This window comes from Rubrivivax gelatinosus (assembly GCF_004340905.1).
In the GTDB taxonomy this organism is placed as follows: domain Bacteria; phylum Pseudomonadota; class Gammaproteobacteria; order Burkholderiales; family Burkholderiaceae_C; genus Rubrivivax; species Rubrivivax gelatinosus.
The window spans coordinates 54,506-271,815 of sequence record NZ_SLXD01000007.1 but is presented as its reverse complement, the minus strand read 5'-3'; the positions used below and the strand labels follow the sequence as shown (position 1 = coordinate 271,815).

Here is a 217,310-nt window from a genome sequence, read left to right as displayed (position 1 = left end):
GGATTCGGTTGTTGAGTGGACTGGGGGTTTGGCGATTTCCAGTCTCTCAGAACCTCTCCGGGTGAACACCCGCAACAACCTATTGAAGCTTCACACCTAGCCGCGGCCGAATCGGCATGAAGACGCTGCCGCTGCGGCTCATGCCCGGCGCCGACCTGCGGCGTGCGCTCGAAGCGGCGCTGGCCGAACACGGCGCCGAGGCCGGTTTCGTGCTGCAGGGCATTGGCAGCCTGCAGCCGGTGCTGCTGCGGCTGGCCGGCGCCGAGACGACGGTGGCGCCCGAAGGCAGCGTCGAGCTGCTGACGCTGGCCGGCAGCGTGGCGCCCGGGGCGTCGCACCTGCATGCCAGCGTCTGCGACGCGGCGGGCCGCGTGCTCGGTGGCCATCTGGGCTACGGCTCGACCGTGCTGACGACGGCCGAGGTGCTGCTCGTGTTGCTGCCCGATTGGGCTTTCTCTCGCGAGCCCGACACGGCGACGGGTTACGCGGAACTGGTGGTGCGGCGGCGCTGAACGCCTCAGGCGCGCGGCGCCGGCACGGCGGCCAGCTGGCCGGCCGAGGCGGTGGACTGCGGCGTCGCGAGGAAGTCCACGCTGCCGAGCACGCCGAAGGTCATCAGCGCGGCCAGACCGAAGGCGGCGGCACGGGCAACGAAGCTGTCTTTCATTTCGCTCTCCATCGGGTGGCGTTGTCGATGGAGTGAACTCTAGGCAGCGCGCCCGGGTGCCGCGAGCCGCGTGCGACGAAGTGCAGACGGCGGCTGACGAACTGCGTTTTCAGCCCCGCCAGACGACGCACTCGCCGTGACGCGGCGGCGCCGGCCAGTCGCGCGCGGCAAAGCCGGTCGCGCCAGGCGGCACCGCACGCAGCGCATTCAGCCACCCGGCGTGGCCGACGACCAGGCGCACGCCCTGCACCGTGCCGGCCCAGCCGTGCACACGCGCCGTCAGCGCCTCCAGCGTCTCGCCGCCGCCCGGCGCGTAGCGCCAGAGCTCGTTCTGCCAGGCCTCGACCTCGGCCCAGTCGATATCGCTCCAGCGCCGTCCGTCCCAGGCGCCGAAGTCGAGTTCGGCGAGGCCGGCGTCGACCTCGACCCGCCAGCCCCAGCGCGCCAGCCAGCGGCCGACCTCGCGGCAGCGCGCCAGCGGCGACACCGTCACCGCCCGGGGCAGGCCGTGGCGGCGTGCCGCGGCGCGGATGCGGTGCGCCAGACGCTTGGCGCGGCGCCGGTCGACCGGCAGGTCGGTGCGGCCCAGGCAGCGGCCGGCGGCGCCGGCCACACGCGGATGTCGCCAGGCCCAGAGTTCAGCCATGCTGCATGCCCGCCAGGAAGCTGAGGTAGACGCCGAGCTCGGCGAACTGCTGCGCCGCGCCCAGCGTGTCGCCGGTGTAGCCGCCCAGGCGGCGCGCCAGCCAGCGCGCCATCCACAGCGTCACCGCGCCGACGACCAGCGCCGCCACCGTCGTGTGCGCCAGGTCCAGCCGCCACAGCACCGCCGCGGCGCCGGCGGCGGCGCACCAGCCGACGACGACCGCCAGCGTGCCCACGCTCGCCTTTTGCGCCAGCGGCTTGGACTTGGCGTGCTCCAGGTCGCCGGCATAGCTGAGCAGGCGCAGCATCAGCACCGGCACCGCACGCGACCAGGCGTGCGCCAGCGGCAGGATGGCCAGCGTGGCGAGGAAGTCGCGAGTCGCCAGCCCGTGCAGCGCCGCGGCCTTCAGGCCGAGCACGGCCACCAGACCGCAGGCGCCGTAGCTGCCGATGCGCGAGTCCTTCATGATCGTGAGCGCCTTCTCGCGGCTCACCGCGCCGCCCAGCGCGTCGAAGGTGTCGGCCAGGCCGTCCTCGTGGAAGGCGCCGGTCATCCAGACCGTGGCCGCCATCGACAGCCCGACGGCCACCGGCGCCGGCCACAGCGGCGCGGCGAACCACAGCACCGCCGCGCCGAAGCCGCCGACCACCAGGCCGACGGCCGGGTAGTAGCGCGAGCTGGCATGCATCAGCTCCGGCCGCCAGCCCACCCAGGCCGGCACCGGCACGCGCGTCATGAACTGCAGCGCGACGAAGAACAGCCTCAGCTCATGCAGCACTGCTGACCTGCGCCGACTCGAAGCTCGCCATCTCGGCCAGGATCAGCTCGGCCGACTTGATCAGCGGCCAGGCCAGCGCGGCACCCGAACCTTCGCCCAGGCGCAGGCCCAGGTCGACGAGCGGGCGCGCGCCCAGCAGCTGCAGCCAGCGGCCGTGGCCGTTCTCGGCCGAGCCGTGCGAGAACACGCAGGCGCCGAGCACGCGCGGCTCGATCGCCGCGGCCACCGCCACCGCCGAGGTGGTGATGAAACCGTCGACGACGACCAGGCGGCGCAGCGCGGCGGCCTGCAGCACGGCGCCGACCATGGTCGCGATCTCCGGGCCGCCGAGCGCGGCCAGCGCCGCCATCGGCGTCGTCGCGCCGGGATGGCGGTCCAGCGCGCGCTGCAGCACGGCCAGCTTGTGGGCGACGCCGGCCGGGTCCAGGCCGGTGCCGCGGCCGGCGCACTGCTCGATGGCCAGCCCGGTCAGACGCGCCATCAGCAGCGCCGCCGGCGAGGTGTTGGCGATGCCCATCTCGCCGAGCAGCAGCACGTTGCCCGGCAGGTCACGCACGAAGGCCGCGCCGTTGGCGATCGCGGCCTCGCACTGGGCGTCGGTCAGCGCCGGGGCGACGGTGCTGTCGGCGCTGCCATGGCAGCACTTGGAAGCCACGAGACCGGGCGCGGGCGCGAAGTCCTCCTTCACGCCGCAGTCCAGCACCGTCAGCGCCAGGCCGTGCTGGCGCGCCAGCACCGAGATCGCGGCGCCGCCGGCCAGCATGTTGTGCACCATCTGCACCGTCACTTCCTGCGGGAAGGCCGACACGCCCTGCGCGGCGATGCCGTGGTCACCGGCGAAGATGACCAGCTGCGGCGACTCCAGGCGCGGGTTCTCGCGGCCCTGCACCAGCGCCATCTGCAGCGCGATGGCCTCGATGCGGCCGAGCGAGCCCTGCGGCTTGGTCTTCTGGTCGAGCCGGTGCTGCACGCGCGCGGCGAGTTGGGGGTCTTGGAAGTCGGGGACGGAGAAGTTCATGAAGCACAGGCCGCCGAGGCGGCACGACGATGGAAGCTCCGGCAGGCGGACAACGGGCCGCCGCCGGGCGTGACACAGGACAGGAGGACACGACGCCGGCCGCCCTGCATGGCCACGGCGCCGCCGGTTTCAGTCCAGCAGCAGCCTTTCGAGCGTGCCGGGCGTGAAGGCCGCCTCGACGTGGTCGGCCAGGCCTTCGAACACGCTTTGCAGCGTCGGAACGGTGTCGCCGTACAGCGCGCGCAGCACGTTCGGCGACTCGAACAGGCCGTGGGCGTAGACGCCCAGCACGTTGCCGCGCTGCCAGCCGATCGGCAGTCCTGCGGGGTCGTGCAGGACCGGCCGTGCGGCGTCGGACAAGGCCACCGTGCGGCCGCAGTGGATCTCGTAGCCGGCGGCCTCGACGTCGGCCAGCGCGTGCCAGGCCCCGTCGGCAGCGCCGAAACGCACGCGCGCCGGCTGCACGTGTTTGTCGGCGACGAAGCCGGTGGCCAGCGGCAGCAGGCCCAGCCCCGGAGCGGAGAAGCCGACGTCGCCGTCGTGGCCTTCGGGGTCGGCCAGCGTCTGGCCCAGCATCTGCAGCCCGCCGCACACGCCCAGCACCGGGCCGCCGGCGGCGGCGTGGCGGGTGATGGCGGTGTCCAGGCCTCGCTCGCGCAGCCAGGCCAGGTCGCCGCTGACCTGCTTGGAGCCGGGAAGGATGATGCAGTCCACGCCTTCCAGCGCCGCGGCGTCGCGCGCCCACGTCAGGCGCAGACCGTCGATGCGCGACAGCGGCTGGAACTCGTCGAGGTTGCTGATGTGCGGGTAGGCGACGATGGCGATGCGCCGGCGCGCCGCGCCGCGACCGATCGGCGCTTCGCAGAGCATGCCGTCCTCCTCGGGCAGGCCGTGGTCGCGCCACATCGGCACCACGGCCAGCGTCGGCACGCCGGTGCGCTGCTCGAGCTGCTGCGGCGCCGGCGCCAGCAGCGACGCGTCGCCGCGGAAGCGGTTGAGCACGAAGCCGGCGAGCTGCGGCTTCAGGTCCTCGGGCAGCAGCGCCCAGGTGCCGAACAGGTGCGCGAAGGCGCCGCCGCGGTCGATGTCGGTGACCAGCAGCGCACGCGCCTCGGCCCAGCGTGCGGTCTGCAGGTTGACGTAGTCGTGCGGCGCGAGGTTGATCTCGGCCGGAGAGCCCGCGCCTTCGATGATCAGCAGCTCGTGGCGGCGCTGCAGCCGCTCCAGGCTGTCGCGTGCGGCCGCGGCGAGCAGTTCGCTGCGCTCGCGCCAGCCGGCGCGCGACAGCCCCGGCTCGACGCGTCCGTGCAGCAGCACCTGGCTGGCCGTGTCGCGCTCGGGCTTGAGCAGCACCGGGTTGTGCTCGACGGTCGGCGCCAGCCCCGAGGCCAGCGCCTGGAAGTACTGCGCCGCGCCGATCTCGCCCCAGCCGCCGTCCAGCGCCGGCACGACACGCGCGTTGTTGCTCATGTTCTGCGCCTTGAACGGCGCCACGTCGACGCCGCGGCGCGCGGCCCAGCGGCACAAGGCGGTGGCCAGCCAACTCTTGCCGGCGCCGCTCGTCGTGCCCCAGACGATCAGCGCCCTAGCCTTCTTTTCCATCACGAAACTCTTGTCCCAGGTCGGGCAGCGCCATGGCCCGGGCGCCGCTGCGGTCGATGCGCACCGCGCCGCCGAAGGCGTCGACGAGTGCAGCGTGCACGACCGGGTCGTCGTGGCTGCCGTGGGCGAGCACACGCCCGCCGCACAGCACCAGCAGCCGATCGGCGTGCAGCGCCAACGGCAGATCATGCAGCACGCTGACCACCGTGTGGGTGCGTCCGAGCCGTCTGAACAACTTTGCCAGCGCGACCTGGTGCGGGGCGTCCAGGTGCGTCGTCGGTTCGTCGAGCAGCAGCAAGGGCGCCTCGGTGGCCAGCGCCCGCGCCAGCAGCACGCGCTGGCGCTCGCCGCCGGAGAGCTGCTGCAGCCGCCGGTACTGCCATTCGCGGCACGCGGTCGCGTCCATCGCCGCGTCGACCGCGGCGTCGTCGCTGGCGCCGGCGGTGCCGAGCAGGCCGAGATGCGGCAGGCGGCCGAGCATCACCGTGTCGCGCACCGTCAGGTCGGCGCTGGCCTCGCCGGCCTGCGCCAGCCACGCCAGGCGCAGCGCACGTTCGCGCGGCGTCCAGTCGCCCAGCGGCCGGCCGTCCAGTTCCACCGTACCGCGCTGGAACGGCAGCAGCCCGGCCAGCACGCGCAGCAGCGTCGACTTGCCGGCGCCGTTGGGGCCGACGATCGTCGTCCAGCCGGGTTCGAGCACGCAGCTGACGCCCGAGAGCACCTCGCGTGCGCCCAGGCGCGCGCCGACGTCGGCCGCGATCAGGTTCACCGCACGCCCCGCTTGTGCAGCAGCCACAGCAGGTAGCCGCCGCCGAGCACCGCGGTGAGCACGCCGACCGGCAGTTCCTGCGGAGCGATCAGCCCGCGCGCGAGGATGTCGGCACCGAGCATCAGCACGCCGCCGGCCGCCGCGCTGGCCGGCAGCATGAAACGCTGCGGCGCCGGCGCGAACCGCCGCACCAGGTGCGGCGACACGAGGCCGACAAACCCGACCAGCCCGGCCTGCGACACCGCCAGCGCGGTGCACAGCGCCAGCAGCACGACCAGCAGCAGCCGCAGCCGCGGCAGCGCCAGGCCCAGGCTGGCGGCGCTCTCCTCACCCAGGCCGAGCGCGTCGAGCGCACGCGCCAGGCGCCAGGCCGGCGGCAGGGCCAGCGCCAGGCCGGCGGCCAGCAGCGCCACGCTCTGCCAGCCGAGGAAGCCGGTCGAGCCGAGCATGAAACTCTGTTTGCCGCGCAACGCGTCGGGCGACCAGGTCGTGACCAGGTCGCTGCCGGCGCCGAGCACGACGCCGACGACGACACCCGACAGCAGCAGCCGCAGCGGCTCCTGCGCGCCGCGCGCCAGCACCAGCGTCAGCGACACGCCGCCCAGCGCGCCGAAGAACGCGGCCACGACCAGGCCCACGCGCGCCAGCCATTCGACGTTGCCCAGCGCCAGCGCGTGCCCGCCGGCGGCGCTGGCCGCCAGCACCAGCACGACGGCGAGCGACGCGCCCGAGCCGGTGCCCAGCAGATAGGGGTCGGCCAGCGGGTTGCGGAACAGGCCTTGCGCGATCGCGCCGGCCAGCCCGAGCAGCGCGCCGACGAGCAGCGCGCCCAGCGTGCGCGGGGCGCGGATCTGGCCGACGATCAGCTCCATCGGCACGGCCGAGTCGGCGTCGCTCCAGTGCCAGCTCCAGCCTTCGCTGCCGACGCCCAGGCCGATCAGCGACAGCGCCAGCGCGGCGAAGGCCAGCCCCATCACCAGGCGGCGACGGCGCGAGAGGTCCAGGGCGAGCGCGGCGTTCATCGCTCGGGCAGGCCCGCCAGGCAGTCGGCAATCGCGAGCGCGGCCTCGCCCATGCGCGGGCCGGGACGGATCAGCAGCAGGTAACGCTCGGGCTCGAAGCCGCAGGCCTGGCCGTCCTTCAGCGCCCGCAGCGTGTGCCAGCCCGGGCGCTCGGCCATCGTCGCGAGTTCACGATCCGCCGCCATCACGAGATCGGGCGAGCGGCGCACGAGGAACTCGGGGTTCAGGCGCGGAAAGGCGCCGTACTCGGCGGGCACGACGTTGCGCAGCCCCAGGCGCTGCAGCGTCTCGCCGATGAACGAGCCGGTGCCGGCGGCGTAAGGCGTCGAGTCGACCTCGAAATAGACGCTGCGCCCGCGCAGCCGCGGCGGGATGCGTGCTGCGGCCGCCGCCTCGTCGCGGTGGATCGCGGCCCAGAGCTGCGCCGCACGCTGCGGCTGGCCGAGCACGCGCGCCAGGGCCTCGGTCGAGTGCCGCACCTGGGCATGGTTGTCCGAGTCGAAGACCAGCACCTTGAGGCCCAGCGCCTCGAAACGCTCGGCGACCCGGGCCGAACGCGCGGCGAGCACGACGTCGGGCCGCAGCGCCACGACACGCTCGACGCTGACGTCGTCCAGCCCGCCCAGCCGCGGCAGCGTCTTCACCTGCACCGGCCAGTCGGAATAGCGGTCGACACCGACCAGGCGCTCGCAGGCCCCGAGCGCGCAGACGGTCTCGGTCAGCGAGGGCAGCAGGCTGACGATGCGCTGCGGCGGCGGCCCGGACCAGGCCACACCCCGGTCGTCGCGAACCGGCTCGGCGGCGGTCGCGGCGCCCGCGCACAGCGCGAGCAGCACCACCAGGCAGCGCAGCACGGTCATCGCGGCCCCTTCAGCGGCAGTTCCAGCCCCGCCACCATCATCGTCACGCGCGCGCACTCGGCACCCACGCGCTGGTGCAGCCGGCCGAGTTCGTCGACGAAACGCCGCGCCTCGCGCGTCATCGGCATCACGCCCAGGCCGATCTCGTTGGACACCAGAACGACCGGGCCACGCGCCGCCTTCAGCGCCGCCAGCAGCGCGTCGACCTCGCTGGCGGGATCGCCGACCGGCGCGCCGTCCAGCGGCATCAGCAGGCCGGTGAGCCACAGCGTCAGGCAGTCGACGACGACCATGCGCCCGGGCACGGACTCCTCGCGCAGCGCCGCGGCCAGCGCACGCGGCTCCTCGCGCGTGGCCAGCCCCGGCACGCGGGCGGCACGGTCGGCGCGGTGACGCTCGATGCGCGCGCGCATCTCGTCGTCGCCGGCCAGGGCGGTGGCGACGAGCACGGCGCCGTGCCCCGGCAGCGCGAGCCAGTGCGCGGCGCGCATCTCGGCGCAACGCGACTTGCCGCTCTTGGCGCCACCGAGGATCAGCTCGTGCATCGTTCGCCTCTTTCGTGCGGCGTCAGACGCCGCCTTCGTAACGCAGGCCGAGCCAGAACTCGCGTCCCGCGCCACGGTAGTAGGCCGCGGGCTCGAGGTCCTCGTCGGTCGCGTTCAGCAGCCGGCTCTCCAGCGTCCAGCCCTTGGCGAAACGCCAGCCGGCCTTCAGGTCGAGCGTGGTCTCGGCGCCGAGTTCGCGGCTGTCGGGGCGCGCGCCGACACGCAGCAGGCTCGCGCCGGCGCTCCAGTCGCCGCGGCGCCAGTCGGCGCCCAGCGTCTCCTGGTGCGCCGCGCGGCGTGCCAGGCGCGCGCCGGTGTCCTCGTTCTTGGCATCGAGGAAATCGACCTGGGCGCGCAGCGACCAGTCGCCCAGCGCCTTGGCGCCCGACAGCGTCGCGCCCTGCAGACGGGCGCGCGAGACGTTGCCGGCGCAGCCGTAGTCGTAGGCCGGGTCGTCGGGGCAGAAGTCGCGGTCGGGCTGGTAGCCGATCAGGTTCTTGACCTTGTTGCGGTAGACCGTCAGGCCGGCGCGGTCGCCGTCGGCGGCCCACTCGACACCGGCCTCGAAGCTGCGGCCGCGCTCGGGCTTGATGTCCGGGCTGCCGTAGCCCGGATACAGCAGGTCGTTGAACGAGGGCGCGCGGAAGCTGTTGCCGGCCAGCGCACGCAGACGCCAGGCCGGGGTCAGCGCGAAGCTGGCGCCCAGGCGGCCGGTGGTCTCGGCGCCGTAGTCGGAACTGTCGTCGCGGCGCAGGTCGGCCTGCCAGGCGAAGCGGCCGGAGGTGCCGGTCCAGGCGAGCACGGCGACGTCGGTGTCGCGGTCGCCCCGGTAGCTGTCGGTCTTCGCGTCTTCTTCCAGGCGTTCGACGGCGGCGACGAACTGGCCGACGACGCCGGTCTCCCAGGCGAGCTGGGCGAGCGCGTGGTCGCGCGTCGTGCGGAAGCGGTTGACGACCGCCTTGCCGGTGCGCGAATCGTCGACGCTGCGGTCCACCCGCATCGTCGCCACCAGGCCCGCGCCCAGCGTGCCGCGCCATTCGAGCGCGGTGGCGTCGACGTCGAGTTCGTCGCGGAAGTCCGGCGTGTTGTCCGGAGCGTAGGTCGGCGGCGCGTACTCGGTGCTGTCGATCTGGGTTTCCAGCCGGCTGCGCAGCAGCGACAGGCCGATGCGGTGCCCAGGCGCCGGCGCGAAGCCGATGCGCAACTGGCCGCTGTCGCGCGTGTAGCCGTCGTCGTCGGCGTTGTAGTTGGCGTAAGGGTCACCGGGGCGCAGCGCGCTGTCGCCGTCGGCATGGTCCTGCGCCAGCGATGCGGCGATGTCCCAGGCGCCCAGCGTCGCGCTGGCGCCGGCGGACAGCTCGCGCCCGCCGCGGCTGCCGAACGCCACGGCAGCGTCGAAACGCACGCCGGCGTCGGCGCGGCGGGTGACGATGTTGACGACGCCGCCGACGGCGTCGGCGCCGTAGAGGCTCGAGCCCGGGCCGCGCAGGACCTCGATGCGCTCGATCTGCGCCAGCGGCAGCGCCTGCACCGACGGGTCGGCCAGCGTCGCCGAGCCGATGCGCACGCCGTCGACGAGCACGACGGTCTGGCTGCCCGAGGCGCCGCGGATCATCACCGAGGTGGCGCCGCCGGGGCCGCCGTTGCGCGAGAGCTGCACGCCGGCCTGCTCGCGCAGCAGGTCGGCCAGCGAAGTGGCGCCCGAGGCACGCAGCGTATCGCCGTCGATCACGACGACGTCGGCGGCCAGGCGCGAGACGGACATCGGCTCGCGCGCGCCGGTGATGACGATGGTTTCGGAGGATTGCGCCGCCGCGGTGGCGGCGACAACGGAACACGCGACCGCGACGATGCAACGGCGGTCGAAGATGGTGACGAACAAGACGGCCTCCAGCCGCACACCCCGTGCGGACAGTGATGAAGCAGCCACCGTCCGTGGACACGCGCGCGCCGAGCGGACCCGGGCCTGAAGTCGCGAACGGACTGCGGGCCGGAACTCTTGCGCGCCGCCCACCGCGACGCCGGCATCCCTGGCATCGGGCCGGTATCCGGGCTCGCGAGTGCCGGTCCGACGGCGTATGCCGTGGACCGAAGCCGTCAGCGCCTTCCCAGCCCTTTAAGGACCAGTGGCCGCATTGCTGACCGCACCTCGCCGACCGCTGCGGGGGCAGCGCCGGATTTGCCGCGTGTCACCTGGACACGCCGCGCACCGGCTTCCCGTTCAACCCTCCAGCACCTGCCGTGCAAGAGGGCACCTGATGCAAGCGGGGCGGAGTCTAGCACCGCCGACCCGGCCAGCGGCACGCCCGAGCGCCGCGCCGGCGCACCCCGGGCGGCACGGGGGGCGCCGCCTATAATCACGCTTTACCACCCGGGCACACGCTTGCGCGTTGCTGCCCCACGCGACATGACCAAGTTCGTCTTCGTCACCGGCGGCGTGGTGTCCTCCCTCGGCAAGGGAATCGCGGCAGCCTCGCTGGCGGCGATTCTCGAGTCGCGAGGTCTGAAGGTCACCCTGATCAAGCTGGATCCGTACCTCAACGTCGACCCGGGCACGATGAGCCCGTTCCAGCACGGCGAGGTCTTCGTCACCGACGATGGCGCCGAGACCGACCTGGACCTCGGCCACTACGAGCGTTTCATCACCACGCGGATGAAGCGCACGAACAATTTCACCACCGGCCAGATCTACAAGAGCGTGCTCGAGAAGGAGCGCCGCGGCGACTATCTCGGCAAGACGGTGCAGGTCATCCCGCACGTCACCAACGAGATCCAGGACTACGTGCGCCGCGGTGCAGTCGACGTCGACGTCGCGATCGTCGAGATCGGCGGCACGGTCGGCGACATCGAGTCGCTGCCGTTCCTCGAGGCCGTGCGCCAGCTGAGCCTGAAGCTCGGCCCGGCCAACACCGCCTTCGTGCACCTGACCTACGTGCCGTGGATCGCCGCCGCCGGCGAGCTGAAGACCAAGCCGACGCAGCACACGGTGCAGAAGCTGCGCGAGATCGGCATCCAGCCCGACGCGCTGCTGTGCCGCGCCGACCGCCGCATCCCCGACGACGAGCGCGAGAAGATCAGCCTGTTCACGAACGTGCCGCATCACGGCGTGATCTCGATGCCCGACGTCGACACCATCTACAAGGTGCCGCGCGTGCTGCACGAACAGGGCCTGGACGAGCTGATCTGCATGAAGCTGCAGCTGCTGACCAAGCCTGCCGACCTGCGCCGCTGGGACACGCTGGTGAGCGAGGTCGAACATCCGCAGAACCGCGTGACGATCGCGATGTGCGGCAAGTACACCGACCTGTCGGACTCGTACAAGTCGCTCAACGAGGCGCTGCGCCACGCCGGCATCCACAACCACGCCAAGGTCGACATCGAGTACGTCGACGCCGAGACGCTGGACGAGCACAACGTCGCGCAGCTCGCGCAGTACGACGCGATCCTGGTGCCCGGCGGCTTCGGCCAGCGCGGCGTCGAGGGCAAGATCCTGGCCGCCAAGTTCGCCCGCGAGCACCGCCTGCCCTACCTCGGCATCTGCCTCGGGATGCAGGTCGCGACGATCGAGTACGCGCGTCACGTCGCCGGCCTGGAGAACGCCAACAGCACCGAGTTCGCGCCGCAGACGCCGCATCCGGTGATCGCGCTGATCGAGGAATGGCAGGACCGCGACGGCTCGATCCAGAAGCGCACGGCCAGCTCCGACCTCGGCGGCACGATGCGCCTGGGCGCGCAGAGCTCGGACGTCAAACCCGGCACGCTGGCCTGGCAGATCTACGGCCCGGTCGTCACCGAGCGCCACCGCCACCGCTACGAGGCCAACGTCAACTATCTCGACCAGCTGCAGGCCGCCGGCCTCGTCATCAGCGCGCTGACGCAGCGCGAGCAGCTCACCGAGATCGTCGAGCTGCCGCAGACCCAGCACCCGTGGTTCATGGGCGTGCAGTTCCACCCCGAGTTCAAGAGCACGCCCTGGGGCGGGCACCCGCTGTTCTCCAGCTACGTCAAGGCAGCCCTCGAGCACCAGGCACGGCGCGGCGACAGCGCAGAACGGAAGGCCCTCGCATGAAGCTCTGTGGTTACGAGGTCGGCCTCGACCGGCCGTTCTTCCTGATCTCCGGCCCCTGCGTCGTCGAGAGCGAGCAGCTTCAGATGGACGTCGCCGGGCGCCTGAAGGAGATCACCTCGGCGCTGGGCATCCCGTTCATCTTCAAGTCGAGCTACGACAAGGCCAACCGCTCCAGCGGCAGCTCCTTCCGCGGCCCGGGCATGGAACGCGGCCTGGAGATCCTGGCCAAGGTGCGCCGCGAGATCGGCGTGCCGGTGCTGACCGACGTGCACACCGAAGCCGAGGTGCCGCAGGTCGCCGCCGCGGTCGACATGCTGCAGACGCCGGCCTTCCTGTGCCGCCAGACCGACTTCATCCGCGCCGTCGCCCAGTGCGGCAAGCCGGTGAACATCAAGAAGGGCCAGTTCCTCGCCCCGCACGACATGAAGAACGTCGTCGACAAGGCCCGTGCCGCGGCGCGCGAGAAGGGCCTGCCCGACGCGGACCTGTTCACGGTCTGCGAACGAGGCGCGAGCTTCGGCTACAACAACCTCGTCTCCGACATGCGCAGCCTGGCGATCATGCGCGAGACCGGCGCGCCAGTGGTCTTCGATGCCACGCACAGCGTGCAGCTGCCGGGCGGCCAGGGCAGCAGCTCCGGCGGCCAGCGCGAGTTCGTGCCGGTGCTCTCGCGTGCGGCGGTCGGTGTCGGCGTCGCCGGCCTCTTCATGGAGACCCACCCGGACCCGGCCAACGCGATGTCCGACGGCCCGAACGCGGTGCCGTTCAAGCACATGCAGGCGCTGCTCGAGCAGCTCGTCGCCATCGACCGCGTCGTCAAGCAGCAGCCGCTGCTCGAGAACGACTTCAGCTGCTGAGCAAGCCGATGACCGCCCCCGCCTACCTGCTGGTCGAGATGAAGATCAGCGACCCCGAGCGCTACAAGCAGTACATGGCCGAAGCGCCGGCGGCGGTGAAGGCCGCAGGCGGCGAATACCTCGTGCGCGGCGGCCGCCACGAGTGCCTCGAAGGCGACTGGAACCCGGCGCGCGTGGCGATGCTGCGTTTCCCGAGCTACGAGGCGGCCAAGGCCTTCTACGACGGCCAGATGTATCGTGCCGCGCGCGCCCACCGTCAGGGCGCCACCGACTACTTCAACATGGTGCTCGTCGAAGGCGTGGACGCCCCGGTCTGAGCACAGAGAACCTCCTTCAGAGAAGAAAGGCAGCCACCATGAGTGCGATCGTCGATATCGTCGGCCGAGAGATCCTCGACAGCCGCGGCAACCCCACCGTCGAATGCGACGTGCTGCTGGAAAGCGGCACGATGGGCCGTGCGGCCGTGCCCTCGGGCGCGTCCACCGGCAGCCGCGAGGCGATCGAGCTGCGTGACGGCGACAAGAGCCGCTACCTCGGCAAGGGCGTGCTGCGCGCCGTCGAGCACATCAACACCGAGATCAGCGAAGCCGTGCTCGGCCTGGACGCCAGCGAACAGGCCTTCCTGGACAAGACCCTGGTCGACCTGGACGGCACCGAGAACAAGAGCCGCCTGGGCGCCAACGCGACGCTGGCCGTCAGCATGGCCGTGGCGCGCGCCGCGGCCGAGGAGTCGGGCCTGCCGCTGTACCGCTACTTCGGCGGCATGGGCCGCATGAGCCTGCCGGTGCCGATGATGAACGTCATCAACGGCGGCGCCCACGCCAACAACAACCTCGACCTGCAGGAGTTCATGATCCTGCCGGTCGGCGCGCCCAGCTTCCGCGAAGCGATCCGCTACGGCGCCGAGGTCTTCCACGCGCTGAAGAAGATCATCGACTCCAAGGGCATGCCCACCTCGGTCGGCGACGAAGGCGGCTTCGCGCCCAACGTCGCCAACCACGAGGCCGCGATCCAGCTGATCCTCGAGGCCATCGACAAGGCCGGCTACACCCCGGGCGAGCAGATCGCACTGGGCCTGGACTGCGCCGCCAGCGAGTTCTACAAGGACGGCAAGTACCACCTCGACGGCGAAGGCCTGGTGCTGTCGGCCGGCGAGTGGACCGACATGCTCGCCACCTGGGCCGACAAGTACCCGATCATCTCGATCGAAGACGGCATGCACGAAGGCGACTGGGACGGCTGGAAGCTGCTGACCGAGCGCTTGGGGCAAAAGCTGCAGCTCGTCGGCGACGACCTGTTCGTCACCAACACCAAGATCCTCGAGGAAGGCATCCGCAAGGGCATCGCCAACTCCATCCTCATCAAGATCAACCAGATCGGCACGCTGAGCGAAACCTTCGCCGCCATCGAGATGGCCAAGCGCGCGGGCTACACCGCCGTCATCAGCCACCGTTCGGGCGAGACCGAGGACTCGACGATCGCCGACATCGCCGTGGGCAGCAACGCCGGCCAGATCAAGACCGGCTCGATGTCGCGCAGCGACCGCATCGCCAAGTACAACCAGCTGCTGCGCATCGAGGAAGACCTGGGCGAGATCGCCTCGTACCCGGGCCGCTCGGCGTTCTACAACCTGCGCTGAGCCCTTGCGCTGGCTCAGCTTCGTGCTGGCGGGACTGCTCGCCGCCGTGCAGGCCGACCTCTGGTTCGGCCGCTCGAGCGTTCCCTACACGATGGGCCTGCGCACCCAGCTGGCCGCCCAGCAGGCGGCCAACGACCAGGCGCGCGAGCGCAACGCGCGCCTGGAAGCCGAGGTCAGCGACCTGAAGGAAGGGCTGGAGATGGTCGAGGAGAAGGCGCGAGCCGAACTCGGCATGGTCAAGCCCGACGAGATCCTGGTGCAGGTGGCGCCGCCCCGGCGCTGAGACGGTCCCCGACGTGATCGAAGCGGTCCTCGCGCCCGCGCAGCCGCTGCTGCGCGTGGCCTTCACGCTGCTGGGCAGCCCGGTGACCTGGCTGGAGGTCGTGGCCTTCGCGCTGGGCGTCTGGATGGTGCTGTGCAACCTGCGCGTGAACCCGCTGGCCTGGCCGCTGGCCATCGCCAGCTCGCTGCTGTACGCGCTGCTGTTTGCCGACAGCCGGCTCTACGGCGAGGCTTCGCTGCAGTTCTTCTTCGTCGCCGTCGCGTTCTGGGGCTGGTGGCAATGGCTGCGCGGGCGTGGCGACGACGGCCAGCCGCTGGTCGTGCACCGTCTGGCCCCGGCGACACGCCGCCAGGCGCTGCTGGCCACCGCACTGGCCTGGCCGGCGCTGGCGCTGCTGCTGGACCACGCCACCGACAGCGACGTGCCCTGGCTGGACGCACTGCCTACGGTCGGCAGCGTCGCCGGGCAGCTGCTGCTGGGGCGCAAGCTGGTCGAGAACTGGCCGGTGTGGATCGCGGTGAACCTGGTCAGCGTCGTGCTGTTCGCCGTCAAGGGGCTGTGGCTCACCGTGCTGCTGTACGCGGTGTTCGCGCTGATGGCCGCCTTCGGCTGGCGTGCCTGGACCCAGCTGGCGCGGGAACACCGTGGCCGCTGAGGCGCTGGTCGTCGCCATCGTCGGCGCCGAGAGCACCGGCAAGACCGCGCTCGCCAAGGCGCTGGCCGCCCGCATCGAGGCCGAGACCGGACTCGTGTGCACCTGGGTGCCCGAGCATCTGCGCGCCTGGTGCGAGACCCGGGGCCGCACGCCGCGCGCCGACGAGCAGGCCGCGATCGCACGCGCCCAGCGCGACACGATCGAGGCCGCCGCGGCCGGCGCCGACGTCGTCGTCGCCGACACCACGCCGCTGATGACCGCGGTCTACAGCCGGCTGCTGTTCGAAGACGATTCGCTCGACGCCGAGGCCTGCGCCTGGCAGCGCGGGCGCTGCGCCGTGACGCTGCTGACGGCGCTGGACCTGCCCTGGGTGGCCGACGGCCTGCAACGCGACGGGCCGCAGGTGCGCGGGCCGGTCGACACCGCGCTGCGCGAGCTGCTTGCGGCCCACGCCATCGGCTGGGCGCTGGTCTGCGGCGACGGCGACGAGCGGCTGGAGAACGCGCTCGACGCCATCGCGCCGGCGCTGCGCGGGCGCGCCGCGCCGCGCCGCGGCCTGTTCACGCGCCTGGCCGGCCGCGACGCCGCCGACCGCCCCTGGCGCTGCGAGCTCTGCGACGACCCGGCCTGCGAACACGCCGCACGCCGGGGCTGAGGCGCAGGCGCCTACTGCATCGTGCCGGTGGACGGCGGCTGGTCGCGCTGCGGCGTGAACATCTCGCCGACGTCGACGGCGTCGAAGCGGTAGTGCTGGCCGCAGAACTGGCAGCCCACCTCGACCTCGCCGCGCTCCTCGATCAGCGAGGCGCTCTCCTCGCGGCCCAGGGTCTTCAGCATGTCGCTGACCCGCTCGCGCGAGCAGCTGCAGGCAAATCGCGGCGTCATCGGTTCGAAGACCCGCAGCGTCTCCTCCCAGAACAGGCGGTGCAGGATGCGCTCGGGCGGCAGTTCCAGCAGCTCCTCGCGCGTCAGCGTCGCGGCCAGCATCGCGACGCGGTCGAAGGCTTCGCTCAGGCCGATGTCGTCCTCGTTGCGCTTGCCGGCGAGGTTGAGTTCGCCTTCGACCGGCAGGCGCTGGATCAGCAGGCCGGCGGCGCACGAGTCGTCGGCGGCGAGCACGAGCCGGGTGTCCAGCTGCTCGGACTGCAGCATGTAGTGCTCCAGCACCTCCGAGACGTTCTGCAGCGGCTCGCGCCGGTCGCCATGCAGCGGCACGACACCCTGGTAGGGTTGCTGGCCGGGCAGGCGGTCCTTGGGGTCGAGTGTGATCGCGCAGCGGCCCTGGCCGTGCACGTTGACCAGCGCCTCCAGGCGCGCGTCGTCGGTGATCTCGCCGGAGATCGTCGCGGTGGCGCGGAAGGCCAGGTCGGGCTGGATCTCGGCCACCGCCAGCTTGACCGGACCGTCGCCCGAGATCTGCAGCAGCAGCGCGCCGTTGAACTTGATGTTGGCCTGCATCAGCACCGCGGCAGCCGACATCTCGCCGAGCAGCTCGCGCACCGGCCGCGGGTAGCCGCCGGCCGCCTGGCGCCGCGCCAGCATCTCGCGCCAGCCGTCACCCAGGCGCACCAGCATGCCGCGCACCGGCAGGCCCTCGAACAGGAATTTGGTCAGTTCCGACATCAGCCGATTCGCTCCAGTTGTTCGCGGTGGCGAGCCGCGTTGTTCACGTAATGTGCGGCGGACAGCGCCAGCCGCGCGGATTGTTCCGGCGTCAGCGTTCGCACCACCTTGGCCGGCGCGCCGACGATCAGCGAGCCGTCCGCAAACTCCTTGCCCTCGGTGACCAGCGCACCGGCACCGACGATGCAGCCGGCGCCGATGCGTGCGCCGTTGAGCAGCACCGCACCCATGCCGACGAGCGAGCCGTCGCCGATCGTGCAACCGTGCAGCACGACCTTGTGGCCGATCGTCACGCGACAGCCGACGACCAGCGGGATGCCGGCGTCGGTGTGCAGCACGCTGCCGTCCTGCACGTTGCTGTCGCGACCGACGGTGATCCAGTCGTTGTCGCCGCGCAGCACGGCGCCGTACCAGACGCTGGCACCGGGCTCGAGCGCGACGCGACCGATCACGGTGGCCGTCTCGGCCACCCAGGCCGTCGCATCGATGCGGGGGACGGCGTCCCCGAGGCGGTAGACAGCCACGGCGCTCTCCAGGCAAAGGGGATAATTTTAAGGATGGAGCTGCGATCCGATGCGCTGCGGGCCTTGGCGCTCGCCGACCCCGAGGCCAAGGCCGCGGCGGCGCTGGCGCTGCACGCGGCCACACCGCCCGTCGACACCCAGGCGCTGCTGCAGCCGGCGGCCCCCCTGCCCGGCCGCCCGCCGCGCCCGCGCCTGGTGCCGCCGGCGCAGGTTCCACAGCGGTCGCCCTTCACGCCCGAAGGCCGCGCGGCGCTGCTGCACGCCATCGCGCACATCGAGTTCAACGCCATCAACCTCGCGCTCGACGCCTGCTGGCGCTTTGCCGGCCTGCCCGAGGACTTCTACCGCGACTGGCTGCGGGTGGCGGCCGAGGAGGCGCGCCACTTCCGTCTGCTCGCCGGCCACCTGGCGACGCTGGGGCACGGGTATGGCGACTTCGACGCGCACGACGGCCTGTGGACGATGGCCGAGAAGACCGCCGCCGACCCGCTGGCGCGCATGGCGCTGGTGCCGCGCACGCTGGAAGCTCGCGGGCTGGACGTGACGCCCGCGATGCAAGCGCGGCTGGCGAAGGCCGGCGATGCACGCGCCGTCGAGATCCTGGACCTGATCCTCGCCGAGGAGATCGGCCACGTCGCGATCGGCAACCGCTGGTACCGCTGGCTGTGCGCCCGCGACGGCCTCGATCCGCTGGCGACTGACGCCCAGTTGGCCGCCACGCACGGCGCCCCGCGGCTCAGGGGCCCGTTCAACACCGAGGCGCGGCGCGCTGCAGGCTTCGACGACGCCGAACTCGCGGCGCTGGAGGCCGGCCGCTGATGCGAGTCTTCGTTGCCGGTTTCCAGCACGAGACCAACACCTTCGCACCAACGAAAGCCGGCTGGCCGGCCTTCCTCGCCGGCGACGCCTTCCCCGAGTTCACGCGCGGCGCGGCGATGCTCGAGCGCCTGGCGCCGACCTCGCTGCCGATGGCCGGCTTCATCGCCGATGCGCGCGAGCGCGGCTGGACGCTCGTGCCATCGATCTGGGCCGGCGCCTCACCCTCGGCGCAGGTCACGCGCGAGGCCTTCGAGCACATCGCCGCGATGCTGCTGGAGGACGCCGGCCGGGGCGGCTTCGACGCCATCTACCTCGACCTGCACGGCGCCGCGGTCGCCGAGCACGTCGACGACTGCGAAGGCGAGCTGCTCGAACGCCTGCGCGCCCTCGTCGGCCCGGCGATGCCGCTGGTCGCCAGCCTGGACCTGCACGCCAACATCGGCGCGCGGTTGCTGCACCACGCCGACGCGCTGACCGTGTTCCGCACCTATCCGCACGTCGACATGGCCGAGACCGGCGCGCGCGCCGCCGGGCTGCTGGCCGAACGCGTCTCCGGCGGCGCCTTCGTCACGCGCTCGCGGCGCCTGCCCTTCCTGCTGCCGATCAACGCCCAGTGCACGCTCGTCGATCCGGCGGCTGGCGTGATGGCCGACCTGGCGACTTTGGAAGCCCAGAGCGGCGTGCACCTCGGCCTGGCCTTCGGCTTCCCCGCCGCCGACGTGCCCGAATGCGGGCCGGTGGTCTTCGGCCACGGCCGCGACGCCGAGGCCGTCGAGGCCAACGTCATGGCGCTGGCCGAGAACCTGATCGACGCACGCGAAGACTTCGCCGTCTCGCTGCCCGACGCCGCCGAAGCGGTGGCCCAGGCGCTGCGCGCGGCGCGCCACGCCGAGCGGCCGCTGGTCATCGCCGACACCCAGGACAACCCCGGCGCCGGCGCCGACGCCAACACCACCGGCCTGCTGCGCGCGCTGCTCGATGCCGGTGCCGGCCGGCGCTTTCCCGGTGCAGTGGCGCTCGGGCTGATGCACGACCCCGAGGCGGCGCGTGCCGCGCACGCCGCCGGTGTCGGCACGACGCTGGCGCTGACGCTGGGCCGCAGCGTGCGCTGCGCCGACGGGCGCGACAGCGAGCCACCGCTGCAGACCCGTGCCACCGTGACCGCGCTGCACGACGGCGAGGTCGCGCTGCACGGCCCGATGAGTGCCGGCAACACCGTGCACCTGGGCCCCTGCGCCTGCCTGGACGTCGACGGCGTGCGTGTGCTCGTCACCAGCGGCAAGGGCCAGCTGATCGACGAGGCGCTGTGCCGTTTCCTCGGCGTCGACGCGCGGGCACTGAAACTGCTTGTCGTGAAGAGCTCGGTGCACTTCCGGGCCGCGTTCACGCCGATCGCCTCGCGCATCGTCGTCGCTCGTGCGCCCGGGCCCATGCCCGCCGATCCGGCCGAGCTCCCATGGACCCGACTGCCTCAGGACATCGCGCGCCGCCCTTGATTTGGCACGCGTTTCGTGCTGCAAAAAGCAGCGGGGCCACGAGTACACTGCGCGGGCCTCAACCCTTCCTGTCCCAACCCCATGACCCAGATTACGACCCGTCGCTTCCTGCAGACGGCCGCGGTTCTCGCGGCCGGCATCGTGCTCGCCGCCTGCGGCAAGAAGGAGGAACCGGCTCCGGTGGAGCAGGCCGCCTCGGCGCCGGCCCCGGCCCCGGCGCCCACCGTCTACGCCGTCGGTACCGACGCCGCCTACGCTCCGTTCGAGAGCCAGGACGAGAAGGGCGAGATCGTCGGCTTCGACATCGACGTCATCAAGGCCATCGCGGCCAAGGCGGGCTTCGAGGTCAAGCTGATCAACACCCCCTGGGAAGGCATCTTCAACTCGCTGGGCCAGGGTGACCGCGACATCGTCATCTCGGCGGTGACGATCACCGACGAGCGCAAGCAGACGCTGGACTTCAGCGACGCCTACTTCGACGCCGCCCAGCTGATCGCCGTGCGCGACAACAGCAAGGTCGCGAAGTTCGCCGACCTGAAGAAGCTGAAGGTGGGCGTGCAGACCGGCACCACCGGCGACGAGGCCGTCACCAAGCTGCTGGGCAAGACGAACACCAACATCAAGCGCTTCGAGTCCACCCCGCTGGCGCTCAAGGAACTCGAGGCCGGCGGTGTCGACGCGGTCGTCGCCGACAACGGCGTCGTGATCCACCACGTCGCGAACAACCCCGAGTCGAAGTTCAAGACGATCAGCGACACCGAGTTCGCCCCCGAGCAGTACGGCATCGCCGTCAAGAAGGGCAACGCGGCGGTCCTGGAGAAGATCAACCAGGGCCTGGCCGGCATCAAGGCCGACGGCACCTACGATCAGATCTACGCGAAGTACTTCGGCGCGGCGCCGGCCAAGGCTGAAGCGCCGGCCTCCGCCGCCTCGAACTAACCCGGTTCGGCGATGGATCTTCGTTGGGAGATCCTCGCCGGCTATGGGCCGCTGTTCGCCAGCGGCCTGCTGATGACGGTCAAGCTCACGCTGGTCGCCATCGGCGCCGGGTTGATCCTGGGGGTGCTGTTCGGGCTCGTGAGCAGTTCAGCCGACGCACCCCAGCCGAAATCCCCCCCCGCTGGCCCTGCTGCTGCGCCTGGCCCGCGGGATCACGATCGCCTACGTCACCTTCTTCCGCGGCACGCCGCTGTTCGTGCAGATCCTGCTGGTGCACTTCGCGCTGATGCCGGCGCTGGTGCATCCGGACCACGGCCTGCTGATCTCGGGCGAGACGGCACGCCTGTTCCGCCAGGAGCACGGCGCCTTCCTGTCGGGCTGTGTCGCGCTGAGCCTGAATGCGGGCGCCTACATCAGCGAGATCTTCCGCGCCGGGATCCTGTCGATCCACCGCGGGCAGACCCAGGCCGCCTACAGCGTCGGCCTCACGCATGCGCAGGCGATGCGCTACGTGGTGCTGCCGCAGGCTTTCCGGCGCATGGTGCCGGCACTGGTGAACGAAGGCGTCACGCTGATCAAGGACTCGTCGCTCGTCTCGGCGATCGGCCTGGCCGAACTAGCCCTGGCGGCACGCACGGTGGCCGGCGCGTACTCGCGCTACTGGGAACCGTACCTCGCGATCTCCGCGATGTACCTGGTGCTGACGCTGACGCTGTCGCTGCTGGCCAAGCGCCTGGAGGCGCCGGCGCATCTGCGCGGACGCTGAAGCGCCTGACGGCTTGCAGGCCGGCCGCCCTCGCGGGCCGCCGGCCTTTTTCATGCCCCGCGCGGCTCAGTTGTCGAAGAAGTAACGCTTCAGGCCGGCGAGGATCATCTCGATCGCCACCGCGGTCAGCACCAGGCCCATCAGCTTCTCGACCGCCGCGACCATCGACGAGCCGAGCAGGTTGCGGATGCGGTCGGCGGCCAGCAGCACGATGCCCGAGACCAGCATCGCCGCGGTCAGCGCACCGAACCACTGCGCCATGTTGTCCGGCTGGCGCGAGGCCAGCAGCAGAACGGTGGCCATCGCCGAGGGGCCGGCCAGCAGCGGCACGGCAAGCGGAAAGATGAACGGTTCGCGGCCCCGGCCGTCGGAAGCGTAGACCTCGCCGCCGGTGGCGAAGATCATGCGCACGGCGATGATCAGCAGGATGACACCACCGGCGACTTCGAGCGAACGCTCGGACAGGCGCATCAGCGACAGGAAGGCCTGCCCGCCGACCATGAAGGCGGCCAGGACAAGAAAGGCGATCGTCGCTTCGCGGATGGCGACACGGCGGCGGCGTTCGGGCTCGACGCCGCGCAGCACGGAGATGAAGATCGGCAGGCTGCCGAAGGGGTCGAGCACCAGCAGCAAGAGGACAAAAGCAGAGAGAAAGTCATGATCCATGGCGTCATTGTCGCCGCCGGCGCAGGCGGCCCCATGACGGCGCCTTGTTGCGTGGAAGCCTCAGATGACCGTCACGAAGCCGCCATATGACAGGGCTGTACCGGGTTTGCCCGGGGCCCGGCCGTAGACTTGCGGCGAACCCTGGAGGCAGACTTCACGAAGATCTCCCGGGTCTAACGTAAAGGACGAAACGACTATGAAGCGCACCCTGATCGCTCTCGCGTGCCTGGCCTCGACGGCCGCGTTCGCGCAAAGCAATGTCACGATCTACGGCCGCCTGAATACCTCGGTCGAATACCAGAAGAACATCGACTCGACCGATGCCAAGGCCGTTCTGCAGAACAACGCCTCGCGTCTGGGCTTCAAGGGCACGGAAGATCTGGGCGGCGGCCTGAAGGCCCTGTTCATGCTGGAACACCGCTTCAACAGCGACACCGGCACGACGACCGGCGACTTCTGGGCCGGTGACGCCTTCGTCGGCCTGCAGACCAACTACGGCACGATCCGCGCCGGCCGCATCACGAGCCCGGCGTACTACGCCACGGCCGACTACGTCAGCCTGCACAACCACGACACCGGCACGTCGGAAGACAAGCTCTACGTCGCCGCCAGCTCGCCGAAGAACACGGTCGCCTACCTGACCCCGACGTTCAACGGCCTGAGCGCCGAGTTCGCCACGTCCGCTGGCGAAGGCAACGACGGCGCCAAGTCCTGGCAAGCCGCCGTCAACTACGACGCCGGTGCGCTGCACCTGGGCGCCGGCTACGACGAGAACGACCCGGGCGACAAGCAGGTCGCGCTGCGTGCCCTGTACGAAATGGGCGCGTTCACCTTCGGCGGCTACTACCAACTGGCCGACAGCGTCGACCTCGGCAAGCGCAACTCCGTCCGTGGTTCGCTGCAGTACACGATGGGTGCCAGCGAGTTCCACGTCAACGTCGGCTGGGCCGATGACTGGGACGACGCGAGCGACAGCGCCGCCGTGCAATACACGCTGGCCTACAACTACAACCTGTCGAAGCGCACCAAGGTCTACGCCTTCTACACGGCCATCAAGAACGACGGCAACGCCGCCTACAACGCCGTCGACTTCGGCAAGGACCCGAGCTCCTTCGCCGTCGGCGTGCGCCACAACTTCTGATCGGTTTCCAACCGTCAGTCAAAAGCCGGTCGCAAGACCGGCTTTTTTTTGCCCGCTCGCGGCGTGGCGCCGCAGCGGGCGGTCGGTGGGCTCAGCCGCCGCAGGCCTTCAGCGCGCGTGCGAACGCGGCGACGGCGAAGTCGATCTGCGGCCCGTCGACGACCAGCGGCGGCGCCAGCCGCACGACGCTGCCGTGGGTGTCCTTGGTCAGCACGCCCTCGGCCATCAGCGCCTCGCAGACGGCACGTGCCGGCGCGAAGTCGGGCGCGAGTTCGACGCCCACCAGCAGCCCGCGGCCACGAACCTCGTGGACGGCCGGATGGTCCAGGTCCTCGAGTGCGCCGATCAGGCGCCGGCCCATCGCCGCAGCACGTTCGGCGAGTCGTTCTCGCTCCAGCACGTCCAGCGCCGCCAGGCCGACCGCCGCGGCCAGCGGGTTGCCGCCGAAGGTGCTGCCGTGGTCACCCGGCGTGAACTGCGCCATCACGTCCTCGCGCGCCAGGAAGGCGCTGACCGGCAGCAGGCCGCCGCCGAGCGCCTTGCCCAGCGTCAGGCCGTCGGGCACGACGTCCTCGTGGTCGACCGCCAGGCGCCGGCCGGTGCGGCCCAGCCCGGTCTGGATCTCGTCGCAGATCAGCAGCACCTTGCGGCGTGTGCAGAGCTCGCGCGCGGCGCGCAGATAACCCGGCGGCGGCACGACGATGCCGGCCTCGCCCTGGATCGGCTCGAGCAGCACGGCGCAGGTGTGTTCGCCGACCGCCGCCTCCAGCGCCACGACGTCGCCGAAGGGCACGCTGTCGAAACCGGGCGCGAACGGGCCGAAGCCATCGCGGTACTGGGCTTCGCTGGAGAAGCCGACGATGGTCGTCGTACGGCCGGCGAAGTTGCCGGCGGCGACGACGATGCGCGCCTGGCCCTCCGGGATGCCCTTGACTTTGTAGCCCCACTTGCGTGCCGCCTTCAGCGCCGTCTCGACGGCCTCGGCGCCGCTGTTCATCGGCAGCGCGCGGTCCATGCCGGTCAGCGTGCACAGGCGTTCCAGGAAGGCACCCAGCCGGTCGCTGTGGAAGGCACGCGAGGTCACGGCCAGCCGCGCCGCCTGTTCGGTGAGCGCGGCCACCAGCACCGGGTGGCCGTGGCCGAAGCTGACCGCCGAGTACGCGCTCATCATGTCCAGGTAGCGCCGGCCCTCGGTGTCGCGCAGCCAGACGCCCTCGCCGCGCGTCAGCACGACCGGCAGCGGGTGGTAGTTGTGCGCGCCGTAACGCGCCTCGAGGTCGATCGGCGAAGGCCGGGTCGCGGTGGGGTGCAGACGGTCGTTCATGCCCCCCACTGTGCCCAAGCGGGAAGGAAATGTGCTTTCCAGATACTGCGCGCTTCTGCCGTTCTGGTGCAATATTCTTTCTCCAAAACGCCGAAGAGGAGCAGCCGTGAACGATCTTGACGCCATCGACCGCAAGATCGTCGCCGAATTGCAGCGCGACGGCCGCATCTCCAACGTCGAACTCGCCACGCGTGTGCACCTGTCGGCGCCGCAGTGCCTGCGGCGCACGCGCGCGCTGGAGGAACGCGGCGTGCTGCGCGGCTACGGTGCGCGTGTGGACGCTGCCGCGCTGGGCTACGGCGTCACCGCCTTCGTCAGCCTGAACATCCACGGCGGCGCCTTCGACCGCGTGCGCGACATCGAGGCCCGCATCCGCGACTTCCCGCAGATCCTCGAATGCCACACCGTCAGCGGCGACTGCGACTACCTGCTGAAGGTCGTCGCGCGCGACCTGAAGGCGCTGTCGCAGTTCCTGACCGACCGGCTGATGCAGATCCCCGGCGTCGACGACGTGCGTTCGATGATCTGCCTGGAGGAGATCAAGCCGCAGGCGCCGCTGCCGACCGACGGCTGAGGCTCAGGCGCGCGGGTGGTGGCGGGCGTGCAGCTGGCGCAGCCGCTCGCGCGCGACGTGGGTGTAGATCGTCGTCGTCCCGATGTCGGCGTGGCCCAGCAGCATCTGCACCGCACGCAGGTCGGCGCCGTGGTTCAGCAGATGGGTCGCGAAGGCGTGGCGCAGCGTGTGCGGCGACAGCGGCGCCAGGATCCCGGCGTCGCGTGTGTACTTCTTGACCAGCAGCCAGAAGGCCTGGCGCGTCATCGCACCGCCACGCGCGGTGACGAAGAGCGCGTCGCTGGCCTGGCCGCCGAGGATCGCCGCGCGCGCCTCGCCGAGGTAACGCACGAGCCAGCCGTGCGCCTCCTCGCCGAACGGCACGATGCGCTCCTTGGAGCCCTTGCCGACGACACGCAGCACGCCTTCGGCCAGCCCCAGGTGCACGCTCTTCAGGCCGACGAGCTCGCTGACGCGCAGCCCGCTGGCGTACATCAGCTCGAGCATCGCGCGGTCGCGCAGGCCCAGCGCGGTGTCGGTGTCGGGCGCGGCCAGCAGCGCCTCGACCTGGCGCTCGCTGAGGCTCTTGGGCACACGCAGCGGCTGGCGCGCCGACTGCAGGCGCAGCGTCGGGTCGGCCGCCACGAGGTGCTCGCGCAGCGCCCAGCGGAAATAGCGCTTGAAGACGGTGAGCCGGCGGTTGGCCGTCGTCGCACGTGTCGCCGCGTGGTGTTCGGCGGCGTAGGCCAGCAGGTCGGCCTCGCGGCTGTCGTCCAGGCGTTTGCCGTGGCGGCGCGCCAGCCAGCCGGCGTACAGCATCAGGTCGCGGCGGTAGGCGGCCAGCGTCAGCGGCGCCAGCCCGTCCTCGATCCACAGCGCGTCGACGAAACGGTCGATCGAGGCGGCGCTGGCGGCCGCCTCGGCACCGGCCGGCGCGTCGACGGGCTCGGCGCTCACTCCAGCGACAGCTTGGCCGACTGCACGACCTTCTTGTAGACCTCGTACTCCGACTTGATCTGCTCGCCGAACTCCTTCGGGCTGTTGGCGACGATCAGCGAGCCGGTGTCCTCGATGCGCTTCTTCACCTCGGGCAGCATCACGGTCGTCTTGACCGCAGCGTGGATCTTGTCGACGACTTCCTTGGGCAGGTTCTTCGGCCCGTAGACGCCGTAGAAGGCCATGCGGTTCACCGGCTCCAGGCCCACCTCCTTGAAGGTCGGCACGTTGGGCAGCACGGTCAGGCGCTGCGGCGCCGCGACGACGATGGCGATCAGCCGGCCGTCCTTGATGAAGGGCAGCGCCGACGGCAGGTTGTCGAACATGATCTGCACCTGCCCGGCCACCGTGTCGTTGAGCGCCGGGCCGGCGCCGCGGTACGGAATGTGGGTGATGAAGACGCCGGCCAGGCTCTTGAAGAGCTCGGTCTGCATGTGGCCGATGCCGCCGGTGCCCGAGCTGGCATAGCTGTACTTGCCCGGGTTCTTCTTGATCTCGGCCATGAAGCCCGGGTAGTCGCGCGCCGGGAAGCTCGGGTGCACGACGATGACGTTGGGCGTGGCCGCGATGTTGATGATCGGCGTGAAGTCCGTCAGCGGGTTGTAGGGCACCTTCGGGTTGATCGCCGGGTTCGAGGCCACGGTCGACACCGTCGCGACACCGAGCGAATAGCCGTCGGGTGCGGTCTTGGCGGTGTCGTTGGCACCGATGATGCCGCCGCCGCCGGCCTTGTTCTCCACGACCATGGTCTGGCCCAGCGCCGGCGTGATCTTGTCGGCCACGGTGCGCGCGATGATGTCCGTCGTGCCGCCGGGCGCGAAGGGCACGACCAGCTTCACCGTCTTGGTGGGGTACCCCTGGGCCCAGGCGGCCAGCGGTGCGGCCAGGCAGGCCAGGAACAGCGCGGACAGCGTTCTTCTCTTCATTCGGGCAGTCTCCATTCGTGGGGTGGGTGGGGAACGGGGTCTGCGGCCGATTGTGGGTGATCAACGCGGCGGCTGTCCGAGCAATCCGGCCTTCAGGCGCTCGTCCACGGGGCGAACACCGAGAAAGATGCGCAACACCGCCGCGTACAGGTCCTCGCCGGGCAGGTCGGCGCCGCCGGGTTTGCCGTTCATCGAGAACACGAGGCCGCGCCCGGGCAGGTAGTCCAGGTTCACGACGTCGCCCTTCTTCACCTGGCCGGCCGCCATCACCTGGGCGTCGAAGGCGGCCTGGCGCTGCGCCAGCGCCGGCTGCTCGGCCTGCGGCGTGTTGCGCCGGAAGCCCTTGTCGATGGCCTTGACGAACTCCTTGGCCGGCGCGGTCTGCAGCATGCGCAGCTGGATGCGCTTGGCGCCCGGCGTGGCCAGCACCTGGGGCACCGTGCTCGCACGCCGGCTCAGGTAGAGCGCCGCGGCGTAGCCGTCGATCCAGGCCACCGAACGGGTGCCGACGCCGTTGAGCAAGAGGTCGGCCCCGCCGACGCGCATCGTCGCCGGGAAGGTCTGGCCGGCGATCGTCATCTGCGCCGCGGCCGGGCGCACGATCAACAGGCTGCCGGCGGCGGCCAGCAGAAGGCGGCGTCTTGGGTTCATCGTCGTCTCGAGGATCATCGCCCCGTTGTACAACGCACCGCCAAGTCCCGCCGCCGACCGGGGCGCTGGCACACTGCGCGCGATGCCCGACCTGCTGCTGCTTGCCCCCGACTTCCTGCTCATCGTCGCCGGCTATCTGATCTGCCGCCACACGCCGCTCGGGCGCGGTGTCTGGGACGGTGCCGAGCGCCTCGTCTACTACGTGCTGTTCCCGGCGCTGCTGTTCGGCAGCATCGTGCGCGAGCCGCTGTCGCTGGGGGCGATGCTGCCGCTGGCCGGCAGCGGCCTGGCCATCGTGGCCGCCGGCATCATGCTGGCCTACGCGCTGGCGCACGCGCCGGGCGTCGACGCGCGGCTGCACGCCTCGGGCGCGCAGACGGCGTTCCGCTTCAATTCCTACGTCGGCCTGGCGGTGGCGGCGCGCATTGCCGGTGCCGACGGCGTGGCGTGGACGGCGCTGCTGGTGTCGCTGTGCGTGCCGCTGTGCAACATCGCCGCGGTCTGGCCGCTGGCGCGCCACGGCGGCCACGGCTACACGCGTGAGCTCGTGCGCAACCCGCTGATCCTGGCCACCGCCTCGGGGCTGGTGTTCAACCTGCTCGGGCTCAGGCTGCCCGAGCTGCTGTCCGGCGCGCTGGGCCGTGTCGGCTCGGCCGCGGTGCCAATCGGGCTGATGGCCGTCGGCGCCGGGCTGCAGTTCGGGGCCTTGCGCGAAGGACCGAAACTCGCCGCCGCGCTGTTGGCGATCCGCCACCTGGCGCTGCCGGCGCTGGCGCTGGCGATCGTCATCACGCTGGACCTGCCACCGGGCCAGCAGGCGACGGTGGTCGCGTTCGCCGCGCTGCCCACCGCGTCCAGCGCCTACGTGCTGGCGACGCGCATGGGCGGGCACGGCGGCTACGTCGCCGGCCTGGTGACGCTGTCGACGCTGGTCGCGATGGCCGGGCTGCCGCTGGCGCTGGCGGCGCTGGCCGCGCTGCGCTGAGCCAGCGCCCAGTCGACGTGTTCGGCCGCCACGTCGCCGGCAGCGTCTCGCCCGGCGGCCAGCGCCGCGGCGAGTGCCGGGTCGTCGGCGGCGCGCAGGCTGTTGCCGGCGGCGACGGCCAGGTTGCGCCGCCAGCGTTGCCAGCCGATGCGGCGGATCGGGCTGCCTTCGGTGCGTTTCAGGAACTCGGCTTCGCTCCAGGACCAGAGCGCCAGCAGCGACGGTGCCGCGAGGTCGGCGCGCCAGTCGAAGTCCGCAAGCTCCGCGCGGCGCGCGTACTTGTTCCAGGGGCAGGCGGTCTGGCAGTCGTCGCAGCCGTAGACACGCTGGCCGAGCGCCGGCCGCAGTTCGACGGGAATCGGCTCGTCGGTCTCGATCGTCAGGTAGCTGATGCAGCGCCGCGCGTCGACGCGGTAAGGCGCGACGATGGCCCGCGTCGGGCAGGCGTCCACGCAGGCCGTGCAGTTCCCGCAGTGCGGTGCCTCGGGCGCGGTGACCGGCAGCGCCAGGTCGACGTAGATCTCGCCGAGGAAGAAGGTGGAGCCGGCCTCGCGCGACAGGGTCAGCGTGTGTTTGCCGCGCCAGCCGATGCCGCTGCGCGACGCGAGCTCGACTTCCAGCACCGGAGCCGAGTCGACGAAGACACGGTGGCCAAAGGGCCCGATCTCGGCCGACAGCCGGTCGGCCAGGCGCTGCAGCCGGGTGCGCAGCACCTTGTGATAGTCGCGGCCGCGGGCGTAGACCGAGATCACCGCCTCGCCCGCCGTCGCCAGGCGGCGCTGTTCGGCGTCGCGCCAGTCGTCGGCCAGGCCGCGCGGCAGGTAGTCCATGCGCGCGGTGATCACGCGCACCGTGCCCGGCACCAGTTCGGCCGGGCGTGCACGCTTCAGGCCGTGCGCGGCCATGTAGGCCATCGAACCGTGGAAACCGGCGGCCAGCCAGGCCAGCAGGCCCGGCTCGGCCGAGGTCAGGTCGATGTCGGCCACGCCGATCTGGGAGAATCCCGCCTCATGCGCCCAGATCCGCAGTCGTGCGAGCACGGAGGGCCCGTCGACGTGTCGTTCGGTTCGCATCCGACGATTCTAGAGAGCCGCCTCGTCACCTGGCCCGACGAGGCCGGCTGTGCCGCGTGGGCCGCGGCACTCGCCGCCCGGCCCGAACTCCGCGACGCCTACCTCGAACTCGACGGCCCGCTCGGCGCGGGCAAGACCACGTTCGTGCGCCACCTGCTGCGTGCGCTCGGCGTCGCCGGGCGCATCAAGAGCCCGACCTACGCCGTGGTCGAACCCTATGCGCTGCCGGACGGGCTGGCGGTATCGCACTTCGACTTCTACCGCTTCGACGACCCGCGCGAGTGGGAGGATGCGGGCTTTCGCGAGGTCTTCGCGCGCCCCGGGCTGAAGATCGCCGAATGGCCCGACAAGGCGCGTGCGGTGCTGCCGCCGCCCGACCTGCGGCTGGCGATCGCGCCGCAGGACGACGAACGCCGCCTCGTCACGGTCGAGGCCTGCACCGCGCGCGGGCGCGCGCTGCTCGCATGAGGCGCCGCCAGCTGGTCGCCGGCGCCGGGCAGCTCGTGCTGCTGCTGGCGGCACCGCAGATCGCCTGGGGCGCCGGCATCGTCGCGGTGCGGGTCTGGCCGGCGGCCGACTACACGCGGCTGACGATCGAGTCCGACGGCGCGCTGGTGGCACGCCACTTCATCACCGAGACGCCGGAACGCCTGGTCATCGACCTCGAAGGGCTGGAACTCAGCCCGCTGCTGCGCGACATCGTCGGCAAGATCCGCCCCGACGACCCGTACATCGCGGGCGTGCGCGTGGGCCAGTTCCAGGCACGTGTCGTGCGCCTGGTGCTCGACCTGAAGCAGACGGTGGCGCCGCAGCAGTTCACGCTCGCGCCGGTGGCCGCCTACCAGCACCGGCTGGTCTTCGACCTCTACCCCCGGGCCGAGACCGACCCGCTGCTGGCGCTGATCCGCGAGAAGGAGTCCGCCGAGCGCGAGGCCGCCAAGGCGGTGGAGGACGCGCTCGGCGAGCTGATCGCACGCGTCGACAGACCCGGCCTGCCGCAGCCGACGCCGAGCCGGCCGCCGGCCCCGGTGCCGCCGCTGCAGACGCCGGCGCCGGAGAAGGAGGCGCCGCCCACCGACGCCGAGCGCCGCCGCGTCGACCGCCTGATCATCGTCGCGCTGGACCCCGGCCACGGCGGCGAGGACCCGGGTGCGATCGGCCCGACCGGGCTGCGCGAGAAGGACGTCGTGCTCGCCGTCGGCCTGGCCTTGCGCGAAAAGCTCAACGCCGCGCCCGGGATGCGCGTGATGATGACGCGCGACGCCGACTTCTTCGTGCCGCTGCACGAGCGCGTGCGCAAGGCACGGCGCGTGCAGGCCGACCTGTTCGTCTCGATCCACGCCGACGCCTTCATGCGCCCCGAGGCACGCGGCGCCAGCGTCTTCGCGCTGTCGACCAAGGGCGCTTCCAGCGCCGCGGCGCGCTGGATGGCGCAGCGCGAGAACGCGGCCGACCGCGTCGGCGGCGTCAACGTCGCCACCGTGCGCGACGCCCAGGTGCGCCAGGCGCTGCTGGACATGAGCACGACGGCGCAGATCAAGGACAGCGTCAAGCTCGGCCGCGAGGTGCTGTCGCGGCTGGACCGCGTCGGCCGGCTGCACAAGAAGGACGTCGAGCAGGCGGGCTTCGCGGTGCTCAAGGCCCCCGACATCCCGTCGATCCTCGTCGAGACGGCGTTCATCTCGAACCCCGAGGAGGAAGGCCAGTTGCGCGACCCCGACTACCGCGCGCGTCTGGTCGACGCGCTGGCCACCGGCATCCGGCGCTACTTCGCGAAGAACCCGCCGCTGGCGCGCCAGCGTTCGCTCTGAGGCCGGACGTGCAGGGCCGGAAGGCCCTGCACGCCTGCCGAAGGCCCGAGCGCGATTTCACGCGCGAGGGCTGACGCGGGCCGTTCAGGCGGCCTCAGGGGCTGCGTGCCGCGCCTTCCAGGCGCCGTAGAGCACGAACAGCCCAGGCACGAGGATCATCGCCCAGATGATCGTGCTGAGGTTCTCCTTCACCCAGGGCAGGTTGCCGAACAGGTAACCCGCCGTCGTCAGCCCCCCGACCCACAGCACCGCGCCGCTGACGTCGAACAGCGTGAACCGGCTGCGTGTCATCTGCGCGACGCCGGCGACAAAAGGCGCGAAAGTGCGCACGAAAGGCATGAAACGCCCGGCGATCAACGTAAACCCGCCGTAACGTTCGTAAAACGCGTGGGTGCGGTCGAAAGCATTCCGATTGAAGAATCTCGACTGGTTCCAGCGGAACACCCGTGGCCCGACGCTGCGTCCGATCGTGTAGTTGCACTGGTTGCCCAGCACGGCCGCAGCGATCAGCAGCACCATCGCCAGCGGCAGGCTCATCAGCCCCACGCCACAGAGGGCGCCGACGACGAACAGCAGCGAGTCGCCGGGAAGGAACGGCATCACGACGACGCCGGTCTCCACGAAGATCACCGCAAACAGGAGCGCGTAGACCCAGGTACCGTAGTCCTGGACGAACGCCGCGAGATGCAGATCGACATGAAGAACGAAGTCGACCAACCAATGCACAACTTCCATGGCACCGGATTATCGACCGCTGGTTATCCTCACGGGCGAATGGGAACCGAAGATCAGCCGTCGACGGACATCGACAGCGCCGTTCGCCGCAGGCTGCTGCACACGGCCTTGAGCAATGCCACGCGCAGCGTCTGGATGCTGCTGGTGGCCATGGCGTTCGTCGCCGTGCTCGGCTGGCTGTCCGAGCGGCCCCTGGCCGGCGCCGCGGCAGCCGCGGTCGGTGGCACCGCGGCGCTGATGCGCCGCCATCTGGCGCGCCGCCACACCGCGGCGCCTCCCGAGAGCGAGGCCGACATGGTGCGTGTCGAGCGCTGGCTCGACGCCACCGCCGTCGCCGTGGGCCTGATGTGGGCCGTCTGCACCTTCGCCGTCTATCCGGCCCTGGACGAGTCGGCGCGCACGCTGTACCTCGTCATGGTCTGCGGCTCGATCGCCTACTCGGCGCAGTTCATGGCGATGGCGGGGCGTTCGTTCGCCTGGCTGACGGTGCTGCAGGTCGGCGCCATCGTCGTCGCCAGCCTGACGCTCGCGCAGGTGCGCTCGGTCGCGCTGGCGGTCATCGCGCCGCTGTACGGCATCGCGATGCTGAACGCGGCGCGCGAGATGCGCACGACGATCACCGAGTCGCTTCGCCGCAGCCTCGAGGCCGAGGCCGTGAACCTGTCGCTGCAGCGCGCCAAGCAGGCGGCCGACGCCGCCAGCATCGCCAAGTCGCAGTTCCTGGCGACGATGAGCCACGAGATGCGCACGCCGATGAACGGCATTCTCGGCGCGCTGGACCTGATGCGCGACACGCCGCTGGACAAGCGCCAGCGCTCGCTGGTGCGCACCGCGGTGGCCTCGGGCGAGTCGCTGCTGTGCATCATCGACGACGTGCTCGACCACTCGACGATCGAGTCCGGCAAGCTCAAGCTCGACCCGGCGCCGATGTCGGTGCATGCGGTGGCCGCCTCGGCCGCGGCGCTGCTGCGCTCCACCGCCGAACAGCGCCGGCTGAAGGTCGACCTGCAGATCCATCCCGAGGTGCCCGACGCCGTGATCGGCGACGCCTCGCGGCTCAAGCAGGTCCTGCTGAACCTGGTGGGCAACGGCATCAAGTTCACCGAACGCGGCGGCGTGACGCTGCGCCTGTCACGGGCGCCGGCGCCGCCCGGATTCTGTGGCGTGCATTTCGAGGTCGCCGACACCGGCATCGGCATCCCGGTGCAGGCCGTGCCCAAGCTCTTCCAGCCCTTCTCGCAGGTCGACGCGACACGCAGCCGCAGCCACGGCGGCACCGGGCTGGGGCTGTCGATCAGCCAGCGCATCGTCGGCGAGATGGGCGGCCGCATCTCGGTGGCCAGCACCGAGGGCCGCGGATCGTGCTTCTCGTTCACGCTGGCGCTGCCGCCGGGGCCGGACCCCGGCCTGCTGAGCGCGCCCCCCCCGGACTCGGGGCTGATGCCGCTGGCGCCGGCGCCGGCACTCGCCGGGCGCGTGCTGCTGGTCGAAGACAACCCGGTCAACCGGCTCATCGCCGCGGAGATGCTGAAGTCCTTCGGGCTGATCGTCGTCGAGGCCGAAGACGGCCAGCAGGCGCTGGCCATCATCGACCATCAGCACTTCGACCTGGTGCTGATGGACATCCAGATGCCGGTGCTCGACGGCTACGCGGCGACGCAGCTCATGCGTGATCGCGAAGCGCGGCTGCGCCTGGCTCGCGTGCCGATCGTCGCACTGACGGCCAACGCCTTCGACGAGGACGCCGCACAGTCGCTCGCCGCGGGCATGGACGGCCACCTGTCCAAGCCCTACACGCGCGAGCAGCTGCGCGCGCTGCTGACGCAGTGGCTGTGACACACGAGCCGCTGTTGCGGCGGCTGCTGGGCCTGCTGCTGGTGCTGACGCTGGCCTGGGCCGGCGCCGCCACGCAGGGCGATGCCGTCGCCGCGGCCTGGACCGCCGAGGGCACACCGCTTGCTGCGCCGGCCGACGTCCCCGACGGCGGCACGGTGCAGGACCACCATCTGGACGACGCACCGGCCCAGTCGGCCTGGGGCGGCGACCTGCCGCTGGCCGACACGCTGCCGGCACATGCCGCCGGGGTCCCGGCGGATGGCCGCCCGGACCGCTGCCCGGCGACACCCGCCGACGCACGCCGCCCCGACGCGCCGGCGCGGGCCTGCTTCAAGCCGCCGCGCGGCTGAGCCAGCCCGTTCGCCGCCGCCCCGCACGCGCGGGGCCGTCCCGACGCCCTGCTGCTGCCGCTCGCGCGGCAGACCCCGATGCGATGTCCTGCCCTGGCCGCCGCCGTGCTGGCACTGGCCGCCTGCACCGACGGTTACCCCGATACCGACGCCCCGACTCCCGATCTGCACCGCCTCGACCAGCGCGGCCGGCTGCAGGCCCTCAACGACGCCGCCGCGGCGAGCGCGTCGGACGTCGACTGGCGCTTTCGCCTGTCCCCCGACTGCAGTCTGCACGCCGAGCGCCGCCGCCTGCTCGGTGCCGACGAACAGTTCGTGCTGCCGCTGGTCGACGCCGAGGCGCAGCTGCGCGCCTCCGATGGTGCGCAGCGTTTCGAACTCGTCGCCACCACGCCCGACGGCCGGCCCTTGCGCGTGTTCGCGACACGCAGCCGTGTCGACGCGCTGCGCGCCGATCTCGCACTGAAGCTGCTGCGCCGCGACTGCCGCCCGGCCGGCCACGGCACGGCCGCTGCCTACAATCCGCGTGGATGACCGCCCTGCCCGCACGCCGTCCGATCCGCGAACTGCCCGACGAACTCGTCAGCCAGATCGCCGCCGGCGAGGTCGTCGAGCGCCCCGCCTCGGTGGTGCGCGAGCTGGTCGACAACGCGCTGGACGCCGGCGCGCGTGCCGTCGTCGTGCGCCTGGCCGCCGGCGGCGTGCGCAGCATCGTCGTCGAGGACGACGGCTGCGGCATCCCGATGGAGGAGCTGCCGCTGGCGCTCAAGCGCCACGCGACGAGCAAGATCGGTTCGCTGGGCGAACTCGAATCGGTGCGCACGATGGGTTTCCGCGGCGAGGCGCTGGCGGCGATCGCCTCGGTCTCCGAGATGGCGATCACCAGCCGCGGCGCCGACGCCGCGCACGGCTGGCGTGTCGACGCACGCAGCGGCGAGCTGCAGCCGGCGGCACGTGCCCAGGGCACGACGGTCGAGGTGCACGAGCTGTTCTTCTCGACGCCGGCGCGGCGCAAGTTCCTGAAGAGCGAGGCCACCGAACTCGCCCACGCGCTGGACGCCGTGCGCCGCCACGCGCTGGCTCGGCCCGACGTCGGTTTCGCCGTCTGGCACGAGGGCCGGGCCGTCGCCCAGTGGCGCGCCGCCGGTGCCGAGCAGCGCCTGGGCGACGTGCTGGGGCGCGATTTCATCGCCACCAGCCGGCCGCTGGAAACCGCCGCCGGGCCGCTGCAGCTGTGGGGCCGCGCCGGCCAGCCCGAGGCGGCGCGCAGCCGCACCGACCTGCAGTACCTGTTCGTCAACGGCCGCTACGTGCGCGACCGCCTCGTCTCGCACGCCGTGCGCGCCGCCTACGAGGACCAGCTGCACGGCAGCAAGCAGCCGGCCTACGCGCTGTTCCTGCAGATCGAGCCCGAACTCGTCGACGTCAACGTGCACCCGACGAAGATCGAGGTGCGTTTCCGCGACGGGCGTGCGGTGCACCAGGCGGTGCAGCGCGCGGTCGTCGAGACGCTCGCCGCGACGCGGGCGAACGCGGCGGCGCCCGTCGCGCCGCCGGTCGCCGTGCCGGCCGCGGAGCCGGCACCGGCCGTGGCGCCACCGCCGCGCCCGAGCTGGCAGCCGCCGCTGCCGCTGGTGGCCCGCGACGTGGCGCCGCCGTCGCCTGCACCCACTGCCTGGCGCGACCCGGGCCCGCGCACGACGCCGGCCGGCAGCGGCGGGCTGCAGGCCTGGGCGGCGCTGCGGCCGCCGGCCGCGGCCGAGGCGCCGACGGTCGGACGCCCTGCGTCCGGCGCGCTGCCCGAAGCCGCACCTGCCGCGCATCCGCTGGGCGAGGCCATCGGCCAGGTTGGCGGCGTCTACGTGCTGGCACGCAACGCGCACGGCCTGGTCGTCGTCGACATGCACGCCGCGCACGAGCGCATCGTCTACGAACGGCTGAAGCAGGCCGCGGCGTCGGCGGCGCTGCCGGCGCAGCCGCTGCTGCTGCCGGTGAGCTTCGCCGCCACCGCCGCCGAGGTCGCCACCGCCGAGGCCGAACGCGAGGCCCTGCTGGCGCTGGGCCTGGACGTGGCGCCGCTGTCAGCGTCGACACTCGTGGTGCGCAGCCGCCCGGCGGCGCTGCCCGATGCCGACGTCGCCGAGCTCGCACGCTCGGTGCTCGCCGAGTTCGAGCAGACCGGCGCCAGCCGCAGCGTCGAACGCTCGCGCGATGAACTGCTGGCCACGATGGCCTGCCACGGCGCGGTGCGCGCCAACCGGCGCCTGACGCTGCCCGAGATGGACGCGCTGCTGCGCCAGATGGAAGCCACCGAACGCGCCGACACCTGCAACCACGGCCGACCCACCTGGCGCCAGCTGACGATGAAAGAGCTGGACACCCTCTTCCTGCGCGGCCGGTAACGACTTGTGCCCGTCACGGCGCCGCCACGCGCGGCCCCTAGCGTCGCGCCCGCCGGTGCCCGATCCGGCGACCACGACCACAGGAGAGAGTCCGATGCACACGAAACCGATCCGCGCGCTCGCCGCCGCCGCGCTCGCCGTCCCGCTGGCCGTCACCACGCTGGCCGCCCAGGCCGCACCGTCCGCCGTCGTCCCGGCGACGGTTCAGCTGGGCCCGCGCCCCTTCTTCCTCGTCGACGACATGGCCGACAGTGCGCTGAAGACCGCACTGCAGGCCTGCGCCGCCAACCGCAAGGCCTACACGCGCCAGGACTTCGCGATCGGCCACCGCGGCGCCGCGCTGCAGTTCCCCGAGCACACGCGCGAGTCCTACATCGCTGCGGCGCGCCTGGGCGCGGGCATCGTCGAATGCGACGTCGTGTTCACCAAGGACAAGCAGCTCGTCTGCCGCCACGCCCAGAACGACCTGCACACGACGACCGACATCCTGGCCACGCCGCTGGCGGCCAAGTGCGTCAAGCCCTTCGTGCCGGCCAGCTTCGACGCCGCCGGCAACGTGCTGACGCCGGCCAGCGCCGAATGCCGCACCAGCGAGCTGACGCTGGCCGAGTTCAAGACGCTGCGCGGCAAGATGGACGGCTACAACCCGAAGGCGCGCAACGTCGCCGAGTACATGGCCGGCACCGCCGACTGGCGCACCAACGTGTATTCGGGCCCGACCAGCGGCACGCTGATGACGCACAAGGAGAGCATCGAGCTCTTCAAGCAACTGGGCGTGAAGATGACGCCGGAGCTGAAGTACCCGGCGGTGGCGATGCCCTTCGACGGCTTCACGCAGGAAGCCTACGCGCAGAAGATGATCGACGAGTACAAGGCCGCCAAGGTGCCGCCGGCGCGTGTATTCCCGCAGTCCTTCTACCTGCCCGACGTGCAGTACTGGGTGAAGAACACCGCCTACGGCAGCCAGGCGGTCTACCTGGACGACGCCGAGACCGTGGCCGACCTGCCGAGCGCGGCCGAACTGGCCGGCTACAAGGCCCAGGGCATCAATATCGTCGCGCCGCCGACCTTCGCGCTGCTGGCCACCGACGCCGCCGGCAACATCGTGCCCTCGCAGTACGCCAAGGACGCCAAGGCCGCCGGCCTGGACATCATCACCTGGACGCTCGAGCGCTCGGGCATCCTGGCCGACGGCGGCAACGGCTTCTACTACCAGAGCTTCGACAGCGCCATCAAGCGTGAAGGCGACATGATGGTCGTGCTCGACGTGCTGGCGCGTGATGTCGGCATCCGCGGCATCTTCAGCGACTGGCCGGCGACGCCGGCCTTCTACGCCAACTGCGTGAAGTGAGGCTCGCGGGCGCCGGCGCGGCCGGCGCCCGCAGCCGTCTTCAGGCCAGGTAAGGCTTCATCCAGCCCAGGCCGTCCGAGGTGCCGCCCGGCACCGCGCCGCGGCGCGGGCGGTATTCGCAGCCGATCCAGCCGTCCCAGCCGAGTTCGTCGATCAGCGCGAACAGGTAGGGGTGGTGGATCTCGCCGACGTCGGGCTCGTGGCGCGTGGGCACGCCGGCGATCTGGAAGTGGCCGACCTGGCCCGTCGGCAGCCACTGGCGGATCTTGGCCGCCAGGTCGCCTTCGACGATCTGGCAGTGGTACAGGTCCATCTGCACCTTCAGGTTGGCCGCGCCAACCTCGGCGACGATGGCGTGCGCCTGGTCCTGGCGGTTCAGGAAGAAGCCCGGCATGTCGCGTTCGTTGATCGGCTCGATCAGCACGTTGATGCCCAGCTTGGCCGCTTCGGCGGCGGCGTAGGCAACGTTGGCGACGTAGGTCGCACGCACCGACTCGCGCGTCTGGCCGGCGGGCACCAGGCCGGCCATCACGTGGATGCGCGGGCAGTCGAGCGCGCGGGCGTAGGCCAGCGCCTGGGCGATGCCGTCGCGGAACTCGGCCTCGCGCCCGGGCAGGCAGGCGATGCCGCGTTCACCGGCCTCCCAGTGGCCCGGAGGCGCGTTGAACAGCACCTGCTGCAGGCCGTGGGCCTTCAGCAAGGCGGCGAGCTGCTCGGTCGTGTACGCATAGGGAAAGAGGTACTCGACGGCCTTGAAGCCGTCGCGTGCGGCGGCGGCAAAACGGTCGAGGAAGTCGTGCTCGTTGTAGAGCATCGACAGGTTGGCGGCGAAACGGGGCATGGTGGACTCGCGGTCGTGATGCGGGCTCGGCCCGCGGTGTTCAGGAATGGGAGCGCCTCACCAGGAGGCACCAAAGGTGTCGCGCAGGGTCTGGATGCGGGCCTCGTCCAGCGGGCAGTGGCCGGCCTCGGGCACCAGCAGCGCCAGGCGTGCGGTCTCCTCGAGTTCCTCCAGCACCGCCATCGCCGCGGCCGGGCTGTCGTGCCAGACGTTGGGGCCCAGGCGCGCCAGCATCACGGCGCGAATCGGCCTGCCGGCGGCGGCGTAGCGCGTGATGGCCTCGGCCACCGCGTCGGCGGCTTCGGGCGCACCCGGGCGCTGGTAGGCGATGTGCGGCACGCGGCCCACCTTCATGACGAAGTACGGCGTGATCGGCGGCAGCAGCTCGCCCTCGGCCGGCACGCTGCCGGCCGCAGCGCGCAGCGAACACGCGACGAGGTGCGTGCTGTGGGTGTGGATGATGCAGCGCGCCGGCTGCGCCGTCGTTTCGCTGGCGGCGTAGATGCGCCGGTGCAGCACGATGGTCTTGCTGCCGCGGTCGCCGGCGAGCTGGCGGCCCTCGGCGTCCAGCCGCGCCAGCCGCGCGGGCTCCAGCGTTCCCAGGCAGGCGTCGGTCGGCGTGATCAGGTAGCCGTCGGCCAGGCGCACGCTGATGTTGCCGGCCGTGGCGTGCACGTAGCCACGCTCGAACAGGCTGCGGCCGACGCGGCAGATCTCGGCGCGCGCGAAGTCTTCGTCGAGGAAGGGCGTGGCCATGGTGCTCAGCCCTGCAAGCGGGTGAAGGCCTTGGTGAAGAAGTCGTCGGTGCCGAAGTTGCCCGACTTCAGCGCCAGGTGCAGCCCGCCGGGCGCGGCCGGGCTGACCGCGTGGCACCAGGGCACGCCGGGGTCGATCTGGCCGCCGATGCGCAGCTGGGCGATGCCCAGCGCCTGCACGCAGGCGCCCGAGGTCTCGCCGCCGGCGACGACCAGCTGGCGCACGCCGCGCTCGACCAGGCCTTGCGCGATGCGCGCGATCGTCTGCTCGACCAGGCCGCCGGCCTGCTCGACACCCAGCCGGGCCTGGATGGCACGCACCGCGGCCGGCTCGGCGGTCGAATAGACCAGCACCGGGCCGCGGGCCAGATGCTCGCCGGCCCAGGCCAGGGCCTGGGCGGCGACGTCCTCGCCGGCGGCGATGCGCAGCGGGTCGATCGCCAGCGCCGGGCGGCCCGAGCGGATGAAGTCCAGCACCTGGCGGTTGGTGGCCATCGAGCAGCTGCCCGAGACCACGGCCTGCAGCCCTTCGGCCGCCGGCAGCTCGGCGGCCTGCGACGACGGCGCCAGGCCGTGGTTGCCCGGCAGGCCGATCGCGACGCCCGAACCCGCCGTCAGCAGCGGCAGCTCGGCCAGCGCCGGCGCCATGCGCAGCAGGTCGGCGTTGGAGACGGCGTCGACGATGGCGATCGCCACGCCCTGGGCCTTCAGCTCGGCGATGCGTGCACGCACCGCGTCGGCGCCCTGCCCCACGACCTGGTAGTCGATCAGACCGACCTTGCGCTTGCACTGCGCCTGCAGCACGCGCACGAGGTTGGCGTCGGTCATCGGCGTCAGCGGGTGGTCCTTCATGCCGCTGTCGCTGAGCAGCAGGTCGCCGACGAAGAGGTGGCCCTTGAAGACCGTGCGCTGGTTCTCCGGGAAGGCCGGCGTCGCGATCGTGAACGGCGTGTCCAAGGCGTCCATCAGCGCCTCGGTGACCGGGCCGATGTTGCCGCGCGCCGTGCTGTCGAAGGTCGAGCAGTACTTGAAATAGAACTGCGTCGCGCCCTGCGCCTGCAGCCAGCAGAGCGCGGCGACCGACTGCGCCACCGCGTCCTCGGGCGCGATGGTGCGCGACTTCAGCGCCACGACGACGGCGTCGACGTCGGCGTCCAGCGGCCCCGGCGGCACGCCGATCGTCTGCACGACGCGCATGCCGGCGCGCACCAGGTTGTTCGCCAGGTCGGTGGCGCCGGTCGAGTCGTCGGCGATGCAGCCGAGCTTGAGCCGCGTGCTCACGGCGCGTCCTTCTTCGCCGGCAGCGTGATGCCCGGGAAGATCTTGATCACCGCGCTGTCGTCTTCCTTGGCGAAGCCGGCGGTGGAAGCCTGCATGAACATCTGGTGCGCGGTGGCCGCCAGCGGCAGCGGGAACTTGCTCGCACGCGCCGTGTCGAGCACCAGGCCCAGGTCCTTGACGAAGATGTCGACGGCAGACAGCGGCGTGAAGTCGCCGGCCAGCACGTGCGCCATGCGGTTCTCGAACATCCAGCTGTTGCCGGCGCTGTGCGTGATGACCTCGTAGATCGCGGCGGCGTCGACGCCTTCGCGCAGGCCCAGCGCCATCGCCTCGGCGGCGGCGGCGATGTGCACGCCGGCCAGCAGCTGGTTGATGATCTTCACCTTGGAGCCAGCGCCGGCCTTGTCGCCCAGGCGGTAGACCTTGCCGGCCATGCCGTCGAGCACGGCGCCGGCGGCGGCGTAGGCCGCGGGCCGGGCCGAGGTCATCATCGTCATCTGGCCGGCAGCGGCCTTGGCGGCACCGCCGGAGATCGGCGCGTCGATGTAGTGGATGCCGGCGGCCTCGAGCTTGGCCTCGAGCGCGATCGACCAGTTGGGGTCGACCGTCGAGCACATGATGAAGCTCGAGCCCGGGCGCATCGCCGCGGCGGCACCGCCTTCGCCGAACAGCACGGCCTCGGTCTGCGCGGCGTTGACGACCACCGACACCAGCGTGTCGCAGGCCGCGGCCAGCGCCGCCGGGTTGGCGCCGGCGACGCCGCCTTCACGGGCGAAGGCTTCGGCGACGCCGGGACGCACGTCGCAGACGTGCACGTTGAAACCGTTGCGGCGAAGCGTCTGGGCGATGCCCACGCCCATGGCGCCGAGGCCGATCACGCCGACATTGCGGGTAGTCATGAAAGTCGATTCCGTTCAGAAAGTCCGTGGGGACGAAGGGCGGCGGATGGGGTGCAGGCGCTCAGGCCAGCACCGCCCACAGGCCGCAGGTGAGCAGGAAGCCGGCGACGCCGAGCACGGTGGTCAGCACCGTCCAGCTGCGCAAGCCGTCGGCGACGGAGAGGCCGAGGTAGCGGGTGACGATCCAGAAGCCCGAATCGTTGACGTGCGACAGGCCCAGGCCGCCGAAGCCGATGGCCACCGTCAGCAGCGCCACCTGCAGCGGGCTGTAGCCGCCGCCGGTGATGGCTTCGGCCAGCAGGCCGCAGGTGGTGAGGATGGCCACCGTCGCCGAGCCCTGCGCGGCGCGCAGCACCAGCGAGATGACGAAGCCGGCGAGGATCAGCGGCAGGTGCGCCGCGGCGATGCTCGAGGACAGCGCCGCGCCGATGCCGCTGGCGGTCAGAACCTTCGCGAAGACGCCGCCGGCGCCGGTGACCAGGATCACGGTCGCTGCCGGCGGCAGCGAGGACTCCATGACCTGGTTGGTGTGCGCCATCGTCCAGCCGAGGCGGCGTGCGATGAGCCAGAACGACAGGCCGATGGCGACCATCAGCGCGAAGATCGGCGAGCCGATGAAGGCCAGCACGTTGCGCAGCGCGTCGCCCTTGGGCAGCAGCGTCGCGCCGGTGGTGCCGACCATGATCAGCGCCAGCGGCACCAGGATCAGCGTCAGCACGACGCCGACCCCCGGGGCGTGCAGCTTGTCGGCGCCGGGCTCGCCTTCGCCGCCGAACTTCGCGAACTGCTCGGCGGTGGCCGGCAGCATCTCGTAGCGGCGGCGGTTCAGCCACTTCGCGGTGTACTGCGCCAGCACGCCCAACGGCAGGCAGACGAGCAGGCCGATGATCGTCACCCAGCCGACGTCGGCGCCGAGCACCGCGGAGCCGCCGACGATGCCCGGGTGCGGCGGCACGACGACGTGCACCGCCAGCATGATGCCGGCCACCGGCAGGCCGAACTTCACCGGGTCCACCTTCGCGGCCTTGCAGAAGCCGTAGACGATGGGCACCAGGATGATGAAGCCGACGTCGAAGAAGACGGGGATGGCGAGCACCAGCGCCGCGGCGGTCAGCGCTGCCGGCACGCGTGTCGGGCCGAGGATCTGCGTGAAGCGCCCGGCCAGCCGGGCCGCGCCGCCCGAGACCTCGATCATGCGGCCGAGCATCGCGCCCAGCGCGACGAGGATGGCGACGCTGCCCAGCGTGCCGCCCATGCCGGCGATCAGGGTGCTGATGATGTCGCCGATCGGCATGCCGACGGCCAGGGCGACGAGCAGGCTGACCAGCATCATCGCGACGAATGCGTGGACCTGCCAGCGGATGATCATCAGCAGCAGCAGGGCGATGCCGGCCGCGCCGATGCCGAGCAGGATGGGGGTGGACATGCGGGTTGTCTCCTCGGGCGCTTGGAGTGTGTGGAAGGTGCGGCCGCTTGCGGGTGATGGCCGGCGCCATGAACCGATCAGTTCATATGGTCATCGTACAAATTTCAGACAAGTTACACCCTAGGGTTAACCCGTAAGCGCCTCGTTGAAGCCGGAACGGCGGTTTTCGCCCCCGTTGGGTGCAAAAGCGGCCCGCAGCGCGCGCCACCGTGACTCGGCGCCCCGCGGCGAGGCGATCGGGAACCGCACGGGTACAGCGCCGGACGGCTTCGAGGCCGCAACGGGCAAGACGAGCCGCGCGCCGCAGCGCAGCTCAGGCGGGCATCGTCGGCGGCACCAGCACCGCAGCCAGGCGCGCGCCGTCCTGCTGCCAGAAGCTGGCGTCGGCGTGCTGCAGGCGCAGCATCGCGTTGTTCATGTGCTGCGCCGCGGCGTGGCGCGCCGCCGGCGCGTCGCCGGCTTCGATGGCCTGCACCACCGCCTCGTGCTCGCGTTTGACCTGCTCGGCGAACTCGCGGTGCCGGGCTTCGTTGGCGCGCGTCACGCGTGTCACGCCCTGCAGGAACTGGGCAAGGTAGTCCAGCGTGCGGATCAGGAAGGGGTTGCCGGCGGCTTCGCCGATCGCGCGGTGGAAACGCACGTCCTCGACGGCGCCGTCGCCGCCGCTGGCGACCGCGTCGGCGATGGCCAGCAGCGCAGCCCGGATGGCCTGCGCCTGCGCCGGCGTGCGCCGCTGCGCGGCGAGTTCGGCGACCTCGGCCTCGAGCGCCCGGCGCAGTTCGATGATCTGCAGCACCGCCTCGCGCGAGGCGGCGGCCGTCGGGTCGAAGCTCAGCGGCTCGCAGCCGGCGGCCAGCACGTAGACGCCGCTGCCCTGGCGCGAATCGACCAGGCCGCGGGACTTCAGCCGCTGCACGGCCTCGCGCACGACGGTGCGGCTGACACCGAACTGCTGCCCCAGCGCCTGCTCGGTGGGCAGCTTCTGGCCCGCGGCCAGGCCGCCGGAACGGATCTCGGCCTCGAGCGCGCTGGCGACCTGGTCGGCCAGCTTCAGGCCCGGTCTGATCGTGGAGAAGGAAACCGACATGGACAGGAAGGCTTGCACGGCCGCGGCCGCCGCCGCCGGCGGCAGCTCGGCCGGGGTTCACTGTAACGCAGGGCCCCGGCCCGGCTCAGGCACTGGCGACGCGGTTGCGCCCGGCGGCCTTGGCCGCGTAGAGCGCCTGGTCGGCGCGGCCGATCGTGGCCGAGAAACCTTCGCCGCCGCGGTGTTCGGCCAGGCCGAAGCTGGCGGTCAGCGACACCTGCACCTCGCCGACACGGTCGATCGCGGCGATCGCCAGGCGGATGCGCTCGACGATGACCTGGGCGTGGTCGACCGGCGTCTCGGGCAGCAGGATCAGGAACTCCTCGCCACCCCAGCGGCCGCACTGGTCGTAGGTGCGCACGCCCGACTCGACGGCCAGCGCGATGGCCTGCAGCACCTGGTCGCCGGTCTCGTGGCCGTGGGCGTCGTTGACCGCCTTGAAGTGATCGACGTCCATGATCGCGACGGCGAAACCGCGCCCCAGCCGCAGCGTGCGGTCGTTCTCCTCGCGCAGCCGCTCCATCAGGAAACGCCGATTGCCCAGGCCGGTCAGCGGGTCGCGCATCGCCGCGTCGCGCAGCGCCAGGCTCAGGTCGCGCAGGCTGTTCTGGTAGCGGTCGGAGATGCGCACCAGCTTCTCCAGCCGGCGCACCTGCTTGTCGTACTGCTCCACCAGGCTCAGGCGCTGCTCGCGCGCGACGTGGTGGTAGCCGTCGGAGATGCGGACCAGGCGCTCCAGGCGCTCGCGCTGGGCCTGGAAATGGCTCAGCAGCTGCGCCAGCGGCGCGTGCAGCGGGTGCTGCTGCAGCGCGGGATCGGCGAGCAGCGCCTCGACGCGCGAGACGAGCTCGAGGTCGTCGCCCGGGGCTTTAGGTGCTGCCATCGACCAGGATCTCGAAGGGGAAGCTGCAGTCCTCCTTGAACTCCTCGGCAAGATCGAAGACGCGGTCGTTGCGTGCGTCGTAGTACCAGTCCACGCGCACGTCGCGGCCCTTGCCGAAGGCGTCCTCGCACAGGTCGAAGATGTCCATCATCGCCTTGACCGAGCTGGTGTTCATGTAGACCAGGCGCAGCTCCAGCCGCAGCGGCCGGCCGTCCTGGCCGAGGTAGTCCTCCAGCCACTGGATCACGCTGCCGAAGAACTCGAAGGAGTTCTCCGGATAGGAGTCCCCGCGCATCGCCAGGACGCCCTGCTCCCAGTCGCCCCGGATCTCGGGCGTGGATTGCCCGCCCTGGATGTGCAGCTCTTTCATCACCGTCTCGTCTGCTTCAGATCACCGCCCGCAGGCTGAAGAATGCCTTGCCCTCGCCCGCCGGCGACAGCGCCGCCACCAGCGGCGCCGCCGACTTGCGCGCGACGTCGATCAGTCCCAGGCCGGCACCGGAGACGGCATCGGCCGCACGCGGCTTGCGCAGTTGCTCCTTGTACGCGGCCTTCAGCTGCGCCTTGTCCATCGCCGCCAGAGCCTTCACGCGTTCGAGCAGCGGCTCGCCGTCGGCCTGTTCGACGATGTTGCCGGCCTGCACGACGTAGCCGCCATTCTCCTCGCGCGCGACGACGACGGTGGCCGAGCCCGCCAGTTCGTCGTAGTGGCGGCTGGCCGCGTAGTGCCGGATGTTCTGCGTCAGCTCGATGTAGACCGCGAACACGTCCATCGCCGAGGACGGGTGGGCATGGTCGGCCTGCAGGTAGTTCTTCAGCGCGTTGCCGATCTCCTCGATCAGGCTGCGCGAGATCGGGCCGTTGAAGCACAGCAGGATGCGGCCGCGGTTGAAGTGCTCTCTGAGGCCGAACAGGTCGATGGATTCCATGGGATGCGACTCAGTCGAAACGGAAGGACAGGAGGGTGATGTCGTCGCGCTGGGCGTGCGCGCCCTGGTAGGCGGCCAGCGCCTGCTGCAGGGCTTGGGCCTGCTCGCGCAGCGGCCGGCCGGCAACCTCGCGCAGCAGCTGCGCGAAACGCGCGTTGCCGAAGCCGAAGCCGAGCTCGCCGCCGGCCTGGTCGAGATAACCGTCGGTGACCAACGTGTAGGTGGTGCCGGCCCGCAGCGGCACCTCTTCGTCGGCGTACTCGCCCTGGCGACGGTCACCGATCGCGCGGCGCCCGCCCGGCACGCTGGAGACGGTCTCGCCGTCGCTCCAGTACAGCGGGATCTTGGCACCGGCATAGACCATGCGGCGATTCTCCAGGTCGACAAAGACGAGGCCGGCGTCCATGTTGGTGGCGATGGCACGCGGCAGCGGGCAGTCCTGCAGCATCGCACGCATCGCCGCGTCGGTGTGGCGCAGCACCTCGGCCGGCGATGCGATGCCGGCCTGGTTCATCGCGTGGTCCAGCGCCGCACGCGCCAGCATCGTCATCAGCGCGCCGGGCACGCCGTGGCCGGCGCAGTCGACGACGCCCACCAGGTAACGCGGGCCCTCGCTGCGGAAGACGTAGAAGTCGCCGCCGACGACGTCGCGCGGGCGCCAGAGCACGAAGTGGTGTTCGCCGAGCTGCTGCGTGAGCTGGCGCGCCGGCAGGATGGCGCGCTGGATCAGGCTGGCGTAGTCGATCGAGTCGCTGATCTTCTGGTGCGCCGCGAGCATGTCGCGGTTGGCGGCCTCCAGCGCCTGGGTGCGCTGGCGCACCTCGGCTTCCAGGTTCTCGGTATGGGCGCGCAGCTTCTCGGCCATCGCCGCGAAGGCCCGGCCGAGGTCGGCGATCTCGTCGTGGCCCTCGGCCGGCACGCTGACCGCGAAGTCGCCGTGCGAGATCGCGGTGGCCGACCTGTGCAGCCGGCGCAGTGGCCGGATGACGAGCCGGTTGACGGCCAGCACGAAGACCGCCAGCAGCAGCGCCAGCGTGCCGGCAGCCACCGCCGCGGCGGTGTTCAGCCAGTCGCCGTCGATGACACGCGCCGCGTCCAGGTCGACCGCGGTGACGACGTGCCACTTCAGCTCGGGCACGTAGGACAGGGCCAGCAGCTGGCGGCGCCCGTCCAGCGTCGCCCAGAGCGTGGACACCTGTCCCGGGCGCGCGACGGCGGTATCCATCGCGGCGGCCAGCGCGGCGCGTTCGGCCTCGGGCAGCTGGCCGGCGAGCGTCTGCTCGGCGCGCGCGGTGCTGCCGGCCTGGTTGGTCGAGATCAGCCGCGTGTCGCGGTGCGCCTGGATCGCGCCGCTGCGCGACAGGATGATCGGCGTGACGCCGGCCTCGTCGGTGTTGATGAACTCGGCCAGGAACTGCCGCAGGTCCAGCGCCGCCCCGGCAACGCCCAGCGTGCGCGCGCGGTCGCGGATGGCGACGTTGAACCAGACCATCGTGATCTGCAGCGGCACGTCGACGTTGACGTTGATGTTGTAGTCCTCGGGCCGGCGCAGCGTGGCGTAGAACCAGGAGTCTTCCTCCTTGGACGCATCCAGCGTGTAGCGCGGCTCGGCGCTGAAGGGCTTGCTTTCGTCGTTGAAGAAGAAGTGGCCGCTGAGGCCGCTGGCGATGAAGTAGGCGTGGTCGCGCAGGTCCAGGCGGAAGGCCTCGGCTTCGCGCAGGGCCAGCGCCTTCTTGGCCGGGTCGTCCTCGTCGAGCAGCCACTGGCGCGTGAGCTGCGAGCTGGCCAGGCGGCGCGCCAGCGCCAGTTCGCGGTTGAGCAGGCCCAGGATCTGCTCGCGCTTCAACTGCGTGTAGTTGCGCGCGAAGGCCTCGCCGAAATGGTTGCGCACGCCCTCCACGAGCTGCCAGCCCAGCAGCCCGGCCGGCAGCAGCACCAGCAGGCAGGCCACGACGAGGGCCAGTATCGATTTGGCGCGCAGGCCCATACCCCAGGTGGCCATCAGCGCGTGCTCTTTCTGCAGTGTTGTCGTTCTTGCATCTCGTTCTCGCCGCCGACGGACCCGGCGCGACCGCGCCCCTGGAACTGGTGATTCCGGAGCTTTGCGCGGCTTTGCTGGATTGTCGCCGCAGGCCGTGCCATGCAAGCAAACGTTGCGCCGACAGAGCCTGCAGGGCGTGCAGGCGTCACGCCGGGGGCGCCCCGGACGTCTCAGCGGCCGACGTGCGCGGCGACGAAGTCGGCGACCAGCGTCGCCGCCAGCGCGGCGTTGTGGCGGCGGGCAGCCTCGCGTTCGTCGACGGACCCGGCCAGCGCCTCCAGCCCGTGATTGCCATCGAGCACCGCGACACGCACCGGGCCGGACGGCAAGGCCGCCAGCCGGTAGAGCACGGAGGGAGCGCACAGCGGGTCCTGGTCACCCGAGACCAGCAGCAGCGGCCGCCGCTCGTCGGCCACGCCGGGATAGTTCTGGTCGAACTCGGCGACGGGCACACCGGCCACCACATGGCTGCAGACCGGCGTCAGCAGCACCGCGCCACGCACGGCCGGCCGCTCGCGCAGCACGCTCCAGGCAACGACCGACCCCATCGACTTGCCGCCGACGAAGACACGCTCGCGTGCGACCCGCGGGTCGGCGAGCGCACGGTCGAGCACCGCCAGCAGGTCCTCGTGCTCGGGCGTCAGCTCGTCGGACGGCCGCCCGCCGGCCGGGTCGGCAGTGAAGTACGCCCAGTTGAAGCGCCAGACCGCGAAGCCGCGCGCCAGCAGTTGAGCGGCGGTCTCGGCAAGCACCGGCAGATCCATGTGGTAGCCGGCGCCCGGCGCCAGCACCAGCGTCGGGAACGGGCCGGGGCCGGGCGGGAAGTCGGCGCGCACGGCCAGGTAAGCGCCTCGCGGCGTTTCGAGGCGGTCGGGCTCGGCGGCCCAGGCCGGCGCGGCCGTCAACGAGGCCGCCAGCAGACCGGCGGCGAGCCGCCGGCCGAGGTTCAGGAATCGATTCATCGACGAGCGCTCTTCCGGGCGTCACGAGCCCGGGCGGCGCATCTTCGGCGCTGGCGAGGCGCCGACGCCGCGGTGGCGGCCGGACGCTCATCCCGCGAGACGAGCGCCCGGCACCGCCGGCTCACTTCAGATGCTTGCCGAAGAACTTCTCCATCGCGCCGTAGAACTCGAACTTGTTCTCCTCGTTGGCGAAGCCGTGACCCTCGTTGTCCTTGACGAGGTACTCGACCTCGACGCCGCGCTTCTTCAGCGCCTCGACGATCTGGTCGCTCTCGGCCTTGTTGACACGCGGGTCGCGTGCGCCCTGGGCGACGAGCAGCGGCGTCTTGATGCGGTCGACGTGGAACACCGGCGAGGTCGCGGTCAGGCGCTCCTTGTCCTTCGGGTCGTCCGGGTTGCCGACCATCGCGTACATCTGCTGGCGCCACGGCTCCCAGTACGGCGGGATGGTCTTCATGAAGGTGAAGAGGTTGCTCACCCCGACGTAGTCGACCGCCGCGGCGTACAGGTCGGGCGTGAAGGTCACGCCGGCCAGCGTCGCGTAGCCGCCGTAGCTGCCGCCGTACAGGCCGACGCGCTTCGGGTCGGCGATGCCCTGCTCCACCAGCCACTTCACGCCGTCGCTGATGTCGTCCTGCATCTTCAGCCCCCACTGGCCGAAGCTCGCTTCCCAGAACTGGCGGCCGTAGCCGGTGGAGCCGCGGAAGTTCATCTGCAGCACGCAGTAGCCGCGGTTGGCGAGGAACTGCACCTCGGGGTTGAAGCCCCAGCTGTCGCGCGCCCAGGGGCCGCCGTGCGGGTTGACGACGCAGGCCAGGTTCTTGGGCTCGCGGCCGGCCGGCAGCGTCAGGTAGGCGGGGATCGAGAGGCCGTCGCGCGCCGTGTAGCGCACCGGCTTCATCTCGGCCATCTGCTCGGGCTTGATCCAGGGCGCGGCGTCGGCGAGCTTGGTCAGCTTGCCGCTGCGCACGTCGTACAGGCTGCGCGCGCCCAGCGTGCGGTCGCTCCAGTTGACGACGATGTAGCGCTTCTCGTCCAGCGTCCAGGCCGTCAGGTCGACCTGCTCGCCGGGGAACTGCTGCTGCAGCTTCTCGTAGGCGGCCTGCATGGTCGCGTCGAAGAAGTGCTTGCCGTGTTTGTCGGTCTCGTAGCTGGCCCACAGCAGCTTCTTCTGCACGCGCGACCAGTGCGCGCCCTCGACGTCGACCTCGGGGTGGGCATAGACCACCTGCTCGGCGTCGGGCCTGGCCGGGTCGATCAGCACCAGCGCGCTCTTGTCGCGGCCGCGGTTGCTGACGGCGTAGAACAGGCGGTTGTCGCCGTCGAAGAACAGCGGCTGCACGCCGGTGCGGAAGTCGGTGGTCAGGAGCGGCTTGAACTCGCCGCTGTCGCCGTCGCGGTAGAGCACGGTGTTGTTGACACCGTCGCTGGCGATGGCCACGCGGATGCGGCCGCGGTGGTCGGTGACCCAGTTGACGACGTTGCCCGGGTTGGTCGCGACGACGGTCTCGGCGCCGCTGCGCACGTCCAGGCGCACGACGTCGAAGACCTTGCGGTCGCGGCGGTTGTGCATCACGAGCACGTGGCCGGGGTCTTCGGGCAGGTTGTCGACGAGCTCGGCGCGCACGCCCTCCCAGGGCGTCAGGTCGCGCACCTTGCCGCTGGCGGCGTCGGCGGCCACGACGTGGTAGTTCTCGTCACCGCCGAAGTCCTTCATGAAGAGCACGGTGTCGTCGCCCTTCCATGCGTACATGCGGATGTCGCGTGCGGTCTCGCGCGTCAGCTGGCGCGGTTCGCCGACGGCGCGGCCGTTCACGAGCTTCTGCACGAAGACGTTGCGGCGCGGCGCGGCGCCGGCCTCGCCGGCGGCCGGCTGCAGGAACGACACCCAGCGGCCGCCGTCGCTCAGGTTGTAGCCCGAACGCGCCGGGCTGCGGAAGAAGTCGCGCAGCGGCAGTTCGGGCGGCACGGCACGCGCGGCCGGGGTGGCGGGCGGCACCTGCTGCGCCCAGGCGGGCGCGGCGACGAAGGGCAGCACGAACGCGGCCGCGGCCAGCGGCGCGAGAAGAGGCTTGGTCATGCAGTCGTTTCCTCGGTTTGGAAGACGACCGAGCATGCACCGCAGCCGGCGCGGGGGCATGCGCCGTGCGACGAAACGAGCCCGGCGGGCGACGAACCGCCGGCCACCGGGTCACGAATGGATGTAGTGCTCCAGCTCGGCGATCGTGCGCTCCTGCTCGGCGATCAGTTCGTCGAGCAGGTCGCGCATCGAGATCATGCCCAGCACCGTCGCGCCGGAGAGCACCGGCAGGTGGCGGATGCGGTGTTCGCTCATCAGCGCCATGCATTCGTGCATCGGCGCCTCGGGCGGCACGCGCACGACCTCGCGCGTCATGATCTCGGCCACCCGCGTCTCGCGCGAGTTGCGCCCCTGCAGCGCCACCTTGCGCGTGTAGTCGCGCTCGGAGACGACGCCGACCAGGCAGCCGCCGTCCATCACCAGCAGGGCGCCGATCTCGTGCGCGGCCAGCAACTCGAGCGCGGCGTAGACGCTGTCGTCGGGATGCACGTGCCAGAGCGTGCCCTGGCGGCGGCGCAGCACTTCGGAAACCGGTTTCATCGTCGAGCTCCCGCCAGCCGTGAATGCCCCAGCCTAGCCCATGCACCGGCCGCCGCGTAGGGGCCGGGCCTCGGTGCTTGCCCGGGGCCCGGCAGGCACGGGGCGTGCCGGCCGTGGTCCAATCCGGGCATGTCCGAGCCGATTTCCGGCGCCGCCGAGGGCGTGCGCGTCTCCAAGCTGATCACTGAACGGGGCCTGGCCTCGCGCCGCGAGGCCGATGCCTGGATCGAAGCCGGCTGGGTCAAGGTCGACGGCAAGATGGCCGTGCTGGGCCAGCGCGCCGCACCCGACTGCCGCATCGAGATCGACCCGCGCGCCCGCAACGAGCAGGCGCGCCGCGTCACGGTGCTGCTGCACAAGCCGATGGGTTTCGTCAGCGGCCAGGCCGAGGACGGCCACAAGCCGGCGGTGACGCTGGTCATCCCGGCCAACCACTGGAAGGACGACCCGACACGCCTGGCCTTCCACCCCGGGCAGCTGCGTGGCCTGGCGCCGGCCGGGCGGCTGGACATCGACTCCACCGGCCTGCTGGTGCTGACCCAGGACGGGCGCATCGCCAAGACGCTGATCGGCGACGAGACCAAGGTGGAGAAGGAATACCTGGTGCGTGTGCAGCACACGAAACCCGGCCGCCTGCCCGACACCGAACTGGAGCGCCTGCGCCACGGCCTGGAGCTCGACGGCCGGCCGCTGCGCCCGGCGCGCGTGAGCTGGCAGAACGAGGACCAGCTGCGTTTCGTGCTGCGCGAAGGCCGCAAGCGCCAGATCCGCCGCATGTGCGAGCTGGTCGGGCTGAAGGTCGTGGGCCTGAAGCGCGTGCGCATCGGCAGCGTCTCGCTGGGCCAGCTGCCGCCGGGCCAATGGCGCTACCTGGGTGACCACGAGCGATTCATCTGATGGCAGCTCCCGCACGATGAACGCCGCCGCGTCCGTGCCGGCGGCGCCGCGGCGGGTCTCGCACGCGCTGGCCGCCGCCGCGCTGGCGCTGCTGCTGGGCCTGCAGCCGCTGGCCACCGACGTGATGCTGCCGGCGCTGCCGCTGCTGGCGCGCGACCTCGCCGCGCCGATGCCGGCGGTGCAGCTGACGATGGCCGCGCTGATCCTCGCCTTCGGGGTCGCCCAGCTCGCCTGGGGGCCGCTGGCCGACCGCATCGGCCGCCGGCCGGTGCTGCTGGCCGGTGTCGCGCTGTACACCGCGGCCAGCGTCGGCGCGGCGCTGGCCGGCGACATCGACACGCTGGTCGCCTGGCGCACGCTGCAGGGCGTGGCGCTGGCCGCGGCGGTGGTCGTCGCGCGCGCGATGCTGCGCGACCTGTACGAGCCGCACGAAGGCGCGCGCGTGATGGCGCTGGCGCTCTCGGGGCTGGGGCTGATCGCGATCGCCTCGCCGGTGTTCGGCGGTCTGGTCGCCGGCTGGGGCGGCTGGCGCGCGACGCTGGCCGTGATCGGCGCCAGCAGCGCCGCGATCCTCGCCTTCCTGGCGCTGCGACTGCCCGAAACCCTCGTGCAGCGCAACCCGAAGGCCACCGCGCCGGGCCCGCTTCTGGCCGCCTGGGGCCAGGTGGCGCGCCACCCGACCTTCCTCGCCTGGGCGCTGCTCACCGCCTGCACCTACGGCGGGCTGTTCACCATCCTCGCCGGCTCGTCTTTCGTCTACATGAACCGCTTCGGCCTCAGCGCCGGGGCCTACGGCCTGGCGATGGCCACCGGCTCGGTGGCCTACCTGGCGGGCACGGTGGTCTGCCGGCGCTGGATCCTGCACCACGGCCTGTCGCGCTCGGTGCGCCGGGCAGCGCTGTTCACGCTGGCCGGCGGCCTGGGCACCGCGGCCGCGGCGCTGGCCGGTGTCGAGAGCGTCTGGGCCTATCTGCTGCCGCAGTGGCTGTTCTGCTTCGGCCACGGCATCCACCAGCCCTGCGGCCAGGCCGGCGCCGTCGGGCCCTTCCCGCGCAGCGCCGGCGCGGCCTCGGCGCTGGCCGGCTTCGTGCTCGCCTTCACCGCCTTCTGCATCGGCCGCTGGCTGGGTCTGGTGCTCGGCGCCGACGTGCGGCCCTACGCGCTGACCGTCGCCTTCTGCGCCGCGGCCACGGCGCTCGTCGCCTGGACGCTGGTGCGGCGGCTGCCCGAGGCGGTGCATAAATGAAGGTTCAGGCTGTCTGCCTCGCCGGCCCCACGGCGAGCGGCAAGACCGCCGCGGCGCTGGCGCTGGCCGCGCGCCGGCCGGTGGAGATCGTCAGCGTCGACTCGGCGCTGGTCTACCGCGGCCTGGACATCGGCAGCGCCAAACCCGGCGCCGCCGAACGCGCCGCCGCGCCGCACCACCTGATCGACATCGTCGACCCGGCCGACAGCTACTCGGCGGCACGGTTCGTCGCCGACGCCAGCCGGCTGGTCGACGAGATCACCGCGCGCGGCCGGCTGCCGCTGCTCGTCGGCGGCACGATGCTGTACTTCAAGGCGTTGCGCGACGGCCTGGACGCGATGCCCGAGACCGACCCGGCGATCCGCGCCGCGCTCGACGCGCGCGCCGCCGCCGAGGGCTGGCCGGCGCTGCACGCCGAACTCGCGCGCGTCGACCCGGTGACGGCCGCCCGGCTGGCGCCGAACGACGCCCAGCGCATCCAGCGCGCGCTCGAGGTCTTCCTCGGCAGCGGCCGGCCGATCTCGGCCTGGCAGCAGGGCGCACGCGCCGAGAAACCCGCCGCCGCGGCCTGGCCGCTGGTGTCGCTGGAGCCGGCCTCGCGCGCCTGGCTGCACGAGCGCATCGCGCAGCGTTTCGACGCGATGCTGGCCGCCGGTTTCATCGACGAGGTGCGCGCCTTGCGCGAGCGCGGCGACCTGCACCCGGGCCTGCCGTCGATGCGCTGCGTCGGCTACCGCCAGGCCTGGGAGGCGCTGGACGCCGGCGACCTGGCACCGCTGCGAGAACGCGGCATCGCCGCGACGCGCCAGCTCGCCAAGCGCCAGATCACCTGGCTGCGCGCGATGCCCGAACGCATCGTCGTGCCCTGCGACGCGCCCGATGCGCTGGCGCAGGCGCTCGCCGCGCTGGAGACGGCCGCCGGCTGACCCCGCGCCGCGACGGTCGCAGCCTCTCGGGCATCATCGCCGCCCATGCTGCTGCTCGAGGGTCTGTCCAAGTCTTACGGGGAGACCCGTGTCTTCCACGATGTCACGCTCGAACTGGGCGCCGGCGAGTTCGTCGCGCTGCTGGGCGAGTCCGGTGTCGGCAAGTCGACGCTGCTGAACTGCATCGCCGGGCTCGACGCCGCGGACGCCGGCCGCATCATGGTCGCCGGCCAGGACCTGGCGGCGCTGGACGAAGCCGGCCGCGCCCGGCTGCGCCGCGCCCGCCTGGGCTTCGTCTTCCAGGCCTTCCACGTGCTGCCGCACCTGACGGTGGCCGAGAACGTCGCGCTGCCGCTGCTGCTGCTGAACCGCCCCGACGAGCGCCGCGTCGCCACGCTGCTCGACGCCGTCGGGCTGGGTGCGCTGGGCGCGCGTTATCCGGCGCAGCTCTCCGGCGGCCAGCTGCAGCGCGTGGCGATCGCACGCGCCGTCGTGCATGCGCCCGGGCTGATCCTCGCCGACGAACCGACCGGCAACCTCGACCCCGAGACCGCCGAACGTGTGCTCGCCGTGCTGCTCGCCCAGGTGCGCGAAGCCGGCGCCGCCTGCCTGCTGGTGACGCACTCCGAAGCCGCCGCCGCGCGTGCCGACCGCGTGCTGCGCCTGACCGCGCACGGCATCGTGGCGCGATGAACCGCCACCTGCTGGCCAGCCTGCTGTGGCGCGAGTGGCGCCACCACCCCTGGCGCCACGGCGTCGCGCTCTTGGCGGTGGCGCTGGGCGTCGCGCTGGCGTACTCGGTGCACCTGATCAACAGCTCGGCGCTGTCGGAGTTCTCCGCCGCGGTGCGTGCCGCCAACGGCGAGCCCGACCTGACGATCCGCGGCCAGCGCGAAGGTTTCGACGATGCGCTGTTCGACCGCGTCGCCACCGACGCCGCGGTCGAGCTCGCCAGCCCGGTGGTCGAGTTCGAGACCTATGCCGCGGCGGCCGACGGCCGGCGTGTCGCGCTGCGGGTCGTCGGTCTGGACGTGCTGCGCATCGCGCCGGTGGCGGCGACGCTGCTGCCGCGCCCGGCCGACGACAGCCGCACGATGGCCGGGCTGGACCCGGGGCTGGTCTTCCTCAACACCGCGGCGCGCACCCAGACCGGCGCCGCCGACGGCACGGTGCTGGCGCTGCAGTCGGGCACCGCGTGGCAGCGGTTCGAGGTCGCCGGCAGCGTCGCCGCCGGCGGCCTGGCGATGGCCGTGATGGACGTCGCCGCGGCGCAGACGGTTTTCGGCTACGACGGCCGGCTGACGCGCATCGACCTGCGGCTGGCGCCGGGCACCGACCGCGCGGCGCTGGTCGAACGGCTGGCGCTGCCGGCCGGTGTCGAGGCCGTCGCGCCGGGCGAAGCCGAGCAGCGCATCTCCAACCTGTCGCGCGCCTACCGCGTGAACCTGACGGTGCTGGCGCTGGTGGCGCTGTTCGTCGGCGCCTTCCTGGTGTTCTCGGTGGTCTCGCTGTCGGTGGCGCAGCGCACGCCGAGCTTCGCGCTCTTGGGCGTGCTGGGGCTCACCGCCGGCGAACGGCGCGGCCTGGTGCTGGCCGAATGTGCGGTGCTGGGCGCGGCCGGCAGCCTGGCCGGGCTGGTGATGGGCGCCGGCATGGCGGTGCTGGCGCTGCGCTGGATGTCGGGCGACCTGGGCGGCGGCTACTTCCCCGGCATCGCGCCGACGGTGCGTTTCGGCGCCGGCGGCGCGCTGGCCTTCCTGGCGCTGGGCACGGTGTCGGCGCTGATCGGCGGCTGGTGGCCGGCGAAACAGGCCGAGCGCCTGGCGCCGGCGATGGCGCTCAAGGGCCTGGGCGCGCCGCACCAGCCGGCGCCACCCGCCCTGCCCGGCCTCTTGCTGCTGGCCGCCGGCGTGGCGCTGGCCTTCGCACCGCCGATCGCCGGGCTGCCGCTGGCGGCCTACCTCGCGGTCGCGGCGCTGCTGTTCGGCGGCGTCGCGCTGGTGCCGGCGGTCGTGCACGCGCTGCTGGGCTGGATCTCGACGCCACGTTCGGCGCTGGCGCTGCTGGCTTTGCAGCGTGCGCGTTTCCAGCGCGCCACCGCGACGGCGGCGGTGTCGGGCGTCGTCGCCAGCCTGGCGCTGTCGGTGGCGCTGACGGTGATGGTGGCGAGCTTTCGCGACGGCGTCTCGCACTGGCTGGACTCGATGCTGCCGGCCGACCTGTACGCGCGCAGCGCCGCCACCGGCGGCACCACCGACCAGGCCTGGCTGCCGCCGGACTTCCTGCAGGCCGCGGCCAGCGTGCCCGGCGTCGCGCGCGTCTCGGCGACCCGCCACCGCGCGCTGCAGATGGCCGAAGGCCGCCCGGCGGTGACGCTGATGGCGCGGCCGGTGGCCGACGCGGCCAGCGAGCTGCCACTGGTCGGCACGGCGCTGCCGCCGCGGCCAGGCGAGACCGGCGTCTGGGTCAGCGAGGCCATGGTCGACCTCTACGGCGCGAAGGTCGGCGGCACGCTGGAGCTGCCGCTGGCCGGCGGCACGACGGTGCGGGTGCTCGGCGTCTGGCGAGACTACGCGCGCCAGTTCGGCAGCCTCGTGATGGACAGCGCCGACTACCGCCGTTTGACCGGCGACGAACGCATCAACGACCTGGCGCTGTGGCTGGCACCCGGTGCCGAGATGGCTGCGGTGCAGACGCGGCTGCGCGCGCTGCTGCCCGACCCGGCGATGCTGGAGTTCGCCGCCACCGGCGAGCTGCGCACGATGTCGCTGCGCATCTTCGACCGCAGCTTCGCCGTCACCTACTACCTGCAGGCGGTGGCCATCGGCATCGGCCTGGTCGGCATCGCCGCCAGCCTGTCGGCCCAGGTGCTGGCGCGGCGCAAGGAGTTCGGCCTGCTGGCGCACCTGGGGCTGACACGCGGCCAGGTCATCGCCATCGTCGCCGGCGAAGGCGCGGCCTGGCTGGCCGCCGGCGTCGTCGTCGGGCTGGCGCTGGGGCTGGCGGTCAGCGCGGTCCTGGTCTTCGTCGTCAACCCGCAGAGCTTCCACTGGACGATGGAGCTCGTCGTGCCGGTGGCGCGGCTGGCGGCGCTGGCCGCGGCGGTGTTCGCCGCCGGCATCGCCACCGCCGCGTTCAGCGCGCGCAGCGCCGCCGGGCGCTCGGCGGTGCTGTCGGTGAAGGAGGACTGGTAGGAATGCGACGCCGCCATCTGCTGCTGCTCGCCGGCGCCGCCGCGCTGCCGGCCCACGCCGAGATCCGGCGGCGCCCGCTGGTCTTCCCGCGTGACCACGGCGCGCACCCGGACACCCGCACCGAGTGGTGGTACGCCACCGGCTGGGCCGGCACGCCGCAGGCGCCGCGCTGGGGCTTCCAGCTGACCTTCTTCCGCAGCCGCACCGGGCTGGCCGCAGAGGTGAAGAGCCGCTTCGCACCGCGCCAGATCCTGTTCGCGCACGCGGCGCTCACCGATCTGGACGCCCGCCGCCACCACCATGCGCAGCGCATCGCGCGCTGGTCGGGCGACGGCACCGAAGGCCCGGCCTGGGCGCGGACCGAGGACGTCGGCGTGCGCCTGGGCGACTGGTGGCTGGAACGTGCGGGCAGCGGCTACCGCGCGCGGCTGCCGGCCGCCGACTTCGGCCTCGATCTGGAGCTCGTGCCGACGCAGCCGCTGCTGCTGCAGGGCGACGCCGGCTTCTCGCGCAAAGGCCCGGACGAACGCCAGGCCAGCCACTACGTGAGCGAGCCCCAACTCGCGGCGAACTGCCGGTTCAGCGCCGACGGCCGCCCGGCCGAGGCCCGCGGCGTGGCCTGGATGGACCACGAATGGAGCGACGAGATCCTGCACCCCGAGGCCGTCGGCTGGGACTGGATCGGCATCAACCTGTTCGACGGCAGCGCGCTGACCGCCTTCCGGCTGCGCCGCGCCGACGGCAGCGCGCTGTGGGCCGGCGGCAGCTGGCGCGCGGCCGGCGGCACGGCCGTGGCCTTCGCGCCCGGCGACGTGGTCTTCACGCCCGGCCGGCGCTGGGCGAGCCCGGCGACACGCGCCGAGTACCCGGTCGAGTGGCAGGTCGACACGCCCGCCGGCCGCTGGCGCGTGCGCGCGCTGCTCGACGGCCAGGAACTCGACAGCCGCGGCGGCACCGGCGCGGTCTACTGGGAGGGCTTAAGCGAACTGCTCGACGGCGCGGGGCGCCGCGTCGGCCTGGGTTATCTGGAGATGACGGGCTACAGCCGACGGCTGCAGCTGGGCTGATCAGGGCGGCGGCGCGTCGGCCCGGCGCCGGCGCAGGTCCACCGGCGCGGCGCGCACGCAGTTGCCGCCGGCCTGCTGCGCGGCCGCGAGTGCGGCGTCGACGTCGTCGATCAGCGCCGACAGGTTCTGGTGCGCCGGCCGCAGCGCGGCGACGCCGACGCTGACCGTCACCCGCAGCGGATGCGCGCCGCAGGGGATCTCCATCTGCTCGCTGCGTTCGCGGATGCGCTCGGCGACGTCGAGCGCGCCGGTCGGGTCGGCGTGCACCAGCCAGACGGCGAACTGGGTGTCGCCGAAACGTGCGATCAGGTCGCCGCCGCGCAGCGTCTGCTCGGTGTCGCGCGCCAGCGCGCGCAGCACGGTCTCGGTGGCGACGACGCCACGGCCCTCGGCGAGGCGCGCGGCCTGGTCGACCTCGACGACCAGCAGCGCCGCGCCGGTGCCGTAGCGACGTGCACGCGACCATTCGCGTTCGGCCGAGGCCAGGAAGTTGGGGCGGTTGGTGATGCCGGTGGCCGGGTCGACGGTGTCCAGCCGCGCCAGCGCTGCGCGCGTGCCGTCCAGCGCACGCAGCAGGTGCAGCAGCCACAGCACCAGCGGCACGCCGACGCCGGCGGCGGCCAACGCCGCAGCTGCCGGCGCGGCCAGCGGCCCGAGACCGGCGAACAGCCGCGCCAGCCCCCAGCCGGCCGCGGCCATCAACACGACCAGCAGCGCGCCGAGCGCCACCCCGGTCGCCAGGCGGCGACGCGGGGGCAGCGTCTCGTCGGGGGTGGGAATCGTCGGAACGTTCAGCATGGGCGCACCGCCGTACGGTATTCGACCACAACCCGCGGCGCCTGAAGCACCCCGGTCATCACCCCCTAGAAAGTGGGCTTCGGCCGCTTGCTTTGTGTCAAGCGTCGCACCCGGCGCGCAGCCGATGCTGGACGGCACAAGATACAGGCAAGGACGGAGACAAGAAGATGGGCGCGCCGAAGTTCGTCGACTCGATCGAGGCCGCGGTCGACCTGGTGCTGGAGACGGTGGAGGGAGACATCGTGCTCGGCATCCCGCTGGGTGTCGGCAAGCCCAACCCCTTCGTCAACGCGCTGTACCGGCGGCTGCGCGCCAAGCCGTCGCGGCGGTTGCGCATCGTCACCGCGCTGTCGCTGCAGAAGCCGGTGGGCAAGACCGACATCGAGCGCCACTTCCTCGAACCGCTGGTGGCGCGTGTCTTCGAGGACTACCCCGACCTGGACTACGTCGTCGACCTGCGTGCCGGCCGGCTGCCGAGCAACGTCGAGGTGCGCGAGTTCTTCATGAAGACCGGCGACTACCTGGGCAACGCCGCGGCGCAGCAGAACTACATCTCGACCAACTACACCTTCGTCGCACGCGACATGGCGGTGCAGGGCATGAACGTCATCGCCCAGGCGGTGGCCGCACGCGGCACCGGCGAGGCGATGCGGCTGTCGCTGTCGTCCAACCCCGACGTCAGCGCCGAGATCATCGAGCGCGTGCACGCCAGCGGCCGCAAGGTGATGACCGTCGGCGTCGTCAACCGCAAGATGCCGTTCATGCCCAACGGCGCCGAGGTCGACCCGGGGCTGTTCGACCTCGTCGTCACCGACCCGCACGGCACGCACGCCGTGTTCGCGCCGCCGAACAACAAGGTCTCGTTCGCCGATTACGCGATCGGCCTGCACGCGTCGAGCTTCGTCGTCGACGGCGGCACGCTGCAGATCGGCATCGGCTCGCTGGGCGACGCCATCGCGCAGTCACTGATCGTGCGCGACCGCCACGGCAGCGAATACCGCCGCATCCTCGAGTCGCTGACCCACGGCGACCTGTCCGGCCGCGAGACCGGGCGCTTCGACACCGGGCTCTACGGCTGCTCGGAGATGTTCGTCAACGGCTTCCTGAAGCTCATCGAGGCCGGCATCGTGCGCCGCGAGGTCTACGCCGACGCGGTGCTGCAGCGCCTGCTCAACGAAGGCCGCATCGCCGACGCGACGGTGCGCCCGCAGACCCTGGCGGCGCTGCTGGAGGCCGGCCGCGTGCGCGCGCCGCTGGACGCGCGCGACCTCGCCTTCCTGCAACAGTTCGGCGTGCTGCGCGCCGACGTGCGCCTGGACGGCGGCGAGCTCGTCTGCGGCGCCACGCGCTGCAGCGCCGACCTGCGCGATGCCGGCGCCTTCGACACCGTCTGCGGCACGATGCTCGGCTCGCGGCTGCTGGGCGGCGTCTTCATGCACGGCGGCTTCTTCCTCGGCCCGCGCGACTTCTACGAACGCCTGCGCACGATGCCGCCGCAGGAGCTGGCGAAGATCGACATGACGCGCATCGACTTCATCAACCAGCTCTACGGCGACGACGAGCTGAAGCGCCAGCAGCGCCGCCGCGCGCGTTTCATGAACACGACGATGGTCGTCACGCTGCTCGGCGCCGCGGCCAGCGACGCGCTGGAGAACGGCCAGGTCGTCAGCGGCGTCGGCGGCCAGTACAACTTCGTCGCGATGTCGCACGCCCTGCCCGACGCGCGCCTGGTGATGATGCTGCGCTCGACGCACGCGACGAAGCAGGCGCTCACAAGCAGCATCGTCTGGAGCTACGGCAACGTGACGATCCCGCGCCACCTGCGCGACATCGTCGTCACCGAGTACGGTGTCGCCGACCTGCGCGGGCAGTCCGACGGCGAGGTCGTCAAGCGCCTGATCGCGGTGGCCGACTCGCGTTTCCAGGACGAACTCGTGCGCCAGGCGCAGGCCCACGGCAAGCTCGAATCCGGCTACACGGTGCCCGAACGCTGCCGCCACAACCTGCCGCAGAGTCTGGAGGACCAGCTTCAGCCCTGGGCCACGGCCGGGCTGCTGCCCGAGTACCCGTTCGGCACCGACCTGAGCGAAGACGAGATCCGCATCGTGCGCGCGCTGAAGAAGCTCAAGCACGCCAGCGAACACCCGGCCGAACTGCTGCAGATGACGCTCAAGAGCCTCTGGGAAGGCCGTGAGGCGCCGCGCCCCTACCTGGAGCGCCTGGGCCTGGCCGACGCGCACGGCCTGCGCGACCTGCTGGTGCGCCGGCTGCTGGCCAGCACCCTGTAGCGCCGCCCCGCCGCGAGCGCCGTTCGGCGGCGCTGCCTACACTGCGCGGCGATGGCTTCCACCACTTCCACCACGGCGGCGCGTGCCGCCGACGACGCGGCGCCGGCGCGCCGCGTGCGATCCCTGTCCGGGCTGCTGCCCTTCGTGCGGCCGTACCGCGCGCGGGTCGCCCTCGCGGCGCTGTTCCTCGTGCTCGCCGCGGCCAGCACGCTGGCCTTCCCGGTGGCGCTGAAGTCGCTGATCGACCAGGGCCTGGTCGCCGCCGACCCCGGCCAGCGCGTGATGGCGCTGCGCGGGCACTTCCTGGCGCTGTTCGCGGTCGGCGGCGCGCTGGGGCTGTTCTCGGCGCTGCGCTTCTACATGGTCACCTGGCTGGGCGAGCGCATCACCGCCGACCTGCGCAACGCGGTCTACGCCCACGTCGTGCGCCAGAGCCCGGAGTTCTTCGAGACCACCCAGACCGGCGAGGTGCTCAGCCGCCTGACCACCGACACGACGCTGGTGCAGACCGTCGTCGGCTCCAGCCTCAGCCTGGGCCTGCGCAACACCGTGATGGGGCTGGGCGCGCTGGCCGCGCTGGTGGTCACCAACCCCTGGGTGATGACCCAGGTGCTGGGCATCCTGGTGCTGGTCGTGCTGCCGTCGATCTACTTCGGCCGGCGTGTGCGCAAGTTGAGCCGCGCCAGTCAGGACCGCGTCGCCGACTCCAGCGCCATCGCCGCCGAAGTGCTCAACGCGATCCCCGTCGTGCAGGGTTACGTGCAGGAGCCGCGTGAATCGGCGCGTTTCGACGCCGCCACCGAAAGCGCGTTCGACACCGCACGGCGGCGCACCGTCGTGCGCTCGCTGCTCGTCGGCTTCATGATCACCGCGACCTTCGGCGCGCTGGTCTGGGGCCTGTACCAGGGCACGCAGGCGGTGATCGAAGGCCGCATCAGCGCCGGCCACCTCGGGCAGACGGTGGTCTTCGTCATCATCTTCGTCGGCGCGGTGGCGGTGCTGTCCGAGGTCTGGGGCGAGCTGCTGCGCGCCGCCGGCGCCACCGAGCGGCTGATGGAGCTGCTGGCGGCGCGTTCGCCGGTGGCCGACCCGCCGCGGCCGCGCGCGCTGCCGCCGACCTCGGGCGGCTCGGCGGTGCGCCTGGACGGGGTCACGTTCTGCTATCCGTCGCGGCCCGGCCAGCCCTCGCTGGCGGACTTCTCGCTGGACGTGCGCCCCGGAGAGACGGTGGCCCTGGTCGGCCCCAGCGGCGCCGGCAAGAGCACGGTGCTGCAGCTGCTGCTGCGTTTCTACGACGCCCAGGCCGGGCGCGTGTCGGTCGACGGCGTCGACGTGCGCGAGGCCTCGCTGGCCGGGCTGCGCGGGCGCATCGGCATCGTGCCGCAGGACAGCACGGTCTTCTCGGCGTCGGCGCTGGAGAACATCCGCTACGGCCGGCCCGAGGCCAGCGACGCCGAGGTCGTGGCCGCAGCGCGTGCCGCGCACGCGCACGAGTTCATCGAGCGCCTGCCCGAGGGCTACGCCAGCTTCCTCGGCGAACGCGGCGTGCGCCTGTCCGGCGGCCAGCGCCAGCGCGTGGCGATCGCGCGCGCGATGCTGAAGAACCCGCCGCTGCTGCTGCTCGACGAGGCGACCAGCGCGCTGGACGCCGAGAGCGAGCGCATGGTGCAGGCGGCGCTGGAGGCCGCAATGGCCGGGCGCACGACGATCGTCATCGCCCACCGCCTGGCCACCGTGCTGAGGGCCGACCGCATCGTCGTCATGGACGGCGGGCGCATCGTCGACGTCGGCACCCACGCCGAGCTGGTGGCACGCGGTGGGTTGTACGCTCGGCTGGCGGCGATGCAGTTCGAACTCGGCCCCGCCACCCCCTGATGCCCGCGGGAGCCCGGTTGCGGCCTCCACCGGCCAGCGGAAGAATGGCACAAGCACTGGAATCGCAAGACTATTGCCCCGACTGGGGTCGACCGTCCGCCGCTAAGCTGCAGGCCGCGCCCGAGGTACGGACGCGCCCGCGCCGTCCGAGAGGAAGCCCGACTTGCCTGCCGCACTGTCCCTGCCGTCCGGCCCGGAGACGATCCTCATCGTCGACGACGAACCGGCCAACCTGAAGATCCTCGCCGCGATCCTGGGAGACACGGGCTATCGCGTCATCGCCGCGTCCAGCGGCGAGACCGCGCTGCGCCTGGCCGAACGCCCGCCGCTGCCGGCGCTGATCCTGCTCGACGTGATGATGCCGGACATGAGCGGCATGGTCGTGCTCGAGAAGCTGCGCGAGAACCCGGCCACACGTGCCATTCCGGTCGTCATGGTCACCGCGCTGGGCAAGGAGCGCGACGAGGAGATCGGCCTGCAGGCCGGCGCCTCCGACTACATCAAGAAGCCGTTCAGCCCGCTGATCCTGCTGGCGCGCGTGCGCACCCAGCTCGACGCCGCGCGCCTGCGCAGCCTGCTGCGCGACGAGCTGCAGCGCGAGAAGCAGCTGCGCGACCTGGAGGGCGACCTGATGCAGACGGTGGTCATCCGCGCGCTGGCCCACCTCGCCGAGACCCGCGACCTGGAGACCGGCAACCACATCCTGCGCACGCAGAAGTACGTGCGCGTTCTCGCCGAGGATCTGCGCAGCCACGGCTGGGATCTGTCGGACTCGACGATCTCGCTGCTCGAACGTTCGGCACCGCTGCACGACATCGGCAAGGTCGGCATCCCCGACGAGGTGCTGCTGAAGAAGGGCAAGCTGACCCCGGACGAATGGGTGACGATGAAAAGACACGCCCGCATCGGCGCCGACGCGATCACGCGTGCCGAGGAGGACGTGCAGCAGGAGATGCGCCAGCGCTGGCACGACGGCGAGATCGACGACAAGACGCGCGACCTGCTCGACTGCCTGCGCATCGCCAAGGAGATCGCGCACCGCCACCACGAGCGCTGGGACGGCAGCGGCTACCCCGACGGCCTGGCCGGCGAGGCGATCCCGCGCTCGGCGCGGCTGATGGCGCTGGCCGACGTCTTCGACGCGCTGATCTCCAAGCGCTGCTACAAGGAGGCCTGGGACTACGGCGATGCGCACGCGACCATCGTCGCCGGCCGCGGCACGCACTTCGACCCGGCCGTGGTCGACGCCTTCGAGCGCTGCTACGACGAGTTCTGCCGCATCGCGACGACCTTCGCCGACCCGAAGGAAGACCTGGAGGCGGCCGCCCGCCGTGGCGTCTGACATCTCCGGCGCGCTGCGCCGGCCCCGCCTGACCGCCTTGCGCGTCGCGCTCGTCTACGCCGGGCTGGCATCGCTGTGGATCCTGCTGTCCGACCGCTGGGTCGAGCGCCTGCTGAACGACCCCGAGGCGCGCACGCTGGCCAGCATCACCAAGGGCTGGGTCTTCGTCGCCGTCACCTCGCTGCTGCTGTACGTGCTGGTGCGCCGGCTGGCGCCGGCCGGCGAGCACCGGCGCCAGGCGGCAGGCCCGGGCGACCGGACGCTGGCCGCGCTGGTCGGCGCGACCATCCTGCTGCTCACGGTCGCCGGGCTGGCCCTGGCGCTGCGCCAGCAGCGCCAGGCGACCGAACAGTCGCTGCGTTCGGTGGCCGACCTGCGCGCAAGCCAGGCCTCGGCCTGGGCCGCGGCGCGTCTGGCCGACGGCGACCGGGTGCGCGAGATCCAGCCGTCGCGACTGCAGGAACGCCTGGAGCTGCTGCGCGCCGAACGTGGTTACGTCGCGGCCGCGCTGCTGGACGCCCGCTGGCGGACCGTCTGGAGTTCCGGCCCGGCACCCGACACGCCGCCCGACACCCCCGGCCCGCGGCCCGGGCAGCCGCGGCTGCTCGGCCCCCTGCTCGACGCCGAGGGCCTGCCCCATCTGGCGCTGCTGGTGCCGCTGGCGCCCGGCCAGGCGCCCGAGGGCGGGTTCGTGCTGCTGCAGCTGGCCGCTGCCGATCTGCCGCCGCTGGATCTGGGCGGCAAGGTCATGGAGGGCGTCGCGACGGTGCTCGTGCGCCGCGACGGCCCCGATCTCGTCTATTTCGGGCCGCCGGCGCGCAAGGGCTTCGTGCTCTGGCGCCGGGCGGCCGAGGAGTCGGCGATCGCTGCCGCCCCGCATCCGGCCGGCACGCTGATCGCAGGCAGCGACGAACGTGGACAGGCCGCGCTCGGGCTGCTCGAGCCGGTGGCCGGGACCCCGTGGTCGCTGCTCACGCGTGTGGACCAGGCCTCGCTCGAACTCCAGCGCTGGCAGGCGGTCTCGGGCGTGCTCCTGGCCGCGCTGCTGGCCGGCTTCGGCGCTTCGGGCCTGCTGGCGCTGCGCCGCCAGCGTGCGGCCATCGCCCGCCACGAAGCCGAACGCCATCGCCAGACCGAACGCATGGAGGCGCTGGCGGTGGTCGAGGCCATCGCCGACAGCTCGCCCGACATGATCTTCGCGAAGGATCTGCAGGGGCGCTTCCTGCTCTTCAACCGCGGTGCCGAGCGCATCACCGGCACCCGGCGCGAGCAGGTGCTGGGCCGCGACGACTCGGTGCTGTACCCGCCCGATGTCGTCGCCCGGCTGCACGCCGACGACCTGCGGGCGCGCGACGGCCACATCGAACTCGAGGAAACGCTGCCCACGCCCGACGGCCCGCGCGAGATGACGGTCACCAAGGGCCCGCTGCGCAACCGCTCGGGCGAGCTGATCGGCGTGTTCGGCGTCTCGCGCGACGTCACCGAGCTGCGCAAGGAGCGCGCGCTGCTGGCCGAGACCAGCCGCATCGCGCGCATCGGCGGCTGGAGCTACGACGACCGCACGCGGCAGGTCACCTGGACCGACGAGATCCGGCGCATCGTCGAGGTCGACGGCGAGATCGACCCGGGCATCGGCTACGCGCTCGGATTCCTGGGCGCCGAGGCGCGCGAGCAGCTCGACGCCGCGCTTCAGGCCAACCGCGAGCGCGGCGTGCCGCTGGACCTGGAGCTGCCGGTGCAGACCGCTCGCGGGCGCGAACGCTGGGTGCGCATCGTCGGCCGCCTCGAGTTCGAGGGCCGTCACGTGCTGCACGCGCGGGGCTTCGTGCAGGACGTCACCGAGTCCAAGACGCTGCGCCTCGAACTCGACCGCCACCGCGCCGAACTCGAACGCCAGGTGCTCGAACGCACCGCCGACCTGGAGATCGCCCGCGCGCGTGCCGAGGCCGGCATGCGGGCACGCGACGCCTTCATCCGCATCGTCAGCCACGAGCTGCGCACGCCGCTGCACCAGATCCTGAACCTCGCGCCCCACCTGCACGGCGCCGAGGGCGCGCAGGAGGACGCGTTCGTCGAAGCGGCCGACCGCCTGGCCGAGATCCTGGAAGACGTGCTGACGCTGTCGGAGCTGGAGGCCGGCGGCGTCGTGCCGCGTGTCGCCGACTTCGAGCTCGGCGCGCTGCTGCACCAGACGCGCGAACAGGTCGAGGCCGAGGCGCTGCGCAAGGGGCTGACGCTGACCGTCGACGCCGGCAGCCTGCCGCTGTGGCTGCGCGGAGACGCCGCGATGCTCGGCCGCGCGCTGGGCAACTACGCCCGCAACGCGGTGAAGTTCACGGCGCAGGGCAGCATCCAGCTCGTCGCCCGCCGCGTCGCCGAGGACGCCGAGGGCGTGACGCTGCTGCTGGAGGTGCGCGACACCGGCCCGGGCATCGACCCGGCGCAGCAGCCGCGGCTGTTCGGCGCCTTCGAGCCCGGCGACGTCTCGATGACGCGGCGCCACGGCGGTGCCGGCCTCGGCCTGGCGCTGACGCGGCGACTGACGGAGCTGATGCACGGCCAGGTCGGCGTGCACAGCCGGCCCGGCCGGGGCAGCCGCTTCTGGCTGCGTGTTCACCTGCCGCGGGGACGCGACAGCTCGACCCGGCCGCCCGGGCTGACGGTGGAGGCGACGCTGCGCGCGCGCCATGCCGGCACGCGCGTGCTGGTGGCCGACGACGACCCGGTGAACCGCGAGAGCGCCTTGGCGCTGCTGGGCGCCGTCGGCCTCAAGGTGCTGCTGGCGGAAGACGGGCGCGAGGCCGTCGAGCGCCTGCTCGCCGACCGGCCGGCCCTGGTGCTGCTGGACCTGCAGATGCCCGAACTCGACGGCCTGTCGGCGGCCCGCGAGATGCGCCGCCTGGGGGCCAGGATCCCGATCCTGGCCTTGACCGCCTCCGAAGGCGAGGACACGCTGGCCGAATGCCTGGCCGCCGGCATGGACCACCGCGTGCACAAGCCGGTCGAGCCGCGCGCCCTGTACGAGACCTTGCTGCACTGGCTGGGCGGCGCGGCGGCCGAGGCCGACGAACGCGGCGGCGACACCACCCGCACGCCGGCGCCCGAGGCGCAGCTGCCGCTGCCGCCGCTGCCCGGCGTCGACGCCGACGACGCGCTGCTGCGCTCGGGCGGCAGCGCACAGCGCGCGCTGTCGCTGCTGCGCCTGTTCGTGCGCACCCACACCGACGACGTCGCGAGGCTGCAGGCGCTGTGCGCGGAGAACCGCTGGACGCAGCTGCGCCAGCTCGCGCACGCGCTGCGAGGGGCGGCGGGCAACGTCGGCGCCCGCGAGGTGCACCTGGCCTCGACGCGCCTGGAAGCCCTGCTCGACGAGCAGGCGCCGGTGAGCTCGCGCCACGACGCCACCGAAGTGCTGGTCAGCGCGCTGACCGAACTCGTGGCCGGCGTCCGTGCACTGCCCGAGCCCGCCGCGGCGCCGGCACCGCTGCGGCCGCTCGGCGACCCGGCGGTCGCCGTGGCCGGGCTGGCCCTGCTGCTGACCTCGGGCGACACCGCCAGCGCCTCGTTCATCGCCGAGCACGAACCCGAGCTGCGCCAGTCGCTGGGCACGCAGTTCGACCGGCTCGCCGAGCTGGTCGAGTCCTTCCGCTTCGACGAGGCCGCCTCACTGCTGGCCCGGCACGCCGCCTGAGCGGACCCGGCCGCGGATAATCCGCCCATGACCGACCCGATCCAGCGCCCGGTGCGCTCGCAGTACGAGGATTTCATGCGCCACGTCCACACGACGGGCGTGCACAAGAGCGACCGCACCGGCACCGGCACGAAGAGCGTCTTCGGCCACCAGATGCGCTTCGACCTGTCCGAAGGTTTCCCGCTGGTGACGACCAAGAAGGTCCACCTGAAGAGCATCATCCTCGAGCTGCTGTGGTTCCTGCGCGGCGACGGCAACGCCCGCTGGCTGCAGGAACGCGGCGTGTCGATCTGGAACGAGTGGGCGCGCGAAGACGGCGACCTGGGCCCGGTCTACGGCGTGCAGTGGCGCAGCTGGCCGACGCCCGACGGCGGCACCATCGACCAGATCGCCGAAGCGGTGCGGCTGCTCAAGACCGACCCCGACTCGCGCCGCATCGTCGTCAGCGCCTGGAACGTCGCCGAGCTGCCGAAGATGGCGCTGATGCCCTGCCACGCCTTCTTCCAGTTCTACGTCGCCGACGGCAAGCTGAGCTGCCAGCTCTACCAGAGGAGCGCCGACATCTTCCTCGGCGTGCCGTTCAACATCGCCAGCTACGCGCTGCTGACGATGATGATGGCCCAGCAGTGCGACCTGGCGCTCGGCGACTTCATCTGGACCGGCGGCGACTGCCACCTCTACAGCAACCACGTCGAGCAGGTGCAGACGCAGCTCTCGCGCACGCCCTTCCCCTACCCGACGATGGAGATCCGCCGCCGCCCGGCGTCGATCAACGACTACGAGTACGAGGACTTCGTGCTGCACGACTACCAGCACCATCCGGCGATCAAGGCCCCCGTGGCCGTCTGACGATGACGACGCTGGTTCTGGTCGCCGCCGTCGCACGCAACGGCGTCATCGGCCGCGACGGCGTGATGCCCTGGCACCTGCCCGAAGACCTGGCGCACTTCCGGCGCACGACGCAGGGGCTGCCGGTGCTGATGGGCCGGCGCACCTGGGAGTCGCTGCCGGAACGCTTTCGCCCGCTGCCCGGGCGGCGCAACATCGTCGTCACGCGCCAGGCCGCCTGGGCCGCACCCGGAGCCGAGGTCGCGGCTTCGCCCGAGGCGGCGCTGGCCCTGGTGGCCGACGCGCCGCGGGCCTGCGTCATCGGCGGCGGCGAGCTCTACGCGACGCTGCTGCCGCGTGTCGACGAACTGGTGCTGACCGAGATCGACGCTGATGTCGACGGCGACACCCGCTTGCCGGCGACGCTGCGCGACGGCTTCGCCGAAGTCGCGCGCGAAGAGCACCGCGCGGTGGCGCCCAACGACTTCGGCTACGCCTTCGTCACCTACCGCCGCCGCAGCGCCTGATCAGCCGAGTTCGACCCAGACCGGCGCGTGGTCGCTGGGTTTTTCGCGCCCGCGGATGAAGCGGTCGACCTCGGCGGCCTTCAGCCGCGCCGCGGCCGGCGCGTTGAGCAGCAGGTGGTCGATGCGCAGCCCGGCGTTGCGCTCCCAGCGCTGGCGGAAGTAGTCCCAGTAGGTGTACATCGCCGCGTCGCCATGCAGCGTGGCCAGGGCGTCGGTGAAACCCAGCGCCTGCAGGCGCGCGAAGGCCTCGCGCGACTCGGGCTGCAGCAGCGCGTCGTTCTGCCAGCCCTTGGGCGAATAGATGTCGCGAACCGCGTCGGTCGGCACGACGTTGTAATCGCCGGCCAGCACCACCGGCGCGCCCAGGTTCACCAGCGTCGCGGCGTGCTCGTGCAGGCGCTGCATCCACTTCAGCTTGTAGTCGAACTTCGGGCCCGGCTGCGGGTTGCCGTTGGGCAGGTAGAGCGCGCCGACGATCACCTCGCCGACCTGGGCTTCGAGGTAGCGGCTGTGGCTGTCGTCGGGGTCGCCGGGCAGGCCGCGGCGGCGTTCGACCGGCTGCGCGCCGCGCGCGAGCACGGCGACACCGTTGAAGCCCTTCTGCCCGTGCCAGATCGCGCCGTAGCCGGCGGCTTGGATGGCCTGCACCGGAAAGGTCTCGTCGGAGGTCTTCAGTTCCTGCAGGCAGGCGACGTCGGGCGCCGACTCGGCCAGCCATTCGAGCAGCCGCGGCAGGCGCGCCGTGATGCCGTTGACGTTGAACGTGGCGATCTTCATGCGGGCGATCGTAGCGAGTCGCCGCCGGGCCGTGGCTGGATGCAAAACCATCACCCCTCGCGGCGCTTGAATGCCCGGCCGGACGGGCTACGTTGGGGAGCGAAGGCGGGCCCGGTCGGGTGACCGCCAGCCACGGCAGCGACGCCGGCCGCCGCCTGCCGAACGTGGGCGACAACGTCGCGGCCGGTGGAGATGGTCATGACCCATACGACGATGCCCGGTGGCTGGTCGCCGTTCTGCTTCGAACTGACCGAGGAAGACCGCCAGGTGCTCAAGACCGCGATGGAAGGCCTGCTCAGTGTCAGCTACACGCCGCTCGCCGCGGCGCACCAGGTCGTCGCCGGCATGAACTACTGCTTCCTCTGCAAGGCACGGGCGGTCTATCCGGACGCCACCGACTTCGCGGCCAAGGTGTACATCTATCAGCCACTCGGCCATCGTGCGCCGCACATCGTCTCGATCCTGCCGCTAGACGCCTGAACGGGCGTTCCGCGCGTCAGGTGTCGAGCACCCGCGCCAGGTCGGCGATCAGGTCCTCGGGGTCCTCGAGGCCGACCGAGAAGCGGAAGATGCCGTCGCCGGCGTAGGCGTCCCAGGACGCGCGCTGCGCCGGCGTGTCGAGGCGAAACGAGGTGCGCAGCAGATCCTCGCTGGCGAGATAGAACAGCAGCGAGCGGTGGTGGCCCAGCGACACCGCGTAGTGGATGACGCGCAGTTGCTCGGCGCAGCGCCGCGCCAGCGCGGCGCCGTCGGCGACGCGGAAGGTGACCATGCCGGACGCGTTGCGCATCTGGCGCTGCGCCAACTCGTACTGCGGATGCGACGGCAGGCCGGGGTAGAAGACGCGCTCGACGCGCGGATGCGCTTCGAGGTACTTCGCCAGCGCCAGGGCGTTCTCGGCGTGGGCGCGCATGCGCAGCGGGAAGGTCGCCAGCCCGCGCAGGATCAGCCATGCGTTGAACGGGCTCAGCACGCCGCCGAAGCGGATCGCCGTGCGCTGGCGCAGCGAGGCCAGCGCCTGGGCGCCACCGAGCACCGCGCCGCCGAGCGCATCGCCGTGGCCGCCGAGGTACTTGGTCAGCGAATGCACGACGAAGTCGGCGCCCAGCGCCAGCGGCCGCGTCGCCAGCGGCGTCGCGAAGGTCGAGTCGACCGCCAGCAGCGCGCCGCCGGCGTGCGCGATCTCGGCGACCGCGGCAATGTCGGTCAGCCGCAGCAGCGGGTTGCAGGGCGTCTCGGCGTAGACCAGGCGCGTGTTCGGCCGCATCGCCGCGGCGACCTGGGCGAGGTCGGAGGTGTCGACTCGCGTGATCTCGATGCCCAGAGACGGCAGGATCTCGCGCGCCATCTCGGAAGCCGCGGCGTAGGTGACGTCGCTGACGACGGCATGGTCGCCGGCCTTCAGCAGGTGCATGAACAGGCTGCTGACCGCCGCCATGCCGCTGCCGAAGGCGACCGCGGCCTCGGCGCCTTCGAGCGCGGCCAGCTTGGTCTCGAGCTGGTGCACCGTCGGGTTGCCCCAGCGCGTGTAGATCCAGCGTGTCTCGTCGTCCATGTCCTCGACCGAGAAACCGGCGTCGGCGCCGGTGACGAAGGTCGTCGACATGACGATGTTCGGCGCCGAGGCGCCGGTGGCGGGGTCGGGGGTCTCGCCAGCGTGGATGGCGAGGGTCTGCAGGCCGGCGGAGGGGTCGAGGGGGTGGGACATCGTGCGGGAGCGGAAGCCGGAGACGCGGTGATTTTGCGCGGCCGACGCCGGGTATCCGGGAACAGGTCTCGCGCGTGAGACTGCCCGAGCCTGAATGAGGCGTAGCAGGCCTTCCGGCGATCTGCATTCAGCCCACGCGCGTGAAATCGCGCTCGGGCCTGAATGAGGCGAAGCAGGCCTTCCGGCCTGCTACGTCCTCATTCAGTCCTCCAGGCCGAGTTCCTGGATCTTGCGGGTGATCGTGTTGCGGCCGATGCCCAGCTTCTGCGCCGCCTCGATGCGGCGGCCGCGCGTGATGTCCAGCGCGGTGTGGATCAGCCGGCCCTCGAACTGGCGCGTCAGGGCGTCCCAGACGTCGGGTTCGCCGGACTCGAGACGGCGGCGCGCCTCGCGCTCCAGATCCGCCAGCCAGCCGGCAGGCGCCGCTTCGACCACCTGCGGCATCGCCATCGGAGCGGACATCAGCTGCGGCGGCAGCGCGGTGTCGGTAGCCGTCACCGCCGAGGCGGGCCGAGGCTCGCCGGCCGCGAGCAGCTCGGGCGGCAGGTCCTTGGGCTCCACGACCTGCGCTGGCGCCATCACCGTCAGCCAGTGGCAGACGTTCTCGAGCTGGCGCACGTTGCCGGGGAACTCGAAGCCCTGCAGCCTCGCGACCGCCGCGTCGGTGATGCGCTTGGCCTCGACGCCCAGCTCCCGCGCACTCTTCTGCAGGAAGAAGCGGGTGAGCATCGGGATGTCCTCGCGGCGCTCGCGCAGCGCCGGCAGGCGCAGCCGGATGACGTTCAGGCGGTGGTAGAGGTCTTCGCGGAAGACGCCGTCCTTGACACGCTGCTCGAGGTTCTGGTGCGTCGCGGCGATCACGCGCACGTTGGTCTTCAACGGCTGGTGGCCGCCGACGCGGTAGAACTGGCCGTCCGACAGCACGCGCAAGAGCCGCGTCTGCAGGTCGAACGGCATGTCGCCGATCTCGTCGAGGAACAGCGTGCCGCCGTCGGCCTGCTCGAAGCGCCCGCGGCGCATGGTCTGCGCGCCGGTGAAGGCGCCACGCTCGTGGCCGAAGAGCTCGCTTTCCAGCAGATCCTTGGGGATCGCCGCGGTGTTGATCGCGACGAACGGGCCCTGGCCGCGCGGGCTGTGCTTGTGCAGCGCGCGCGCGACCAGCTCCTTGCCCGAGCCGCTCTCGCCGGTGATCAGCACCGTCACGTTGCTCTGGCTGAGCCGGCCGATGGCGCGGAACACGTCCTGCATCGCCGGCGCCTGGCCCAGCATCTCGGGCACGGCCTTGTCGACCGTCTCGCCGACCTCGTCGCGCAGGCTCTCGTCGACGGCGCGGCGGATCAGCTCGACGGCCTTGGTCAGGTCGAAGGGTTTGGGCAGGTACTCGAAGGCGCCGCCCTGGAAGGCCGAGACGGCGCTGTCCAGGTCCGAGTAGGCGGTCATGATGATGACCGGCAGCCCGGGCAGCCGCGCCTTCACCTTGGCCAGCAGGTCGATGCCCGAGCCGCCGGGCATGCGGATGTCGCTGACCAGCACCTGCGGCTCGTCGTCGTCCAGCGCGGCGAGCACGTCGCGTGCACCGGAGAAGCTGCGCACGGCGAACTGCTCGCGCACCAGCGCCTTCTCCAGCACGAAGCGGATCGACTGGTCGTCGTCAACGATCCAGATCGGTTTCATTGGCCCCCCCGAAGCGCCTTCGGCGCTCCCCCCCCAAGGGGGGGCGCCGCCAGCGGACCGGCAGAGCCGGATCCGCGGCGGCAGCTTGGCCACGTTACATGCGTCAGACGGGCGAGGATCATTCGGTCGGATTCAGGGCAGAGGAATCAGCAGCTTGAAGACGGTCCGGCCCGGAACGCTGTCGCATTCGATCGTGCCCTGATGCTGCTGCACGAACGTCTGCGCCAGCGTGAGCCCGAGGCCGGAACCGTTCTCGCGCCCCGACACCAGCGGGTGGAAGATGCGATCGCGGATGGCCTCGGGCACGCCCGGGCCGTTGTCCTGGATATGCAATTCGAGTGCCAGCCGGAAACGCTTGCGCCCGAAGGTGATCTGGCGCGCGACCCGCGTGCGCAGCACGATCTGCGCGTCGCCCGCGGCGATGCGTTCGGCCAGCGCCTGCGTGGCGTTGTGGGCGATGTTGAGCACCGCCTGGATCAGTTGCTCGCGGTCGCCGCGGAACTCGGGGATCGAGGCGTCGTAGTCGCGCTCGACGCTCAGCCCGCGCGGGTACTCGGCCATCACCAGCGAGCGCACGCGCTCGCAGATCTCGTGGATGTTGACGTCGCCGACGACGTGCGGGCGGCGATGCGGCGCGAGCAGCCGGTCCACGAGCGCCTGCAGCCGGTCGGCCTCGTGGATGATGACCTGGGTGTACTCGGTCAGCTCCTTCGATTGCACGTCCATCGCCAGCAGCTGCGCCGCGCCGCGGATGCCGCCCAGCGGGTTCTTGATCTCGTGCGCCAGGTTGCGCACCAGCTCCTTGTTGGCCTGCGCCAGGCCGTGGGCACGCTCCTCGCGGTCCAGCCGGGTCTGCTGCTCGACCTCGATCAGCTCGATCAGCACGCGCGTGGCGTCGTCCATCTGGCTGACGATGACGTGCACCGGCAGCTCGGCCGCCGGGCCCAGCGAGGCCGGACGCTTGAGCACGCCGTCGAAGCGTCCGCACGAGACCTCGCCGCGCACCACCGAGTCCAGCGTCTCGCGCAGCCGGGTCGAGTCGACGAGCCAGTCGAAGACACTGCCGCGGCGCAGCGTGCGCCGCGACTGGCCGATCAGGTTCTCCAGCGTCGAGTTGACGAACAGGCAGCGGCCGTCGGCCGCGCCGATGCCGACCATGGTCGCCAGGTAGTCGAAGGCGTCGAAGCCGTCGAGTGCGTCGGCATCGGCGGTCACGGGGCCACCTTCGCGAGCTCGCGCCGGATCGCCGCGACGTCCTGCTCCTTGCGCTCGACCTGCGCCTTCAGCGAGGCCGTGCGGTCCAGGTACTTCTGGTAGTTGCGCTCGTCGCCGCGCCGCTCGGGCTGGCCGTCGTTGTACTCCTTGCGCAGTTCGGCCAGGCGCTGCTCCTCGCGCTGCAGCTCGTCCTGCAGGATGCGGCGCGCGTCGCTGTCGCGTGCGCGTTGTTCGGCGGGGTCGATGCGGCTGTCGGCCGGGCGCGCGCCAGACGCGGGGGCAGGCGGCGCCGGTGTCGGGCGGCGCGTCTGCACGATCGTGATCGGCGAGCCTTCGATCGTGCGGCAGCCGCGGTCCTTGGCCTGCTGCGGCGTCAGCATGTTGGTATAGCTCTCGGGGTTGCCGGGGCAACGGTAGACGGGACCGCTGTCGCCTTGCGCGTTGGCGGCCACCGAGGCCAGCAGCAGCAGGGCGAGGCCGGCGCTTCGCCGACGGGACATGGGGGATACCTCCGTGCGGTGGATTGTGGCGCGCCGAAACGAAGAAGGGACGGCGAGCCGTCCCTTCTGCAGACCGTGACGCGCGAGCGCCGGCGGACTTTAGATGCTGTAGTACATGTCGAACTCGACCGGATGGGTCGTCATGCGGAAGCGCGTGACTTCCTGCATCTTCAGGTCGATGTAGGCGTCGAGGTACGCGTCGGTGAACACGCCGCCCTTGGTCAGGAAGGCGCGGTCCTTGTCGAGGTACTCGAGAGCCTGGTCGAGGCTGTGGCAGACGGTCGGGATCTTCGCGTCTTCTTCCGGCGGCAGGTGGTACAGATCCTTGGTGGCGGCTTCGCCCGGGTGGATCTTGTTCTCGACGCCGTCCAGGCCGGCCATCAGCAGCGCGGCAAAACCCAGGTACGGGTTCATCAGCGGATCCGGGAAACGCGCTTCGATGCGGCGGCCCTTCGGGTTGCTGACGAACGGGATGCGGATCGAGGCCGAGCGGTTGCGGGCCGAGTAGGCCAGCTTGACCGGCGCTTCGAAGCCCGGCACCAGGCGCTTGTAGCTGTTGGTGCCCGGGTTCGTGATCGCGTTCAGCGCACGGGCGTGCTTGATGATGCCGCCGATGTAGTACAGCGCGAACTCGGACAGGCCGCCGTAGCCGTCGCCGGCGAACAGGTTCTTGCCGTCCTTCCAGACCGACTGGTGCACGTGCATGCCGGAGCCGTTGTCGCCGACGACGGGCTTGGGCATGAAGGTCGCGGTCTTGCCGTAGGCATGCGCGACGTTGTGGATCACGTACTTCTGCAGCTGCAGCCAGTCCGCGCGCTCGACGAGCGTGCTGAACTTGGTGCCGATCTCGTTCTGGCCCGGGGCCGCCACTTCGTGGTGGTGGACTTCGACCGGGATGCCCAGCGATTCGAGGATCAGGCACATCTCCGAGCGCATGTCCTGGAAGCTGTCGACCGGGGGCACCGGGAAGTAGCCGCCCTTGACCGCCGGACGGTGGCCCATGTTGCCGCCGTCGAGCTCCTTGCTCGTCGACCACGGGGCTTCTTCGGACGTGATCTTCACGTGGCTGCCGTCCATGCCGACATGCCAGTGGACCTGGTCGAAGATGAAGAACTCGGGTTCGGGGCCGAAGAAGGCGGTGTCGCCCAGGCCGCTGCTCTTCAGGTAGGCCTCGGCACGCTTGGCCAGCGAACGCGGGTCGCGGTCGTAGGGCTTGCCGTCACCCGGCTCGAGCACGTCGCAGGTCAGGATCAGCGTCGGCTCTTCGTAGAACGGGTCGATGTTGGCGCTGTTCGGGTCCGGCATCAGCAGCATGTCGGACGCTTCGATGCCCTTCCAGCCGGCGATCGAGGAGCCATCGAAGGCATGACCGGCGGTGAACTTGTCTTCGTCGAATGCGGAAACGGGCACCGAGACGTGCTGTTCCTTGCCGCGGGTGTCGGTGAAGCGGAAGTCGACGAACTTGACTTCGTTCTCCTTCACCAGCTTCATCACGTCGGCAACGGTCTTTGCCATTCAGATCTCCTAGCGGGGGCTCGTGGAAAGGGTTTGGTCTGATCGGGGCAACCCCTCGGTACTTACCCCGAAAGGTGCGCCCCAATGTAGCAGAAGGTGTGCCAGCCGCAGAGAGTCGGCCCGGACCCCGAGGCAGGCGCCACGCGCGCCTGTCACGGGCGGCGCGAAACGAATGCCAGCTTGGTGCGCATGGCAGCACCAATGAGGTGCACGCTCCGGTGCATCAACGCACCAATTCGTCGCCCAGGCGGGCGCCGAGCGCGGCGGCGCCGTCCCGCAAGGCCAGATAGGCGGCGTCGACGAGTTCGCCGCGGCCCTTGACGCCCAGCTCGATATGGCGGCCGTGCCGAGGGTGATCGACGCTGGGCAGGCTGAAAACCTTGACCGGCGCGAAACGGGTCTCGATCTCTTCCATCAACGGCGTCAGCGTCGACTCCATCGACCCGAAGACGAGCACCGAACGTTCGCGCGGCGCCGCATCCTGGTGCAGGTGGGCGTAGCGGCCGTCCAACACCGCCTCGACCATCGGCCAGGCCATCACCGGGAACCCGGGCACGAAGTGCACGTGGCCGACCGAGAAGCCGGGGATCTTGTTGTACGGATTGGGAATGATGGACGCACCGGCCGGAAACACGCCCATGTGCAGCCGGCGCGCGTTGTCCGGCCGGTCGGGCTCGTAGGGCTCGCCCTGCTCGGCGGCCATCTCGCGGATGCGCGAGAGGATCAGGTCGCGCGCCTCGGGGTGCAGCGACAACGGCACGCCCAGCGCGTCGGCCGCGGCCTGGCGCGTGTGGTCGTCGGGCGTGGCGCCGATGCCGCCGAAGGAGAACACCAGATCGCCGCTGGCGAAGGCCTGGGCCAGCGTCTCGCTGATGCGCGCGCGCTCGTCGCCGACGTAGCGCGCCCACGAGAGCGTCAGCCCGCGCGCGGCCAGCATCTCGATCAGCTTGGCCAGGTGCTGGTCGCGACGTTTTCCGGAGAGGATCTCGTCGCCGATGATGACGGTGCCGATGTTCATGGCGGTGGCAGCGGTTCGAGGGTCACGGGCACCGGCGGCTCGACCACCGGCAGGTCGTCGGCCAGGGCTTCGCGGCGCAGGCGATCGAGTGCATCGAGCGCGAAGTGCGCGAACCAGGCCGACGCGAACGCGAAGACCAGGGTGTACAGCCAGACCGAGGCGACGATCAGCACCGGCGCCAGGATCAGCGTCGCCGCGCTCACCGCCCACAGCAGCGTCGGCGCCGCGCCCAGGTAGCCGCAGATGACGCCGATGGCCAGCAGCGGCCAGCGCTGCTCGGCCATGATGCGGCGGCGCTCGTCGGCGTCGGCGTGCGTGGCCAGCACGTCGAAGGTGTAGACGCGGTAGGTCAGCCAGCCCCAGATCAGCGGCGGCAGCACCAGTGCCACCAGCGGCACCAGCCACAGCGGCAGGCTCAGCAGCAGCGCGATGACGGCGACCAGCGTGGCCCACAGCGACCACGCCAGCCCCTGCCACCAGCGCCCGCCGCGGCGGCGCTCCAGCGCCGGGAAACGCCGCGCCGCGACCAGGTCGACGATCGCCGGCGTCACCAGCAGCGCCACCAGCAGCAGCGTCGCGACGATCAGCGCGGGCACCGCCAGCGCGACGACGACCAGCGGCGCCACCAGCGCGTGCAGCCCCTGGCCGCCCACCGAGTCCAGCCAGCTCAGCGCCGCCGACACCAGCGCCCACTGCTCCAGCGTGGCGCGCACCGCGTCGACCGAAGGCTCCCAGAACGCCCAGCCGGCGAAGCCGGCCGCGCCGCCGGCGACCAGCAGCGGCAGCAGCGACCAGAGGATGACGCGCGGATGCAGGCAGTAGGCCGCGGCGCGCCAGAAGGCGTCGAGCAGCCGCGTCATCGGGCGGCCCGGGAGTCGGTGGACGGACGCGGCTGCACCGCCGTTACTCCTCGTCGCCGCCGAAGATGCCGCCGAGCACGCCCCCGGCGGCGGCAAAGGGCAGCACCGAGCCTTCCTCGCGCGAGCCGCCGCGCTGCGGCGCCGCGGCGAAGATGCGCGAGGCCAGGCGCGAGAACGGCAGGCTCTGCAGCCAGACGGTGCCCGGGCCGGTCATCTTGGCCAGGAACAGGCCCTCGCCGCCGAACAGCGCGGTCTTGATCTTGCCGACGTACTGGATCTCGAAGTCCACGCCCGGCGTGTAGGCGACGACGCAGCCGGTGTCGACGAGCAGCGTCTGCCCGGCCTGCAGCTCGCGGCGCACGACGGTGCCGCCGGCGTGCACGAAGGCCAGACCGTCGCCGTCCAGGCGCTGCATGATGAAACCTTCGCCGCCGAAGAAGCCGGTCGACAGCCTCTGCTGCAGCGCGATGCCCAGCGACACGCCACGCGCGGCGCAGAGGAAGGCGTCCTTCTGGCAGATCAGCGTGCCGCCCATCTTCGACAGGTCCATCGGCAGGATCTTGCCCGGGTAGGGTGCGGCGAAGGCCACGCGCTGCTTGCCGGCGCCCTGGTTGGTGTAGACGGTGGTGAACAGCGACTCGCCGGTGACCAGGCGCTTGCCGGCCGACAGCAGCTTGCCGAACAGGCCGCCACCGGCGTTCTGGCGGCCGTCGCCGAACACCGTGTCCATCGTGATGCCGGCATCCATGAACATCATGCTGCCGGCTTCGCCGACCGCAGCCTCGCCCGGATCGAGCTCGATCTCGACGAACTGCATCTCCGAGCCCTTGATCTCGAAGTCGACGACGTCCATTGCCATGGTGGATTCCTCTCGGGGAGAGGTCAGAGTTGATTCGGCGGCGATGGTACCGAAGCGCCGCGACGCTGCGCGTGGGGCACACACCGATAATGCGGCGCCATGCCCGCGCCTGCCCTGCTCCGCCGATGATCGGTTCGATGTTCGCGATCGCGCTCGGCGCCGCGCTCGGCGCGTTGCTGCGCTGGTGGCTGGGACTGGCGCTCAACGGCCTGTTCCCGACGCTGCCGCCGGGCACGCTGGCGGCCAACCTGATCGGCGGCTACCTGATCGGCGTCGCGCTGGCGCTGTTCGCCCACCACGTGACGCTGGCGCCGGAGTGGCGGCTGTTCGCGGTCACCGGCTTCCTCGGCGGCCTGACCACCTTCTCGACCTTCTCGGCCGAGGTCGTCGTGCTGCTGCAGCAGGGCCGGCTGGCCTGGGCCGGCGCGACGGTGGCGGTGCACGTGCTCGGCTCGGTGCTGATGACGCTGGGCGGCTTCGCCACCTACGAGGCGCTGCGCCGCGCCTGAAGAAGCGCCCGCTCAGCCGGCGACACTCAGCCGCCCGGGCGACAGGTACTCGACGCGGTAGTCCTCGAAGGACAGCGTGTCGGCGGCCTCGATGCGGCGCTGCTCCTGCAGCGAAGCCAGGGCCTCGGCGCGGAACGCGGCTTCGGTCTCGGCGGCGAACGGCAGCGCACGCAGCGCACCCTTGGTCTGCTCCGACTGGGCGAGCACGAAGTCGCAGAACGAACCGCCGAAGTCCGAGCGGGCGGCCGCCAGCACACGCGCCGACGGCGTCGTCTGCAGCCAGCGCAGGCGCTCGTCGGCCTGGGCGACGGCCCGTGCGTAGGCATCGCCGCCGAGCACCGCGTCCGCCTGGTGCGCCAGCGGCAGGCAGCCGGCGACGATCTCGGCGGCCCAGTCGGCCAGCGCCACCGAACGGCCGCCGCGCTCCAGCCGCAGCCCCGGCTGGCGGCCGGCGGTGGCGACGAGGTTCTGGTTGCGCTTGAGCTCGGCGATCTCCTCGGGGGTGTCCTCGGGGCTGGCGCTCGTCAGGCAGTGCAGCAGGAAGACGTCGATGAAACGCATCGTCGCCTCGCCGATGCCCAGCGGTTCGAAGGGGTCGAGATCCATGCAGCGCACCTCGACGTACTCGACGCCGCGCGCGCGCAGCGCGTGCAGCGGGCGCTCGCCCGCGAGGATCGTGCGCTTCGGGCGGATCGTCCCGTAGAACTCGTTCTCGATCTGCAGCAGCGTCGTCGCGAGCTGGTTGTACTCGCCGCCGGGGTTGCGCACGCCGACGGCCTCATAGGCCGGGTAGGGCCGCGTCAAGGCCTCGTGCAGCGACGCGGCATAGCTCTCCAGGCTGTTGTAGCTGGCCGAGATCGAGGCCTGGGCGTCGCTCTGGTAGCCCAGCCGGCCCATGCGCAGCGAGGTCGCGTGCGGCAGGTGCAGCGAGCCCGGGCCCAGCGGCTCCAGGCCGTGATCGCGGCCCTCGACGAAACACGCGCCCAGCGCCGGCGAGGCGCCGAACAGCAGCAGCAGCAGGAAGGAGTGGCGGCGGAAGTTGCGGATCAGCGCGAAGTAGTCGTCGTCACCCAGCCCGGGCAGCGACCAGTTGTAGTGGATGCCCGAGATCGTCTGCATGCGCCGGCCGTACCGCAGGCCCAGGCCCATGCGGTAGACGCTCTTGGCGCGGCCGACGTTGGACGAACCGTAGCGGCCGATCGGGATGTTCTCGTCGGCCGGCAGCCGGCACGGCATGCTGGCGACCCAGAGCACGTCGTCGCCGAGCGCGCGGTAGACGAACTGGTGCACGCGGCGCAGCTCGTCCAGGCAGTCCTCGACGCCGGCGTGCACGCCGGTGATCAGCTCCAGCTGCGATTCGCTGAAGTCGGTGGTGATGTGCGGGTGCGTCAGTGCCGACCCCAGCGCTTCGGGGTGCGGCGTCATCGCCAGCGCGCCGTGGCGGTCGGCGCGCAGGCTTTCCTTCTCGATGCCACGGCGCATGCCACGCAGGCGCTCGGGCGTCAGGGAAATCGGTCGGGACATCGGGGGTCCAGTCGTCTGGCGGAAACGGATTGTCGGCCAAGCACATCATCCCTGCTGGCCGGGGACACCCGCCACGGGGCGGGCGCGGCGCCTCAGCCGCGGCGCTGATGCACCAGGCCTTCGATGGCGAGCCGGTAGCCATCGACGCCGAAACCGACGACGATGCCGGCGGCCGCCGGCGAGACGTAGCTGTGGTGGCGGAAGGCCTCGCGCGCGTGCACGTTGGAGATGTGCACCTCGACGACCGGCAGCTCGGCGCCCTTGATGGCGTCGAACAGCGCCACCGAGGTGTGGGTGTAGGCACCCGGATTGAACACCACGCCCAGCAGCGCACCGGCCTTCACGGCGCGGCCGGCCTCGTGCAGCGCATCGATCAGCACGCCTTCGTGGTTGCTCTGGCGGCACTCGACCTCGACCCCCAGCCGGGCACCCGCGTCGCGGCACAGCGCCTCGACGTCGGCCAGCGTCGTGCGGCCGTAGACCTCGGGCTCGCGCTGGCCGAGAAGGTTCAGGTTCGGGCCGTTGAGGACGAGGATCTTGGACATGGCGCGATCCTAACCGCAGGCCGGCCCGATCCTTGCCTGTGCCCGCGCATGACACCCGCCCCTGCCACGCCCGGCGAGCCGCTGCCCTGCGTGCTCGACGTCGAGGCCTCGGGCTTCGGGCGTGCGAGCTACCCGATCGAAGTCGGCTACGTGCTGCCCGACGGCCGCGCGCGCTGCACGCTGATCCGTCCGGCCGCCGGCTGGACGCACTGGGACGAACGCGCCGCCGGCGTGCACGGCATCGCGCGCGAGACGCTGGAACGCTGCGGCCGCCCGGCGGCCGAGGTCGCGGCGATGCTCAACGTCGACCTCGCCGGGCGCACCGTCTACTGCGACGGCTGGGCGCACGACTACGCCTGGCTCGGCGCGCTGTTCGAGGAAGCGGGCGTGCATCCGTCGTTCCGTCTGGAGACCGTGGCACGGCTGCTCGACGAGGACACGCTGGCGCGGCTGGGCGACGCGCGTCGCGGCGTCATCGGCGAGCTGGGCCTGGCGCGGCACCGCGCCAGCAGCGACGCCCGGGCGCTGCAGATCGCGCTGGGCCGGCTGCGTGCATCGCGCCAGGGCTCCAGCTGATCGGGCCCGGGCCGCGACCCGGGTGCTATGGTCACGTTTTCACCGAATTCCCGCAGTCCGTTGCCGCCCGCCCCCGACTCCCTGTTCGCCCATCGCGGCTTCGTCCTGTTCTGGTTCGCCCGCCTCGCCGGCACCGCCGCCGGCCAGATGGCCATGGTCGCGGTGGGCTGGCAGATGTACGACCTCACCGGATCGGCCTGGGACCTGGGGCTCGTGGGCCTGCTGCAGTTCGCGCCGGCGATGCTGCTGGCGCTGCCGGCCGGGCAGCTGATCGACCGCGTGCACCGCGGCCGCATCCTCGCGGCCAGCCTGGGCGCGACGGCGGCGGTCTCGGCGCTGCTGTGGCTGGCCAGCGCCGGCGACTGGGCCAGCCGCGAACTGCTGCTGGGCGTGTCGATCGCGCTAGGCGTGGTGCGGGCCTTCCAGATGCCGGCGCAGCAGGCGCTGGTGCCCTCGCTGGTGCCGCCGGTGCTGCTGCCGCGCGCGCTGGCCTTCTCGTCGGCCGGCATGCAGGCGGCGATCATCGCCGGCCCGGCCATCGGCGGCGTGGTCTACGTCGCCGGCGCGGCGGCGGTCTACGCCGCCTGCGCGGCGCTGTTCGGCCTGGGCACGGCGCTGGCGCTGGCGGTGCGCTACGAACACGCACCGCCGCCGGCCACGCCGGTGACGCGCGAGACGCTGCTCGCCGGCGTGCGTTTCGTCTGGCAGAAGAAACCGGTGCTGGGCGCGATCTCGCTGGACCTGTTCGCGGTGCTGCTGGGCGGCGCGACGGCGCTGCTGCCCATGTTCGCCAAGGACATCCTGCACGTCGGCCCCTGGGGCCTGGGGCTGCTGCGCAGCGCGCCGGCAGTCGGCGCGCTGTTGATGTCCATCCTGCTGACACGCTGGCCGGTGCGCCGGCGCACCGGGCGCGTGCTGCTCGGCGCGGTCGCGGTCTACGGCGTCGCGCAGCTCGTGTTCGGGCTGTCGACCTCGTTCTGGCTGTCGCTGGGCGCGCTCGGCATCAGCGGCGCCGCCGACATGATCAGCGTCGTCATCCGCCAGACCCTGGTGCAGCTGGAGACGCCCGACGAGATGCGCGGGCGCGTCAGCGCCGTCAACTCGATCTTCATCGGCGCGTCCAACCAGCTCGGCGAGTTCGAGTCGGGCGCGACGGCGGCGCTGCTCGGGCCGGTGGGCTCGGTGGTGCTGGGCGGCGTCGGCACGCTGCTCGTCGCCGCGGCCTGGTTCAGGCTGTTCCCGGCGCTGGCCGAACGCGACGAACTCGTCGCCGCGCCGGCACGCGCCGCGCGCTGAGGCCGCTCAGGCCAGCCAGCCGCACAGCGCCTCGGTGACCTCGGCGCGGTTCAGCAGGTCCCAGTGGCCGGCCTGGGTGACCAGGCGCTTGCGGCTCGCCGGCACGGCCAGCGCACGCGCCGGGTCGCGGTGCTCGCCCCAGGCGCTGGCCACCGTCACCAGCCCGTCGCCGACGAGCGCGTGGCGCAGGCCACGCGGCTCGGCGACCGTCGTCGCCGCGACCAGGTAGACCGGCACGCCGGCGGGCAGCGGCGTGGGCACGCGGTGGTCGCGGGCCGGGCCGTCGGGGCCGTGGCCACACCAGTCCTCGTCGCGCACATGGCCCCAGCGCAGGTCGTTGATGCCGGCGCTGCGCACGCCCAGCACGCGCGCGAACGGCGCCAGGTAGGGGCTGACGCCGAGCACCCCGTCGACCAGATGCCCGGCACGCTCGAGCAGCGCGCCATGGTGCGGCGTGCCCAGGCAGACCAGCGCCTGCAGCCGCGAGCGCCAGGCCTGGCCTTGGCGCTCGGCGTGGGCGATCGCGCTGCGCGCGACCAGCCCGCCCATGCTGTGGCCGACGATGGCCAGCCGCGACAGCGGCACCGGCCAGTCGCGCTGCAGGCGCTGCAGCAGGGCCGCGAAGCGCGCGCCGTTGTGCGAGACGTGCAGCCCGGTGTTGTAGTGCAGGGACAGCACCGGGCAGCCCAGCGCCCGGGCCAGCGCCCAGCCGTGGTGATGGCCCTGGCGCTGCCACTGCAGGTCGTTCATGCACAGCCCGTGGACCAGCACGACGACCCGGTCGCCGGCGTCGGGGAAGGCGGCGGCCAGCGCCTCGCGGCCCGGCGCCAGGCGGTGGCCGGCGTGGCGCAGGCTCATCGGGATCGCCAGCGGGTTGCCCGAGGCCGCCAGGTGGTCGCCCCAGAGGCCGTTGACCGCTGCCAGCACCGCCTCGCGCGAGGCCGCGGTGGCCGCCGGCGGCTCGGCCTCCAGCCGCTTGAGCAGGCCGTCGACGCCGCGGCCGGCGAGGCGCATGCCGCCGCGCACGCGCCCGTAGACGAAGCCGGTCAGCCCGCGCGTGCCGCCTTCGTGCGGCGCGCCCAGCGGCGCACGCCGCGCCAGGATCGTGCCGTGCAGCTGCTCGGCGATGCCGGTGACACCGACGCCGGCGTCGATGCCCAGCTGCACCAGCCCGCGCAGGTCGGCCAGCGTGAACGCCGGGCGGGCCGGTGCGGGCAGGACCGCGAGCGCGGTGACATCGGACATGGGCCGGGCTCCCGGGCGGTGGCGACAGCCCACTGTGCGCCCGCCACCGGCCGGGTGCAAGCCGATCAACCGCGCTTGGCACGGATGTTCGCCCGCCCGATGCGGCTGCGCGCCTTCCACTGCGCGACCTGCTCGCGGCGCTGCAGCGCGCTCATCGAGTCGCGCTGCGCCTCGCGCACCAGCTTGCCGAAGCTCTTCAGCCGCTCGGGCGCGACCGTGCCGCGCACCGCGCAGCCGGGTTCGCCTTCGTGGCGGCAGTCGCGAAAGCGGCATTGCGCGGCCAGCGCCGCGATGTCGTCGAAGGCGCCGGCGACGTCGCCCGCGTCGCCGTCCAGGCGCAGCGAACGCAGCCCCGGCGTGTCGACGATGCAGGCGCCGCCGGGCAGCGGGTGCAGCGTGCGCGCCGTCGTCGTGTGGCGCCCACGGCCGTCGCCGCGGCGCGTGCCGCCGGTGGCGGCCACGGCCTCGCCGCACAAGGCGTTGGCCAGCGTGCTCTTGCCGGCGCCGCTGGAGCCCAGCAGCACCAGCGTCTGCCCCGGCGCGAGCCAGGGCGCGAGCTGCGCGGCCACGTCGTCGTGCAGCGAGTCCAGCGCCAGCACCTCGACGCCGGCCGGCGCCAGCGTCTGCGCGTCGCGCAGCCGCCGGCCCAGGTCGACGCAGAGGTCGGCCTTGCTCAGCACGACCACGGCGCCGACACCGGCCAGGCGCACCAGCGCGAGGTAACGCTCCAGCCGGCGCAGGTTGAAGTCGTGGTCCAGGCCCATGACCAGCAGCGCGGTGTCGACGTTGCTCGCGAGCACCACACGCTCGACCTTCTCGCGGCCGTCGTGCAGGCGGCGCGCGAGCTGCGTGCGCGGCGGCACACGCGCGTCGACCCACCACTCACCGAAGGTATTGCGCTCGGCGCGCACCCAGTCGCCGACGGCCAGGGCGTCGGCTTGCGAGGCCAGCGCCTGGATCAGCGCCGGGCGGGCGCGTGCCGACCAGGTGGATTCGCCGTCGTGCAGCACGAGGCCGTCGCGCTGCACCTCGGCGACGCGCATCAGCGCGGCATCGCCTCCGGGCAAGGGAAACGGCAGGGAAGAAAGCAGTTGCGGCGTCAGGCCGATGGCCTGCAGCCGCTCGTACGGGGAAACAAAAGACATGATGAACTGAAGTCCCGTGGCGCGGCCGACGGCCGCGCGTGATCGGTCCGCCGGCGCGTGAGGCCGGGCGGGGCTCGATGGGGAGGGGCCTGTCGGCGCGCCGGGGGCCGGCGGGCGGAGGACTTCAGCGGCCCGGCGTGGCCGGGCGGGAGATCCGGAACTCGCGCGTCAGCGCGCGGCGCGGCGGAGGCCGTGAACGGCAAGGTCCCGATGTTCCATGGCGGCCTCCTGTGTGGCGAGTGGATAGCAGCCGCGCACTGTGCGCCGAGCGCTCTGGATGCGTCAACCCAGGCGCACCCGGCTGCGGCGTGCACGCCACGGCGCTCGTTATGCTCGCGGCCGATGTTGCCGCCCGACTGCCTGTACGCCGACGAGAACTGCCTGGTGCTGGCCAAGCCCGCCGGGCTGCTGGCCGTGCCCGGGCGCGGCCCCGACAAGCAGGACTGCCTGGCCGCACGCGCCCAGGCGCGCTGGCCCGATGCGCTGACCGTGCACCGGCTGGACATGGCGACTTCGGGGCTGATGGTCTACGGCCGCGGTGCGGCGGCGCAGCGCACGCTGTCGGTCGCCTTCGCCGAACGCCGCGTCGACAAGCGCTACGTCGCCATCGTCGCCGGGCTGATGGCCGCCGACGCCGGCGAGGTCGACGCGCCGCTGGTCTGCGACTGGCCCAACCGGCCGCGGCAGAAGGTCTGCCACGAGCACGGCAAACCTTCGCTGACCCGCTGGCGGGTGCTGGCACGCGACGCGGCCGCCGCCCGCACGCGCGTCGAACTCGAGCCGGTCACCGGGCGCTCGCACCAGCTGCGCCTGCACCTGGCGACGATCGGCCACCCGATGCTCGGCGACGACCTCTACGCGCCGCCCGACATCGTGGCCGCGGCGCCGCGGCTGCTGCTGCACGCCGAGCGCCTGGCCTTCCCGCATCCCGTCACCGGCGAGCGCCTCGAATTCGAGCGCGCGGCCGACTTCTGAAGCCCGAGACGATGAAACAGGACGTCGACCTCCAACACGCCTACCGCTTGCTGAACCACGGCCCGACGGTGCTGGTCAGCGCCGCCCACGGCGGCCGCCGCAACGTGATGGCCGCGGCCTGGGCGATGCCGCTGGACTTCGACCCGCCCAAGGTCGCCGTCGTGCTCGACAAGAGCAGCTTCACGCGCACGCTGCTGGAGGCCGCCGGCGAGTTCGCGCTCAACATCCCCTGCGTCGCGCTGGCCGACGCCACGGTGACGGTGGGCAACACCAGCGGCCACGACGGCGTCGACAAGTTCGAGCGTTATGGCCTCGGCGCCTTCGCCGGCCGCGCGACCGGCGCGCCGCTGGTCGAAGGCTGCGTCGGCTGGCTCGAATGCCGGCTGCTGCGCGAGCCGCACGTCGAGCAGACCTACGACCTGTTCCTCGCCGAGGTCGTCGCGGCGCAGGCCGACGCGCGGGTGTTCCAGGGCGGGCGCTGGAGCTTCGCGCCCGGGCACGAGGCCCTGCGCACGATCCACCACGTCGCCGGCGGCGCGTTCTTCAGCGTAGGGCCGATGCTGCAGGCGAAGCCGCTGCCGAAGCCGCTGTCTTGAGCGGCGCACGCAGCCGGCGCTCGAAGTCGGCCGGCGCGACGACCTGCAGCAGCTCGCGGCCCTCGGCGTCGACGGCGATCGCCAGGCCACGCGCCGGGTACAGCCAGTGTTCGAGCCGGCCGCCCGGCGCGATGACCTCGTCGGGCTCGCCGAAACGCTGGCGCAGCGTCTGCGCGTCGAGGTTGGTCGCCGGGATGAAACTCAGGCCGACCAGCGGCGTGGCGCCCAGCGCCGGGCGCTCGCTGGCGCGCAGCGGGTAGCGCCACAGCGTGCCGCCGGCCGGTTCGCGTTCGGCGGCCGTTTGCTGCAGCCGCAGCAGCTCGGCGTCGCCCAGCGAGGTGGTCAGCAGCAGCCGGCCACCGACGCCGCCGCCGTCGAAACGTTCGACATAACCTTCCAGCGCCCCGGGCTGGCCGGTCTCGGCCATCACCGCGAGCTGCAGGCCTTCGCCCCAGCGTTGGTCGGCGTCGGCCAGCGTGCTGCCGGGCAGCTGCAGGCCGAAGGCGGCGACGCCGTCGCCGCGCGCGGCGATGCTCCAGGGGGCCTCGGGCGAGGACACGGGCGCCGGGGCGGTGCCGCGCAGCACCTGCCAGAGCGCGGGCGCAAAAGCGACGAGGAGGACGACGACGCCGGCCAGCAGCGCGAGGAGGAACGGGCTTTTCAGGACACGATTCATGGGCGGCGCCAGTATGCTCGAAGCGATGAAGACCTCCCTCACCCTCGTCACCGGCGGCTCGCGCGGGCTGGGCCTCGCGCTGGTGCGCCAGCTGCTCGACCGTGGCGACCGCGTGCTGACGCTGGCGCGACGCGCGCCACCGATCGAACACCCGGCGCTGATCGCCTGGACCGTCGACCTCGCCGACCCGGCGCCGGCGGCCAGCCGCCTGGCCGCCTGGCTGGGCGCCCAGGACCCGGGCATGCTGGCCTCGGTCTCGCTGGTCAACAACGCCGGCGTGATCTCCGAACTCGCGCCGCTGGGCGAGGTTGGCGCGGCCGACCTGTCGCACGCGCTGCGCGTCGGGCTGGAAGCGCCGATGCTGCTGGCCTCGGCCTTCCTGCGCGCGACGGCGTCATGGCAGCTGCCGCGCAAGCTGATGTTCGTGTCCTCCGGCCTGGGCCGGCGCGCGATGGCCGGCAGCGCCTCGTACTGCGCCGCCAAGGCCGGCATGGACCACCTGGCGCGCGCGATCGCGCTGGAGGAAGCGGCGCGTCCCAATGGCGCACGCGTCGTCTCGCTGGCGCCGGGCGTCATCGACACCGACATGCAGGTCCAGCTGCGCAGCGCCGACCCGGTGCGCTTCACCGACCGCGGGCGTTTCGTCGGCCTGCACGAAGGCGGCATGCTCGACAGCCCCGAGACCGCCGCCGCCAAGCTGCTGCGCTACCTCGAACGCCCCGATTTCGGCCAGCAGCCGGTGGCCGACGTGAGGGACGCATGAGCGATCTGCCGGAACGCGCCCAGACGCTGATCGAACGGCTGAAGCTGCGGCCGCACCCTGAAGGCGGCCACTACGCCGAGCTCTACCGCTCGTCGCAGGCCGTCGGCACGGCACGCGGGGAACGCCGCGGCCTCACGACGATCGACTTCCTGCTCATGCCAGGCGAACGCTCGGCCTGGCACCGCGTGCGCTCCTGCGAGGTCTGGCATCTGCTGGAAGGCGGGCCGCTGACGCTGTGGCTGCTGTCGCCGGACCTGCAGACGGTGGAGCACGTGCGGCTCGACGCCGACTGTCGGCGCCACGTCGTGCCGGCCGACTGGTGGCAGGCCGCCGAGCCGGTCGGCGGCTACGCCTACTGCGGCGCGACGGTCGGCCCGGGCTTCGAGTTCGAGGACTTCGACTTCGGCCGCGACGAGCCGGCGCTGCGCTCGGCGATCGGGCGCCTGGCGCCCGATCTGCACCGGCTGCTGTAGTTACTTCTCGCCCAGCGAGACGCCGATGCCGCGTGCGGCGCGCACCAGCTCGTGGTCGCGCGGCACGAGGCGGTTCTTGCCCGCCACCTCGGAGATCGGCACGCTGACGACGGCGTCGCCCTGCAGCGCGACCATGCGGCCGTACTGGCCGGCCTCGACGAGCTGCGCCGCGTGGTAGCCGAAACGCGTGGCCAGCACGCGGTCGAACGGCGTCGGCGAGCCGCCGCGCTGGATGTGGCCCAGCAGCGTCGTGCGCACCTCGCAGTCGACCAGCGGCTCGAGCTGCTGCTGCAGCCAGTTGCCGACCCCGCCCAGGCGCAGCGGGTCGGGGCTGTCGGCGATCGTGCGCTGCACGGTCAGCCCGCCGCCCTCCGGCGCGGCGCCTTCGGCGATCGAGATGATCGTCGACAGCCCGTGCGCGGCACGCTCGCGGCAGCGCCCGGCCACGGCCTCGACGCTGAACGGGATCTCGGGAATCAGGATGACCTCGGCGCCGCCGGCCATGCCGCCTTCGAGCGCGATCCAGCCGGCGTAGCGGCCCATGGTCTCGGCGATCATCACCCGGCCGTGGCTGCGGCCGGTGGTCGCCAGGCGGTCCAGCGCGTCGGCGACGACGGCCACCGCACTGTCGAAACCGAAGGTGCGTTCGGTGCAGAACAGGTCGTTGTCGATGGTCTTGGGCACGCCGACGACCGGCAGCCCCAGCGCCTCGAACTTGTGCGCGATGGCCATCGTGCCGTCGCCGCCGATCGCCACCAGCGCGTCCAGGCCCAGCTCGCGCACGTAGTCCATCGCCGCGGCGGAACTGTCGGCGCCGCCGGCACCGAAGTAGTGGAACGGGTCGCACTTGTTGTGCGTGCCGAGGATCGTGCCGCCTTCGGCCAGGATGCCGGCGACGGCGGCTGTGTCCAGCGGCCGCGACGAACGTGTCAGCAGGCCGAGGAAACCACGTTCGATGCCGGTGACCTTGGCCCCGCATTCGTTGATCAGCGACAGCGTCACCGCGCGGATGACGGCGTTCAGGCCGGGGCAGTCGCCCCCGCCGGTCAGGATTCCGATGTGCATGAGTCGATCATCCAAGCCAGTGGGCGATATCAGACTTGAGCTTTATCAAGTCCTCTTCCCGGGTGTACATCATGTGCCCGGCATCGTAGTAGTGATGCTGGATGCGTGCCAGCACCTCGGCCGGCGCGTCGAGCTGGGCCAGCGACCAGTCGCTGGCGCTGTACGGCGTGCCCAGGTCGTAGCGGCCGCTGGCGACGAAGACCTTCAGCCTGGGGTTGCGGCGCAGCGCGCGTGCGAGATCGCGGCTGGTGCTGGCGTAGGCGTTGCCCTGGGCCTCGCCGCGGTTCCAGTTCCAGGCCCGGTGCGCCTCGTGCGACAGGGTCTCGTAACGCTGTTCGGTGGCCACGCCGAGTTCTGCGAAGTAGGCCATCGCGGCCATCGTGTACGGCGCGGCGATGGCCTCGATGCCGGGGTCGAACTCCCAGTCGCGGCTGCGGCGTGCGGCCATCGGCACCGTCACGCGCGCGTCGAGCCGGCCGACCTGGCGCCCCTGCGGCCACATCGCCTCGAAGAAGTAGTCCTGGTCGGCGATGCGCAGGTTCTTCTGCTCGACCAGTTCGCGCGACAGGCCGGTGAGCTCGGCGACGCGGCGCGCGACGGCGGCGCGGCGCTTGTCCGACAGCCGCGCGCCGGCCAGCAGCGCGGCGGCGTAGTCCTCGTCGACGAAGGCCTCGGCCGCGGCCTGCGCCGCTTCGCGCGAGGCGCCCAGCGGCCCCTTCAGCAGCCCGTGGTACTGCGAGACGACGGCATAGGCCGGCAGGAACAGCGCATACGGCAGGTCGTTGCCCGGGTCGAAGGACAGGCTCTGCAGGTCCATCGCGCAGGACACCAGCACCAGGCCGGCGAGCGCGACACCGCCGTCCAGCAGCTTGTCGGCGAGCGCCGCGCCACGTGTCGTGCCGTAGCTCTCGCCCGCCAGGTACACCGGCGAGCCCCAGCGGCGGTGCCGCGTGAGCCAGGTGCGCACGACCTCGGCCAGCGCCTTCACGTCGCCGTCGACCGACAGCATCTTCTTGCGCGCCTCCTCGCCGGCGGTCGTCGACCAGCCGGTGTGCGGCGGATCGACGAAGACGAGGTCGAAGTGCTCGAACCAGCTCAGCGGGTTGTCGCTGACCGTGTACGGCGCGGCCGGCATGCTGCCGTCCGACGGCACGACCAGGCGCTTGGGGCCCAGCGCACCCAGGTGCAGCCAGATCGAGGCCGAACCCGGCCCGCCGTTGAAGGCGAAACACACCGGGCGCGCGCCGGCGGCAGCGCCCTGCAGCTGGTAGGCGGTGGTCATCACCGCGGCCTGCGGCTCGGCCAGCGCGCCGTCGAAACCTTCACCGGCCACCGGGATGAACTCGGCGCTGACGGCGTAGTCCAGGCGCCGCTCGGCCAGCGCCAGCGTGCCGCTGGCGCGCACCGGCGGGCGCGCGACCAGTTGTTCGACGCGCTCGCGGTGGCGGCGGTCGGGGGTCTTGTCGGGGTCGGGGGTCTTGTCGGGCTCGGCCATGGTGTCCGGGTTCGTTCTTCGGCGGGCGCAGCTTAACTCCCCACGGCCATGCCGATCAGCCCCCGTCGGGCCCCTGGAAACCGCCGCGGCGCAAGGTCACGACCAGCGTGTCGCGCCAGGCCGGTGCACCGGCTTGAAGCGGACGGATCGGCGTGCTCTCGTGGATCACGCGTTCGTCGTCGAGCAGCAGCGCGCTCCAGGGCTGCACGAGCGTGAAACGAACGCCCTGGGCGCCGGCAGCGTCGAAGACGCGGGTCTCGCCGCCGAGCACGCCGTGGCGCGCGACGAGGATCACCGCGACCAGGTCGACGCCGTCACGGTGTGCGCCTTCGGGTGTCGGACGGCCGATGCCGTCGGCGGTGTCGATGCGAAACGGGTGCGCCTCGACATACCAGCGGCGCTCGCCGCGCAGCCGCGTCGCCACGCCGGCCAGTGCCGCCAGCAATGCCGGCCAGGCCGGCCGCGCCGCCCAGTCCGGCGGCAGCGGCTCGAACCAGCGCTCGAAACCGCCGTGCAGCGCGTTGTAGGCCAGCGGCTGCCAGTGCGCCCGCGCCGGCACGGCCTCGACACGGCCGTCGTCGACGACGAAGCAGCCGTGGCGGCGCCGGCGGTAGCGGCCGCCGTCACGCAGGTGCGGATCCGGCGGCAACGTGTCCCAGGCCGGCTGCAGCGCCTGCAGGGCGGGCAGCGGCTGATGCACCAGTTCGGTGAGCGACGACGTGTCCAGCACCGCCCATCCCGCCCCCGCGAGTGTGGTGTGGAGATCCGGCAACGCTGTCAGCGGCGGGGAAGGCGAGAAATTCATGCTGCGCAATTGGAGTGGTGACTCCAGGAATCGCCGGCCCGGGCGGTGCGAGACAGCGCTATCGTGGTCTGGCAGGCGCCTACCCGGCGTCATCGTGGAACCGGACGGCCCAAAAGGCGGAGTGTGCGATGAATGCCGAAACCCAAGGTTCGAGAAGCGTGCTGGAGCTCGTCGACGTCATCGACCTGAAGTGGCTGTTCGCCAACGAAGGGGTCTTCCTGCACGTCGAGCGCCTGCAGCACGATGCCGACTATGCCCGCGAGCTGCTGTCGCGCGCCGCTGCCTCCGGCAATGCCGAGTTGCGCGCCGCCGCGGCGCGCCTGAACGGACAGATCGCCGCCGGGCAAACCGCCGCCTGACGCGCCCTGGACGCCGGCGTAGGATGGCAGCGCCCGCGCTGCCGCGGCAGGAGCCTCCGATGCGCCGCACCACCGCCCTGCTCGTGGCCGCCGCCGTGCTCTGCGGCTGCGCCACGGCTCCCGACACCGCCTCCAGCGAACCGCCCCTGCTGCTCGACGGCGCCTTCGCCGCGCCCGCACGCATGCCCGATGCGGGCGCCGTGTTCGCCGCTGACGAGGCGATGCGCCGCGACCTCGACCTCGCCTCGCTGCGCCGCAGCGACGACCCCCGCCGCACGCTGGTCGAACGGCTCTACCGCCGTCAGTCGCTCGCGCTGGACTATGAAGGCGCCACGCGCACCGCGGCCGAGACCTTTGCCGCGCGCGCGGGCAACTGCCTGTCACTGGTCGCGATGACGGCGGCGTTCGCGCGCGAGGCGGGGCTGCCGGTGCGTTTTCGCGCCGTCGCGGTCGACGAGAGCTGGAGCCGCAGCGGCGACCTGCTCGCCCTCAGCGGCCACGTCAACGTCTCGCTCGGCTGGCCGGTCGGCCACACGCACGTGCTGCGCAACAACGAGACCTCGCTGGTGGTGGACTTCATCCCCGGCGAGCAGATCGACGGCCTGCGCTGGCGCGCGATCTCCGAATCCACCGTGCTGGCGATGTTCATGAACAACCGCGCCGCCGAGGCACTGGCCGACGGCCGGCTGGACGACGCCTACTGGCATGCGCGCGAGGCGCTGCGCCAGGACCCGCACTTTTCTGCCGGCCACAACACGCTGGCCATCGTCTACCGCCGGCGCGGCCTCGCCGATGCCGCCGAGGCCGTCTGGCGCAGCTTGCTCGAACGCGAGCCGGCCAACCGGAGTGCGCTCGCCAACCTGGCGTTGATGCTGGACCAGGAGGGCCGGACCGGTCAGGCCCGGGAGCTGAGCGCACGCCTGCGGTCGCTGGAGACGGCGCCGCCCTTCCACTGGTTCGATGCCGGACTCGAGGCCCTGCGCACCGGCGACCTGCGCCGCGCCCGGGAGCTCTTCGCGCGCGAGGTCGACCGCGACGCCGGCTACCACGAGTTCCATTACTGGCTCGCGCGCACCGAACTGCTGCTGGGCCGCAGGACCCAGGCCTTGCGCCACCTGGAACTGGCGCGCCAGACCGGCCCGACGCCGCAGGTGCAGTCGCTTTACGCCGCCAAGCTCGAGCACCTGCGGGCCGAACGTTCGCTGCAGTGAGCCCGTCTGCGCCAGATCGGGGCGGCGGCATGCGGCTTGGGCGATGATCGGGCGTCCCGCGAACCGCGCCCGAACCTTGAAGTCCCCCACGCCCCACGCCCCCGCCCGCACGCTGTGCACCGACTGCGGCGTCTCGCGCAGCAGCGACCCGCGCCGCTGCGGCCGCGCCTGCCAGTTCATCCAGCCCGACTACGCTGCGATGGAGACCCGCGTGCAGGGGCGGCCACGCGACCCGCAGCGGCCCGACGAGCTTCACTTCGGCCCCTTCCGCCGCATGTGGCGCGCGGCGCTGAAACGCCCGTCCGAGGGCGCGCAATGGACCGGCATCACGACGCGGCTGGCCGAGCGCCTGCTCGAGACGGGCGCCGTCGACGCCGTGCTGACGATGGCCCCCGACCCCGAGGACCGCTGGCGCCCGGTGCCCACGCTGGTGACGAATCCCGGCGACCTGGCGCGCTGTCGCGGCATGCGCATGGGCTACGCGCCGCTGCTGTCGCTGCTGGAGCCGGCGGTGGCCGCCGGCCACAAGCGCCTGGCGGTGATCGGCATCCCGTGCCAGGTCTACGCCTTGCGGGCGCTGGAGCAGGAGCTGGGGCTGGAGCAGCTCTACGTCATCGGCACGCCGTGTTCGGACAACACGACGACCGAGAACTTCCACCGCTTCCTCGGCCTGCTGACGCCCAAGCCCGAGTCGATCACCTACCTCGAGTTCCGCGCCGACTACCACGTCGAGATCCGCTTCGACGACGGCCGCCAGCGCCGCGTGCCCTTCCTGCAGCTGCCGCTGTCGCAGCTGCCGAGCGACTTCTTCCCGCTGACCTGCCGCAGCTGCGTCGACTACAGCAACGTGCTGGCCGACATCACCGTCGGCTACATGGGCGGCGAAGGCGAGCAGTGGCTGCTGGTGCGCAACGAACGCGGCGAGAAGATCCTCGGGCTGCTCGGCGACGAGGTGCGGCTGTCCGAGCCCGGCAGCGCCGGCAAGCGCGAAGGCCCGGTCAAGGGCTTCCTCGCGAACACCGAACGCGCCGCCGGCGGCCTGCCGCTGCGCCGCATGCCGGCCTGGCTGCGGCCCATCGTCGGCTGGCTGATGCCCCGCGTGGGCCCGCGCGGGCTGGAGTTCGCGCGCGCGCGGCTGGAGATGAAGGCCGTCGAGACCGTGCTGCATCTGCGCCGCGAGCAGCCGGCGAAGATGAAGAACATGGTGCCGCCGCACGTCTGGCAACTGGTCCGGCCCTACGGGCTGGAGCCCCGGGCCGACGAGACGCCCCCGCCGCGGCCCTGATCCGCCGCCAGGGGGATGAGGGCGGACTCTCCCCCTAGAATGGGCGGGTGCCTGCCCGATCCGCCGTCGCCGCGCCCAACGCGACCTCGCACGACCGAGGGCGCCGCCGCCTGATCGCGGCCGCCGCCGGCGCCGCGCTCGCCCCCTGGGGCGGTGCCGCCAACGCGATGGAAGCCCCGGCCGGCCCGGTGGTGCTGACGCTGATCGGCCGCGTGCTGTCGCCGAACTTCGGCGCCCGCGCCGACTTCGACATGACGATGCTCGAGCGCCTGCCGCAGACGAGCTTCACGACGCGCACGCCCTGGTACTCGACGGCACGCAGGTTCACCGGCCCGCTGCTGCGCGACGTGCTGGCGATGGCGTCGGCGCGCGGCAGCCAGCTGCGCGCGATCGCGCTCAACGACTACTGGGTCGACATCCCGTTCGACGACACCGCGCGCCACGACGTCATCGTCGCGCGGCTGCTCGACGGGCGCCCGATGGCCGTGCGCGACAAAGGCCCCTTGTTCGTCATCTACCCGTTCGACTCGAACGAGGAACTCCGCACCCCCGTCTACTACAGCAGATCGGCATGGCAGCTGCGGACGATCGAGGTTCGTTAGAACCCACGATACCCACTGCGCGGCGTGGTCGCGCGACCTGGCTCGGCGTTCTGGGCGCCGGGCTGATCTTGGCCCTGCTGGCAGTGGCCTGGCTGCAGGTGCGCCAGGCGGCGCTGCTGCGCCAGGCCGTCGAGGTCGCCGACGACGACGCCGTGCTGCTGGTCTACCAGGCCGAGACCGAGTACCTGCGCCTGCGCGACGAGTGGAGCCGCTCGATCGACCCGCGGCGCGTGCTCGACACCGCGGCGCTGCAGCTGCGCTACGACATCTGGATCAGCCGCGTCGGGCTGCTGCACAACGAGCGCATCGCCCGCATCCTCGCCGACGAGACCGAGTTCGCCGAGACGCTGCTGCGCATGGACCGTTTCATCCGCCGCGCCGACGTGGTCTTCGGCGCACAGGACGGCCGCCCGCCCGGCCGCGACGATCTGCTGGAGCTGGAGCCCGAGCTGATGGCGCTGGGCCAGGAGATCCACGGTCTGTCGCTGCGCGCGGCGCACCACGTCGGCGAGCAGATCGCCCGGCGCAACGCGACGGTGCAGCACCACAACATGATCGGCATCGGGCTGACCGTGTCGCTGTCGGCGCTGACGCTGGCCTTCGCGCTGCTGGCGCTGCGCCAGATGCGCCAGCTCGACCGCCGCCGCGCCGCGCTGGAGGAGCTGGCCGAGCACCTGCGCCAGGCGCGTCGCGACGCCGAGGCGGCGAGCGAGGCCAAGAGCGCCTTCCTGGCCAACATGAGCCACGAGATCCGCACCCCCTTCCACGGCCTGCTGGGCATGCTCTCGCTGCTGCGCGAGACCGGGCTCAACCAGCAGCAGGTGGGCTATCTGCGCACCGCCACCGAGTCGGCAGACCACCTGCTGGCGATCCTCAACGACATCCTCGACATGTCGCAGCTCGAGTCCGGTCGCATGGTGCTGACGTCCACGCCGGTGGAGCTGCGCGCGCTGCTGCGCGACGTCGAGGCGCTGATGCGGCCGCAGGCGCATGCCAAGTCGCTGGCGCTGCACATCGCCGCCGACCCGGGCCTGCCCGAGCGCGTGCTCTGCGACGCCACGCGCGTCAAGCAGGTGCTGTTCAACCTGCTGTCCAACGCGATCAAGTTCTCCGACCGCGGCGCCGTCGTGCTCGACGTCCAGGCGCGTGACGGCGAGGGCGCGCCGGAGCTGTTGTTCAACGTCACCGACCAGGGCATCGGCATCGACGAGGCGACGCTCGGCACGCTGTTCCACCGCTTCGTGCAGGGCGACAGTTCGCGCTCGCGACGCCACGGCGGCACGGGGCTGGGGCTGGAGATCTCGCGCAACCTCGCGCGGCTGATGGGCGGCGACATCACCGTCACCAGCCAGCCGGGCAAGGGCAGCTGCTTTCGCTTTCGCATGCCGCTCAAGCCGGTGGCCGCCGGCGTCGCCGTGCGCCCGCAGCTGGGCGAAGCGCCGCCGCCGCCGCGGCCGCTGCGCGTGCTGGTCGCCGAGGACCACTTCGTCAACCGGCAGTACATGGGCGCGCTGCTCGAGCGGCTGGGCCACGCGGCCGTGTTCGCCGCCAATGGCCGGGAGGCCGTCGAAGCGGTGCTTGCCGCGGCCGCGCAGCCCTTCGACATCGTGCTGATGGACCTGCACATGCCGGAGATGGACGGCATCGCGGCAACCCGCGCCATCCGCGCCATGCCCGACCCGAGCGCGGCGACGGTGCCGGTCGTCGTGCTGACCGCCGATGCCTTCACCGAGACGCGCGACCGCTGCCTCGTCGCCGGCATGAACGACTTCCTGACCAAACCGGTCAGCCCGCAGAAGCTGGCGGCCTCGCTGCGCCGCTTCTTCGGCAGCACCGGGGCCGGCGACTTCCCGCCCGAGCCGGCCCCCGTGGCGCCACCCGGCACCGCCGATGACAGCCCGCCGCTGATCGACCGGACGGCGATGGATCTGGCGCTGCAGGCGATGCCGCGCGAACGCCTCGCGGCCCTGGTGCACAGCTTCCTCGACCAGGGGCCGCAGCTCGTGCAGCGCTTGCGCGCCGCGGTGCGCGACGCCCAGCCGCTGGAGCTGCGCGTCAACGCCCACGCCGCCCGCGGCGCGGCGCTGAACCTCGGCCTGGCCGCGCTCGCGTCGACCGCCGAGACGCTGCACGAGGGTGCGACGCATCTGCCGGCGCACGAGATCGCGCGCCACGTGCAGCGTTTCGAGGACCTGCTGCCGGCCACGCGCGACGCCGCGATCGCGGCCGGCCTGCCCCAGCCGGCCGACGCCGCCGCCGTCTGAGACGGTGACGGAACCCGCCCTGCCCGGCTCGCCCCTGCGGGTTCGTTTGCAGCTTCTGAGCCGGGCCGACCGGGTCTCGGGCTCGACTTCGTTGCAAATGCGAATTATTCGCATGTAAGATGGTTCATGGCTTCGCCGAAGCCGCAGAACCCCAGCATGCAGCCCGCGTCCAGGTGCCCCGGTGCATGCCCCGCCGAGGAGCCCGCCATGACCGTCCTTCCGCCCGCCACCGCCCGTCTGCCGGAGCGCTGAGATGGGCCCCGCCGAGACCCAGGCCGCAGTGCGCCACTGGCAGCGCATCGCGATGCACATCCGTCTCGGGCTCGAGCCCGACGAGCCACGCCTGCTGTGCGCCTACCACCACCAGGGCGAGCGCCTCGTCGCCGCCTACCGCCAGCGCGCCTGGACGGTGCACGAACGCATGCTGCGCCTGCTGCTGGACACCGCCGAAGACGCGCTGCTGCCGGTGTGCTGGCGCATGACCTGCCTGGACGCCGCCAGCCGGCCGCTGGCGCGCCTGGGGCCGCTGGTGGCCGACGACGGGCAGGCCGAGCGCCTGCAGGCGCTGGCGGCGCGGCTGGCGCGCTTCACGCTGCGGCCGGTCGACCGCGCCGAACCGTGAACGGCCTCGGCGCCCCGCGCCCGTCGGCCGGGCTGCGGCCGCTGCAGTGGCTGGGGGTGGCCCTGTGCGGCGGCGGGGCCGTGATCGTGCTGAGCGACGCCTGGCGTGCCGTCGCGGTGACGCCGGCGATCGTCGAAGCCGGCGCGCTGGGCGCCGCCGCGGCGCTGGCCACCGCGCTCGGGGTGCTGCCGCTGCTGCTGGCGCGCGCGCCGGCGCAGCGAACCCAGGACACGCTGCTGGGTTTCGGCGCCGGCGTGATGCTGGCCGCCACCTGCTTCTCGCTGCTCAACCCGGCGCTGGAGGCGGCGCGCGCCGCGGGCCTCGCGCCCTGGGCTCGGGCCACCGGCATCGGCGCGGCGCTGCTGGTGGGCGCCGGCGGCCTGATGCTGCTGGAACACCTGCTGCCCCACGCCCACGCGCTGGGCGAGCACGGCGGCGACCGGCCGCGCCGGGTGCTGCTGTTCGTGCTCGCGATCGTGTTGCACAACATCCCCGAAGGCCTGGCGATCGGCGTCGCCGCGGTCGGCGCCGAGGCGGCGCGCGCCACGGCGCTCGCCGGAGGCATCGCGATCCAGGACGTGCCCGAAGGCCTGGTCGTCGCGCTGGCGCTGCACGCCGCGGGCATGAAGCGCACGCGGGCGGCGCTGCTGGGTGCGGCCTCGGGGCTGGTCGAGCCGCTGGCCGCCGTGGCCGGCGCTGCGGCGGTGGCCGGAGCGGCCGCGCTGCTGCCCTGGGCGCTGGCCTTCGCTGCCGGGGCGATGCTCTTCGTCGTCAGCCACGAAGTCATCCCCGAGTCGCACCGCCAGGGCCACGAGCGCTGGGCCACGGCCGGGCTGATGCTCGGCTTCGTGCTGATGATGGTGCTGGACACGGCGCTCGCGTAGAGCGCCGGGCCTTCAGACGATGACCGGCTCGGGCTCCAGCCGGATGCCGAAGCGGCCGTAGACGCTTTCCTGGATCGCACGCGCCAGCGTCACGACCTCGGCGCCGCTGGCGCCGCCGCGGTTGACCAGCACCAGCGCCTGGCGTTCGTAGACGCCGGCGCGGCCCACCGACTTGCCCTTCCAGCCGCAGGCGTCGATCAGCCAGCCGGCGGCGAGCTTCACGCTGCCGTCGGGCAGCGGGTAGCGCACGATCTCGGGGTCACGGTCGATGATGTCGCGGCACTGCTCGGCGCTGACCACCGGGTTCTTGAAGAAGCTGCCGGCGTTGCCGATCACCGCCGGATCGGGCAGCTTGGCGCGGCGGATCGCGCAGACCCAGTCGAAGATCGTGCGTGCGTCGGGATGGGTGTTCCCGGTCTCGGCCATCTTGCGTTCCAGGTCCAGGTAACCGAGCGCCGGCACCCAGGGTTTGGGCAGGCGCAGGCGCACGCGCGTGACGACGCTCTTGCCGGCCAGGGCCTGCTTGAAGACGCTGTCGCGGTAGCCGAAGCGGCACATCGCCGCGTCCAGCGTCACGCTGCGGCCGGTGACGAGGTCGACCGCGTCCAGCGAATGGAAGCGGTCCTTCAGCTCGACGCCGTAGGCGCCGATGTTCTGCACCGGCGCGGCGCCGACGGTGCCGGGGATCAGCGCCAGGTTCTCCAGCCCGGGCAGGCCCTGCTCCAGCGTCCAGGCCACCAGGTCGTGCCAGCGCTCGCCGGCGCCGGCCTCGACGATCCACGCGTCCCCGGTCTCGGCCACCAGGCGCCGGCCCTCGATCTCGATCTTCAGCACGACGGCGTCGACGTCGCGCGTCAGCACGAGGTTGCTGCCGCCGCCGAGGATCAGCTTGGGCGCGAGGCCGAACTCGGGGTGGTCGACGACGCGGCGCACGTCGGCCTCGCTGCGCACACGCACCAGCGTGCGGGCGACGGCGGGCAGACCGAAGCTGTTGTGTTCGCGCAGCGACACGCGGGATTCGATCTGCAGCGGGGAGGCGACGGGGGACATGGCAGAATTTTCCCATGCCCAGCTTTGATACCGTCCTCGAGCCCAACCTGGTGGAACTGCGCAACGCGGTCGACCAGGCGAACAAGGAAATCGGCAACCGCTTCGACTTCAAGGGGTCGAGCGCGAAGGTCGAACTCACCGAGAAGTCGGCCAAGGAGCGCGAACTCGTGCTCTACGCCGACAGCGACTTCCAGGTCGACCAGGTGCGCGACGTGCTGCTCGCCCGCCTGGCCAAGCGCGATGTCGACGTGCGTTTCCTCGATCTGTCCGCCAAGCCGCAGAAGCTCGGCGGCGACAAGCTCAAGCTCGTCGTCAAGGTCAAGGCCGGCATCGACGCCGAACACGGCAAGAAGATCCAGCAGGCACTCAAAGCCAGCAAGCTGAAGGTGCAGGGCGCGATCCAGGGCGACGCGGTGCGCGTCTCGGGCGCGAAGAAGGACGACCTCCAGGCGGCGATGGCGCTGCTGCGCAAGGAGATCGCCGACCTGCCGCTCACGTTCAACAACTTCCGCGACTGATGAACGCCGCCGGCCGTCGCCAGGCGCTGCGCATCGCGGCAACGCTCCTGGCCGCGGCCGTGCTGCCGGCCGCCGCGCAGGACGTCTCGCTGGCCGGCCAGATGGGGCGCAAGGCGCTGCTCGTCATCGGCGGCCAGCCGGTGACGCTGGCGGTCGGCGAGAGCGCACGCGGCGTCAGGCTGCTGCAGCTGGACGCCGACGGCGCGGTCGTCGAAGCCGGCGGCCAGCGCCTGGTGCTGCGCCCCGGCGGCGGCACGGCGCGGGTGGCCGGCAGCGGCGGCGTCGTCTCCGGCGCGCGCGAGATCGTCATCCCGGTCGGCCCCGGCGGCCACTTCGTCACCCAGGGTGCGATCAACGGCCGCCCGGTGAACTTCATGGTCGACACCGGCGCGACGCTGATCGCGCTCGGCCAGGCGGAGGCCGAACGCCTGGGCATCCCATGGCGCAGCGGCGAACCGGGCGTGGTGCACACCGCCAACGGCAGCGCGACCGCCTACCGCGTGACGCTGTCGCGCGTGCGTGTCGGGGAGGTCGAGATCACCCACGTGCAGGCCGTCGTGCTGCCCCAGGCGATGCCGATGATCCTGCTGGGCAACAGCTTCCTGTCGCGTTTCAGGATGCAGCGCGACAGCGACGTCCTGCGCCTCGAAGCCCGCTGAAGCCGCTGTCCCGGCAGGGACAAGGCGGCTCCAAACCCGCGTGCTACAACGAGCCGGCCACCGAGAGCCGGCCGCCCACGGCCGCGAGGAGACGACGATGGACCTCGAGTTCACCGAGGAAGAACAGGCGTTCCGCCAGGAGGTTCGCGCCTGGATCGGCGCGAACCTGCCACCCGACATCCGCGACAAGGTGCGCGCCGCGCGGCCGCTGTCACGCGAGGAACACCAGCGCTGGGCCAAGATCCTGGGCCACAAGGGCTGGCTGGCCGCCGGCTGGCCCCGTGCCTTCGGCGGGCCGGGCTGGAACGCGGTGCAGAAGCACCTGTTCGAGGAGGAATGTGCGCTCGCCGGAGCGCCGCGCATCATCCCCTTCGGCCCGGTGATGGTGGCGCCGGTCATCATGGCCTTCGGCTCGCCCGAGCAGCAGCGGCGTTTCCTGCCGGCCATCGCCAGCGGCGAGGTCTGGTGGAGCCAGGGCTACAGCGAACCCGGCGCCGGCTCGGACCTGGCGTCGCTGAAGACACGCGCCGAGCGCCGCGGCGACACCTACGTCGTCAACGGCCAGAAGACCTGGACGACGCTGGCCCAGCACGGCGACTGGATCTTCTGCCTGGTGCGCACCGCCAGCGACGGCAAGCCGCAGGCCGGCATCAGCTTCCTGCTGATCGACATGAAGAGCCCCGGCGTCAGCGTGCGCCCGATCGTCATGCTCGACGGCGAGCCCGAGGTCAACGAGGTCTTCTTCGACAAGGTCGAGGTGCCGGCGGCCAACCTGATCGGCGAGGAGAACAAGGGCTGGTCCTACGCCAAGCTGCTGCTGGCGCACGAACGCACCAACATCGCCGAGGTCAACCGCTCCAAGCGCGAGCTCGAACGGCTGAAGGCGCTGGCCCAGGCCGAAGGCGTCTGGGACGACGCCCGGCTGCGCGACCAGATCGCGCTGCTGGAAGTCGACATCGTCGCGCTGGAGATGCTGGTGCTGCGCGTGCTGTCGGCCGAGAAGAGCGGCAAGCAGAGCCTGGACATCGCGGGCCTCCTGAAGATCCGCGGCAGCGAGATCCAGCAGCGCTCGGCCGAGCTGCTGATGCTCGCCGGCGGCCCCGGCACCGTGGCGCGCCGCGACGAGGCCGCCGACGCCTCGGCCGCCGGCTGGCAGCACGACGCGCTGGCGCCGCTGATGGGCAGCTACTTCAACCTGCGCAAGACGACGATCTACGGCGGCTCCAACGAGGTGCAGCGCAACATCGTCGCCCAGACCGTGCTCGGGAGCTGACGCGATGGACTTCGATTTCACCGACGACCAGCAGGCGCTGCGCGAAGCCGTGCGGCGCTGGGTGGACAAGGGCTTCGGCTTCGAGCGCCGCCACGCGCTGGCCAAGGCCGGCGGGCATTCGCGCGCCGTCTGGGGCGAACTGGCCGAACTCGGGCTCGCCGGCCTGGCGGTGCCCGAGTCGCAGGGCGGGCTGGGCTTCGGCCCGGTCGAGGCCATGCTCGTCAACGAGGAACTCGGCCGCGGCCTGGTGCACGCGCCGTGGACCAACGCCGCGCTCGCCGTGCCGGCGCTGCTGGCCGCCGCGCCCGAGGCGCTGCAGGGCGAGTGGCTGCCGCGCATCGCCGACGGCTCGGCACTGGTGGTGCTGGCGCAGCAGGAGCGCGCCGCACGCTGGCGGCTGGAGCGGCCGGCGACCCGCGCCGAACGCCGCGGCGACGGCTGGGTGCTGAGCGGCAGCAAGATCGTCGTGCCGGCCGGCGACGAGGCCGACGCCTTCGTCGTGCCGGCGCGCATCGCGGGCAGCGACGGCGACCGAACCGGCATCGGCCTGTTCGTCGTCGAAGCGGGCGCGGCCACGATCACGCCCTACCCGACGCAGGACGGCGCGCGTGCTGCCGACTTGCGCTTCGACGCCGCACCGGCCGCGCTGATCGCCGAAGACGGCCTCGAGCGCCTGGAACACGCGGTCGACATCGGGCTCGCCGGCGTCGCCGCCGAAGGTGTCGGCCTGATGGACCGGCTGCTGGCGATGACCGTCGAGTACCTGAACACGCGCCGCCAGTTCGGCGTGCCGATCGCCAGCTTCCAGGCACTGCGCCACCGCGTCGCCGACGCCAAGATGCAGCTCGAACTCGCACGTTCGATGAGCTATTACGCGACGCTCAAGCTCTGCGCGCCGGCCGCCGAACGCCGCCGCGCCGTCGCCCAGGCGCGTGTGCAGCTCGGCCAGGCGATGCGTTTCGTCGGCCAGCAGTGCATCCAGATGCACGGCGGCATCGGCGTCACCGACGAGTACGCCGGCAGCCACTACTTCAAGCGCCTGACGGTGCTGGAGCTGGCCTTCGGCGACACGCTGCACCACCTCGGCGAAGTCTCCGCACGCATGGAAGACAGCGCCGGCGTCTTCGTCTGACGCAGCGCGGCGAAGGCGGGCCCGCCGCTACAGTCGCGGCATGCCTGCCCCCCACGCCACGCTCGACGCCCTGACCGACGTCGCCGGCCTCGCCGTCGGCCACCACACGCTGGCCGACGGCCTGAGCGGCTGCAGCGTCGTGCTCTGCCCCGAAGGCTCGGTGGCCGGCGCCGACGTGCGCGGCGCCGCGCCGGGCACACGCGAGACCGATCTGCTGCGCCCGGAGAACACCGTCGAGGCCGTGCACGCGCTGCTGCTGGCCGGCGGCAGCGCCTACGGGCTGGACGCCGCCGGCGGCGTGATGCGCTGGCTGGAAGAACGCGGCCGCGGCGTCGCCGTCGGCCCGGCCATCGTGCCCATCGTGCCGGCGGCGGTGCTGTTCGACCTCTGGCTGCGCCCGGCCGCGCGCCCCGACGCCGCGGCGGGTTACGCCGCCTGCGAGGCGGCGCTGGCCGGCGCCTTCGAGCGTGGCAGCGTCGGCGCCGGAGCCGGCGCCAGCGTCGGCAAGCTCTTCGGGCCGCAGCACGCGATGAAGGGCGGCATCGGCACGGCCTCGCGCCGCGCCGGCGGCGTGACGGTGGCGGCGCTGGTGGCGGTCAACGCCGTCGGTGACGTCGTCGACCCGGCCAGCGGCCGCCTCGTCGCCGGCGCACGCAGCGCCGACGGCCGCAGCCTGCGCGACACCGTCGCCTGCTACCTGGCCGGCGAACACGCCGCCGCGCCGCTGGCCGGGGCGACGACGATCGGCGTCGTCGCCACCGACGCGCCGCTGACCAAGGCCCAGGCGCAGCGCCTGGCCACCGCCGGCCACGACGGCCTGGCGCGCACGATCCGCCCGGTGCACACCGCCAGCGACGGCGACACCTTGTTCGGCCTGTCCACCGGCCGCGGCCCGGCGGCGCCGGCCACGCTGCTGCACGTGCTGGCCGCCGAAGCGGTGGCCGCCGCGGTGCTCGACGCGCTGCGTTCGGCCACCGGCCTGCCCGGCCTGCCGTCGGCGCGAGAATTCGCCCCCTGATGAAACTCGAACAAATCCTCTTCACCCAGGGCTTCGGCACACGCCGCGTCTGCGCCGGGCTGGTCGACTGCGGCGCGGTGCGTGTCGGCGGCCAGGTCGTCGACGATCCGTCGGCCGACTTCGACACCGCCGGCCTCGTCTTCGAGGTCGACGGCCGCGAGTGGCCCTTCCGCCAGCCGGCGCTGGTGATGCTGCACAAGCCCGCCGGCTACGAGTGCTCGCAGAAACCCCGCCACCACCCCAGCGTGATGAGCCTGCTGCCGCCGCCGCTGCGCACGCGCGGCGTGCAGCCGGTGGGCCGGCTCGACGAAGACACGACCGGGCTGCTGCTGTTCACCGACGACGGCAAGCTGATCCACCGCCTCACCAGCCCCAAGCACCACGTGCCCAAGGTCTACGAGGCGACGACCAAGCACCCCGTCGACGAGGCCACCGTGCAGCGCCTGCTGGCCGGCGTCGTGCTCGACGACGACCCGCAGCCGGTGCGCGCGCTGCAGGCCGGATGCACCGGCCCGAACGCGCTGCGCCTGGTGCTCGCCGAAGGCAAGTACCACCAGGTCAAGCGCATGGTCGCCGCCGCCGGCAACCGCGTCGAGGCCCTGCACCGCAGCGCCTTCGGTGCGCTGACGCTGCCGGCCGACCTGGCGCCGGGGCGCTGGTGCTGGGTCGAGCCCGAGGCGATCTTCGCCGGCGCTTGAACGAGAATCCGCGGCCATGCGCGTTTTCAGAGGATTCGACCACCCCGGCCTGCGCGAGGCCGGCTGCGCGCTGACGATCGGCAACTTCGACGGCGTGCACCGCGGCCACCAGGCGATGCTGGCGATGCTCGTCAACGAAGCCCGCCATCGCGGCCTGGCCTCGTGCGTGATGACCTTCGAGCCGCACCCGCGCGACTTCTTCGCGCGCCGCGCCGGCGACCCGGCACGTGCGCCGGCGCGCATCGCGACGCTGCGCGACAAGCTGGCCGAACTGGAGCGCTGCGGCGTCGACCACGTCGTCGTCGCGCGTTTCGACGAGCGCCTGGCGTCGCAGTCGCCCGAGGCCTTCGTCGAGCAGGTGCTGCTGCGCGGGCTGAACGCGCGCTACGTGCTCGTCGGCGACGACTTCCGCTTCGGCGCACGCCGCGAAGGCACGTACGCGATGCTCGACGATGCCGGCACCCGGCTGGGTTTCGACGTCGCGCGCATGCTGAGCTACGAGGTGCACGGGCTGCGTGTGTCGAGCTCGGCGGTGCGCGAGGCGCTGGCGCGCGGCGACATGAAGCGCGCCGCGGTGCTGCTGGGCCGGCCGTATTCGATCAGCGGCCACGCGATCCACGGCCGCAAGCTCGGCCGCGAACTGGGTTTCCGCACGCTGAACCTGCGTTTCCCGCACCCGCGGCCGGCGGCCGCCGGCATCTTCGTCGTGCGCGTCTACGGCCTGGCCGAACGCGCGCTGCCCGGCGTCGCCAGCCTGGGCACGCGGCCGACGGTCGAGAACGCCGGGCGCGTGCTGCTGGAGACCCACTGCCTCGAGTGGCCGCTGGGCCCCGAGGCCGGCTACGGCCGCGTGCTGCGGGTCGAGCTGCTGCACAAGCTGCACGACGAGCGCCGCTACCCGTCGCTGGACGCGCTGCGCGAGGGCATCGCCCAGGACGAGGCCGACGCGCGCGCCTGGTTCGACGCGCAGCCGCGCTGACTCAGAAGCGCCGCCCGAGGCCGAATCCCAGGCTCCAGCCGGTCTTGTCGGTGACCGAAGGCCCGTCGGCCGCCGGCCCGAGCAGGCGCCGCAGCGACACACCGGCCAGCGCCACCCAGTCCTCCGACAGCTGGTGGCGCAGCCCGAGCACCGTCTGCAGGTCGCGCAGCCCGGCGCCGGGCGTGTAGACGGGGTAGCCGGTGGCGGCGGCCTGCCCGGCGTCGATGCCGTAGTAGCTCTGCATGTAGCGGCGGTCGGCGGCCGTCAGCCGCAGCGACGCGTTCCAGCGTGTGCGCGGTGCCAGCGGGCGCTCGCGCGACAGGCCCAGGTCGACGAAGGAGCCGCCGCCGCGGCCCAGCAGGTCGGGGCTCCAGCCGCCGGACAGGCGCCAGCCTTCGTCGAGCCGCCAGCTCGCGCCCAGCCGCGCACGCACGGTCGCCCGCACGTCGCCCAGGCCTTCGAGCGCCGGCTCGTCGTCGTCGCGGCCGCGGTCGTAGCGCAGCGAGAGATTGGTGCGCAGCCGGCTGCCGCTGCTCAGGTCCAGCCCCAGGCCGCGCGTCACGTCGTCGGCACGGCGGATCGCGAAGGCGCTGGCGTTGCTGGCGGTGAGCCGCCCCCAGCGCAGGTAGAAGCCGGGTTCGAGCGTGGTGTCGGGGCCGCCGCGGCCGTGGTGTGAACTGCCCCAGGAGGCGAGCAGGCCGATGGCGCCTTCGAAACGCCGCGGCGGGGCGTCGTCGTCGTCCGGTTCCTCCGCCGCCGCATCGGGTGCGACCGGGGGCGGCGCCTCCTCGCCCCATGCCGCGGCCGCGACGAGCAGCGTCAGGGCCAGCGCCGGCGGACGGGAGCGGAGCTTCAAAGCAGCGCCTCGGTAGAATCGGCTGATGCGATTGTCCATCGTTCGGCTCGACCCGTCGTGGCGGAACACCTCCACGCGGCGGCAGACGACGCGCGACCGAATTACGCGCACACGGCGCCTTCGCGCCTGACCGCCCCGCCGTCCCGCGCCGTGCCCGCACGCGCGCCCCGACGAACGCTTATGCACCGCCCCCGCACCGCCCGGTGCCGACCGACATGACCGACTCCACGAAAGCCGCCGCGCCCGACTACCGCGCGACGCTGAACCTGCCCGACACCCCGTTCCCGATGCGCGGCGACCTCGCCAAGCGCGAGCCGGCGTGGATCAAGAGCTGGCAGGACGAAGGCCTCTACAAGCGCCTGCGCGACGCACGCTGCGGCAAGCCGCTGTTCGTGCTGCACGACGGCCCGCCGTACGCCAACGGCGCCATCCACATGGGCCACGCGGTCAACAAGGTCCTGAAGGACATGATCGTCAAGGCGCGCCAGCTCAAGGGCTTCGACGCCCAGTACGTGCCCGGCTGGGACTGCCACGGCCTGCCGATCGAGAACGCGATCGAGAAGAAACACGGCCGCCACCTGAGCCGCGACGACATGCAGGCCAAAAGCCGCGCCTACGCCACCGAGCAGATCGCGCAGCAGATGGCCGACTTCAAGCGCCTGGGCGTGCTCGGCGACTGGGAGCACCGCTACGCGACGATGGACCCGGCCAACGAGGCCGGCGAGATCCGCGCCTTCAAGCGGGTCATCGAACGCGGCTTCGTCTACCGCGGCCTGAAGCCCGTCTACTGGTGCTTCGACTGCGGCAGCTCGCTGGCCGAGTTCGAGATCGAGTACGCCGACAAGAAGAGCCAGACGCTGGACGTCGCCTTCCCGGCGGCCGAACCCGACAAGCTGGCCGCCGCGTTCGGCCTGCCGTCGCTCGCCAAGCCGGCCTTCATCGTCATCTGGACGACGACCGCCTGGACCATCCCGGCCAACCAGGCGCTGAACCTGAACCCGGCGCTGGACTACGCACTCGTCGACACCGAACGCGGCCTGCTGGTGCTGGCCGAGTCGCTGGTCGAGAAGTGCCTGGCGCGCTACGGCCTGCAAGGCACGGTGCTGGCGACGACGAAGGGCGAGAAGCTCGGCGGCCTGAACTTCCGCCACCCGCTGGCCGACACCGACCCGGGCTACGAGCGCCTGAGCCCGGTGTATCTCGCCGACTACGCCACCGCCGACGACGGCACCGGCATCGTGCACAGCGCGCCGGCCTACGGCCTGGACGACTTCAACTCCTGCGTCTCGCACGGGATGAAGACCGACGAGATCCTGAACCCGGTGCAGGGCAACGGCTGCTACGCCGCCGACTTCCCGCTCTTCGGCGGCCAGAACATCTGGAAGGCGGTGCCGGTCATCCTCGACACGCTCAAGGCCGCCGGCCGGCTGCTCGCCACCGAGACCATCACCCACAGCTACCCGCACTGCTGGCGCCACAAGAGCCCGGTGATCTACCGCGCCGCGGCGCAGTGGTTCATCCGCATGGACGAAGGCGAGGGCGTCTTCACGAAGGACAAGGCGCCGCAGTCGCTGCGCCGCATGGCGCTGGACGCGATCGAGGCGACGAGCTTCTACCCCGAGAACGGCCAGGCGCGGCTGCGCGACATGATCGCCAACCGCCCCGACTGGTGCATCAGCCGCCAGCGCAGCTGGGGCGTGCCGCTGCCTTTCTTCCTGCACAAGGAAACCGGCGACCTGCACCCGCGCACGATGGAGATCCTCGACCAGGCCGCCGACATCGTCGAAGCCGGCGGCATCGAGGCCTGGAGCCGCACGACGGCCGAGCAGATCCTGGGCGCCGAAGACGCCGCGCTCTACACCAAGAGCAGCGACATCCTGGAGGTCTGGTTCGATTCCGGCTCGACCTTCTGGCACGTGCTGCGCGGCCAGCACCCCGAGGGTTATCACAAGGAAGGCCCGGAGGCCGACCTCTACCTCGAAGGCCACGACCAGCACCGCGGCTGGTTCCACAGCTCGCTGCTGCTGGCCAACGCGCTGTACGGCCGCGCGCCGTATCGCGGCCTGCTGACGCACGGTTTCACCGTCGACAGCCAGGGCCGCAAGATGAGCAAGAGCCTGGGCAACGGCATCGAGCCGCAGAAGGTCTCGTCGACCCTGGGCGCCGAAATCATCCGCCTGTGGGTCGCCGCCAGCGACTACTCGGGCGACATCGCCGGCGACGACAAGATCCTGGCGCGTGTCGTCGACGCCTACCGCCGCATCCGCAACACGCTGCGTTTCCTGCTCGCCAACACCTCGGACTTCGACGCCAGGACCGACGCGATCGCGCCCGAGGAACTGCTCGAGATCGACCGCTGGGCGCTGGCGCGCACCGCCGAGCTGCAGGCGGAGATCCTCGCGCACTACGAGGTCTACGAGTTCCACCCGGTGGTCGCCAAGCTGCAGGTCTTCTGCAGCGAGGACCTGGGCGCCTTCTACCTCGACGCGCTGAAGGACCGGCTGTACACGACGGCGCCCAAGTCGCTGGCCCGCCGCAGCGCCCAGACCGCGCTGGCGACCATCACCCAGGCGATGCTGCGCTGGATGGCGCCGTTCCTCAGCTTCACCGCCGAGGAGGCCTGGAAGCTGGTCGGCACGACGCCGTCGATCTTCACCGAGACCTACCTCGATTTCCCCACGCCCGACGCCGAGTTGCTGGCGAAGTGGGCGCGCATCCGCGCCGTGCGCGAACGCGTCAACAAGGAGATCGAGGCCGTGCGCACGACCGGCGCGGTGGGTTCCTCGCTGCAGGCCAACGTGACGATCGCCGCGCCCGCCGACCAGCTGGAATTGCTGAAATCGCTAGGCGACGACCTACGCTTCGTGCTGATCACCTCCAAGGCCGTGCTGGCCGCCGCCGACGAGCTGCAGGTGACGGTGACACCGTCGTCCGATACCAAGTGCGAACGCTGCTGGCACTGGCGCGACGACGTCGGCCACGACCCGGCGCACCCGGGACTGTGCCGCCGCTGCACGAGCAATCTGTACGGCGAAGGCGAGACCCGGACCGTCGCCTGAACCCTCGTCCCCGGGGCGCCCTGCCCCGGGGGCTCCCGTGCCGGTTCGCCGGCCATGTGCTAGAAATGCATCGCCGCTCGATGCCGCTGGGCAAAGGGGGGGCGGCGACGCATGGCCGTGAGCACCAACAGCCGGAGCACCGGCGCCTTGCAGCACCCGGGACGGTTCGTGATCGGCTGGCCGTTCGCGCTGATTGCCGTCGTGCTGGCACTGCTGACGGCCGCCGTCACGGTGCGCGAGTTCGACCGCGAGCGCCGCAACGCCGCCGCCGAGTTGCGTGCCGTGGCCGGCTTGCGGGCGACCCAGGTGGAGGACTGGCTGCGCGAGCGCCGCGGCCTCGCGCGTTTCCTGGCCTCCAGCCCGATGCTGGCCGAACTGCACGCCAGCGCCGTCGATGCCGGCGGCCAGGCGGCGCGGGACATGCTGCGCCGCCGCCTGGACCAGCTGCGCGAGGTCGCCAACGCCGAGGACGCGCTGCTGCTGTCGGCCTCCGGCGAGCTGATCGCCCGCGCCGACGACACGCCGATGGCCGGCGGCGTCGGGCCCGAAACGGGCGATGCGATCGGGCGAGCGCTGGCCAGCGGCCAGCCGCAGCCGACGACTTTCTACCGGGCCGAGGAGGAGAGCCAGGCCATCGCGCTGGACATCGTGCTGCCGCTGACGGCCACCGGCATCCCGGCCCGTGCACTCGTGGTGCTGCGGCTGGACCCCCGCCAGGATCTGTTCCCGCTGCTGCACGAGTGGCCGACGCCGCGCTCGGGTGCACGATCCTCGCTGTGGCGCCGCGACGCAGACCGCCTGGTGGCGATGAGCGACCTGACGCGGGAGCACGATGCCGCGCTGCGGGTGACGCGCACGCTCGGCCAGGGCGACTTCGTGCTTGCCCGCGTGGTCGGCGGCGCGGCCCGCGATGGGGAGCCGCTGCGTGGCCTGGACGAACTGGGCGTGCCGGTCACCGCGCTGGCGAGCCCGTTGTCGGTGCCGGACTGGTGGCTGCTGCTCGAACTGGACCAGCGCGAGGTCGATGCCGCAGCCTGGCGCAGCGCGGGCGGCTCGGTGGTGCTGCTGGCCCTGGCGCTGCTGGCGCTCTACGCCACCACGCGCAGCCTGTCCAACCGCGACGCGCTGGCGCGCGCCGAACGCGAGCGCGCCGAGGAACGCGAGCGCTTGCGCGCGCTGCAGATGCTCGACGCGGTGGCCGACAACGCCGGCGAGACGATCTTCGCGAAGGATCTCGAGGGCCGCTATCTCTTCGCCAACCGCGTGGCCTGCGAGCGCACCGGCCTGTCGCGCGACGCGTTGGTCGGCCGGTTCGACGCGGAGATCTTTCCGCCCGCCGTGGCCGAGGCCTTGGTCGCCAACGACCGCCGAACGATCGAACGAGGCCTGCCGACCAACTTCGAACAGACCCTGCCGACGCCGGCCGGCACGCGCCACCTCGCGGTGACGAAGGCGCCGCTGCGTGACGGCGACGGACGCATCGTCGGCCTGGTCGGCGTGGCCAGCGACATCACCGAGGCGCGCCAGGGCGAACAGGCCCTGCGCGAGAGCGAAGCCCGCTTCCGTTCGGTGTTCGAGGTGCTCAACGAGGGCATCATCGTGCGCACCCCCGACGGCACCATCGTCGACGCCAACCCGGCCGCCGAACGGCTGCTGCAGCGCCCCGTCGACTGGCTGCGCGGCCGTCGGCTGCTGGACACCGGCTGGATGCCGGTCGACGAGAACGGCGAGGACTCGCCCGAGATCCTGGAGCAGCTCACCGACGTGGTGATGGCGCGCAGCGAAAGCCGCGACGCCGAAGTCCACCTGCGCAGCCACGAGGGACGCTTGCGCTGGTTCCGCGTCAACGCCGAGCCGGTGCGCGACCCGCACGACGGCCGGCTGCTGGCCATCGTCGCGTCCTGGGACGACGTCACGGAGCGGCGCGAGACGACCGAGGAACTGAGGCGCCACCGCCTGCACCTGCAGCAACTGGTCGAGGAGCGCACCCGGGAGCTCAAGCACGCGATTGCCGGGCTGGCCGAGGCCGAACGTTCGGCGCGCATGATCGCCGACAGCCTGCCGGGCCTGGTCGCCTACTGGGACCGCGACATGTGCTGTCAGTTCGCCAACCGCGGTTACTGCGAATGGTTCGGGCTGACGCAGGAACAGATCCTGGGCAGGCCGATGGCCGAGCTGCTCGGGCCTGAGTTCGTGCGCGAGCAGTCGGCGCTCATCGCCGCCGCGCTCGAAGGCGAGATGCAGCGTTACGAACGCAGCATGTCGCGCCGCGGCGACCCGAAGGACCTGCTGGTGCACTACGTTCCTGACCGGCGCGGCGACGTGGTCAACGGCTTCTACGTGATGGCCATCGACATCTCGGCCCAAAAGCGCGCCGAGGCGGCACTGCAGCAGCTCAACGAGGAACTCGTCTTGTCGCGCGACCGCGCCGAGGCGGCGAGCCGCTCCAAGAGCGCCTTCCTGGCCAACATCAGCCACGAGATCCGCACGCCGATGAACGCGATCATCGGCCTGGCGCACCTGATGCTGCGCGACGCGCACGAGGACACCGCGCGCGAGCGCCTGGGGAAGATCCGCAGCCAGGCCCAGCACCTGCTGCAGATCCTCAACGACGTGCTGGACCTGTCGAAGATCGAGGCCGGGCGGCTGGAGCTCGAGGCGATCCCCTTTTCGCTGGACGCATTGCTGGCGCGGGCCTTCCAGACCGTCGCCACCGACGCGCAGCGCAAGGGGCTGGAGCTGGTGCTGGACACCGACGACGTGCCCGACCGCCTCGTCGGCGACCCGACGCGGCTGCTGCAGTCGCTGCTGAACCTGCTGTCCAACGCGGTGAAGTTCACCGAACACGGCTGGGTGCGGCTGCAGGCCCGGCGTACCGAACGCAGCGACGGCCGCGTGCTGGTGCGCTTCACGGTCGCCGACACCGGCATCGGCATCGCGCCGGAGCGCCTGGGGGCGCTGTTCCAGGCGTTCGAGCAGGTCGACAGCTCCACCAGCCGGCGCCACGGCGGCACCGGCCTGGGCCTCGCCCTGACGCGGCACATGGCGTCGATGATGGGCGGCGAGGTGGGAGCCGACAGCACCCCCGGCGTCGGCAGCCGCTTCTGGTTCAGCGCCTGGCTGGCGCTGGACGGCGGGCTGCAGGCGCAGCCCGCACCGCGCCTGGCCGGCATGCGGGCGCTGCTGGCCGACGATCTGCCCGAAGCGCGCGAGGCGCTCGCCGACCGCCTGCGGCAGCTGGGCATGGCCGTGGACCTGGCCGACTCGGGAGAGTCGGCGCTCGAACTGGCGCGCGCCGCCGGCGAGGACGACCGGCGCTACGACCTGCTGCTGCTGGACTGGCGCATGGGTGAACTGGACGGCATACGCACGCTGCAGCAGCTGCGCGGGTGCCCCGCCGCCGCGCAAGCCCCCGCCGTGCTGGTGACGGCCTTCGACGACGAGACGATGCGCCGCGAAGCCCAGGCCGCGAGCTTCTCGGCCGTGCTGCTCAAGCCGATCGCGGCGTCGACGCTGCACGACACCCTTCAGCACGTGCTGCGCTCGGCCGGCGTCGAACCCGCCGCCCTGCCGCATGCCGCAGGGCAGGCCGAGAGCCAGCTGCGCGCCCGCGGCAGCGCGCGCCCGCTGCTGCTGGCCGAGGACAACCCGATCAACCAGGAGGTGGCGCTGGAGCTGCTGCGCACCGTCGGGCTGGAGGTCGACCTCGCCGCCAACGGCCGCGAAGCGGTGCGCCTGGGCCTGGCCCGCGACTACGCCGCGGTGCTGATGGACATGCAAATGCCGGAGATGGATGGTCTCGAAGCCACGCGCGAACTGCGCCGTGCCGGCTTCTCGGCACCGATCCTGGCGATGACCGCCAACGCCTTCGGCGAAGACCGCGCCGCCTGCCTGGCCGCGGGCATGAACGACCACGTCGCCAAGCCGGTCGACCCGGAGACGCTGTACACGGCGCTGCTGCGGTGGCTGCCAGCCGCAGGCGCCGCAGCCCGCGCTGCAGCCACGGCCTCGGCCGCCCCGGCCGGGGGGTTCGTCGAACGCCTGGCGGCGCTGGGCGAGATCGACATCGACGCCGCGATGCGGCTGGTCAGCGGGCGGCCCGGGGTGCTGCAGCGCCTGACGCGGCGCTTCGCCGAGGTCTACGCCGCGGGCATGCCCGCGCTGGTGGCCCCCGGGGGCGACGAACGGCTTGCCGCCTGGAGCAGTGCCGCGCATTCGCTGCAAGGGGCCTGCGGGGCGATCGGCGCGCATGCGCTGCAGCGCCAGGCACGCGAGCTCGAGCATGCCGCCCGCGACGCCGAGGACGCTCCCCGGCTGGCCGAGCAGGCACGCGCACTGCACGAGCGCGTCGTCGCGCTGTCGGCACGCCTCAACGAGCTGCTCGACGCCTGAAGCGTCCGGCACGCGGGCCGCGTGCGGCCCGCGATACAGTAGCGGCCCGCCCGCCGGCCCCGGCGGTGGTCCCACGCCTCACGACTCCATGGCCACGTCTTCGCGCTCGTCCAACCGCCTGCCGTTCTGGCTCGGCATCGCCTTCATCGTCGTCGTCCTGGACCAGTTCACGAAGACGCTGATCCTCGGGTACTTCCAGGACGGCGAATCCCGCGTCGTCACCGGCTTCTTCAACATCGTGCGCGTGCACAACAGCGGCGCGGCCTTCTCCTTCCTGGCCGATGCGGCCGGCTGGCAGCGCTGGTTCTTCGTCGGCGTCGGCGTCGTCGCCTCGGCGGTCATCGTCTGGATGCTGGCGAACCACTCGGCGCAGCGGCTGTTCAGCTTCGCGGTGACGATGATCCTCGGCGGCGCGGTCGGCAACGTCATCGACCGGCTGCTGCACGGTCACGTCATCGACTTCCTGCAGTTCCGCTTCGGCGTTCTGGAGCCGATGTTCCGCGGCGGCTACTTCCCGAGTTTCAACGTCGCCGATGCGGCGATCACGCTGGGCGCGCTCTGCCTCGTGCTCGACGAGATCCTGCGCGTGCGCCGCGGGGGCAAGTGACGGGCCTGCGCAGGCCCGAGCTTGTCCCGTAGCCGCGCCGGAAACACCCGCCTAGGCTGGTCGGGTGGACCCGGCCAAGCTTCCCGACGCAACGGCGGAGCCGGGGATGCCCGCGCTGCGCCGGCTGAGCGCGAACGCGCCGCTGCGCTGGCTGGCCGCCGGCGGGCGCGACTTCCGCCGCGCTCCGTTGATCGGGCTCTTCTTCGGCGCCTGCTTCGTCGCGATGGGCTGGCTGCTGCTGGCGGTCTTCGAACACGCACCCGCCTACACGCTGGCGCTGTCGGCCGGCTTCCTGCTGACCGGCCCCTTCCTGTGCCTGGGGCTGTACCGCGTCAGCCAGCGGCTCGAGCGCGGCGAACGCCCGACACTGGCCGACGCGGTGCTCGCCTGGCGCGAACGCGGCGGCGCGATGGCGATCTTCGGCCTCGTGCTGCTGGTGCTGGAACTCGTCTGGGGGCGCGCCGCGCTGGTCGTCTTCGCCGTGTCCTTCGACGGCATGCCGGACTTCCGCGGTTCGCTGCTGGCGCTGCTGGACCCGGCCAACCTCGGCTTCATCGTCGCCTGGACGGCCGTCGGCGGCGTCTTCGCGACGCTGATCTACGCGATCTCGGTGGTCTCGATCCCGATGATCCTGCACCGCCGCTGCGACGCGGTGACCGCCGGCCTGACGAGCCTGCGCCTGGTGAGCAGCCAGCCGGGCGTGATGGCGCTGTGGGCGGTGGCGATCGTGTTGCTGGTCGGGCTGGCGCTGCTGCCCGGTTTTGCCGGGCTGCTGCTGGCCGGGCCGGTGGTCGGCCACGCCTCGTGGCATGCGTACCGCGAGGCGGTGGCCGATTGAAGCCTCAGGGCAGCAGCACCGTCGAGCCGGTCGTGCGCCGGGCCTCCAGCGCACGATGCGCCTGGGCCACGTCCTGCAGTGGCCAGTGCTGGCCGATGAAGATCTTGACCTCGCCGCTGGCGACGACGTCGAAGAGTTCGTCGGCCATCTCCTGCGTGCGCTCGCGCGTCGCGATGTGGGTGAAGAGCGTCGCGCGCGTGACGTACAGCGAGCCCTTGGGACCGAGCGAGCCGATGGCGAACGGCGGCACCGGGCCGGAGGAGTTGCCGAAGCTCGCCAGCAGCCCGAACGGACGCAGGCAGGCCAGGCTGCCTTCGAAGGTGTCGCGGCCGACCGAGTCGTAGACCACCTTGACACCGCGGCCGCCGGTGATGTCCCTGACACGGGCGACGAAGTCCTCGCGCGTGTAGTCGATCATCGCCGCCGCACCGTGCTCCAGCGCGAGCCTGCATTTGGCCTCGCCTCCGGCGGTGCCGATCAGGCGCAGGCCGAGCGCACGCGCCCACTGGCAGGCGATCAGGCCGACGCCGCCGGCCGCGGCGTGCCACAGCACCCAGTCGCCGGGCTGCAGGCCCTCGACGGGCAGCGTTCGCTTGAGCAGGTACTGCGCCGTCAGGCCCTTGAGCATCATCGCCGCGCCGGTCTCGAAGTCGATGCCGTCGGGCAGCTGCACGACCTGGGCGGCCGGCATCACGCGCGCCTCGCTGTAGGCGCCCGGCGTGGCCGCAGCGTAGGCCGCGCGGTCACCCGGCTGCAGATGCGCCACGCCTTCGCCGACGGCCTCCACGATACCGGCGCCCTCCATGCCCAGCACGAGTGGCAGCGGGTTCTGGTACAGACCCGTGCGCTGGTAGACGTCGATGTAGTTCAGTCCGCAGGCGTGGTGACGGATGCGCACCTGGCCGGGGCCGGGTTCGCCGACCGGCAGGTCGACGCCCTGCAGCACCTCGGGGCCGCCGAAGGCCGAGATCTGGATCGCGCGCGCCATGGTGTTCTCCTCGTGGACGACGAGCGCAGGTTACGCGATGCCGAACCGCCACACCGACGGTGGCATGATCCGCCGCCCGATGAAGAGACTGATCCAAGCACCCAACCTCGTCCTGGCCACCCTCTGGGCCGACCAGCTCGGCGCCGCCGGCATCACCAGCAGCGTGCAGCGCGCCTACGCCAGCGGCATCGCCGGCGAGATCCCGCCCGACCAGAGCCTGCCCGAGGTCTGGGTCGACGACGACGACCACGCGCGTGCCCAGGCGCTGCTTGCCGAGTGGCGCCACCCACCCGAGCACACCTGGGCCTGCCCGCGCTGCCACGAGATCGTCGAAGGGCCGTTCGAACAGTGCTGGAGCTGTGGCGCCGAGAGGCCCGCGGCATGACGCTCACACCCCGGATCGCGGCACTGATGACGGTGCCGCCCATGCTGTGGGCGGGCAACGCGATGCTCGGCCGCCTGCTGGCGCCGGCGATGCCGCCGCTGCTCCTGAACTGCCTGCGCTGGTGGCTGGCGCTGGCCATCCTGCTGCCGCTGGGCTGGCGCGCCATCGGCACCCCCGAGCGCCGCGCCGAGATCCGCGCCCGCTGGCGGCCGCTGGCCGGCCTGGGGCTGCTGGGCGTGGGCGCCTACAACGCGCTGCAGTACCTGGCGCTGCACACCTCGACACCGATCAACGTGACGCTGATCGCCTCCAGCATCCCGCTGTGGATGATGCTGGTCGGCGCCCTCTTCTACCGCGAGCGCCCGCGGGCGGGCCAGCTCGCCGGTGCAGCGCTGTCGCTGGCCGGCGTGATGGTCGTGCTGCTGCGCGGCGACCTGTCCAGCCTGGGCGCGATCCGCCTCGTCGCCGGCGACCTGTGGATCCTGGTCGCGGCGCTGGCCTGGGCCGGCTACAGCTGGCAGCTGGCGCGGCCCGCGGCGTCGATGCGAGGCGAGCAGCGGCCCGACTGGAACTGGGCCGAGTTCCTGCTGGTGCAGGTGATCTTCGGCGTCGGCTGGGCGACGCTGTCGGCCGTCGGCGAGGCGATCTGGATGCCGCAGCCGGTGCTGTGGTCACCGACGGTCCTGGTGGCGCTGGTCTTCATCGCCGTCGGGCCATCGGTGCTGGCCTTCCGGCTCTGGGGCCGCGGCGTCGCCGCGGTCGGCCCGGCGATCGCGGGCTTCTTTGCCAACCTGACGCCGCTGTTCACTGCACTGCTGTCGGCGGCGCTGCTGGGCGAGCCTCCGCACCTGTACCACGCGCTGGCCTTCGCGCTGATCGTCGGCGGCATCGTCGCGTCGAACCGGCGCTGAAGGCGCGGCAAGGCAAAGAAAAGGCCCCGGTCGCTCGCGCGGCCGGGGCCTTCGGTTTGGATGGTGGAACCGGGGGGAATCGAACCCCCGTCCGCAAGCCATCGCCGGACGGTTCTACATGCGTAGCTGGCTGATTTGAGTTTGAGGGCCCGGATCGCGCAGCAGCACGCTATCCGTTCCCCGAGTCACTTGGTTTTAGGCCCGCACCGAGTGACCCGGCGCGGGACGAGCCAATGTGAATGACCTCGCAGTCTTCGGCGTTGCCGCCTCAGACCCAGCCCATCGGCCAACTGTTGCGAGGCTCACCGGTGTTAAGCGGCGAGGGCGAAACGTTCGTCGTTCGCAGTTACTTTGTTTCCAGTGGATTTACGAGCGAACTGGTGCTCGGCATGCCCCGCGCCGACTCCGCACCCACGTCGAAGCCAGGTCGGTCCCTGAGTTGCCTAGTTTAGGCCAGATCCAGCCAGTTCAAGAGCGCAAAGGGCTCTTCGAGTACCGCGTCGGCGCCCCAGGCGTGAATCGGCTCGCCACAGCCCAGGTAACCCCAGCCGGCGGCCAGCGTTCGCATGCCCGCGGCGCGCCCGGCGACGATGTCGCGGTGGTCGTCGCCGACGTAGACGCAGCCCGCCGGCGCGACACCCAGGCGGCGCGCGGCCTCGAACAGCGGCTCCGGGTGCGGCTTGGAAAATGGCGTCGTATCGCCGGCGATCAATGCCGCCGCGCGAGCGTCCAGCGCCAGACCGCGCACCACCGGCTCGGCATAGCGCATCGCCTTGTTCGTCACGATGCCCCAACGCAGGCCGGCGGCTTCCAGCGCGGCGAGCATCGGCTCGACGGTGTCGAAGACGCGCGTGGCCTGCAGCAGACGCTCGGCATAACGCGCGAGAAAGGCGTCGCGCAGCGGCTCGAAGCCGTCGTCGCCGGGCGCCAGGCCGAAGGCCGCGCCGACCATGCCGCGCGCGCCGGTGCCGACCATCGGCCGCAGCTGCTCGTAGGGCAGCGGGGCCAGCCCGTGCACCCCACGCAGGTCGTTGGCCGCCCCGGCCAGATCGGGCGCACTGTCGACCAGGGTGCCGTCCAGGTCGAACAGCACCGCCTCGGCGCGCGCCATCAGCCGGGCTTTCGCGTCGCGACGAGGTAGTTGACGCTGGTGTCGGCGGACAGCCAGTAGCGCCTGGTCAGCGGGTTGTACTGCAGGCCGCGGCTGCCGGCCGGCGACAGGCCGGCGTCGCGGCACCAGCGCGCGAGCTCGCTCGGGCGGATGAAACGTTCGTACTCGTGCGTGCCGCGCGGCAGCATCTTCAGCACGTACTCGGCGCCGACGATCGCGAACAGGAAGGCCTTGGGGTTGCGGTTGAGCGTCGAGAAGAACACCCAGCCGCCAGGCTTGGCGAGCCGGGAACAGGCCTCGATGACCGACGCCGGATCGGGAACGTGCTCGAGCATCTCCATGCAGGTGACGACGTCGAAGCTCCCCGGGCACTCGGCGGCCAGCGCCTCGGTCGCGATCTCACGGTACTCGAGATTCATCACCTCGGACTCGAGCGCATGCAGGCGTGCGACACCGAGCGCCTTGGTCGACAGGTCGATGCCGGTGACGTGCGCGGCACGGCGCGCCATCGACTCCGACAGCACCCCGCCACCGCAACCGACGTCGAGCACGGTCTTGCCGCGCAGGCCCGCCAGGCTGTCGATCCAGTCAAGGCGCAGGGGGTTGATCTCGTGCAGCGGACGGAACTCGCTCTCCGGATCCCACCAGCGGTGGGCCAGATCGCTGAACTTGGCCAGTTCCTGGGCGTCGGCGTTGACGGTCATGGTCGAATCCTAAGCGCGACAAACGAGAAACCCCGCCGAAGCGGGGTTTCGTTCTGGGAACCCGTGGGTTCCAGGCGATTACTTCTTGGTACGCGTACCGACCACTTCGATTTCCACGCGACGGTTCTTCGCGCGGCCTTCGCGGGTCTTGTTGTCGGCGACCGGCTGCTTCTCGCCCTTGCCTTCGGTGTAGACGCGGTTCTTTTCGATGCCCTTGTCGACCAGGTAGGCCTTCACGGCATCGGCGCGCTTGACCGACAGCTTCTGGTTGTAGCCATCCGGACCCGTGGCGTCGGTGTGACCCACGGCGATGACGACTTCCAGGTTGACGGCCTTGGCCTTGGAGGCCAGGTCGTCGAGCTTCGCCTTCGCTTCCGGCTTCAGGACAGCCTTGTCGAAGTCGAAGAACGCGTCAGCGGCGAAGGTGACCTTCTCGCTGACCGGAGCCGGCGGCGGCGGCGGGGGCGGCGGCGGGGGCGGCGGGGCGACCTTCGGAGCCGGAGCCGGCGGCGGCGGCGGCTTGATCGCGCCATCGCATTCCGCGGCAGCGGTTGCCGGCGTCCAGTTGGCATCACGCCAGCACAGTTCGTTCGTGCCGTTCTTCCAGACGGTGCCGTCCGTGGCACGCCAGTTGTCGATCGTCTGGCCCTGTGCCAGAACCGCGATCGGGGCGGCGAGCGCAGCGGATGCGAAGAGCACCGCCACCCTGTTCAGTTTCTTCATGTTTCTCCTCTCGAGGAAAGCCGCAGCAGTACTGCGAAACGTCCAAACCGAAAGCCTGAACTCCGGGCAAATCCCGACATGGCGGGTACTTACCACCTGCGAAGGATTGTGCCATAGGGCATCGGTACGCCTGCATTCTGACCCCTGAGCCTCGGCGTGCTCGACTGCGTGTTGCTCCGCCACGACAGGCTGCGCACCGTAGAATTCCACGTCCGATGCCAGGCCGCTCCGGCCGGGCCGCTCCTGCTCGCGCGCCACGCGATCCCGCATGTCCCAGTTCGCCAAGGAAACCCTGCCGATCAGCCTCGAAGAGGAGATGCGGCGTTCGTACCTCGACTACGCGATGAGCGTGATCGTCGGACGCGCCCTCCCCGACGCCCGAGACGGCCTCAAGCCCGTGCACCGCCGTGTCCTGTACGCGATGCACGAGCTGTCCAACCACTGGAATCGCCCGTACAAGAAGAGCGCCCGCATCGTCGGCGACGTGATCGGTAAGTACCACCCGCACGGCGACACGGCGGTCTACGACACGATCGTGCGCATGGCGCAGGACTTCAGCCTGCGCCACATGCTCGTCGACGGCCAGGGCAACTTCGGCTCGGTCGACGGCGACAGCGCCGCGGCGATGCGCTACACCGAGATCCGTCTGGCGAAGATCGCCCACGAGATGCTCGAGGACATCGACAAGGAAACGGTCGATTTCGCCCCGAACTACGACGGCTCCGAGAAGGAGCCGACGGTGCTGCCGGCGCGGCTGCCGAACCTGCTGGTCAACGGCTCGGCCGGCATCGCGGTCGGCATGGCGACGAACATCCCGCCGCACAACCTCAACGAGATCGTCGACGCCTGCCTGCATCTTTTGAAGGTGCCCGAGGCGACGATCGAGGAGCTGATGGAGATCGTGCCGGCGCCGGACTTCCCGACCGCCGGGATCATCTACGGCCTCGAAGGCGTGCGCGAGGGCTACCGCACCGGGCGCGGCCGCGTCGTGATGCGCGCCAAGTGCCACTTCGAGGACATCGACCGCGGGCAGCGCCAGTCGATCATCGTCGACGAGATCCCCTACCAGGTGAACAAGAAGACGCTGCTCGAGCGCATCGCCGAGCTCGTCAACGAGAAGAAGATCGACGGCATCAGCCACATCCAGGACGAGAGCGACAAGTCCGGGATGCGCGTGGTCATCGAGTTGAAGCGCGGCGAAGTGCCCGAGGTCGTGCTCAACAACCTCTACAAGCAGACCCAGCTGCAGGACAGCTTCGGCATCAACATGGTGGCGCTGATCGACGGTCAGCCTCGTCTGTGCAACCTGAAGCAGCTGCTCGACATCTTCCTCGAGCACCGCCGCGAGGTCGTCACCCGCCGCACGGTCTACGAGCTGAAGAAGGCGCGCGAACGCGGCCACGTGCTCGAGGGCCTGGCGGTGGCGCTGGCCAACATCGACGAGTTCATCGAGACCATCAAGACCAGCCCGACGCCGCCGATGGCCAAGGCGGCGCTGATGTCCAAGGCCTGGGACAGCTCGATGGTGCGCGAGATGCTCGCGCGCGCCGAGGAGTCGACGGCCGGCGGACGCGCCGCCTACCGCCCCGAGGGCCTGCCCGCGGGCTACGGCCTGCAGGCCGACGGCCTGTACCGCCTGTCCGAGGACCAGGCGCAGGAAATCCTGCAGATGCGCCTGCAGCGCCTGACCGGCCTGGAGCAGGACAAGATCATCGGCGAGTACCGCGAGGTCATGTCGCAGATCGCCGACCTGCTGGACATCCTTTCGCGCCCCGAGCGCGTCACCGCGATCCTCGTCGAGGAACTGAACGCGCTGCGCCAGGAGTTCGGCCAGGCCAAGGTCGGCGCGCGCCGCAGCGTCATCGAACGCAACGCGCTCGAGCTCGGCACCGAGGACCTGATCACGCCGACCGACATGGTCGTCACGCTCAGCCACACCGGTTACATCAAGAGCCAGCCGCTGACCGAGTACAGCGCCCAGCGCCGCGGCGGCCGCGGCAAGCAGGCGACGCAGACCAAGGAAGACGACTGGATCGACCAGCTCTTCATCGCCAACACGCACGACTGGATCCTGTGCTTCTCCGACCGCGGCCGCGTCTACTGGCTCAAGGTCTGGGAGGTGCCGCAGGGCTCGCGCAACTCGCGCGGCAAGCCGATCGTCAACATGTTCCCGCTGCAGCCCGACGAGAAGATCACCGTCGTGCTGCCGCTGACCGGCGAGTTCCGCAGCTTCCCGGCGGACCACTACGTCTTCATGGCGACGGCCTTCGGCACCGTCAAGAAGACGCCGCTGGAAGACTTCAGCAACCCGCGCAAGGCCGGGATCATCGCCGTCGGCCTGGACGATGGCGACTACCTGATCGGCGCGGCGCTGACCGACGGGCGCCACGACGTGATGCTGTTCTCCGACGGCGGCAAGGCCGTGCGCTTCAACGAAGACCCGGAAGAAGGCGGCGTACGCCCGATGGGCCGCCAGGCCGGCGGCGTCAAGGGCATGGAGCTCGAACCGGGCCAGAGCGTCATCGCGCTGCTGGTCGCCGAGGACGAGACCCAGAGCGTGCTCACCGCCACCGAGAACGGCTACGGCAAGCGCACGCCGATCACCGAATACACGCGCCACCGCCGCGGCGGCAAGGGCATGATCTCGATGCTCCAGAGCGAGCGCAACGGCAAGGTCGTGGCCGCCACGCTGGCGCGCGACACCGACGAGATCATGCTGATCACCGACCGCGGCGTGCTGGTGCGCACGCGCGTCGCCGAGATCCGCGAGATGGGCCGCGCGACGCAGGGCGTCACGCTGATCTCGCTGGACGACGGCACCCGGCTCTCGGGTCTGCAGCGCATCGTCGAGAACGACGCGCAGACCGACGGCAGTGCCGGCGAAGAGCCCGCCAACGACAGCGCCGGCGACGCCGGCACGGAGAACGCTTGATGACCCAACGATTCGTGCTGGCCCTGGCTCTCGCCGCGGCCGTCCCCGCCATGGCCCAGAAAGCCTCGGCACCCGCTGCTGCGCCGGCCGCGTCGGCCGCCGCCTCCGCCGCGCCGTCGAGCCCGGCGAAGAAGGCACTGGTTGCCAAGATCCTGCAGATCCAGCAGCCGGCCGTCGAGAACATGGCGCGCCAGCTTGCCGAGCAGCCCGCCGTCATGCTGATGCAGCAGGGCGCGATGGCGGTCCAGCGCCTGCCCGCCGACAAGCGCGAAGCCGTCGTCAAGGGCATGCAGGCCGACGCCAAGAAGTACGCCGACGAGGCCACGCCGATCGTGCGCGACCGCGCCGTCAAGCTCGCGCCGAGCACCATCGGGGTGCTGCTGGAGCAGCGCTTCACCGAAGCCGAACTCAAGCAGCTCGTCGGCATCCTCGAGTCGCCGGTCAACCGCAAGTTCCAGTCGCTGAACGGCGACATGCAGCGCGCCATCGGCGAGAAGCTCGTCGCGGAGACCAAGCCGCTGGTCGCGCCCAAGGTGCAGGCGATGGAACAGTCGGTGCGCAAGCGCTTCGAGGCTGCGGCGCCGGCCGCCGCGGCGAGCGCGCCCAAGCAGTGAAGACTCCCCAGGTCGAGTCCTCGGACGCCCTCGTCGGCCTGCGCCAGCAGATCGACGCGGTCGACCGCGAACTGCTCGAACTGCTCAACCGCCGCGCCGGCCTGGCGCTGGCGGTGGGCGAGCTGAAGAAGCGCGAGGGCTCGGTCGTCTTCCGCCCCGAACGCGAGGCCCAGGTCATCGACGGCATGAAGGCCGTGAACCCGGGGCCGCTGCAGACCGCGAGCATCGCGCCGATCTGGCGCGAGATCATGTCGGCCTGCCGCGCGCTGGAGACGCCGACGCGAGTGGCCTACCTGGGCCCGGCCGGCACCTTCAGCGAGGAAGCGGCGATCGGCTACTTCGGCAGCTCGCTGCTGCGTGTGCAGTGCGCGAGCATCGACGAGGTCTTCCACGCCGTGGCCTCGGGCGCGGCCGACTTCGGCGTCGTGCCGGTCGAGAACTCGACCGAAGGCGTCGTCGCGCGTTCGCTGGACCTGTTCCTGCACACGCCGCTGTTCATCATCGGCGAGACCAGCCTGTTCATCCGCCAGAACCTGCTGCGGCGCGAGAACTCGCTGGAAGGCATCCGCGCCGTCTGCGCCCACCCGCAGGCGCTGGCGCAGTGCCACGGCTGGCTCAGCCACCACCTGCCCGACGCCGAGCGCCGCCCGGCCTCGAGCAACGCCGAAGGCGCGCGCCTGGCCTCGCTGGACAGCGGCGTCGCGGCGATCGCCAGCGTGCGCGCGGCCAGCGAGTTCGGCCTGCACGTGCTGGCGCCTGCGATCCAGGACGACGCCCACAACCGCACGCGCTTCGCGATCGTCACCCACCCCGACCGCCACCCGGTGCCCAAACCCTCGGGCCACGACTGCACGAGCCTCGTGCTGTCGGTGAAGAACCGGCCGGGCGCGGTGCACGACATGCTGGTGCCGCTCAAGCGCCACGACGTCTCGATGTCGCGCTTCGAGTCGCGCCCGGCGCGTTCGGGCCAGTGGGAGTACTACTTCTACATCGACGTCCAGGGCCATCCCGACGAGCCCAAGGTCGGTGCCGCACTGCGTGAGCTGCACGACGCCTGCGCCTTCTTCAAGATCCTCGGGGCCTACCCGGTGGACGTGCACTGATGTTCCAGCAACTCGGCGTCATCGGCTGCGGCCTGATGGGCGGCTCCTTCGCGCTGGCGCTCAAGCGCGCGGGCCTGGTCAAGCGCGTCATCGGCTACAGCAAGAGCCCGTCGACGACCGAACGCGCGAAGAAGCTCGGCGTCATCGACGTCGTGGCGGAGTCGGCGTTGCTGGCCGTCGCCGGTTCGGACGTCGTGCTGCTGTCGGTGCCGGTGGCGGCCACCGAATCGACCTTCAAGGCCATCCGCCATCTCGTCGAGCCGGGCGTGCTGTTCATGGACGTCGGCAGCACCAAACGCGACGTCGTCGACGCCGCGCGCCGCGTGCTGCGCGAACGCCTGGGCTCGTTCGTGCCGGCGCACCCGATCGCCGGCAAGGAACTGGCCGGCATCGGCCACGCCGACGCGGCGCTCTACGCCGGCCGCCAGGTCATCCTGACGCCGCTGCCGCAGACCTCGCCCGAGCTGGTGCAGAAGGCCACCGACGTCTGGTCGGCGATCGGCGCGCAGGTGCTGAAGATGACGCCGGAGAACCACGACGCCGCCTTCGCCGCCGTCAGCCACCTGCCGCACCTGCTGGCCTTCGCCTACTTCTCGGCGGTGGTCGGCCAGCCCGCCGGGCGCGACTTCCTGTCGCTGGCCGGCCCGGGCTTTCGCGACTTCACGCGCATCGCCGCCAGCAACCCCGAGATGTGGCGCGACGTGCTGAGCGCCAACCGCGAAGAGATCCTCAAGCAGTCGCAGCGCTTCCGCCAGTCGCTCGACGCCTTCGAACAGCTGATGCTGAGCGGCAACACCGACGCGCTGGAAGCAATGATCCGCGCCGCCGCCGAAGGCCGTGCCGGCTGGCAGATGGGCGCGCCGCGATCGGCCCAGCGCTGACGCCTTCTCCAACCCGATGTTCCGCACTCCCTTCCTCGACCTGCCGCCGATGGCAGGCGCGGCCGGCACCGTCCGGCTGCCCGGCTCCAAGAGCATCTCCAACCGCGTGCTGCTGCTCGCCGGCCTGGCCGACGGCACGACGCGCGTGCACGACCTGCTGGCCAGCGACGACACGCGCGTCATGCTCGACGCCCTGCGCGCGCTGGGCTGCGGCATCGCCCACGACGCCGACGGCACACTGGCCGTCACCGGCCTGGGCGGCCGGCTGTCGGTGCACGAGACCAGGCTGTTCCTCGGCAACGCCGGCACCGCGATGCGGCCGCTGGCCGCCGCGCTGGCGGTGCTGGCGACGCTGCAGGGCGGCGACTTCGAGCTCTGCGGCGTGCCGCGCATGCACGAGCGCCCGATCGGCGACCTCGTCGACGCGCTGCGCCCGCTGGGCTGCACGATCGAGGACCTGGGCACGCCGGGCTACCCGCCGCTGCGCCTGCGCGGCTGCGCCGGCGGCCGCCTGGCGCTGGAGCGGCCGATCCGCGTGCGCGGCGACGTCTCCAGCCAGTTCCTGACGGCGCTGCTGCTGGCGCTGCCGCTGGCCGCCGACGCCCACGACCTCGTCGTCGAGGTCGACGGCGAGCTGATCTCCAAGCCCTACGTCGAGATCACCGTCAACCTGCTGGCGCGTTTCGGCATCGCCGTGCAGCGCGAGGGCTGGCAGCGTTTCACGATCCCGCAGGGCAGCCACTACCGCTCGCCGGGCGACATCCACGTCGAAGGCGACGCCTCGTCGGCCTCGTACTTCGTCGCGCTCGGGGCGATCGCCGCGACCGGCGGCGACGCGGTGCGCATCGAAGGTGTCGGCAGCGACTCGATCCAGGGCGACATCCGCTTCGTCGAAGCGGCCCAGGCGATGGGCGCCGACGTGCGCACCGGCCCCGGCTGGCTGGAGGTGCGCCGCGGGCGCTGGCCGCTGGCCGGCATCACGCTGGACGCCAAGCACATCCCCGACGCCGCGATGACGCTGGCGGCGATGGCGCTGTACGCCGAAGGCCCGACACGCATCGAGGGCATCGCCAGCTGGCGCGTCAAGGAGACCGACCGCATCGCCGCGATGGCCGCCGAACTGCGCCGCGTCGGCGCGACGGTCGTCGAGGGGGCCGACTTCATCGAGGTGCGCGCGCCGCAGGCCTGGCTGCCGGCGGAGATCCGGACCTACGACGACCACCGCATGGCGATGTGCCTGTCGCTGGCGGCGTTCAACCCGACAGTCGGCGCACGGGTGCCCGTTCGCATCCTCGAGCCGCACTGCGTCGCCAAGACCTTCCCCGACTACTTCGAGGCCTTGTTCGGCCTGGCGCGCGCCGAGCCGGCCGAGGTGCCGGTGATCACGATCGACGGCCCGACCGCGTCGGGCAAGGGCACGCTGGCGGCCGAGGTCGCCGCAGCGCTGGGCTACGCGCTGCTGGATTCGGGTGCGCTGTACCGCGCCACCGGCATTGCGGCGCTCTGGGACGGCGTCTCGCCCGACGACGAGGCCGCGCTGGCGACGCTGGCCGCGGGCCTGGACCTGCGTTTCGGCGACGGCGCCGACGCCGGCCGCACCTGGCTGCGCGGACGCGACATCACCGACGAGCTGCGCCTGGAGACCAGCGGGCTGATGGCCTCGCAGGTCTCGGTCTGGCCCGAGGTGCGCGCCGCGCTGCACGAGCTGCAGCTGTCCTTCCGCCGCGCGCCGGGGCTGGTGGCCGACGGCCGCGACATGGGCACCGTGATCTTCCCCGACGCGCCGCTCAAGGTCTTCCTCACGGCGAGCGCCGCCCAGCGTGCCGAGCGGCGCTATAAGCAACTGATTTCCAAGGGAATTTCTGCTAATATCTCCGACCTTCGCGCGGACCTCGAGGCGCGGGACTTGCGTGACCGATCACGCAGCGTCTCGCCGTTGAAGCCGGCCGAAGACGCGCTGGAACTCGACAACTCGGCACTTTCCATCGAGGACTCGGTGGCCCAGGTGCTGGCTTGGTGGCAACAGCGCCGCCCGTTCGGCCGCACGGCCTGACGCGCGTTTTCCAGGTTCCGCCGCGCTCCCCTTCCGGCCGTCAGGCCATCGGGCGCGGCGGGTGTGTCCAACGAACCCTGCAGCCCCCGCTGCAAGCACCGCCCGGCTCTGCCTTCAACTCCTCCGGGCACAGGAACCACATGTCCGTTTCCACTACCGTCATCGCCAAGAGCGGCGCTGATGCTTTCGCCGCGCTGTTCGAAGAGTCGCTGAAGAGCAACGACATGCGCGTCGGCGAAGTGATCTCCGCCGAGGTCGTTCGCATCGAGTTCAACCACGTCGTCGTCAACGCCGGGCTCAAGAGCGAGTCCTACGTGCCCATCGACGAGTTCAAGAACGACCAGGGCGAACTCGAAGTCCAGGTCGGCGACTTCGTCGCGGTGGCGATCGACGCCGTCGAGAACGGCTACGGCGACACCATCCTCAGCCGCGACAAGGCCAAGCGCCTGGCGTCGTGGATGGCGCTGGAGAACGCGCTGGAGTCGGGCGACTTCGTCACCGGCACGGTCAGCGGCAAGGTCAAGGGCGGCCTGACGGTGCTGGTCAACGGCATCCGCGCCTTCCTGCCGGGTTCGCTGCTCGACACGCGTCCGGTCAAGGACATGAGCCCGTTCGAGGGCAAGACCATGGAGTTCAAGGTCATCAAGCTCGACCGCAAGCGCAACAACGTCGTGTTGTCGCGCCGCGCCGTCGTCGAGGCTTCGATGGGCGAAGAACGCGCCAAGCTGCTCGAGACGCTGACCGAAGGCGCCATCGTGCACGGCGTGGTCAAGAACATCACCGAATACGGTGCGTTCGTCGACCTCGGCGGCATCGACGGCCTGCTGCACATCACCGACATGGCCTGGCGCCGTGTCCGCCACCCGAGCGAAGTCGTTCAGGTCGGTCAGGAACTGTCGGCCAAGGTCCTCAAGTTCGACGCCGAGAAGAACCGCGTCAGCCTGGGCATCAAGCAGCTGGGCGACGACCCGTGGCTGGGCGTCTCGCGCCGCTACCCGAACGGCACGCGCCTGTTCGGCAAGATCACCAACATCGCCGACTACGGCGCGTTCGTCGAGATCGAGCCGGGCATCGAAGGCCTGGTGCACGTCTCCGAAATGGACTGGACGAACAAGAACGTCGCCCCGTCCAAGGTGGTCTCGCTGGGCGAGGAAGTCGAAGTCATGGTCCTCGAGATCGACGAAGACAAGCGTCGCATCTCGCTGGGCATGAAGCAGTGCAAGCCGAACCCGTGGGAAGAGTTCGCGGCCAACGTCAAGCGTGGTGACAAGGTCAAGGGCCCGGTCAAGTCGATCACCGACTTCGGCGTCTTCGTCGGCCTGTCCGCGGGCATCGACGGCCTGGTGCACCTGTCCGACCTGTCGTGGAACGAGCCGGGCGAAAGCGCGGTGCGCAACTACAAGAAGGGCCAGGAAGTCGAGGCCATCGTGCTGGCGATCGACGTCGAGCGCGAGCGCATCAGCCTGGGCATCAAGCAGCTGGACGTGGACCCGTTCACCGGCTTCACGACGCTCAACGACCGCGGCGCCATCGTCACCGGCAAGGTGAAGACGGTCGACCCGCGCGGCGCGGAGATCCAGCTCAACGACGACGTCACCGGCTACCTGCGTGCGTCCGAGATCAGCCGCGACCGCGTCGAAGACGCGCGCAACGTGCTGAAGGAAGGCGAAGACGTCTCGGTCATGATCATCAACGTCGACCGCAAGCTGCGTTCGATCCAGCTGTCGATCAAGGCCAAGGACAACGCCGAGGATCAGCAGTCGATGCAGGCCCTGCGCCAGACCAACGAGCGCGAGAACGCCGGCACGACCAGCCTGGGCGCCCTGCTGCGCGCCAAGCTCGACAACCGCGAGTAAACCGCTGTTGCACGGCCCGCGCGACCGTTCCAGGCGCGCGGGCCTTTTCGTGTTTCTAGCCGCTTGCGACCCGTCCCTGCCATGACCCGATCCGACCTCGTCGCCCGTCTTGCCGAGCGCTTCTCGCAGCTGACGCAACGCGACACCGAGTTCGCCGTCAAGACCATCCTCGACGCGATGACCGACGCGCTGGCCCGTGGCCACCGCATCGAGATCCGCGGGTTCGGCAGCTTCTCGATCAACCGTCGCCCCCCGCGCATGGGCCGCAACCCGCGCAGCGGCGAACAGGTCGTGATCCCGGAGAAGCTGGTCCCCCATTTCAAGCCCGGCAAGGCCCTGCGCGAAGCGGTCGACGCGCGCCAGCCCGCCGCGCAAGATTCCGACGCCGCCTGAAGGCGCGCCGGATCCTAGAATCGGCGCCGTGCGCCTTCTCGTCTGGCTCTTCCGGGCCTTCGTCTTCTTCACGCTGTTCGCGTTCGCGCTGAACAACCAGCAGAACGCCACCGTGCGCTGGTTCTTCGGCGCCGAGTGGCAGGCACCGATGGTGATCGTCGTGCTGGCCGCTTTCGCCGGCGGTGCGGCCGTCGGCGTGCTGGCGATGCTGCCGAGCTGGTGGCGCGAACGCCGCAAGTCGCGGCTGCAGGCGCCGCCGCCCGCCGTCCCCGCCCCGGGGCCCGCGCCGGCCCCGGTATCCGAGCTGCCGCTGGAGCACCCGCCGCGCGAAGGCCTCTGACCGGCGCCCCCCGAGCCGGCCCTCTTCCCGACCCAACCGACGCCCGATGGACTTCGACTTCCAGTGGCTGCTGATCGGCCTGCCGGTGGCCTTCGCGCTCGGCTGGCTCGCGTCGCGCTTTGACCTGCGCCAGCTGCGCCGCGACAACCGCGACGCGCCGCGCGCCTACTTCAAGGGCCTGAACCTGCTGCTCAACGAGCAGCAGGACAAGGCCATCGACGCCTTCATCGAGGCCGTCCAGAACGACCCCGACACCACCGAGCTGCACTTCGCGCTCGGCAACCTGTTCCGCCGCCGCGGCGAGTTCGAGCGCGCGGTGCGCGTGCACGAACACCTGCTCTCGCGCGCCGACCTGAAGGCCGGTGAGCGCGACCGCGCCCAGCACGAGCTGGCCCAGGACTACATGCGCGCCGGTCTCTTCGACCGCGCCGAGGACGCCTATCGCGCGCTCGAGGGCACGGCCTTCGAGACCGAAGCCTGGCTGGCGCTGCTGGCGCTGCAGGAGCGCTCGCGCAGCTGGCGCGCCGCGATCGACATCGCGACGCGCCTGGACAAGAGCGGCACCGGCTCGTACGCGCCGCGCATCGCGCACTACTGGTGCGAGCTGGCCGAGGAGGCCGACGCCGCGGGCCAGGCGGCCGACGCCGACACCGCGCTGCGGCGCGCGCTCGAGGCCGCGCCGCATGGCGCCCGGCCGCGTGTCATCGCCGGCCGGCGCGCACGCGCCGGCGGCCGCCACGAGGAAGCGGTCGAACTCTGGGATGAACTGGCCACGATGCAGCCCGGCGCCTTCGCGCTCGTGGCCGCCGACTACGCCGCCAGCGGCGAGGCCTGCGGCCGGCACGAGCACGTGCGCACGCAGCTGCAGCGCTCGCTCGAACGCAGCCCCAGCCTGGACGTCCTGCAGGCCCTGGGCCGGCTCGACCCGGCGGGCCAGCCGCAGCGCCTAGCCGACAACCTGCGCCAGCAGCCCAGCCTGACCGCCGCGCACGCCCTGCTGGCCACGCCGCCCAGGCCGGCGGCCGGCGACCCGGCGGCGCTGGACCTCGTCGAGCAGGCGCTGGCACGCGCCGCACGCCCGCTGCACCGCTACCGCTGCGCGGCCTGCGGCTTCGAGGCGCACCAGTACTTCTGGCAATGCCCGGGCTGCCTCAGCTGGGACAGCTACCCGCCGCGGCGCGTCGACGAAAGCTGAGAGATGACCCGCAACGACTCCTTCGCGCTGTACCGGCGACTGCTCGGCTACGTGCGCCCGTACTCCAAGGTGTTCGCGCTCGGGGTCCTGGCGATGATCATCAACGCCGCCGCCGAAGCCTCGGTGCCGGCGCTGCTGCAGCAGCTGATCGACGGCAGCTTCGTCAAGAAGGACCCCGAGTTCGCGCACCTGATGCCGCTGGCGCTGATCGTGCTGTTCATCGTGCGCGGGTTGTCGGACTACGTGCACTCGGTGGCGCTGGCCAGCGTCGCGACCCACGTCGTGCTGGACCTGCGCACCACGATGTTCCAGCGCATCCTGACGCTGCCGCTGGCCTACTTCGACCGCCAGCCCAGCGCCGCGCTGATGTCCAAGCTGACCTACAACGCGCAGCAGATCAGCCCGATCATCACCTCGTCGCTGATCACGATCGTCAAGGACTCGCTGACCGTCGTCGGCCTGCTCGGCTACATGCTGTGGCTGAACTGGAAGCTCTCGCTGCTGTTCTTCACCGTGCTGCCGGTCATCGCCTGGGTGATCCGTTCGGTGAGCCGCCGGCTGCGCCAGTTCAGCCGCGCTCAGCAGAACTCGATGGGCTCGCTGACCCACGTCGCGCACGAGGTGCTGGGCGCGCCGCGCGAGATCCGCATCTTCGGCGGCGCCGCCTACGAGGCCAAGCGCTTCCACGACGTCGCCGCGTCGGTGCGCCGCTACATGATGAAGACGACGCGCACCTCGACGGCCAACGGCCCGATCGTGCAGTTCATCGCCGTGCTCGCGCTGGCGGCGATCATCTACTACGCGACGCTGGCCACGCGCTCGGACCAGCTCACCGTCGGCGGCTTCGTCTCGTTCTTCGGCGCGATGGCGCTGCTGCTGGCGCCGCTCAAGCGCCTGTCCAACGTCAACGAGGCGCTGCAGCGCGGCCTGGCCGCGGCGGCTTCGGTGTTCGAGCTGATCGACGCCGAACCCGAGCGCGACACCGGAACCCGCGAGCTGTCGCGCTCCAGCGGCCACCTGCGCTTCGAGGACGTGGGCTTTCGCTACCCGGGCGCCGAGAGCGACGCACTGGACGGCGTCACGCTGGACATCCGCCCGGGTGAGTCGGTCGCGCTCGTCGGCGCCTCGGGCAGCGGCAAGTCCACGCTGATGTCGCTGATCCCGCGCTTCTACTCGCCCGACCGCGGCCGCATCCTGCTCGACGAGCTCGACACGCACGAGCTGCGCCTGGCCGACCTGCGCGCCAACATCGCGCTCGTCACCCAGCACGTCGTGCTGTTCAACGACACCGTGGCCGCCAACATCGCCTACGGCGCGCCGGGCGAGGTCAGCCGCGAGCAGATCGAACGCGCCGCCGAGGCCGCCCACGCGATGGAGTTCATCCGCGAGCTGCCGCAGGGCCTGGACACGCCGATCGGCGAGAACGGCGCGCGCCTGTCCGGCGGCCAGCGCCAGCGCCTGTCGATCGCGCGCGCGCTGCTCAAGGACGCGCCGATCCTGCTGCTCGACGAAGCGACCTCGGCGCTGGACACCGAGAGCGAGCGCATCGTCCAGCAGGCGATCGACAACCTGAAGCGCGGCCGCACCACGGTGACGATCGCCCACCGGCTGTCGACGATCGCCAACGCCGACCGCGTCGTCGTGATGGACCAGGGCCGCGTGGCCGAGGTCGGCACGCACGAGGAGCTGCTGGCGCGCGCCGGGCTGTACCACAAGCTGCACCAGCTCCAGTTCCGCGACGGCAGCGCGCCGGGCGCGACCGCCGCGCCATGAACACCGCCGCCGTGCTGCCGCTGGAGCTGCCGGCGGGCCGCCCGCCGCGCATCCTGATCGTGCGCCTGAGCGCGATCGGCGACGTCGTCATGGCCTCGGGCCTGATCCGCTCGCTGCGCGCGCGCTGGCCCGACGCGACGATCCACTGGCTGGTCGAGCCGGTGGCCGCGCCGCTGCTGGCGCACAACCCGCGCCTGGACGGCGTCAAGCCGATGCCGCGTGCGGCCTGGCAGAAGCTGTGGCGCGAACGCCGCCTGGGCGCGCTGGCCGCCGAGGTGCTGGCCTTTCGCCGCAGCCTGCGCGCCGAGCGCTACGACCTCGTGCTCGACGCGCAAGGCCTGCTCAAGAGCGGGCTGTGCGCCTGGATGACCGGCGCGCCCCAGCGCGTAGGCCTGCGCTCGCACGAAGGCAGCCAGTTCCTGGTGCACCACCGCGTGATGCCGCCGCGCGGCGCCGACCGCCGCATCGGCAGCGAGTACCGCGCGCTGGGCATCGCGCTGGGCGCCGCCGACGCCGACTTCAAGCTCGACCTGGCCGTCGGTGCGGCGCAGCGCGAACGAGCACGCGCCGTGCTCGCCGAGGCCGGAGTCGCCGGACGCTGGGTCGCGCTGTGCCCGTTCACGACGCGGCCGCAGAAGCACTGGTTCGAGGACCGCTGGGCCGAGCTGGCGGGCGCCTTCGCCGCCCAGGGGCTGCAGCCGGTCATCGTCGGCGGGCCCGGCGACGTCGAGGCCGCCCGGCGCATCGCCGCGCTGGCGCCGGCGGCCGTCGACCTGGCCGGCCGGCTCCGCCTCGACGAGACCGTCGCCGCGCTGGCCGAGGCCGCGCTGCTGGTCGGCGTCGACACCGGCCTGACCCACATGGGCACCGCGCTGGACGTGCCGACGGTGGCGCTGTTCGGCTCGACGCGACCCTACCTGGACACCGCCACGCCGCGCAGCGTCGTGCTCTACGACGCCCTGCCCTGCTCGCCCTGCCGCCGCCGCCCGAGCTGCGCCGGCCGCTTCGACTGCATGCGTTCGCTGCAGGTCCAGCGTGTGTTCGACACCGCCGTCGGCCTGCTCGGCGGCCGCCCCATGATCCCTCTCGTCCCCGCGCCATGAAAGTCCTGCACGTCGAGGCCGGCATGCACCTGTACGGCGGTGCGCTGCAGGTCGTGTTCCTGATGCGCGGGCTGGCTGCCGAGGGCGTCGACAACGTGCTCGCCGCGCCGACCGGCAGCGCCATCGCCGAGGCCGGGGCGGCGCACGCGCGCGTCGCCGCGATGGCCATGGGCGGCGACGCCGACCTGGGCATGGTCGGCCGGCTGCGCCGCCTGATCCGCGCCGAGCGCCCCGACGTCGTGCACCTGCACAGCCGCCGCGGCAGCGACCTCTGGGGCGCGCTGGCCGCGCGGCTCGAAGGCGTGCCGGTGGTGCTGAGCCGGCGCGTCGACAACCCCGAACCGCGCGCCTGGGTGGCGCTGAAGTACCGGCTGCACGAGCGCATCGTCACGATCTCCGAGGGCATCTTCCGCGTGCTCGAGGCCGAAGGCGTGCCGCGCGCCAAGCTGCGCTGCGTGCCCAGCTCGGTCGACGTCGCGCAGTACCGCCCGGGCCGCGAGGACCGCGCCTGGCTGGACGCCGAGTTCGGCCTCGCGCCCGACGAGCTGGCGGTGGGCATGGCGGCGCAATTCATCGCGCGCAAGGGCCACCGCACGCTGCTGGCGGCGCTGCCGGCGGTGCTGGCGGCGCATCCGCGCACGCGTTTCCTGCTCTTCGGCCAGGGGCCGCTGCGCGAGGCGATCGAGAACGAAGCGCGTGCCGCCGGCTTAGTCGACCGGGTGCTGTTCCCGGGCTTTCGCCAGGACCTGCCGCGCGTGCTGCCCAGCCTGGACCTGATGGTCCACCCGGCCGAGATGGAAGGCCTGGGCGTGGCGCTGCTGCAGGCCGCCGCCTGCGGGCTGCCGATCGTCGCCGGCCGCGCCGGCGGCATCCCGGAGATCGTGCTGCCGGGCGTCAACGGCGAGCTGATCGAGCCGGGCGACACGGCGGCGCTGGCGCGCCACCTGAACACGCTGCTGGGCGACGCTGCGCTGCGTACGCGCTACGGCGCCGCCGGCCGCGAGCACGTCGTCGCGCGTTTCTCCGTGGCCGCGATGGTGCGCGGCAACCTCGCCGTCTACCGCGAGCTCGTGCCCAGCAGGTAGTCGGCGACACGCACCGAGGCGTGGCCGTCGGTGCAGCCGATCAGCTCGGCGGTGCAGCGCGCGCGCCCCGCGGCGTGACCCTGCGGGTCCTGCAGCTCGCGGCGCACGACGGCCGGCAGGTCGCGCGCGCGCGCCGCGTGCGCGCCGACGTCGCGAAAGCCGTGGATCGTCTGGTCCATGCGGCGCTCGTGGCGGTAGCGCAGCGGGCCGCGGTAGCTCCAGCGCAGGCGGTAGAAGTCGCACCAGACGACCGGCCGGTCCAGCGCCGCGAACTCGAAGATCGCCGAGGAGGCCTCGCTGACCAGCACGTCGGCGACCGCCATGAAGGGCAGCAGCGAGAACGCCGCCGGCTCGGCGACGTGCACGTTGGGCAGGCGCCGCCAGGCGTCCAGGCGCTGGCGCTGGGCGGCGTACTTCTGGCTCGTCCAGGTCAGCAGATGCGGCTTGACCAGCACGTTGACGTCAGCGAGCTCGGCCGGCCAGTGGCGCGACAGGCACTCGATCGAGCTGGGGTAGAAGGTCGGCGCGTAGAGCACCGTCGGCCGCGCCGGGTCCAGCCCGGCGGCGCGCAGGTCGAAGGCCTCGGCATAGGGCCGGCCGTCGAGCAGCGGGTCCAGTTTGGCGAAGCCGACGTCGACGAAGCGGCCCTCGGGGTACAGGCGCTGCAGCTCGGCGGTGCGGAACGCGCCTTCGCTGAAGCGCACCGTGAAACGCGCCAGCGGCGCGTCGTAGTAGCAGGCCTTCACGCCGATGCCGTGGTACAGCAGCGCGCTGCGCGTGGCCGGCGGCAGGCGGTCGAGATAGCGGCAGTCGTTGCCGAAGACGATCCAGTCGGGCGCCTGCTCGCGGTACCAGGCCAGCGCCGCGTCGCCGTGGCCGACGACCTCGGAGCCGTGGCCGGCGGCGGACAGCTGCGCACGGGCCGCCGGCAGCAGCGGGTCGGCAGCGTCGGCGTGCAGCAGGAAGCGGCTGGCCACGCCGCGCCGGCGCAGCTCCTCGGCCACCGGCAGGTACTGCGGCAGGTAATAGAAGCTGGCGACGTCGAAGACGAGCTTCACCCGGCGGCCTTCTCGAACGGGCCGGGCTGCGGGAAGTAGCGCTGCAGGAATTCGACCATGCGCGCCTTGCCCTCGGGACGCGACTCCAGCGTGTCATTCAGGCAGAACTGCATCGGCCGGCAACGTTCGATGGCCTGCAGCCGGGTCTCGTAGCCCGGGCTGGAGATGCGCACGTAGTCGCCCCGCGGCGTGCCGCGCAGCGCGTGCAGCAGGTCCTTGAAGCGGGGTTTGGCCGACGGCGGCACCAGGTGCTGCACACGCGCCTTGCCGGTGGCCAGCGCGTGGAAGCTGTGCAGATAGGCGGGCAGCACGTCGGTCGGCGCACGGAACGGCGACGGCGCGGTGCGCGCCAGCGCCTCGGCGTAGGTCTCGCGCGTCAGCTCCTCCATGTAGCTGCGGCGCAGCGGGTAGGAGACGTGGCGCAGGTCGTGGTGCACCTCGACGCCGGTGCGGTCACGCACCGCGATGCGGGCGTTGGTCATGCGCACGAAGTGCAGCTCGTCGCGCCCGGCGGGGATGCGCGCCGTGTCGAAGTGCCAGTCGCGCCGGCGCGGCCGCGAGTACTTGGTGAACAGCACCGGCTCGCCGTCGGGGCCGAAGAACTCGCCCGGCTGGACCGGGCGGCCGAGGAACATGTCGTCGTTGAAGAAGACGAAGTGCTCGGCGATGCCCGGCGCGCGGTGCAGCTGCGACTCGATGGCCGCGGCGTTGTAGGTCGGCAGGCAGGCGTCGGGGTCGGGGAAGATCTCGCGGTGGTCGACGACGCGGATCTTCGGGTGCTCGCGGTCCAGCCAGGCCGGCGCCTGGGCGTCGGTGACGATGTAGATCCGGCGCACCCAGGGCGCGAAAGCGGCGACGCTGCGCAGCGAGTACTTCAGCTCGTCGTGGTCGGCAAAACGTACCGAGGCCACGGCCGAGGCCGGCGGCAGGCTGCGGCCGAACTGCGCCATGCGCGCCGCCTTGCGTTCGCGCCAGACGGGGTCGGCGCCGTCGACCCAGGTGTAAAGAAAATCCACCGGGAAATCCCGGGCGAGGGAAGCACGAAAGACCATGTTGTTTTGATTCTTCGCTGACCGCGGGTCAGCCTTTGAAATCCGCGACGATCGTGCCCTCGTCCTTGCCGCAATCCCATTCGCGAACCGGCGTGCGCCATTCGCCGTATTTCGCCGCGAGATAATCCTCGACGCCCAGCGGTATTCTCAGGCGGCGCCCCTGATAGGCCACCGTGTCGAAACCCGCGTAATGCCGTTCGTCGACCGACATGATGCGGTCCTTGGCCACCCAGCTCACGCGCCCGGCGGCGGAGTACTTGGCAAAGATGTCGAGCCGCGGCCAGCCGCGGCCGAACACGAGATGTCGCTTGGCGATCTTCAGGATGCGCGTCTGGCCGGCACGCCAGCCGTGCTCGGGGGCGTCGGCGGCGAAACGGCGGAGGGACAGGCGCCAGAACTTGAGGCGCAGCTCGAGGCGCCGCGCGAAATCCACCCGGGCAATGTCCGAGGCGGGTATCGAGATGTCGAGATCGTGATCCCAGGGGAGCAGATCGCCGTCACGCACCAAACCCAGCAGGGTGCCGCCTTCGAGGTGGTATGGAATATCGTGACGTTCGAGCAGGTCGACGACGTCGAAGAGCAGGCGACGGCCTGCCGCAATATCGAGGGGTGGCTCTTTGGCCATTCGCGCTCCTGCTCCGGGTCGCGCATTATAGAAGCCGGCTAGCAGTCGAAGGTGACGTCGTTGTGACGCCCGAATGCGGTGTGCGGGTGTCACGCAACGGTCTTGTCCCGCCGCGAGCATGCCGCTGCCGCCCCCTTGGGTACGTCGATTGCCCTCGCGAGCCCTTTGGCGCACCCGCGCCGCGCGGGGCTGCCCATGACCACCACCGCCGTCTACTTCGTCGCCTCGCCGCTGCAGCTGCTCGCCGCGCGCCAGATCGCGGCCACGCACGAGCGTGGCGCGCGCCAGGTGCTGGTCTGGTACAAGCGCGGCGTCGGCCCGCTGGTCGAGGCCGACGACTGGGACGGCGCGGCCTACATGCCCTGGCCACGCTGGGAGCCGCTGCCCGGCGCCTTCGGCGCGCACCGCCGGCTGCTGGCCAACCTGGACGCGGTGGCGGCGCTGGTCGGCCGCTGCGACACGCTGCACCTGCACAGCGCGGTCTTCGACACCGAGGCCGTCAACTACTTCCTGCGTGCGCTGCCGGCGCGTTGCGGCGCCAGCACGATGCACGCGCGCATCCTGCCCGACGGCGTCATCAGCATCCGCCGCTACCCGCTGACCGCGGGCAAACGCGCGCTGCAGCAACTGCGTCACCTGCGCCGCCTGGCCGCGCCCGAGCTGCGCTACTGGACCTTCGGCGGCGACCGCATCGGCTCGGACGCGCCGTTCTGCGACCGCGTCTACGTGCTGCCCGGCCTGCCGCACGAGTATCCGGCGCACAAGGTGGTGACGCTGGCGCCGCTGGTCGCGCCGGTGGGCGACGCCGGCTGCGCGGTGCGCCGCGCGCTCGTCGTCGGCCAGCCGCTGCAGGGCGCCGGCCTGGCCGACGCCGGCGAGCGCGACCGCATCGCCGCGGCGATGCAGCACTGGCTGCAGGACGCCGGCATCCACGAGGTCGACTACAAGGGCCACCCCAAGGACCCGGCGCGCGAGCTGCTGCAGCCCGACTGGCACGTGCTCGAGCTCGACCAGCCGCTGGAGACCTACATGCAGCACGAGCCCTACGCCGCCGTGCTCGGCGTGCGCTCGTCGGCGCTGCTGTTCGCGCGCCAGATCTACGGCCCGGCGGTGCCGGTGCTGGCCTTCGGCTGGGAGCGGCTGCGCTTCAAGTCCAGGGGCGAGCGCGAGGACATGTCGCGCGCCTTCGGCGAACTGGGCGTGACGCTGCTGCCGGCATGACGCCTCCGAACGCGCCGCACACCCTCGTCGTCCACCACCGCAGCGGCATCGGCGACCTGGTCTGGCACCTGCCCTACCTGCGCGCCATTGCCGCGACCAGCCGCGACGGCCGCATCGTGCTGATGGCCCGGCCCTCGTCGCGCGCCGCCGACCTGCTGGCCGGCGAGACCTGCATCGCCGAAGTCATCGAATTCGACCACCGGCCGCGCGCTTCGGAGCGCCGCCGCGGCCGCCACGACTCGCTCGCCGCGCAATGGGCGCTGGTCGGCGAACTGCGCCGGCAGCGCTTCGACCGCGTGCTGATCTTCGCCTCGCGCCCGCGCTACGGCGTGCTCGCCTGGCTGGCCGGCATCCCGCGCCGTGCCGGCTTCGGCTTCTCGGCCACCGAGCGGCTGTGGCTGAACGAGCCGCCGTACATCCGGCCGCACAGCGGCGCCGGCAACTGGGTCTACCCGGAAGCGACCGCCTTCGCCGTCGCTCAGGGTTTCGTCGACGGGCCGCGGCTGCCGCGGCTGGCCGTGCGCCCGGACGCGCTGCAAGCGGCTTCGCGCTGGCTGGCCGGGCTGCCGGCGCCGGTGGCGATGTCGATCGGCTCGTCCGAGCCGCGCAAGCACTGGGGCGACGCGCGCTACGCGGCGCTGGCCGCGGCGCTGGCCGCCGACGGCCACGGCGTCGTGCTGGTCGGCGGCCCGGCCGAGGCTGACAGCGGGGCGCGCATCGTCGACGGCGTGCCGGCGGCGCTGCGCGCGCGCGTGCGCGCGCTCACCCAGCCCTCGGTGCAGCTCAGCGCGGCGGTGCTGCGCCAGGCCCGCCTGTGCGTCGGCAACGACACCGGGGTGCTCAACATCGCCGCCGCCGTCGAGACCCCGGCACTCGGGCTGTTCGGCGCCACGCCGCCACTGCGCCACGACCCGCTGCTGCAGGCGCTCGAAGGCCAGGGCATGGAGGCGATCGAGGTCCACGCCGTCACCGCCCGCGTGCGCTCGATGCTCGACACTGCGCAGGCCGCCGCCTCCTGATTCACCACCCGCCCCGCCCGGGGTGCTGCCGATGCCCAACGTCCTCTTCTCGACCACGCGCCAGTGGAACCCCGGCGACGAGTTCATCCTGATGGGTTGCCTGAACGCGCTGCGCGCCGCCGGCCTGGACTTCAACCCCGTCATCTTCAACCGCAACCCGCAGATCCGGCGCGCCAAACGTTTCGACCCGGTGTCGCTGCTGCAGCGCCGCTTCGGCGAAGGCCGGCGCCAGGCCTTCCTCGACAACTCGTTCAAGGACTCGATGTCGCTGGACTGGGTGGACCTCGTCGTCTTCGCCGGCTCGCCCGAGTGGCACGGGCGCCGGCTGGAGCCGCTGTACGAGGCGCTGGCGCGCAGCGGCACGCCGACGGCCTTTCTCGGCCTGGGCACCGTCAAGCCCTTCCGCTTCGACCGCGAGCACTTCAGCGAGGCCGAGACCACGGTGCTGAAGGCCGCGCGCCTGATCGCCTGCCGCGACACGCTCACGACGGCCTCGCTGGCGCCGCTGCCGGTGCGCCAGATGATCTGCCCGGCCCTGCTGGCCGCGCCGCACGAGCGCCGCCGCGACGCCGTGCAGCGCATCGCGCTGATCTACGGCCACCCGCTGGCCGCGCGCCACAACAACGTCGCCGAGGGCACGCACGCCTTTCTCGTCGCGCTGTACCGCGCGCTGATCGAGCGCCTGGGCACGCGCCACGAGTTCGAGTTCGTCGCCCACTACGTCGACGAGCTGCCGCTGTTCGAACGCGACTTCGCCGGCGCGACGATCCGCTACTCCTACGACGCACGCGACTACGTCGAGCTCTACGACCGCTACGACCTCGTCGTCGGCCACCGCGTGCACGGCGTCGGCCTGTCGGCTTCGCTGGGCGTGCCGGGCCTGTGCGTCGGCCACGACCGCCGCGGCGAGACGGCACGCGGCTTCGGCGCCGGGATGATCGAGGTCGGCGAGCCGGTCGACGGCGTCGTCGCGCGCGTCGAGCAGGCGATCGCCGAGGTCGGCGAGCGCAGCGCCGCGCTGCTGGAGCGCAAGGCGCGGCTGCGCGCCGACTACGTCGAGGCGCTGCGCGCCGCGGGGATCGACCGGCTGGGCTGAATCAGGCCGGCAGCCAGCGCCGCGGCCAGCGAGGGCGCGGTCGCGTCAGCCAGCGCGGCGTCGGCCGCGCCATCGGCGACGAGAACGACCCGGCCGACACCGGCCGCGCGTGCGGCCTCGGCGTCGCTGGGTTTGTCGCCGACCAGCACCGAGTCGGCCAGCGACAGCCCGAGCTCCTGCGCGGCGCGCAGGATCAAACCCGGCGCCGGCTTGCGGCAGCCGCAGTCGCGCGTGTAGGCCGCGACCGTGCCCTTGGGATGGTGCGGGCAGTGGTAGACGCCGGCCAGCGGCGCGCCGGCGGCGGCGAGCTCGGCCTTCATGCGCGCCGTCAGCGCCTCGTAGTCGGCCTCGCTGTAGTAGCCACGCGCGATGCCCGACTGGTTGGTGACGACCACCAGCCGCCAGCCGGCTTCGTGCAGGCGGCGCATCGCGTCGACCGCGCCGGGCACGAACTCGAAGTCCTGCCAGCGCCCGACGTAGCCGTGGTCGACGTTGACCACGCCGTCACGGTCGAGGAAGACGGCGCGTGCGCTCACGTTCCGGCGCGGATGCGCTCGACGAGCCGTGTCGTCGAGTAGCCGTCGACGAAAGGCAGCGCCAGCGACCTGCCGCCCCAGCCGCGCACGAGGCGCGTCTCTTCCAGCGTCTCGATGTCGTAGTCGCCGCCCTTGACGTAGACGTCGGGCCGCAGCTCGGCCAGCAGCGCCACCGGCGTGCGTTCGTCGAACCAGGTGACGAGCGACACCGACTCCAGTGCGGCGAGCACCAGCGCGCGGTCTTCCTCGCGGTTCAGCGGCCGGTCGGGACCCTTGCCCAGGCTTCGTGCCGAGACGTCGCTGTTGACCGCGACGATCAGCGAGCCGCCGAGCGCCCGCGCCCGCTCCAGATAGCTGACGTGACCGCGGTGCAGCACGTCGAAGACGCCGTTGGTGAACACCCAGGGCCGCGGCAACGCCGCCAGGCGCGCCGGAGCGTCGGCGCGGGCGCAGAGCTTGTCAATGAAGCTCATGCAAACAGCTCGTCGTAGCCGACGCTCGCGGTGCCGAAGCGGCCGACGACGATGCCGCCGGCGCGGTTGGCCCAGGGCATCGCGTCGCTCGCCGGCAGGCCGGCGGCGATCAGCGCGGCCATCGTCGCGATGACGGTGTCGCCGGCGCCGGTAACGTCGAAGACCTCGCGCGCGTCGGCGTCGACGTGGCGCTCGCCCTGGGCGTCGTACAGCGTCATGCCCTCTTCCGAACGCGTCAGCAGCAGCGCCGCCAGACCCAGGCGCTCGCGCAGCGCGCGGGCGCGTTCGCGCAGCTCGTCCTCGCTGGCCCACTGGCCGACGACCTGCGCCAGCTCGGCGCGGTTGGGCGTGATCAGGTCGGCACCGGCATAACGCGAGAAGTCGCTGCCCTTGGGGTCGACGAGCACCGGCTTGCCGGCCTCGCGCGCCATCGTGATCATGCGACCGACGTGGGCCAGACCGCCCTTGCCGTAGTCGGAGAACAGCACCGCGTCGTGGCCGGGCAGCTCGCGCTCGAAGTCGTCGAGCAGCTGCGCCAGCACCTCGTGCGTCGGCTGGTTCTCGAAGTCGATGCGCACCAGCTGCTGCTGGCGGCCGATGACCCGCAGCTTGACGATGGTGCGCAGCTGGGCGTCGGCGCCGAGCACGGCGCGCACGTCCTGGGCCTCGAGCAGCGTGCGCAGCTTGCGCGCCGGCTCGTCGTCGCCGACGACGGTCAGCAGCGTCGCCTGCGCGCCGAGCGCACGCACGTTCAGCGCGACGTTGGCCGCCCCGCCCAGGCGCTCCTCCTCGCGGTTGACACGCACCACCGGCACCGGCGCCTCGGGCGAGATGCGGTCCACGGCGCCGTGCCAGTAGCGGTCGAGCATGACGTCGCCGACGACGAGCACGCGGCGTGCGGCCAGCGCCTCGCGCGTCGGGCGCGGCCAGCCAGGGGTCCCGCTCATGCCAGCCCCAGCTTCTGTTCGACCAGCCCGCACAGCGTGTGGCCGATCAGGATGTGCGCTTCCTGGATGCGCGCGGTCGTCGTGCTCGGCACGACGATCGCCTGGTCGCAGCGCGTGCGCAGCGCACCGCCGTCGCGGCCCAGCAGGCCGATCGTCGTGAGGCCCAGTTCACGCGCGGCGTCCACCGCGCGCAGCACGTTGGCCGAGTTGCCCGAGGTCGAGAGGCCCAGCAGCACGTCGCCGGCGCGCCCCAGCGCGCGCACCGGACGCGAGAACACCTCGTCGAAGGCGTAGTCGTTGGCGATGCTGGTCAGCGCCGAGGTGTCGGTGGTCAGGGCGATCGCCGCCAGCGGGCGGCGGTCGCGGATGAAGCGGCCCGTCAGCTCGGCGGCGATGTGCTGGCTGTCGGCGGCCGAGCCGCCGTTGCCGCAGATCAGCAGCTTGCCGCCGGCGGCCAGTGCGCGCGCGATCGTCTCGCCGGCACGCTCCACCTCGGCCTCGAGCGCGTCGAGCTGCACGAACAGCGCGCGGTGCTCGGCCAGGTTGTGGGCAAAAACGGAAGTCATCGAGAGAAATCACCATCTCGCCGCGGGGCGGCGGCGACGGCGACTATAGCCGGCGCCCCCCACCCGGCGGGGTGCCGCGGCGCAAGCACTCGCCCCGCGCGGGGCACCGCTCGGAGGCGCCCGGCGGAGGGATGCGCCAGGCCCGCCGGCGCCGAAAAAATGCGCCCGTGCACCGTCGGCATGGGGCCGGCGGGCCACGACGGCACCTGGTGCCGAGGGAGCCCTTCATGAAGCGATTCCTGCGTCCCGTCGCCGCGCTGCTGTTCGCGGCCTTCGCCTTCAACGCCCACGCCGCGGTCGACGCCAACCAGGCCAGCCAGGCCGAGCTGGAAACGGTCAAGGGCATCGGCCCGGGCCTGTCGGCCAAGATCCTCGAGGCGCGCAAGGCCGGCGCGTTCAAGAGCTGGGCCGACATGGTCGACCGGGTGCCGGGCATCGGCAGCGGCAACGCGGCGCGTTTTTCGCAGGCCGGGCTGACGGTGGCCGGTGCCGCCTGGGCCGGCGGCGATGCTCAGCCCGCCAAGGCGGAGAAGGCAGCGAAGGCGGCGAAATGAAGGCCGGCCGCGTGGTCGCCAGCCGGCCGCGTGCGGGCCGGCCACGCCGGTACGACTTCAGTCGCGACGCTCGTCCCGGCGTTCTTCGCGCCGGTCCTCGCGCCGGTCTTCCCGGCGCTCTTCCTGGCGCTCTTCCTGGCGCTCATCTCGACGATCTTCTCGCCGCTCTTCGCGCGCCTCGCTGACGGGATCGTCGCGCCGGTCCTCGCGGCGGTCCTCGCGTCGATCTTCGCGGCGGTCCTCACGACGCTCGTGTCCGTCCAGCGCCACCAGGGTCGCCCGCGCCGTCGGCGGTGCGGCGGAGGGCTCTGCGGCCGCCACGGTCCCGGCGGCGAACGGGGTGATCAAGGCCAGCAGCAGGGCCGGCGTGCGACGATTCTTCTTCATCTCGGGATCCTCGTATCGATCGGATGCGGGGATCCTGCACGCTGCGGCGGGTGCCGCCCGTCAGCGCAGGCCGTGCTCGCGCGTCCGACGGGTCCGACCCGGCGCCGATTGCCGATCAGCGCCCGGGGCCGCGTTGATCGTCACGGTGCCCCGGCGGGCCACGGTGGTCGTCGTGCGGGCCGGGAGGCCCGCGACGGTCGTCGCGCCGGTCGTCGCGCCGGTCGTCGCGGCGGTCGTCGCGGCGGTCGTGGCGCACCTCGTGCACCGGCATCACGTGGCTGCGGTACCAGCGGTGGTCGACGAAGTACACCGGCGTGCCACAGGCGCGGTAGCGGCTGCAGTAGCGCCGCCAGTTCTTGCGGTGCTCCATCGGAACCCAGAGGTAGACCGGCTCCGGCGCCACGACGACCGGCCGGCCGATGATCACCGGCTGCGGCACGATGACCGCCGGTTGCGGGAAGCGGCCGATGTCCACGCGGCCATAGACGCCCGGCTGGCTGATCTCGACCGACACGCCGACATTGGTGGCGTGGGCGGCGGCGCCGGCCAGCGCCAGGACGCCCAGGCACGCGCTCGCGATCGTCTTTCTCATCGGGTCTCCAGAAAGTGGTTCACGAGATCACAACGCCAGCGGCGCAGCGCCGGATGTCAGACAAGGCCGTGCGAAACAAACCCTTTCACTCGTAGACGATGGCCGCCCGCCCCTGTTCGGCGATCGTCTTCCAGCGCGCCAGCGCCTCGTCGCAGGGCCAGAAGCGGGCGTCGCTGCCGAGATCGAGTTCGGCAACCGCCGTCGCGCGCCGCAGCTTCAGCCGGACCGCCAGGCCCTGGCTGGTCTCGCCTTCTTCGCTCTCCACGCGGCGTGCCGGCCAGAGCTTCAGCACGTCGGCCACCGGCGGCAGGCCGCCGTTGAGCTCGACCGACAGGTAGCGGCCGAAACGTGCCCGCGCCGTCGCCAGGTCCCAGATCTGCTGGGCATTCAGCCGCAGGCCGCCGGAGAAGCGGTCGGGCTGCAGCTTGCCGACGACGATGACCAGTTCGTCCTCGCGCAGCAGCTCGCGGCTGGCGTCCAGCAGCTCCTCGTTGGCCACCGCCTCGATGGCCTCGCTGCCGTCGTCGAGCTTGAAGATCGCGACCCGGCCACGCTGGCCGTTGATGACCCGCAGCTCGGAGACGATGCCGGCCACCGACTGCGGCTCGCGCGAGTCGACGAGCTCGACGATGTCGCGGCGCACGAACTTGCGCACCTCGTCGCGGCAGGCGTCGAACAGGTGGCCCGACAGGTAGAAGCCGATCGCCACCTTCTCCTGCATCAGCCGCTCGCGCACCGACCAGGTCTCGACCGCCGCCAGCGCCGGCTCCTGCGTGCTCGAGCCGTGCGCGTCGCCGAAGTCGAACAGCCCGCACTGGTTGGCGTTCGCCGCCTGCGTGTCGGCCCATTCGAAGGCCAGGCTGACGCTGGCCAGCGTCGCGGCCCGGTCGGGGTGCAGCGAGTCGAAGGCGCCGGCCTTGATCAGCGCCTCGACGACACGCTTGTTGACACGCTGGCGGTCGACCCGCGCGCAGAAGTCGAACAGGCTGCGGAACGGCCCGCCGCCGTCGCCCGAGCGCCCTTCACGCGCCGCGACGATGGCCTCGATCGCGCCGGCGCCGGTGCCCTTGACCGCGCCCAGGCCGTAGCGGATGCGTTTGTCCTCGATCGGCTCGAAACGCAGCGTGCCGGTGTTGACGTCGGGCGGATCGAAGCGGATGCCGAAGAGTTTGGCGTCGGCCAGCAGCACCTTCAGCTTGTCGGTGTTGTCGGCTTCGATCGTCATGTTGGCCGCGAAGAACTCGGCCGTGCAGTGCACCTTGATCCAGGCCGTGTGATAGGCCAGCAGCGAGTACGCCGCGGCGTGCGACTTGTTGAAGCCGTAGCCGGCGAACTTCTCCATCAAGTCGAAGACCTCGTCGGCCTTCGCTTCGGGGATGTTCTTCTTGGCCGCACCCTCGCGGAAGATGGCGCGGTGCTGGGCCATCTCCTCGGCCTTCTTCTTGCCCATCGCGCGGCGAAGCAAGTCGGCGCCGCCGAGCGAGTAGCCGCCCAGCACCTGCGCCGTCTGCATCACCTGTTCCTGGTAGACCATGACGCCGTAGGTCTCGCCGAGCACGGTCTCCAGCAGCGGGTGCGGGTACTCGACCGTCTCCTTGCCGTGCTTGCGCGCGACAAAGGTCGGGATCAGGTCCATCGGGCCCGGGCGATACAGCGCGTTCAGCGCGATCAGGTCTTCCAGCCGGCTGGGCTTGGCCTCGCGCAGCATGCCCTGCATGCCGCGTGATTCGAACTGGAACACCGCCTCGGTCAGGCCGTCGGAGAAGAGCTTGTAGACGCGCTGGTCGTCCAGCGGCAGCGTCTCGTAGCTGAAGTCCTTGCGCTCGGGGCGGCGCGCGACGATGTACTGGCGCGCCAGCTCCAGGATCGTCAGCGTCGCCAGGCCCAGAAAGTCGAACTTCACGAGGCCGATGGCTTCGACGTCGTCCTTGTCGTACTGGCTGACCGCGCTGTCGCTGCCGGGCTGCTGGTACAGCGGGCAGAAGTCGGTGATCTTGCCCGGCGCGATCAGCACGCCGCCGGCGTGCATGCCGATGTTGCGCACCATGCCTTCGACACGCGTGGCCAGCGACAGCAGCTCGGCCACCTCTTCCTCGGCGGCCTCGCGGCGGTCGATCTCGGGCTCTTCCTGGCGCGCGTAGATGATGCCCGGGTCGGGTTTCTCGGGCACCTTGGCCAGCGTCACCGTCTTGCCCGGCGGCGCCGGGATCAGCTTGGCGATGCTGTCGACGTGGCCGTAGCCCATGCCCAGCACGCGGCCGACGTCGCGCAGTGCGGCCTTCGCCGCCATCGTGCCGAAGGTCGCGATCTGGCCGACGGCGTCGCGCCCGTACTTCTCCTTCACGTACCGGATCACGCGGTCGCGGTTGCCCTGGCAGAAGTCGATGTCGAAGTCGGGCATCGACACGCGTTCCGGGTTCAGGAAACGCTCGAACAGCAGTTTGTACTGCAGCGGGTCGAGGTCGGTGATGAACAGCGCGTAGGCGACCAGCGAGCCCGCGCCCGAACCCCGTCCCGGGCCGACCGGGCAGCCGTTGGCCTTGGCCCAGACGATGAAGTCCGAGACGATCAGGAAGTAGCCCGGGAAGCCCATCTTCAGGATGGTGTTGAGCTCGAACTCCAGGCGTTCGACGTACTCGGGGCGGCGCTTGTCGCGCTCCTCCTCCTTCGGGAACAGCGCCGCCAGACGCTTTTCCAGGCCTTCGTGCGAGGCCTTGCGGAAGTAGACCTCGATCGGCGAGCCGTCGGGCGTCGGGAAGTCGGGCAGGCGCGGCTTGCCCAGCACCAGCGTCAGGTTGCAGCGGCGCGCGATCTCGACCGTGTTCGCGAGTGCACTCGGCACGTCGGCGAACAAGGCCTGCATCTGCTCGGCGGTCTTGAAGTGCTGCTCGCGCGTGAAACGCTTGATGCGCTTGGGGTTGGCCAGCGTCTCGCCTTCGGCGATGCAGACCCGCGCCTCGTGGGCCTCGAAGTCCTCGGGACCGAGGAACTGGATCGGATGCGTCGCGACGACCGGCAGCCCCAGGCGCGCGGCCAGCGGCACCGCGGCGCGTACCTGGGCCTCGTGGGTCGGCAGGCCGGCGCGCTGCAGCTCCAGGTAGAAGCGGCCCGGGAAGATGTCGGCCAGCTCGCGTGCGACGGTGGCGGCACGTTCGGTGTCGCCGGCCAGCAGCGCCTGGCCGACGGCGCCCATGTCGGCGCCGGACATCGCGATCAGTCCGCCGGAGAGCTCGCGCAGCCATTCCCACTTCAGCCAGGCCTGGTTGCGCTGGACGTTCTGGGTCCAGGCGCGCGCCAGCAGCTCGCACAGGTTGAGGTAGCCGCCGCGGTCCTGCACGAGCAGCGCCAGGCGCGTCGGCTGGCGCTCGGCGGCGTCGGCGAGCGGGTCCATCCAGACGTCGACGCCGACGATGGGCTTGACGCCGGCGCCGCGGCAGGCCTTGTAGAACTTGATCGCGCCGAAGAGGTTGGACAGGTCGGTGATGGCCAGCGCCGGCTGGCCGTCGGCCTTGGCGGCGTCGGCCGCGTCGTCGATGCGCAAGGTGCCGTCGACGACGGAATATTCGGTGTGCGTGCGCAGGTGAACGAAGGGCATGCGGGGATTGTAGGGAGGGGGTCGGCACGGCCGTGCGGCCGCCGGGCGCTGCCTACAATGCCGCGCACCCCGGCTCCCGCGTCCCCGCCCCATGCGCCTGCTGTTCCGTGTGCTTGGCCTGCTGCTGATGGCAACGGCGGCGCTGCTGGCGGTGTCGCGTGCGCCCGACCGCAGCGTCGAGTCGCTGGTCGCCAACTGGGCGCCGCCGCCGTCGGACTTCGTCGACCTCGGCGGCCAGCTCGTGCACCTGCGCGACCAGGGCCCGCGCCACGGCGCCGCGCCGCTGGTGCTGCTGCACGGCACCTCGGCCAGCCTGCACACCTGGGAGGGCTGGGTGAATGCGATCGCCGCCCGGCGCCGCGTCATCACGCTGGACCTGCCGGGCTTCGGCCTCACCGGCCCCTGGGCCGGGCGCTACGCCGGCCAGCGCTACGACGGCGAGACCTACGCGCGTTTCGTGCTCGAACTGCTGGACCAGCTGGGCGTTCAGCGTTTTGCCGTCGGCGGCAACTCGCTGGGTGGCGAGGTCGCGTGGCGGCTGGCGGCGATGGCGCCGCAGCGCGTCGAACGCCTGATCCTGGTCGACGCCAGCGGCACCGTCTTCAAGTCCCAGGCCGCGCCGCTGGCCTGGCAGTTCGCGCGTGTGCCCGGCCTGGGCCGTGTCTTCGAGTGGGTGCTGCCGCGCACCGCGGTGGCCCAGGGCGTGGCCGGCGTCTACGGCGACCCGTCGCGCGTGACGCCGGAACTCGTCGACCGCTACTTCGAGCTGACGCTGCGCGAAGGCAACCGCCGCGCGCTGGTCGAGCGGCTGCGCATCGCGCGCTCGGGGGAAGACGCGAATCGAATCTCGACGCTGCGCCTGCCGACGCTGATCCTCTGGGGCGGGCGCGACCGGCTGATCCCGCCGTCGGCCGGCGAGGACTTCGCGCGCCGCATCCCCGGCAGCCGCCTGGTCGTCTTCCCGGCGCTCGGCCACGTGCCGCACGAGGAAGACCCGGCGCAGACGGCCGCGCCGGTCATGGAGTTCCTGGGACTCGATCGAAGCTGAGCCAGGTGCCGGCCAGGCCCTGCTGCTGCACGCCGGGCTGCGTCCAGTCGCAGACGCCGCCGCGGAAGATGCCCCGCAGACGCTGCCACTGCGCGGCGCTGAAGGCCACCGCGTAGTCGGCCCGATCGGGGGCCTTGCGCCGGCACTTGATGACGTCGGCGGCGATGCCCGCGCCGGCCTGCTCGCGCGGGAACGAGTGCACCGGATAGAGCGCGGCGCAGCTCGTCGCCGGGTCGCGCGTCTGCTGCTGGGCGATGAAACTCGGCTCGGCGTCGCGTGTCATGCAGCCTTCCTGCAGGTCGGCGGGTTTGTTCTGCACGACCTTGTCGATCGCCGGCAGCTCGCGCCCGTCGTCGTGGATGGCGCTGATCCAGCGGTCCAGCGCCAGCACCGAACGCTGCAGCAGCGGGCTCTGCGTGCTGTAGAGCCCGTAGCGGTTGTCCTCGACGAGCATCACGTGGTTGTCCGCCCGCCCGTTGGCCGCCTCCAGCCGCGCGCGCATCGAGAACGAGTGATAGCGCAGGTGGATGTCGCCGTTGGGCACGTCGTCGTTGTAGGCGCGGTAGTCGATGATCGGGATCGAGGCCAGCCCGCCGCCGCCGTTCGTCAGCCGGCCGCTGCGGTAGGCGGCGCGCGTGGCGACGAGGTCGGCGCGCGTGCGCTGCCCCGGTGGCAGGATGTTGGCGTCGGCGTCGAAGCCGGCGATGCGTTCGTTGAGGTCGAGGAACTGGTCGACCGAGATGACGCCGTCGTTGAGCGTCTGCAGCCCGTACTGGATGCCGACGTTGTCCAGCGGCCGGCGCGCGAAGCCGGTGGCCGGGTCGCGGCCGTAGACGTTGACCGTGTGGTCGTAGACGTCGCAGCGCGCGCCGCCGGGGTTGGCCACCGGGTCGTAGGCGAGTTCGGGCGGCAGCACGCCGCAGTGGGCGTCGGGGTCGATGCGGCGCGCGCCGACGGCGACGTTGGGCGCGGTCGCGTAGACGCCGAAGCCGGTGACGCGGCGCTTCTGCTCGTCGCTCCAGGCGAGCGTGCTGCGTTCGTTGAAGTAGTGGTCCAGCAGCCAGGCGTCGGTGATGAAGTGGATCGTGCCGAAACCGACCTCGGGGAAGCTGCAGCCCGGCAGGATGCCGTCGAGCAGGCCGGGGTAGTTGTCGGCGATCTGGTGCTGGGCGTAGGAACCGCCCGAGCAGCCGAAGCCCTGGGTGTGGCGCGGCGGGCCGTAGGCCTCGATGAAACGCTCCTTCACCATCATCATCGCCTCGGCCGCCAGCAGGTCGTTGCAGTTGTTGCCGAAGACGTTCAGCGACGAGGACGCGAGCGCGTAGCCGCTGCGCAGCAGGAAGTCGTCGGTGACGCCGCCGGTCGACGCGCCCTGGCGGTACCAGCCGCCGAAACAGCCACCGCCGAAGGTGTAGACCAGCCGCTGGTTCCAGGCCTGCGGCGGCTGGCGCCAGCTCGGCCCGGGCTCGGCGATCGGGTCGTGCAGCAGCGCGATCTGGTAGATGGCGCGGTCGACGGTGCCGGTCTCCAGCCGCACGATGTACGGCGCATCGTGGCCCAGCGTCGTCTTCGTCCAGACCAGGTCGGCCGGGTAGGCGGCGGTGCCGGCCGGCCAGGCGGCGAGCGCGCCGGCCGTCGTGCGGTAGAGGTAGTCGACGCGGCGTGCGATGGCGCAGTCCGGCGGACTCGACGGCCCCAGCGTGCCCAGCCCGGCCGGCAGCTGGAAGTTCTGCGTCTCGCAGACGAAGGGCTCCTGGCGCGGCCCCGAGAACACCGGCCCCTGCGCCGGATGGTTGACGAGCACGAAGGCCGCCGGCGCGCCGCGCGCGCCACGCACCGTCACCACGTTGCGCCCCAGCGCCAGGCCGTCGACCCGCCCGGTCAGCGTGTGCGCCGCCGGGTCGGTGACCCAGCCCTGGCCGATCTCGCGCCCGTTGACGGCCACCCGCACCCGAGACGGGTCGGCGCCTTCGGGCAGGCGCACGCGCAGCAGCGCGTCGCCGCCGGTGACCGAGTCGGCCCGGCCGGACAGCACGTCGAGCTCGAACGTCGTCGCCGCCAGCACGAACGCCGGCCAGACGAGCAGCCAGCACGCCAGCCACCCGGCGCGCCAGCCGCGGCTGCGCCTCCAATCCGTTTCGTTGGCCATCGTCGTCTCCGCGCCAGTCCCTCCAGCGCCGGACAAAGATCCCGCAGCCCGGGCGGCCGCGCCATGCGCGAAATCCCCGCCGTGCACAGGCCTGTGCCTTGCCCGCGCGCGGGCCAGCGGCGTGCCGCTCAGCCCAGCGTCGCCGGGTCCAGGTTGGCCCCGCAGACGACCACGGCGACGCGCTCGTGCGCGGCCGGCTTCACCGCGCCCGACCACAGCGCCGCCAGCGGCAGTGCGGCCGCCGGCTCGACCGCCAGGCGCAGCTCGCGCCACAGGCGAAGCTGGGCGGCGCGGATGGCTTCGTCATCGAGCAGCGTCGACACCAGCGGATGGCGCAACGCGACCTGCCAGGCGATGGCGCCGAGGCGGCGCGCGCCCAGCGAATCGGCGGCGACACCGCCGACCTCGACGTCGACCGGCTCGCCGGCGGCCAGCGCCGCGTGCAGCGTCGGCGCGCGTGCCGGCTCCAGGGCCTCGATGCGCGTGCGGCCCTCGAACCAGGCGGCGATGCCGGCCACCAGCCCGCCGCCGCCGACCGAGACCAGCAGCCGGTCGGGCACGCCGGCCTCGGCTTCGATCTCCGCGGCCAGCGTGCCGGCGCCGGCGACGACCTCGGGCTGGTCGTAGGCATGCATGACCAGCGCGCCGGTCTCGCGCTGGCGCTCGACGCTGGCCGCGTAGGCGTCGGCGTAGGCCGCGCCGTGCACGACGACACGCGCGCCCAGCACCGCCAGCGCGGCGCGTTTGGCGGCGCTGCTGACCTCGGGCACGAAGACCTCGCAGGGCAGGCCCAGCGCACGCGCCGCGGCGGCCACCGCGATGCCGGCGTTGCCGCCCGACGCGACGATCGCGCCGGCTGCGGGCACCGGCTGCGAACGCAGGCGGTTGAACATGCCACGCGCCTTGAAGCTGCCCGACAGCTGCAGCTGCTCGAGCTTCAGCCAGACCTCGGCGCAGTCCAGGCCCAGTGCGGCGCCGGGCAGGCGCCACAGTGGCGTGCGGCGCACGTCGGGCGCGATGCGGGCCGCGGCGGCGGCAATATCGTCTCGGGTCGGGATCTGCATCGGCCGATGCTAGCGGCGGCGCGCGCCCGGCGCCGGCACGCGGGTACAGTGGCCCGATGCCCTCCCCCGCCGTCCCCTCCGAAGAAGGCCTCGAATGGGCCCGGCGCCTGGTGCGCCTGGACACCGTCAGCGAACGCCCCAACCTGGCGCTGATCGAGACCGTCGCCGACCATCTGCGCACGCTGGGCGTGCCGATCCGCCTGACGCACGACGACAGCGGCCGCAAGGCCAACCTGTTCGCGACGATCGGCGCGCCGCGCGCCGGCGGCATCGTGCTCTCGGGCCACACCGACACCGTGCCCTGGGACGGCCAGGACTGGCACGACGAGCCGCTGTCGGCCCGCGTGCACGACGGCCGCCTCTGGGGCCGCGGCAGCGCCGACATGAAGGGCTTCATCGGCCTCGTCGTCGCGCGCACGAAGGCCTGGCTCGAAGCCGACCTGCCGCAGCCGCTGCACTACGCCTTCAGCTACGACGAGGAGGTCGGCTGCTTCGGCGTGCGCCACCTGATCGCCGACCTGCAGGAGGCCGGCATCGCACCCGCCGCCTGCATCGTCGGCGAGCCGACCGGGATGCTGCCGGCGCTGGCCCACAAGGGCGTGCACCGCTGGCGCTGCTGCGTGAAGGGGCGCGCCGCGCACTCGTCGCTGGCGCCGCGAGCGGTCAACGCGGTCGAGGCCGCGGCGCGGGTCGTGGCGGCGGTCGCCGACCTGGGCGAGACCTGGCGGCACGACGGGCCGTTCCACGAGGGTTTCGACGTCCCGCACGCCACGGCCTCGGTCGGCGTGATCACCGGCGGCATCGCCGACAACATCGTCGCCGAGGACTGCCGTTTCCACTACGAGTTCCGCGAGCTGCCCGGCCAGGACGCCGCGGCGATGCAGGCCCGCGTGCGCGCCGTGGCGGCGGCGCTGGAGCCGGCGATGCAGGCCATCGCCCCCGCGAGCGGCTTCGCCTTCGAGCCGATCTGCGCCATCCCGGCCTTCAGCGCCGGCGCCGACGAGCCCGCGGTGCGGCTGGCGCGGCGCCTGGCCGGCCACGGGCGCACGACGCTGGTCGCCTTCGGCACCGAGGCCGGCCTCTTCCAGCGCGCCGGCATCTCGACGGTGGTCTGCGGCCCGGGCTCGATCGCCCAGGCGCATCAGGCCGACGAGTACGTGACGCTGGAGCAGCTGGCGCGCTGCGAGGCCTTCCTCGACGGGCTCAGCCGGCCCGACGGCCCAGCGGCGGCTTGTTGAGCTCGGCCAGCACCTCGGACTTGAACTCGCGCCGGAACAGGATGGTCACGACGCAGAGCATGCCGACGATCATCGCCCACGGCGACAGGAACCAGGCGCAGGCGGCGAAGCTCATGTAGTAGGCACGCAGGCCGTCGTTGAAGGACTCGGCGGCCAGCCCCATCACGCGGCCGGCGCGCAGCGCGTAGGCCTCGCGTTCGGCGTCGTCGGCGAACTGGTCGGGCAGCGGCGCCGCGCCCACCAGGATCGCGCCGAAACCGTACTGGCGCAGGCTCCAGGTGCAGCGGAAGAAGGCGTAGACGAAGGTCGCCAGCAGCAGCAGGATCTTCAGGTCGAAGATCAGCACCGTGCTGTGGGTCGCGAATGGGATCTCGTGCACCAGGTCGCTGACGCGCTCGGCGCTGGACAGCACGGCGAACAGGCCGCCGATGATCAGGATCGTCGTCGAGGCGAAGAACGAGGGGCTGGAACTCAGCGCCTGCACGACGCCGGCGTCGACGATGCGGTTGTCGCGCCGCGCCATCTGCGTCATCCAGCGTGCACGTTCGCGGTTCGTCGCGCCCAGCACCGAAGGCCGGTGGCGCGCCCGGCGGCGCGCGAAGACCGCGTAGCCGATCCAGGCGACGAAGTAGAACGCGAGCGCCACCCAGTCGGCGGGCGGCATCTCGCGCAGCAGTTTGTTCAGGACATCCATCGGCGGCCGACTGTAACGGGCCGCGGCGACACGCGCCGCGGCCGAGGTTCAGCGCGCCAGGTCGAAAACCAGCACCTCGGCGCCGCTGCCGGCGTCGAGCACCAGGCGGGTCTCGCCGTCCAGCGTCAGCGCGTCGCCGGCGGCCAGCACGACGCCGTTGGCGCGCAGCGTGCCGCGCGCCAGGTGCACGTAGGCCAGGCGCTGCGGGTCGAGCTGGAGCTCGGCACGTTCTTCGCCGTCGAACAGCCCGGCGCGGATCGCCGCGTCGGCATGCACCGTCACCGAGCCTTCGCGGCCGTCTTGCGAGGCCACCAGGCGCAGCCGGCCGCGTTTGTCGGCGTCGTCGAAACGTTTGTGCTCGTAACCCGGGGCGGTGCCGGTGGCGCGAGGCAGCAGCCAGATCTGCAGGAAGTGCGTCGTGCTCTCGGCGTGGTTGTATTCGCTGTGGCGCACGCCGGTGCCGGCGCTCATGCGCTGGACCTCGCCGGGGCGGATGACGCCGCCCTCGCCGCCCAGGCTGTCGCGGTGCGCCAGCTCGCCTTCGAGCACGTAGCTGACGATCTCCATGTCGCGATGGCCGTGGGTGCCGAAACCGGTGCCGGGGGCGACGCGGTCGTCGTTGATGACGCGCAGGTTGCCCACGCCCATGTGCGCCGGGTCGTAGTAGTCGGCGAAGGAGAAGCTGTGCCAGCTCTTGAGCCAGCCGTGGTCCGCGTGGCCGCGGTCGGAGGATTTGCGGTGCGTGATCATGGGGATCACTGTAGGCACCGGCTCCCGGGGGCGGAGCGACGGTGCTTGAAGGTCCCGTTCAAATAAGATGAAGCCATGGCCGAACGACGTCAGGCGCTCACCCCCGAGGCGCTGCAGATGATGGACACGATCGCGCGTACCGGCAGTTTTGCCGCCGCGGCGCGCGAGCTGGGCAAGGTGCCGTCGGCACTGACCTACAGCGTGCGCCAGCTCGAGGACTCGCTGGACGTGCTGCTGTTCGACCGCAGCTCGCGCCAGGCGCAGCTCACCGCCGCCGGCACCGAGCTGCTGCACGAAGGCCGCCGGCTGCTGCAGGAGATCGACGCGGTGGCCAACCGCGTGCGCCGCGTCGCCAGCGGCTGGGAGACGACGCTGGCGATCAGCGTCGAGGACATCCTGTCGATGACGACGGTGTTCGAGCTCGTGCAGGCCTTCTGCGAGGTGCGCGACGGCTGCCCGGAGAACACGCGCGGCGGCCCGGCGACGCGGCTGCGGCTGCGCCACGACGTGCTCGCCGGCACCTGGGAGGCGCTGGTCTCGGGCCAGGTCGACCTGGCGATCGGCATCGCCGGTGAACACGCCAACCCGGGCGGCATCGAGATCCGGCCGCTGGGCGAGGTGGCCTTCGTCTTCGTCGTCGCGCCGCACCACCCGCTGGCCAAGGTCGAGGCCCCGCTGAGCGACGCCGAGCTGGTGCACCAGCGCGCCGTCGCGGTGGCCGACACTGCGCAGCGCATGGCGCCGGTCACCGTCAACCTGCTGCCCGGCCAGGACGTGCTGACGGTGTCGACGATGCGCACCAAGCTCGACGCGCTGCTGCGCGGCCTGGGCTGCGGCTTCGTGCCCGAGCCGATGGCCCGCGCCCACCTCGAGGCCGGCCACCTCGTCGCGCGCCAGACGCAGCGCGGCGGCCACACCGCGCGCCTGCACTACGCCTGGCGCGCCGAACGCGGCGCGCTCGGCCTGGGCCGCGCGCTGCAGTGGTGGCTGGGGCAGCTGGAAAGCCCGACGACGCGCCGCGCGCTGCTGGAACGCCACGCCGGTCCGCTGGACTGATGGCCCACCCCCGAAGCGCCTTCGGCGCTCCCCCTCAAGGGGGCGCCGCCAGTGACCCGGCAAAGCCGGGCCACGGCGTCCGCTTGATGCACCGTCGCACAGGCACCGCCATGGCGGTCGGCCGGCGCATCGACTAGTCGATCGTGTACCGCGGCCGCTTCGCCCCGTCGCCGACGGGCCCGCTGCACGCGGGCTCGCTGGTCGCCGCGCTCGCCAGTTGGCTGGATGCGCGTGCCCACGGCGGTGTCTGGCTGCTGCGCATCGAGGACGTCGACACGCCGCGCTGCGTGCCCGGTGCGGAGCGGCTGATCGTGCAGCAGCTCGCCGCCTGCGGCCTGGAGCCCGACGAGCCGCCCTGGCGCCAGTCCGAGCGTGGCGAGGCCTATGCCGACGCGCTGCAGCAGCTCGTCGCCGCCGGCCGCGCCTACCCCTGCGCCTGCACGCGCCGCGACATCGACGAGGCGCTGGCCGCGCGCGGCGTGGTGCACGAACGTTTTGCCGAACGTGTCTACCCCGGCAGCTGCCGCGGCGGCCTTCACGGCCGGCCGGCGCGTGCCTGGAGGCTGCGCGCCGACGGCCGCGGGCGCTGGGTCGACCGGCGCCTGGGCGAGGCGGTGCAGGACGTCGGCGCCGAGGTCGGCGACTTCGTGCTCAAGCGTGCCGACGGCCTCTGGGCCTACCAGCTCGCGGTCGTCGTCGACGACGCCGCGCAAGGCATCACCGACGTCGTGCGCGGCGAGGACCTGGCCGACAACACGCCGCGCCAGATCCTGCTGCAGCACGCGCTGGGCCTGCCGCGGCCGCGCTACCTGCACACCCCGCTGGTGCTGGGCGATGACGGCCACAAGCTGTCCAAGCAGAACGGCGCCGCACCGCTGGAGCTGGCCGAGCCGCTGGCCGCGCTGCGTGCCGCCGGCGCCGTGCTCGGCCTGCCGCCGCTGGCCGCCGAGGACGTGCAGGACTGGCTTGCCGCCGCGGTGCCCGCCTGGGCTGGCATCATCGCGGCCTTCGAAGACCGACCGAGGAAGACAACATGAGCCTGAAGATCGAGGACACCGTCGCCGGCAGCGGCGCCGAAGCCACCGCCGGCCAGCACGTCAAGGTGCACTACACCGGCTGGCTGCACGACCCGGCGGCCGCCGACGGCCGCGGCCGCAAGTTCGACTCCAGCAAGGACCGCGGCGAGCCCTTCGCGTTCGCGCTGGGCCGCGGCCACGTGATCCGCGGCTGGGACGAAGGCGTGGCCGGCATGAAGGTCGGCGGCACGCGCGTGCTGACGATCCCGCCCGAGATGGGTTATGGCGCGCGCGGCGCCGGCGGCGTGATCCCGCCGAACGCGACGCTGGTGTTCGAGGTGGAACTGCTCGGCGTCTGAGCCGGCGGCAGACGCCAAACAAAAAGGGCCGGCGGATGCCGGCCCTTTTGTCATCTGGACGCTGAGCGCGTTCAGGCTTCGCGCGGACGGCGCGGGCCCGGCTTGGGGCCGAACTTGCCGGCCGGCTTGCCACCGAACTTGCCTTCGGGCTTGGCGAAAGGCTTGCCGAAGGGCTTGCCGGCGCCGTGGCCGAAAGGTTTGCCCGGCGCCGCGCCGCGCTCGGCGCGGTCGCCGAACGAACGCGCCGGGGCGTCGAACGGGCCACGCGGCGCACGCGCGGCCGCGAAGCCTTCGTCGTGATGGGCACGCGGGCCGAAGGAGCGTTCGCCGTCGCGTTCACGCGCCGGGGCGCCGCCGCCGAAGGACTTGCCGGCGAACGACTTGCCGCCGAAAGGCTTGCCACCGCCGTGGAACGGCTTGCCGCCTTGCGGGCGACCGCCGAACCCGGCGCGCGGCGGACGCGCCTCGCGCATCGGCTCGGGCATCTTGGGCTCCAGGCCCTCGATCGTCGCCGACGGGATGCGCTGCGTCGTGAAGCGCTGGATGCGGTGGATCATGCCGGCGTCGCCACGTTCGGCCAGCGTCACCGCCAGGCCCGAGCGACCGGCGCGGCCGGTGCGGCCGATGCGGTGCACATAGTCCTCGGCCTTCATCGGCAGGCCGAAGTTGATGACGTGGCTGATCGTCGGCACGTCGATGCCGCGTGCGGCGACGTCGGTGGCGACGAGGATCTTCAGGTCGCGCGAACGCAGACCCTGCAGCACGCGGCTGCGCCGGCCCTGCGGGTGGCCGCCGTGCAGCGAGGCGACGTGGTGGCCCATCTCGGCCAGGCGGTCGGCGAGCCAGTCGGCGTCGCGCTGGGTGCTGGTGAAGACGACGGCCTGCTCGACGCTGCGCTCGGTCAGGATGTGGTCCAGCAACGCGTTCTTGTGGGCGAAGTTGTCGGCCCAGTGCAGGCGCTGCTCGATGTCGGCGTGCACGTCGGTGTGCGAGGCGATCTCGATGCGCTGCGGCTGGCGCAGCAGCTCCTCGGCCAGGCGGCCGACGTGGCCGGCGAAGGTGGCGCTGTACATCACCGTCTGGCGCGCGGCCGGGGTGGCGCTGGCGATGTGGTGGATGTCGTCGATGAAGCCCATGTCGAGCATGCGGTCGGCTTCGTCGAGCACCAGCATCTCGACGTTGGCCAGCACCGCGCGGCCGCTGGCCATGTGGTCCATCAGCCGGCCGGGGGTGGCGATCAGCACATCGAGCGGGCCGCGCAGCGCCTTCAGCTGCGCGCCGTAGGGCACGCCGCCGACGATGGTGGCCACGCGCAGGCCCTGGACGTGGCGGCCGTAGTCGTTGGTGGCCTTGGCGACCTGCATCGCCAGCTCGCGCGTCGGCGCCAGCACCAGGATGCGCGGGCCGCTGACGACGCCCTTCTCGCGGCGCGTGGCATCGCCGCGGGCGGCGAGGATGCGCGTCAGCGCGGGCAGCACGAAACTCGCGGTCTTGCCGCTGCCGGTGCTGCTGGAGACCATCAGGTCGGCGCCGGCCAGCGCCGGCGGAATGGCGCGCGACTGCACCTCGGTCGGGGTGGTGTAACCGGCGTCGGCCACGGCGCGGGCCAGGGCTTCGGGCAAGCCCAGGGTATCGAAACTCATTCGTCGTCTTTCGAGAGACAGGACGGCCGCCCCGGGCCAGCGGCCAGGGGGTTCACCATCCAGGGTGAAGTCGCATCCAACAAGGGGGCGACGGCATCGCCGCCGACCCGAGAGATGCGGCCGCAGGGCGCGGCACGACGAAAGGTCAGAGGGGATGAACGAACGGCGCCACATACGGACGCCGTGAACCCGCATTGTAGAGGATTTCCGGCTTTCGCGGGGAGCGCTACACTGCGCGGTGGTCGGCAGTTCACCCAGGCGTCGCCGCGCGGCCTCCACCGCGAGCTAAACCTGCCATCCTTCACCGTCTGACGAGGACAGCTTCATCACGCGAGCTGCGCCCCGCCGGCCAAGTCGGCGACCCCCGGCACCCCGTCCTCGGGGCTGGCGCCACGCTCGCGAGGAGCCCTGATGTCCCGTGAAGCCCTGCCCCTCGTGGCACCCGACCTGTCCGCCTTCGCCCGTTCGCTCGGGCAGGCACTGAAGACCCGCCCCGCGGCCGAACCACCCGGCCACGTCGAACTGCTGAACCTCATCGCACGCGCCGCCGGCCACCGCAACGTGCAGGCCTTGCGCGCCGCCACCGTGATGCCCTTGCCCGCCGCGCCACTGGCCGCCGAAGACCGCCCGGTGCTGCCGCTGACGGCCAACGCGCGCAAGGCGCTGATGCAGTTCGACAGCCGCGGCCGCCTGGTGCGCTGGCCGCACAAGTTCAGCGTGCAGCGCCTGGCGATGTGGGTGCTGTGGACGCTGTTCGACGGCCGCCGCCGCTACACCGAGCGCGAAGTCAACGCGATCCTGATGGCGGCCAACGCCTTCGGCGATCACGTCACGCTGCGCCGCGAACTCATCAACCACCGCCTGCTGGCGCGCAAGAGCGACTGCAGCGAGTACTGGAAGCTGCCCGCGCGCCCCGACGCCGAAGCGCAGGCGCTGGTGGCGGCCTGGCGCGCCAGCCGGCCGCGCCCATCACCGCGGCGCGAGCTCGCGGTCGAAGAACGCCCTCGCCCGCACCGCGGTGTCGGCGTGCAGCCGGGCGCGATCCAGCCCCGCCGGGTCGCGGCAGATCGTGGCGGAGAACAGGCGCCCGCGCAGGCCACAGCCCATCAGGAAGGCGTAGTGGGTGACGCCGGGCAGCCGCTCGACTGAGACGCCCGGCACGCCTCCCCAGGCGCGCAGGTCGGCGAGGTCGACCTGATCGTCCGCCTCGCCGACGACGACCTCGACCGGGACCGCCAGCGGCGCGAGCGAGACCGCGGCCGACATCGCCGGGGCGATGGCGAAAGCCGCACGTACGCGGGCGTCGTGCAGCTCGGCGTCGGCACGGGCGAGCGACGGCGCGAAGCCTTCGCTGCGCCACAGCGCGTCGACGTCGGCCAAGGTCCAGCGAGCCGCCGCTTCGGGCGGCAGCGCGCAGCCTGGGGTCGCGGGCGCGGCGGCGCAGGCCGCGCGCCAGGCCGCCCAGCGCGGCTGCGCGCCGACGCTCGCCAGCGCCGTCAGCCCGCCCAGCGAGAAGCCGGCGACGCCGATGCGCCCGACGTCGATGCGCGGTCCCCAGACGGGGTCGGCGAGCAGCCGGTCGACGGCCAGCCGCAAGTCCAGCGGCCGCTCCCACCAGGCGACGAAACCTTCCAGCCGCGTCTCGGGCTCGGTCGCGGTGTTGCCGTGATGGTTCAGCGCCGCGACCAGGTAACCCGCGGCGGCCAGCTCGTGCGCCAGCCAGCCCAGGCTGGCCGCCGAACCGCCGGTGCCGTGCGACAGCAGCACCAGCGGCCGGCGCCCCGGCGCCGGCGCGGCGCCGACGGCCACACGCAGCGGCTCGAAGGGCGGCACCCGCCAGTCTTCTTCGGTGGCGCCGTCGGCCGTCGGATACCAGAGCAATGCCGCGACCGGGCGCGGGCCGTCGGTGCCCCAGGCGGCACGCGCCGGGTCCTGCCAGCGCACGGCGGCCAGGCCGACCGTCGGCGCGGCCGCGCCGACGGTGGCCAGCGCGAGCGCCAGCGCGGCGCTACAGCGGCGCCACCGGGACGCAGATCTCGCAGCACAACCGGCCGCTGCCGGCGTCGAAGCCGCCATCGGGCGGGTAGCGCTCGAAACACGGCCGGGCGTCGAGCTGCAGGCCGGTGCCGGGCAGCCAGTCGCGCAGCAGCTGCGTCCAGCCGTCGCCGATGCGCTCGATCGGGCCGTCGTAGCGCAGCACGGCGTAGCGGCCGCCGGGCAGCTCGGCGACGAGTTCTTCGCGGCCCGGCGTCTCGCCATCGGCCAGCGCCACGCCGGCGTCGTAGCGGCAGGCCTCGGCGCGCATGACGCCAGGGTCGTCGTGGCTGATGCCATAGGTGATGCGCCCTTCTCGGCCGTGCAGCGCCAACCACGGGGCGACGCTGAGCGCCCAGAAGCGCCGCAGCGGCGCGCCGTAGGCTCCAAGGTGGCGCAGGTAGGCGATGCGCACGGGTGCAAGCTCAAGCAGTCGGACATCGGCGGAAGCCATGAGGTTCTTCATGCCGTCATCCTCGGCCGGCGCCGCCCGCCCGGCCTGACCGATCTTGCGATCGGCCTGATCGTCCTTGCGCTGCGCCGCACGCCAGACCGTGGGCGCGGCGCCGAAACGCGCGCGGAAGGCGCGTGTGAAGGCTTCGGCCGAGCCGAAGCCGACGCCCAGCGCCGCGTTCAACACCGACAGCCGCGGCTGAGCCAGAAGTTGCACCGCGGCGGTCTCGACACGCCGCCGGCGCACGTAGTCGGCCAGCGTCTCGCCGGTCCAGGCGGCGAACAGGCGGTGGAAGTGGAACGGCAAGAAGTTCGCCACCGCGGCCAGCGTCGCCAGGTCCAGCGTGCCGGCCAGGTGCGCGTCCACGTGCGCCAGCACGCGGTGCATGCGGCGCTCGAAATCCGCGCGCGGGCCGCTCACACGGCGAGGAAATGCTGCCGATAGTGCAGCAGTTCGTCGATCGACTCGTGGATGTCGGCCAGCGCGGTGTGCGCCTGGGCCTTCTTGAAGCCATCGAGCACCCCGGGCTTCCAGCGCCGCGCCAGCTCCTTGAGCGTGCTGACGTCGAGGTTGCGGTAGTGGAAGAAGGCCTCCAGCTTGGGCATGTCCTTGGCGAGGAAACGCCGGTCCTGGCAGATCGAGTTGCCGCACATCGGGCTCTTGCCGCGCGGCACGTAGCGCTGCAGGAACTCGATCGTCTGCGCCTCGGCCTCGGCCTCGTCGACGGTCGAGGCCTTGACGCGGTCGATCAGGCCGCTGCGGCCGTGCGTGCCCTTGTTCCAGGCGTCCATCGCGTCGAGCGTGGCGTCGCTCTGGTGCACCGCGAACACCGGGCCTTCGACACGCACCGTCAGCTGCGGGTCGGTGACGACGACCGCGATCTCGATGATGCGGTCGGTGGCGGGATACAGGCCCGTCATCTCGAGGTCGATCCAGATCAGGTTCTGATCGCTCGGGGCCAGCACGGTGTCGCTCATGGTCGGGGGGTCTTCAGGGGCAAACCGCGATTCTCGCCGAAGCCTACACTCGCGCCCCATGCATTCCCTCGTCGTCACGGCCGCGTTCGCGGCCGCGCTGCTGGCCTCGCTGGGCCTGAAGTTCTGGCTCGCGACACGCCAGGCGCGCCACGTCGCGCGCCACCGCGACGCGGTGCCGGCGCCCTTCGCCGGCACCGTCACCCCCGAAGCCCACCGCAAGGCCGCCGACTACACGCTGGCCAAGGGCCGTTTCGGCCTGCTGAGCACCGCTTTTTCGGGCGCCGTGCTGCTGGGCTGGACGCTGCTCGGCGGCCTGGATTCGCTGAACTCCGTGCTGCTCGGCACCGTCGGCGTCGAGTGGGGGCCGATGGCCTACCAGCTCGCGCTGCTGGCGGCCTTCGTGCTGATCGGCGCCGCGCTCGACGCACCGTTCGAGTGGTGGTCCACCTTCCGCATCGAGCAGCGTTTCGGCTTCAACCGCATGACGACCGGGCTGTGGCTGGCCGACCAGGCCAAGGGCCTGGCAGTCGGCGCGCTGATCGGCCTGCCGCTGGCGGCGCTGATCCTGTGGATCATGGGCGCCACCGGCGGGCTGTGGTGGCTGTGGGCCTGGGTCGCCTGGGTCGGCTTCAACCTGACGCTGCTGGTGCTGTATCCGACGGTGATCGCGCCGCTGTTCAACAAGTTCGAGCCGCTGGCCGACGAGGCACTGAAGGGCCGCGTGCAGGCGCTGATGCAGCGCTGCGGGTTCGCTGCCAAGGGGCTGTTCGTGATGGACGGCAGCCGGCGCTCGGCGCACGCCAACGCCTACTTCACCGGGCTGGGCGCGTCCAAGCGCGTGGTGTTCTTCGACACGCTGCTGTCGCGCCTGGCGCCGGCCGAGGTCGAGGCGGTGCTGGCGCACGAACTCGGCCACTTCAAGCGCCGCCACGTCGTCAAGCGCATGGCCGGCATCTTCGGCCTGAGCCTGGCCGGGCTGGCACTGCTGGGCTGGCTGGCCTCGCAGCCGGCCTTCTACCTGGGCCTGGGCGTGCGCCCCAACCTCGGCGCGCCCAACGACGCGCTGGCGCTGCTGCTGTTCATGCTGGCGCTGCCGCCCTTCACCTTCTTCGTCTCGCCGCTGGCCGCGGCGCTGTCGCGCAAGCACGAGTTCGAGGCCGACGCCTACGCCTGCGAGCAGGCCGACGGCCGCGCGCTCGCCAGCGCGCTGCTCAAGCTGCACGAGGACAACGCGTCGACACTGACGCCGGACCCGCTGTACGCGCGCTTCTACTATTCGCACCCGCCGGCCGGCGAACGCCTGGCGGCCCTGCCCGAGCCGGTCGCATCTTGAGCTTCGAGGCGCTGGACCAGGGGCTGGTGGTGGCGGCGCACGGCCGCCACGTCGTCGTCGAAACCCCCGACGGCGAACGCGTGCTGTGCCATCCGCGCGGCAAGAAGAGCGAGCTCGTCGTCGGCGACCGCGTGCGCTGGCTGCCGGCAGGCGACGAAGGCGTCATCGAACACCTCGAGGCGCGGCGCAACCTGCTGTTCCGCCAGGACGAGTGGCGCACCAAGTCGTTTGCCGCCAATCTGGACGCGGTGCTGGTGCTGGTCGCCGGCGAGCCGATGTTCAGCGAGTCGCAGCTCACGCGAGCGCTGATCGCCGCCGGCCAGGCCGGCATCCGGTGCTGGATCGGGCTGAACAAGACCGACCTGCCGGCCGCCGCCGACGCCCGCGCGCGGCTCGAGCCCTATCGACGCATGGGCATCGAGGTCGTCGAGCTGGCGCTGAAGGCCGCACCCGGGGCCGCCCGCGACGCGCTGGCGCCGCGGCTGGACGGCCGCACGACGCTGGTGCTGGGCCCCAGCGGCATGGGCAAGAGCACGCTGATCAACCTGCTGGTGCCGCAGGCCGCGGCCCAGGTCGGCGAGATCTCCAAGGCGCTGAAGTCCGGCCGCCACACGACGACGACGACGAGCTGGTACTGGCTGGACGACACCCGCCGCGGCGCGCTGATCGACTCGCCGGGCTTCCAGGAGTTCGGCCTGCGCCAGATCGCGCCCACCGAGCTGGCGACGCTGATGCCGGACTTCGCCGCCGCGCTGGGCGAATGCCGCTTCCACAACTGCAGCCACCGCCACGAACCCGGCTGCGGCGTGCGCGCGGCGCTGGCGCGCGGCGAGATCGCGCCAACGCGCTACCGGATCTACGAAGAGCTGTTCGACGAGCTGTCGGCCAGGCGCTGGTGAGGCCATGCCCGCCGTGGCACGCGACATCGTGCCCCGGCCTTCGACGGGCGAGCGATGCCCTGCGGCGTCGCAGGTCCCGTTTCAGCCGACGACGTTGGCCAGCGTGAGCAGCACCAGCAGCAGCATCCACAGCACGACCGAGCGCCAGACCAGGCCGACGACGCTCTGCAGGTGGCCGAGCTGCGGTGGTGCGCCCGGGGTCGAGCCTTCGGCGGCGACCGTGCCCGGTTCGGCACCGGCGACGAAGGTCTTGGAACGGTCGGGCGTGACGCCGGGCGCCGCGCTGCCACCGAGCTGCACGCCGACGGCGCCGGCCGCGGCGGCGAGGATGATGCCTTCGTTCGGGTACAGCCAGAGCGCCGCGTCACGGCGCCAGCCGCCGACCGCCTCCTCGAAGTTGCCGACCACCGCGAAGCCGAAGGCCGTCAGCCGCGCCGGCACGTGGTCGATGATCTCGAACCAGCGCCGCGACAGCGTCATCAGCCCTTCGCTGGTCGGCACGTCCATCGTGCGGTGGCGGAAGGCCCAGAAACGCGACGCGAACTCGGCCATGCGGTAGAGCACCGCGCCGGTCGGCCCCAGACCGAGCGCCGAGAAGACGACGAACCAGAAGAAGACGCCGAAGACGTGGCGGTGCGCGGCCAGCAGTGCGTGTTCGAGCACGTGGCGCAGCACCTCGGTGCGCGGCAGCTCGCTGGCGTCGAGGTGGCGCCACTCGGCCAGGCGCTGGCGCGCGAGGTTCTCGTCGCCGCGGTCCAGCGCGTCGCGGATGTCGGTGAAGTAGTGGCTGAACTGGCGGAAACCCAGCGTCAGGTACAGCAGCGCGACGTCGAACACCAGGGCCAGCAGCAAGCTGAAGTGCGAGATCGCCAGATAGGCGCCGGCCACGGCGACCGCGGGCACCAGCACCGCAACGCACCAGACGACCACCGTGTGGTGCGCCTTGCCGGCGTCGAAGTTGCGGCTCGCCCAGCGGACCCAGGCGACGAGCGCGTGATGGATCCCGTTGTCGCGCGGAAGCGGCTTGAGCTGCTCGATCAGCAGCGCGAACAGGACGGCGAAAAAACTCATCGGCTGACGATGATAAAGGCCGTGACTCAGCTCTCGGCGAGGAAGCCGTAGAGATTGCGCAGCATCGCCGCGGTGGCGCCCCAGATGAAGTGTTCGCCCCAGGGCATCGAGAGGAACTGGCGCCTCGCGCCGCCGGCCTCGAAGACGTGGCGCCGGTGGTTCGCCGGGTCCATCAGGAAGGCCAGCGGCACCTCGAACGCGGCGGCGACCTCGAAGGCGTCGAGCGTCAGCTCGAACGGCGGCGTGACGATGGCAACGACCGGCGTGACGACGAAATGCGTCACCGTCGTGTAGACCGGCAGGCAGCCGATGACCTCGACGTGCTGCGGCGCCAGGCCCACCTCTTCCTGCGCCTCTCGCAACGCGGTGGCCGCGGCGTCGGCGTCCTCCGGTTCGACGCGGCCACCGGGGAAGCTGATCTGCCCGGCATGGTCACGCAGGTGCTCGGTGCGGCGCGTCAGCAGCACCGTGGCTCCGCCTTCGCGGTCGACCACCGCCACCAGCACGGCGGCGGCAGCCGAGGGTCGGTCGTCCGTCGGGCGGCCGTCGCCGGCGAGTTCGGGCGTCCAGGCGCCCGGCGCGGAAAAACGCCGGCGCAGCGCGGCCGGCGTCAGGCGCTCGGGCGGCAGCGGCGGCAGATGCGCGTCGACTCCGGCAACCGGGATGGCCTGCGGGTGCAGGATGCGCGGCGGCGTCATCGCGGCGCGCAAACGAAAAAGGCGCCGCAACGCGGCGCCTCTTGGCGATCGGGCCGTCCGGCACAGCCGGGACGACCCGGCATCACGCCAGCTTTTCCTTGATGCGCGCGCTCTTGCCGCTGCGCTCGCGCAGGAAGTACAGCTTGGCGCGGCGCACGTCGCCGCGGCGCTTGACTTCGATCGAGGCGATCAGCGGGCTGTACAGCTGGAACGTCCGTTCCACGCCTTCGCCGCTGGAGATCTTGCGGACGATGAAGCTGCTGTTGATGCCGCGGTTGCGCTTGGCAATGACGACGCCTTCGTAGGCCTGCACGCGCTTGCGGGTGCCTTCGACGACGTTGACGTTGACGATGACGGTGTCGCCGGGGGCGAAGGCCGGGATCGTCTTGCCCAGGCGGGCGATCTCTTCCTGCTCGAGGGTCTCGATGAGGTTCAAGGTTTTCTCCGATGGCGATCGTGCGCGGGGGTTGTGGATCGGAATGTCGGCAGGCCCGGCCACGCGGCCGGCCCACCGGTTGCCCGGCAGAGGATCGAAAAGCCCTCGATTATAGCTCGAGGGCAGACAGGTAACGCTCGTCGGCGCGTGAAAGACGCCCGGCGGCGCGTGCCGCGGCGATCAGGTCGGGGCGCCGGCGGGCCGTGCGCTCCAGCGAGCGCTCGCGCCGCCAGCGGGAGATCTCGCCGTGATGCCCCGACAGCAGCACCGCCGGCACCGCCAGTTCCTCGCCGTCGAGCGACAGGCGCTCGGGGCGGCTGTACGACGGCCCTTCGAGCAGGCCGTCGCCGAAGCTGTCCTGCTCGTGCGACGGCGCCGGGATGACACCGTACTGCAGCCGCGCGACGGCGTCGAGCAGAGCCAGCGCCGGCAGCTCGCCGCCGGACAGCACGAAGTCGCCGAGGCTGATCTCGTGGGTCACGCGGCGGTCGATGAAACGCTGGTCGATGCCTTCGTAGCGCCCGCACAGCAGCACCGCGCCGGGGCCGGCAGCGAACTCCTGCACGACGGCCTGGTCCAGGCGGCGGCCGGTGGGCGTGAAGTGCACGACAGGCACGTCGCCGCGTTCGGCGCGCACCGCGTCGAGCGCGCGCAGCAGCGGCTCGACCAGCATCACCATGCCCGGGCCGCCGCCGTAGGGACGGTCGTCGATGCGGCGATAGGTGTCGTCGGCGAAGTCGCGCAGCTGCCACAGCCGCACGTCGACGAGACCGGAGGTGAACGCACGCCGCGTGATGCCCACCGCGAGATGGGGGGCGAAGAGTTCGGGGAACAGCGTGACGACGTCGAAGCGCATCGGCTTCGCCGTCAGAAATCGGCTTCCCAGTCGACGTGGATCGTGCGGCCGGCGAGGTCGACACGGTCGACATAGGCGGCCACGAACGGGATCAGGACCTCGTCGGCCGTCTCGTCGGCGGGCTGAACGCGCAGCACGCAGTGCGGGCCGGTCTCGACCAGGCCGACGACGCGGCCGAGCACGAGCCCAGCGCGATCGTGCACGTCCAGGCCGATCAGGTCGACCCAGTAAAACTCGTCCTCGTCGGGCGTCGGGAAGCTGGAGCGCGCCACGAAGATGCGCGCGCCGGCCAGCGCCTGGGCCAGGTCGCGATCGGCCAGGTCGTGGATCGTCGCGACGACGACATCACCCTGCTCGCGCGCGGAAGCCACGCGCAGCAGTGCCGGCACCTGGTGCCCGGGCTTGGCCTCGGACGGCTCCAGGAACCAGCGCTTGGAGGAGAACAGCGCCTGCGGGTCGGACGAGAAAGGCTTGACCTTGATCCCGCCCTTGACGCCCCAGGCGCCGAGCACGCGGCCCACCTCGATGGCGTCGGCCGGCCGGGGTGGCGCGTCGGGCGCCGTCAGCGGTGACGTCGAGGTGACCACGGCCATGCGGCTTTAGACCGCCTTCTTGGCCTGGACGACCAGACGGGCAACGGTCGGCGACAGTTGCGCGCCGACGCCGGCCCAGTAGGTCACGCGGTCGAGCGCGAGGCGCAGACCTTCTTCGGCGCCCGAGGCCATCGGGTTGTAGAAACCCACGCGCTCGATGAAGCGGCCGTCGCGACGCTCGCGCGAGTCGGCGACGACGATGTTGTAGAACGGGCGCTTCTTCGCGCCGCCACGGGCCAGACGGATCACGACCATGTCGGAATTCCTGATGTGTGAGGCGACCGCCGCACCGCTGAGGACACGTCCAGCTGCGGGCAATCAAAGAGTACGTCTTCGGGCCCCGTAGATACGCGCCGTCAGTCTCATGCCTGCTGTTCGCTCGCATGAAACTGCCCAAAGCCGGCGCCGGGAACCGCGCATTATAAACTCGACTCGACCGGAAGCGACAAGCCGCGGCGCGAGCCGACTTCCGGGCACCGTTCACACCACGCGCCGCCGCCTTCCGCACCGTCTTCAATCCCGCATGAGCACCGGACCGATCGTCATCCGCCCCAGCACCGACGCCGACGTCGGCGCGATCACCGCCATCTACGCCCACCACGTGCAGCACGGCACCGGCACCTTCGAGACCGAAGCGCCGGCCGAAGCCGAGATGGCCCGCCGCCGCGCCGACGTCACCGCCAAGGGCCTGCCCTGGCTCGTCGCCGAGGAAGGCGGCCGCGTCGTCGGCTACGCCTACGCCAACCACTTCCGCCCGCGCCCGGCCTACCGCTTCTGCGTCGAGGACTCGATCTACGTCCACCACGAAGCCGCCGGCCGCGGCCTGGGCCGGCTGCTGCTGGCCGAACTGATCGCACGCTGCGAGGCCGTCGGCGCGCGCCAGATGCTCGCCATCATCGGCGACTCGGAGAACGTCGGCTCGATCGGGCTGCACCAGGCGCTGGGCTTCGAGCCCGCAGGCATCCTGCGTGCCGCGGGCTGGAAGCACGGCCGCTGGCTCGACGTCCCGCTGATGCAGCGCGCGCTGGGCCCCGGCGAGGAAAGCGCGCCCGAGTGAGGCAAGAAGGAGCGGGATGAGGCGCTACCGCTCCAAGACCGCCGCAGCCTGGCTGGCGTTTGCGCTCGGCGCCTTCGGCGCCCACCGCTTCTACCTGCACGGGCCGCGCGACGCGCCTGGCTGGCTGCATCTGCCGCCCACCGCGGCCGGACTGGCAGGCGCCGTGCGCCTGCAGACCCTGGGCCAGGACGACCGCGCCGCCTGGCTGCTGCTGCCGCTGCTGGGGCTGATGCTGTCGCAGGCGATGCTGTGCGCGATGGTCCTCGCACTGACGCCCGACGAGCGCTGGGACGCACGCCACAACCCGGGCCGCCCCGGCCGCAGGACCGGCTGGGCACCGGTGCTGGCGGCGATCGTGGCGCTGATGGTCGGCGGCGTGGTGCTCACGAGCACCGTCGCCTACGGCGGCCAGAAGTTCTTCGAGTGGCAGCTCGGCCCCGGGGCCGAGCCACCTGGCCCTCAGAAGAGGTAGTTGCTGAGCGCGTAGAAGACGGCGGCAATGAAGGCCGTCGCCGGGATCGTGAAGATCCACGCCAGCACGATGTTGCCCGCCAGCCCCCAGCGCACCGCCGAGGCGCTGCGCACCGAGCCGACACCGTAGATCGCGCCGGTGATCGTGTGCGTGGTCGACACCGGCACGCCCAGCGCCGTGGCCATGAACAGCGTCACCGCCCCGCCGGCCTCGGCGCAGAAGCCGCCCACCGGCTTGAGCTTGGTGATGCGCTGGCCCATGGTCTTGACGATGCGCCAGCCGCCGAACAGCGTGCCCAGGCCGATCGCGACGTAGCACGACCAGATGACCCACATCGGCGGCATGTGGTCGCTGGCACTGGCATAGCCCGAAGCGATCAGCAGCAGCCAGATGATGCCGATCGTCTTCTGCGCGTCGTTGCCGCCGTGGCCCAGCGAGTACATGCCCGCGGAGACCAGCTGCAGCCGCCTGAACGTGTTGTCGACCTTCAATGGCGAGGATCTTCGACAGATCCAGGCCACCGCCACCATGATCAGCGAGCCGAGCAGGAAGCCCAGCACCGGCGAGATGAAGATGAAGGCCACCGTCTTGATCAGGCCCGAGGCCACCAGCGGGCCGCTGCCGGCCTTGGAGATGGTGGCACCGACGATGCCGCCGATGAGCGCGTGCGAGCTCGACGACGGGATGCCGTACCACCAGGTGATCACGTTCCAGGCGATCGCCCCGACCAGTGCGCCGAAGATGACGTGCTGGTCGACGATGCCCGGCTCGACGATGCCCTTGCCGACGGTCGCGGCGACCTTCAGCTGGAACACCGCGATGGCGAGGATGTTGAAGAACGCGGCGAACGCCACCGCCTGCTGCGGCTTGAGAACGCCCGTGGACACGACGGTGGCGATGGAGTTCGCCGCATCGTGGAAACCATTCATGAAGTCGAAGACGAGCGCCAGAACGACGAGCATCACCACGACCCAGAAGCCGACCGGAAGTGCATCCATGTGAGGGACCGTCCGGCGGTCAGGAATTCTCGAGGACGATGCCTTCGATCAGGTTGGCGACGTCTTCGCAGCGGTCGGAGATCGACTCCAGGTGTTCGTAGACGGCCTTCAGCTTGATCAGTTCGCGCGTGTCGACCTCTTCCCGGAACAGGCGCGACATCGCCGAGCGCATGACGCGGTCGGCGTCGGACTCGAGCCGGTCGATCTCCTCGCAGGTCTTGATCGCGGACTCGGCGGTGGCCTGGTCACGCAGGTTCGGCAGCAGCGAGACGACGTGCTGCACGCGTTCGCAGCAGCGCACCGAGATCTCGGTGAGCCGGATCACGTCCTCGCTGACGTGCTGCAGGTCGTACAGCGACATCACTTCCGACGAGTCCTGCAGCAGGTCGACGATGTCGTCCATCGAGTTGATCAGCGCGTGGATCTGCTCGCGGTCCAGCGGCGTGATGAAGGTGCGGTGCAGCGCGCGGTTGACCTCGGCGGTCACCTTGTCGGCCGAACGTTCGGCGGCGATCACGTCGGCGCTGTGCTTTTCGCGCGCCAGGGGGTCCGAGTAGTGCTGGACCAGCAGCATGAAGGCTCGTGCGCCCTCGACGACGAAGGCGCCGTGCTGGTTGAAGAGTTCGAAGAAGTTGCCTTCTCGTGGAAGCAGCTTGCCAAAAAACATGCGGTCTCCGGTGGGATCACCGGCCGGATCGTGAATCCGCGATTCTAGAACGGTGACAGTTTCATGACCGGAAGATGAAATAGACGGCACCCACCAGGCACAGCCCGGCCCACAGGTAGTCCAGCTTCAGCGGCTGATCCATGTAGAAGACCGCGAAGGGCACGAAGATCGCCAGCGTGATGACTTCCTGGCCGATCTTCAGCTGCGCCAGGCTCAGCCCGCCGGCGTAGCCGATGCGGTTGGCCGGCACCTGCAGCAGGTACTCGAAGAGCGCGATGCCCCAGCTGATCAGCGCCGCGACGATCCAGGGCTTGCCGGACAGCGACTTCAGGTGCCCGTACCAGGCAAACGTCATGAACAGGTTGGACAGGGCGAGCAGCGCGAAGGTCTGCACCGGTACCGGCAGGGAGTTCATCGTCCGTACTCCTTCAATCGAGGCGCTCGATCGCCTGGTCCGCCGCGGCGGCGGACCAGGGCGCGAGCGGCCCCAGGCGCGGATGCTCGAAGCCGGGTTCGAGCTCCAGCAAGGGCCGCAGCACGAACGCACGCAAGTGCGCGCGCGGATGCGGCACGACCAGCGCGGGCGTGTCGATCGCCTCGTCGCCGTAGAAGAGCAGGTCCAGGTCGAGGGTGCGCGGCGCGTTGCGGTACGGGCGCTCGCGGCCGTGCTCGGCCTCGATGGCGTGCAGCGCAGCCAGCAGTCCGGCCGGCGCCAGAGCGGTGTCCAGCTCGGCCACCGCGTTGTGGAAGTCCGGGCCGGTGGCGTCGACCGGGGCGCTGCGCCACAGCGACGAACGCCGCACGAGGCGCGTGCCGGGCAGCGTGTCCAGCGCGGCGAAGGCGGCGGCCAGGGCCGCGCGTGCGTCGCCCAGGTTGGCGCCGAGGCCGACCCAGGCCTTCATTCGCCGGCGGCGGGCGCCGCCGGCGCGCTGCCGCCGGCCGGGCGACGGCGGCGGCGGCGGCGTTTCTTGGCCGGCGCGGCTTCGGCGTCCGCAGGCGCTGCGTCGTCGTCGGCAGCCTCGGCGGGTGCGGGCGTGGCCGCCGCGGCGGCGGCCACGGTGCTGCCGGCGGGCACGCGGTGCACGCGTTTGGACGCCGGCTTCAGTTCCACCAGCATCGCCTCGCGCTCGTCGTCGTCGCCGAGGTGGAAGTCCTCCCACCACTCGGCCAGCGCCGGCTCGATCTCGCCGACGTCGGCGCGCAGGCGCAGGAAGTCGTAGCCGGCGCGAAAACGAGCCTGGGCGACCAGCGCGCGTGCCGCGGCCGGCGTACGGCGCTCGAAACGCGGCTGCATCAGCCAGATCTCGCGCATGTCGCCACCGAGCTTGCCGCGGCCGGAGATGTCGCCGATGCGCGCGTCGAAGACCGCGTCGACGGCCTGCTGCAGCGCCGGGAACGGCGCCTCGCCGCCGGCCTGGATCGCCGCCCAGCGGTCGAGCACGTCGTGCCAGAGCATCACCGCGAGCATGAAGCTCGGCACGACGGCGCGGCCGTCGTTGACGCGGGCGTCGGTGTCCTCGAGCGCGAAGCGGATGAACTCGTCACGCTTGGGGTGGCGCGCATCGGCGCGGAAGGCGGCGTCGAGCACCGGGAACACACCCTGGTCCAGGCCCTGCTTCTTCAGCTCGGCCAGGCTCTTGAGCGCGTGGCCGGTCTGCAGCAGCTTGACCATCTCGTCGAACATGCGCGAGGGCGGGACGTTGGCCAGCAACGCGGCCATCCTGCGCATCGGCGCGCGCGTCGCCGGCTCGACCTCGAAACCCAGCTTGGCCGCGATGCGCACGACACGCACGATGCGCACCGGGTCCTCGCGGTAGCGCGCCTCGGGGTCGCCAATCATGCGCAGCACGCGGGCGCGCGAGTCCGCCAGGCCGCCGTGGTAGTCGACGACGATCTGCGTCGTCGGGTCGTAATACAGGGCGTTGATCGTGAAGTCGCGGCGCGCCGCGTCCTCGATCTGCGGGCCCCAGACGTTGTCGCGCAGCACGCGGCCGCTGGCGTCGACGACGCGGCGCTGGTCGGCGATCTCGTGGCGCGCGGTCTTCTCGTTGCCGCTTACCGCCTCGGCCGCGGCCGGGTCCATGAAGGCGCGGAAGGTCGAGACCTCGATGACCTCGTGCTCGCGGCCGCGGCCGAAGATCACGTGCACCAGGCGGAAGCGCCGGCCGATGATGAAGGCGCGGCGGAACAGCGCCTTCACCTGCTCGGGCGTGGCGTCGGTGGCGACGTCGAAGTCCTTGGGACGCAGGCCGACGAGCAGGTCGCGCACCGCGCCGCCGACGATGTAGGCCTCGTGGCCGGCGTCCTTGAGCGTGCGCACGACACGCACCGCGTTGTCGTCGAGCAGCCGCGGGTCGATGCGGTGCTCCTCGGCCGGGATCTCGACACGCTGGCCGAGCGGGATGGCCGGCGGCGCCGCAGGCGCCTCGGGCGCGGGCGACTTGCCGAGCAGGCGGTCGATGAATTTCTTGATCATGCGAAAAGGTCCAGGATCGGCCAGCCGCGCTGCAGGGCGACGGCCCGCAGCCCGTCGCCGGGGTTGGTGGCCACCGGGTGGCTGACGAGTTCGAGCAGCGGCAGGTCGTTGGTCGAGTCGCTGTAGAAGGTGCTGCGCTCGAAGTCGCCGAGCGTGCGGCCGGCGTCGGCAAGCCATTGCCGCACCCGCGTGATCTTGCCATCGCGAAACGACGGCACACCCCGGATCGCCCCGGTGGCGCGGCCGCGGCCGTCGCGCTCGAGCTCGGTGGCGATCAGGGTCTCGACGCCGAACAGCGACGCGATCGGCCGCGTAACGAAATCGTTGGTCGCGGTGACGACGGCCACCATGTCACCGGCGTCGAGGTGCCTGCGCACCAGGTCCACCGCCGCCGGGTGCAGCGAAGGGCGCGCGTACTCGTCGACGAAACGCGCCTGGGCGGCGGCGATCTCGGCGGGGTCGCGGTCGCGCCAGGGCGCGGTGCAGAAATGCACGTAGGCCTCGATGTCCAGCCGGCCTTCGAGGTACTGGGCGTAGAACTCGTCGTTGCGGCGCTTGAACTCGCCGCCGTCGGCCCAGCCGATGCGCACGAGGAACTCGCCGAAGGCGTGGTCGGAGTCGGTCGGCAGCAGCGTGCCGTCGAGGTCGAAGAGTGTCAGGTTCACAGCGGGTCGCCTTCTTCGGCCAGCATCGCGCGCACCAGCGGCACGGTGATCGTGCGCGAACGCGACAAGGAGAACTCGTCGAGCCGGTCAAGCAGGGCCATCAGGTGTTTCAGGTCGCGCGGGAAACGCGTCAGCAGGTGATCCATCACCTCGTCGCCGAGGCGGATGCCGCGGCGGTCGCTCTCGCGGCGCAGCGCGGCGCGGGTCTCGGACTCGCCCAGCGGCTGCATCGCGAACACCGGGCCCCAGCCCAGGCGGGTGCGCAGGTCGTCGCGCAGCGGCAGGTCCACCGGCGGCAGGCGGCCGGCGCAGGCCATCTGCACGCCTTCGGTGGCGGCCTCGACGAAGAGCGTGAAGGCCGACTGCTGCCCGGCGGCGTCGAGCTCGTCGCAGCGGTCGATGACCACGAGCGACCAGTCGGCGGCCAGTTCCCACGGGCAGGGGCACGATGGATCGAACCAGCCGACGCGCTGCCCGGCCTGCTGGCAGGCGTGAGCCAGACCGCGCAGCAGATGCGTCTTGCCGCTGCCCGAGGGGCCCCAGAGGTAGACCGGGGCGGTGGGCATCGGCAGGCGGCGCAGATGCTCGAGCGCGCGCAGGTTCGCCTCGCTGCCGGGCAGGAAGCTGTCGAAGGTGGCGAGCGGGTCGAAGCCGATCGCCAGCGGGATCTGCTTCATCCTGGATGTCATGTCAGTGCAGCGTCGGCCGGCGAGGGCCGCTCAGTTGGACGATGCGGGCGCGCAGCGCGGGCGCGTCCTCGGCATCGGGACAATGGATGAGGTAGTCGGACAGGTCGCGTGCGGCGGCCTCCCGGTGGCCGAGTTCGGCATGCACCAGGCCGCGGTCGCGGCGCTCGCTCCAGTCCTCGGGCAGAAGGATCACCAGGCGCTCCAGCACCGCGAGCAGGCGGGCGCGGTCGCCCGCGCCGCGGTGGATCTCCTTCAGGTTGCGCAGCAGGCGCGCCAGCGTCTCGCGCGGGCCGGCAGCCTGCAGGAACAGGCCGAGCGGCATCTCGAAGTCGCCGACCAGGCCGTGGCGCTGGCGATAGGGCCACAGGCGCTCCTCCAGTTCCTCGCGCGACAGCGAACGGCCGCTGAACGGGTCGAGCACGACCTCGCCGCGCGGCAGCGTCAGCTTGACGAGGAAGTGCCCAGGAAAGGACACGCCGGCGGCCGGCAGGCCGAGCTGCGTCGCCAGCTCCACGTACAGCAGCGCCAGCGTGATCGGGATGCCGCGGCGTGTGCGCAGCACCTCGCCCAGCGAGCTGTTGCGCGGGTCGTAGTAATCGTTGACGTTGCCGGCGAAACCGAGCTCGTCGAAGAAATAGCGGTTGAGCATGCGCAGCTTGTGCACCGGCCCGGCGTCGGTTGGCAGCCGCCGGCGCAGGCGCTCGGCCAGCTCGTCGATCTGCGCCAGCACGGCCTGCGCATCGAGTTCCGGATCCAGGTCCTGCGCGACGGCGACGGCGGCCTCGACGACCGAGAGGCTTGCATCCTCCGCCACCAGCGAGGCGAAATACTGCAGCGCCGTCGGCGGCTCGAAAAACAACGGTCCAGCCATCGATCTCCAGTGTAGGTCAGCCACGGCGCACGAACTGGCGCAGCTTCAGCCCGGTGGCCGCGAGCAGCGCGAAGTATCCCGCCGCCACCGACCCCAGCACGACCGCCATCCAACCCGCGCGCCGCCCGTAGTGGGCCTGCAGCCCGATCCAGTCGATCGCCTGCGCGGCCCAGAACAGCGCCGCCGTGAGCGCCGCGCAGGCGACGAGGACACGCAGCGCGAACGCGCCCCAGCCCGGCCGCGGCATGTAGACACCCTTCTTCAACAGGCCGAACAGCAGCAGGCCGGCGTTGAGCAGCGCACCCAGGCCGATCGACAGCGCCAGGCCGGCGTGGCCGACGAGCGGCACGAACAGGGCGTTCATCAGCTGCGTGCACACCAGCACCAGCACCGCGATCTTCACCGGCGTGCGCGTGTCCTGGCGTGCGTAGAAGCCCGGCGCCAGCACCTTGATGGCCACCAGGCCCAGCAGGCCGACGCCGTAGCCCATCAGCGCACGCACGGTCTGCTCGACGTCGCGGGCATCGAAGGCGCCGTAGTGAAAGAGCACCGCCACCAGCGCCTTCGGGAACACGATCAGGGAGATCGCGCAGGGCAGCGCCAGCATCACCACCAGCCGCAGCCCCCAGTCGAGCATGTCCGAATAGGCCTGCGCGTCCTCGCGCCCCTTGGCCGCCGCCAGCTGCGGCAGCAGCACGACGCCGAGCGCGACGCCCAGCAGCGCCGTCGGGAACTCCATCAGCCGGTCGGCGTAGGTCAGCCAGGACACCGCGCCGACACCCACGTGCGAAGCGATCTGGGTGTTGATGACGAGCGAGATCTGCGCCACCGACACGCCCAGCAGCGCCGGCCCCATCAGCGCCAGGATGCGGTGCACCCCGGGATGGCGCCAGGCCGCGCGCAGCCGCGCCGGCGTCAGCCCGATGCGGGGCATCAGCCCCAGGCGACGCAGCGCCGGCACCTGCACCGCGGCCTGCAGCACGCCGCCGAGCGCGACACCGGCGGACAGCGCCAGCACCGGCTCCAGGCCCCAGCCGGCCAGACGCGGCGCCAGCAGCGCCGCCGCCGCGATCACCGACAGGTTCAGCAGCACCGGCGTCATCGCCGGCACCGCGAAGCGTTTCCAGGTGTTCAGGATGCCGGCGGCCAGCGCGACCATCGACATGAAGCCGATGTACGGGAACATCCAGCGCGTCATCAGCACCGCGAGGTCCAGGCGCTCGAGCCCCGAGGCCATGATCCAGACCAGGATCGGCGCGCCGGCGACGCCCAGCACACAGGTCGCCAGCAGCACCCAGACGAGCACCGTGGCCACCGAGTCGATCAGCGCGTGCGTCGCCGCGTCGCCCTCCTTCTCGCGCGTGGCCGCCAGCAGCGGCACGAAGGCCTGCGCGAACGCACCTTCGGCGAACAGGCGGCGGAACAGGTTGGGGATGCGGAATGCGACGTTGAACGCGTCGGTCGCGGCGCTGGCGCCGAAGAAGGCGGCGATCAGCTGGTCGCGCACGAGGCCGGTGACGCGCGAGGCGAGCGTCAGCAGCGAGACGGTGGAAGCGGCCCGGAGAAGATTCACGGGGAACGACGAGTGGGCAAAAGCGCCCGAAGCCGGGTCGGCAGGCATTATAGGCAGGCTCGCCGATCGGACTGGCGGGAGGCCCGAGTGCGTGCTATACTCGACGGTCTTTGCACCACCCGAACCGCCAAAGAACCGCATGGCCACCTCGTCCAAAGCCAAGAAGAAGACCGTCCGCCTCGCCTCGGGCCGCAAGCGCGCCCGTCAGGACGTCAAGCTCAACGCGCACAACACGTCGCTGCGCTCGCGTTTTCGCACCGTCGTGAAGAACGTGCAGAAGGCCGTCGTCGCCGGTGACAAGACCGTCGCCACCGACACCTTCAAGGCCGCGCAGAGCGTCATCGACTCGGTCGCCGACAAGGGCATGTTCCACAAGAACAAGGCTGCCCGCCTGAAGAGCCGCCTGGCCGCCAAGGTCAAGGCGCTGGCGCTCGCCGCCTAAGACGGTTTTCCGGGTGATGAACGAAGGGCCTGCGTCAGCAGGCCCTTTCGTTTTGGCGCCGCGAAAAGCGACGGCCGACCGCCCCTCGCCCCTTCAGCTCGCCGCAGCGTCCGGCTCGCAGTCGACGACCTGCAGTTCGTTGTCGCGCGCGAAGTTCATCACGAAGTCCCAGGCCATCGGCTCGATGTCCTTCAGCGCCTCGCTGACGAAGACGCACTTGACGCCGTCGACGAGACGCGGAACGCAGTACGGCGAATAGCCGATGTGCGCGCCGATCGCGCTGCCGCGCGGACGGAAGCTGCACATCGCGCCTGCCAGTCGTTCGGCCCAATCGCTCGGCCGGAACGTACGGCCTGCGGTCGTGAGCCCCCGGATATACAGCCTGCGCGGCGTCTTCGTTTGGATCTGCGTCATCGGCAACGCAAGATTGTGCCCGCATTCGTGCGCCGACTCTTGCGATCGGCTTACGCCATCGGCGCAGGATTTGGCATCCGGGCCGCGCCTTAGAATCGAACGCCCCGACCGGCGCCCGGCTTCGCGCAACTGCGCCCAAGCTCCGGCGCCGGTCTTCGTTTTTGCTTTCTGGAGCGACAAGGAACTTCGATGACCGCTGCCCCTGCCCCGTCCGCGCCGATGCCGCACGTGATGAACACCTACGGGCGACTGCCCGTCGCGCTGTCGCACGGCCGAGGCTGCCGAGTCTGGGACACCGAGGGCCGCGAGTACCTCGACGCGCTCGCCGGCATCGCCGTCAACACGCTGGGCCACGCCCACCCCCAGCTGGTGCCGGCGCTGCAGGACCAGGTCGGCAAGCTGATCCATTCCTGCAACTACTACCAGGTGCCGCTGCAGGAGCAGCTCGCCGCCCGGCTGTGCGAGATCTCCGGTCTGAACAGCGTCTTCTTCTGCAACTCGGGCCTCGAAGCCAACGAAGCGGCGCTGAAGATCGCGCGCAAGTTCGGCCACGACAAGGGCATCGACCGCCCCGAGATCATCGTCTACGAACGCGCCTTCCACGGCCGCTCGATCGCGACGCTGTCGGCCACCGGCAACCCCAAGGTTCAGGCCGGCTTCGGCCCGCTGGTCGAGGGCTTCGTGCGCGTGCCGCTGAACGACCTCGGCGCGGTCGAGGAAGCGGCGCGCACCAACCCGAACGTCGTCGCCGTGTTCCTCGAGGTCATCCAGGGTGAAGGCGGCATCAACCAGGCGCGCAGCGAGTACCTGCAGGGCCTGCGCCGGATCTGCGACGAACGCGACTGGCTGCTGATGCTCGACGAGGTGCAGTGCGGCGTCGGCCGCACCGGCAAGTGGTTCGCGCACCAGTGGGCCGGCATCCGCCCCGACGTGATGCCGCTGGCCAAGGGCCTGGGCTCGGGCGTGCCGATCGGCGCCGTCGTCGCCGGCCCGCGTGCGGCGACCGTGCTCGGCCCGGGCAACCACGGCACCACCTTCGGCGGCAACCCGCTGGCGATGCGCGCCGGCGTCGAGACGCTGCGCATCATGGAAGAGGACGGCCTGCTGGCGAACGCCCACGCGATGGGCGAGCTGCTGCGCGCCGAGCTCCAGCGCGCGCTCGCGGGCACCGCCGGCGTCGTCGAGTTCCGCGGCCAGGGCCTGATGCTGGGCATCGAGCTCGACCGCCCGTGCGGCGTGCTGATCGGCCGTGCGGCGGAGGCCGGGCTGCTGATCAGCGTCACCGCCGACCGCGTGATCCGGCTGCTGCCGCCGCTGATCGTGTCCGCCGACGAGGTGCACGAGATCGTCGCGCGCCTCGTCCCGCTGGTCCAGACCTTCCTGTGCGAAGCATGAAACCGGGTTACTCGCTGATGAAGCACTACCTCCAGTTCAAGGACCTGCGTGCCGAGGAGTACGCCTACCTGTTCGAGCGCACGCGCATCATCAAGACGCGCTTCAAGAACTACGAGAAGTACCAGCCGCTGGTCGACCGCACGCTGGCGATGATCTTCGAGAAGGCGAGCACGCGCACCCGCGTCAGCTTCGAGGCCGGCATGTACCAGATGGGCGGCTCGGTGGTGCACCTGACCACGGGCGACAGCCAGCTCGGCCGCGCCGAGCCGATCGAGGACAGCGCGCGTGTCATCAGCCGCATGGTCGACATCGTGATGATCCGCACCTTCGAGCAGGCCAAGATCGAGCGCTTCGCCGCCCACTCGCGCGTGCCGGTCATCAACGGCCTGACCAACGAGTTCCACCCGTGCCAGATCCTGGCCGACATCTTCACCTACATCGAGCACCGCGGCTCGATCGCCGGCAAGGTGGTGGCCTGGGTCGGTGACGGCAACAACATGGCCAACACCTGGCTGCAGGCGGCCGAGATCCTGGGCTTCACGGTGCATGTCAGCACGCCCAGCGGCTACGGCGTCGACCCGCAGCTCGCCGGCATCCGCGACAGCGGCTGCTACAAGGTCTTCACCGACCCGCGCGAAGCCTGCCGCGGCGCCCATCTCGTCACGACCGACGTCTGGACGAGCATGGGCTACGAAGCCGAGAACGAGGCGCGCCGCAGCGCCTTCGCCGACTGGTGTGTCGACGCCGGCATGATGGCCGCGGCCCAGCCCGACGCGCTGTTCATGCACTGCCTGCCGGCGCACCGCGGCGAGGAAGTGGCCGCCGACGTCATCGACGGCCCGCAGTCGGTCGTGTGGGACGAAGCCGAAAATCGAATGCACGTGCAAAAGGCACTCATGGAGTACCTTTTGCTCGGACGGATCGGCTGAAGGCCGAGACGGCGGCCCACAGGGCCGGCATTCGATTTCAGCGCAGGCTCACATCGCTCCAGCGATGTGAAGGGGCTTGAGCCCCGTGCCGAAGCTCAAATCGAATGCACGTGCAAAAGGCACTCATGGAGTACCTTTTGCTAGGACGGATCGGCGCGTAAGGGACGCGCCGCACGCGACAAGGGCCGGCATTGCCGGCCCTTCTTCGTTCAGCCGCCGCGGATCGAGTCGCGGCCGTGGTCGCGCGCCTTGCCCAGCGTCGAGTCGAGCACGCGCACCAGCTTGTCGAGCGCGCCGCTGAAGGCGTCGGCGACGCGGCCGGCGTCGTGGCTGGCAGCCACCGGCGGGCGCCCGGCCGGGCGCGCCTCGAGCGTGCAGCGCTTGTCGGAGTCGCTGCTGCGTGCGGCGTTGGTGTCGGCGAGGTGGACCTCGATGCGCGTGACGCTGTCGCCGAAACGGTCGAGCTTGGCCGCGATCTCGCGCTCGATCCAGGCGGCCAGCGCCTCGTCGTTCTGGATGTGGTTGTCGGTGTTGACCTGGACCTGCATGGTCTATCTCCTCGGGAATGGGCGCGCCCGCCGCAAGCCGGCAGCACGCGCAGGGGCGCACGCGGCTTCAGCCGCGCACGAACATCGTGACCAGCGGCTCGTCGCCGAGCTGGCGGCTGCAGTGGCCATGCAGCGCGGCGTCGAACGTGGCGCCTTCGGGCAGCACGTCGGCCGAATAAAACAGTTCGCCCGGGCCGAAGACCCGCGACCTGCCGTCCTGCAGGCCGATCTCCATGCGCCCGCGCAGCACCACCAGCCACTGCGGCACGGTCGTGCAGTGGAAGCTGCTGGCAAAGCCCACCGGGCTCTCGCGCAGCTGCATCCCGGCGGCCGGCAGCAGCGTCGACAGGCGGACCGCCGGCGTGCCTTCGGCCAGCTCGACGGGCTCGTCGCGGAAACGCGCGCGGCCCTCGGCATCGGTGTAGAGAACGGTCTTCGTGAAGATGGCCATGGCCCATTGTCGCCTTGGCCACCGCCACAATCGGCTGCACCCCAGTCGCACAGGAGGTTTCCCATGGACCGCATCGCGCTCGTCACCGGCGCCGGCAGCGGCATCGGCCAGGCCTGCGCCGGCGCGCTGCTGGCCGAGGGCTGGCAGGTCGTCTACGCCGGCCGCCGCCTCGACCGCCTGCAAGCGGCGATCGCCGCCACCGGCGAACACGCCGCACGCGCCAGCGCCGTGGCCTGCGACGTCGCCGACGAAGCCTCGGTCGCGGCGCTGTTCGACACCGTGCGCCGCCGCCACGGCCGGCTCGACCTGCTGTTCAACAACGCCGGCGCCTTCCCGCCTTCGGCGACACCCGACGAACTCGGCGCCGCCGCCTGGCGCCAGGCGGTCGACGTCAACCTGAACGGTGCCTTCTTCTGCCTGGCCGCGGCTTTCGCGCTGATGCGCGCGCAGCAGCCGATGGGCGGACGCATCATCAACAACGGCTCGATCTCGGCGCACGCGCCGCGGCCGGGCTCGATCGCCTACACCGCGACCAAACACGCGATCACGGGCCTGACGCGTGCCGCGGCGCTGGACGGCCGCGCCTTCGACATCGCCGTCGGCCAGATCGACATCGGCAACGTCGAGACCGACATGACCGAGCGCATGGCGCGCGGCGTGGTGCAGGCCGACGGCAGCCTGCGCGCCGAGCCGCGCATGGCGATGGACGGCGTCGTCCAGACCTTTCTCGCGATGGCCAGGCTGCCGCTGTCGGCCAACGTGCTGTTCACCACCGTGATGGCGACGAAGATGCCCTTCGTCGGCCGCGGCTGACGGCAAAAGGCTGAAACCGCGCCGTAACCCGGTCCGCTGGCGAGCCGCTACAGTGGCCGGCATCACCGCCTCACAGGGTGCGTGGACCGGCGGCTACACCACCGGCGGCGCGCCCCAGCTCTACCGATGAAACTGCTCCGCCACGGCCCCAAGGGCCACGAACGCCCCGCCGTCCTGGACGCCCAGGGACGCCCGCGCGACCTGTCCTCCGTCCTCGTCGACATCACGCCGGCGGCGCTGACGCCGGCTTCGCTGCAGCGCCTGCGCGGCCTGGACCTCGCGTCGCTGCCCGAAGTCGAACCCGCGCGCCTCGCCGTGCCCTGGGCCGGCATGGGCAAGTTCGTCTGCATCGGCCTGAACTACGCCGACCATGCCGCCGAAGCGGGCATGCCGATCCCGGCCGAGCCGGTGGTCTTCATGAAGCCGACCAGCGCCGCCGTCGGCGCCGAGCACCCCGTCGTGCTGCCGATCGACGCCACCAAGGGCGACTGGGAAGTCGAGCTCGGCGTCGTCATCGGCAGCACCGCACGCTGCGTGTCCGAAGCCGAGGCGCTGGCGCACGTCGCCGGCTACTGCGTCGTCAACGACGTCTCCGAACGCGCGTTCCAGCTCGAGCGCGGCGGCACCTGGGACAAGGGCAAGGGCTGCGACACCTTCGGCCCGGTCGGCCCCTGGCTCGTGACCGCCGACGAGATCGCCGACCCGCAGGCGCTGGACCTCTGGCTGGAACTGAACGGCCAGCGCGTGCAGGCCGGCAACACGCGCACCATGGTCTTCGGCGTCGCGCAGCTGATCGCCTACCTGAGCCGCATCATGACGCTCTACCCCGGCGACCTGATCAGCACCGGCACGCCGCCGGGTGTCGGCATGGGCATGAAGCCGCCGCGTTTCCTGCAGCCGGGCGACACCATGCGCCTGGGCGTCGCCGGCCTGGGCGAGCAGCGGCAGACCGTGCACGCCTGGGACCCGGAACTGGTCGACGCCTGACCCTCGGCCGCGGGTGCCGCCCGCGGCCTTTCCCGGTTGCGCAAGAGCCGCGCCGCGGGGGATGATCGTCTGTCCTCGCGCGTGGCCGGCCAGCCACCTGTCAGCCGCCGCGGGCACGATCCCCTCCGCCCGATGAAGTACGCGATCCTGACCGACCTGCACGCCAACCGCGAAGCGGTGGAAGCGGTGCTCGACCACGCGGCGGGCCAGCAGATCGACCGCTACGCGCTGCTCGGCGACTTCGTCGGCTACGGCGCCGACCCGGCCTGGGTCGTCGACCGCGTGCGCGAGCTGGTACGCGCCGGCGCGATCGCCGTGATGGGCAACCACGACCTCGCCGTCGTGCAGGGCCCGTCGCCTTCGATGCGCCCCGACCCGCGCTACGTCGTCGAATGGACACGCCAGCAGCTCGAGGTCGCCCAGATCGATTTCCTCGCCGCGCTGGCGCTGGAGCACCGCGAAGGCGAGCTGCTGTTCGTGCACGCCAACGGCTGGGCGCCGGCCGAATGGGGCTACATCCAGGGACGCAGCGAGGCCGTGCGCAGCATGGCCGCCACCGCCGCGCGCATCACCTTCTGCGGCCACATGCACGAGCCCCAGCTCTACCACCTGTCGGCCGTCGGCAAGGCAGGCGACTTCACGCCGACCGCGGGCACCGCGATCCCGTTGCTGCCGCCGCGCCAGTGGCTGGTCATCCCCGGTTCCGCGGGCCAGCCGCGCGACGGCGACCCTGCCGCCTGCTACGCCACCTTCGACGACGCCACGGCCGAGCTGACCTACTGGCGCGTGCCTTACGACACCGAGGCCGCCGGCGCGAAGATCCGCGCCGCCCAGCTGCCGCAGCGTCTTGCCGACCGGCTTGCCGATGGGCAATAGGCTGCCGCGCACCGCCGCGTCGTCGCTCGCGGCCGGGCAGGTCATCGACGGCTTTCGCCTCGAGGAACGCCTGCACCAGGGCGGCATGGCCAACCTCTGGCGCGTCGTGCGTGTCGACGCCAACGGCGAGCTGCAGCCCGAGACCCTGCCGCTGATCATGAAGGTGCCGCGCATCAAGGGCGGCGAGGACCCGGCGTCCATCGTCGGCTTCGAGGTCGAGCAGATGATCCTGCCCGCGCTGGCCGGAGCGCACGTGCCGAAGTACGTCGCGCGCGGCGACTTCACGCATGCGGCCTACCTGGTGATGGAGCGCATCGAGGGGCCCTCGCTGCGGGCGCGGCTCGACGAGGCGCCGCTGGCGGTCGACGAGGTCATCGAGATCGGCTCGCGCGTGGCCACCGCGCTGCACGAGCTGCACCGCCAGCACCTGGTGCACCTGGACGTCAAGCCGAGCAACATCCTGCAGCGCCCCGACGGCACCGCGGTGCTGGTCGACTTCGGCCTGTCGCGCCACGACCGCCTGCCCGACCTGCTCGAGGAGGAGTTCGCGCTGCCGATGGGCACCGCGCCCTACATGTCGCCCGAGCAGGTGCAGTTCGTGCGCAACGACCCGCGCAGCGACCTGTTCGCGCTCGGCGTGATGCTTTATCACTTCACCACCGGGCAACGGCCTTTCGGCTCGCCGGAGAGCGTGCGCGGGCTGCGCAAGCGGCTCTACATCGACCCGGTGCCGCCGCGCGCGCTGCGCCCCGACTGCCCGCCGTGGCTGCAGGAGGTGATCCTGAAGTGCCTGGAAGTGCGCCCCGAGCGCCGTTACCAGAGCGCCGCGCAGCTCGCGCTGGACCTGCAGAACCCCGGCCAGGTGGCGCTGACCGCACGCGCCGCACGCGACCGCCAGAGCGGCGCGGTCAAGGTCTTCAAACGCTGGTTCTTCGCCCTCGGCGCCGAGTCCAAACCGACCGCGAGGGTCAGCGCCGCCAGCCAGGTGGCACGAAGCCCGATCGTCGTCGCCGCGGTCGACATCGACCACGCGACGCCCGAGCTGCTGGAGAAGATGCAGGAGTCGGTGCGCCGCATCCTCGTCACCGAACCCGGCGCGCGTCTGGCCTGCGTCGGCGTGATGCGCGTCGCGCGCATCGGCCTGGACGACCTCGTCGACGCCGACGGCCAGAGCCGGCATGTCAAGCAGCTCGTCGGCCTCAAGCACTGGGCGCGGCCGCTGACGCGCCAGCTCGAGCTCGACGACGGCCGCCTGACCTTCCACGTGCTCGAGGCGCCCGACGCCGCTGCGGCGCTGCTGGACTTCGCCGCGCGCAACCAGGTCGACCACATCGTGATGGGCGCACGCGGCGCCGGCGCGCTGCGGCGCTACCTGGGCAGCGTCAGCTCGCAGGTCGTCGCACGCGCGGACTGCACCGTGACGGTGGTGCGCGCTTGAACCCCTGCCTGGCCTGCGGCGCCTGCTGCGCGAGCTGGCGTGTCGACTTCGACCGCGACGAATGGGGCGGTGCCGGCGGCATGGTGCCCGAGACGCTGGCCGAGCCGATCACCTCGCGCCTGTGCCGCATGCGCGGCACCGACCGCACGCCGCCGCGCTGCGCGGCGCTGGTCGGCAGCGTCGGCGTCCAGGCCTCCTGCGCGATCCACGAATGGCGGCCCTCGCCCTGCCGCGAGTTCGGCGCCCGCGCCAACCTCGGCATCGCCGACGACGCCTGCGACGCCGCCCGCCGCCGCCACGGGCTGGCGCCGCTGTCGCTCTGAAACCGATGCCCGAACCCCGGATCTGGGACATTTCGCCGCCGGTGCACCCCGGCACCCCCGTCTTCCCCGGCGACGCGCCCTACCAGGCGCAGTGGGCGGCGCGCATCGGCCCCGGCTGCCCGGTCAACCTGCAGACGGTGACGCTGTCGCCGCACGTCGGCGCGCACGCCGACGCGCCGCTGCACTACGACGACGCCGGCACGCCGGTCGGGCGGCTGGACCTGGCGCCCTACCTCGGCCGCTGCCGCGTGATCCACGCCATCGGCGCCGCACCGTGCGTGCGCTGGGCGCAGCTCGCGCACGCGCTCGACGGCCTGCCCCCGCGTGTGCTGCTGCGCACCTATGCGCACGCGCCCGACACCTGGGACCCGGCGCTCGCCGGCATCGAGCCCGAGGCGCTGGAGCGCCTGGCCGATCTCGGCGTGCGCCTGGTCGGCATCGACAGCGCCAGCGTCGACCCGGCCGACAGCAAGACGCTGGACGCGCACCAGGTGCTGCGCCGGCGCGGCCTGCGTGTGCTGGAGAACCTCGTGCTCGACGCCGTGCCCGAAGGCGACTACGAGCTGATCGCCCTGCCGCTGAAATGGGTCGCCGCCGACGCCTCGCCGGTGCGCGCCATCCTCCGAGAACTGCCATGACCCGAGACGACGCCCTGGCGCTGGACGCGCACGACCCGCTGGCCCCGCTGCGCGAGCTGTTCGCGCTGCCGCCCGGCACGATCTACCTCGACGGCAACTCGCTGGGCGTGCTGCCGAAGGCGACGCCGGCGCGCGTCGCCGAGGTCGTCACCGGCGAATGGGGCCGCGGGCTGATCGGCAGCTGGAACCAGGCCGGCTGGATCACGCTGGCGCAGCGTGTGGGCGACAAGATCGCGCGCCTCGTGGGCGCCGCGCCGGGCGAGCTGGTGGCGGCCGACTCGACCTCGGTCAACCTCTACAAGGTGCTGGCCGCCGCGCTGGCCATCGTGCGTGCCGACGCGCCGCAGCGCACGCGCATCGTCAGCGAGCGCAGCAACTTCCCGACCGACCTCTACATCGCCGAGTCGCTGGCCGCCGAACGCGGCTTCGAGCTGCTGCTGGTCGACACGCCCGAGGCCATCCCGGCGGCGCTGGACGATCGCTGCGCCGTGCTGATGCTCACGCACGTGAACTACCGCACCGGCCGGCTGCACGACATGGCGGCGCTGACCCGCGCCGCGCACGCCGCCGGCGCGCTGGCCGTCTGGGACCTGGCGCACAGCGCCGGCGCCGTGCCGGTGGACCTGAACGCCGGCGAAGCGGACTTCGTGGACTGGAGGACGTCGAAGTCTCCCGACTTCGCCGTGGGCTGCGGCTACAAGTTCCTCAACGGCGGCCCCGGCGCGCCGGCCTTCGTCTGGGCGCACCGCCGCCACGCCGGGCGCTTCGCCCAGCCGCTGTCGGGCTGGATGGGCCATGCGGCGCCGTTCGAGTTCACGCCCGGCTACCGCCCGGCGCCGGGCATCGCACGCTACCTCTGCGGCACGCCGGCCATCCTGGCGCTGGCGGCGCTGGAGTGCGGCGTCGACACCGTGCTCGCCGCCGAGCCCTTCGGCGGCATGGCGGCGCTGCGCGCCAAGTCGCTGGCGCTGACGCGGCTCTTCGCCGACGAGGTGAGCGCACGCTGTCCGCAGCTGGCGCGGGTCTCGCCCGAGGCCGACGCCGAACGCGGCAGCCAGGTCTGCCTGGCGCCGCGTGACGAGCCGGCGCTGGCCTACGCGACCGTGCAGGCGCTGATCGCACGCGGCGTCGTCGGCGACTTCCGCGCCCCCGACATCCTGCGTTTCGGCTTCACGCCGCTGTACCTGCGCCACGTCGACGCCTACGACGCCGCCGTGCACCTGGCCGAGGTGCTGGAGCGCGGCGAATGGCGCCGGCCCGAGTTCAATCGCCGACAAGCGGTGACATGACACGAAACCGGCTCTTGCTCAGGGTTTTCCCTAGGTAAATCGCCGAATAAGAGCCTCAAGGCCCCCGCTTTTCGGCCGATACGCCGTCCATGGGACCGTTATCGCAGATCGACAGGAGCACGCCGACGTCGCATGACGCCGCCGCGGCCACCCGTTCGGTGGCGGCGGTCTCGGCGGTCGACACGGGCTCCGAAGCGGTGCGCGTGCGGCTGCGCTCGCGCCAGGAAACGCGCGAAACCGGCGACGCGACGATCGATCAGGCGCTGGCCAGCAGCCAGTCCTCGCCGCGCACCGTCACCTACAGCTTCAACGAGGTGCCGGCGGCGTCGGCGAGCGTCGAACTGCAGCAGTCGCGCAGCAGCTCCGACCGCCAGCGCGTGCGCGAGGCCTTGAACTATTACGCCACGGTCGCCCAGGTCCAGTTCGTCGAAGTGGGCGCCGGCGGCGACCTGCAGTACGCGGTCACCGCGGCACCGTCGCCCGCCGAGGTGCAGAAGGCACGCGGCAGCGCCGAGACCCAGACCGAGGACCAGGCCCAGGACGAGCGCCGCGAGAACGAGACCGCCGCCGCACAGCAGCAGGCCACGGCCGAAGCGGCGACCAAGGTCCAGCTGTCGCAGCAGACCGACGACCTGCTCGGCCTGAACCTGCCCGACCCCGACGGCCAGGGCGGCACGCCGACCCTCGGCTGACCCTTGCGGGGGGCCGTCCGCCCAGGGGACGGCCAGGGGCAGGAGGCGGCTCCTAGAATGCCGCGATCCCTCCTGGAGCATTTCCCATGGACACCCGCACCTCCCCGGTCCGCCTGCGGATCGAACGGACGCGTGACGCGCTCGCCGCCGCCGGCGCCCACGCGCTGCTCGTCCCGTCGGCCGACCCGCATCTTTCCGAATACCTGCCCGAACGCTGGCAGGGCCGCCAATGGCTCTCAGGCTTCACCGGCTCGATGGGCACGCTGGTCGTCACCGTGGAGCGCGCCGCGCTCTTCGCCGACAGCCGCTACTGGGAGCAGGCCGCAGCCGAGCTGCAGGGCAGCGGCATCGACCTGGAGCGCATCCCCACCGGCAACGCCTCGGCCCACGTCGACTGGCTGGCCGCGCAGCTGCCCGAAGGCGCCACGGTCGTCGTCGACGGCCAGGTGCTGGGCCTGGCCGCGGCCAAGGCACTGCGCGCCGCGCTCGAACCCAAGGGCGTGACGCTGCGCACCGATGTCGACCTGCTCGAGCAGGTCTGGCCCGAGCGCCCGGCGCTGCCGGCCGCGCCGGTGGGCGAGCATCCGCTGCCCTACGCCTGCGTGCCGCGCAGCGCCAAGCTGGCGACGCTGCGCGAGGCGATGGCGGCCGCCGGCGCGACCCGGCACTTCGTCTCCACCGTCGACGACATCGCCTGGATCACCAACCTGCGCGGCCAGGACGTGCCCTACAACCCGGTGTTCCTCGCGCACCTGCTGGTGTCGGCCGACATGGCGACGCTGTTCATCGGCGACGGCAAGATCTCCGCCGACCTGGCCGAGCGCCTGGCCGCCGACGGCTTCACGCTGGCGCCCTACGCCAGCGCCGGCGACGCGCTGGCCGCGCTCGCCGAGACCGAGACCCTGCTCGTGGACCCCAAGCGCGTGACGCTGGGCCTGCGCGAGCGCGCGCGCTGCGCGGTCGTCGAGAAGCTCAACCCGAGCACGCTGGCCAAGAGCCGCAAGACCGCCGAGGAGGCCCAGTTCACGCGCGAGGCGATGGCCGAGGACGGCGCCGCGATGTGCGAGTTCTACGCCTGGTTCGAAGGTGCACTGGGCGACGAGCGCATCACCGAGCTGACGATCGACGAGAAGCTGGCCGCCGCGCGTTCGCGCCGCCCGGGCTCGATGGGCCCGAGCTTCGGCACGATCGCCGGCTTCGGCCCCAACGGCGCGATGCCGCACTACCACGCCACCGAGGAGGCGCACGCCGTCGTCGAGGTCAGGCCCGGCGAAGGCACGCTGCTGCTGATCGACAGTGGCGGCCAGTACTTCGGCGGCACGACCGACATCACGCGCGTCTGGCCGATCGGCACGCTGACGCCGGCGATGAAACGCGACTACACGCTGGTGCTCAAGGGCACGATCGCGCTGTCGCGCGTGCGCTTCCCGCGCGGCACGCCGGGCCCGATGCTCGACGCGCTGGCACGCGCGCCGCTGTGGGCCGAGGGCATCGAGTACGGCCACGGCACCGGCCACGGCGTCGGCTACTGCCTGGCGGTGCATGAAGGCCCGCAGACCATCAGCAAGGCCGTCGTCGAGCCGCAGATGGCCATCGAGCCGGGCATGATCACCTCGATCGAACCCGGCATCTACCGCCCCGGTCAGTGGGGCGTGCGCATCGAGAACCTGGTGCTCGCGGTGCCGGTGGAGACCGCCGAAGCCGGCGCCTTCGGCGAGTTCCTCGAGTTCGAGACGCTGACGCTGTGCCCGATCGACACGCGCTGCATCGAGCGCAGCCTGCTGCGCGCCGACGAGGTCGACTGGCTCAACCGCTACCACGCGACGGTGCGCGAGCGCCTGGCGCCCAAGCTCTCGGGTGCCGCGCTGGCCTGGCTGAAGGCACGCACCGAGGCGATCTGATCGCCCGCCCCGCTGCCTGATCCGACGGCGCCGAAATGGCGCCGTCTTGACGTGCGACGAAAGGTCTTGCCGCCACGCGGCAGACCTCGCGGCTAGCATGGGCTCGTGACCATCCCCCACGGCAGCGCGGCGCCCGCCGCGTGGCTGGCCGGCGCCACCGGGCTCGTCGGCCGCGAGATCGACCGGCTCTGGGCCGGCCCCGGGCCGCTGGTCCGCCTGACGCGGCGGCCGCTGCCGGCGCGTGCCGGGCGTGTCGACGTTCGGGTTCCCGACTTCCTGGCCGCCGCCGCCTTCGCCGCGTTGCCACCGGCCGAGACCGCGTTCTGCGCCCTGGGCACGACCCGCGCCGCCGCCGGCTCCGCCACCGCCTTCCGTGCCGTCGACCTCGACGCCGTGCTCGCCTTCGGCCGCGCCGCGCGTGCCGCCGGCGTGCGCCGCTTCGCGCTCGTGTCGGCGCTGGGCGCCGATGCCGCCTCGTCCAACCTGTACCTGCGCACCAAGGGCGAGGCCGAGGCCGCGCTCGAGGCGCTGGGCTTCGAGACGCTGGTCGTCGCCCGCCCGTCGCTGCTGCTCGGCGAGCGCGACGGCCTGGGCCAGCTGCCGCGCCCCGGCGAAGCGCTGGCGCAGCGCCTGTCGCGGCCGCTGGCCGGGTTGATCCCGGCACGCTGGCGCCCGGTGGCGGCGGCCGACGTCGCCGCCGCGCTGCTGCGCGCCATGGCAGCCCCCTCGCCCGGCCTGCAGCGGCTCGAATCGGCCGCGCTGCAGCCGGCCCGCACCGTTTCCCGCTGAAGAGAGAAAGAGAGAGAGATGGACCTGCACTTCCTCGGCGCCGCCGACAGCGTGACCGGCTCGCGCCACCGCGTGGACCTCGGCGGCCAGCGCCTGCTGCTCGACTGCGGCCTGTTCCAGGGCTTCAAGGTGCTGCGCGAGCGCAACTGGCAGACGCCGCCTGCGGCCCTGCTCGACGCCGAGGCCGTGGTGCTGAGCCACGCCCACATGGACCACAGCGGCTACCTGCCGGCGCTGGTCAAACACGGCTGGAAGGGCCGCATCTACGCCTCGCCCGCGACCTGCGCGCTGGCCGAGGTGCTGCTGCTCGACAGCGCCAAGCTGCAGGAGGAGGACGCGCGGCGCGCCAACAAGTTCGGCTACTCGCGCCACGAGAAGGCGCTGCCGCTGTACACGCGTGCCGATGCCGCACGCGCCATCGATCGCCTGACGCCGGTGGACACCGGCTCGGCCTTCAGGATCGGCAGCGTCGCGGTGACGCTGACGCCGGTCGGCCACCTGCTCGGCGCCTGCGCGGTGACGCTGGACTGCCGCGACGAGCGCCTGGTCTTCTCCGGCGACGTCGGCCGCAGCGTCGACCTGCTGATGCCGCCGCCGCAGCCCCTGCCCGAAGCCGACGTGCTGCTCGTCGAGTCGACCTACGGCAACCGCGCCCACGAGCAGGAGGACGTCGCCGCGCGGCTGGGCGAGGTCGTGCGCGAGACGGTGCGTCGCGGCGGCTCGGTGCTGATGCCGACCTTCGCCGTCGGCCGCGCCCAGGCGCTGATGGTCGTGCTGCACCGCCTCAAGCGCGCCGGCCAGATCCCCCAGGACCTGCCGATCTTCCTCGACAGCCCGATGGCGGTGCAGGCCACCGAGCTGTACCGGCGCTTCGCCAAGGTGCTGCGCGTGAAACCCGCCGAACTGAAGGCCGCCTGCGAAGGCGTGCGCATGGTCGAGACGCCGCAGCAGTCGATGCGCCTGTCCTCGCACCGCTTCCCCTGCGTCATCCTGTCGGCCAGCGGAATGGCCACCGGCGGGCGCGTGCTGCACCACCTGAAGGCGATGGCGCCGTCGCCGCAGCACCACGTCGTCTTCCCCGGCTTCCAGGTCGGCGGCAGCCGCGGCGCGCGGCTCGTGGCCGGCGCCACCGAGGTCAAGATCCACGGCGAGTACGTGCCGGTGCGCTGCGAGGTCAGCCACCTCGAAGGTTTCTCCGGCCACGCCGACAGCGACGAGCTGATGGACTGGCTGCGCACGACGCCCAAGGCGCCGCGCCAGACCTTCGTCGTGCACGGCGAACCCGACGCCGCCGACGCGCTGCGCGTGCGCATCCGCGACGAGCTGGGCTGGGCGGCGCGTGTGCCGCAGCACGGCGAGCAGGTCAGCGTCTGAGGCGCGGGCGGTGTTCGACCCCTCGTCCACCCCGGCCGCGCTGGGCCTGGTCTCGGCGCTCGGCGGCGGGCTGCTGATCGGCCTGGAGCGCGAGCGCCGCAAAGGCAGCGGCCCCGACCGCGAGCCCGCCGGCATCCGCAGCTTCACGCTGGCCAGCCTGGCCGGCGCCTTCGCCCAGGTGATCGGCGAGCCGCTGGTCGTGGCCTGCGGCGCGCTGGCGGTGCTGGCGCTGGCCGCGGTCGCCTACTGGCGCAGCCAGGTCGTGCAGCGCAGCCCCGACCCGGGCATGACGACCGAGCTGGCGCTGTTCGTCACCTACCTCGTCGGCGTGGTGTCGATGCAGCTGCCGCTGGTGGGCGGCGGCGCGGCCGTGGTCATCGCCGTGCTGCTGGCGGCGCAGGCGCGGCTGCACCGCTTCGCGACGCGCGTGCTGACCGAAGCCGAGCTGCACGACGCGCTGCTGCTGGCGGCGCTGGTGCTGGTCGTGCTGCCGCTGCTGCCGGCGACGCCGGTGGCCTGGCTGGGCGGGCTGCAGCCCCGCACGCTGGGCCTGCTGGCGACGCTGATCCTGGTGCTGCAGGCCGCCGGCCACGTCGCGCTGCGTTTCTTCGGCGCCGCCGCCGGCATGGCGCTGTCGGGGCTGCTGTCGGGCTTCGTCTCCAGCACCGCGACGATCGCCTCGATGGGCACGCGCGTGCGCGCCGAGCCGGCGCTGGCGCGCGCCTGCGAAGCCGGTTCGGTGCTGTCGACCTCGGCGACCTGGGTGCTGGGGCTGATCATCCTGACCGCGACCTCGCCGCCGCTGGCGGCGCTGGTGGCGGCCCCGGCGCTGGTGGCCACCGCGGTGGCCGCCGGCACCGGGCTGTGGCGCGCCCGCGGCGCCCAGGGCACGGCGCCCGAGTCGTCCAAGGCCGGGCCGCTGCGCCCGCGCGAGGCGCTGCTGGTGGCGGTGCTGCTGACCGCCGCGTCGCTCGGCGTCGGCTGGGCGCAGCGCCAGTTCGGCGACGCCGGCGTGCTGGCCGGCGCGGCGCTGACGGCAGTGGCCGACGCCCACGCCGCCTGCGCCGCGCTGGGCGCGCTGGCCGGCGAAGGCCGGCTGGAACTGCAGGCCGCGGCCTACGGCGTGCTGGTGGCGATCTCGACGAACGGGGTGACACGCTCGATCACGGCCTTCGTCGCCGGCGGCACGCGCTTCGGCAGCGTCGTCGCCGCGTCGCTGGCCGCCTCGACCGGCGCCGCCTGGGCGACCTGGTGGGCCGTCGGCCGCCTGGCCGCCGGCTGAGCGGGTTCAGACGAAGACGCCCTCGCGCATCCACTTCGTCGCCACCCACTTCTCGCCGTCGAGCACCGGCGCGCCGCCGTGCAGCGTGCGCGTGGAGGCCAGCGGGCGCTCGTAGCTGAAGAAGACGGCGTTGCCCTTGACCGGCAGGACCTCCAGGCCGACCTCGGGGAAGGTCGTCGCGCCGCCGCCGGCGGGGGTGTTCAGGTACATCACGACGGTGCCCACACGCTGGCCGCCGCGGCGCAGGATGCTGGCCGTGCCCGGATGCGCCGGGTCGAAGAAGTCGTGGTGCGGCTTGTACTGCGCGCCGGGGCGGTAGTGCAGCACCTGCAGGCCTTCGCCGCGCTCCACCGGCCAGCGCACGAGTTCGGCGATGCGGCGCTCGATGCGCTCGATCAACGGTGTCTCGCCGCGCTCGAAGAACATGCCGTCGCTGGTGCGCGCAGCGTTGACCTCGCTGCCGCCGGTCGAGTTTTCCACCGTCTCCGAGCGCGCCAGCCGCGGCCGCGCCAGCGCGACGAGCTCGTCGCACTCCTGGGACGACAGCAGGCCGCCGAGCACGACGACCCGCGGCAGCGACATCACGGCCAGCACCTGCACCTCGCGGTCGCCGGCCCGCAGCACGTTGGGCGCGCCGTCGAGCATCGGGTCGGGCACGGCCGCAGCGACGACCGGCGCCGCCGCTTGCCCGGCCAGCACGGCCTCCAGCGCGGCCAGCGCGACGTGCTCGGCCCAGCCGCTGCGAATCATCGACGCGAGCAGGTCCTCGGACCGGCAACCGGCCTCGGCCTGGGACAGGATCCAGCGACGCAGCTCGACGGTGACGTTCTGGTGACTCATGTCGCGATTTTGACGGCGAGCCGGTGGCCGCGTCAGCCGTCGCCCCACCAGAGGCCTGCCTAGAATTCCGGCGACGATGAAGACGACGCGCCGCCCCACCCTCGCCCCGGCGCTGCGCGCCGCCGTGCTGGCGCTGGCCGCCGCGCTCGCCGGCTGCGGCGGCGGCGGCGGCGGCGGCGCAAGCGGCGACGACGCCTGGTCCCCGGCCATCGGCGACAGCTGGACCATCCAGCTCACCGGCACGCTGGACACCACGGTGGACGCCAAGGTCTACGACGTCGACCTGTTCGACACGCCAGCGGCGACGATCGCCAGCCTGCAGGCCGCCGGGCGGGTCGTCGTCTGCTATTTCTCCGCCGGCAGCTCGGAGGACTGGCGCGAGGACCACGGCCGCTTCCAGGCCGCCGACATGGGCAAGGCGCTGGACGGCTGGGCCGGCGAGAACTGGCTGGACACGCGCTCGGACAACGTGCGCACGATCATGGCCGATCGCATCGCGCTGGCCGCCGAGAAAGGCTGCGACGCCGTCGACCCGGACAACGTCGACGGCTGGAGCAACGACACCGGCTTCGCGCTGAGCGCCGCGACGCAGCTGGACTACAACCGCTTCCTCGCCGCCCAGGCCCATGCCGCCGGCCTGAAAGTCGGGCTGAAGAACGACGTCGGCCAGCTCGACGAGCTGGTGGCGCACTTCGACTTCGCGGTCAACGAGCAGTGCCACGTCTACGACGAGTGCGCCGGCTACGCCGTGTTCACCGCCGCCGGCAAGCCGGTGTTCAACATCGAATACGACGCGGCCTACGTGAACAACACCGGCGGCGCGCGTGAGCGGCTCTGCGCCGCGGCGCGGGCCGCGGATCTGCGCACGCTGGTGATGGCCGAGCTGCTGGACGGTTCGCTGCGCCTGTCCTGCGACTGAGGCGCGGCGGGCCTCAGCGTACGGCCGTCGCGCCGACGAAGGCGACGCGCGCCTGCGCCGCCTCGATCTTCGCCACGGCGGCGTCCACCGCCGACATCGGCGCCCCCGGCGCGACCTTGATCTCGACGACCAGCTTGGGCTCGGCGGCCCGGCGCGCCGACAGCCCCGCGGCCAGCGCCGCGTCGTCGACCGCCTGGCCTTCCAGCACGTAGGTCCCCGTCGCGGACACCTCGAGCAGCGCGTGCGGCACCGGCGCAGGCACGTAGCAGCCGCCCAGCAGCGCGAGCAGGCCCGCAGCGGCCAGCCGGAGGAACGGACGGGACACCGGATCGCCCGCCATGCTCACTCGCCCTGCCGGCGGCGGAACACCAGCCGGTCCGGCCCCGACGCCTCGGCGTCGAAGGCGTAACCCTCGGCGGCGAAACCCTTCAGCCGCGACGGCGTGCCGATGCGCTGCTGGATCGCCCAGCGCGCCATCAGCCCGCGCGCACGCTTGGCATGGAAGCTGACGATGCGCCAGCGGTCCTGCTTCCACTCCTCGAACACGCAGTCGACGACGCGCGCCTTCAGCGCCGGGCGCAGCGCGGCACGCGAATATTCCTGCGACGCCAGGTTGACGAGCACCGGCGCGGCCTCGTCGGCCTGGCGCTCGTTCAGGTGTTCGGCCAGCGCGTCGCCCCAGAAGGTGTAGAGGTCCTTGCCGCGCGCCGTGGCCACCGCCGTGCCCATCTCCAGCCGGTAGGGCTGCAGCCGGTCCAGCGGGCGCAGTACGCCGTACAGGCCCGAGAGGATGACCAGGTGCTGCTGCGCCCAGCTGAGATCGGCGGTGGCCAGCGAGCCGGCGTCCAGGCCTTCGTAGACGTCGCCGGCAAACGCCAGCACCGCCGGCTTGCTGTTGGCCGCCGTCGCCTCGGGCTCCCAGGCGCCGTAGCGCGCGACGTTGAGCTGGGCCAGCGCGTCCGACAGCGACATCAGCGACGCCACCTCGGCCGGCGTCTTGGTGCGCATCACCTCGATCAGCTCGGCGGCACGCTCGACGAACAGCGGGTCGCTCGCCTTGCGGGCGACGGCGGCGGGCACGGGGGTCTCGTAGTCCAGGCGCTTGGCCGGAGACAGCAGGTAGAGCATCGGCGGTGAAAGGTCAGTGCAGCGGTTCGTCGTCGGCCAGCGCGCCCGGCGGCGCCGAGCCCAGGGCCTCGGCCCAGGTGCGCGCCGGGATGTGGTGGCGCAGGCGGAAGATCGCGCGGTCGACCAGCGCCGGGTGCAGCACGTGGCCCAGGCCTTCGGCGACGTCCAGCGTGGCGTCGCCGTTCAGGCCGGCCAGCGTCTCGAAGGCGCGGCGCGCGTGTGCGGCGTCGATGACCGCGTCGGTGGCGCCGTGGAACAGGTGCAGCGTCGTCAGCCGCGGCGCGCGCGCCGGCAGGCGGGCGAAACGGCCCGAGAACGCGAGCACGCGCCCGGCCAGGCCGTCGCACTGCGCGGCCGTCTCCAGCGCCAGGATCGCGCCTTGCGAGAAGCCGGCGATCGCGGTGGCCGGCGCCGGCACGCCGAGGCGGCGCTGTTCGGCGCGCACCCAGCTCCACAGCGCCGGCAGCGCCTCGGCGACCCGCTCGGGGCGGTTGGTCTCGTCGATGCCGGCGACCGAGAACCACTGGCGGCCGGCGCCGCCGCCGTCGAAAGGCTCGGGCGCGTCGGGCGCCAGCAGCGCGGCCTGCGGGAACTCGGTGCGCAGCGCCTGCGCCAGCGCGGCCATCGACGCGCCGCCGGCGCCCACGCCGTGCAGCAGCAGCAACAGCTGTTCGGGTGCGCCCTGGGCCGGCAGGGATTCGATCGCGAGATGCATGGGAGCGATTGTCCGCGTTCGTGCCAGGGCCCGCCGGCCGCCGGCCGCAAACCCGTCAGTGGAAGTCGCGGCTGCGCGCCTGCAGGCCCTGCAGCAGCGCGGTGTGGTCGACGAGCCGGCGCGCGACGAGGTGGCGCACCTCGCCTTCACGCTGCCAGATGCCGTAGACCGTCAGCAGCGTGCTGCCCAGCAGCGCCTTGCGCTGCGCTTCGGCCACCGCCGGCCAGACGATGACGTTGACGCTGCCGGTCTCGTCTTCCAGCGTGACGAAGACCACGCCCTTGGCCGTGCCCGGCCGCTGGCGATGCGTGACCAGGCCGCTGGCGCGCGCCAGCCGGCCCGAGGGGTAGTCGCGCAGCACCGCCGCCGGCTGCACGCGGCAGGCGGCGAGCGGCTCGCGCAGCAAGGCCAGCGGGTGGCGCTCCAGGCTCAGCCCGGTGGCGCGGTAGTCGGCCAGCACCGACTCGGCGGCGCTGGGCGCCGGCAGCACGAGGGCGGCCTCGTGGGTGCGTGTGGCGCGCAGCAGCGGCGTGGCGCGCGCGTCGATGCCGGCCACGGCCCAGGCCGCCTGGTGACGGTGGCCGGCCAGCGCCGCCAGGGCTCCGGCGTCGGCCAGAAGCGCCAGCTCGCGCCGGTCCAGCCGGGCGCGCCGCGCCAGGTCTTCGGCCGAGGCGAAGGCGCCGTCGGCCGCGCGGGCCGCGACCAGCCGCTCGGCCGCGTCCTGCGGGAAGCCGGTGACGCGGCTGAAACCCAGCCGCACCGCACGCAGCCCCGGCGGCGCGCCGGCGGCCGCGGCCTCGTCTTCCAGCGTCGTCGCCCAGTCGCTGCCGTGCACGTCGACCGGGCGCACGACGACGCCGTGCTCGCGTGCGTCGCGCACCAGCTGCGCCGGAGCGTAGAAACCCATCGGCTGGCTGTTCAGCAGCGCGGCGAGAAAGGCGTCGGGGTGGTGGCGCTTGAGCCAGGCGCTGGCGTAGACCAGCAGCGCGAAGCTCGCCGCATGGCTCTCGGGGAAGCCGTATTCGCCGAAGCCTTCGATCTGCTTGAAGATGCGTTCGGCGAACTCGGCCGTGTAGCCCTTGGCGACCATGCGCCCGACCAGGCGCTCGTGGAACGGCCCCAGCCCGCCCTTGCGCTTCCAGGCCGCCATCGCGCGGCGCAGCCGGTCGGCCTCGCCGGGCGTGAAGTCGGCGGCCAGGATCGCCAGCTGCATCACCTGCTCCTGGAAGATCGGCACGCCCAGCGTGCGCTCCAGCGCCTGCTTGACCTCGGCGCTGGGGTAGTCGACCGGCTCCTCGCCGCAACGCCGCTTCAGGTAGGGATGCACCATGCCGCCCTGGATCGGCCCCGGGCGCACGATCGCGACTTCGATGACCAGGTCGTAGAAGCGCTGGGGCTTGAGCCTTGGCAGCATGCTCATCTGCGCCCGGCTCTCGACCTGGAAGACGCCGATGCTGTCGCCGGCCGAGAGCATGTCGTAGACCGTCTTCTCGTCCTGCGGGATCTGGTGCAGCGCCAGCGGCGCGCCGCGTTTGGCGCCGACGAAGTCCAGCGCGCGCCGGATCGCGCTCAGCATGCCCAGCGCCAGCAGGTCGACCTTCATCAGCCCGAGCGCGTCGAGGTCGTCCTTGTCCCATTGCACGACGCTGCGGTCTTCCATCGCCGCGTTCTCCACCGGCACCAGCTGCGACAGCTCGTCGCGCGCGATGACGAAGCCGCCGGGATGCTGGCTCAGGTGGCGCGGGAAACCGATCAACTGCTCGGTCAGCTCGACCCACAGCCGGCACAGCGGCGCCGCCGGGTCCAGGCCCTGCTCGCGCAAGCGCTCGGGGTCGATGCGCCGGCCGTCGAACCACTGCTGGCCGCGCGCGACCGACTCGATGCGGTCCAGGTCCAGCCCGAGCGCACGGCCGACGTCGCGCAGCGCCGAGCGCGGCCGGTAGCTGATGACGACCGCGGTCAGCGCGGCGCGGTGGCGGCCGTACTTGCGGTAGACGTACTGGATGACCTCCTCGCGGCGCTGGTGCTCGAAGTCGATGTCGATGTCCGGCGGCTCGTTGCGCTCCTCGCTGATGAAACGCTCGAAGAGCAGCGTCGACTTCGACGGGTCGACCGCGGTGACCTCCAGGCAGTAGCAGACCGCCGAGTTGGCGGCGCTGCCGCGGCCTTGGCAGAGGATGCCTTGGTCGCGCGCCCAGTGGACGATGTCGGCGACGGTGAGGAAATAGGGCTCGTAGCCCAGGCGCGCGATCAGCGCCAGCTCGTGCTCGATCTGCGCACGCACCGCGCCGGGCACGCCGGCCGGGAAACGCCGGCGCGCGCCGGCTTCGCTCAGCTCGCGCAGCCAGGAGCTCGGCGTGTGGCCCTCGGGCACGATCTCGCGCGGGTACTCGTACTTCAGCTCGGCGAGCGTGAAGCTGCAGCGCTCGGCGATGGCCAGCGTCGCCGCCAGCCACTCGGGGCGGTACAGCGCCGCCAGCCGCGCGCGCGGGCGCAGATGGGCCTCGGCGTTGGGCTCCAGGTCGAAGCCGCATTCGGCCACCGGGCGCTTCAGCCGGGTGGCGCTCAGCACGTCGAGCAGCGCCTTGCGCGAACGCGCGTGCATCAGCACGCCGCCGGCGGCGAGCACCGGCAGCCCGGCCTGCGCCGCGACACGCGTGACGGTGTCGGCGAGATCGGCATCGTCGGCGTGGTGCAGCAGTTCCAGCGCGACGGCGGCGCGCTCCGGGCCGAACCAGGCCTTCAGCCAGGACGCATGCGCGAACACCGTCTCCAGCGGCTGCGCCGGGTCGGGCAGCAGCAGCGCGATGCAGCCGGGCAGCCCGGCGAGAAAAGGCGCGGTCGGCACGGCGCCTTCGAGGTCGCTGCGCCAGGCGAGGTACTCGCCCTTGGCCGCCCGGCGGCGCGCGACGGTGATCCAGTGCGCCAGGTTGCCGTAACCGCGGCGCGTCTGCGCCAGCAGCACGAGGCGCGGTTCGTCGGCGTCGGGCTGCCCGGGCGGCGGCGCCAGCCGCATCTCGGCGCCGACGATCAGCTTCAGGCCCAGGCGCTGGGCCTCGGTGTGCGCGCGCACGACACCGGCCAGCGAGCCTTCGTCGGTGATCGCCAGCGCCGCATAGCCCAGCGCGTGCGCACGCGCCACCAGCTCCTCCGGGTGCGAGGCCCCGACGAGGAAGCTGAAGTTGCTGCGGCAGTGCAGCTCGGCGTAGGGCGGGAGGGCGGTGGGCACGCGGGCACCGTGCGGAGAGAGACTGTGCTTTTATACAGCACTGCAAGCATCCCGCCGGTCGCATGGCTCGCCGATACTCGCCGCCATGATCGACCCCTCCTCGGCCCTCGGCGACGTGCCGCGTGCGATCCAGCTCGCGCTGGCGCCGGTGTTCCTGCTGACCGGCATCGCCGGCATGCTCAACGTGATGGCTTCGCGGCTGGCGCGCATCATCGACCGCGGGCGCAAGCTGACCGAGGGCCAGCCGCCGCCGGTGGCCGAGCCCTACCTGTCACTGGAACTGCAGACGCTGGAACGCCGCCGGCGCTACGCCGGCGCCGCGATCACCGCCTGCGCCGGGGCCGCGCTGCTGGTCTGCACCGTCATCGCCGCGCTCTTCGTCGAGGTCTACCTGCAGATCAGCCTGCGCGGCGTCGTCGGCCTGCTGTTCACCGCGGCGACGCTGGCGCTGCTGGTCGGGCTGGCCTACTTCCTGCGCGAAGTCCATCTGGCGACCCAGACCGTGCGCATCACCCTGAACCGCCCTCACTGAACCCGTTCGTGCGCCAGACGGTCCGGCTTCAGCGCGGCACCGGCGCGCTGAAATTGCCGCCCGACCCATGCCCGCCCTGGAGATTCATCCACCCGCCGCCGGCGCCGCTCGCTTCGCGGAGGTCAAGAGCGGCTGCGCCGCACGACCTGCCGCCCAGTCCAGCGCGCTGCACAGCAGCCAGTAGACGGCGCCGACGAAGAGGAAGACCTCGGTCGGGTGCACCATCACCCGGGCGTTGACCTGGGTCGCCAGGAAGGACAGCTCGCCGACGCCGACGATGTAGGCCAGCGAGCTGTCCTTGATCAGCGTGACCCACTGGTTGACGAAGGACGGCAGCATCATGCGCAGCGCCTGCGGCAGCACGACGTGGCGCAGCGCACCCCAGCGCGTGAAACCCAGCGCCATGCCCGCCGCCCACTGCCCGCCGCCGACGCCGCGGATGCCGGCGGCCACCGCGTGCGCGAGATAGGCGCCGCCGACCAGCGACAGCGCCGCCATCACCGACAGCACGCCGGGCACGTCGAGGCCGAAGACGATGGGCAGCAGGAAGTAGGTCCAGAAGATCAGCATCAGCACCGGGATCGCACGCAGCAGGCCCAGCACCGCGCTGAGCAGCGCCAGCGCCACGCCGTCGAGCATCACCAGCGCCACGCCCAGCCCCAGGCCCAGCAGCGCCGAGGCGAGGCCCGAGCCGGCCGACAGCAGCAGCGTCAGCAGCGCGCCGCCGGGCGGGCCGTCGGGGAAAGTGCCCCACAGCAGGTAGCCCAGGTCGTCGTGCAGGAACGAGAAGTCCATCGCCTCAGCCTCCCGCGAGACGGCGCTGGCGCCGGCTCTGCAGCACCTGGCCGAAGACCTGCAGCGCGACGATGGCGACGACGTAGAGCAGCGTCGCGACGCCGTAGACCTGGAAGGTCTTCCAGGTCTCGGCCTCGGCCTGGCGGGTGCGGTAGGACAGCTCCAGCAGCCCGATCGCCATGCCCAGCGAGGTGTTCTTCAGGATGTTCATGTACTGGCCCAGCAGCGGCGGCAGCGCGATGCGCAGCGCCTGCGGCAGCACGACGTGGCGCAGCGCCTGCCAGGGCGTCAGGCCGAGCGCGATCGCGGCTTCGCGCTGGCCGGCCGGCACGCCGCGCAGGCCCGAGCGGATGTCCTCGCCGACGTAGGCCGCCGAATAGAACACCAGCCCGGCCGCCGCGGCCAGGAACTCGAACGAGGGCCAGCGCAGCACGAGGCCGCCCAGGGCGAGCTCGTGCGGCGTGTTCAGCCACGGCAGCAGGCCTTCGGGCAGCAGCGCCGGCAGGCCGAAGTACCAGAAGAAGAGCTGCACCAGCAGCGGCGTGTTGCGAAACAGCGAGAGGTAGACGCCGGTGGCGCGCGTCAGCGCCGGCCGGCCGCTCTCGCGCGCGGCGGCCAGCAGCGCGCCGAGCAGCGTCGCGGCGGCGACGACGATTGCCGTCGTCCACAGCGTCATCAACCAGCCGTCGAGCAGCCAGCCGAGGTATTGGGGCGCCAGCAGATCCTGGCGCAGCGCGGGGGGTAACCAGTCCATCCGGAAGTGCGAAAGCCGGGCGCGCGGCAAGGCGGGCCCGGCGGGTTCAAGGCGGCGCTGCCGCCCGGGTTCAGGTCTTGTCGCCGATCTTGAAGATGCGCTCGAGCGGCGTCTTGCTCGTCGGGCCGAACCAGGTGTCGTAGATCTTCCGCGCGCGGCCGTCGGCCTCCAGCTCGAGCAGCGTCTTGTTGACGAACTCGGTCAGCGCCGTCTCGCCCTTGGGGATGCCGACGCCGATGTAGTCCTGCGAGATCGCGAACGGCGGGATCTCGTACTTGTCGCGGTCGGGCACGTTGGCCAGCAGGCCGATCAGCTTGGGGCCGTCCTGCGAGATCGCCTGCACGTTGCCGTTGCGCAGCGCGGTGAAGGCGAACGGCGTGTCGTCATAGGCCACCAGCGTCGCCTGCGGATACTTCTGGCGCAGCTGGATCTCGTTGGTCGTGCCCTTGTCGACGCCGATGCGCAGGCTGTTCAGCTGCTCGGGCGACTTCAGCGTGCCCTTCTTCGCGATGAACTGCGTGCCCGACGCGAAGTACGGGATGCTGAAGCCGACGACCTTGGCACGCTCCTCGGTGATCGTGAAGTTGGCGAAGACCAGGTCGACCTTGTTGGAGGCCAGCAGCGGCACGCGGTTGGCCGGGTTGGTCGGCACGATCTGCAGCTTGACGCCGAGCTTCCTGGCGAAGGCCTCGGCGTAGTCGACGTCCAGGCCGACGATCTTCTTCGTCTTCGCGTCGACGTAACCGAAGGGCGGGTTGGCGTCGAAGGCAGCGACACGCAGCACGCCGGCCTTCTGGATGTCGGCGAGCCGGTCGGCCCAGGCGCCGCTGGCGGCCAGGGCGAGCACGGCCAGCGCAAGGGCCTGCGGACGGACGGATTTCATGTGTTCTTCTCCTCAGATGCGTTGCACCTCCCGCAACGGCTTGTCTAGACGAGAGGCTTCTAATAATCGTAAACCCGTATACAAGCCCATCTTTATTTCATTTCGGAATATGTATACACGGCGCGGCCGGGCCAGCGGCCCGCGAACGGCGCAGGCCAGAATCGGCCACCGGCCACGACCCAGCACCCGATGTCGACTGCGTTCCCGACCCTCGAAACCCCGCGCCTGCTGCTGCGCGAGATCGGCCCCGACGACGCGCCGGCGCTGCTGGCGATCCACGGCGACGCCGAGCACATGAAGTGGTTCGGCACCGACCCGATCACCGAGCTGGCGCAGGCCCGGGCCCTGGTCGAGACCTTCGCCGGCTGGCGCCGCCTGGCCAACCCCGGCACCCGCTGGGGCCTGGTGCGGCGCGACGCGCCCGAGGCGGGATTGATCGGCAGCTGCGGCCTCTTCGCCTGGAACCGCGGCTGGCGCAAGTGCTCGCTGGGCTACGAACTGACGCAATCGGCCTGTGGCCAGGGGCTGATGCACGAAGCGCTGCAGGCGGTGCTCGCCTGGGGCCACGAGGCGATGCAATTGCACCGCGTCGAGGCCCAGGTGCACGAGCGCAACCACGCCTCGCTGGCGCTGCTGCAGCGGCTGGGCTTCGAGCACGAAGGCCGGCTGCGCGAAGTCGCCTGGTGGGGCGGCCGGCCGCACGATCTGCTGATGCTGGCGCGGCTGGCGGGCTCCCGGTTGGCGGGCCCGCCAGCGGCCGCTTAGAGTCGGAGGCCCCAACCGGAGAGGACCGTGATGAAGCTCATCGGCATGCTCGACTCACCCTACGTGCGCCGCGTCGCCGTCTCGCTGCAGCTGCTCGGGCTGCCGTTCGAACACCGCTCGGTGTCGGTGTTCCGCCAGTTCGACGAGTTCAGCGCGCTGAACCCGGTGGTCAAGGCGCCGACGCTGATTGCCGACGACGGCACGGTGCTGATGGACTCGACGCTGATCCTCGACTACGCCGAGACGCTGGCGCGCCCGCGCAGCCTGATGCCCGAGGACCCGGCGGCGCGCGCCCGCGACCTGCGCCTGCTGGGCCTGGCACTGGCGGCGCTGGAAAAAAGCGTGCAGATCGTCTACGAGCGCGGCCTGCGTCCGCCCGAGAAGCAGCATGCGCCTTGGGTCGAACGCGTCACCGGCCAGCTCCAGGCGGCCTGCGGCGAACTCGAACGTGAGCTCGAACGCGCCCCGCTGCCGGCCGCACGCGACGCGCTGCGCCAGGCGGCGGTGACGGCGGCCGTCGGCTGGCACTTCATGCAGCAGCTGCTGCCCGAGCTGCTGCCGGCCGAGCGCTACCCGCAGCTGGCCGCGCTGTCGGCCGCCGCGGAGGCGCTGCCCGAGTTCCAGGCCGCGCCGCACGGCGACGGCACGGTGCAGTCGGCATGACGCCGACGCGCCGTATCGCGCCCGACGACCCGGCCCGCGAGGACGTTCGCGCGCTGCTGGAAGAGCATCTGCGCGACATGCACGCGCAGTCGCCGGCCGAGAGCGTGCACGCGCTCGACGTCTCGCGGCTCAAGCGCCCGGACATCACCTTCTGGACCGTGCGCGAAGGCGACACGCTGCTGGCCTGCGGCGCGCTGCGCGAGCTGGGCCCGGCGCACGGCGAGATCAAGTCGATGCGCACGCCGCGCGCGCTGCGCCGCTGCGGCGCCGGCCGCGCGATGCTGGAGCACCTGATCGCCGTCGCGCGCCAGCGCGGCTACCGCCGGCTGAGCCTGGAAACCGGCTCGACGGCGGCTTTCGAGCCAGCCCACCGGCTGTACGCCAGCGCCGGCTTCGTGCCCTGCGGGCCTTTCGGCGACTACCGGCCCGATCCGCACAGCGTCTTCATGACCCTGGCGCTCTGAGCCGCGCGAACGGTCTGCCCGTCGCGCCGCCGCCACTCGCCCCGGCGGGGGCCCTCGCCGGCAGGCCGGCCGATCCCGCCGCAGGGCGGATGGCCGGGCGCCAGCCGCCCGCCTAGCCTTCGAAGCCTCGGCTGCGGATGTCCCGCACCCCGTCCGGAGGCTTCATGAAACAGCAGGTTGCCCGTCTGTCCCCGCACCAGAACGCCAAGGTGCTGGCCGTGCTCGTCTCCACGATGGCGCTGGTCGCGCTGCTGCCGGTGGCCGCGATCGCGATGGCCTACGGCGCGCCGATGGCACTCGACCCGACGCTGCTGCTCGTCGCCGGCGTGCTCTACGTGCTGCTGAACTATGCGATGACCGCCCTCGCCTGCCTGCTCTACAACGGGCTGGCGCGCGTCGTCGGCGGGCTGGAGTTCGAGGCCCGCGGCGGCGCCGAGACCTGAGGTCGGCGCCGGCGGCGGGCCGGCCCTAGGATGCGGCGTCCGCCGCCCCGCCCCACGCCGTGAACCTCGCCACCACCGCCGCCTTGTTCGTCGTCACCGCGCTGATGGAGATCGCCGGCTGCTTCCTGCCCGCGCTGTGGCTGCAGGGCCGCGCCGGCGCCTGGGTGCTGCTGCCGGCGGCCGCGGCGCTGGCGGCCTTCGTCTGGCTGCTGACGCTGCACCCGGCGGCCTCGGGCCGGGTCTACGCGGCCTACGGCGGCGTCTACGTGGCCACCGCCGTCGTCTGGCTCTGGCTGGTCGACGGCGTACGGCCCTCGGCCTGGGACCTCGCCGGCTCGGCGATCGCGCTGGCCGGCATGGCGGTCATCGCCTGGGGCTGGCAGCGCGGCTGAGGCCGGCATCCGCCGGCCAGGCGACGACTGCGGGCGGTCGCTCGATTAGGCTGGACAGCCACCGCCACCGCCCACCGAGACACGCCGATGCGCCCTGCCCTCGCCGCCGTCGCCACCGCCTTGTCGCTGCTCGCCGCGCCCGGCTTCGCCGCCGAGGAGGCGATGCAGCTCGAAACGCCCACCGGCGCCGTGCACGGCACGCTGCTGCGCCCCGACGACGCACCGCGGCCGCTGGTCGCCTTGATCGTCGCCGGCTCCGGCCCGACCGACCGCGACGGCAACAACCCGATGGCCGGCCGCAACGACTCGCTCAAGCGCCTGGCCCAGGCGCTGGCCGACGCCGGCATCGCCTCGCTGCGTTATGACAAACGCGGCATCGCCGCCAGTGCCGCGGCCGGCTCCGACGAATCGGCGCTGCGCTTCGACGACTACGTCGACGACGCCGCCGCCTGGGCCACGCGGCTGGCGCAGGACGGGCGCTTCGTGGCGGTGGCGATCGTCGGCCACAGCGAAGGCGCGACGATTGCCGCGCTGACCGCGGCCAAGGCGCCGGTGGCCGGCGTCGTCTCGATCGCCGGGCCCGGCGAACCGGCCGCGGCGACGCTGCGGCGCCAGCTCGCCGGGCGGCTGCCGCCCGAACTGGCCGAGCGCAACGAAGCGCTGCTGACGGCACTCGAAGCCGGCCGCCTCGTCGGCGAGGTGCCGCCGGCTCTGGCGGCCTTGTACCGGCCCAGCGTGCAGCCCTACCTGATCTCCTGGTTCCGCCAGCGCCCGGCGGCCGCCGTCGCGGCGCTGCGTGCGCCCTGCCTGATCGTCCAGGGCGACACCGACCTGCAGGTCTCGCTGGCCGACGCCCAGGCGCTGCAGGCCGCGCAGCCGGCCTGCCGCCTGGTGCGCGTGGCCGGCATGAACCACGTGCTGAAGGCCGTGCCCGCGGACCGCCCGCAGCAGCTCGCGTCCTATGCCGACCCGGCGCTGCCGCTGGCCCCCGGCCTGGCCGAGGCTCTGATCCCGTTCCTGAAGGGGCTGGCCGGGCCTTGAGAGCAGCGGGCGGCAGAATCGCCCGATGCCTTCGCGCCTTCGCATCACGCCGCTGCGCCCGCAGCACCTGGACGAACTCGCCGCCGCGCTGCGCCACCCGGCGGTCTACGAACACATCGGCGGCAGCGTGCCGTCGGCCGCCGAGTTCAGGCTCGGTCTGGAACGCGCACTGGCCGGCCCGCCGCAGGGCATCGAGCAGCGCTGGTTCAACTACCTGGTGCGCCACGCCGACTCGCGCACCGTGCTCGGCCGGCTGGAGGCCACCGTCGTCGGCCGCGTCGCCGAGGTCGCCTTCCTGTTCGCGCCCGCGGTCTGGGGCAACGGCTACGCCAGCGAAGGCCTGGCCTGGCTGCACGACGAACTGCGCCGCGAGGCCGGCGACGTCGATTTCTGGGCCACCACGCTGCCGGCCAACCGGCGCTGCCAGGCGCTGCTGCGGCGCGCCGGCTACGCCGAGGTGCCCCCCGCCGTCGCGCCGGTGCTGCAGAGCTACGACGCCGGCGACCTGGTGTTCCACCGGGCCGGCCGGCCGCCCGCACCCGGAGCCGCGACGTGATCCACCACCTGTCGCTCGGCGTGCACGACATCGAAGGCGCCGCCCGCTTCTACGACGCCGTGCTCGGCACGCTGGGCCACGTGCGCGTCTGGACCGACCTGCGCCCCGGCGAGACCGGCCAGGCGCTCGGCTACGGGCCGCCGGGCGGCGGCGACGTGCTGGCGTTGAAGCAGGTCGCGCAGCCCGCGGCCGACATCCCCGGGCAGCACATCGCCTTCGGCGCCGCCACGCACGCCGCGGTCGAGGCCTTCCACGCCGCGGCGCTGGCCCACGGCGGCCGCGACAACGGCGCGCCCGGCTGGCGGCCGGACTATGGCGAGGACTACTACGCGGCCTTCGTCGTCGACCCCGAGGGCCACCGGCTCGAAGCCGTCTGCCGCGCCGTGCGGCCCGGGCCCGGCGCCACGACACCGACCGTCGTCGCGTTCGAGCGCAGCCACCTGCCGGCCGCGCTGGCGCTGTGGCGTGCGATGCCCGGCATCGGGCTCAGCGAAGCCGACGAGCCGGCGGCGCTGGCCGCCTTTCTGCGCCGCAACCCGGGGCTGAGTTTCGTCGCGCAGGACGGCGGCGAACTCGTCGGCACCATCCTCTGCGGCCACGACGGCCGGCGCGGGCTGATCCACCACCTGGCGGTCGCCCCCGGCCGGCGCCGCCGCGGGCTGGGCCGTGCGCTGCTGGACGCCGCGCTGGCGGCGCTGCAGGCCCAGGGCATCGGCAAATGCCACCTGATGGTCTTCGCCGACAACGCCGAGGGCCTGGCCTTCTGGCGGCGGCAGCAGGCCATCGAGCGGGTCGAACTGGCGCTGCTGTCGATCGCCACCGGCGGCCGCCAAGGCGGCTGAGCCGATGCGCGTCGTCGTCATCGGCACCAGCGGCGCCGGCAAGTCGACCTTCGCGAAACGGCTCGCGGCGCGGCTCGGCGTGCCGCGGGTCGAACTCGATGCGCTGCACTGGCTGCCGGGCTGGACCGCGCGTGATCCGGACGACTTCCGCGCCCGTGTCGCCGAGGCGGTGGCCGGCGAGGCCTGGGTGGCCGACGGCAACTACAGCGTCGCGCGCGATGTGCTGTGGCCGCGGGCGACCGACATCGTCTGGCTGAACTACGGCCGCCACGTCGTCTGGCCGCGGGTGCTGAGGCGCACCGTCGCACGGGTCGCCGGCCGGCAGGAACTCTGGGCCGGCAACCGCGAGAGCTTCCGCCAGGCCTTTCTGTCGCGCCAGAGCATCCTGCTGTGGTCGCTGACGACCTTCGCGAAGAACCGCGTGAAGTACGCCGAGCTGCGCGCCGACCCGCGCTGGGCCGGCCTGCGCTGGCACGAGCTGCGCACGCCGCGCGAGGCCCAGGCCTGGCTGCGGGCCCGGTCGCCGCAAGGCGAGGCCCGGCGCTAAGCTCGCCGCGATGGACAAGGCCCCGACCGCTCCCGAAGACGGCCGCACACAGCCGCCGCCCCTGGAGCTCCGCCCGCTGGTGCCCGCCGACCAGCCCCGCCTGTGGCACTGGCTGCACGTCGCACTCTGGGATCCGCCGCCGGCCGGCCCGCGCCCGATCGAGGTGCTGCAGCTGCCCGCCGTGCGCATCTACGCCGAAGACTGGGGCCGCCCGGGCGACGTCGGCGTAGTCCTGCGGGAAGCCGGTGCCGACGCCGGGGCCTGCTGGATGCGCCAGGTGGCCGACGGCCAGGGCCTGGCCTGGGTGGACGAGACGACCCCGCAGCTGGGCATCGCGCTGGAGCCGCCGTTCCAGCACCGCGGCCTGGGCGAGCCGCTGATGCGCGGCGCGCTGGCGGCGGCACGCGCGGCCGGCGTGCGGCAGGTGTCGCTGACCGTGCACCCCGAGAACCCGGCACGCCGCCTGTACGCACGCTGCGGCTTCGTCGACGTCGGCGCGCGCCGCGACTACCGGCTGATGCTGGCGCGGCTGGACGAACACGGCTGAAGGAGGCCGCAGATGCTGCACCACGTCGAGCTCTACGTCGGCGACCTGCAACGCTCCACCGCCTGCATGAGGATCGGGCGGCGACGTAGCGGCACCGCCGATTCCGGGACCGACAGGCGTCACGCCACCGGCGTATGCTGCGCCCGCCCACGGGAGGACCGTCGATGATCAGCCCCGAGTTCCTGCTCACCTCGCTCGTCGTCGTGCTGGTGCCCGGCACCGGCGTCGTCTACACGGTCTCGACGGGCCTGGCGCAGGGCCGGCGCGCGGCCTTGTTCGCGGCGCTGGGCTGCACGCTGGGCATCGTCACGGTGCTGGGGCTGGCGGCGCTGATGCACGCCAGCGCGCTCGCCTTCCAGGCGCTGAAGTTCGCGGGCGTGCTGTACCTGCTCTACATCGCCTGGGCGACCTGGCGCGACAGCTCGGCTTTCGCGGTCGACGGCAGCCTGGCGCGCACGCCGGCCTCGGGCCTGGTGCTGAAGGCCTTCCTGCTCAACATCCTGAACCCCAAGCTGACGATCTTCTTCCTCGCCTTCCTGCCGCAGTTCGTCGACGCGCAATCGGCGCGGCCGATGCTGCAGCTGCTGGCGCTGGCCGGCGTCTTCATGGCGATGACCTTCGCCGTCTTCGCGGTCTACGGCGCGCTGGCGCATGCCTTGCGCGCCCGGGTCATCGGTTCAGCGCGTGTGCAGGCCTGGCTGCGGCGCGGTTTCGCCGCCACCTTCGCCGGCCTGGGCCTGCGGCTGGCGACGAGCGATCGCTGACGTCGGCGATGCGCCTCGTTCGCCCGACGCTGGAACACCTGCCCGGCTACACCGCCGCGCTGCAGGCCGGCTGGTCGGCCGACACCGAGCGCGGCGCCGACGCGGCGCGCGAGGAGCTCGCCGCGATCGAGCGCGCGCCGGCGGTCTTCGTCAACCTGCTCGAAGACCGCCAGGGCCGCGGCGCGCCGGTGACGCTGCCCGACGGCAGCCAGGTCGCGCGGCTGCCGGGGTTCCGCCTCTGGATCTGGGACGACGAAGGTTTCGCCGGCGTCATCGGCCTGCGCTGGCAGCGCGGCACGCCCGAACTGCCGCCGTACTGCCTGGGCCACATCGGCTACTCGGTCGTGCCCTGGAAGCGCCGCCGCGGCCACGCCACCGCGGCGCTGCGGCAGATGCTGCCCGAAGCGCGCGCCGTCGGCCTGCCCTGGGTGGACATCACGACCGACCCCGACAACCTGGCCTCGCAGCGGGTCATCCTGGCCAACGGCGGCGAGCTCGTCGAACGTTTCACGAAGCCGCAACAGTTCGGCAGCACGCCCGGGCTGCGCTGGCGCATATCGCTCGCCCTCGCCTGAACAGGAGCTCGCAATGACGCTGCAGACCGAAGAGATCAAGGCCTTCGTCCCGGCATGCGACTTCGCGCGTTCGCTGGACTTCTACCAGGCGCTGGGCTTCGAGCTGCGCTGGACCGACGGCGAGCTCGCCTACCTCTGCCACGGCGACTGCGCCTTCCTGCTGCAGGCCTTCGCCGCGCCGGATTTCGCTGCCAACTACCAGATGCATCTGCAGGTGCTGGACGTCCAGGCCTGGCATGCGATGGCGCAAGGCGTCGCCGAGCGCTTCGGCAGCTCGATCGGCACGCCCGAGGACCAGCCCTGGGCGATGCGCGACTTCACGCTGTTCGACCCCTCGGGCGTGCTCTGGCGCATCGCGCAGCGGCTGCCGCGCACCGACCTGCCGGCCTGACGGCCACCCCGGCGGGCACGCCCGCTGCCCGCGCCGCGGCGCCCGCCACCCGAGGAGCCGACGATGACCGACCGCACGATCCACCTGCACCGCGTGCTGCGCGCCCCGGCCGACAAGGTCTTCCGCGCCTTCACCGAAGCCGACGCGCTGCTGCGCTGGCTGCCGCCCTACGGCTTCACCTGCCGCGTCGAGACGCTGGACGTGCGCCCCGGCGGGCGTTTCCGCATGAGTTTCCGCAACTTCGGCCACGGCGGCGTGCATTCGTTCGGCGGCGAGTACCTGGAGGTCGATCCCGGCCGGCGCCTGGTCTACACCGACCGTTTCGACGACCCGGCGC

The 217,310-nt window shown here is 72.1% G+C and carries 217 protein-coding genes, 1 other RNA gene, 3 pseudogenes and 1 riboswitch (1 of these 222 cut by a window edge); of the genes and pseudogenes, 120 read left to right on the top strand and 101 right to left on the bottom strand.

The window, feature by feature from the left end:
* Positions 1-116: 116 nt before the first annotated feature.
* A complete protein-coding gene (locus EV684_RS13080; RefSeq protein WP_132647723.1) occupies positions 117-512 on the top strand; it encodes a PPC domain-containing DNA-binding protein in 396 nt (131 codons plus the stop codon).
* A 5-nt stretch (positions 513-517) separates the two neighbouring features.
* Here EV684_RS13080 and EV684_RS24020 read toward each other — a convergent pair whose 3' ends face one another.
* The 10 genes from EV684_RS24020 to EV684_RS13035 all read right to left on the bottom strand — a co-directional run bounded on the left by EV684_RS24020 (position 518) and on the right by EV684_RS13035 (position 9,789).
* The gene (locus EV684_RS24020) at positions 518-667 is read right to left on the bottom strand and encodes a hypothetical protein (protein WP_165908480.1); all 150 of its coding nucleotides are present in this window, start codon (positions 665-667) and stop codon (positions 518-520) included.
* A 109-nt stretch (positions 668-776) separates the two neighbouring features.
* On the bottom strand, positions 777-1,313 hold the full coding sequence (locus tag EV684_RS13075) for a histidine phosphatase family protein (RefSeq protein WP_132647722.1): 537 nt from the start codon (positions 1,311-1,313) through the stop codon (positions 777-779).
* On the bottom strand, positions 1,306-2,091 hold the full coding sequence (locus EV684_RS13070) for an adenosylcobinamide-GDP ribazoletransferase (RefSeq protein ID WP_132647721.1): 786 nt from the start codon (positions 2,089-2,091) through the stop codon (positions 1,306-1,308). The genes EV684_RS13075 and EV684_RS13070 overlap by 8 nt, the downstream gene beginning before the upstream one ends.
* On the bottom strand, positions 2,081-3,109 hold the full coding sequence (gene cobT, locus EV684_RS13065) for a nicotinate-nucleotide--dimethylbenzimidazole phosphoribosyltransferase (RefSeq protein ID WP_132647720.1): 1,029 nt from the start codon (positions 3,107-3,109) through the stop codon (positions 2,081-2,083). The genes EV684_RS13070 and cobT overlap by 11 nt, the downstream gene beginning before the upstream one ends.
* 129 nt (positions 3,110-3,238) lie before the next feature.
* Positions 3,239-4,711, bottom strand: a complete 1,473-nt coding sequence (locus tag EV684_RS13060; protein ID WP_132647719.1) for a cobyric acid synthase — start codon at positions 4,709-4,711, stop codon at positions 3,239-3,241.
* Complete coding sequence (locus EV684_RS13055) at positions 4,695-5,480, bottom strand: ABC transporter ATP-binding protein (RefSeq protein ID WP_132647718.1); 786 nt, start codon at positions 5,478-5,480, stop codon at positions 4,695-4,697. Before EV684_RS13055 ends, EV684_RS13060 begins: the two co-directional genes overlap by 17 nt.
* Complete coding sequence (locus tag EV684_RS13050; RefSeq protein ID WP_132647717.1) at positions 5,477-6,502, bottom strand: FecCD family ABC transporter permease; 1,026 nt, start codon at positions 6,500-6,502, stop codon at positions 5,477-5,479. Before EV684_RS13050 ends, EV684_RS13055 begins: the two co-directional genes overlap by 4 nt.
* Positions 6,499-7,362 carry an ABC transporter substrate-binding protein gene (locus EV684_RS13045; protein WP_132647716.1) on the bottom strand — a complete coding sequence of 288 codons (864 nt, stop codon included), beginning with the start codon at positions 7,360-7,362 and terminating at the stop codon, positions 6,499-6,501. Before EV684_RS13045 ends, EV684_RS13050 begins: the two co-directional genes overlap by 4 nt.
* Entirely contained in the window at positions 7,359-7,907 is a 549-nt protein-coding gene (locus tag EV684_RS13040; protein WP_132647715.1) for a bifunctional adenosylcobinamide kinase/adenosylcobinamide-phosphate guanylyltransferase, read from the bottom strand. Before EV684_RS13040 ends, EV684_RS13045 begins: the two co-directional genes overlap by 4 nt.
* 22 nt (positions 7,908-7,929) lie before the next feature.
* On the bottom strand, positions 7,930-9,789 hold the full coding sequence (locus EV684_RS13035) for a TonB-dependent receptor domain-containing protein (RefSeq protein WP_132647714.1): 1,860 nt from the start codon (positions 9,787-9,789) through the stop codon (positions 7,930-7,932).
* 140 nt (positions 9,790-9,929) lie between these two features.
* Positions 9,930-10,181, bottom strand: a riboswitch (cobalamin riboswitch).
* 133 nt (positions 10,182-10,314) lie between these two features.
* Between EV684_RS13035 and EV684_RS13030 the strand changes: the two genes are divergently transcribed.
* The 7 genes from EV684_RS13030 to EV684_RS13000 are packed head-to-tail and all read left to right on the top strand — an operon-like array spanning position 10,315 to position 16,065.
* Complete coding sequence (locus EV684_RS13030; RefSeq protein WP_132647713.1) at positions 10,315-11,976, top strand: CTP synthase; 1,662 nt, start codon at positions 10,315-10,317, stop codon at positions 11,974-11,976.
* Positions 11,973-12,833: a 3-deoxy-8-phosphooctulonate synthase gene (gene kdsA, locus EV684_RS13025; protein ID WP_132647712.1), complete on the top strand. Its 861-nt coding sequence runs from the start codon at positions 11,973-11,975 to the stop codon at positions 12,831-12,833. Before EV684_RS13030 ends, kdsA begins: the two co-directional genes overlap by 4 nt.
* Positions 12,834-12,841: 8 nt before the next feature.
* Complete coding sequence (locus EV684_RS13020) at positions 12,842-13,150, top strand: DUF1330 domain-containing protein (RefSeq protein WP_132647711.1); 309 nt, start codon at positions 12,842-12,844, stop codon at positions 13,148-13,150.
* Positions 13,151-13,188: 38 nt separating this feature from the next.
* Positions 13,189-14,472, top strand: coding sequence for a phosphopyruvate hydratase (gene eno / locus EV684_RS13015; RefSeq protein ID WP_132647710.1), 1,284 nt, complete (start codon positions 13,189-13,191; stop codon positions 14,470-14,472).
* A gap of 4 nt (positions 14,473-14,476) precedes the next feature.
* Complete coding sequence (locus tag EV684_RS13010; protein WP_132647709.1) at positions 14,477-14,755, top strand: septum formation initiator family protein; 279 nt, start codon at positions 14,477-14,479, stop codon at positions 14,753-14,755.
* A gap of 13 nt (positions 14,756-14,768) precedes the next feature.
* Positions 14,769-15,410 carry a nicotinamide riboside transporter PnuC gene (gene pnuC / locus EV684_RS13005; protein WP_132647708.1) on the top strand — a complete coding sequence of 214 codons (642 nt, stop codon included), beginning with the start codon at positions 14,769-14,771 and terminating at the stop codon, positions 15,408-15,410.
* Positions 15,400-16,065 carry an AAA family ATPase gene (locus tag EV684_RS13000; RefSeq protein ID WP_132647707.1) on the top strand — a complete coding sequence of 222 codons (666 nt, stop codon included), beginning with the start codon at positions 15,400-15,402 and terminating at the stop codon, positions 16,063-16,065. Before pnuC ends, EV684_RS13000 begins: the two co-directional genes overlap by 11 nt.
* An 11-nt stretch (positions 16,066-16,076) precedes the next feature.
* Here the strand turns inward: EV684_RS13000 and hslO are convergent, their stop codons facing one another.
* Positions 16,077-17,033: an Hsp33 family molecular chaperone HslO gene (hslO, locus tag EV684_RS12995; RefSeq protein ID WP_132647706.1), complete on the bottom strand. Its 957-nt coding sequence runs from the start codon at positions 17,031-17,033 to the stop codon at positions 16,077-16,079.
* Entirely contained in the window at positions 17,033-17,557 is a 525-nt protein-coding gene (locus tag EV684_RS12990) for a gamma carbonic anhydrase family protein (RefSeq protein ID WP_132647705.1), read from the bottom strand. The genes hslO and EV684_RS12990 overlap by 1 nt, the downstream gene beginning before the upstream one ends.
* 33 nt (positions 17,558-17,590) lie before the next feature.
* Between EV684_RS12990 and EV684_RS12985 the strand changes: the two genes are divergently transcribed.
* The 4 genes from EV684_RS12985 (at position 17,591) to EV684_RS12970 (ending at position 21,577) form a co-directional block, all read left to right on the top strand.
* Complete coding sequence (locus EV684_RS12985) at positions 17,591-18,376, top strand: ferritin-like domain-containing protein (RefSeq protein WP_132647704.1); 786 nt, start codon at positions 17,591-17,593, stop codon at positions 18,374-18,376.
* The gene (locus tag EV684_RS12980) at positions 18,376-19,872 is read left to right on the top strand and encodes a M81 family metallopeptidase (protein ID WP_132647703.1); all 1,497 of its coding nucleotides are present in this window, start codon (positions 18,376-18,378) and stop codon (positions 19,870-19,872) included. The genes EV684_RS12985 and EV684_RS12980 overlap by 1 nt, the downstream gene beginning before the upstream one ends.
* A gap of 81 nt (positions 19,873-19,953) precedes the next feature.
* A complete protein-coding gene (locus EV684_RS12975) occupies positions 19,954-20,811 on the top strand; it encodes a basic amino acid ABC transporter substrate-binding protein (RefSeq protein ID WP_132647702.1) in 858 nt (285 codons plus the stop codon).
* A 256-nt stretch (positions 20,812-21,067) separates the two neighbouring features.
* Positions 21,068-21,577 carry an amino acid ABC transporter permease gene (locus tag EV684_RS12970; protein ID WP_243651151.1) on the top strand — a complete coding sequence of 170 codons (510 nt, stop codon included), beginning with the start codon at positions 21,068-21,070 and terminating at the stop codon, positions 21,575-21,577.
* A gap of 66 nt (positions 21,578-21,643) precedes the next feature.
* On the opposite strand, the gene EV684_RS12965 is transcribed toward EV684_RS12970, so the two are convergent.
* The gene (locus tag EV684_RS12965; RefSeq protein WP_132647701.1) at positions 21,644-22,243 is read right to left on the bottom strand and encodes a MarC family protein; all 600 of its coding nucleotides are present in this window, start codon (positions 22,241-22,243) and stop codon (positions 21,644-21,646) included.
* A 196-nt stretch (positions 22,244-22,439) separates the two neighbouring features.
* Between EV684_RS12965 and EV684_RS12960 the strand changes: the two genes are divergently transcribed.
* On the top strand, positions 22,440-23,384 hold the full coding sequence (locus tag EV684_RS12960) for a porin (protein ID WP_132647700.1): 945 nt from the start codon (positions 22,440-22,442) through the stop codon (positions 23,382-23,384).
* A gap of 91 nt (positions 23,385-23,475) precedes the next feature.
* Here the strand turns inward: EV684_RS12960 and rocD are convergent, their stop codons facing one another.
* Positions 23,476-24,708 (bottom strand): ornithine--oxo-acid transaminase, encoded by a 1,233-nt coding sequence (gene rocD, locus EV684_RS12955; RefSeq protein ID WP_132647699.1) that lies wholly within the window; start codon positions 24,706-24,708, stop codon positions 23,476-23,478.
* A 106-nt stretch (positions 24,709-24,814) separates the two neighbouring features.
* Between rocD and EV684_RS12950 the strand changes: the two genes are divergently transcribed.
* The gene (locus tag EV684_RS12950) at positions 24,815-25,282 is read left to right on the top strand and encodes an Lrp/AsnC family transcriptional regulator (protein ID WP_132647698.1); all 468 of its coding nucleotides are present in this window, start codon (positions 24,815-24,817) and stop codon (positions 25,280-25,282) included.
* Between the two features lie 3 nt (positions 25,283-25,285).
* Here the strand turns inward: EV684_RS12950 and xerD are convergent, their stop codons facing one another.
* From xerD to EV684_RS12935, 3 genes are read right to left on the bottom strand one after another with little or no spacing between them, the layout of a single operon-like run.
* Positions 25,286-26,218, bottom strand: a complete 933-nt coding sequence (gene xerD / locus EV684_RS12945) for a site-specific tyrosine recombinase XerD (RefSeq protein ID WP_132647697.1) — start codon at positions 26,216-26,218, stop codon at positions 25,286-25,288.
* Positions 26,215-27,183, bottom strand: coding sequence for a tripartite tricarboxylate transporter substrate binding protein BugE (locus EV684_RS12940; RefSeq protein WP_132647696.1), 969 nt, complete (start codon positions 27,181-27,183; stop codon positions 26,215-26,217). The genes xerD and EV684_RS12940 overlap by 4 nt, the downstream gene beginning before the upstream one ends.
* A 60-nt stretch (positions 27,184-27,243) precedes the next feature.
* A complete protein-coding gene (locus EV684_RS12935) occupies positions 27,244-27,834 on the bottom strand; it encodes a chalcone isomerase family protein (protein ID WP_132647695.1) in 591 nt (196 codons plus the stop codon).
* A gap of 82 nt (positions 27,835-27,916) precedes the next feature.
* Between EV684_RS12935 and EV684_RS12930 the strand changes: the two genes are divergently transcribed.
* Positions 27,917-28,819, top strand: a complete 903-nt coding sequence (locus tag EV684_RS12930) for an AEC family transporter (protein WP_132647694.1) — start codon at positions 27,917-27,919, stop codon at positions 28,817-28,819.
* Here the strand turns inward: EV684_RS12930 and queG are convergent.
* Positions 28,732-29,892 (bottom strand): tRNA epoxyqueuosine(34) reductase QueG, encoded by a 1,161-nt coding sequence (gene queG / locus EV684_RS12925; protein WP_132647693.1) that lies wholly within the window; start codon positions 29,890-29,892, stop codon positions 28,732-28,734. The genes EV684_RS12930 and queG overlap by 88 nt on opposite strands.
* On the opposite strand from queG, the gene tsaE reads away from it, so the two are divergent.
* A complete protein-coding gene (tsaE, locus tag EV684_RS12920; RefSeq protein ID WP_132647692.1) occupies positions 29,830-30,360 on the top strand; it encodes a tRNA (adenosine(37)-N6)-threonylcarbamoyltransferase complex ATPase subunit type 1 TsaE in 531 nt (176 codons plus the stop codon). The genes queG and tsaE overlap by 63 nt on opposite strands.
* Complete coding sequence (locus tag EV684_RS12915; protein WP_132647691.1) at positions 30,357-31,703, top strand: N-acetylmuramoyl-L-alanine amidase; 1,347 nt, start codon at positions 30,357-30,359, stop codon at positions 31,701-31,703. The genes tsaE and EV684_RS12915 overlap by 4 nt, the downstream gene beginning before the upstream one ends.
* 84 nt (positions 31,704-31,787) lie before the next feature.
* Here the strand turns inward: EV684_RS12915 and EV684_RS12910 are convergent, their stop codons facing one another.
* Positions 31,788-32,438, bottom strand: a complete 651-nt coding sequence (locus tag EV684_RS12910; RefSeq protein WP_132647690.1) for a DedA family protein — start codon at positions 32,436-32,438, stop codon at positions 31,788-31,790.
* 39 nt (positions 32,439-32,477) lie between these two features.
* On the opposite strand from EV684_RS12910, the gene EV684_RS12905 reads away from it, so the two are divergent.
* From EV684_RS12905 to EV684_RS12885, 5 genes are all read left to right on the top strand, one after another.
* On the top strand, positions 32,478-34,274 hold the full coding sequence (locus EV684_RS12905) for an ATP-binding protein (protein ID WP_132647689.1): 1,797 nt from the start codon (positions 32,478-32,480) through the stop codon (positions 34,272-34,274).
* A complete protein-coding gene (locus EV684_RS12900) occupies positions 34,265-34,624 on the top strand; it encodes a hypothetical protein (protein WP_243651150.1) in 360 nt (119 codons plus the stop codon). Before EV684_RS12905 ends, EV684_RS12900 begins: the two co-directional genes overlap by 10 nt.
* Positions 34,625-34,702: 78 nt before the next feature.
* Positions 34,703-35,158: a hypothetical protein gene (locus tag EV684_RS12895; protein WP_132647688.1), complete on the top strand. Its 456-nt coding sequence runs from the start codon at positions 34,703-34,705 to the stop codon at positions 35,156-35,158.
* Positions 35,155-37,026: a DNA mismatch repair endonuclease MutL gene (mutL, locus tag EV684_RS12890; protein ID WP_132647687.1), complete on the top strand. Its 1,872-nt coding sequence runs from the start codon at positions 35,155-35,157 to the stop codon at positions 37,024-37,026. The genes EV684_RS12895 and mutL overlap by 4 nt, the downstream gene beginning before the upstream one ends.
* 94 nt (positions 37,027-37,120) lie before the next feature.
* On the top strand, positions 37,121-38,377 hold the full coding sequence (locus tag EV684_RS12885; RefSeq protein ID WP_132647686.1) for a glycerophosphodiester phosphodiesterase family protein: 1,257 nt from the start codon (positions 37,121-37,123) through the stop codon (positions 38,375-38,377).
* 40 nt (positions 38,378-38,417) lie between these two features.
* Here EV684_RS12885 and otnI read toward each other — a convergent pair whose 3' ends face one another.
* From otnI to EV684_RS12820, 13 genes are all read right to left on the bottom strand, one after another.
* Positions 38,418-39,218 (bottom strand): 2-oxo-tetronate isomerase, encoded by an 801-nt coding sequence (otnI, locus tag EV684_RS12880; protein WP_132647685.1) that lies wholly within the window; start codon positions 39,216-39,218, stop codon positions 38,418-38,420.
* Between the two features lie 57 nt (positions 39,219-39,275).
* Entirely contained in the window at positions 39,276-39,974 is a 699-nt protein-coding gene (locus tag EV684_RS12875; protein ID WP_132647684.1) for a class II aldolase/adducin family protein, read from the bottom strand.
* A gap of 5 nt (positions 39,975-39,979) precedes the next feature.
* A complete protein-coding gene (otnK, locus tag EV684_RS12870; RefSeq protein ID WP_132647683.1) occupies positions 39,980-41,254 on the bottom strand; it encodes a 3-oxo-tetronate kinase in 1,275 nt (424 codons plus the stop codon).
* Positions 41,251-42,153, bottom strand: a complete 903-nt coding sequence (ltnD, locus tag EV684_RS12865; RefSeq protein ID WP_132647682.1) for an L-threonate dehydrogenase — start codon at positions 42,151-42,153, stop codon at positions 41,251-41,253. Before ltnD ends, otnK begins: the two co-directional genes overlap by 4 nt.
* A 61-nt stretch (positions 42,154-42,214) precedes the next feature.
* The gene (locus EV684_RS12860; protein WP_132647681.1) at positions 42,215-43,579 is read right to left on the bottom strand and encodes a GntP family transporter; all 1,365 of its coding nucleotides are present in this window, start codon (positions 43,577-43,579) and stop codon (positions 42,215-42,217) included.
* A 313-nt stretch (positions 43,580-43,892) separates the two neighbouring features.
* A complete protein-coding gene (locus EV684_RS12855; protein ID WP_132647680.1) occupies positions 43,893-44,666 on the bottom strand; it encodes a FadR/GntR family transcriptional regulator in 774 nt (257 codons plus the stop codon).
* Between the two features lie 85 nt (positions 44,667-44,751).
* Entirely contained in the window at positions 44,752-45,549 is a 798-nt protein-coding gene (gene siaD / locus EV684_RS12850) for a biofilm regulation diguanylate cyclase SiaD (protein WP_132647679.1), read from the bottom strand.
* Complete coding sequence (gene siaC, locus EV684_RS12845) at positions 45,536-45,919, bottom strand: biofilm regulation phosphoprotein SiaC (protein WP_132647678.1); 384 nt, start codon at positions 45,917-45,919, stop codon at positions 45,536-45,538. Before siaC ends, siaD begins: the two co-directional genes overlap by 14 nt.
* A gap of 16 nt (positions 45,920-45,935) precedes the next feature.
* Complete coding sequence (siaB, locus tag EV684_RS12840) at positions 45,936-46,478, bottom strand: biofilm regulation protein kinase SiaB (RefSeq protein WP_132647677.1); 543 nt, start codon at positions 46,476-46,478, stop codon at positions 45,936-45,938.
* Positions 46,479-46,488: 10 nt separating this feature from the next.
* Complete coding sequence (gene siaA, locus EV684_RS12835; RefSeq protein ID WP_132647676.1) at positions 46,489-48,480, bottom strand: biofilm regulation protein phosphatase SiaA; 1,992 nt, start codon at positions 48,478-48,480, stop codon at positions 46,489-46,491.
* Between the two features lie 209 nt (positions 48,481-48,689).
* Positions 48,690-49,481 (bottom strand): alpha/beta family hydrolase, encoded by a 792-nt coding sequence (locus EV684_RS12830; RefSeq protein WP_132647675.1) that lies wholly within the window; start codon positions 49,479-49,481, stop codon positions 48,690-48,692.
* A gap of 121 nt (positions 49,482-49,602) precedes the next feature.
* On the bottom strand, positions 49,603-51,561 hold the full coding sequence (locus EV684_RS12825; protein WP_132647674.1) for an alpha/beta hydrolase family protein: 1,959 nt from the start codon (positions 51,559-51,561) through the stop codon (positions 49,603-49,605).
* Between the two features lie 111 nt (positions 51,562-51,672).
* Entirely contained in the window at positions 51,673-52,101 is a 429-nt protein-coding gene (locus EV684_RS12820; RefSeq protein ID WP_132647673.1) for a CBS domain-containing protein, read from the bottom strand.
* 129 nt (positions 52,102-52,230) lie between these two features.
* Between EV684_RS12820 and EV684_RS12815 the strand changes: the two genes are divergently transcribed.
* Genes EV684_RS12815 through EV684_RS12790 form a run of 6 tightly spaced genes read left to right on the top strand, consistent with a single transcriptional unit; the run spans position 52,231 to position 59,431 of the window.
* Positions 52,231-52,998 (top strand): pseudouridine synthase, encoded by a 768-nt coding sequence (locus EV684_RS12815; protein ID WP_132647672.1) that lies wholly within the window; start codon positions 52,231-52,233, stop codon positions 52,996-52,998.
* A gap of 16 nt (positions 52,999-53,014) precedes the next feature.
* Positions 53,015-54,244, top strand: coding sequence for a Bcr/CflA family efflux MFS transporter (locus EV684_RS12810; RefSeq protein ID WP_132647671.1), 1,230 nt, complete (start codon positions 53,015-53,017; stop codon positions 54,242-54,244).
* Positions 54,241-55,170, top strand: coding sequence for a tRNA (adenosine(37)-N6)-dimethylallyltransferase MiaA (gene miaA / locus EV684_RS12805; protein ID WP_132647670.1), 930 nt, complete (start codon positions 54,241-54,243; stop codon positions 55,168-55,170). Before EV684_RS12810 ends, miaA begins: the two co-directional genes overlap by 4 nt.
* Before the next feature lie 45 nt (positions 55,171-55,215).
* The gene (locus EV684_RS12800; protein WP_132647669.1) at positions 55,216-55,863 is read left to right on the top strand and encodes an ABC transporter ATP-binding protein; all 648 of its coding nucleotides are present in this window, start codon (positions 55,216-55,218) and stop codon (positions 55,861-55,863) included.
* A complete protein-coding gene (locus EV684_RS12795) occupies positions 55,860-58,364 on the top strand; it encodes an FtsX-like permease family protein (RefSeq protein WP_132647668.1) in 2,505 nt (834 codons plus the stop codon). Before EV684_RS12800 ends, EV684_RS12795 begins: the two co-directional genes overlap by 4 nt.
* A gap of 2 nt (positions 58,365-58,366) precedes the next feature.
* Entirely contained in the window at positions 58,367-59,431 is a 1,065-nt protein-coding gene (locus EV684_RS12790) for a lipocalin-like domain-containing protein (protein ID WP_132647667.1), read from the top strand.
* Here the strand turns inward: EV684_RS12790 and EV684_RS12785 are convergent, their stop codons facing one another.
* Positions 59,432-60,229 (bottom strand): GGDEF domain-containing protein, encoded by a 798-nt coding sequence (locus EV684_RS12785; protein ID WP_242478453.1) that lies wholly within the window; start codon positions 60,227-60,229, stop codon positions 59,432-59,434. It abuts the gene before it with no gap.
* A gap of 167 nt (positions 60,230-60,396) precedes the next feature.
* Here EV684_RS12785 and EV684_RS12780 point away from each other — a divergent pair, with 167 nt between their 5' ends.
* The 6 genes from EV684_RS12780 to EV684_RS12755 all read left to right on the top strand — a co-directional run bounded on the left by EV684_RS12780 (position 60,397) and on the right by EV684_RS12755 (position 70,780).
* Positions 60,397-62,517: an acetyl-CoA hydrolase/transferase C-terminal domain-containing protein gene (locus tag EV684_RS12780; RefSeq protein WP_132647666.1), complete on the top strand. Its 2,121-nt coding sequence runs from the start codon at positions 60,397-60,399 to the stop codon at positions 62,515-62,517.
* A 51-nt stretch (positions 62,518-62,568) separates the two neighbouring features.
* The gene (locus EV684_RS12775) at positions 62,569-64,392 is read left to right on the top strand and encodes an ABC transporter transmembrane domain-containing protein (RefSeq protein ID WP_132647665.1); all 1,824 of its coding nucleotides are present in this window, start codon (positions 62,569-62,571) and stop codon (positions 64,390-64,392) included.
* 163 nt (positions 64,393-64,555) lie between these two features.
* Positions 64,556-65,734 (top strand): HD-GYP domain-containing protein, encoded by a 1,179-nt coding sequence (locus EV684_RS12770; protein WP_132647664.1) that lies wholly within the window; start codon positions 64,556-64,558, stop codon positions 65,732-65,734.
* Positions 65,724-69,425, top strand: a complete 3,702-nt coding sequence (locus tag EV684_RS12765; RefSeq protein ID WP_132647663.1) for a response regulator — start codon at positions 65,724-65,726, stop codon at positions 69,423-69,425. The genes EV684_RS12770 and EV684_RS12765 overlap by 11 nt, the downstream gene beginning before the upstream one ends.
* 27 nt (positions 69,426-69,452) lie before the next feature.
* On the top strand, positions 69,453-70,274 hold the full coding sequence (locus EV684_RS12760; RefSeq protein ID WP_132647662.1) for a thymidylate synthase: 822 nt from the start codon (positions 69,453-69,455) through the stop codon (positions 70,272-70,274).
* A gap of 2 nt (positions 70,275-70,276) precedes the next feature.
* Positions 70,277-70,780, top strand: a complete 504-nt coding sequence (locus EV684_RS12755; RefSeq protein ID WP_132647661.1) for a dihydrofolate reductase — start codon at positions 70,277-70,279, stop codon at positions 70,778-70,780.
* Here EV684_RS12755 and xth read toward each other — a convergent pair whose 3' ends face one another.
* Positions 70,781-71,557 (bottom strand): exodeoxyribonuclease III, encoded by a 777-nt coding sequence (gene xth, locus EV684_RS12750; RefSeq protein WP_200222309.1) that lies wholly within the window; start codon positions 71,555-71,557, stop codon positions 70,781-70,783. It lies immediately after the preceding gene.
* 198 nt (positions 71,558-71,755) lie between these two features.
* Here xth and EV684_RS12745 point away from each other — a divergent pair, with 198 nt between their 5' ends.
* Complete coding sequence (locus EV684_RS12745) at positions 71,756-72,037, top strand: hypothetical protein (RefSeq protein WP_132647660.1); 282 nt, start codon at positions 71,756-71,758, stop codon at positions 72,035-72,037.
* A gap of 16 nt (positions 72,038-72,053) precedes the next feature.
* Here the strand turns inward: EV684_RS12745 and EV684_RS12740 are convergent, their stop codons facing one another.
* The 8 genes from EV684_RS12740 to EV684_RS12705 form a co-directional block, all read right to left on the bottom strand.
* Positions 72,054-73,265 (bottom strand): trans-sulfuration enzyme family protein, encoded by a 1,212-nt coding sequence (locus EV684_RS12740; RefSeq protein WP_132647659.1) that lies wholly within the window; start codon positions 73,263-73,265, stop codon positions 72,054-72,056.
* A gap of 201 nt (positions 73,266-73,466) precedes the next feature.
* A complete protein-coding gene (gene ntrC, locus EV684_RS12735; RefSeq protein WP_132647658.1) occupies positions 73,467-74,939 on the bottom strand; it encodes a nitrogen regulation protein NR(I) in 1,473 nt (490 codons plus the stop codon).
* Between the two features lie 132 nt (positions 74,940-75,071).
* Positions 75,072-76,154 carry a nitrogen regulation protein NR(II) gene (gene glnL / locus EV684_RS12730; RefSeq protein WP_132647657.1) on the bottom strand — a complete coding sequence of 361 codons (1,083 nt, stop codon included), beginning with the start codon at positions 76,152-76,154 and terminating at the stop codon, positions 75,072-75,074.
* Complete coding sequence (locus EV684_RS12725) at positions 76,151-76,654, bottom strand: hypothetical protein (RefSeq protein WP_132647656.1); 504 nt, start codon at positions 76,652-76,654, stop codon at positions 76,151-76,153. The genes glnL and EV684_RS12725 overlap by 4 nt, the downstream gene beginning before the upstream one ends.
* A 99-nt stretch (positions 76,655-76,753) precedes the next feature.
* Positions 76,754-78,169, bottom strand: a complete 1,416-nt coding sequence (glnA, locus tag EV684_RS12720; RefSeq protein ID WP_132647655.1) for a type I glutamate--ammonia ligase — start codon at positions 78,167-78,169, stop codon at positions 76,754-76,756.
* Between the two features lie 223 nt (positions 78,170-78,392).
* Positions 78,393-79,187: a competence/damage-inducible protein A gene (locus EV684_RS12715; protein WP_132647654.1), complete on the bottom strand. Its 795-nt coding sequence runs from the start codon at positions 79,185-79,187 to the stop codon at positions 78,393-78,395.
* The gene (locus tag EV684_RS12710) at positions 79,184-80,047 is read right to left on the bottom strand and encodes an EI24 domain-containing protein (protein ID WP_132647653.1); all 864 of its coding nucleotides are present in this window, start codon (positions 80,045-80,047) and stop codon (positions 79,184-79,186) included. Before EV684_RS12710 ends, EV684_RS12715 begins: the two co-directional genes overlap by 4 nt.
* Before the next feature lie 43 nt (positions 80,048-80,090).
* Positions 80,091-80,906 (bottom strand): TIGR00266 family protein, encoded by an 816-nt coding sequence (locus EV684_RS12705; protein ID WP_132647652.1) that lies wholly within the window; start codon positions 80,904-80,906, stop codon positions 80,091-80,093.
* Between the two features lie 125 nt (positions 80,907-81,031).
* Between EV684_RS12705 and crcB the strand changes: the two genes are divergently transcribed.
* Positions 81,032-81,415: a fluoride efflux transporter CrcB gene (gene crcB / locus EV684_RS12700; protein WP_132647651.1), complete on the top strand. Its 384-nt coding sequence runs from the start codon at positions 81,032-81,034 to the stop codon at positions 81,413-81,415.
* Positions 81,416-81,427: 12 nt separating this feature from the next.
* Here crcB and gshA read toward each other — a convergent pair whose 3' ends face one another.
* Positions 81,428-82,939: a glutamate--cysteine ligase gene (gshA, locus tag EV684_RS12695; protein ID WP_132647650.1), complete on the bottom strand. Its 1,512-nt coding sequence runs from the start codon at positions 82,937-82,939 to the stop codon at positions 81,428-81,430.
* A 92-nt stretch (positions 82,940-83,031) separates the two neighbouring features.
* The gene (gene aroQ / locus EV684_RS12690; RefSeq protein ID WP_132647649.1) at positions 83,032-83,484 is read right to left on the bottom strand and encodes a type II 3-dehydroquinate dehydratase; all 453 of its coding nucleotides are present in this window, start codon (positions 83,482-83,484) and stop codon (positions 83,032-83,034) included.
* Positions 83,485-83,532: 48 nt separating this feature from the next.
* Between aroQ and EV684_RS12685 the strand changes: the two genes are divergently transcribed.
* Together EV684_RS12685 and EV684_RS12680 are read left to right on the top strand one after the other, a co-directional pair.
* Positions 83,533-84,060 (top strand): 3'-5' exonuclease, encoded by a 528-nt coding sequence (locus EV684_RS12685; RefSeq protein WP_132647648.1) that lies wholly within the window; start codon positions 83,533-83,535, stop codon positions 84,058-84,060.
* A gap of 27 nt (positions 84,061-84,087) precedes the next feature.
* The gene (locus EV684_RS12680; protein ID WP_375138653.1) at positions 84,088-85,356 is read left to right on the top strand and encodes an MFS transporter; all 1,269 of its coding nucleotides are present in this window, start codon (positions 84,088-84,090) and stop codon (positions 85,354-85,356) included.
* A gap of 6 nt (positions 85,357-85,362) precedes the next feature.
* Here EV684_RS12680 and EV684_RS12675 read toward each other — a convergent pair whose 3' ends face one another.
* Together EV684_RS12675 and rsgA (EV684_RS12670) are read right to left on the bottom strand one after the other, a co-directional pair.
* Positions 85,363-86,601, bottom strand: coding sequence for a lipase family alpha/beta hydrolase (locus tag EV684_RS12675; protein WP_132647646.1), 1,239 nt, complete (start codon positions 86,599-86,601; stop codon positions 85,363-85,365).
* 65 nt (positions 86,602-86,666) lie between these two features.
* The gene (gene rsgA / locus EV684_RS12670; RefSeq protein WP_132647645.1) at positions 86,667-87,746 is read right to left on the bottom strand and encodes a ribosome small subunit-dependent GTPase A; all 1,080 of its coding nucleotides are present in this window, start codon (positions 87,744-87,746) and stop codon (positions 86,667-86,669) included.
* 342 nt (positions 87,747-88,088) lie between these two features.
* Here rsgA (EV684_RS12670) and EV684_RS12665 point away from each other — a divergent pair, with 342 nt between their 5' ends.
* Together EV684_RS12665 and EV684_RS12660 are read left to right on the top strand one after the other, a co-directional pair.
* Positions 88,089-88,721, top strand: coding sequence for a pseudouridine synthase (locus EV684_RS12665; protein ID WP_132647644.1), 633 nt, complete (start codon positions 88,089-88,091; stop codon positions 88,719-88,721).
* Between the two features lie 11 nt (positions 88,722-88,732).
* Positions 88,733-89,317 (top strand): flavin reductase family protein, encoded by a 585-nt coding sequence (locus EV684_RS12660; RefSeq protein ID WP_132647643.1) that lies wholly within the window; start codon positions 88,733-88,735, stop codon positions 89,315-89,317.
* Here EV684_RS12660 and EV684_RS12655 read toward each other — a convergent pair.
* The gene (locus tag EV684_RS12655; protein ID WP_132647642.1) at positions 89,265-89,993 is read right to left on the bottom strand and encodes a hypothetical protein; all 729 of its coding nucleotides are present in this window, start codon (positions 89,991-89,993) and stop codon (positions 89,265-89,267) included. The two genes, EV684_RS12660 and EV684_RS12655, sit on opposite strands and share 53 nt — an antisense overlap.
* A gap of 13 nt (positions 89,994-90,006) precedes the next feature.
* On the opposite strand from EV684_RS12655, the gene EV684_RS12650 reads away from it, so the two are divergent.
* The gene (locus EV684_RS12650; RefSeq protein ID WP_132647732.1) at positions 90,007-90,756 is read left to right on the top strand and encodes an SDR family NAD(P)-dependent oxidoreductase; all 750 of its coding nucleotides are present in this window, start codon (positions 90,007-90,009) and stop codon (positions 90,754-90,756) included.
* Positions 90,753-91,229 carry a cupin domain-containing protein gene (locus EV684_RS12645; protein ID WP_132647641.1) on the top strand — a complete coding sequence of 159 codons (477 nt, stop codon included), beginning with the start codon at positions 90,753-90,755 and terminating at the stop codon, positions 91,227-91,229. The genes EV684_RS12650 and EV684_RS12645 overlap by 4 nt, the downstream gene beginning before the upstream one ends.
* Here EV684_RS12645 and EV684_RS12640 read toward each other — a convergent pair whose 3' ends face one another.
* The 3 genes from EV684_RS12640 to EV684_RS12630 are packed head-to-tail and all read right to left on the bottom strand — an operon-like array spanning position 91,230 to position 94,594.
* The gene (locus tag EV684_RS12640; protein WP_132647640.1) at positions 91,230-92,294 is read right to left on the bottom strand and encodes a 6-phosphofructokinase; all 1,065 of its coding nucleotides are present in this window, start codon (positions 92,292-92,294) and stop codon (positions 91,230-91,232) included.
* Positions 92,295-92,301: 7 nt separating this feature from the next.
* Entirely contained in the window at positions 92,302-93,789 is a 1,488-nt protein-coding gene (locus EV684_RS12635; protein ID WP_132647639.1) for a S10 family peptidase, read from the bottom strand.
* A gap of 55 nt (positions 93,790-93,844) precedes the next feature.
* Positions 93,845-94,594, bottom strand: coding sequence for a 2OG-Fe dioxygenase family protein (locus tag EV684_RS12630; protein WP_132647638.1), 750 nt, complete (start codon positions 94,592-94,594; stop codon positions 93,845-93,847).
* A gap of 128 nt (positions 94,595-94,722) precedes the next feature.
* Here EV684_RS12630 and EV684_RS12625 point away from each other — a divergent pair, with 128 nt between their 5' ends.
* The 7 genes from EV684_RS12625 to EV684_RS12595 all read left to right on the top strand — a co-directional run bounded on the left by EV684_RS12625 (position 94,723) and on the right by EV684_RS12595 (position 101,821).
* Positions 94,723-94,953, top strand: a complete 231-nt coding sequence (locus tag EV684_RS12625; RefSeq protein ID WP_132647637.1) for a hypothetical protein — start codon at positions 94,723-94,725, stop codon at positions 94,951-94,953.
* 59 nt (positions 94,954-95,012) lie between these two features.
* Positions 95,013-96,164, top strand: a complete 1,152-nt coding sequence (locus EV684_RS12620; protein WP_132647636.1) for a tetratricopeptide repeat protein — start codon at positions 95,013-95,015, stop codon at positions 96,162-96,164.
* A 76-nt stretch (positions 96,165-96,240) separates the two neighbouring features.
* Positions 96,241-97,449: a Coenzyme F420 hydrogenase/dehydrogenase, beta subunit C-terminal domain gene (locus EV684_RS12615; protein ID WP_242478452.1), complete on the top strand. Its 1,209-nt coding sequence runs from the start codon at positions 96,241-96,243 to the stop codon at positions 97,447-97,449.
* 47 nt (positions 97,450-97,496) lie between these two features.
* The gene (locus EV684_RS12610) at positions 97,497-98,051 is read left to right on the top strand and encodes a hypothetical protein (protein WP_132647634.1); all 555 of its coding nucleotides are present in this window, start codon (positions 97,497-97,499) and stop codon (positions 98,049-98,051) included.
* A gap of 68 nt (positions 98,052-98,119) precedes the next feature.
* Positions 98,120-100,315 carry an ATP-binding protein gene (locus EV684_RS12605; protein ID WP_242478451.1) on the top strand — a complete coding sequence of 732 codons (2,196 nt, stop codon included), beginning with the start codon at positions 98,120-98,122 and terminating at the stop codon, positions 100,313-100,315.
* A gap of 253 nt (positions 100,316-100,568) precedes the next feature.
* Positions 100,569-100,937, top strand: a complete 369-nt coding sequence (locus EV684_RS12600; RefSeq protein WP_132647633.1) for a hypothetical protein — start codon at positions 100,569-100,571, stop codon at positions 100,935-100,937.
* Positions 100,934-101,821, top strand: coding sequence for a ZIP family metal transporter (locus EV684_RS12595; protein ID WP_132647632.1), 888 nt, complete (start codon positions 100,934-100,936; stop codon positions 101,819-101,821). The genes EV684_RS12600 and EV684_RS12595 overlap by 4 nt, the downstream gene beginning before the upstream one ends.
* A 12-nt stretch (positions 101,822-101,833) precedes the next feature.
* Here EV684_RS12595 and murB read toward each other — a convergent pair whose 3' ends face one another.
* Complete coding sequence (gene murB, locus EV684_RS12590; RefSeq protein WP_200222308.1) at positions 101,834-102,871, bottom strand: UDP-N-acetylmuramate dehydrogenase; 1,038 nt, start codon at positions 102,869-102,871, stop codon at positions 101,834-101,836.
* Between the two features lie 14 nt (positions 102,872-102,885).
* On the opposite strand from murB, the gene EV684_RS12585 reads away from it, so the two are divergent.
* From EV684_RS12585 to EV684_RS12555, 7 genes are all read left to right on the top strand, one after another.
* Positions 102,886-103,389, top strand: coding sequence for a YajQ family cyclic di-GMP-binding protein (locus EV684_RS12585; RefSeq protein ID WP_132647631.1), 504 nt, complete (start codon positions 102,886-102,888; stop codon positions 103,387-103,389).
* Entirely contained in the window at positions 103,389-104,048 is a 660-nt protein-coding gene (locus tag EV684_RS12580) for a retropepsin-like aspartic protease family protein (protein ID WP_132647630.1), read from the top strand. The genes EV684_RS12585 and EV684_RS12580 overlap by 1 nt, the downstream gene beginning before the upstream one ends.
* A 97-nt stretch (positions 104,049-104,145) precedes the next feature.
* Positions 104,146-105,321: an acyl-CoA dehydrogenase family protein gene (locus EV684_RS12575; RefSeq protein WP_132647629.1), complete on the top strand. Its 1,176-nt coding sequence runs from the start codon at positions 104,146-104,148 to the stop codon at positions 105,319-105,321.
* 4 nt (positions 105,322-105,325) lie between these two features.
* Positions 105,326-106,453 carry an acyl-CoA dehydrogenase family protein gene (locus EV684_RS12570; protein ID WP_132647628.1) on the top strand — a complete coding sequence of 376 codons (1,128 nt, stop codon included), beginning with the start codon at positions 105,326-105,328 and terminating at the stop codon, positions 106,451-106,453.
* A 40-nt stretch (positions 106,454-106,493) separates the two neighbouring features.
* Positions 106,494-107,471: a P1 family peptidase gene (locus EV684_RS12565; RefSeq protein ID WP_132647627.1), complete on the top strand. Its 978-nt coding sequence runs from the start codon at positions 106,494-106,496 to the stop codon at positions 107,469-107,471.
* The gene (locus EV684_RS12560; RefSeq protein WP_132647626.1) at positions 107,471-108,169 is read left to right on the top strand and encodes a pseudouridine synthase; all 699 of its coding nucleotides are present in this window, start codon (positions 107,471-107,473) and stop codon (positions 108,167-108,169) included. Before EV684_RS12565 ends, EV684_RS12560 begins: the two co-directional genes overlap by 1 nt.
* Positions 108,170-108,185: 16 nt before the next feature.
* Positions 108,186-109,148: a bifunctional riboflavin kinase/FAD synthetase gene (locus EV684_RS12555; RefSeq protein ID WP_132647625.1), complete on the top strand. Its 963-nt coding sequence runs from the start codon at positions 108,186-108,188 to the stop codon at positions 109,146-109,148.
* A gap of 1 nt (position 109,149) precedes the next feature.
* On the opposite strand, the gene EV684_RS12550 is transcribed toward EV684_RS12555, so the two are convergent.
* The gene (locus EV684_RS12550) at positions 109,150-110,004 is read right to left on the bottom strand and encodes a MipA/OmpV family protein (protein ID WP_132647624.1); all 855 of its coding nucleotides are present in this window, start codon (positions 110,002-110,004) and stop codon (positions 109,150-109,152) included.
* A gap of 215 nt (positions 110,005-110,219) precedes the next feature.
* Here EV684_RS12550 and ileS point away from each other — a divergent pair, with 215 nt between their 5' ends.
* From ileS to EV684_RS12530, 4 genes are all read left to right on the top strand, one after another.
* On the top strand, positions 110,220-113,063 hold the full coding sequence (ileS, locus tag EV684_RS12545; protein WP_132647623.1) for an isoleucine--tRNA ligase: 2,844 nt from the start codon (positions 110,220-110,222) through the stop codon (positions 113,061-113,063).
* Positions 113,064-113,174: 111 nt separating this feature from the next.
* Entirely contained in the window at positions 113,175-117,455 is a 4,281-nt protein-coding gene (locus EV684_RS12540; RefSeq protein ID WP_132647622.1) for a PAS domain-containing protein, read from the top strand.
* Positions 117,456-117,543: 88 nt separating this feature from the next.
* Complete coding sequence (lspA, locus tag EV684_RS12535) at positions 117,544-118,062, top strand: signal peptidase II (protein ID WP_132647621.1); 519 nt, start codon at positions 117,544-117,546, stop codon at positions 118,060-118,062.
* 106 nt (positions 118,063-118,168) lie between these two features.
* Positions 118,169-118,900 (top strand): DUF2189 domain-containing protein, encoded by a 732-nt coding sequence (locus EV684_RS12530; RefSeq protein ID WP_132647620.1) that lies wholly within the window; start codon positions 118,169-118,171, stop codon positions 118,898-118,900.
* 4 nt (positions 118,901-118,904) lie between these two features.
* Here the strand turns inward: EV684_RS12530 and EV684_RS12525 are convergent, their stop codons facing one another.
* Positions 118,905-119,888, bottom strand: a complete 984-nt coding sequence (locus EV684_RS12525) for a quinone oxidoreductase family protein (RefSeq protein ID WP_132647619.1) — start codon at positions 119,886-119,888, stop codon at positions 118,905-118,907.
* 79 nt (positions 119,889-119,967) lie between these two features.
* On the opposite strand from EV684_RS12525, the gene EV684_RS12520 reads away from it, so the two are divergent.
* Both EV684_RS12520 and EV684_RS12515 read left to right on the top strand, forming a co-directional pair.
* Positions 119,968-120,273 carry a putative signal transducing protein gene (locus EV684_RS12520; RefSeq protein ID WP_132647618.1) on the top strand — a complete coding sequence of 102 codons (306 nt, stop codon included), beginning with the start codon at positions 119,968-119,970 and terminating at the stop codon, positions 120,271-120,273.
* Positions 120,270-121,184 (top strand): DMT family transporter, encoded by a 915-nt coding sequence (locus EV684_RS12515; RefSeq protein WP_132647617.1) that lies wholly within the window; start codon positions 120,270-120,272, stop codon positions 121,182-121,184. Before EV684_RS12520 ends, EV684_RS12515 begins: the two co-directional genes overlap by 4 nt.
* A gap of 61 nt (positions 121,185-121,245) precedes the next feature.
* On the opposite strand, the gene ssrA is transcribed toward EV684_RS12515, so the two are convergent.
* The 4 genes from ssrA to ompA form a co-directional block, all read right to left on the bottom strand.
* Positions 121,246-121,619: a transfer-messenger RNA gene (gene ssrA / locus EV684_RS12510) on the bottom strand.
* A gap of 13 nt (positions 121,620-121,632) precedes the next feature.
* Positions 121,633-122,295, bottom strand: a complete 663-nt coding sequence (gph, locus tag EV684_RS12505) for a phosphoglycolate phosphatase (protein ID WP_132647616.1) — start codon at positions 122,293-122,295, stop codon at positions 121,633-121,635.
* Entirely contained in the window at positions 122,295-122,999 is a 705-nt protein-coding gene (gene ubiG / locus EV684_RS12500) for a bifunctional 2-polyprenyl-6-hydroxyphenol methylase/3-demethylubiquinol 3-O-methyltransferase UbiG (RefSeq protein ID WP_132647615.1), read from the bottom strand. Before ubiG ends, gph begins: the two co-directional genes overlap by 1 nt.
* 78 nt (positions 123,000-123,077) lie before the next feature.
* Positions 123,078-123,722: an outer membrane protein OmpA gene (ompA, locus tag EV684_RS12495; protein ID WP_132647614.1), complete on the bottom strand. Its 645-nt coding sequence runs from the start codon at positions 123,720-123,722 to the stop codon at positions 123,078-123,080.
* Positions 123,723-123,990: 268 nt separating this feature from the next.
* Here ompA and gyrA point away from each other — a divergent pair, with 268 nt between their 5' ends.
* The 12 genes and pseudogenes from gyrA (at position 123,991) to EV684_RS12435 (ending at position 139,050) form a co-directional block, all read left to right on the top strand.
* Positions 123,991-126,654, top strand: coding sequence for a DNA gyrase subunit A (gene gyrA, locus EV684_RS12490; RefSeq protein WP_132647613.1), 2,664 nt, complete (start codon positions 123,991-123,993; stop codon positions 126,652-126,654).
* Positions 126,654-127,268, top strand: coding sequence for a hypothetical protein (locus EV684_RS12485; RefSeq protein WP_132647612.1), 615 nt, complete (start codon positions 126,654-126,656; stop codon positions 127,266-127,268). Before gyrA ends, EV684_RS12485 begins: the two co-directional genes overlap by 1 nt.
* Entirely contained in the window at positions 127,265-128,371 is a 1,107-nt protein-coding gene (gene pheA, locus EV684_RS12480; protein WP_132647611.1) for a prephenate dehydratase, read from the top strand. Before EV684_RS12485 ends, pheA begins: the two co-directional genes overlap by 4 nt.
* Positions 128,371-129,252, top strand: a complete 882-nt coding sequence (locus tag EV684_RS12475) for a prephenate dehydrogenase (protein ID WP_132647610.1) — start codon at positions 128,371-128,373, stop codon at positions 129,250-129,252. Before pheA ends, EV684_RS12475 begins: the two co-directional genes overlap by 1 nt.
* 16 nt (positions 129,253-129,268) lie before the next feature.
* Positions 129,269-131,305, top strand: coding sequence for a bifunctional 3-phosphoshikimate 1-carboxyvinyltransferase/cytidylate kinase (locus EV684_RS12470; RefSeq protein ID WP_132647609.1), 2,037 nt, complete (start codon positions 129,269-129,271; stop codon positions 131,303-131,305).
* Between the two features lie 140 nt (positions 131,306-131,445).
* Positions 131,446-133,161, top strand: coding sequence for a 30S ribosomal protein S1 (gene rpsA / locus EV684_RS12465; protein WP_132647608.1), 1,716 nt, complete (start codon positions 131,446-131,448; stop codon positions 133,159-133,161).
* Between the two features lie 45 nt (positions 133,162-133,206).
* Positions 133,207-133,554 (top strand): annotated as a pseudogene (locus tag EV684_RS12460) (integration host factor subunit beta); the annotation flags it as partial.
* Between the two features lie 28 nt (positions 133,555-133,582).
* A complete protein-coding gene (locus EV684_RS12455) occupies positions 133,583-133,894 on the top strand; it encodes a lipopolysaccharide assembly protein LapA domain-containing protein (protein ID WP_132647606.1) in 312 nt (103 codons plus the stop codon).
* 46 nt (positions 133,895-133,940) lie between these two features.
* Positions 133,941-135,089: a lipopolysaccharide assembly protein LapB gene (gene lapB, locus EV684_RS12450; protein ID WP_132647605.1), complete on the top strand. Its 1,149-nt coding sequence runs from the start codon at positions 133,941-133,943 to the stop codon at positions 135,087-135,089.
* Between the two features lie 3 nt (positions 135,090-135,092).
* A complete protein-coding gene (msbA, locus tag EV684_RS12445) occupies positions 135,093-136,862 on the top strand; it encodes a lipid A export permease/ATP-binding protein MsbA (RefSeq protein WP_132647604.1) in 1,770 nt (589 codons plus the stop codon).
* Positions 136,859-137,965: a lipopolysaccharide heptosyltransferase II gene (gene waaF, locus EV684_RS12440; protein ID WP_132647603.1), complete on the top strand. Its 1,107-nt coding sequence runs from the start codon at positions 136,859-136,861 to the stop codon at positions 137,963-137,965. Before msbA ends, waaF begins: the two co-directional genes overlap by 4 nt.
* On the top strand, positions 137,962-139,050 hold the full coding sequence (locus EV684_RS12435) for a glycosyltransferase (RefSeq protein WP_132647602.1): 1,089 nt from the start codon (positions 137,962-137,964) through the stop codon (positions 139,048-139,050). Before waaF ends, EV684_RS12435 begins: the two co-directional genes overlap by 4 nt.
* Here EV684_RS12435 and EV684_RS12430 read toward each other — a convergent pair.
* The 3 genes from EV684_RS12430 to EV684_RS12420 form a co-directional block, all read right to left on the bottom strand.
* On the bottom strand, positions 139,023-140,108 hold the full coding sequence (locus EV684_RS12430) for a CDP-glycerol glycerophosphotransferase family protein (RefSeq protein WP_165908479.1): 1,086 nt from the start codon (positions 140,106-140,108) through the stop codon (positions 139,023-139,025). The two genes, EV684_RS12435 and EV684_RS12430, sit on opposite strands and share 28 nt — an antisense overlap.
* Positions 140,105-141,124 carry a stealth family protein gene (locus EV684_RS12425; RefSeq protein ID WP_165908478.1) on the bottom strand — a complete coding sequence of 340 codons (1,020 nt, stop codon included), beginning with the start codon at positions 141,122-141,124 and terminating at the stop codon, positions 140,105-140,107. Before EV684_RS12425 ends, EV684_RS12430 begins: the two co-directional genes overlap by 4 nt.
* A 64-nt stretch (positions 141,125-141,188) precedes the next feature.
* Positions 141,189-141,785 carry a LicD family protein gene (locus EV684_RS12420; RefSeq protein WP_165908477.1) on the bottom strand — a complete coding sequence of 199 codons (597 nt, stop codon included), beginning with the start codon at positions 141,783-141,785 and terminating at the stop codon, positions 141,189-141,191.
* Positions 141,786-141,980: 195 nt separating this feature from the next.
* Between EV684_RS12420 and EV684_RS12415 the strand changes: the two genes are divergently transcribed.
* Genes EV684_RS12415 through EV684_RS12405 form a run of 3 tightly spaced genes read left to right on the top strand, consistent with a single transcriptional unit; the run spans position 141,981 to position 145,121 of the window.
* Positions 141,981-143,006 carry a polysialyltransferase family glycosyltransferase gene (locus EV684_RS12415; RefSeq protein ID WP_132647598.1) on the top strand — a complete coding sequence of 342 codons (1,026 nt, stop codon included), beginning with the start codon at positions 141,981-141,983 and terminating at the stop codon, positions 143,004-143,006.
* Positions 143,003-144,025, top strand: coding sequence for a glycosyltransferase family 9 protein (locus tag EV684_RS12410; protein WP_132647597.1), 1,023 nt, complete (start codon positions 143,003-143,005; stop codon positions 144,023-144,025). Before EV684_RS12415 ends, EV684_RS12410 begins: the two co-directional genes overlap by 4 nt.
* A 31-nt stretch (positions 144,026-144,056) precedes the next feature.
* Complete coding sequence (locus EV684_RS12405; protein ID WP_132647596.1) at positions 144,057-145,121, top strand: polysaccharide pyruvyl transferase family protein; 1,065 nt, start codon at positions 144,057-144,059, stop codon at positions 145,119-145,121.
* Here the strand turns inward: EV684_RS12405 and gmhB are convergent.
* Genes gmhB through EV684_RS12385 form a run of 4 tightly spaced genes read right to left on the bottom strand, consistent with a single transcriptional unit; the run spans position 145,076 to position 147,643 of the window.
* Positions 145,076-145,657, bottom strand: a complete 582-nt coding sequence (gmhB, locus tag EV684_RS12400) for a D-glycero-beta-D-manno-heptose 1,7-bisphosphate 7-phosphatase (protein WP_014427585.1) — start codon at positions 145,655-145,657, stop codon at positions 145,076-145,078. The two genes, EV684_RS12405 and gmhB, sit on opposite strands and share 46 nt — an antisense overlap.
* Positions 145,654-146,130 carry an adenylyltransferase/cytidyltransferase family protein gene (locus tag EV684_RS12395; protein ID WP_132647595.1) on the bottom strand — a complete coding sequence of 159 codons (477 nt, stop codon included), beginning with the start codon at positions 146,128-146,130 and terminating at the stop codon, positions 145,654-145,656. Before EV684_RS12395 ends, gmhB begins: the two co-directional genes overlap by 4 nt.
* Positions 146,127-147,077, bottom strand: a complete 951-nt coding sequence (gene rfaE1 / locus EV684_RS12390) for a D-glycero-beta-D-manno-heptose-7-phosphate kinase (RefSeq protein WP_132647594.1) — start codon at positions 147,075-147,077, stop codon at positions 146,127-146,129. Before rfaE1 ends, EV684_RS12395 begins: the two co-directional genes overlap by 4 nt.
* Positions 147,074-147,643 carry a D-sedoheptulose-7-phosphate isomerase gene (locus EV684_RS12385; RefSeq protein WP_132647593.1) on the bottom strand — a complete coding sequence of 190 codons (570 nt, stop codon included), beginning with the start codon at positions 147,641-147,643 and terminating at the stop codon, positions 147,074-147,076. The genes rfaE1 and EV684_RS12385 overlap by 4 nt, the downstream gene beginning before the upstream one ends.
* A gap of 227 nt (positions 147,644-147,870) precedes the next feature.
* On the opposite strand from EV684_RS12385, the gene EV684_RS12380 reads away from it, so the two are divergent.
* Positions 147,871-148,197: a ComEA family DNA-binding protein gene (locus tag EV684_RS12380; RefSeq protein ID WP_132647592.1), complete on the top strand. Its 327-nt coding sequence runs from the start codon at positions 147,871-147,873 to the stop codon at positions 148,195-148,197.
* 57 nt (positions 148,198-148,254) lie between these two features.
* On the opposite strand, the gene EV684_RS24015 is transcribed toward EV684_RS12380, so the two are convergent.
* The 3 genes from EV684_RS24015 to dnaE form a co-directional block, all read right to left on the bottom strand.
* Positions 148,255-148,584, bottom strand: a complete 330-nt coding sequence (locus EV684_RS24015) for a hypothetical protein (protein ID WP_165908476.1) — start codon at positions 148,582-148,584, stop codon at positions 148,255-148,257.
* 115 nt (positions 148,585-148,699) lie between these two features.
* Entirely contained in the window at positions 148,700-149,176 is a 477-nt protein-coding gene (locus tag EV684_RS12370) for a hypothetical protein (protein WP_132647591.1), read from the bottom strand.
* 85 nt (positions 149,177-149,261) lie between these two features.
* Positions 149,262-152,771, bottom strand: coding sequence for a DNA polymerase III subunit alpha (gene dnaE / locus EV684_RS12365; protein ID WP_132647590.1), 3,510 nt, complete (start codon positions 152,769-152,771; stop codon positions 149,262-149,264).
* A gap of 91 nt (positions 152,772-152,862) precedes the next feature.
* On the opposite strand from dnaE, the gene EV684_RS12360 reads away from it, so the two are divergent.
* Entirely contained in the window at positions 152,863-153,819 is a 957-nt protein-coding gene (locus tag EV684_RS12360; protein WP_132647589.1) for an alpha/beta fold hydrolase, read from the top strand.
* Here EV684_RS12360 and EV684_RS12355 read toward each other — a convergent pair.
* Both EV684_RS12355 and EV684_RS12350 read right to left on the bottom strand, forming a co-directional pair.
* Positions 153,788-155,968 carry a DUF6351 family protein gene (locus EV684_RS12355; protein ID WP_200222306.1) on the bottom strand — a complete coding sequence of 727 codons (2,181 nt, stop codon included), beginning with the start codon at positions 155,966-155,968 and terminating at the stop codon, positions 153,788-153,790. The two genes, EV684_RS12360 and EV684_RS12355, sit on opposite strands and share 32 nt — an antisense overlap.
* A 128-nt stretch (positions 155,969-156,096) precedes the next feature.
* Positions 156,097-157,032 carry a threonine/serine dehydratase gene (locus EV684_RS12350; RefSeq protein WP_132647588.1) on the bottom strand — a complete coding sequence of 312 codons (936 nt, stop codon included), beginning with the start codon at positions 157,030-157,032 and terminating at the stop codon, positions 156,097-156,099.
* A gap of 56 nt (positions 157,033-157,088) precedes the next feature.
* Between EV684_RS12350 and argE the strand changes: the two genes are divergently transcribed.
* A complete protein-coding gene (gene argE, locus EV684_RS12345) occupies positions 157,089-158,270 on the top strand; it encodes an acetylornithine deacetylase (RefSeq protein WP_132647587.1) in 1,182 nt (393 codons plus the stop codon).
* Here argE and EV684_RS12340 read toward each other — a convergent pair.
* Both EV684_RS12340 and EV684_RS12335 read right to left on the bottom strand, forming a co-directional pair.
* Positions 158,236-158,964, bottom strand: a complete 729-nt coding sequence (locus EV684_RS12340) for a DUF599 domain-containing protein (protein WP_132647586.1) — start codon at positions 158,962-158,964, stop codon at positions 158,236-158,238. The genes argE and EV684_RS12340 overlap by 35 nt on opposite strands.
* Before the next feature lie 48 nt (positions 158,965-159,012).
* On the bottom strand, positions 159,013-159,714 hold the full coding sequence (locus EV684_RS12335; protein WP_132647585.1) for a pirin family protein: 702 nt from the start codon (positions 159,712-159,714) through the stop codon (positions 159,013-159,015).
* A 75-nt stretch (positions 159,715-159,789) separates the two neighbouring features.
* Between EV684_RS12335 and EV684_RS12330 the strand changes: the two genes are divergently transcribed.
* The 3 genes from EV684_RS12330 to EV684_RS12320 all read left to right on the top strand — a co-directional run bounded on the left by EV684_RS12330 (position 159,790) and on the right by EV684_RS12320 (position 162,145).
* Positions 159,790-160,770, top strand: coding sequence for a LysR family transcriptional regulator (locus EV684_RS12330; RefSeq protein ID WP_132647584.1), 981 nt, complete (start codon positions 159,790-159,792; stop codon positions 160,768-160,770).
* 143 nt (positions 160,771-160,913) lie between these two features.
* Positions 160,914-161,807, top strand: coding sequence for a tRNA glutamyl-Q(34) synthetase GluQRS (gene gluQRS, locus EV684_RS12325; protein WP_132647583.1), 894 nt, complete (start codon positions 160,914-160,916; stop codon positions 161,805-161,807).
* Positions 161,804-162,145 carry an FKBP-type peptidyl-prolyl cis-trans isomerase gene (locus tag EV684_RS12320; RefSeq protein WP_132647582.1) on the top strand — a complete coding sequence of 114 codons (342 nt, stop codon included), beginning with the start codon at positions 161,804-161,806 and terminating at the stop codon, positions 162,143-162,145. Before gluQRS ends, EV684_RS12320 begins: the two co-directional genes overlap by 4 nt.
* A 71-nt stretch (positions 162,146-162,216) precedes the next feature.
* Here EV684_RS12320 and EV684_RS12315 read toward each other — a convergent pair whose 3' ends face one another.
* A complete protein-coding gene (locus tag EV684_RS12315; RefSeq protein ID WP_132647581.1) occupies positions 162,217-163,788 on the bottom strand; it encodes a DEAD/DEAH box helicase in 1,572 nt (523 codons plus the stop codon).
* A 411-nt stretch (positions 163,789-164,199) separates the two neighbouring features.
* Here EV684_RS12315 and EV684_RS24680 point away from each other — a divergent pair, with 411 nt between their 5' ends.
* Positions 164,200-164,937: a DUF2087 domain-containing protein gene (locus EV684_RS24680; protein WP_242478450.1), complete on the top strand. Its 738-nt coding sequence runs from the start codon at positions 164,200-164,202 to the stop codon at positions 164,935-164,937.
* A 123-nt stretch (positions 164,938-165,060) separates the two neighbouring features.
* On the opposite strand, the pseudogene EV684_RS12305 reads toward EV684_RS24680, so the two are convergent.
* The 3 genes and pseudogenes from EV684_RS12305 to orn all read right to left on the bottom strand — a co-directional run.
* Positions 165,061-165,864: pseudogene (locus EV684_RS12305) on the bottom strand (alpha/beta hydrolase family protein); the annotation flags it as partial.
* Complete coding sequence (locus EV684_RS12300) at positions 165,797-166,663, bottom strand: AraC family transcriptional regulator (protein ID WP_132647579.1); 867 nt, start codon at positions 166,661-166,663, stop codon at positions 165,797-165,799. The gene EV684_RS12300 and the pseudogene EV684_RS12305, both read right to left, overlap by 68 nt.
* A 29-nt stretch (positions 166,664-166,692) precedes the next feature.
* Positions 166,693-167,253: an oligoribonuclease gene (gene orn, locus EV684_RS12295; RefSeq protein ID WP_132647578.1), complete on the bottom strand. Its 561-nt coding sequence runs from the start codon at positions 167,251-167,253 to the stop codon at positions 166,693-166,695.
* Between the two features lie 58 nt (positions 167,254-167,311).
* Here orn and EV684_RS12290 point away from each other — a divergent pair, with 58 nt between their 5' ends.
* On the top strand, positions 167,312-168,586 hold the full coding sequence (locus tag EV684_RS12290) for a M48 family metallopeptidase (RefSeq protein ID WP_132647577.1): 1,275 nt from the start codon (positions 167,312-167,314) through the stop codon (positions 168,584-168,586).
* On the top strand, positions 168,583-169,485 hold the full coding sequence (gene rsgA / locus EV684_RS12285; protein ID WP_132647576.1) for a ribosome small subunit-dependent GTPase A: 903 nt from the start codon (positions 168,583-168,585) through the stop codon (positions 169,483-169,485). The genes EV684_RS12290 and rsgA (EV684_RS12285) overlap by 4 nt, the downstream gene beginning before the upstream one ends.
* Positions 169,486-169,566: 81 nt before the next feature.
* Here the strand turns inward: rsgA (EV684_RS12285) and EV684_RS12280 are convergent, their stop codons facing one another.
* From EV684_RS12280 to rpsP, 6 genes are all read right to left on the bottom strand, one after another.
* Positions 169,567-170,556: a CobD/CbiB family protein gene (locus tag EV684_RS12280; protein WP_132647575.1), complete on the bottom strand. Its 990-nt coding sequence runs from the start codon at positions 170,554-170,556 to the stop codon at positions 169,567-169,569.
* Positions 170,557-170,582: 26 nt separating this feature from the next.
* The gene (locus EV684_RS12275) at positions 170,583-171,254 is read right to left on the bottom strand and encodes a CoA pyrophosphatase (protein ID WP_132647574.1); all 672 of its coding nucleotides are present in this window, start codon (positions 171,252-171,254) and stop codon (positions 170,583-170,585) included.
* A gap of 82 nt (positions 171,255-171,336) precedes the next feature.
* Positions 171,337-171,690 carry a 50S ribosomal protein L19 gene (gene rplS / locus EV684_RS12270; protein WP_132647573.1) on the bottom strand — a complete coding sequence of 118 codons (354 nt, stop codon included), beginning with the start codon at positions 171,688-171,690 and terminating at the stop codon, positions 171,337-171,339.
* A gap of 109 nt (positions 171,691-171,799) precedes the next feature.
* Positions 171,800-172,546 (bottom strand): tRNA (guanosine(37)-N1)-methyltransferase TrmD, encoded by a 747-nt coding sequence (gene trmD / locus EV684_RS12265; protein WP_132647572.1) that lies wholly within the window; start codon positions 172,544-172,546, stop codon positions 171,800-171,802.
* 11 nt (positions 172,547-172,557) lie between these two features.
* Positions 172,558-173,139, bottom strand: coding sequence for a ribosome maturation factor RimM (gene rimM, locus EV684_RS12260; RefSeq protein WP_132647571.1), 582 nt, complete (start codon positions 173,137-173,139; stop codon positions 172,558-172,560).
* 6 nt (positions 173,140-173,145) lie between these two features.
* A complete protein-coding gene (gene rpsP, locus EV684_RS12255) occupies positions 173,146-173,394 on the bottom strand; it encodes a 30S ribosomal protein S16 (protein WP_132647570.1) in 249 nt (82 codons plus the stop codon).
* 268 nt (positions 173,395-173,662) lie between these two features.
* Here rpsP and EV684_RS12250 point away from each other — a divergent pair, with 268 nt between their 5' ends.
* Both EV684_RS12250 and EV684_RS12245 read left to right on the top strand, forming a co-directional pair.
* Positions 173,663-174,196: a GNAT family N-acetyltransferase gene (locus EV684_RS12250; RefSeq protein WP_132647569.1), complete on the top strand. Its 534-nt coding sequence runs from the start codon at positions 173,663-173,665 to the stop codon at positions 174,194-174,196.
* 16 nt (positions 174,197-174,212) lie between these two features.
* Positions 174,213-174,668: a TM2 domain-containing protein gene (locus tag EV684_RS12245; protein ID WP_132647568.1), complete on the top strand. Its 456-nt coding sequence runs from the start codon at positions 174,213-174,215 to the stop codon at positions 174,666-174,668.
* Here the strand turns inward: EV684_RS12245 and EV684_RS12240 are convergent.
* The 9 genes from EV684_RS12240 to murJ all read right to left on the bottom strand — a co-directional run bounded on the left by EV684_RS12240 (position 174,656) and on the right by murJ (position 182,607).
* On the bottom strand, positions 174,656-175,666 hold the full coding sequence (locus EV684_RS12240; protein ID WP_132647567.1) for an inorganic phosphate transporter: 1,011 nt from the start codon (positions 175,664-175,666) through the stop codon (positions 174,656-174,658). The two genes, EV684_RS12245 and EV684_RS12240, sit on opposite strands and share 13 nt — an antisense overlap.
* Positions 175,667-175,685: 19 nt before the next feature.
* On the bottom strand, positions 175,686-176,333 hold the full coding sequence (locus tag EV684_RS12235; protein WP_132647566.1) for a DUF47 domain-containing protein: 648 nt from the start codon (positions 176,331-176,333) through the stop codon (positions 175,686-175,688).
* A gap of 61 nt (positions 176,334-176,394) precedes the next feature.
* On the bottom strand, positions 176,395-176,748 hold the full coding sequence (locus EV684_RS12230; RefSeq protein ID WP_200222305.1) for a DMT family protein: 354 nt from the start codon (positions 176,746-176,748) through the stop codon (positions 176,395-176,397).
* Between the two features lie 13 nt (positions 176,749-176,761).
* Positions 176,762-177,235 (bottom strand): 2-amino-4-hydroxy-6-hydroxymethyldihydropteridine diphosphokinase, encoded by a 474-nt coding sequence (gene folK, locus EV684_RS12225; RefSeq protein ID WP_132647565.1) that lies wholly within the window; start codon positions 177,233-177,235, stop codon positions 176,762-176,764.
* Positions 177,232-178,809: a polynucleotide adenylyltransferase PcnB gene (gene pcnB, locus EV684_RS12220; protein WP_132647564.1), complete on the bottom strand. Its 1,578-nt coding sequence runs from the start codon at positions 178,807-178,809 to the stop codon at positions 177,232-177,234. The genes folK and pcnB overlap by 4 nt, the downstream gene beginning before the upstream one ends.
* Positions 178,806-179,474, bottom strand: coding sequence for a histidinol-phosphatase (locus tag EV684_RS12215; RefSeq protein ID WP_132647563.1), 669 nt, complete (start codon positions 179,472-179,474; stop codon positions 178,806-178,808). Before EV684_RS12215 ends, pcnB begins: the two co-directional genes overlap by 4 nt.
* Positions 179,471-180,151, bottom strand: coding sequence for an HdaA/DnaA family protein (locus tag EV684_RS12210; RefSeq protein WP_132647562.1), 681 nt, complete (start codon positions 180,149-180,151; stop codon positions 179,471-179,473). The genes EV684_RS12215 and EV684_RS12210 overlap by 4 nt, the downstream gene beginning before the upstream one ends.
* A gap of 13 nt (positions 180,152-180,164) precedes the next feature.
* Positions 180,165-181,034 carry a SirB1 family protein gene (locus EV684_RS12205; protein WP_132647561.1) on the bottom strand — a complete coding sequence of 290 codons (870 nt, stop codon included), beginning with the start codon at positions 181,032-181,034 and terminating at the stop codon, positions 180,165-180,167.
* 16 nt (positions 181,035-181,050) lie between these two features.
* On the bottom strand, positions 181,051-182,607 hold the full coding sequence (murJ, locus tag EV684_RS12200) for a murein biosynthesis integral membrane protein MurJ (RefSeq protein ID WP_132647560.1): 1,557 nt from the start codon (positions 182,605-182,607) through the stop codon (positions 181,051-181,053).
* A gap of 139 nt (positions 182,608-182,746) precedes the next feature.
* On the opposite strand from murJ, the gene rpsT reads away from it, so the two are divergent.
* On the top strand, positions 182,747-183,049 hold the full coding sequence (rpsT, locus tag EV684_RS12195) for a 30S ribosomal protein S20 (RefSeq protein WP_132647559.1): 303 nt from the start codon (positions 182,747-182,749) through the stop codon (positions 183,047-183,049).
* A 93-nt stretch (positions 183,050-183,142) separates the two neighbouring features.
* On the opposite strand, the gene EV684_RS12190 is transcribed toward rpsT, so the two are convergent.
* A complete protein-coding gene (locus EV684_RS12190; protein WP_132647727.1) occupies positions 183,143-183,463 on the bottom strand; it encodes a DUF3579 domain-containing protein in 321 nt (106 codons plus the stop codon).
* Positions 183,464-183,652: 189 nt separating this feature from the next.
* On the opposite strand from EV684_RS12190, the gene EV684_RS12185 reads away from it, so the two are divergent.
* Positions 183,653-184,858, top strand: coding sequence for an aspartate aminotransferase family protein (locus EV684_RS12185; protein ID WP_132647558.1), 1,206 nt, complete (start codon positions 183,653-183,655; stop codon positions 184,856-184,858).
* Positions 184,855-185,787 carry an ornithine carbamoyltransferase gene (gene argF, locus EV684_RS12180; protein ID WP_132647557.1) on the top strand — a complete coding sequence of 311 codons (933 nt, stop codon included), beginning with the start codon at positions 184,855-184,857 and terminating at the stop codon, positions 185,785-185,787. Before EV684_RS12185 ends, argF begins: the two co-directional genes overlap by 4 nt.
* Before the next feature lie 209 nt (positions 185,788-185,996).
* Here argF and EV684_RS12175 read toward each other — a convergent pair whose 3' ends face one another.
* Complete coding sequence (locus EV684_RS12175) at positions 185,997-186,335, bottom strand: HPF/RaiA family ribosome-associated protein (RefSeq protein WP_132647556.1); 339 nt, start codon at positions 186,333-186,335, stop codon at positions 185,997-185,999.
* A gap of 67 nt (positions 186,336-186,402) precedes the next feature.
* Positions 186,403-186,786, bottom strand: a complete 384-nt coding sequence (locus EV684_RS12170; RefSeq protein WP_132647555.1) for a cupin domain-containing protein — start codon at positions 186,784-186,786, stop codon at positions 186,403-186,405.
* Between the two features lie 63 nt (positions 186,787-186,849).
* On the opposite strand from EV684_RS12170, the gene EV684_RS12165 reads away from it, so the two are divergent.
* From EV684_RS12165 to EV684_RS12110, 12 genes are all read left to right on the top strand, one after another.
* Positions 186,850-187,599: an SDR family oxidoreductase gene (locus EV684_RS12165; protein WP_132647554.1), complete on the top strand. Its 750-nt coding sequence runs from the start codon at positions 186,850-186,852 to the stop codon at positions 187,597-187,599.
* A 126-nt stretch (positions 187,600-187,725) separates the two neighbouring features.
* Positions 187,726-188,586, top strand: coding sequence for a fumarylacetoacetate hydrolase family protein (locus EV684_RS12160; RefSeq protein WP_132647553.1), 861 nt, complete (start codon positions 187,726-187,728; stop codon positions 188,584-188,586).
* Positions 188,587-188,718: 132 nt separating this feature from the next.
* Positions 188,719-189,462 (top strand): metallophosphoesterase family protein, encoded by a 744-nt coding sequence (locus EV684_RS12155; RefSeq protein WP_132647552.1) that lies wholly within the window; start codon positions 188,719-188,721, stop codon positions 189,460-189,462.
* Positions 189,452-190,900, top strand: a complete 1,449-nt coding sequence (locus EV684_RS12150) for a serine/threonine protein kinase (protein WP_132647551.1) — start codon at positions 189,452-189,454, stop codon at positions 190,898-190,900. The genes EV684_RS12155 and EV684_RS12150 overlap by 11 nt, the downstream gene beginning before the upstream one ends.
* Positions 190,897-191,223: a YkgJ family cysteine cluster protein gene (locus EV684_RS12145; protein ID WP_132647550.1), complete on the top strand. Its 327-nt coding sequence runs from the start codon at positions 190,897-190,899 to the stop codon at positions 191,221-191,223. The genes EV684_RS12150 and EV684_RS12145 overlap by 4 nt, the downstream gene beginning before the upstream one ends.
* 5 nt (positions 191,224-191,228) lie before the next feature.
* Entirely contained in the window at positions 191,229-191,861 is a 633-nt protein-coding gene (gene kynB / locus EV684_RS12140) for an arylformamidase (RefSeq protein WP_132647549.1), read from the top strand.
* A complete protein-coding gene (gene kynU / locus EV684_RS12135; protein WP_132647548.1) occupies positions 191,858-193,150 on the top strand; it encodes a kynureninase in 1,293 nt (430 codons plus the stop codon). Before kynB ends, kynU begins: the two co-directional genes overlap by 4 nt.
* 89 nt (positions 193,151-193,239) lie before the next feature.
* Complete coding sequence (locus EV684_RS12130; RefSeq protein ID WP_132647547.1) at positions 193,240-193,842, top strand: hypothetical protein; 603 nt, start codon at positions 193,240-193,242, stop codon at positions 193,840-193,842.
* A gap of 86 nt (positions 193,843-193,928) precedes the next feature.
* Positions 193,929-195,743 (top strand): aminopeptidase P family protein, encoded by a 1,815-nt coding sequence (locus EV684_RS12125; protein ID WP_132647546.1) that lies wholly within the window; start codon positions 193,929-193,931, stop codon positions 195,741-195,743.
* A 105-nt stretch (positions 195,744-195,848) separates the two neighbouring features.
* Complete coding sequence (locus EV684_RS12120) at positions 195,849-196,532, top strand: NAD(P)H-binding protein (protein ID WP_132647545.1); 684 nt, start codon at positions 195,849-195,851, stop codon at positions 196,530-196,532.
* A gap of 18 nt (positions 196,533-196,550) precedes the next feature.
* The gene (locus EV684_RS12115; protein WP_132647544.1) at positions 196,551-197,906 is read left to right on the top strand and encodes an MBL fold metallo-hydrolase RNA specificity domain-containing protein; all 1,356 of its coding nucleotides are present in this window, start codon (positions 196,551-196,553) and stop codon (positions 197,904-197,906) included.
* Positions 197,907-197,916: 10 nt separating this feature from the next.
* The gene (locus tag EV684_RS12110) at positions 197,917-199,188 is read left to right on the top strand and encodes an MgtC/SapB family protein (protein WP_132647543.1); all 1,272 of its coding nucleotides are present in this window, start codon (positions 197,917-197,919) and stop codon (positions 199,186-199,188) included.
* A gap of 6 nt (positions 199,189-199,194) precedes the next feature.
* Here the strand turns inward: EV684_RS12110 and EV684_RS12105 are convergent, their stop codons facing one another.
* Entirely contained in the window at positions 199,195-200,028 is an 834-nt protein-coding gene (locus EV684_RS12105) for a 2OG-Fe(II) oxygenase (RefSeq protein ID WP_132647542.1), read from the bottom strand.
* A 76-nt stretch (positions 200,029-200,104) separates the two neighbouring features.
* Between EV684_RS12105 and EV684_RS12100 the strand changes: the two genes are divergently transcribed.
* Positions 200,105-200,947 (top strand): endo alpha-1,4 polygalactosaminidase, encoded by an 843-nt coding sequence (locus tag EV684_RS12100; protein WP_132647541.1) that lies wholly within the window; start codon positions 200,105-200,107, stop codon positions 200,945-200,947.
* Positions 200,948-200,960: 13 nt separating this feature from the next.
* On the opposite strand, the gene EV684_RS12095 is transcribed toward EV684_RS12100, so the two are convergent.
* From EV684_RS12095 to EV684_RS12080, 4 genes are read right to left on the bottom strand one after another with little or no spacing between them, the layout of a single operon-like run.
* Entirely contained in the window at positions 200,961-201,272 is a 312-nt protein-coding gene (locus tag EV684_RS12095) for a hypothetical protein (RefSeq protein WP_132647540.1), read from the bottom strand.
* Positions 201,273-201,289: 17 nt separating this feature from the next.
* Positions 201,290-202,075, bottom strand: coding sequence for a peroxide stress protein YaaA (yaaA, locus tag EV684_RS12090; RefSeq protein WP_132647539.1), 786 nt, complete (start codon positions 202,073-202,075; stop codon positions 201,290-201,292).
* Between the two features lie 13 nt (positions 202,076-202,088).
* Positions 202,089-202,790: an esterase gene (gene ypfH / locus EV684_RS12085; RefSeq protein ID WP_132647538.1), complete on the bottom strand. Its 702-nt coding sequence runs from the start codon at positions 202,788-202,790 to the stop codon at positions 202,089-202,091.
* A 55-nt stretch (positions 202,791-202,845) separates the two neighbouring features.
* Entirely contained in the window at positions 202,846-206,019 is a 3,174-nt protein-coding gene (locus EV684_RS12080) for an error-prone DNA polymerase (RefSeq protein ID WP_132647537.1), read from the bottom strand.
* An 85-nt stretch (positions 206,020-206,104) separates the two neighbouring features.
* Here EV684_RS12080 and EV684_RS12075 point away from each other — a divergent pair, with 85 nt between their 5' ends.
* Positions 206,105-206,551 carry a DUF2721 domain-containing protein gene (locus EV684_RS12075; RefSeq protein WP_132647536.1) on the top strand — a complete coding sequence of 149 codons (447 nt, stop codon included), beginning with the start codon at positions 206,105-206,107 and terminating at the stop codon, positions 206,549-206,551.
* Between the two features lie 84 nt (positions 206,552-206,635).
* On the opposite strand, the gene EV684_RS12070 is transcribed toward EV684_RS12075, so the two are convergent.
* The 3 genes from EV684_RS12070 to EV684_RS12060 form a co-directional block, all read right to left on the bottom strand.
* Entirely contained in the window at positions 206,636-207,346 is a 711-nt protein-coding gene (locus tag EV684_RS12070; protein WP_132647535.1) for an amino acid ABC transporter permease, read from the bottom strand.
* A 4-nt stretch (positions 207,347-207,350) separates the two neighbouring features.
* Positions 207,351-208,100, bottom strand: coding sequence for an amino acid ABC transporter permease (locus EV684_RS12065; RefSeq protein ID WP_132647534.1), 750 nt, complete (start codon positions 208,098-208,100; stop codon positions 207,351-207,353).
* A 70-nt stretch (positions 208,101-208,170) separates the two neighbouring features.
* On the bottom strand, positions 208,171-208,983 hold the full coding sequence (locus tag EV684_RS12060) for an ABC transporter substrate-binding protein (protein ID WP_132647533.1): 813 nt from the start codon (positions 208,981-208,983) through the stop codon (positions 208,171-208,173).
* A gap of 189 nt (positions 208,984-209,172) precedes the next feature.
* Between EV684_RS12060 and EV684_RS12055 the strand changes: the two genes are divergently transcribed.
* The 15 genes and pseudogenes from EV684_RS12055 to EV684_RS11990 all read left to right on the top strand — a co-directional run.
* Positions 209,173-209,748: a GNAT family N-acetyltransferase gene (locus EV684_RS12055; protein WP_132647532.1), complete on the top strand. Its 576-nt coding sequence runs from the start codon at positions 209,173-209,175 to the stop codon at positions 209,746-209,748.
* A gap of 30 nt (positions 209,749-209,778) precedes the next feature.
* Positions 209,779-210,411: a glutathione S-transferase family protein gene (locus tag EV684_RS12050; protein ID WP_132647531.1), complete on the top strand. Its 633-nt coding sequence runs from the start codon at positions 209,779-209,781 to the stop codon at positions 210,409-210,411.
* Positions 210,408-210,875, top strand: coding sequence for a GNAT family N-acetyltransferase (locus EV684_RS12045; protein ID WP_132647530.1), 468 nt, complete (start codon positions 210,408-210,410; stop codon positions 210,873-210,875). The genes EV684_RS12050 and EV684_RS12045 overlap by 4 nt, the downstream gene beginning before the upstream one ends.
* A 164-nt stretch (positions 210,876-211,039) precedes the next feature.
* On the top strand, positions 211,040-211,318 hold the full coding sequence (locus EV684_RS12040; protein WP_132647529.1) for a hypothetical protein: 279 nt from the start codon (positions 211,040-211,042) through the stop codon (positions 211,316-211,318).
* A 59-nt stretch (positions 211,319-211,377) separates the two neighbouring features.
* The gene (locus EV684_RS12035) at positions 211,378-211,710 is read left to right on the top strand and encodes a YnfA family protein (protein ID WP_132647528.1); all 333 of its coding nucleotides are present in this window, start codon (positions 211,378-211,380) and stop codon (positions 211,708-211,710) included.
* Positions 211,711-211,797: 87 nt separating this feature from the next.
* Complete coding sequence (locus EV684_RS12030) at positions 211,798-212,751, top strand: alpha/beta fold hydrolase (protein WP_132647527.1); 954 nt, start codon at positions 211,798-211,800, stop codon at positions 212,749-212,751.
* 25 nt (positions 212,752-212,776) lie between these two features.
* Positions 212,777-213,307: a GNAT family N-acetyltransferase gene (locus EV684_RS12025; protein ID WP_132647526.1), complete on the top strand. Its 531-nt coding sequence runs from the start codon at positions 212,777-212,779 to the stop codon at positions 213,305-213,307.
* A pseudogene (locus tag EV684_RS24375) lies at positions 213,304-213,684 on the top strand (VOC family protein); the annotation flags it as partial. The gene EV684_RS12025 and the pseudogene EV684_RS24375, both read left to right, overlap by 4 nt.
* 93 nt (positions 213,685-213,777) lie before the next feature.
* Positions 213,778-214,149 carry a GNAT family N-acetyltransferase gene (locus EV684_RS24370; protein WP_242478653.1) on the top strand — a complete coding sequence of 124 codons (372 nt, stop codon included), beginning with the start codon at positions 213,778-213,780 and terminating at the stop codon, positions 214,147-214,149.
* 4 nt (positions 214,150-214,153) lie between these two features.
* On the top strand, positions 214,154-214,696 hold the full coding sequence (locus EV684_RS12015; RefSeq protein ID WP_132647524.1) for an AAA family ATPase: 543 nt from the start codon (positions 214,154-214,156) through the stop codon (positions 214,694-214,696).
* A 10-nt stretch (positions 214,697-214,706) separates the two neighbouring features.
* Entirely contained in the window at positions 214,707-215,243 is a 537-nt protein-coding gene (locus EV684_RS12010; protein WP_132647523.1) for a GNAT family N-acetyltransferase, read from the top strand.
* Between the two features lie 164 nt (positions 215,244-215,407).
* Positions 215,408-216,007, top strand: coding sequence for a LysE family translocator (locus EV684_RS12005; RefSeq protein WP_132647522.1), 600 nt, complete (start codon positions 215,408-215,410; stop codon positions 216,005-216,007).
* Between the two features lie 8 nt (positions 216,008-216,015).
* The gene (locus EV684_RS12000; protein WP_132647521.1) at positions 216,016-216,582 is read left to right on the top strand and encodes a GNAT family N-acetyltransferase; all 567 of its coding nucleotides are present in this window, start codon (positions 216,016-216,018) and stop codon (positions 216,580-216,582) included.
* A gap of 13 nt (positions 216,583-216,595) precedes the next feature.
* Complete coding sequence (locus EV684_RS11995; RefSeq protein ID WP_132647520.1) at positions 216,596-216,973, top strand: VOC family protein; 378 nt, start codon at positions 216,596-216,598, stop codon at positions 216,971-216,973.
* Positions 216,974-217,036: 63 nt separating this feature from the next.
* A protein-coding gene (locus EV684_RS11990; RefSeq protein ID WP_132647519.1) for an SRPBCC family protein crosses the window boundary here: on the top strand, positions 217,037-217,310 show its 5' portion. The gene runs 173 nt beyond the window's last position; 274 of the gene's 447 nt are visible here — the first part of the coding sequence; the start codon lies at positions 217,037-217,039; its stop codon lies off the right edge, out of view.

Bases quoted from the DNA above. Each gene is read 5' to 3' on its own strand.
- EV684_RS13080 (WP_132647723.1), top strand. From the start codon at position 117: ATGAAGACGCTGCCGCTGCGGCTCATGCCCGGCGCCGACCTGCGGCGT.
- EV684_RS24020 (WP_165908480.1), bottom strand. From the start codon at position 667: ATGAAAGACAGCTTCGTTGCCCGTGCCGCCGCCTTCGGTCTGGCCGCG.
- EV684_RS13075 (WP_132647722.1), bottom strand. From the start codon at position 1,313: ATGGCTGAACTCTGGGCCTGGCGACATCCGCGTGTGGCCGGCGCCGCC.
- cobT (WP_132647720.1), bottom strand. From the start codon at position 3,109: ATGAACTTCTCCGTCCCCGACTTCCAAGACCCCCAACTCGCCGCGCGC.
- EV684_RS13060 (WP_132647719.1), bottom strand. From the start codon at position 4,711: ATGGAAAAGAAGGCTAGGGCGCTGATCGTCTGGGGCACGACGAGCGGC.
- EV684_RS13050 (WP_132647717.1), bottom strand. From the start codon at position 6,502: ATGAACGCCGCGCTCGCCCTGGACCTCTCGCGCCGTCGCCGCCTGGTG.
- EV684_RS13045 (WP_132647716.1), bottom strand. From the start codon at position 7,362: ATGACCGTGCTGCGCTGCCTGGTGGTGCTGCTCGCGCTGTGCGCGGGC.
- EV684_RS13040 (WP_132647715.1), bottom strand. From the start codon at position 7,907: ATGCACGAGCTGATCCTCGGTGGCGCCAAGAGCGGCAAGTCGCGTTGC.
- EV684_RS13030 (WP_132647713.1), top strand. From the start codon at position 10,315: ATGACCAAGTTCGTCTTCGTCACCGGCGGCGTGGTGTCCTCCCTCGGC.
- kdsA (WP_132647712.1), top strand. From the start codon at position 11,973: ATGAAGCTCTGTGGTTACGAGGTCGGCCTCGACCGGCCGTTCTTCCTG.
- EV684_RS13020 (WP_132647711.1), top strand. From the start codon at position 12,842: ATGACCGCCCCCGCCTACCTGCTGGTCGAGATGAAGATCAGCGACCCC.
- eno (WP_132647710.1), top strand. From the start codon at position 13,189: ATGAGTGCGATCGTCGATATCGTCGGCCGAGAGATCCTCGACAGCCGC.
- hslO (WP_132647706.1), bottom strand. From the start codon at position 17,033: ATGTCGGAACTGACCAAATTCCTGTTCGAGGGCCTGCCGGTGCGCGGC.
- EV684_RS12985 (WP_132647704.1), top strand. From the start codon at position 17,591: ATGGAGCTGCGATCCGATGCGCTGCGGGCCTTGGCGCTCGCCGACCCC.
- EV684_RS12980 (WP_132647703.1), top strand. From the start codon at position 18,376: ATGCGAGTCTTCGTTGCCGGTTTCCAGCACGAGACCAACACCTTCGCA.
- EV684_RS12975 (WP_132647702.1), top strand. From the start codon at position 19,954: ATGACCCAGATTACGACCCGTCGCTTCCTGCAGACGGCCGCGGTTCTC.
- EV684_RS12965 (WP_132647701.1), bottom strand. From the start codon at position 22,243: ATGGATCATGACTTTCTCTCTGCTTTTGTCCTCTTGCTGCTGGTGCTC.
- EV684_RS12960 (WP_132647700.1), top strand. From the start codon at position 22,440: ATGAAGCGCACCCTGATCGCTCTCGCGTGCCTGGCCTCGACGGCCGCG.
- rocD (WP_132647699.1), bottom strand. From the start codon at position 24,708: ATGAACGACCGTCTGCACCCCACCGCGACCCGGCCTTCGCCGATCGAC.
- EV684_RS12940 (WP_132647696.1), bottom strand. From the start codon at position 27,183: ATGAAGAGAAGAACGCTGTCCGCGCTGTTCCTGGCCTGCCTGGCCGCA.
- EV684_RS12935 (WP_132647695.1), bottom strand. From the start codon at position 27,834: ATGAACCCAAGACGCCGCCTTCTGCTGGCCGCCGCCGGCAGCCTGTTG.
- EV684_RS12930 (WP_132647694.1), top strand. From the start codon at position 27,917: ATGCCCGACCTGCTGCTGCTTGCCCCCGACTTCCTGCTCATCGTCGCC.
- tsaE (WP_132647692.1), top strand. From the start codon at position 29,830: ATGCGCCCAGATCCGCAGTCGTGCGAGCACGGAGGGCCCGTCGACGTG.
- queG (WP_132647693.1), bottom strand. From the start codon at position 29,892: ATGCGAACCGAACGACACGTCGACGGGCCCTCCGTGCTCGCACGACTG.
- EV684_RS12915 (WP_132647691.1), top strand. From the start codon at position 30,357: ATGAGGCGCCGCCAGCTGGTCGCCGGCGCCGGGCAGCTCGTGCTGCTG.
- EV684_RS12910 (WP_132647690.1), bottom strand. From the start codon at position 32,438: ATGGAAGTTGTGCATTGGTTGGTCGACTTCGTTCTTCATGTCGATCTG.
- EV684_RS12905 (WP_132647689.1), top strand. From the start codon at position 32,478: ATGGGAACCGAAGATCAGCCGTCGACGGACATCGACAGCGCCGTTCGC.
- EV684_RS12895 (WP_132647688.1), top strand. From the start codon at position 34,703: ATGCGATGTCCTGCCCTGGCCGCCGCCGTGCTGGCACTGGCCGCCTGC.
- mutL (WP_132647687.1), top strand. From the start codon at position 35,155: ATGACCGCCCTGCCCGCACGCCGTCCGATCCGCGAACTGCCCGACGAA.
- EV684_RS12885 (WP_132647686.1), top strand. From the start codon at position 37,121: ATGCACACGAAACCGATCCGCGCGCTCGCCGCCGCCGCGCTCGCCGTC.
- otnI (WP_132647685.1), bottom strand. From the start codon at position 39,218: ATGCCCCGTTTCGCCGCCAACCTGTCGATGCTCTACAACGAGCACGAC.
- EV684_RS12875 (WP_132647684.1), bottom strand. From the start codon at position 39,974: ATGGCCACGCCCTTCCTCGACGAAGACTTCGCGCGCGCCGAGATCTGC.
- ltnD (WP_132647682.1), bottom strand. From the start codon at position 42,153: ATGACTACCCGCAATGTCGGCGTGATCGGCCTCGGCGCCATGGGCGTG.
- EV684_RS12860 (WP_132647681.1), bottom strand. From the start codon at position 43,579: ATGTCCACCCCCATCCTGCTCGGCATCGGCGCGGCCGGCATCGCCCTG.
- EV684_RS12855 (WP_132647680.1), bottom strand. From the start codon at position 44,666: ATGTCGGTTTCCTTCTCCACGATCAGACCGGGCCTGAAGCTGGCCGAC.
- siaD (WP_132647679.1), bottom strand. From the start codon at position 45,549: ATGGCAGCACCTAAAGCCCCGGGCGACGACCTCGAGCTCGTCTCGCGC.
- siaC (WP_132647678.1), bottom strand. From the start codon at position 45,919: ATGAAAGAGCTGCACATCCAGGGCGGGCAATCCACGCCCGAGATCCGG.
- siaB (WP_132647677.1), bottom strand. From the start codon at position 46,478: ATGGAATCCATCGACCTGTTCGGCCTCAGAGAGCACTTCAACCGCGGC.
- siaA (WP_132647676.1), bottom strand. From the start codon at position 48,480: ATGGCCACCTGGGGTATGGGCCTGCGCGCCAAATCGATACTGGCCCTC.
- EV684_RS12830 (WP_132647675.1), bottom strand. From the start codon at position 49,481: ATGAATCGATTCCTGAACCTCGGCCGGCGGCTCGCCGCCGGTCTGCTG.
- EV684_RS12825 (WP_132647674.1), bottom strand. From the start codon at position 51,561: ATGACCAAGCCTCTTCTCGCGCCGCTGGCCGCGGCCGCGTTCGTGCTG.
- EV684_RS12820 (WP_132647673.1), bottom strand. From the start codon at position 52,101: ATGAAACCGGTTTCCGAAGTGCTGCGCCGCCGCCAGGGCACGCTCTGG.
- EV684_RS12815 (WP_132647672.1), top strand. From the start codon at position 52,231: ATGTCCGAGCCGATTTCCGGCGCCGCCGAGGGCGTGCGCGTCTCCAAG.
- EV684_RS12810 (WP_132647671.1), top strand. From the start codon at position 53,015: ATGAACGCCGCCGCGTCCGTGCCGGCGGCGCCGCGGCGGGTCTCGCAC.
- miaA (WP_132647670.1), top strand. From the start codon at position 54,241: ATGAAGGTTCAGGCTGTCTGCCTCGCCGGCCCCACGGCGAGCGGCAAG.
- EV684_RS12800 (WP_132647669.1), top strand. From the start codon at position 55,216: ATGCTGCTGCTCGAGGGTCTGTCCAAGTCTTACGGGGAGACCCGTGTC.
- EV684_RS12795 (WP_132647668.1), top strand. From the start codon at position 55,860: ATGAACCGCCACCTGCTGGCCAGCCTGCTGTGGCGCGAGTGGCGCCAC.
- EV684_RS12790 (WP_132647667.1), top strand. From the start codon at position 58,367: ATGCGACGCCGCCATCTGCTGCTGCTCGCCGGCGCCGCCGCGCTGCCG.
- EV684_RS12785 (WP_242478453.1), bottom strand. From the start codon at position 60,229: ATGCTGAACGTTCCGACGATTCCCACCCCCGACGAGACGCTGCCCCCG.
- EV684_RS12780 (WP_132647666.1), top strand. From the start codon at position 60,397: ATGGGCGCGCCGAAGTTCGTCGACTCGATCGAGGCCGCGGTCGACCTG.
- EV684_RS12775 (WP_132647665.1), top strand. From the start codon at position 62,569: ATGGCTTCCACCACTTCCACCACGGCGGCGCGTGCCGCCGACGACGCG.
- EV684_RS12760 (WP_132647662.1), top strand. From the start codon at position 69,453: ATGACCGACCCGATCCAGCGCCCGGTGCGCTCGCAGTACGAGGATTTC.
- EV684_RS12755 (WP_132647661.1), top strand. From the start codon at position 70,277: ATGACGACGCTGGTTCTGGTCGCCGCCGTCGCACGCAACGGCGTCATC.
- xth (WP_200222309.1), bottom strand. From the start codon at position 71,557: ATGAAGATCGCCACGTTCAACGTCAACGGCATCACGGCGCGCCTGCCG.
- EV684_RS12745 (WP_132647660.1), top strand. From the start codon at position 71,756: ATGACCCATACGACGATGCCCGGTGGCTGGTCGCCGTTCTGCTTCGAA.
- EV684_RS12740 (WP_132647659.1), bottom strand. From the start codon at position 73,265: ATGTCCCACCCCCTCGACCCCTCCGCCGGCCTGCAGACCCTCGCCATC.
- ntrC (WP_132647658.1), bottom strand. From the start codon at position 74,939: ATGAAACCGATCTGGATCGTTGACGACGACCAGTCGATCCGCTTCGTG.
- EV684_RS12725 (WP_132647656.1), bottom strand. From the start codon at position 76,654: ATGTCCCGTCGGCGAAGCGCCGGCCTCGCCCTGCTGCTGCTGGCCTCG.
- glnA (WP_132647655.1), bottom strand. From the start codon at position 78,169: ATGGCAAAGACCGTTGCCGACGTGATGAAGCTGGTGAAGGAGAACGAA.
- EV684_RS12715 (WP_132647654.1), bottom strand. From the start codon at position 79,187: ATGAACATCGGCACCGTCATCATCGGCGACGAGATCCTCTCCGGAAAA.
- EV684_RS12710 (WP_132647653.1), bottom strand. From the start codon at position 80,047: ATGACGCGGCTGCTCGACGCCTTCTGGCGCGCCGCGGCCTACTGCCTG.
- EV684_RS12705 (WP_132647652.1), bottom strand. From the start codon at position 80,906: ATGGCAATGGACGTCGTCGACTTCGAGATCAAGGGCTCGGAGATGCAG.
- crcB (WP_132647651.1), top strand. From the start codon at position 81,032: ATGATCGGTTCGATGTTCGCGATCGCGCTCGGCGCCGCGCTCGGCGCG.
- gshA (WP_132647650.1), bottom strand. From the start codon at position 82,939: ATGTCCCGACCGATTTCCCTGACGCCCGAGCGCCTGCGTGGCATGCGC.
- aroQ (WP_132647649.1), bottom strand. From the start codon at position 83,484: ATGTCCAAGATCCTCGTCCTCAACGGCCCGAACCTGAACCTTCTCGGC.
- EV684_RS12685 (WP_132647648.1), top strand. From the start codon at position 83,533: ATGACACCCGCCCCTGCCACGCCCGGCGAGCCGCTGCCCTGCGTGCTC.
- EV684_RS12680 (WP_375138653.1), top strand. From the start codon at position 84,088: ATGGTCACGTTTTCACCGAATTCCCGCAGTCCGTTGCCGCCCGCCCCC.
- EV684_RS12675 (WP_132647646.1), bottom strand. From the start codon at position 86,601: ATGTCCGATGTCACCGCGCTCGCGGTCCTGCCCGCACCGGCCCGCCCG.
- rsgA (WP_132647645.1), bottom strand. From the start codon at position 87,746: ATGTCTTTTGTTTCCCCGTACGAGCGGCTGCAGGCCATCGGCCTGACG.
- EV684_RS12665 (WP_132647644.1), top strand. From the start codon at position 88,089: ATGTTGCCGCCCGACTGCCTGTACGCCGACGAGAACTGCCTGGTGCTG.
- EV684_RS12660 (WP_132647643.1), top strand. From the start codon at position 88,733: ATGAAACAGGACGTCGACCTCCAACACGCCTACCGCTTGCTGAACCAC.
- EV684_RS12655 (WP_132647642.1), bottom strand. From the start codon at position 89,993: ATGAATCGTGTCCTGAAAAGCCCGTTCCTCCTCGCGCTGCTGGCCGGC.
- EV684_RS12650 (WP_132647732.1), top strand. From the start codon at position 90,007: ATGCTCGAAGCGATGAAGACCTCCCTCACCCTCGTCACCGGCGGCTCG.
- EV684_RS12645 (WP_132647641.1), top strand. From the start codon at position 90,753: ATGAGCGATCTGCCGGAACGCGCCCAGACGCTGATCGAACGGCTGAAG.
- EV684_RS12640 (WP_132647640.1), bottom strand. From the start codon at position 92,294: ATGCACATCGGAATCCTGACCGGCGGGGGCGACTGCCCCGGCCTGAAC.
- EV684_RS12635 (WP_132647639.1), bottom strand. From the start codon at position 93,789: ATGGCCGAGCCCGACAAGACCCCCGACCCCGACAAGACCCCCGACCGC.
- EV684_RS12630 (WP_132647638.1), bottom strand. From the start codon at position 94,594: ATGAATTTCTCGCCTTCCCCGCCGCTGACAGCGTTGCCGGATCTCCAC.
- EV684_RS12625 (WP_132647637.1), top strand. From the start codon at position 94,723: ATGAATGCCGAAACCCAAGGTTCGAGAAGCGTGCTGGAGCTCGTCGAC.
- EV684_RS12620 (WP_132647636.1), top strand. From the start codon at position 95,013: ATGCGCCGCACCACCGCCCTGCTCGTGGCCGCCGCCGTGCTCTGCGGC.
- EV684_RS12600 (WP_132647633.1), top strand. From the start codon at position 100,569: ATGGGCCCCGCCGAGACCCAGGCCGCAGTGCGCCACTGGCAGCGCATC.
- murB (WP_200222308.1), bottom strand. From the start codon at position 102,871: ATGTCCCCCGTCGCCTCCCCGCTGCAGATCGAATCCCGCGTGTCGCTG.
- EV684_RS12585 (WP_132647631.1), top strand. From the start codon at position 102,886: ATGCCCAGCTTTGATACCGTCCTCGAGCCCAACCTGGTGGAACTGCGC.
- EV684_RS12580 (WP_132647630.1), top strand. From the start codon at position 103,389: ATGAACGCCGCCGGCCGTCGCCAGGCGCTGCGCATCGCGGCAACGCTC.
- EV684_RS12575 (WP_132647629.1), top strand. From the start codon at position 104,146: ATGGACCTCGAGTTCACCGAGGAAGAACAGGCGTTCCGCCAGGAGGTT.
- EV684_RS12570 (WP_132647628.1), top strand. From the start codon at position 105,326: ATGGACTTCGATTTCACCGACGACCAGCAGGCGCTGCGCGAAGCCGTG.
- EV684_RS12565 (WP_132647627.1), top strand. From the start codon at position 106,494: ATGCCTGCCCCCCACGCCACGCTCGACGCCCTGACCGACGTCGCCGGC.
- EV684_RS12560 (WP_132647626.1), top strand. From the start codon at position 107,471: ATGAAACTCGAACAAATCCTCTTCACCCAGGGCTTCGGCACACGCCGC.
- EV684_RS12555 (WP_132647625.1), top strand. From the start codon at position 108,186: ATGCGCGTTTTCAGAGGATTCGACCACCCCGGCCTGCGCGAGGCCGGC.
- ileS (WP_132647623.1), top strand. From the start codon at position 110,220: ATGACCGACTCCACGAAAGCCGCCGCGCCCGACTACCGCGCGACGCTG.
- EV684_RS12540 (WP_132647622.1), top strand. From the start codon at position 113,175: ATGGCCGTGAGCACCAACAGCCGGAGCACCGGCGCCTTGCAGCACCCG.
- lspA (WP_132647621.1), top strand. From the start codon at position 117,544: ATGGCCACGTCTTCGCGCTCGTCCAACCGCCTGCCGTTCTGGCTCGGC.
- EV684_RS12530 (WP_132647620.1), top strand. From the start codon at position 118,169: ATGCCCGCGCTGCGCCGGCTGAGCGCGAACGCGCCGCTGCGCTGGCTG.
- EV684_RS12525 (WP_132647619.1), bottom strand. From the start codon at position 119,888: ATGGCGCGCGCGATCCAGATCTCGGCCTTCGGCGGCCCCGAGGTGCTG.
- EV684_RS12520 (WP_132647618.1), top strand. From the start codon at position 119,968: ATGAAGAGACTGATCCAAGCACCCAACCTCGTCCTGGCCACCCTCTGG.
- EV684_RS12515 (WP_132647617.1), top strand. From the start codon at position 120,270: ATGACGCTCACACCCCGGATCGCGGCACTGATGACGGTGCCGCCCATG.
- gph (WP_132647616.1), bottom strand. From the start codon at position 122,295: ATGGCGCGCGCCGAGGCGGTGCTGTTCGACCTGGACGGCACCCTGGTC.
- ubiG (WP_132647615.1), bottom strand. From the start codon at position 122,999: ATGACCGTCAACGCCGACGCCCAGGAACTGGCCAAGTTCAGCGATCTG.
- ompA (WP_132647614.1), bottom strand. From the start codon at position 123,722: ATGAAGAAACTGAACAGGGTGGCGGTGCTCTTCGCATCCGCTGCGCTC.
- gyrA (WP_132647613.1), top strand. From the start codon at position 123,991: ATGTCCCAGTTCGCCAAGGAAACCCTGCCGATCAGCCTCGAAGAGGAG.
- EV684_RS12485 (WP_132647612.1), top strand. From the start codon at position 126,654: ATGACCCAACGATTCGTGCTGGCCCTGGCTCTCGCCGCGGCCGTCCCC.
- EV684_RS12475 (WP_132647610.1), top strand. From the start codon at position 128,371: ATGTTCCAGCAACTCGGCGTCATCGGCTGCGGCCTGATGGGCGGCTCC.
- EV684_RS12470 (WP_132647609.1), top strand. From the start codon at position 129,269: ATGTTCCGCACTCCCTTCCTCGACCTGCCGCCGATGGCAGGCGCGGCC.
- rpsA (WP_132647608.1), top strand. From the start codon at position 131,446: ATGTCCGTTTCCACTACCGTCATCGCCAAGAGCGGCGCTGATGCTTTC.
- lapB (WP_132647605.1), top strand. From the start codon at position 133,941: ATGGACTTCGACTTCCAGTGGCTGCTGATCGGCCTGCCGGTGGCCTTC.
- msbA (WP_132647604.1), top strand. From the start codon at position 135,093: ATGACCCGCAACGACTCCTTCGCGCTGTACCGGCGACTGCTCGGCTAC.
- waaF (WP_132647603.1), top strand. From the start codon at position 136,859: ATGAACACCGCCGCCGTGCTGCCGCTGGAGCTGCCGGCGGGCCGCCCG.
- EV684_RS12435 (WP_132647602.1), top strand. From the start codon at position 137,962: ATGAAAGTCCTGCACGTCGAGGCCGGCATGCACCTGTACGGCGGTGCG.
- EV684_RS12420 (WP_165908477.1), bottom strand. From the start codon at position 141,785: ATGGCCAAAGAGCCACCCCTCGATATTGCGGCAGGCCGTCGCCTGCTC.
- EV684_RS12415 (WP_132647598.1), top strand. From the start codon at position 141,981: ATGACCACCACCGCCGTCTACTTCGTCGCCTCGCCGCTGCAGCTGCTC.
- EV684_RS12410 (WP_132647597.1), top strand. From the start codon at position 143,003: ATGACGCCTCCGAACGCGCCGCACACCCTCGTCGTCCACCACCGCAGC.
- EV684_RS12405 (WP_132647596.1), top strand. From the start codon at position 144,057: ATGCCCAACGTCCTCTTCTCGACCACGCGCCAGTGGAACCCCGGCGAC.
- EV684_RS12395 (WP_132647595.1), bottom strand. From the start codon at position 146,130: ATGAGCTTCATTGACAAGCTCTGCGCCCGCGCCGACGCTCCGGCGCGC.
- rfaE1 (WP_132647594.1), bottom strand. From the start codon at position 147,077: ATGAGCGGGACCCCTGGCTGGCCGCGCCCGACGCGCGAGGCGCTGGCC.
- EV684_RS12385 (WP_132647593.1), bottom strand. From the start codon at position 147,643: ATGACTTCCGTTTTTGCCCACAACCTGGCCGAGCACCGCGCGCTGTTC.
- EV684_RS12380 (WP_132647592.1), top strand. From the start codon at position 147,871: ATGAAGCGATTCCTGCGTCCCGTCGCCGCGCTGCTGTTCGCGGCCTTC.
- EV684_RS24015 (WP_165908476.1), bottom strand. From the start codon at position 148,584: ATGAAGAAGAATCGTCGCACGCCGGCCCTGCTGCTGGCCTTGATCACC.
- EV684_RS12370 (WP_132647591.1), bottom strand. From the start codon at position 149,176: ATGAGAAAGACGATCGCGAGCGCGTGCCTGGGCGTCCTGGCGCTGGCC.
- dnaE (WP_132647590.1), bottom strand. From the start codon at position 152,771: ATGCCCTTCGTTCACCTGCGCACGCACACCGAATATTCCGTCGTCGAC.
- EV684_RS12360 (WP_132647589.1), top strand. From the start codon at position 152,863: ATGCGCCTGCTGTTCCGTGTGCTTGGCCTGCTGCTGATGGCAACGGCG.
- EV684_RS12355 (WP_200222306.1), bottom strand. From the start codon at position 155,968: ATGGCCAACGAAACGGATTGGAGGCGCAGCCGCGGCTGGCGCGCCGGG.
- EV684_RS12350 (WP_132647588.1), bottom strand. From the start codon at position 157,032: ATGCAGATCCCGACCCGAGACGATATTGCCGCCGCCGCGGCCCGCATC.
- argE (WP_132647587.1), top strand. From the start codon at position 157,089: ATGCCCTCCCCCGCCGTCCCCTCCGAAGAAGGCCTCGAATGGGCCCGG.
- EV684_RS12340 (WP_132647586.1), bottom strand. From the start codon at position 158,964: ATGGATGTCCTGAACAAACTGCTGCGCGAGATGCCGCCCGCCGACTGG.
- EV684_RS12335 (WP_132647585.1), bottom strand. From the start codon at position 159,714: ATGATCACGCACCGCAAATCCTCCGACCGCGGCCACGCGGACCACGGC.
- EV684_RS12330 (WP_132647584.1), top strand. From the start codon at position 159,790: ATGGCCGAACGACGTCAGGCGCTCACCCCCGAGGCGCTGCAGATGATG.
- EV684_RS12320 (WP_132647582.1), top strand. From the start codon at position 161,804: ATGAGCCTGAAGATCGAGGACACCGTCGCCGGCAGCGGCGCCGAAGCC.
- EV684_RS12315 (WP_132647581.1), bottom strand. From the start codon at position 163,788: ATGAGTTTCGATACCCTGGGCTTGCCCGAAGCCCTGGCCCGCGCCGTG.
- EV684_RS24680 (WP_242478450.1), top strand. From the start codon at position 164,200: ATGTCCCGTGAAGCCCTGCCCCTCGTGGCACCCGACCTGTCCGCCTTC.
- EV684_RS12300 (WP_132647579.1), bottom strand. From the start codon at position 166,663: ATGCACCGCGTGCTGGCGCACGTGGACGCGCACCTGGCCGGCACGCTG.
- orn (WP_132647578.1), bottom strand. From the start codon at position 167,253: ATGAGCGACACCGTGCTGGCCCCGAGCGATCAGAACCTGATCTGGATC.
- EV684_RS12290 (WP_132647577.1), top strand. From the start codon at position 167,312: ATGCATTCCCTCGTCGTCACGGCCGCGTTCGCGGCCGCGCTGCTGGCC.
- EV684_RS12280 (WP_132647575.1), bottom strand. From the start codon at position 170,556: ATGAGTTTTTTCGCCGTCCTGTTCGCGCTGCTGATCGAGCAGCTCAAG.
- EV684_RS12275 (WP_132647574.1), bottom strand. From the start codon at position 171,254: ATGACGCCGCCGCGCATCCTGCACCCGCAGGCCATCCCGGTTGCCGGA.
- trmD (WP_132647572.1), bottom strand. From the start codon at position 172,546: ATGCGCTTCGACGTCGTCACGCTGTTCCCCGAACTCTTCGCCCCCCAT.
- rimM (WP_132647571.1), bottom strand. From the start codon at position 173,139: ATGGCCGTGGTCACCTCGACGTCACCGCTGACGGCGCCCGACGCGCCA.
- rpsP (WP_132647570.1), bottom strand. From the start codon at position 173,394: ATGGTCGTGATCCGTCTGGCCCGTGGCGGCGCGAAGAAGCGCCCGTTC.
- EV684_RS12250 (WP_132647569.1), top strand. From the start codon at position 173,663: ATGAGCACCGGACCGATCGTCATCCGCCCCAGCACCGACGCCGACGTC.
- EV684_RS12245 (WP_132647568.1), top strand. From the start codon at position 174,213: ATGAGGCGCTACCGCTCCAAGACCGCCGCAGCCTGGCTGGCGTTTGCG.
- EV684_RS12240 (WP_132647567.1), bottom strand. From the start codon at position 175,666: ATGGATGCACTTCCGGTCGGCTTCTGGGTCGTGGTGATGCTCGTCGTT.
- EV684_RS12235 (WP_132647566.1), bottom strand. From the start codon at position 176,333: ATGTTTTTTGGCAAGCTGCTTCCACGAGAAGGCAACTTCTTCGAACTC.
- EV684_RS12230 (WP_200222305.1), bottom strand. From the start codon at position 176,748: ATGAACTCCCTGCCGGTACCGGTGCAGACCTTCGCGCTGCTCGCCCTG.
- folK (WP_132647565.1), bottom strand. From the start codon at position 177,235: ATGAAGGCCTGGGTCGGCCTCGGCGCCAACCTGGGCGACGCACGCGCG.
- pcnB (WP_132647564.1), bottom strand. From the start codon at position 178,809: ATGATCAAGAAATTCATCGACCGCCTGCTCGGCAAGTCGCCCGCGCCC.
- EV684_RS12210 (WP_132647562.1), bottom strand. From the start codon at position 180,151: ATGAAGCAGATCCCGCTGGCGATCGGCTTCGACCCGCTCGCCACCTTC.
- EV684_RS12205 (WP_132647561.1), bottom strand. From the start codon at position 181,034: ATGGCTGGACCGTTGTTTTTCGAGCCGCCGACGGCGCTGCAGTATTTC.
- rpsT (WP_132647559.1), top strand. From the start codon at position 182,747: ATGGCCACCTCGTCCAAAGCCAAGAAGAAGACCGTCCGCCTCGCCTCG.
- EV684_RS12190 (WP_132647727.1), bottom strand. From the start codon at position 183,463: ATGACGCAGATCCAAACGAAGACGCCGCGCAGGCTGTATATCCGGGGG.
- EV684_RS12185 (WP_132647558.1), top strand. From the start codon at position 183,653: ATGACCGCTGCCCCTGCCCCGTCCGCGCCGATGCCGCACGTGATGAAC.
- argF (WP_132647557.1), top strand. From the start codon at position 184,855: ATGAAACCGGGTTACTCGCTGATGAAGCACTACCTCCAGTTCAAGGAC.
- EV684_RS12175 (WP_132647556.1), bottom strand. From the start codon at position 186,335: ATGCAGGTCCAGGTCAACACCGACAACCACATCCAGAACGACGAGGCG.
- EV684_RS12170 (WP_132647555.1), bottom strand. From the start codon at position 186,786: ATGGCCATCTTCACGAAGACCGTTCTCTACACCGATGCCGAGGGCCGC.
- EV684_RS12165 (WP_132647554.1), top strand. From the start codon at position 186,850: ATGGACCGCATCGCGCTCGTCACCGGCGCCGGCAGCGGCATCGGCCAG.
- EV684_RS12160 (WP_132647553.1), top strand. From the start codon at position 187,726: ATGAAACTGCTCCGCCACGGCCCCAAGGGCCACGAACGCCCCGCCGTC.
- EV684_RS12155 (WP_132647552.1), top strand. From the start codon at position 188,719: ATGAAGTACGCGATCCTGACCGACCTGCACGCCAACCGCGAAGCGGTG.
- EV684_RS12150 (WP_132647551.1), top strand. From the start codon at position 189,452: ATGGGCAATAGGCTGCCGCGCACCGCCGCGTCGTCGCTCGCGGCCGGG.
- kynB (WP_132647549.1), top strand. From the start codon at position 191,229: ATGCCCGAACCCCGGATCTGGGACATTTCGCCGCCGGTGCACCCCGGC.
- kynU (WP_132647548.1), top strand. From the start codon at position 191,858: ATGACCCGAGACGACGCCCTGGCGCTGGACGCGCACGACCCGCTGGCC.
- EV684_RS12130 (WP_132647547.1), top strand. From the start codon at position 193,240: ATGGGACCGTTATCGCAGATCGACAGGAGCACGCCGACGTCGCATGAC.
- EV684_RS12125 (WP_132647546.1), top strand. From the start codon at position 193,929: ATGGACACCCGCACCTCCCCGGTCCGCCTGCGGATCGAACGGACGCGT.
- EV684_RS12115 (WP_132647544.1), top strand. From the start codon at position 196,551: ATGGACCTGCACTTCCTCGGCGCCGCCGACAGCGTGACCGGCTCGCGC.
- EV684_RS12105 (WP_132647542.1), bottom strand. From the start codon at position 200,028: ATGAGTCACCAGAACGTCACCGTCGAGCTGCGTCGCTGGATCCTGTCC.
- EV684_RS12100 (WP_132647541.1), top strand. From the start codon at position 200,105: ATGAAGACGACGCGCCGCCCCACCCTCGCCCCGGCGCTGCGCGCCGCC.
- yaaA (WP_132647539.1), bottom strand. From the start codon at position 202,075: ATGCTCTACCTGCTGTCTCCGGCCAAGCGCCTGGACTACGAGACCCCC.
- ypfH (WP_132647538.1), bottom strand. From the start codon at position 202,790: ATGCATCTCGCGATCGAATCCCTGCCGGCCCAGGGCGCACCCGAACAG.
- EV684_RS12075 (WP_132647536.1), top strand. From the start codon at position 206,105: ATGATCGACCCCTCCTCGGCCCTCGGCGACGTGCCGCGTGCGATCCAG.
- EV684_RS12070 (WP_132647535.1), bottom strand. From the start codon at position 207,346: ATGGACTTCTCGTTCCTGCACGACGACCTGGGCTACCTGCTGTGGGGC.
- EV684_RS12065 (WP_132647534.1), bottom strand. From the start codon at position 208,100: ATGGACTGGTTACCCCCCGCGCTGCGCCAGGATCTGCTGGCGCCCCAA.
- EV684_RS12060 (WP_132647533.1), bottom strand. From the start codon at position 208,983: ATGAAATCCGTCCGTCCGCAGGCCCTTGCGCTGGCCGTGCTCGCCCTG.
- EV684_RS12055 (WP_132647532.1), top strand. From the start codon at position 209,173: ATGTCGACTGCGTTCCCGACCCTCGAAACCCCGCGCCTGCTGCTGCGC.
- EV684_RS12050 (WP_132647531.1), top strand. From the start codon at position 209,779: ATGAAGCTCATCGGCATGCTCGACTCACCCTACGTGCGCCGCGTCGCC.
- EV684_RS12045 (WP_132647530.1), top strand. From the start codon at position 210,408: ATGACGCCGACGCGCCGTATCGCGCCCGACGACCCGGCCCGCGAGGAC.
- EV684_RS12040 (WP_132647529.1), top strand. From the start codon at position 211,040: ATGAAACAGCAGGTTGCCCGTCTGTCCCCGCACCAGAACGCCAAGGTG.
- EV684_RS12030 (WP_132647527.1), top strand. From the start codon at position 211,798: ATGCGCCCTGCCCTCGCCGCCGTCGCCACCGCCTTGTCGCTGCTCGCC.
- EV684_RS12025 (WP_132647526.1), top strand. From the start codon at position 212,777: ATGCCTTCGCGCCTTCGCATCACGCCGCTGCGCCCGCAGCACCTGGAC.
- EV684_RS24370 (WP_242478653.1), top strand. From the start codon at position 213,778: ATGCCCGGCATCGGGCTCAGCGAAGCCGACGAGCCGGCGGCGCTGGCC.
- EV684_RS12015 (WP_132647524.1), top strand. From the start codon at position 214,154: ATGCGCGTCGTCGTCATCGGCACCAGCGGCGCCGGCAAGTCGACCTTC.
- EV684_RS12010 (WP_132647523.1), top strand. From the start codon at position 214,707: ATGGACAAGGCCCCGACCGCTCCCGAAGACGGCCGCACACAGCCGCCG.
- EV684_RS12005 (WP_132647522.1), top strand. From the start codon at position 215,408: ATGATCAGCCCCGAGTTCCTGCTCACCTCGCTCGTCGTCGTGCTGGTG.
- EV684_RS12000 (WP_132647521.1), top strand. From the start codon at position 216,016: ATGCGCCTCGTTCGCCCGACGCTGGAACACCTGCCCGGCTACACCGCC.
- EV684_RS11995 (WP_132647520.1), top strand. From the start codon at position 216,596: ATGACGCTGCAGACCGAAGAGATCAAGGCCTTCGTCCCGGCATGCGAC.